The following is a 227174-nucleotide window of genomic DNA, read 5'->3' as shown; positions in this document are numbered from 1 at the left end:
CGGGCGAGGAAGGAAAATTCCAGGTCGATGCCGGCATCGCCAAATCGCAGGACAAGCTGCAAGCGGCACTGCACAAGATCGGCGCCGCGCCGGTGAAATACGTGGTCAACACGCATTGGCACTGGGACCACACCGACGGCAACGCGGGGCTGCACGCCGCCGGCGCCACCGTCGTCGCGCACAAGAACACCTTCAAGCATCTGACTGAAATCACCCACGTGAACGCCTGGAACTGGACCTTCGATCCGGTGCCGGCGGACGCCCGCCCGACGCTGTTGATCGACCAGGGGAAAACATTCTCGTTCGCGGGCAGCCGGATCGATGTGGAAAATTTCGGCGAAGGCCATACCCCGCGCGGCCTGGAATCCAAGATCGCCGACAAACTGGCCTTCCTGCGCAAGCTTGACGAGGACGCCGGCAAACAATAGCCATGGCGGTAAATGAGCCCATTTTGGCGGAAGTCGTTGCCACAGGCTGCTATCGGGATTGATTTGCACTCCCCATAATTCTCTTTTTACGCGGACACTGTGGTCCGCCTGAACGAGAGGGGCAGCAATGAACACACACTTCACACTGAAAACATTGGCCTTGGCTTCCTGCCTGGTTGCGTCCGCGGCGGCCTTTGCGCAGTCCGCCAGCCAGGACGACTATTTCCACACCGGCGCGGGCGCCCGCTACCTGCGGCGCGCCGATTCGGATCTGGTGGTGCAAACCCTGCGCGGGAATATCACCGTGCTGATGGGCAGCGGCGGCAACATCACCGTGCTGTCGGGCGAGGAAGGAAAATTCCAGGTCGATGCCGGCATCGGCAAATCGCAGGACAAGCTGCAAGCGGCACTGCACAAGATCGGCGCCGCGCCGGTGAAATACGTGGTCAACACGCATTGGCACTGGGACCACACCGACGGCAACGCGGGGATGCACGCCGCCGGCGCCACCGTCGTCGCGCACAAGAATACCTTCAAGCATCTGACTGAAATTACCCACGTGAACGCCTGGAACTGGACCTTCGATCCGGTGCCGGCGGACGCTCGCCCGACACTGTTGATCGACCAGGGGAAAACATTCTCGTTCGCGGGCACCCGGATCGATGTGGAAAATTTCGGCGAAGGCCATACCGACGGCGACCTGTGGGTTTATTTCAAGGAGGCGGATATCCTGGCGCTGGGAGACACCTTCTGGAACGGCATCTACCCGTACATCGATAATGAAGACGGCGGCAGCATCGATGGCGCTATCAAGTGGGCCGGCAAGGCCGTCGAACGCACCACCGACCACACCATTGTCGTTCCCGGCCATGGCGCGGTCGGCACCCGCGCGCAACTGATCGAATTCCGTGACATGCTGGTCACCGTGCGAAATAACGTGGCCGCGTTGAAGCAGCAGGGCAAGTCGATCGAGGAAATTCTCGCCGCCAAACCGACGGCCGCCTTCGACGCCAAATGGGGTAATTTCGTCTTCAATGGCGATCAGTTTACCCGGATGGTCTACGCGGGGCTGTAGTAAGATGACGCGCTGAACAGTCAGCAGCGTAAGGGAGCGGCATGCAGAAGGCATTGGTGGTCGACGGCGTCGACGTTTATATCGAGGGCGAGGGGGCCGAGACCATCGTCATGATCCATGGCTGGCCGGATACCTACCGCGTCTGGGACGCGCAGGTCGCCGAGTTGAAGCAACGCTACCGCTGCGTGCGCTTTACCCTGCCGGGCTTCGATATCGCCAAGCAGCGCCGCTCGTATTCGCTGGACGCCATGCTGCGCGTGCTGCTGCACATCGTCAACAGCGTCAGCCAGAAGCAGAAGGTCATCCTGATGCTGCACGACTGGGGCTGCGTGTTCGGCTATGAGTTTTACATGCGCAACAAGGGGCTGGTGTCGTGCATCGTCGGCGTCGATATCGGCGACGCGCAGTCGAAGGCGACGGTGCGTTCGCGCTCGATCGGTCAGAAGCTGATGGTCAGCGGCTATCAGGGCACGCTGGCGCTGGCGTGGGCCATCGGCGGCCCGGTCGGCAATGTCATGACCCGGACCATGGCCAAGGTGCTGGGCGCGCCGTCGCCGCAGCAATTCATCAGCTCGGCAATGAACTTCCCGTATTACATCCTCGGGGCGGGCGCGGCCGGTTCCTACAGTTCGCTGGTGCCGTTCGTGCCTAAGGTGCCGATGCTGTACATCTACGGCATTCGCAAGCCGTTCATGTTCCATTCGCCGCAGTGGACGGAGAACCTGGCCGGCAAAGAGGGTTGCAAGGTGGTGGCGATGGAGACCGACCACTGGCCGATGCTGCGCCAGCCGGAACGATTCAATCAAATCATCCTGGGCTGGCTGGAAAAGCCGGCTGACAACGACGAGGCCGCCGAGGAAAACGCTGCGGCCTAATCTTTTAACGCAGGCGGATCGGCTTCAGGTACGGTGCGAACGGCGGCGCCGGCAGCTTGGCCGAGGCGTAGGCCTGGCGGAAGCATTCGGCTTTCTTGCCTTCGACATCGGTGGTGCTGCGGGTGACGTTACCCGCCGCGTCCAAGGTCAACACGATCACCACCGGATACTTGGACATGTCGTGGCAGTTGCCGCGCTCGTCCAGCTTTTGCGCGTTGTTATAGTTCAGCGAGATTTCCTCGTACTTGGTCGCCTTGTCGTTCGGGAACTGGGCGTTGAACTTGTTCATCTCGCTGGCGAAGTTCGGGTTGACCGCCGGTGGCGGTTCGTTGGACGAAGATCCCCCCATCGTCGAGCAGCCGGCCGCAACAAACATCACGCCGCTGATGGCGGCGATTTTCAGGTATTGAGTTTTCATAGTTTTTCTCCTTGAAGGGCTGTACTGTTGACGCATCGTACACATTTCAAGAAGAATATGGCGCACGATTAGTTGCGTAGGTGAAATCCTACAGTTGGCAGCAGACGGCTGGCCGCGGCCGACATCAGCCGCGCCATCAGACCCGGCGTCGCCGCCTGGCCGGCGCCGCCGTCCGGCATGCGCACCCGCACCACGCCGCCGCCGGCCGCGTCGATCAGCATCAGGCCATCGTTCGGGATGGTGAACGACTCGCCCCGGCGCAGCATGAAATCGACGTGCTCGCCATAGGCCGTGATCCAGGCCGTCCCCTCCAGGCAGTCGATGCGGCGGCCGGCCGCGTGGGCGATGCGCAGCGGATGGTTTTCCGTCAGGCGGTACTCGGCTTGTCCTTGTTGCACGGCGATCAGTTCGGGTTTCATGTTGGCCTCCTGCGTTGCGATACAGCCAGAATACGCAGCGGCGGCCAACCATAACAGATGCAGCAAAACGATATTGTTACCGTCACAGAGCTGTTTTGACTAAACTGTTATGGTCGAAATTTACGCGCGCTGTACCTGTCGCGGCGGGGCGGGCCGGCGCCACAATATCAAGATGAGCATCCACATCAATCTATACGAGCAGTTGGCCGACGAGCTCGGCGGGCTGATCGCCAGCCGCGTGTTCGCGCCGGGCGACCGTCTGCCGTCGATCCGCCACCTGGCGCAGCAGAAGCGGCTGTCGGTCAGCACCGTGATGCAGGCGCTGCGCCTGCTGGAGGATCGCGGCCTGATCGAGGCGCGGCCGCAGGCCGGCTACTACGTGCGCCACCGCGCCCGCATGGCGGCGGTGATGACCGACGCCGAGCACCTGAAGGAGCCGGCCTTCGTCGGCATCAACAACCTGCTGATGCGGGTGCTGAAGGCCAACGAGGACACCAGCATCGTGCAGCTCGGCTCGTCCTGGCCGCTGGGCGAGCTGCTGCCGATGAAGCGCATGCAGAAGACCGTGGCCGCCGTCGCCAGGCGCGACGCCACCTTGCTGAGCGCGGTCAGCTGCTACGAGACCAACTACCCCGAGTTCACCCGCCAGATCACGCGCCGCGCGCTGGACTGGGGCCACCTCGACCCGGCCGAGATCGTCGTCACCGGCTCCTGCACCGAGGCGATCAGCCTGTGCCTGCGCGCCGTGGCCAAGGCCGGCGACACCATCGCCATCGAATCGGCCACGTACTTCGTGCTGTTGCAGCTGATCGAATCGCTGGGCATGAAGGCGCTGGAGATTCCCACCCATCCGGAGACCGGACCGTCGATCGACGCGCTGGAGCTGGCGCTCGGCGCCGGTCTGGTGCAGGCGGTGCTGCTGATCCCGAACGCCAACAACCCGCTGGGCTGCATCATGCCGGACGCGAACAAGCGGCGGCTGGCGGCCTTGCTGTCGCGGCACGACGTCCCGCTGATCGAGGACGACGTCTACGGCGACCTGTGCTTCACGCCGGAGCGGCCGTGGCCGGTGAAGGCCTACGACACCAGCGGCAATGTGATGCTGTGCTCGTCCTTCTCCAAGGCGGTCAGCCCCGGCGCGCGGGTCGGCTACGTGCTGGCCGGGCGCTATGCGCAGGACGTCGCGCTGCTGAAGATGGTGTCCAGCGGCGCCACCAGCCACTTCTTCCAGGCGGTGCTGGCCGACTTCCTGACCGGCAGCGCCTATGAGAACCAGCTGCGCAAGATGCGGCGCGCGCTGGTGCAGCGCATCGCCCGCATGTCGGACGCGATCTGCGCCGCGTTTCCGCCGCAGTGCACGGTGTCGGCGCCGCAGGGCGGCTTCGTGCTGTGGGTCGGCATGCCGGAGCAGGTCGACGCGCTGGCGCTGCACCAGGCCGCCATCGCCGAGGGCATCGCCTTCATGCCGGGCCAGCTGTTCTCCGCCTCGGGCAAATACAGCAATTACCTGCGCATCAATTGCGGTAACGCCTGGAGCCCGCGGGTCGAGGCGGCGGTGGCCCGGCTCGGCGAGCTGGTGCACCGCCAGGCCGACCAGCTCGGCGCGCCGCGACGCGCCGCCTGATCCCCGATTTTGCAGTTCAGGCGCCGTTTCCGGCGCTTCGTCGCATCCCCATGGCGACCGATACGCCCTTTAGGTACAGTACGACCATACCAAGCAGTCATCGTAACCAACCACCTGAAGGAACTATCATGAACATCGCTAAAAACATGGAAATCATCTTCGTCGCCGCCGCCGTCATCGCCACCGCGACCAGCTTCGCCACCGCCGCTCCAGCGCGCGCCATTCAAGTCCCGGCCGACGCCAAGGTCGCCGTGGTGGCCCAGGCCGACATCCAGATGCCAGTGGTCACCGTGACCGCCAAGCGCCTGACCGCCGCCGAAAAAGCCGCGCTGTAATCGCGCCGGCCGGCGGGCCGAGCAAAACTCGCAAGGAAGTGGCATCCTCTTGGTACAATTGACGTTTTCGATACAACGGCACTTGTTCCCCATGATTGATATCCAACTTCTCCGTAAAGATATTGCCAACGTCGCGGCGCGACTGGCGACCCGCAAGTTCCAGCTCGACGTGGAGGCGTTCAACGCCCTCGAAGCGGAACGCAAAGCGATCCAGACGCGCACCGAAGAGCTGCAGGGCAAGCGCAACTCGCAGTCCAAGCTGATCGGCATGATGAAGGGCAAGGGCGAAGACACCACCGCCCTGATGGCGGAAGTGGCCGGTCTGGGCGACGAGCTCAAGGCCAACGAAACCGCGCTGAGCGCCGTGCAGGCCAAGCTGGCCGATTTCGTACAGACGATCCCGAACCTGCCGCACGAATCGGTGCCGGTCGGTGCCGACGAGGCCGGCAACGTCGAAGTGCGCAAAGTCGGCACGCCGCGCACCTTCGCATTCGAAGTGAAAGACCACGTCGACGTCGGCGCCCCGCTGGGCCTGGACTTCGACGTCGCGACCAAGCTGACCGGCTCGCGCTTCTCGGTCATGAAGGGCGGCATCGCCCGCCTGCACCGCGCGCTGGCGCAGTTCATGCTGAACACCCACACCGACGAGCACGGCTACACCGAGTGCTACACGCCGTACATGGTCAACGCCGATTCGCTGCGCGGCACCGGCCAGCTGCCGAAATTCGAAGCCGACCTGTTCTCGGTGAAGAAGGGCGGCGCCGAGGGCGAGGGCGAGAACTTCTACCTGATCCCGACCTCGGAAGTCACGCTGACCAACCTGGTGCGCGACGAGATCGTCGCGGCCGACACGCTGCCGCTGAAGATGACCGCGCACACGCCGTGCTTCCGCTCGGAAGCGGGCAGCTACGGCCGCGACACGCGCGGCATGATCCGCCAGCACCAGTTCGACAAGGTCGAGATGGTGCAGGTGGTGCATCCGGATACCTCGTACGCGGTGCTGGACGAGATGGTCGGCCATGCGGAAACCATCCTGCAGCGCCTGGGCCTGCCGTACCGCGTGATGGCGCTGTGCACCGGCGACATGGGCTTCGGCGCCACCAAGACTTTCGATCTGGAAGTGTGGCTGCCGGCGCAGAACACCTATCGCGAGATTTCGTCGCTGTCGAACTGCGAAGCGTTCCAGGCGCGCCGCATGCAGGCGCGCTTCCGCAACGCGCAGGGCAAGCCGGAGCTGCTGCACACGCTCAATGGTTCGGGTCTGGCGGTGGGGCGCACCTTGGTCGCGGTGCTGGAGAATTACCAGCAGGCCGACGGCTCGGTGGAGATCCCCGAAGCGCTGCGTCCGTACATGGGCGGGCTGACGCATCTGAAAGCTTGAAAATAGTCCTTCCCTTTTTGCGGCGGGCTGCTATAATCTTGCCTTCTCGCAGCAGTGACGTGAGAAAAGGAGAGGTGGCAGAGTGGTCGAATGTACTTGACTCGAAATCAAGCGTAGGGGCGACCCTACCGTGGGTTCGAATCCCACCCTCTCCGCCATGAATAGCAGTGATGAAAAAGCTCCCGCAAGGGAGCTTTTTTATTTGCGCCTTGCGCGATGAAATGTGCTGCGGGGGGTTCCGTTTTGGTTGAGGTCTGATATATAATCTTGCCTTCTCGCAGCAATGACGTGAGAAAAGGAGAGGTGGCAGAGTGGTCGAATGTACTTGACTCGAAATCAAGCGTAGGGGCGACCCTACCGTGGGTTCGAATCCCACCCTCTCCGCCAATATGCAATGAAGAAGCTCCCGCAAGGGAGCTTTTTTATTTGTGGACGGCGCTGGCTGGGTTCGTCGCGGACTACCTTGATGAAGAGCTCTGGTCGGGGTCTCTTTTTTTTGGGGTTTTACTAAAACCCACGATTTCATGCTGCTTCGCGATAGCTGTCGATATTTCATCGTAGTCGTCGCGATTCGAGTACTAAATTCCGCTACCCGCTTCTAACGTCCATCGGGAACCTAAGGTTTTCATCTCATCACCGGTGGAGTGTATCTCGGCGCTTGCTGTTTTTCCAGTTGCCGCAGCAGCTTGAGCAGCCTCAGGTCGTCGTTGCGGCGGCCGAGCAGTTCGATGCCCACCGGCTCCAGCGGCGCCCATGCGGCGGGGGCTGCCCAGCCGACCGGGAATGCGAGCGCGGGATAGCCGGAATACGCGCTCAGCCTGTGGGTGCCGCCGGTTTCGGGGCCGTTGGCGGCGGTGCCGTTGAAGCCTTGCACCGATGGATACATCAGGAAGTCGAACGACGCCAAGGCCCGATCCAGCCGGGCCTTCACATAAACATCCCGATAGGCGCCGTTGATGCGGTAGCGGTCGTCGTCGCGCCGATGTTCGTGGTTGCGTCCGAAGCTGGCGACATCCGCCAGTACCCGATCGCCTTCGAGACCTTGCGCGTTCAGCGCGCGCAGGCGAAGCTCGAATTCGGCGTAGGTGTTGAACGCCAGCCGGCGGCCGCTGAGGTAGGCGGCAAATTCAGGCGGGAAGTCGAATACCGAGCGGCTGGCGAATTTGGATTGTTCGCCGGGCGGCGCGATATTTCCCGTCAAGACTTGTACGTCGTCGATTTCCACATCCTGCACGGTGATGCCGGCGCGGCGCAGTCGTTCGATGAAGGCGTCGACTTCCCGCATGTAAACTGGCGCCTCGGGGAACAGCGCGCGCACGACGCCGATGCGGGTTTCGGCCAGCGATGGCGTGCTGCGGGCTTCGTCGGCCGCACCTGCGTCCGGCGTGGCGATCAGGCGCATCACTTGGAGGCAGTCGTCGGCACTGCGGCACATCGGGCCGACCACGTCCTGCGATGGCGACAAGGGCACCACGCCGCGCCCATCGACCGTGCCGTGCGTCGGCCGCAGGCCCACCAGCCCGGTCACGGCGGCGGGCACGCGCAGCGAGCCGCTGGTGTCGGTGCCCAGCGCGATCACGCCGAAGCTGGCGGCCAGCGCCGCCGCGTTGCCGGACGAGGAGCCGCCAGCGCTGTTCAGAATATTGTAGGGATTGCGGGTGCGGCCGCCGACCGCCGACGCGCCTTTGTAGTTGAAGGCGAACTCCGACATATTCGTCTTCGCGATCGGGATGGCGCCGGCGCGCCGCAGCGCGGCAACGGTCGGCGCGTCCGCCGGCGCGACGTTGTCCGCCAGCAGGCGCGAGCCGGCGGTGGTGGGCATGCCGGCGACGTCGATGTTGTCCTTGACCAGCAGCGGCGTGCACAGCAAATCGAGCTTGCGTTGGGCGCCGCGCGGCAGCGCGTCCAGCGCCCTGGCGGCGGCCAGCGCGTCCGGATTCACCGCGATCACGCTGTTCAACTGCCGGTCGTATTTGCCGATGCGGTCCAGATGGCTTTGGATGATGGCAGCGCATGAGACCCCGTCTTCAAGCAACGCGGTGCGGATGTCCGCGATGCTCATTTCGATCACCGGCGCCTCGGCCGCCAAGGCGCCCGTCGCCGCGACCGCGCCGCAGGCTGCAAGCAGCGCCCGCGTGCTGATCGCCGCGACCGCGCCACCGACGACGAGCAGCATCCGTGCGCCGGTCGCCGTGAGCAACGCGCGCTTGCTCATCGCCGCGACCGCGCCGCCGGCGGCGAGGATTGCCCGCGCGCTTATCGTCGTGAGCTGCAAGCGTGCGGTGCGTTGTGCCGGCCGGGGCGCGATCAACCTTCCGATCCCGCTTTCACTTCACCAGTGAAGCGATCCGGCCGATACGGCGCCAGGATCGCGGCCGGGGCGCCGCCCAGGACTTCGGCGGCGGCGTGTTGGCCCAGGATCGGCGCCAGCGTCACGCCGCTATGGGTGGCGACCACGTAGGCATTTTTGGCGCCCGGCACCGGGCCGATCACCGGCAGGCCGTCGGCCGGCACCGGGCGGAAGCCGACGCGGATTTTGTCCGGCTCGGCGTTGGCGAGCGCCGGCCAGTACACCGCCGCCTTGCCGAGCAAGCTCTTGGCATGCATGGCCGCCAGCTCCGGGCTCGGATAGGCGGTGATGGCGCGGCCATACACAGGATCGTGCACCGGCAACTGCTTGGGCGGCCCGCCGACATAAATCACCACCGCTTCGCCATTCGGCATCTGCTTGAATTCGAGCGCGCTGGACACGTCGTAGACCATGTCGGTCTGATGCGGCAGCACCTTGGTGTGCACGTTCAGGCCCGGCACGGTGTTGATCGTCAGCTTGAAGCCGAGCATGTCCATCAAGCCCGGCGTATCGGCGCCGGCGGCCACCACCAGCTGGTCGACCGGGAACTCGCCCTGGCTGGTCTTGACCACCTTGACCGCACCGTCCACCATGTCGATGCCGGTGATGGCGCAGGGATAGATCACCTGCGCGCCCTTGGTCTTGGCGTAGCTCAGCATGCGCAGCGTGACGTCGACCGGGTCGATATGCCCATCGTGCGGCAGGAAGAATCCCATGCCGGTGTCGCCCGGGGCGATGCACGGCGACAGCTCGGTGATCTTCCTGGCGTCCACCACCAGCGGATCGGCGGCGGTGTTGCGCAGCGCGACTTCACGCTTCTTCAGGTTGTCCACCTTGGCCGGAATGTTCGACCAGCTGATCGAACCGCCCCAGATCACGCCCAGCCGCAGCCGCTTGTCGAGCTCGCGCCAGGCCGCCATGCTGCTCAGGCGCAGGTCGCGATAATGGGTGTTGACGGTGCTGGCGTTGATCCACGCCAGCGAGGCCTGGGTGGCGCCGCTGGCCGGAGTGTTCTTCTCGAACACGACCACGTCGGCGCCCGCATCGATCAGGTGCACCGCGATCGAGGCGCCGAGAATGCCGCCGCCGACGACGCCGACCCTAGGCCGTTTTTTCGCGCTGGCCGCTGCGGCCAGGCCGGGTACGGTCACTGCACCGGCGCCCAGCAGGCCGCCCATAAAAGATCTACGACGCATACATACTCCCTCAGTGAATTCATCGGTAATTAATCGTGCAACTGGCCCAGGAACTGGCGGCTGCGTTCGCTCGCGCCCGGGCCGAAGAAGGCTTCCGGCGCGGCGTCCTCGACCACGTAGCCGCCTTCCATGAAGATGATGCGGTCGGCCACGTCGCGCGCGAAGCGCGTCTCGTGCGTGACCACCAGCATGGTCATGCCTTCGTTGGCCAGTTCGCGCATGATCTTCAACACTTCATCGCGCAGCTCCGGATCCAGCGCGGAGGTCGGTTCGTCGAAGAAGATCACTTCCGGATCCATGGCCAGCGCGCGGGCGATCGCGACCCGCTGCTTCTGCCCGCCGGACAGCCGGCCCGGATAGGCGTCGGCCTTGGCCAGCATGCCGACCCGGTCGAGCAAGGCCAGTCCGCGCTGGCGCGCCGGCTCTCGCGCCGCGCGCCGCACCGTGACCAGGCCTTCGATCACGTTGTCGAGCACGGTCATGTGCGGGAACAGGTTGAAGGACTGGAACACCATCGCCGTCTTCAGGCGGATCTGCTGCACCTTGCGCCTCTCGTGGCGCGAGCTGGCCGCCTGCGCGCCGTCGACCTCGACGCCGCATACTTCGACGCTGCCGGCGTCCGGCGTTTCAAGGAAGTTCAGGCTGCGGATGAAGGTGGTCTTGCCGGAGCCGGACGGCCCCATGATGACCACCACCTCGCCCTTGGCGACGGTCAGGTCGACGCCGCGCAGCACCTGGTTGGTTCCGAAGGCCTTGGTCAGGCCGCGCACGCGCACGGTGCAGTTGGCGGGCGTTGGGCTGGTTTCCATAGTCGTCATTGGTAGCGTTTCGCGAGTCGGGTTTCAAGCATGCTTTGCAGGATCGTCAGGATCTGGTTGATCAGCCAGTACAGCGCGCCGACGATCAGGAACATGTCCATGTAGCGGAAGGTGGTGGCGCCGAGCTGGTCCGCCACGCGGGTCAGTTCGACCACGGTGACGGTGGAGGCCAGCGAGGTGTCCTTCATCAGGCCGATCAGGCGGCTGCCCAGGTCGGGGATGGCGATGCGCAGCGCCTGCGGCAGCACCACGCGCCACAGCGTCACCGGATAGGACATGCCCATGGCCTGGGCCGCCTCCCACTGGCCGCGGTCGACCGCCATGATGCCGGAGCGGAAATTCTCGCTCAGGTAGGCGGCCGCGAACAGCGACAACGCCAGCAGCGCTGCGGGGATCGGTTCGATGACGATGTCCCAGGTCGGCAGGCCGAAGTAGATCAGCAGGATCTGGATCAGCAGCGGCGTGCCGCGAAACACCGACACGTAGGCGAACGCCAGCCAGCGCAGCGCGCGCCAGCGCGACAGACGGGACAGCGCGATCAGCATGCCGAGCATGCCGCCCAGGATGAAGGCGCCGAAGCCCAGGCCGAGCGTGATCAGGATGGCTTTTTCCAGCAAGGGCAGGGCGCGTATAAACAGGTCGAGCATGGCCGCGCCTTAACCCGGTTTGCGCGAGGTGGCGTACAGCACCTCGGCATAGGCGTCCAGGCCCGCTTGCAGGTCGGCGATCAGCGCCGCCGGCTCCTCCAGGCCGATCGACAGGCGGATCACCGGCTGGTCGGTCAACGGGAACTGGCGCTGCGCCTGCAACGGCGCCGGGTAGTAGGCGGCCAGGCTGTGCACGCCGCCCCAGCTGGCGCCGATGACGAAGCGCTTGAGCGCGTCGAAGAAGCCATGGAAGGCTTGCTCCGGCGCCGGTTTGAGGATCAGCGAGAACAGGCAGCCGCTGCCGTGGAAGTCGCGCTTCCACAAGGCGTGGCCGGGATCCGATTCCAGCGCCGGGAACAGCACACGGTCCACTAGAGGCTGCTGCTCCAGCCAGCGCGCGATCAGCAGCGTGGTGGCGCTTTGCGCGCTGAGGCGCACTTGCAGCGTTTCCAGGCCGCGCAGCACCAGGAAGCAATCGTCCGGGCTGACCTGCTGGCCGAGGATGCTCTGGGTCTCGCGCAGCACCGCGTACTGGTCGTGGTCGTTCATGCTGATCGAACCCATCAACAGGTCCGAATGGCCGCCGAACAGCTTGGTGGCGGCCTCGACGCTGAAGTCGATGCCGTGGTCGAGCGGGCGGAAACCCAGCGGGCTGGCCCAGGTGTTGTCCATCATGGTCAGCACGCCACGGCGCCGCGCCGCCGCCGCGATGGCCGGCACGTCCGGCATCTCCATCGTCACCGTGCCCGGCGATTCGAGGCAGATCATGCGGGTGTTGGATTTGATCAGCGCCTCGATGCCGGCGCCGATGCCGGGCGCGTAGAACTCGACCTCGACGCCCATCCTGGCCAGCCACTTTTCGCCGAAGGTCTTCAGCGCGCCGTAGCAGGCGGCGGAAATCAGCAGGTGGTCGCCGCCGCGCACGAAGCCCATCACGGTGGTCATCAGCGCCGACTGGCCGGACGGCGTGATGACGCAGTGCTTGCCGTTTTCCAGCGCGGCGATCTGGTGTTCCAGCCCGCGCGCGGTCGGGGTGCCGGTGATGCCGTAGCTGTAGCCGTCCGGCTGGCGGTGCTTGCGCTGGACGAAGTCGTCGAGCGTGTCGAACACCACGGTCGAGGCGCGTTGTACCGCCGGCGACAGGCTGGCGAAAGCTTGGTGGGAGGTCTGAGTGGAGTCCATGAAATTATTTGAAAAGTTGATGAGTTGCCCGTCTTCATGAGTAGTATCATCCAAGGCGCGTATTGATTCAACACGACATTGGACTAACTCTATAAGCAGGACTTATATATGGAAATGCGGGAAATCGAGGTGTTCCGGGCGGTGATGCAGGCCGGCAGCACCAGCAAGGCGGCGGCGCTGCTGAATGTGTCACAGCCGGCGGTGAGCCAGTCGATCCGTAAATTGGAAACCGTGTCCGAGCTGCGTCTGTTCGAACGGGTGCGCGGCCGGCTGGTGCCGACCCAGGAAGCGCTGTCGCTGATGGTGGAGGTGGACCGCTGCTTCGCCGGCTTCGAGAGCATCAAGCACCGCATCCGCAGCCTGAAGTCGTTCGGGCTGGGACGGCTGGCGATCGCCTCGTATCCGGCGCTGGGCGGCGGCTTCATGCCGCGCGCGATCGCCGAATTCGGCCTCGATGAACGCCGCATCGCGATGTCGTTCCAGATCCTGAGTTCGCGCGAGGTGCACCAGAACGTTTCCAGCGGCCAGCTGGATTTCGGCCTGATGGCCGACGAGCTGTCGGTGACCGGGCTGGAGCATTCGCCATTCATGAGCGTGCCGGGGGTGATCGTGATGAACGCGCGCCATCCGTTGGCGCGCAAGACGGTGATGGAGCCGGAGGACCTGGGCAGCTATCCCTTCATCGCGCTCAATCCGGAGGACGCCAGCCGGCGCCGTCTGGCGCTGGCGCTGGAGCAGCACCAGCAGGTGCTGCGGCCGATCATCGAGACGCCCAATTCCAGCTCGGTGTGCGAGCTGGCGCTGCATGGCGTGGGGATAGGGATGGCGCATCCGATCGTGGCGCTGGACTTCATCGCGCGCGGGCTGGTGCTCAAGCCGATGTCGATCGACGTGCGCTTCACCGGGCTGCTGGTGTTCCGGCCGGGGATCCCGCTGTCGGAGAACGCGAAGGAATTGTTGAAGATTATGCGCATCCAGATGGATGCGGAGATCCGCCAGCTGCAGCAAGTGCTGGCGGGGCAGCGCGCGGCCTGAGTTATTCGGGCTGCTGCTGCGCTTTGAGGATGGTGGCGCGCATCTCGTACTCGGGACCGATCCACTTCTTGGCGATGCGGTCGATGGTGCCGTCGGCCAGCATCGCGGCCACGCCCTGGTTGAGCGCCGCCTGCAACGCCGGCTGTCCCTTGGCGATGGCCGCCGCCGACAGTTGATAGATCAGCGGCTCGCCCACTTCCTTGACCGGCAGCTTGTGCACCTTGGCGAACTTCATGCCGGCGAAGTGCGAGCTGATGACGGCGTCGATGCGGCGGTTGGCCAGGTCGTTGTAGACGAAGCCGCCGTTGTCGTAGCCGCGCACGTCGGACTGCAGCAGGTTGGCGCGCGCCCACGACTCATTGGTGGTGCCGCTGGTGGCGCCGACCCGCTTGCCGGCCAGGTCGGGCCGGCCGCGGATGGTGGTGTTCTCCGAGCGCACGAAGATGCGGAAATCCTCGACGCCGTAGGGCGCGCTGAAATCGACCTGCTTGCCGCGTTCGCGGGTCGGCGTCAGATCGTTCATGACGATCTCGTATTTGCCCACCCGCAGGCCCTCGATGAAGTTCTTGTACGAGTCGGCCACGAACACCACCTTCGCCACGCCGATGCGCTTGGCCAGTTCCAGCGCCACCTCGACGTCGTAACCGGCCGGCTGGTTTTTATCGTCGAGCATGCTCCACGGCGCGCTGCTTTGCGTGTTGGCGATGCGGATCACGCCGGCGGCGCGGGCCTTGGCCAGCAGGTCGCCGGCCGGCGACTGGGCCAGCGCCGCCGGCGCGGCCAGCGCGCACAGCAGCGCCGGCAGGCAGGCCAGCGCCAGGCGCCGGGAAGGGGAGAGGACAGCTGTCATAGGCGCGCCTTGTAAATGAGGAGTCGATGTCGGCATGGTTCAGAACTTGTAGTCGAGCTTGGCGAACACGGTACGGCCCGTGTACCCGAACGGCGACACATAATTGTAAGGGAAGGTGCCGGCGTTGTCCGAGCCGTTGGTGCCGGCGGCAACGCTGGCGGCGGTCGAGGCCAGGTTCTTGTCCGGGTAGACGTCGAACAGATTGTTGCTGCCGACCGTGACGCTGGTCGATTTGTTGATCTGGTAGCTCAGGTTCAGGTCGGTGATGATCTTGGCGCCGAACTTCTGGATCACCTGCGAATTGGCCGACGTGGCCGAGACCGGCACCAGGCTGACGTCGTAACCCGGCGTGACCGCCGCGATCTGCGCCGGCGTCAGCGAGGTGAAGGCCACCGCCGCCACTTCGCCGTAGCGGATGTTGTTCAGGTTGACGGTCCAATCGCCCTTTTTCCAGTTCAGGCCGAGCACGAACTTGGTCTTCGGCGAGGCGTCGGTCAGGCGCACCTGCTGCGTCAGGTCGTACAGCGGGGTGGTGATGCCCAGCGAGGTCAGCTGGCTCGGCGCGGCCGAGATGCGCTCGATCTCGGTCTTGTTGTAGTTGCCGGAAGCGGTCACCACCAGCGTGCCGCGCTCGGCCATCGGCAAGCGGTAGCTGGAGGTCACGTCGATGCCCTTGGTGACGGTGTCGATGGCGTTGCTCATGAAGCTGACGCCGTTGATGCCGGCGTAGCCCAGGCTGGCCAGCTTGGCGGTGATGCGCGCGTCCTGGAACAGCGACGACAGCGCCAGCCGGTCGTCGATGGCGATGCGGTAGGCGTCGCCGGAGACGGTGAACGCGCCTTCGCTCCACACCGCGCCGATCGAGACGTTGCGCGACTTCTCCGGTTTCAGGTCGGTCGCGCCCAGCGCTTGCGCGATCGGGTTGTTGACCGGCGTCAGGCGCTGCACCACCGGCAGGCCGTTGACGAAGATGGTCGAGGTGTTGCTGGTGTACGACTGCGCCAGGCTCGGCGCGCGGAAGCCGGTGCTGACCGAGCCGCGCAAGGCCAGCGCCGGCGTCAGCGCGTAGCGGGTGGCCAGCTTGAAGGTGTTGCTGCCGCCAAAGTCGGAGAAGTTTTCGTGGCGCGCGGCGCCGGACAACATCCATTGCGCGGTCACGTCGCGTTCCAGTTCGCCGTACACGGCGGTGCTGTGGCGCTGGTTGTTGCTGGCGTCGAGCGGGCTGTTGCCGACCGATGGCTGGGTGCCGATCGGCGCCGGCTTGCCGTTGTTCGGGCCGCCGATGATGGTGGCGCCGCCGTTCTGGTAGCTGTTCAGCGAGCCGGCCACTTCCTCGAAGTATTCCTTGCGGAACTCCAGACCCAGCGCCAGCTTCAGCGGCGCGCCGCTGGCCAGCGGGATTTGGCGCGTCAGGTCGAGGTTGCTGGTCCACTGGCCGAAGCGGATGCCGCCGAAGTAATCGGTGGTAGGGCTGGCGTTGCCCAGCGAGGCGTTGTTGGAGTTGCTGCGGCCGGTATCGACCTTGCTGCGTCCGTACGCGGTCGACAGGTCCCAGTCGAAGCCCAGCATGTCCTCGCCCTTGGCGCCGAGCGCCAGCGAACTGTTTTCCATGTTGACGTGGACCAGCGGCGCGTAGCCGTCCGGATAGATGCTGCGCACCGTTTCATCCTGCGCGGCGCGGCGCGCGAAGCCGTAGGACTCGCCGTCCAGGCGGCTGAAGCCGCCGAACGAGTACAGCTTGACGCCTTGCGCCAGCGGCTTCTCGGCGTTGAGGAAAATCGCCTTGCTCAGGAACGGCGTGTCGCCGAGGTGATAGGTGTTGCGGTTGATCGTGGCTTCGCGGGCGTCGAGCGTGCCGTTGGACGGCGTCAGGCCGATGCCGGAGCCGTAGAAGGACGAGGCGGCGCTGGCACCGTTGTTGCCGAAGTATTGCTGGCGCGTGTCGGGCGTGGAGCGGTTGCTCTCGTTGCGGTCCTGCAGCCGCACGCTGGCGCGCAGCACGCCGTCTTCGCCGAGCGGCACGCCGAGCGAGGCGTTGGTCTCGACCACGCGGCCGTCGCCTTCGGTGCTGATGCCGGACATGACGCTGGCGCTGCCGCCCAGCGATTTGTCGAGCACGATGTTGATGACGCCGGCGATGGCGTCGGCGCCGTACTGGGCCGAGGCGCCGTCGCGCAGCACCTCGACGCGGCCGATGGCGGACACCGGAATGGTGCTGAAGTCGTAGGCCACGTCGCCGCGGCCGATCTGGTTGTTGACGTTCAAGGTACCCATCGAGTGGCGGCGCTTGCCGTTGACCAGCAACAGCAGTTCGCCCGGGCCGAGGCCGCGCAGCGTCGGCGAGCTGGCGAAGTCCAGCGTGCCGCCGGTCGCGGCCGGGGTCGACACGCTGAAGGAGGGCACCAGTTCTTTCAGCGCCGATTGCAGCTGCAGCTGGCCGCCGTGCGACAGTTCCTTGGCCGACACCAGATCGATCGGCGTGGCCGATTCGCTGACGATGCGGCTGCCGAAGCGCGAGCCGGTCACCACCACCGATTGCGGCTCGGCGTCGGCGGCCTTGGCGGCGGCCGGCGCATCCTGCGCCAACGCCTGGCCCGAGGCCAGCAGCGTCAGCGCCAGCAGGGCCGGCGGCAAGTGGCGGCTATGACCGCAAGAAAATGTTTGGCGGACCGATTGGGATAACAGCTTTTCCTTGAGCATCATGATTCCTTGAGTTGTTTGGCTTTGAGTGCGGCTGAAACTAGTATTGGCCAAGGAAAATGCGATCTCAACACGATCGGGCACTAGGTCTATAAGTTGGGCTTATAGATTTGCGCGGTTTTGCTGTGAAAGTGCGCCCGCGCCACCCGCTGAAATTCTCAGGCAATGTTGAGGAAACGCTACAAGGTGTTCTTTTTTCACCAAATCCGAGCCGCCCCAAAATGGCGCACGGGCGCTCTCTCAGTGTGCGGAGGATGATTTTTGCACGATTATGCGGCATTTTCCAGCATAGCGCCGCCAACTGCCAGCGTGAAATTAATTTGTATAAGCTCGGCTTATACATCTACTGCTTGGCAAGGTTGAAGCCATATATTTTCCATTGCAGACTAGCTTCATGGAGGCGAGCGGCAGTCGGCCGTTGTCGCCGTCCATATCAACTACCAAGGAAGCCAGATGAAACGACTGCACGTAATGTTACTGAGCCTGGTGCTGAGCGCCAGCGCCGTCGCCCACCCTAAACTGACCAAGTCCGAGCCGGCCGCCGATGCCGTGCTGGACGCCGCGCCGAAGATCATCTCGGTGACCTTCAACGAACCGCTGGAAGGCGCTTTCAGCACCATCACCCTGAAGCGCGCCGATGGCGCCGCCGTCGTCACGCAGCCGGCCAAGGTCGACCCGGCGACGCCGCTGGAGCTGGTGCTGCAAGCGCCCGCGCTGACGGCCGGCGAGTATGTGGCGCACTACGCGGTGATCGGCCACGACGGCCACCGCCGCGAAGGCGATCTCAAGTTCACGGTGAAATAATTGGCGGGCGTGGCGTTGTTGCAGTTCGCCTCCGGGCTGTTGTTGTACCTGGGCTACGCCTGGCTGATCGGCTCGTTGTGCAGCCGCTGGTGTCTGGGAGCCGGGAGCGCGCCGACGACGCTCGCCAGTCACGCCATGCTGCGCCGTGGCGAACCGTGGGCGGCCATCGCCTGCATGCTCGCCGGCGCGACCTCGCTGTATGCGGCCGCCGCGACCATGAGCGGGCTGCCGCTGTCGGCCGCGCACCAGGCGTTCTGGATGACGGTGACGCGGACGGCGATGGGCCGCAATTGCGTGGCCGGCGTGCTGATCATGGTGGTGGTGATCGCGCTGGTCAAGGGCGAGCCGCGCCGGTGGCGCGCGCTGGCGCTCGGCTTCTCGCTGGCGGCGTTCGCCTGCTGCCGCGCCATGAACAGTCATGCGGCCGAGGACGGCGTGTTCAGCCTCGGCTTCGCGGTCGAATGCCTGCATTTGATCCTGACCTCGCTGTGGCTGGGCATCGTGGTGATGTCGGCATGGATCGTGGTGCCGCGCCATCGCGACGCCGGCGCGCTGCCTGCGCCCGAGCGCGAGCTGTATCTGGAGCGCTTGTCGGCGAGCGCGACGGTCGCCCTGGTCGGCATCCTGCTGAGCGGTCTGTATAACGTGGCGATGCGGCTGGGTTCATGGAGCAACGTCGGTGGCAACACGTACTCGACCTTACTGCTGATCAAAGTCGGGCTGGTGCTGCTGGCGATGGCCATCGGCGCCTACAACCGCCTGATCGGCTTCCCGGACATCGCATCGCGCGGCAAGGTGAAGCCGGTGGTGTTGCTGTTGCTGCGGTTCGAATCGTTGCTGCTGGTCGGCGCCCTGGTGGCCGCGATATCGCTGGCATCGATGCCGCCGCCGTCATCGCTGTAAAAGATTAATTAAATAAGGATGGTCAAGATGGGTAAGTTTTTAATTATCGCCGGGCTGTTGCTGGCGTCGGCAAGCGCCTTCGCCGCAGAGACGCCGGCCGCGCCGGGTATCGCGTTTTCCAACACCAACAACCGCGCGCACACCAACATCAGCAAGCTGGAGCCGAAGACGCTGGCCAGCACCGCGTTCCTGCTGACGCAGCAGAGCGACGTGCTGGTACAGTTCACCAGCCAGCTGGGCAACCTGAGCAAGGCCGGCTGCCCATGCTCGGTGCGCGCCTCGCTGGTGGTGGACAACGGCACGCCGGTGGTGGTCAAGCGCACCAATCTGTCGGGCGGCAGCGGCGAGGGCGCGGATTACGTGCCGGACCGGCAGGGCAGCGACGGCTCCTACGTGTTCAGCTTGCCGCCGGGACGGCACGAAGTATCGATGATCGTGCAGCAGGTCGGCGGCTCGGCGGAAACGATCCAGGCCTTCTACGCCAACCTGCAGGCGCTGGTGTTCCCGAAGTAAGCTAGCAAGCGAACGATCGGGGGGGGAATTTCAGGCTAGAATGCGGGCAAATTCCCAAGGAGCAAAGATGAAGAAATCCTACGCCGCATTCCTGATCGCCTCGCTGCTGGTGGGCGCCGTGCACGCCGCCACGCCGAATCCGGACGCCGCGCAAGTGAAGGCCGCGCACGACCTGATGGCGGCGATGCAGGCCGAAAAGATGATGCGCATGACCGCCGGCGGCAGTCAATATGCGTCGCCGGCGCAGCGCAAGGAAGTGATGGACAAGGTGATCAAGTTGCAGCCGGAAGTGGTCTACAGCCGGCTGGCGCTGCCGGTGGCGCGTCTGCTGAGCACCGAGACCTCGGTCGAGATGACCAATTTCTACCAGTCCAGCTACGGCCAGAAAGTGCTACAGCAGACCTACAACAGCGGCGCCTCCCTCGGAGGCCCGAGCGCGCCGACGCCGACCGCCGCCGAAAAAGCAGCGCTGAAAAAGCCGGCCTACATCAAGGCCAACAAGGAATTCAAAGCCAACGAGCAAGCGATCCAGCACGAAACCTTCGTCTTGCTGAAGGCCGTCATCAACGGCAAATAAAACTCCGGAGTTTATTCGGCGCCGCAGCACTTCTTGAATTTCTTGCCGCTGCCGCAGGGGCAGGGGTCGTTGCGGCCGGGCTTGGCCGTCTTGACTTGCGGCGCGTGGAAGAAGGCGTTGATCTGCACCACCGATGCCGCGACCTTGGCGGCGTTCACCGGCCGTTGCAACGGCACCAGCAGCGCCGGCTGGCTGGCGCGCAGCGGGGCCCAGGCGTCGGCGTCCAGCTGCACGCCGGCCAGGAAGCCTTCGCACCACGCTTCCACCGTCCAGCTGCCGCCGCATTCGTAGATCGGCTCGAAGCTGCCCGGATCCTTGGCCAGCCAGGTGCGCATGTATTCATGGTGGCGCAGCACCAGCGCCTTCGCTTCCGCGCCGCCTTCGCCGCCGCCCCAGACCTTCGGCAGCCACACGTCCTGCGCCGGTTCGGCCGGCCCGGCGACCAGCGCCGTCAGATAGCCTTCCAATTTGGCGACATCCATCGTTTGCGCGCCCATGCCGGCCAGCAGGTCGTCCAGGGTGTCGTATTCGTCGTCGGTCAGGGGCGTGGCGCTCATGGGATGGTCCGGTGGCTGGGAAAGCCGGTATTCTACTTGGCCTTCGGCGTATTCGGCGTCTTAGGCGGCTTGGTCGGCGTTTCGACGATCAGCATGTGCTTGTCGACGGCGCCGGTTTTCTCTTGCTTGACCACCATTACGGCGACGGGGCGGTTGTCTTGCACCGAACGCGGTGGCTTGGGGGTGAACATGGGGCGCTCCAGTTGTGTCGTTGACGTCGCAGATGGGAGCGCTTGTGGTTTTTGCAAGTAGTTGGGATACTGCAAACTCTACAACTCTGGAAAACATCCATGTTCAAGCCGCTTGCCCTGGCCGTTGCGCTGTTGCCGTTCGCCGTCCATGCCTCCAGCCTGCCCGATTATCCCTTCGTCCACGCCGGCGGCGAGGGCTTCCTGATGGTGGCGCCGGACATGGGCGAGATCGATTTCGATCTCAGCGCCTTCGATCCCGACCCGGCCGCCGCGGTGGCCACGGTCCAGGCGCGCGCGGCCGAGGTGCGGGCCTTGCTGGCCGAGCAGGGCGGCGAGGGCGAGCACGGCGCCAGCGCCGAAGTGCGCGATGTGCGCAAGGAGATGCGCAAGTCCGCCAACCCCGATCCGGCCGCCGCGCCCGAGTACGATATCCGCAGTTCGGTGCACATCGTCGTGCGCGACCTGGGCAGGTGGCGCGCGATCATGTCGGCGTTGTTGGCGATGGCGAATGTCGATCATCTGTCGACCACCTTCGGCCGCACCGACCGCCTCAAGGTCGAGCAGGAGCTGACCGCCGTGGCGGTCAAGGACGCGCAGCGCCGCGCCGAGAACATGGCGGCCGGCTTCGGCAGGAAGCTGGGCGCGGTGGCGGCGGTGTCGTCCGGCCAGCTGCGCAACCTGACCGGCGCGGTCGGCCTGATGCCGGGCGATTTTTACCGGGCCCGCGCCGGCGTCACGCCGCCGCAGCCGGACAAGGACTTCCTCACCATCGACGTGCTGAAATGGTCGCAGACCGTCGACATGCTTTTCCGTATCAAATAGCGCGGCGATCCGCTGCGTGTGTTGCCGCACGCAGCGGCGCACCGCAGCCTTGTATCTCGCGCGATCTCCCCAACACTGCACTTAAGTTCATCACGGAGATCGCCATGACCATCCACGCCCACACCACCCCGGATCCCGATACGCCACCGCCGGCGCCGGAGAAAGATCCGCCGCCGGACAATACGCCGCTGCCCGAACAGGCACCGATCGAGGAGCCGACACCACCCGCTCCGCCTATCAAAACGTGAGCATCGATTGATCGACTATGTGTGCCAACGCACCGTCCGCCGCCCTTGGCGGACGGTATGCTTCGTCATGCTCTGAATAGCCGTGAGAAAGTGTGATTGTTGTTGCTCGCTGGACACATATTTTAATCTTTGTGTTGTCCGTCACACTGGGGTCATGAAAGAGTTCCTATAATTTAGTCATGTCATCGGTTTCCCCTTCTCGGAGAGCATCATGGGCAATTCCTTACACAACAAAATCTACCTTGGTCGTCGCAGCGTCGCCTTGAGCGCCAAGCGTGTGCAAGCCTTGATTTGTGTGGCCGCCTTCGCCAGCATCGGCCTGGTGTGGCTGACGATCCGAGCGCTACAGCAATAACTTTATTGCCATTGCCTTGCTCTGACCGGGCCGGGCGCGTACCATGGGGGCCGCAGCTGTCTCTTATGGAAAAAATGGCAATGAAGAACGAGAAATTAACGCAGGACGAGTACAACGCGCTGGATGAAGTCAAGCGCGGTCCCACCAAGGGCGAGCGCGTCAGCGCCTGCGTCGGCCGCAACACCAAGCGCCTGGCCGCGCTCAAACTGTTCAGCGTGGCGCGCGATGGCCGTGTGTCGCTGACCGACAAAGGTGAGCAGACCTTGTTCCTGCGCCGCTGCATCATGGGTCTGCGCGCGGTCGCCGCCGATCCCGCCAGCGCCCTCGACGCCGACGTCGCCATGTTCCTCGGCAAAAAATCCCATATCGTTCCGCGCGCCGAAGGCGGCTTCGATATTAGCGATAAAGGTCGCGAGTCGCTCACCGACATCGAGAATCAAGGTATTTAGTCTGTTTTTACACAACGACAACAAAAAACGCCCACTCGGGCGTTTTTTTGTTTTATTGTAGTGTATCAAGTTGAGCACGAGAACTCGCTGACCCACCATGAGACTTGCCACGCTGCAGAAGTTCAGAAAATTGTTCGGAGTGCTGGTGGCCGCCGTGGTCGTGGTGCTGCTGATCGTGGCGTTGTTCGTCGCCCACGTGCTCAACCAGAGCCGCATGCGTTACTACGCCGCCGCCGAGGAGACCTCGCACAACCTGTCGCTGACGCTGGAAAACTTCCTGCATTCGCATTTCGAGGAAGTCGACCTGGCGATGCGCCGCGCCGACCGCGAGTTCCGCGTCATGCATGAGGAGCACCGTTTCAACGATGCCGAGTTCAGCGCTTTCCTGCGCACCCTCAAGGAGCGCATGCCGCATGCGCAGGCGGTGCGCGGCTCCGACGCGGCCGGCCGGGTGATCTACGGCGAAGATGTCGACATCAAGCATCCGCAAGACCTGACCATCCGCGAATTCTTCGCCCGCGTGCAGACCGAGCACGAGCTGATCTTCGGCGTGCCGGTCAAGTCGCGCATCACCGGCGAGTGGGTGCTGCCGCTGGTGTATCCGCTGACGCTGCCCAACGGCCAGTTCGGCGGCAGCGCCTACGTGCTGATGAACAGCTCGCGCATCAATGAGTCGTTCGCCTCGCTCAACATCGGCGAGCACGGCTCGATCGTGCTGCTGGACGACAAGAAGCGCGTGCTGCACCGCTATCCCGAAGTCGAGGGCATGAAGATCGGCAGCGTCATCAAGGTCAACGCGCTGACCCAGGCCATCCTCGACGGCAAGAAGAAGAGCGCGAGCTACACCGTGGTCAGCCCGCGCGACAACCGCGAGCGTACGCTGAGCGTGGAAAAGATCGGTGGCTATCCGGTGTATGTGCTGGTTGGGCTGGCCAGCGACGATTTCCTGGCGCAATGGCACAAGGAGGTGCGCAACGCTTCGCTGTTCCTGGCGGCGGTGGTGCTGCTCGGCGGCGGCCTGCTGCTGGCGGTGCGCTATAGCCTGAAGCGGCAATTCCATGCCCTGCAGCAGCTGGTCGACATCGATCGCGCGCTGCAGGGGTCGCTGTCGCGGCTGACGGCGTCCGAATCGCGCTGGCGCTCGCTGACCGAGGGACTGCCGCAAATGGTGTGGACCGCGACCCCGGAACTGCGCATTGATTTCCTCAGCCATCATTGGGCCGAGTTCAGCGGCCTGCCGATCGAGCTGCTGATGCAGCAGGGCGACTGGTCGAAGGTGATCCACCGCGACGATATCGAGCAGGTGCGGGCGGCCTGGCAGCGCGCCATCGCCGGCGCCGACCAGTTCCGCTGCGACTGCCGGCTGCGCCGCCGCGACGGCGCGTGGCGGGTGTTCGACAACCACGCGCTGCCGCAGAAGGACGACAACGGCGTCATCCTCGGCTGGGTCGGCAGCAGCACCGACAGCACCGAGTCGCGTGCCGCCCACGAGGCGCTGACCCGCGCCAAGGAGGAGGCGGTGCAGGCCGGCCGCGCCAAATCCGACTTCGTCGCCAACATGAGCCACGAGATCCGTTCGCCGATGAACGCGGTGCTGGGCATGCTGCAACTGCTGCAGCAGACCCAGATGACCGAACGCCAGCAGGATTACGCGGCCAAGGCGCATTCGGCCGCCAGTGCCTTGCTGGGCCTGCTCAACGACATCCTCGATTTCTCCAAGGTGGAGGCCGGCAAGCTGGGCCTCGATCCGCATCCGTTCCGGCTCGACAAGGTGTGGCGCGACCTGGCGGTGATCCTGTCGGCCAACGTCGGCGACAAGAATATCGAGGTGCTGTTCCGCATCGATCCGGCGCTGCCGGCGCTGGTGGTCGGCGACGCGCTGCGCCTGCAGCAGATCCTGCTGAACCTGGCCGGCAACGCCATCAAGTTCACCGAGCGCGGCGAGGTGGTGCTGTCGGCCGACGTGCTGGCGCAGACCGCCACCACGCTGTCGGTGGCGTTCGCGATCCGCGACACCGGCATCGGCATTTCCGACGAACAGTGCCTGCGCATCTTCGACGGTTTCTCGCAGGCCGAGGCCTCGACCGCGCGGCGCTACGGCGGCACCGGCCTGGGCCTGGCGATCAGCCAGCGGCTGGTGCGGCTGATGGGCGGCACGCTGCACGTCAACAGCAAGCTCGGCATGGGCAGCGTGTTCGACTTCGTCGTCGAGTTCGGCATCGGCGAGGTGCAGCCGGTGTCGGCGCACCAGGCGGCGGCCGATGCGCTGCCGCCCGGCCACGAACTGCTGCGCGGCCTGAAATGCCTGGTGGTCGACGACAATCCGACCGCGCGCACCGTGCTCAGCGAGATGGCCGGCTCGTTCGGCTGGCAGGTCGACGTGGCGGAAGGCGGACACGAGGCGCTGGCGGCGGTGTCGATGCAATTGGCGGCGCACCGCGCCTACGACGTGGTGCTGATCGACTGGCGCATGCCGGAGCTGGACGGCTGGGAAACCAGCTGCCGCATCCGTGCGCTGGCGCCGGAAGGGAAGATGCCGCTGATCGTCATGGTCACCGCGCACGACCGCGAGTTGTTGGCGGAACGGCACCTGGAAATGTCGCCGGTGCTGGATGGTTTCGTGGTCAAGCCGGTCACCGCCTCGATGCTGTTCGACGCGGTGGCCGATGCGCGGCTGGAAAACCGCGCGCCGCTGGCGGCGATCGCGATGCCGTCGATGCAGCGCCTGGTTGGGCTGCGGCTGCTGCTGGTGGACGACAATCCGGCCAACCAGCAGGTCGCCCGCGAGCTGCTGGGCAACGACGGCGCCGAGGTCGAGGTGGCCAACTCCGGCCCGATGGCGATCGCCGCGATTTCGCGGCCGGGGGCGCTGCCGGATCTGATCCTGATGGATATCCAGATGCCGGACATGGACGGCTACCAGGCGACCCACGCGATCCAGCAAAAGCTGGGCGCGGCGGCGCCGCCGATCGTCGCCATGACGGCCAACGCGATGCCGGCCGACCGCCTCGCCGCGCTGGAGGCGGGCATGGCCGATCACGTCGGCAAGCCGTTCGACCTGACGCAGCTGATCGCCGTGATCCTTCAACATGCGCGCCGCGACGGCCGGCCATTGACGGCGGCCGCCGCCGACGGCGCGGCGCTGGCGACCGTGGCGCGCGCCAACGCCAGCGTGGCCGCCGCGTTGTCGGACGCCGCCGGCGCGGTCGCGCTGCCCGAGGCCGGGCTCAACAGCGCCGCCGCCTTGAAGCGGCTGGGCGGCCTGCATTCGATCTATGTGATGGCGCTGCGCAGTTTCGTGGTGGAGGGCGGCAGGCTGTGCGCGCAATTGCATGCGGCCGGCAAGGAGCACGACCGCAAGGCCGCGTTGCCGGCGCTGCATACGCTGAAGGGGCTGGCCGGCACGGTGGGCGCGGACCGCCTGTCCAGCCTGTCGCACCTGGCGGAACTGGCGCTGAAGGACGATGCCTCCAGCGCCGCCTGGGACCAGCTGGCGCTGGTGCTCGACGCCTGCCCCGGCGTCACCGAGGACATCGAGCGGCTGGTGCGCCAGCTCGATACGGTCTAGGGCTTGAAGCCGTCGGCCGTGATTTCCAGCTCGGTCACCTCGCCGTAGGTCTTGGCGATGGCGCGGATGGCGTCCGCCTTGCCGACCAGGACCGTTTGCAGCTTGTTGCGCGGGAAGTGCTTGTCCACCAGCGCCTTGGCGCGCTCCGGCGTCAGGCTGTCGACGTCCTTCATGAAGTTGTCGATCTGCTCGCGGCCGACCTTGGACGCGTACATCTCGCCCAGCAGCCCGGCCAGCTGCTCGCCGGTTTCATAGCGCGGCGGGAACTGGCCCTTGACGTAGGCCTTGGCCGATTCCAGCGTCGCCTGGTCGATGCCCTTGTCCCATAAGCGCTGATAGGTCTTGTGCGCCAGGGCCAGCGCCGCCTCGGTCTTGGGCAGCGCGGTGAAGCTGGAGATGGCGAAGGTGCCGGTTTGCGACAAGGTGGCGAACTCGCTGCGGGCGCCGTAGGTCAGGCCGGAGTTGACGCGCAGCTCGTCGTTCAGCCACGAGGTGAAGCGGCCGCCGACGATGGTGTTGAGCACTTGCAGCGGCACGTAGTCCGGATCGTTGCGGGCGATGCCGGCGCCGCCGATCAGGAAGGTGGTCTCGATCGCGTCCGGCTTGTTGACCAGCCACACCCGCGCCTTGTCGGCCTGGACCTTGCCGTTGTCCTGCGGCGGCAGCGCCGGGCCGCTGGCCTTCCAGGCGCCGAACAGCGACGCGATCTGCTTGCGCATCTCGGCCGCCTGGAAGTCGCCGACCACGATGATGGCGGCGTTGTCCGGGCGATAGTAGTGCTGGTAGTAGCGCCGCACGTCGGCCTGCTTGAGCGCGGCGACGCTGCTGACCGTGCCGCTGGCCGGGATCGCATACGGGCTGTCGCCGAACAGCATGGCGCGGTAGTAATTGCCGACCACGTTGCGCGGCGCTTCCTTGGCCTGCTTCAGGCCGCTGACCTTGCGCTCGCGCAGCTTGCCCAGTTCGGCGTCGTCAAAGCTCGGCTGCTGCACGATTTCGGCGAACAGCGGCAGCAGCGCGGCGCTGTCGGCGCGGGCGAAGTTGGCCTGGACCACGCTGGACTCGGTGCCGGCGCCGCCGGCCAGGCGCGCGCCGCGGTCGTCGAAGGCCTGGTCGATGGCGGTCTTGTTGTGGGCCGTGCTGCCGAGCAGCAGCGCGTCGCCGGTCAGGTTGGACAGTCCGGGCTGGGCGGCGTCGTTGACGGCGCCGGCCTTGACCACGGCGCGCACCGAGATCAGCGGCACCTCATGGCGCTCCATCAGATACACGGTCAGGCCGTTGGGCAGCGTGACGGTCTCGAAGGCGGGCAGGCGGAACTCCGCCGCGAAGGCGGGCGCGGCGGCAGCGCAAGCGGCCAGCACGGCGGCGGCGATGATGGTTTTCTTCATGGATCAATCCTCCTTCGCGGCCAGCACGCCGACGGTGCGCTGCGATTTTTTCAGGTATTTGGCGGCCACGGCCTGGATGTCGGCCGGCGTCAGTTTCTCGTATTGGGCGGGGGCGTCGAACATCTTCTTGTAGTCGCCGAAGAACACTTCGTAGTTGCCCAGCTGCTGCGCCTTGCCGTTGATGGTTTCCTGCTCGCGGTACAGATTGACCAGTTTCTGGTTCTTGACCTTCTGCAGCTCCTCGGCGCCGACGCCATTTTTCACCACCTCGTCCAGCGCCGCCAGCAGCGCCTTCTCCAGCTGCGCCGGTTCGACCTTGGCGGCGGCCACGGCGGACACGTACAGCAGGCCCGGATCGAAGCCGTCCAAGCTGCTCGCGCCGACCTGGGTCGCCAGTTGCCGCTCCACCAGCGCCTTGTACAGGCGCGAGGTCTTGCCGTCGGCCAGCAGGCTTTGCAGCACTTCCAGCGCGTAATAGTCGGGATTGTTGGCGGCCGGGATCTTGTAGGCGACCACCAGGTTGGCCGAGGTCGCCGACTCCTTGGCGACGAAGACGCGGCGTTCGCCCTTTTGCTCAGGCTCGACGGTGCGCACCGCCGGCGGCAGCGGCCGCTTCGGGATGGCGCCGAAATATTTCGTGGCCAGTTGCTTCACCTCGGCCGCCTTGACGTCGCCGACGATCACCGACACCGCGTTGTTCGGCGCGTAATAGGTCTTGAAGTAGGTTTCCAGGTCTTGCTGGGTCCAGGCCTTGATGTCGGACTCGTTGCCGATCACCGACCACGAATACGGATGGGCGCTGTAGGCGACGCTGTTGATCTCTTCGCGCAGTACGCGCATGTTGGAGTTTTCCAGGCCGGTGCTGCGCTCGGACAGCACCACGCCGCGTTCGCTGGCGACCATCTTCGGATCGATCGTCAAGTGGGCGATGCGGTCGCTCTCCAGCTTGAAGATGGTCTCCAGCGACGCGGCCGGGAACCAGTCCTGGTACACGGTCAGGTCGGTGCTGGTGTAGGCGTTGTTGGAGCCGCCCTTGGCTTCCATGGTGCGGTCGAACATTTTCGGGCCGTAGTTCCTGGAGCCGTTGAACATCATGTGCTCGAAGAAGTGCGACAGTCCGGTGATGCCGGGCGCTTCATTGCGCGAGCCGACTTTCCAGAAGGTGTACATATTGGCGTTGGGGATGGTGCTCGATTCCAGCACGATGAACTTCATGCCGTTGGGCAGGGTGAAGGTCTGGACTTGATCGGCCGTGACGGCCTGCGCGGCGGCGGCCATGCCGAGCATGATGCCGGCGGCCAGGGCTTTCCATTTCATGAACGCTCCTCGTAGAAGTAAGCGCAAAGCATACGACAAACTCCAAGTTTCCAGATAACTATTTGCGAATGCGAAGCTTAGCGGATAGCATGGTGTAAAACATCAATAAGGAGTTAGCAATGGAAAAACCGATGAGCTGGGTGGCCCACGAATTGAGCATGACGGTGTTGATGACGCCGGACATGGCCAACTTCTCCGGCAACGTTCACGGCGGTACGATCCTGAAGTATCTGGACAGCGTGGCCTACGCCTGCGCCAGCCGCTATTCGGGCAGCTATGTGGTGACGCTGTCGGTGGACCAGGTGATGTTCCTCCAGCCTATCCACGTGGGCGAACTGGTGACCTTCCTGGCGTCGATCAACTATACCGGCCGGACCTCGATGGAGGTCGGCATCCGCGTGGTGACGGAGAACATCCAGCAGCGGCTGGTGCGGCACGCCAACAGCTGCTATTTCACCATGGTGGCGGTGGACGAGGGCCGCAAGCCGGTCGAGGTGCCGGTGCTGGTGCCGGAAACCGACGAACAGAAGCAGCGCTGGGAACAGGCGCTGTTGCGCAAGCAGGCGCGGCAGATGGTGCACGGCTCGCGCAAGTGATGAAGCGGGCGGCGATACATCTCGCGCTGTTCGCCGCCTGCGTCGGCACGGCGGCGGTCGCGCTGGCGGCCGAACCGTCCGGGCGCGAGATCGTCGCCGACGTGTCCCGCATCGTCGCTCCCAACGGCGTGCAGGAAAATTTCAAGCTGCGCATCGGCGGCATCGACCAGTGGATCTACACGCGCGGCCAGGATCGCGCCAATCCGGTGCTGCTGTTCGTCCACGGCGGCCCGGCCTCGCCCAGCGCGCCGACCATGTGGCTGTACCAGCGGCCGCTGGAGGAATACTTCACCGTGGTCAACTACGACCAGCGCGGCGCCGGCAAGACTTATCTGGACAACGACGTCGAGGCGGTGCGCCCGACGCTGCGCATAGACCGCTTCGTCGACGATGCGGTGGAGATCGCGCAGGCGGTGTCCAAGCGTTACGGCAAGCGCAAGGTGATCCTGGTCGGCCACAGCTGGGGCACGGTGGTCGGCATGCGCGCGGTGCTGGCGCGGCCGGAGCTGTTCCACGCCTACGTCGGCATCGGCCAGGTGATCAGCATGCTGGACAATGAAAAGCTCAGCTTCGATTTCGCCATGGCGCAGGCGCGCAAGGGCAACAACGCCAAGGCGGTCAAGGAACTGGAGTCGATTGCGCCGTATCCGGGCAACACGCCGATCACCCGCGAGCGTATCATTGTCGAGCGCACCTGGGCCCAGCACTACGGCGGGCTGGCCGCGTATCGCGGCGACTTCGGCTACTATTTCAACGCGCCGCTGCTGTCGCCGGAGTACGACGCGCGCGCGGTGAAGGCGATCGACCAGGGCAGCCTGTTGACGCTGGAGCGGGTGTTGAAGGAATGGCTGGAGGTGGACTTCAAGCCGGTGGACAGTTTCCCGGTGCCGGTGGTGATGTTCATGGGACGGCACGACTACACCACGCCGTCGCAGCCGACGGCCGAGTGGCTGTCCAAAGTGCGCGCGCCGTACAAGCGCGCGGTGTGGTTCGAGAATTCCTCGCACCTGGTACAGTTCGAGGAGCCGGGCAAGACGCTGGTGAGCCTGCTGGACTATGTGCGGCCGCTGGCCAAGGACGACTAAGGAGCTGACATGGAAATGAAGAAAGTCAACGCAGGCAAGCTGCGCGCCATCGGCTACGATCCGCGCGAGCGCATGTTGCGGGTCGAATTCGACGACGGCAAAGCCATCGATTATTCCGGCGTCGGCACCGAGGTGTGGCGCAAGCTGTCGACGTCGGGCGCGGCGTGGAGCTACTACCGTGACAATATCGAAGACGAGTTCAGCGGCGTCAAGGGCGTGGTGCGCAAACCCACCACGCGCGCCGAGCTGGAGGATTTGTTCAAGGCACCCGGAGGCGAAGCCTAGCTGCCCGGCGCCAGGATGTTCAGGCGTTCGGCCGCGTTGCGGTTTTGCGGATTGAGCTCCAGCGAGCGCCGGTAATGCCGGATCGCCAGCGCGGTGGCATGGTCGGCCTCATGGGCTTCGGCCAGGCTGTCATGGGCGTTGGCATTATCGGGGTAGAGCCGCGCCGCCAGGTCCAGCACCACCACGGCCGCTTTGTTCTCATGCCTGGCCAGCAAGCGATAGCCCCAGCTGTTGAGGTCGTTCTGCGACGGCTGGGAGACTGCGTGCCGCGCCATCACCTGTTGTAGTTTTCGGTCGATCTCGCCGTAGCCGGATTGCTCGATGAGCTGGCGCAGGCGATAAATCGCATACGCGCCGCCGTTGATTTTCCTGAGCTCCGGCAGATACAGCCCCGCCACCGCGTCGATCAGCTGTTCCGGCTGCGCGCCGGCGAGGTTGGTCAGGATGATGATCGCCAGGTCGTCGTCCGGATAGACATAGAACGCCGAGCGGGCGCCGCCGATGCCGGCCACGGCGCGATGCGCGTCGCGCCGGATGGCCGGCCAGCCCAGCGCCCACGGCGCGGGCTTGCCGTCCGAAAACGTGGTCGGCAGCCACAACCGGCGCAGGCTGTCCGGCGTGAGCAAGCGCCCTTGCTGCAGGGCCGCGATCCATTTGCCGAGGTCCAGCACGTTGCTGTTGATGCCGGCGCCGGCGCGCGTATAGACCGGGAAATCCTCGATCACGTTTGTGAGCGTCTTGCCGTCGCCGGCCAGGCGGTAGGAGTTGGCCTTGTTCTTGATGACGTCCAGGGTGTCGCCGAAGCTGCTGTTGGGCATGCCGACCGCGTCGAATTGCCGCCGCTGGATGAATTGCAGGAAGGGCTCGCCGCTTTGCCGCGCGATGATTTTCTCCAGCACCACATAGTTGGTCTGGTTGTAGCTGAAGCGCTGGCCGGGCGCGGATTCCATCGGCAGCGCCTGCACCGCTTTCCAAGCCGCGTCGGCGCCGCCCGGCAGCAGGTTCGAGGTGGCCGGATCGATGATGTCGGGCAGGCCGGAGGTATGGGCGAGCAGTTGCGTGACGGTGATGGCTTGCCACGCGGCGGGCAGGTTATCCAGATAGCGCGAGGCGGGCGCCTGCAGATCGAGCTTGCCCTGTTCCGCCAATTGCATGACGGCGACGCCGGTGAACGATTTGGTGGCGGAGTTGATCGAGAACACGCTGTCGGCGCCGACCGGGACGCCATACTGGATGCTGGCGGTGCCGAACGTCCGTGACAGCACCGGCTTGCCATGCCGGATGACGGCGATCTGTAGCCCGGGGATCCGGCGCTCCGCCATTTCGCTGCGGATGAATTCCGCCACCGCTTGCTCCGGGCTGGCCGGCGCGGCGGTGGCCAGCGCGTTGACGAGGGCGAAGAAAAATCCGAGTGCGCTGATAGACTTCATGGGCTGCCCTTTGTGATGGTGGGGGCAAGTCTAGTTTATGTAGAAAAAATAGTCTAGATGTATTTCCTTGACCAAACGCGCGCGTGCGGATTGAATGATGGAGGTGGCTGTGGTCTAATCAAAAAACCTTCGACCACATTGCCCACCATGCCCAGCGCCAGCCCATCAGAAATCCAGCAAGTCCCAGACCAACAGCCCGCGTACCGCGTCGAGCGTTCGACGGTGCACGGCAGCGGCGTGTTCGCGCGGCGCGATATCGCCGTCAGCGAATGCGTGGTCGAGTACACCGGCCGCGAGATCACCTGGGACGAGGCGCAGGCGCGCGCGGCCAGGCAGAACGGGCCGCACAACCACACCTTCTTCTTCAGCCTGGCGAACGGCAACGTCGTCGACGGCGGCGACCACGGCAACGATTCGCGCTTCATCAACCACTCCTGCGAACCGAATTGCGAGGCGATCGAGGAAGACGGCCGCATCTTCATCTACGCGCTACATGACATCAAGGCCGGCGAGGAACTGAGCTATTCCTATCCGCTGATCTACGAGGGCCGCCACACCCCGGCCATCAAGCGCGAGTTCGCCTGCCGCTGCGGCGCGCCGACCTGCAGCGGCACCATGCTAGCGCCAAAGAAACGCAAGCGCGCGCCGAAATCCGCTGCCGGCTTCGTTCCGCCGGTCCCGGCCGCCGAGACGGCGCACCGGCCGCCGGCCTAGACGCCGATCACACCAGCGCCGGCTGCAAGCTCTTGCCGTCGATTAGCATGCGCTCGAACTCGATCGGCGGCACCGGCGGACTGAAGTAGTAGCCCTGGATTTCGTCGCAGCCGTTGCGCCGCAGGTAGTCGAGCTGGGCCGCCGTCTCGACGCCTTCGGCGATGACGCGCAGTTTGAGGTTGTGCGCCAGCGCGATGATCGACACCACGATGGCGGCCTCGTCGCCTTCGCCGATGTCGCTGATGAAGGAGCGGTCGATCTTCAGCACGTCGATCGGGAAGCGGCGCAGGTAGGAGAAGCTGGAATAGCCGGTGCCGAAGTCGTCGATCGACAGCGCCAGGCCCAGCGCCTTCAGCTTGTGCAGCAGCTCCACCGCCAGCGCCACGTCGTTCATGAACAAGCCCTCGGTCAGCTCGATCTCCAGGCAGGACGGCGGCAGGCCGGTCTCGCGCAGCACCTCGGCGATCGCGGCCAGCAGCTTGGGCTCGCTGAACTGGCGCGGCGACAGGTTGACCGCGATCCGCAGCACGCCGTGGCCCGCGTCCTGCCAGGCCTTGGCCTGGGCGCAGGCGGTGCGCAGCACCCAGGCGCCGATCGGCACGATCAGGCCGGTTTCCTCGGCCAGGCCGATGAAGCGGCCCGGCGCGACCATGCCCAGCTCCGGATGCTGCCAGCGGATCAGCGCCTCCATGCCGACCACGCGGCCGCTCTGCAGATCCAGCTGCGGCTGGTAGTGCAGCACGAACTCGTCGCGCTCCAGCGCGTTGCGCAGCGCGCTTTCGATGCGCACCCGCTCCAGCGCTTCCTCGTTCATCGCCGGCTGGTAGAACTGGGTGTTGTTGCGGCCCATCTTCTTGGCGCGGTACATGGCGATGTCGGCATGCTCGATCAGGCGCTGCGCCGGCGTGCCGTCCGGGTCGTAGACGGCGACGCCGATCGAACAGGTGACGAAGAATTCCTTCCCCTCCAGCAGTACCGGCTGCGCCACGGCGCGCATGATGCGTTGCGTGACCTCGTGCGACAGCGCCGCGTCCGGATACTCGGCCAGGATGGCGACGAATTCGTCGCCCGACAGCCGCGCCACCGTGTCGCTCTCGCGCACGCTGTCCTGCAGCCGCTGCGCCACGGTTTTCAACAGCAGATCGCCGGCCTTGTGGCCGAGGCTGTCGTTGACGAACTTGAAGCGGTCGAGGTCGATCAGCATCACCCACAGCGGATTGCCGCTGCGGTTGGCGTAGGCGGCGGCCTGCGTCAGCCGGTCCTGCAGCAGCACCCGGTTGGGCAGGCCGGTCAGCACGTCGTGGTGGGCGATGTGGTGGATGCGCTGCTCGGACAGCTTGCGCTCGGTGATCTCGCTGCCGGTGCCGCGATAGCCGCGGAACACCCCGGCGTGGTCGAACACCGGCTCGCCGCTGGTGCTGAACCAGTGAGTCTGGCCGTCGCTGCCGGGCAGCGCGTATTCCAGGTTGGTGAAGGGCAGGTGGGCCTCCAGCATGGCGACGTGGTCGCGGCCCCAGCGCGTGTTCCACAACTCGGGGTGCAGCGCCCAGCGGGTCTTGCCGATGAACCGTTCCGGATCCTGCTTGCCCTTGTCGAAAAAGCCGCCGGTGATGTTGGTGAAGCGGAACTCCTCGTCCTGTTCCCAGTACCAGTCGGACGACAGCGCCAGCAGGCGGCGGAAGCGGTGCTCGCTTTCCTGCAACGCCAGCTCGGTTTGCTTGCGCGCGGCCACGTCCTGGTTCAGTTGCTCGTTGCTGCGTTGCAGGTCGAGCGTGCGCTCGTCCACCAGCCGCTGCACCCGCACCGAGCGGCGCGCCAGCGAGTTGACGAAGGCCGCCGTCAGCAACGAGAACAGCAGGCCGCCGATCAGCGTCGATAGCGAGCCGAGGTGCTCGCTCAGGAAGGGGCGCGGCAGCGGCGTCACCTGCACGTGCCAGGACTTGCCGGCGGCGCTGAAGGTGCTGGTGTAGAGGTCGTGGTAATCGAAGGCCAGCCAGCGCTGCAGCGCCTTGTCGGCGGCCGGTTCGCCGCTGTCCCGGCCCTGGCTGTAGACCAGGTTGTCGGGCCGCACGTCGTCGCCGATGTAGACCCGCAGCACCAGTTGATGGTCGTCGAGCAGATCGGCGCCGAGCAGGATCTTGTGCACCAGGTCGGTCGAGCGGATCACCGCGCTGGTGTTGCCGATCCATGCCGCGCGCCGCTGCGCCGCCGTCGCGGTGTCGGCGCCCGGGCGGTAAACCGGCATCATCAGCACGAAACCTTTCTGTTTCGCGCGCTCCTGGATCAGGCGCAGCAACGGCGTGGCGCGGGTCTGGCCGGCGGCGACGCCTTCGTTGATGGTCTTGATCATGGCCGGGATCGATCCCACGTCCAGCCCGAAGGCGGCTTCGTTGCCCGCCAGCGGTTCCAGGTAATCGACCACCACGTGCAGCGGACGCGGCGGCGCCGGCCGGTTGTCGGCGTCGTGCAGGCGGTAGCCGGGGAAGCGGGTCCGCATCGCGGCCTCGAAGCGGCGCGCCTCGGGCTCGTCCATGACGCGGTGGAAATTGAAAGCCTGCACGAAGGGATAGCGCGCCAGCAGCGGCCGGGTGAAGTCGCCGAACTGCTCGCGGCCGACCACGCCGACCGATTTGAACAGGTCGTTGAGGATGGTGACCAGTTCCAGCGTGTCGTCCAGGCCGCGATGGATGGCGGCGGCGCGCATGTGGGCGCGCTGCTGGAAGCTCAGCTCCATCTTGCCGTACTCCAGCGCACTGACGGCGACGAACAGCATCGAGGTGACCGCGCAGCCGGTCGCCAGCGTCAGGATGGCCGCCAGCGATATCTTGGATGACTTGCGGGAACGCGCCATTGCGATTTCCGGAGGGCGGGGGATGGTTCTAGTGTGTCACAAAAAATGCCGTGGCGACAGATTTTGTCCCGGACCATTTGCTAAATTGCCACATGCTAGCCTGTTTCCTAAACCGCCATGCCCCAGCGCAGCTTGAGCACGATCCAGTGCGCCCACAAGCGATTCATCAGCGCCAGCGGCAGGCCGTGGCCGCGCGCCAGTTTGCGCTGCATGGCCAGCGCCGGGGAGGGCGCGCCGCCCTTGACCGCGAACAGGATGCGGTTGTTGCCGGCGATGCCGTGGAACCAGCAGATGCGGCCCTCGAACGCCAGCCGCAGCCGCTTCAGCATGGCGCCGTAGTGCGGGTCGTAGCTGAAGATATTGGTCGCCATCACCCCGCCCGGACGCAGCGCGCGCCGGCAGTCGGCGTAGAAGGCGGCGCTGCCCAGCGCCGGCGGCAAGCCTTGGTCGTCGAAGCCGTCGACCAGCAGCACGTCGGCGCTGCCCTTGAGCCGCGCCATGTAGTCGGCGGCGTCGGCCTGGATGATGCGGAAGCGGGCGCTGTCGCGCGGGATGGCGAACTGCTCGCGCAGCGCGATCACGTCGGCGCGAAGTTCCAGCACGGTGATGCGGCTGTGCGGCAGGTAGCGGTGGCAGAACTTGGCCAGCGAGCCGCCACCCAGGCCGACCATGACGATGTGTTCCGGCTTCGGATGGAACAGCACGAAGCACATCATGGCGCGTGCGTAGCTGAGCACCAGATCGTCCGGGCGCGACAGCCGCATCTCGCTCTGCACCATGCCGGGCTGGAATTCGAGCAGGCGCTTGTCGCCGTGGGTGCGTACCTGGGGACGATGGATAGGCTGGGTCAAGATGGGGCGCTTGTGGATTTGGCGGATCAATTTATAGTAGCATGCCGCCCGTTGCATTTACAGACGGAAAAATAGTAGGTACATTGGCGTTAGCACAGGCCAGCCGGCCGACTTGGAGAGAGAGAAGATGTTTTTAGACCACCCTACGCTTACCGCCACCAACAGCTTGACCGAACCCGACCGCCTGGAGCGCCTGACCCGCGTCTACGGTTACGTGGTGGCGCTGGCCGACGTCGCCGGCAATCCGACGTTCATCGAGAAGTTCAGCCAGATGCACGACCACAAGGGCACGCTGATCGTGTTCTGGCACGATGCCCCGACCGATGAAGAGAAGGCCTTCTTCAGCCGCGCCTGGGCCAGCAAGATGGGCGACGGCAGCAGCAACGTCGAACACGAGGTCTGACCCGACCCCGGTCATGGATATAAAAACCCTGGTACTGGCGCTGGCGCTGGGCAATCTGAGCCTGTGCGCGGCGCTGTTCTTTTATCAGAGCGAGGTCCGCAGCAGCGGCCACGCCACCTGGACCACCGCCAAGCAGTGCCAGGCCGTGGCCTGGGCCCTGCTGTACCTGCGCGGCACGCTGCCGGATTTCCTGACCATTCCCCTTGCCAACGCCATCCTGCTCACCGGTTTCGCGCTGGACGCGTCCGCGCTGTGGGAGCAGGCCGGCCGCCGCGTCTGGCGGCGCTACCTGCTGCCGGTGCTGGGCATGGCGATCGGCGTCTATAGCGGCGCCTGGCTGCTGGGCTTGCCCGCCGCCGAGCGCATCGCCATCGCCTCGGTCGCGGCCGGATTGTTTTTCGTGGCCGGCGCCGCCGCGTTGGGCCGCAGCTGGTCGGCCGGCAGCATGCTGCGTCGTTATCTGGTGCTGGCGATGCTGGCGCTGGCGTTGGTGGTGGCCGCGCGCGGCGTGCTGACGGCGCTGTTGCAGGACGGACAGGGCTGGGGCTGGCTCAGCATCGAGCTGATCCAGGGCGCCGGCCTCGCCGCGCTATATTTGATGATGCTGAGTAATGCCTTCGGCTATCTGTTGTTGTCGCGCGAGCAGTCGCAGGGCGAGCTGGCGCGGCTGGAGGTGGTCGACGCGCTGACCGACGTGCCGAACCGGCGCGGCTTCTACAACGCGCTGACGCCGTGGATCGCGCTGGCGCGCCGGCCCGGCATGCCGACCGCGCTGATCATCCTCAATCTCGACCATTTCAAGCGGGTCAACGACAATTACGGCCATCCGGTGGGCGATCTGGTGCTGAAGGCGATGGTCGACGTCTGCAAGAAGCAGCTGCGCGACTCGGACCTGATGGGCCGCCTCGGCGGCGCCGAATTCGCCATCCAGCTGCCGCGTACCTCGCAGGAGGATGCGCTGATGGTGGCGGAGCGCATCCGCAACGCCGTCGCCGCGCTGCCGGTCAAGGCGGAAAAGGCGGTCATCAACATGACGGCCAGCCTGGGCGTGACCACCATCCGCGCCGACGACAGCACCGTGAGCCTGTTCAAACGCGCCGACGAGGCGCTGCAGGAGGCCAAACAGGCCGGCCGCAACCGCGTGGTGGAGGCCTCGCAGGCCGCCGCCGGAGCACTGGAAATCTGATACGTCATGAAGGTGTCACATTCGACGCCTATCGTGCCTTATAATGAGCTAAATCGTTTAGTTTGATTTTTCCGGGGCCTTCCATATATGTACGCAGCAGTAGATCTGGGTTCCAACAGTTTTCGCCTCCACGTCGGCAAGCACGACGGGGAGGCCATACGCGTGCTGAAAAGCGTGCGCGAACCGATACGCCTGGCCGCCGGGCTGGATGACAAGGGCAACCTGACGCCGGCCGCGATGCAGACCGCGCTGGCCTGCCTGAAGAATTTCCGCGCCGTGCTGGGCGCCTACAAGCTGGATGCGGTGCGGGTGGTCGCCACGTCGGCCATGCGCGTGGCGCGCAATTCCGCCGCCTTCCTGCCGGAGGCCGAACTGGCGATCGGCTATCCGATCGAAATCATCTCCGGCGAGGAGGAGGGGCGGCTGATCTATATGGGCGTGGCCAACGCGGTGGCGCTGCCCGGCGAGCGCCGGCTGGTGATCGACATCGGCGGCGGCTCGACCGAGCTGATACTCGGCCGCGGCCAGGAAATCGAGCGGGTCGAGTCGTTCAGCGTCGGCACGGTCAAGCAAAGCCTGTCGTTCTTCGTCGGCGGCCGGGTCGACGGGCCGTCGTTCGAGGCGGCCATCCTGTCGGCGCGCAGCCATTTCGAGGACGCCGCGCCGCCGTATCACCCGCAGTTCTGGAAGCAGTGCTACGGCTCCTCCGGCACCGCGCGCACCATCGCCGACATCATCATCAAGAACGGCATCGGGCGCGAGGTCAACGCGGCGACGCTGGAGGCGCTCAAGCAGCGCTTCATCGAATTCGGCCATGTCGGCAAGATCGACATGCCGGGCCTGCGCCCGGACCGCGCCAGCACCATCATCGGTGGCCTGGCGATCCTGATCGGCCTGGTGCGCGAGCTGGGCATCCCGCTGGTGCAGCCGATCGAGGCCGGCCTGCGCATGGGCGTGATGTGGGACCTGCACCTGCGCTCGACCAAGCGCGATCGCCGCGAGCAGTCGGTGCAGGCCTGCCTGGAGACCTTCCACGTCGACCAGCGCCGCGCCAACCGCGTCGCCGACGACGCGCTGGCGCTGTACGCGCAGACCAAGCCGGCCTCCGACCAGTACAGTCGCCATCTGTACTGGAGCGCGCTGCTGCACGAGGTGGGCATGGTGGTGTCGCACACCGGCTATCACAAGCACGCCGCCTACATGATCGAGAACGCCGACCTGCCGGGATTCACCGCGCGCGAGCAGAAGACCATGAGCCGGCTGGTGATGGCGCACAAGGGCAACCTGCGCAAGGTGGGCGAGGTGTTGTCCGAGCCGGATTTCGTCAAGGCCGTGGTGGCGCTGCGGCTGGCGGTGCTGTTCATGCACTCGCGGCTGGACGTCGATTTTTCGCAGCTCAAGCTGCGCATGAAGAACCGCATCGAGCTGGAGATCCGGCGCGATTGGGTGGCCGACCATCCGACCCTGTCCTATTGGCTGGAGAAGGAACAGGAGCAGTGGGATGAAGTGGGTGTAGACTTCAGCATCCGCACCAGCGGCTAATCTACCGGAGACGTTCGATGGACGACAGGATCAAAGGCCGCTGCGCTTGCGTATTGCTTGCCCTGTCGTTGCCGCTGGCCGCGCCCGCGGCCGCCGCGCCGCCGGTGGACAACGTGCGCCTCTGCTTCGAGGCCCAGGACGTGCCGCCGTGGCGCACCGAAAAGGGCGGCGGCCTGAATTTCGCGCTGCTGAAGATGGTCGAGCAGCGGCTCGACATCCACTTCGATTACCAGAGCATTCCCTGGAAGCGCTGCCTGGCGCAGCTCAAGGCCAACGAGGTCGACGGCGCCTTTGCCGTCAGCTACAAGCCGGACCGGCGCGAGCTGGGCGAGTATCCGGGCGGCGAGCAGGTCGATGCCTCCAAGCGCATGCACATCGACCGCTATGTGGTGATCCGCAAAAAAGGCGCCAAGGTCGATTGGGACGGCAAGTCGTTCCACAACCTGGACGGCGCCATCGGCTTCCAGCTGGGTTATTCGGTGGGCGACGTGCTGCGGGCGCAGAACGTCGAGGTGGACGAGGGCAGCCAGCGCGCCGATGAACTGGCGCGCAAGCTGATCGCCGGACGCCTGGCCGCCGCCGCCGTGGGCGGCAGCGACGCCAAGAACCTGATGCGCGGCCCGCTGGCGCCGCAACTGGAGCAGCTGCCGATTCCCATCATCGAGAAGCCATATTTCCTGATCCTGTCGCACGCGATGGTGGCATCCAAGCCGCAGCTGGCGGGGCGCATCTGGCGCGCGATCGAGGAGGTGCGCAACAGCGCGGCCTACAAGAAAATCGAACTCGCCGAAGGAGGCGGACATTAACGCTCTGGCGCGACTGCGCAGCGCATGGCGGCGCGATATCCTGCTGCGGCTGGGCTTCGGCATTTTCCTGGCGGTGGCCATCTCCACGACGATCTACACGACTTATGTGATGCAAGCCTTGCGCAGCGAGGCCGAACAGAATCTGCGCGAGCGCGCGGAACGGCTGGCGGCGGTGCTGTCGCAGGCGCTGGCGCGGCCGCTGTTCGACATCAACAGCGCCGCCGTCTCCAGCGTGGTCGACGCCTCGGGCGCGACGCCGGAGGTGCTGCTGCTGCGCGTGCTGGCGCCGAACGGCGCGGAGCTGGCCAGCTACGTCTCGCCGTCGCGCGAGCCGGTGGCGGCGATCAAGGTGCACCGCGAGATCAGCTTCAGCGACATCCGCCAGAGCTATCCGGTCGGCGCCCTCGACCTGTCGCTGTCGCGGCAGCAGATGGACCGCGACCTGCACCGGCAGATCTTCAACACCGTGGCCGCCAACCTGCTGCTGGCGCTGGGCATCGTGCTGTCGATCTTCATCGTCGGCCGGCGCGCGGCGCGGCAGTTCACCGACATCCAGTCCGGCCTGGAAAAGCTGACCCGTGGCGAGACCGACATCAGGCTGTCCGGCATCGGCCGCGAGGACCAGGTGGGACGCCTGTCGAACGCGGTGCTGCGCTTCCGCGACACAATGGTGCGGCTACGCGACGCCGAGCACGCGCTGCGTGACCTGAACGCCGACCTGGAGCGGCGCATCGACGCCCGCACGGCGGAATTGAGCGACGCCGCGCAGCTGGCGCGCGACAGCCAGGCCAAGCTGCAGACCATCGTCGATACCGCGCTGGACGCGGTGGTGCGCATGGATCCGGGTGGTCGCATCGTCGGCTGGAACGCGCAGGCCGAGCTGACCTTCGGCTGGAGCCGCGAGGAGGCGCTGGGACTGGACCTGGACAAGACCATCATCCCGGCGCGCTACCGCTACGACCACCGGCGCGGCATGCAACGCCACGTCGCGGGCGGCGGCGGGGTGGTGCAGACGCGGATCGAGGTGTACGCGCTGCGCCGCAACGGCGAGGAGTTTCCGGTCGAGCTGTCGATCACCCAGGTCAAGACCGAGGGGCGCGACAGCTATGAATTCTGCGCCTTCATCCGCGACATCAGCGAACGCCGCGAGCGCGAACAGAAGCTGGTCAACGCCAACGTGATGGCGGAGGCGGCGAACATCGCCAAGTCGGAATTCCTGGCCAATATGAGCCATGAGATCCGCACTCCTATGAGCGCCGTGATCGGCATGGCCTATCTGGCGCTGCGCACCGAGATGACGCCCAAGCAGCACGATTACATCAGCAAGATCCACCGCGCCGCCTTGTCGCTGCTGGGGATCATCAACGACATACTGGATTTCTCCAAGATCGAGGCGGGGCGGCTGGAGGTCGAGGCGATCCCCTTCTTGCTGGAGGACGTGCTGGCCAATGTCAACAGCGTGACCGCGCAGCGCGCCGCCGACAAGGGCCTGGCCTACCTGGTCGAGGTGTCGCCCGAGGTGCCGCGGCATCTGGTCGGCGACCCGCTGCGGCTGGGGCAGGTGCTGATCAACCTGGTCAACAACGCGGTCAAGTTCACCGCCGGCGGCGAGCTGGAACTGCGCTGCACGCAGATGGGGAAACTGGACGAATACGGCAGGGCGGTGCTGCGCTTTTCGGTGCGCGACACCGGCATCGGCATGACAAGGCAGCAGAAGTCCCGCTTGTTCCGCGCCTTCAGCCAGGCCAACGGTTCGACCTCGCGCAACTACGGCGGCACCGGACTGGGGCTGTCGATCTCGCAGCAGCTGGTGCGGCTGATGGGCGGGAATATCGATGTCGAGAGCGAGGTCGGCCTGGGTTCGACCTTCCAGTTCGACCTGCGCTTCGCGCTGTCGGATGCGACCGCGTTGGCGGCGCTGCACCAGGCGCCCGCCGGAGATCCGGCGTCGGATCTCTCGGCGCGCCGCACCGCGCGCGTGCTGCTGGCCGAGGACAGTCCGGACAACCAGGACGTGACCAGCGAGCTGCTGACGCTGCAGGGCTTGAGCGTGGACGTGGTGTCCAACGGCCGCGAGGCGCTGGCCCGTTTGATGGAGGCCGGTCCGCACGCCTACGATCTGGTGCTGATGGACCTGGGCATGCCGCTGATGGACGGTCATGAGGCGACGCTGCTGCTGCGCCAGGACAGCCGCTTCAACGAGCTGCCGGTGATCGCCGTGACCTCGCACGCGCTGGCCGGCATGCAGGCGCGCTGCCTGGAGGAGGGCATGCAGGACTACATCACCAAGCCGATCGATCCGCAGCGGCTGTATGGCGTGCTGTCGCGCTGGCTGGGCATGTCGATGAAGGTCATACCCCCGCTGCCGCCGTTGTCCGAGGCCGTCGTCGAGGGGGATACATGCGGCGGCACGGTGGATGCGTTGCAGGCGCTGGCCGGGCTGAGTTCATTGCTGGCGGAATTCAGCGGCGACAGCCGGGATTATTTCGAGCGCGCGCGCGCCTGCCTGGCGACCTTGCTGCCGCCGGCGACGATGGCGCGGCTGGATCATCATATGGAGTTGTATGAATTCGAGGCGGCCGGCGCTTTGCTGGCCAGTGCGGTAAGAAACCAGGAGACACCATGAAGACAGAGCATCGACCGACAGTGCTGATCGTCGACGATACGCCCGATAACATCACGCTGTTATCGACCCTGCTGAGGGACAAGTACAACACCAAGGTCGCCACCAATGGCGCGACGGCGTTGCAGATCGTGGCGTCATCCAGGGTCGATCTGGTGCTGCTGGATATCATGATGCCGGAGATGGATGGCTTTGAAACCTGCCGCCGCCTAAAGGCGGATCCGCAAAGTAGCGCGATTCCGGTGGTGTTCCTGACGGCGAAAAGCCAGATGGAGGACGAGGAGATGGGGCGCAGCGTTGGGGCGGTGGATTTCCTGCGCAAGCCGGTCAATCCGGCGCAGCTGTTCGCCCGCGTTGCCGCACATTTGCGGCAAATCAATTAAAAATTCTGTAAATGATATATACTGTTTATATTGTTGAATAATTTGGAGTGTGTAAATGAATAAACCTGTTAATAGTCTTGCAACTGAAAAAGTCAGCAAGCCGGTTGCCAAGCCGGTCGTCGCCAAGCCGGTCGTCGCCAAGCCAGTCGCCGCCAAGCCAGCCGTCAAGGCCGCGCCTAAAGCCGCCGTCAAGCCAGCCGCGAAAGCTGCGGTAAAGCCAGCCGCCAAGCCAGCCGCGAAAGCCGCTGTGAAGCCGGCCGCCAAGCCAGCCGTGAAACCAGCCGCCAAGCCGGTCGTCAAGGCCGCCGCCAAGCCAGCCGCCAAGCCAGCCGCTAAACCGGCGCCAGCCGCCAAGCCGGCACCGAAAGCCGCCGCCAAAGCCGCGCCGAAGGCAGCCCCTAAAGCCGCGCCTAAAGCCGCCGCCAAGCCGGCCGCCGCAGCGGAAGCCGCCAAGGTCAAGGTCGCGAAAGAAAAGCTGGTCCGCGACAGCTTCACCATGCCGGAGCAGGAATACGCGGTGTTGAGCCAAGTGAAGAAAGCTTGCCTGAAAGCCGGCTTCGAGATTAAAAAGAGCGAGTTGCTGCGCATCGGCGTGGCGCTGATCAGCCAGATCGACCTGGCGACGCTGAAAACCGTGCTGGCCAGCCTGCCGCAACTGAAAACCGGCCGTCCAAAGAAGAGCTGATTTAAAAACAACATGTCACGAAAATGACATTTCACTGTCATTTTCCTGAAGTATTCGATGGTTACGCTTGCTTTGTCTTCCACAGAAAGGATGAAGCATGCAAACCTCGATCATACAAGCGGACGCCCGAGCAACGTCCGGCAAGCTGGTACTCAGTATGGCAAGCACGCCGGAAGAACTGCGTGAAGTTCAGCGCCTGCGCTACAAGGTGTTCATCGAAACCATGGGTCTGAGCTCGCTGGTCCGCGAAGATGGCCTGGACTGCGACGAGTTCGACGACCACTGCGACCACCTGATCGTGCGCGACACCGCCACCCTCAAGGTGGTCGGCACCTACCGCCTGCTGAGCGCCTCGCGCGCCCGCAAACTGGGCCGCGTCTACTCCGAAGGCGAATTCGATCTGGGCCGCCTGAACAACCTGCGTGGCCGCATGGTTGAAGCGGGCCGCGCCTGCATCCATCCCGACTATCGCGGCGGCAGCGTCATCATGCTGCTGTGGTCCGGCCTGGCCGACTACATGCGCCGCGAGAACTGCGACTACCTGGTCGGCTGCGCCAGCATCAGCCTGGCCGATGGCGGCCACAACGCCGTCGCCGTCTACCAGTCGCTGGCCTCGCGCCACCTGGCGCCGTCCGAATACCGCGTCACGCCGCACCTGCCGTTCCCGTTCTCCAAGCTCGAAGCCGCGCAAAAGCCGCAAGTGCCGCCTCTGCTGAAAGGCTACCTGCGCTCCGGCGCGTGGATCTGCGGCGAGCCGGCCTGGGATCCTGATTTCGAAAGCGCCGACCTGTTCCTGTTGCTGCCGCTGGCGAACCTGGACGGCCGTTACGCCCGTCACTACGGCGTCAACGGCGAACAGCTGGCGGCCTGACCCACTTCACCAGCCCCGTGTAAAATAAGCCGATGTGCTTATTCGCGGGGCTGTCATGAAGTTGGATACTGAATCGGATCGGACCGGATTTCAAGAACGCCCGGTGCTGCGGCATCGCGGCGCGGAAGCGTCCCGCACCACCGACCGCGTCGCCGAGGAACTGCCGGTGGCGCTGGTCTTCAATGGCATCTCGCATGCCGTCATGATGGTCACGCCGCGCGACCTGCAACCGTTCGCGCTGGGGTTCGCGTTGACCGAAGGCCTGGTGGCGCACGGCTCCGACGTGTTCGACATCGAAGTGCACGACCACGCCAGCAGCTTCGAGGTCGAGATCACCATCGCCAGCCAGGAATTCGTCCAGCTCAAGCAGCAGCGCCGCTCGATGGCGGGCCGCAGCGGCTGCGGCGTATGCGGCATCGAAAGCCTGGAGCTGCTGGATTTGAAACCGGCGCGCATCGACGCCGCGCCGCTGCATGACGCGATGACGCTGCAACCGGCGATCGCGCGCGCGGCGGCGGAACTGGGACAGCACCAGGAACTGATGCAAGCCACCGGCGGCGTGCACGCCGCCGCCTGGTGCGACGCCAGCGGCGCCGTACTGCGCGTGTGCGAGGACGTGGGCCGCCACAACGCGCTGGACAAATTGATCGGCCATCTGGCGCTGGAGCGCGTCGACATGCGGCGCGGTTTCGTCTTCATGTCCAGCCGCGCCAGCTATGAGCTGGTGCGCAAGGCGGCGCGCATGAACATCCCGATGCTGGCCACCATCTCCGCCCCCAGCACACTGGCGATCGACATCGCCGCCGAAGCCGGCATCAAGCTGGTGAGCTTCTGCCGCAAGGACGGATTCGTCGAATACACCTGAGCGGTCCCTCTCTCCCGATACGCACACGATTTCAACTCCTGCGCCCCGCTTCCGGACATCGGCGGCGGGGCCTTCGTTCGTCCGCGCGCGACGCGCACCGCATTCGCAGTGCTTGACAAACGCCGCCGGCTTATCTACATTAGGAAATGCGCGTTTCCTAATTGGCGGCGCGAGCGTAGTCCCACAACGATAACAACGATAGGAGAATGAAAATGAGTCGTTTCAAAGCCCTCAAACCCGGCGAATCCCCTGACCCGAAAGTGAACGAGATCCTTGCCGGAGCCCGCAACGGGTGGTGGCAGGACACCTCCATGTTCGGCACCATCGGCCGCCAGCCGATCCTGTTGAAGACCATCGTCCCGGTCTTCGAATCCTTCTTCGGCGCCGGACGCATTCCCGCCCACGTGCTGGAAATGATGCGGCTCAAGACCGGCGAGATCAACGATTGCACCTACTGCAAAGAGGTGCGCACCGAGGCGACCCGCGAAGCGATCAAGGACAAGGAGGCGGCCTTCTTCGGCGAGGTCGATTTCGACAAACTGCCCTTGAACGAGGCGCTGGCGGTGCAGCTGGCGGAATACATTGCTGGCGATCCGAACTACATCCCCGACGGATTCTTCGAAAGGCTGGCGACCGTCTACAGCGAAGAGGAGGTCATCGAACTGGTGTTCGCCTGCAGCATCTTCAATTGGGGCAACAAGTTCAACATCACGATGCAGATCGATGGCAGCGATGAAAGCAGCTACACGAAAGGCATGGTCTACCCAGGCGCGGAGATCCGCGCCGCCGACGCCGCACGGGCTTGAGGAGAGCGATATGGAAGGCGGACAAATGATACACGTGGACGGCGCGTCGCTCAGCCGTCACATCCAGGACGACGAGCTGGTGCTGGTCGATTTCTGGGCGACCTGGTGCGCGCCTTGTCGCGCCATGGCGCCGATGCTCGATCGGCTGGCAAAGGATTTCCCCGGCCTGCGCATCGTCAAGCTCGACGCCGAGGAGCACAAGGACCTGCTGGACAGCTACAACGTCCGCAGCCTGCCCACGCTGCAAATCTATCGCGCGGGTGAACGTGTCGATCAGCTGATGGGCAAGGTCCCCTACGAGATGATACGTCGGGCGGTGCAGGGCGCCAGTTGACCCCGCGGAACGCCACCCGCTGACGCTTCCCACCGCTCCCGCCCGAGTATCGGCCGGGAGCGGTGTTCAATCGACCGAACCCGCATAACAGAGAGGTAAACCTGCAATGTCCACCCCCAAGCATGTCCAGGTATTGATACTCGGTTCCGGCCCCGCCGGCTATTCCGCCGCCGTGTATGCGGCCCGCGCCAATCTGAACCCGGTGCTGATCACCGGCGCCGAGCAAGGCGGCCAACTGATGACCACCACCGATGTGGAGAATTGGCCCGCCGATCCGCTCGGCGTACAGGGGCCGGAGCTGATGCGGCGCTTCCAGCAACATGCGGAGCGCTTCAACACGCAGCTGATCGTCGATCATATCCATACCGCCAAACTGAAGGAAAAGCCGCTGCGCCTGATCGGCGATGAAGGCGAGTACACCTGCGACGCGCTGATCATCGCCACGGGCGCCTCGGCGCAGTACCTCGGCCTGCCGTCGGAGCAGGCGTTCATGGGCAGGGGCGTGTCGGCCTGCGCCACCTGCGACGGCTTCTTCTATCGCGGCCGCGAGGTGGCCGTGATCGGCGGCGGCAATACGGCGGTCGAGGAGGCGCTGTACCTGGCGAACATCGCCGGCAAGGTCACCATCATCCATCGCCGTGACAAGTTCCGCGCCGAGGCGATCCTGATCGACCGCCTCAACGCCAGGGCGGCCGAAGGCAAGGTGGTCATCAAGTACCAGCACACGCTGGGCGAGGTGATCGGCGACGACGGCGGCGTCACCGGCATCGACATCAAGTCGACCGTGACCGGCGCGCTGACGCGGATGCCGATCCACGGGCTGTTCGTGGCGATCGGTCATAAGCCGAACACCGGCATCTTCGACGGCCAGCTCGATATGCGCAACGGCTACATCAAGACCCGCACCGGCTTGGAGGGGATGGCTACGGCGACCAATATTCCGGGGGTGTTCGCCGCCGGCGACGTGCAGGATCAGGTGTACCGCCAGGCCATCACCAGCGCCGGCAGCGGTTGCATGGCGGCGCTGGACGCGCAGCGCTATCTCGAGAGCTAATGCAGGGTGGAGAGTGCGATATCGCGCGCCAGTTTCATCGCGGCGACGTCCTTGGTGGAGGTCGACACCACCAACATGCCCTGTATGACCATCATGAAATAGGCGCCCAGGGCGAGCGTATCGCAATCCATTTCCAGATCGCCGCACTCCTGGGCGGACTGGAAGCGGAGCCGCAGCGCCTTTTGCATCTCGGCCAGGCCGGCGCTGGCGCCTTCGCCGAGTTCCGGGTCCACTTTCAGCAGTTCCGCGACCAGATTGGTCGCAAGACATCCCGCTGGCCGCTCGCTGTTCTCGCGGGTGCTGTCGATGATCGCATCGAAGATGCGCCGCAGTGCTTCATCGAGCGGCTTGTCGTGCATCGTCAGTAGCAGGGCGAGATAGGAGTCTTCTCTCATGTACTGTTCAAGGCACAACAGAAACAGCTCCCGCTTGCTGCCGTAGGCCTTGTAGATGCTGCCGGCGGTGAGGCCGGTCGCCTCTTCGATATCGCGGATGGAGGTCGCTTGATATCCCTTGCGCCAAAAAGTCCGGCTCACCACGCGCACCGCATCCACTTCATTGAATTCACGAGGCCTGGCCACGATACGTCCTCACTTTCATAAAATATTTGGAAACATGTATTTCCGAATATAGAGTCGGAGAAATTGTTTGTCAAGCCGGCGTTCTTTTTAAAATATGCTTGCATCGGGCCGGATCCGGGTTTATTCTAGTTGTACCGCTTGGTACAACTCAACTTGATAGGTGCTCTATGACTCGTCCTCCGCTGCCGCCGTTCACCCGTGAAACCGCAATCCAGAAAATCCGCATGGCTGAAGATGGCTGGAACACCCGCAATCCGGAGAAGGTCTCGCTGGCCTATACCGAAGACTGTCCGTGGCGCAATCGCGGCGAGTTCGTCACCGGCCGCGAGGCCATCGTCGGCCTGCTGACGCGCAAGTGGACGCGCGAGCTGGAATACCGTTTGATCAAGGAATTGTGGGCTTTCGAGGGCAACCGCATTGCGGTTCGCTTCGCCTACGAATACCATGACGACTCCGGCCAGTGGTATCGCGCCTACGGCAACGAGAACTGGGAATTCGCGGCGGACGGCTTGATGCAGCGCCGTCTGGCCAGCATCAACGAAACGCCGATCGCGGCGGCCGACCGCAAGTTCCATTGGGATATCAACGCGCCGCGTCCGGCGGACCACCCGGGATTGAGCGATTTCGGTTTTTAAGAAGGCAAGCATGGCAAGAGTGATGGGAGAGCGCGGCGATGTGGTGCCGCTGCTGGCCGAAGTGTTCCGCACTTACGGTTTCGAGGGCGCCAGCCTGGCGCGCATCAGCGCGGCGACCAAGCTGGGCAAGGGCAGCATGTATAACTTTTTCCCGGGCGGGAAAGAGGAGATGGCGGACGTGGTGCTGGCCGAGATCGACGGCTGGTTCCGCGACCAGGTGTTCCAGCCGCTGCGCGTCGGCGACGATGCGCGGCAGGGTGTGGAGCACATGTTCACCGCCGTCGGCCGCTACTTCCTGTCGGGCCGCAAGGTGTGCCTGGTGGGCGTGTTCGCGCTGGGGCATGAGCGCGACCGCTTCGCGGTCAAGGTGCAGAGCTATTTCGCCGAATGGGTGGACGCGCTGGCGGTGGCGCTGGAGCGCGGCGGCCGCGACGCCGCCACGGCGCGCTCGCTGTCCGAGGACGTGGTCGGCGGCATCCAGGGCGCGCTGGTGCTGGCCCGCGCCGCCGACGAACCGGAGCTGTTCATGCGCGCGCTGCAGCGGATGCAACAACGTCTAGGTGTCAGTGCCGACATTCGGACACGAGCTGTGCCGTAGCGGCCGCTACGGCACAGCTCGTGTCCGAATGTCGGCACTGACACCTAGGGTTAGACCAAGCCCAGGTCGCGGCCCGGCGTGCCGAAGATTTTTTCCACCTGTCCGGCATTCAGGCCGTACATGCGCGACAGCAGGCCGCCGAACATGGCGCGGTATTCGTTCAGCACCGGGTAGTCGCGGTTCTGGAACAGCGTCGATTGCTCCAGCCGTATCTGCTCGCCGCGCACCTTGCCGCCCTGGACGCCGCCGCCCAGCACCCAGTACACCGTGCCGTGGCCGTGATCGGTGCCGCGATTGCCGTTCTCGCGGAAGGTGCGGCCGAATTCGCTGACCACCACCACCACCGTGTCCTTCCAGTCCGGCCCCATCTCCTGCGCGAAGCCGGCCAGGCCGCGTCCCAGTTCGTCGAGACGGCCGGCCAGGTAGCCGGTGGCGCCGCCCTGGCCGACGTGCGTGTCCCAGCCGCCGACGTCGACGAAGCCGATGTTGTACTTCTCCTTCATCAGCTTGGCGATGCGGCGCGCCTCCAATTCAAAGCCCTTGGCGCTGACGGCGTTGCGGTTGGCGCCTTCCATCTCGCCGATCATTTCCTTCATCACTTCGTCCCGCACCACGAAGCCGTCGCGCACCTGCTGCGACAGCGCGGTGCCGTCGTACATGGCGGCGATCATCTTGGCCTGGCGCGGATCCACGGCGGGCTTGCCGATCGAGCGCAGCGCGGTGTTGGGCACTTGCAGGCCGCCCTGCATCACCAGCGGCAGCTGGTCGGTGAAGGAGATGGCGCTGGCGCGGTCGGTGTTCAGCGTGGCCGCCAGCCGGTTCAGAAAGCCGGAGCGGTAGTCGCGCGTGCGGTCCAGCGCCTGGCCCAGTTCGATGCTGTCCTGGGTCTCGAAGTGGCTGCGCGAGACATCCTCGGTGCCGGCGAACGGCACGAAGGCCACCTGGCCGGCGCTGAACAGCGGATAGACGCTGTCGCGCAGCGCCGGATGCAGGCCCCAGTCGGCGTCGATCGGCAGCGCGGAATTGAGCTCGGTGCTCGGCTTGGCGATGGCGATGTTCGGCCGCACCTGGTAGTAGTACTGGCTGGAGATCGGCACCAGCAGATTGGTCGCGTCGTAGCCGCCGCGCATGAAGACGAACAGCAAACGCGTCTTGCTGGCGGGGGCGGCCCACAGATTGCCGGCCATCGCGGCGGCGGGCAGCGTGGCCAGGGTTTTGAGCAGGGTGCGGCGTTTCATCGTGCGACCTCCTTATCGATGCATCAGTTCGGGCGACGACAGCAGCAGCGTGTTCCACTCCTGCGGCGAGCCGGCTTGCTCCAGCGCCTGGCGGGTGGGCGCCGCCAGCGATTTTTGCAGCGATTGGTAATACAGCGCGTTGGCCAACTGCGGGAAGGCGGGGCGTTCCTGCGGCTGCGGTCCCTCGGCCTTGAACAAGCCGTTGCTGCCGGTGCCGATGGCCTTGGCGATTTCAAAGCGGGTGGTCATCTGGCCCGGACTCGCCCAGCCGGATTGCGTCAGCGGATAGCCGTCCGGCGTCTGGCGGCCGTACAGCGGTTCGGCCATGCGCGTGAGCCAGTTCAGCATCGGACCGGCGTTCAGCACCACCTTGTCGTCGTAGGTCAGGCGCACCGCCGACACCACGTAGTGCACCGGGTCCTTGAATTTGCGGCCCAGCGATTGCGTGAACTCGGCCGAGGTGAACATGGTGCGCAAGGTGGCGGCGATGTCGCCGTCGCTGGCGAGGAAGCTGGCGGCCATGCGCTCGACCAGCGCCGGCGGCGGTTCGTCGGCGACGAAGTAGACCGCCAGCTTCCTGCTGACGTAGCGCGCCGTGGCCGGATGGCGGCTCAGGCGGTCCAGCGCTTCGTCGACTTCGGCCAGGCCGCGTCCCTTGACGGTGGCGCCGAGGAATTGCTTGTCGCCGTAGTCGTGACGGTTCGGGTTGAACTCGAACAGGCCTTTGCGCACATACTGATCCAGCTTGTCTTTCTTCACGTTCGGCATGCTGTCGCCGAGGTTGACGCCGACCCCGGTGAGGATGCGCGCCAGCTGCTGCACGTCGCCCTGGCTGTAGCCGCCGTCCACGCCCAGCGTATGCAGCTCCATGATCTCGCGCGCGTAGTTCTCGTTGATGCGGTTGGCGGCGTTCTGTTCGTTGTCGAGGTAGCGGATCATCGCCGGATGTCGCAGCGTGGCGGCCAGCAGGTCGCGGAACTTGCCCAGCGCGTGCGGGCGGATCGCGGTCTCCTCATAGTCGCCGACCAGCACGCGCAGATTGCTCTTGGCCTGGTGGACGTTGAAGTGGTTCATCCAGAACCAGGTCATCTGCTCCTGCAGCTGATTCGGCGAATACAGGTCGCGCAGCAGCGAGCGCGTGGCCGCTTCGCGCGCCAGCCGGTTCAGCTCCTGCTGGTAGGCGCGCTGCGCGGCTTTCTTGGCGTCGTCGTCGGCCATCGCCTTGTCGTAGTCCTTGCGCTGCTGCTCCAGGTCGCGCACCAGTTGCGGCAGCGGCGTCCTGGTGATGGTCATGGCGTCGATCTGCGCCTGCGCATCGGCCGGCAGCACGGCCGGCGCCGGATGCAGTTGCCGTTCCAGCCAGGCGTCGTAGCCGAGCTTTTCGGCCTGCTGGTAGGTGCTCAGGTTGACGCCCCAGCTGACGCGATTGAGGGCGCTGCTCAGCGCCGCCGGATCGGATGGCGCTGGCGTTTTCGGCGCGGTGCCGGCGCAGCCGGCGAGCAGGAACAAGAGGAGGGTGGCGGTTCTCATAGTCAGCAGAGTATGCCAAAATTACTCGACAACTGTATGTGTGCTGTGTATCGTGCAACAAAATGTTACGTGATAGCTTATTACCATGACGACCATCGATTCGCGCGTAGACGCCTATATCGCAAAATCCGCCGACTTTGCGCAACCCATCCTCGAACACCTGCGCGCCGTGGTGCATGCGGCCTGCCCCGAGGTGGAGGAGACCATCAAGTGGGGCTTCCCGCACTTCATGTACAAGGGCATGATGTGCAGCATGGCTTCCTTCAAGGCGCACTGCGCGCTGAATTTCTGGAAGGCCGAGTTGCTGATGGCCTACGAAGCCAATCGCGAGGCGATGGGGCAGTTCGGCCGCATCGCCTCGCTGAAGGACCTGCCGTCGAAGAAGGTGCTCACCGCCTACATCAAGCAGGCCATGAAGCTGAACGACGACGGCGTGGCCGCGCCGGCGCGCGCCAAGCCCGCCGAAGCGCGCGCGCTGACCATCCCCGACGAACTGGCGGCAGCGCTGAAGCAAGCTCCGGCCGCGCGCCGGCACTTCGACGCCTTCAGCCCGAGCAAGCAGCGCGACTACGCCGAGTGGATCGCCGAGGCGAAAACCGAGGCGACGCGCAACCGGCGACTGGAACAGGCGATCGAGTGGATTGCCGAAGGCAAGTCACGAAATTGGAAATACGAGAAGTGTTAGTGCGACCGCGATGACTTTCGGGCGGTCTTAAAGGGAAAATGCGGCGTTCAGCGGGGTTTGGGCTGTACGCAAGGGCGCATTAAGGGGCGCCGGATACCGCATGCCGGCGCCTGGCATGGCAAGATCAGCTGTGCTGTTCAATGCATTGAGGCGGTCGACAGATCTTTCAATTCACGTATGCTGATATCTGACTTCTCATGCATACGTAGCAAAATCGTCGCACCAACCGCCAACTTCCGGTGTCGGATCTTGCTGATGATGGGTGGCTGTACTTCCAAAACACGGCACAACTCTGCATCGTTCTTCAAGTTCATTTTTTCGATCAAAGTATCAAGCAGCTTGTTCGGGACAAAACTGGAAGGTTCCAGTGCCCGAGCACGATTCATGGCTTCGATCAGTTCCAGCTTCTTTTGCCGTACGTTCATGTTTGCTCCTCCTTTGCTCAAAACGTGAATAAAGACGTTTCCCGGCAAGGCTAGCGCCCACATTATTGGTCTGAATGTGGTACGCGACTCAACATTCTTGATAACCATGCAAGTTAATTTCAATAATACTACGCTGAGCAAAAAAGTGCAGGCTTTGCCAAATAAATTATCTTGTTTATTGCGCAAACGGGTTGACGATTGTTGTTTCTTGTAGCCCGGATTTGGATAAATGTAGGATTTTGTCTGTCATTTCGGCAGAAGATTGCGAATGTGTCACCATGATCGCGCACGCGCCGGTGGCTTTGATTTCGCGCCGGAGCAGCGTCAGGATGCTGTGGGCGGTATCCGGGTCGAGATTGCCGGTCGGTTCGTCGGCCAGCACCAGCGCCGGGCGGTGCACCAGCGCGCGGGCGATCGCGACGCGCTGCATTTCACCGCCGGAGAGCTGGTGCGGGAAGTCGTGGCCGCGCCCGCCGAGGCCGACCGCGTCCAGCATCTCGGCCGCGCGCGCGGTGGGCAGGCCGTTGAGCAGCAGCGGCAGCGCGACATTCTGCAGCAGGGTCAGATGCGGCAGCACGTGGAAGGCTTGAAAGATGAAACCCATGCGTGCGCGCCGCAGCCGGGTGGCGGCGTCGTCGTCCAGGCCGGACATCGCGATGCCGTCGATGACGATCGGCGCTTCGCCCGCCGCCGGATCCGGCGTATCGAGGCCGGCGATCAGATTCAGCAGCGTCGATTTCCCGACCCCGGAATCGCCCATGATGGCGACGAACTCGCCGGCCTTGAAGCGCCACGACAGGCGGTCCAGCACCGGACGGCCGCCCGCATAGGATTTGGAGAGGTTGCGCAGTTCCAGCATGACGGCCTTTGAGATTAACGGGTGAGGGCGCGGCGCATGGCGAAGCTGATGGCGTCGACCAGGGCGACCAGCAGCAGCATGGCGAGGATGACGGTGGCCGCCTTCTGCATCTGGAACAGCGACAGGTGATACTTGAGCATCTGCCCCAGGCCGCCGGCGCCGACCACGCCGAGGATGGCGGCGGCGCGGATGTTGTTCTCCCAGCGGTACAGCGTGTACGACAGCATCTGCGGCAGCGTTTGCGGCAGCGTGGCGTAGAAGAAGGCGCTCATCGCCGAGGCGCCGTTGGTGCGCAGGCTTTGCTCCGGCAGCGGCGCGGCGTTTTCCAGCGAATCGGCGAACAAGCGACCCAGCACGCCGGCGGTGTGCGCGGCCAGCGCCAGCGTGCCGCCGAACGGGCCGAGGCCCGCCGCGATCAGCAGGATCGAGGCCCACACCAGTTCCGGGATCGAACGCAGCACGTTGAGCAGCGAGCGCGTGCCGCCGCGCGCGGCCTTGCCGAAGCGGCCCGACGCCGGCAGCGAGAACGCCAGGCCGGCCAGCACCGCCAGCAGCGTGCCGAGCGCCGACATGGCCAGCGTTTCGACGGTGGCCCACGCGGTCTTTGTGACGAAGCCGATCGACAGGTCCGGCGGCGCGAAGCCTTGCAGCAGTTCGATGGTGCCGTTGACCGCGTCGAGGGTGAAGAAGTCGCGCCACTTCAGCGGCAACGCGGCGAAGCTGGCGACGACCAACACCAGCAACAGCAGCATCAGCGTCAGCACGGTCCAGTCGCGCGGCGGCGGGCTTGGCAGGTTCGGGTGATGCCTCATCCCAGCCTCCGGCGCAGGACTTTGGAGAACAAATCGGCCAGGGCCACCAGCGCGACGAACACCAGCAGCATCGAGGCGACTTCCGAGCCGGCCAGCATCTTCATCGATTCATCCATGCGCTGGCCAAGGCCGCCGGCGCCGACGAAGCCCATCACCACCGAGCCGCGGATCGCGCACTCCCAGCGGTAGACGGTGTAGGACATCAGTTCCGACGCGGCCTCCGGCAGCGCGCCGTACAGCAGCGCCGCCAGTCGTCCGCTGCCGTTGGCCAGCAGCGTGTCGCTGGCGTGGGCGTCGGACGATTCGAGGATCTCGGCGTAGACCTTGCCCAGCATGCCGCAGTAGGTGAGGGCGATGGCCAGCACGCCAGCGGTCGGGCCGAGGCCGATGATGCGCACGAACAGCAGCGCCCACACCAGCTCCGGCACGCTGCGCAACAACACCAGCGCCCAGCGCACGCCCTGGCGCAGCAGCCGCGCGAGGGGGCGCATGCGGCCGGTGCCGAGCGCGGAGATCGACAGCTGCTCGTTGACCAGCAGCGTGGCGGGGATCGCGCCCAGCAGGGCCAGCGTCAGGCCGGCGGTGGCGATGGCCACGGTCTGCCAGGTTTCGCGCAGCAGCATGGCGAGGAATTCCATGCTGTGGGCGGGTGTGAGGAAATCGGACAGGAAGCGGCCGGTGGAGGTCAGGCTCTGCCAGTCGAACAGGATCCACGGCTTGAATTCGCTGACCACCAGCATCGGCCACAGCACCAGCAGCGCGACCGCGCAGGCGATCAGGCGGCCGCGCCAGGCCGGGTCGTGATACGGATTGGGTGTCGACGCAGCGGTCATTACAGGCAGGCGCCGATGCCGAGTTTGACCGCCATGGCGTCGTCGTCATGCGGCTTGCTGGCGGCGGGCTGCTCGCCGGCGTACAGCGCGGCGATCATCTGCGGCGTGACCTGGTCGCGCGGCAGGTCGAATTCGATGCGGCCGTCGCGCAGCGCGACGATGCGGGTGAAGTGGCTCAGCGCAAGGTCGACCTGGTGCAGGCTGCACACCAGCGTGGCGTTGCGCGCCCTGGCTTCTTCGCGCAGCGTGGCCAGCGTCAGTTCGGACAGGGCGGGATCGAGCGCGGACAGCGGCTCGTCCACCAGCAGCGCCTTGGCCGGCGACAGCAGCAGCCGCGCCAGGCCGCAGCGCTGGCGTTCGCCGCCGGACAGGCGGTCGACGCGGGAATACAGTTTGTCGCCGAGGTTGAAGCGCGACAGCGCCTGCCACGCCGCTTCCGGATCGGCGGGCTTGAACAGCGACACCAGCGCGCGCCACAAAGTCCATTGCGGCAGGCGCGCGGCCAGCACCGCCGTCACCACGCGCTGGCGCGGCGGCAGCGGCGGCGTCTGCGGCGCCAGGAACAACTGCGCCCGCAAGCGATGACGCGCGGCCTCGCCCAGCGCCCACGGGTCGCTGCCGAAGGCCTGGAAGGCGCCGTCGGCCGGCTTGTGGGCACAGGCCAGCGTCGCCAGCAAGGTGGTCTTGCCGGCGCCGGATGGGCCGATCAGGGCCAGCTGCTCGCCCTGTTCGATGGTCAGGGAAATCGCTTGCAGCGCCGGAGCCTTGGATGCGGTCAGATGCCGCACCGTCAGGTTCCGCAGTTCGTATGTCAACATCGATTTACTTCTTCAGCAGTCCGGCGTTTTGTGCTGCGGCTTCGATGTTCTTGTAGTTCTCGGCCTTGGTCGGAATGAACTTGGACGCGCGCTGCAGTTCCATGATGGCCTTGTCTTCAGGCTTGGACGGGTCCAGCGCCAGGAAGGCGTCGGTCAGCTTTTTCTTCAGGTCCGCGTTCATGTCGGTGCGCACCGACCAGTTGTAGTCGTAGTAGCCGGGGGTGGTGTAGAACACGCGCACCACGGCCGGATCGACCTTCTTCTCGCCGACCAGTTTTTCCCACACCGAGATGTTCAGCGCGCCGGCATCGACCTTGCCGCCGGCGACGGCGGCGACGGTGGCGTCATGCGCGCCGGAGAAGGCGATGCGTTTCAGATCGGTGTCCGGATCGATCTTCGCGGCCAGCAGGTAGTAGCGCGGCATCAGGTGGCCGGAGGTCGAGGACTCGGAACCGAAGCTCAGCGTCTTGCCTTTCAGGTCGCCCAGGCTGTTGATGCTCTTGTTGGTGGTGACGAACACCGACTTGAATTTTTCATCTTCGGCGCGTTGCACCAGCGGCGTGATCTGGCCCTTGCTGCGCTCATTGGCCTGCACGAAGGTGAAGCCGCCGAACCACACCATGTCGACTTTTTTATTGATCAGCGCTTCGACCGAAGCGGCGTAATCGGTGACAGGGGTGAACTCGACCTTCATGCCGATCTTCTTCTCCAGATACTCGCCCAGCGGCTTGAACTTGCGCTGCAGTTCGGTCGGCGCCTCGTCCGGAATCGCGGAGACGCGGAACACGCGGTCGGCGGATTGGGCTTGCGACCACGAAGCGGCCAGCAACATACCGGCGGTCAGCATCGTTTTGAGCGCGTTGCGTTTGGAGATTTTCATGAGTTATTCGCCTTTTTTGTGAAATTTAACCTGCTGATGCCATCCAAATGTGAAAAGCCGCACAGTTCTTTTTGGGGAGCACGACAAAATGGATATTCAGCTATCATAACAAAAATGTCGTCCCCGGACGGCCACCCAATTAAAGGCAAAGCACGATATGCAAACGTCCCGCTCCCCAGCGGCCATCGCCGAAATCAGCGCAGGCCTGCTGGCGCCGAACGCCAGTCTCTCCCCCAAATATTTTTACGATGGGCTGGGGTCCAAGCTGTTCGAGGCGATCTGCGAACTTCCCGAATACTATCCAACCCGCACCGAGGCCGGCATCTTCGCCGAGCACGGCGCCGACATGGCGCGCAGCGTCGGCACGGGGTCGGCGCTGATCGATCTGGGCGCGGGCAATTGCGCCAAGGCGGCGTCGCTGTTCCCGCTGCTGCAACCGGCGCAGTACGTGCCGGTCGATATCTCCGCCGACTTCCTCACCGGCGCGGTGACGCAGCTGCAGCAGCGCTTCCCGCAGATCGAGATGACCGCGCTGGGGCTGGATTTTTCCAACGGCTTCGAACTGCCGGACAATGTGCGCGGCGAGCGCCGGGTGTTCTTCTATCCGGGTTCGTCGATCGGCAATTTCCCGCCGGAGCAGGCGGTGGCTTTCCTGCGCGGCCTGCGTGCCAACGCCGGCGACGACGGCGGCCTGCTGATCGGCGTCGACCTGGTCAAGGACAGCGACGTGCTGAATGCGGCCTATGACGACGCGCTGGGCGTGACGGCGGCCTTCAACCTGAACATGCTGCGCCACCTGAACCGCCTGGCCGGCACCGATTTCGATGTGAGCCAATGGCGTCACCGCGCCTTCTTCAACGAAGAACAGCGCCGCATCGAAATGCATCTGGAGGCGCGCAGCGAAGTGACGGTGCGCTGGGAGGGCGGCTCGCGCCGCTTCGCCAGCGGCGAGCGTATCCACACCGAAGACAGCTACAAGTACACGCGTCAATCGTTTGTCGGCCTGCTGGAGCGGGCCGGCTTCGCCACCTCGCATGTGTGGACCGATCCGGACAACTGGTTCGCCGTGATCCACGCGCGCGTGATTCGAGACTGAGCCGGGAAGATCAAGCTTATGGACATGCGCCTGCCGCAGCAGCAACTCAAAGCCCGCTACGACGCGGTCCGAAGCCGTTCGCTGGCGATCGCCGAGCCGCTCACCGACGAGGATTGCGGCGCGCAGTCGATGCCGGACGCGAGTCCGATCAAATGGCATCTGGCCCATACGACCTGGTTCTTCGAGACCTTCATCCTGGAGCGAATGGAGGCGTCGTTCGCGCCGTTTCATCCGGCGTTCCGGGTGCTGTTCAATTCCTATTACAACGGCATCGGCGACAAGCATCCGCGCGCGCAGCGCGGGCTGTTGACGCGGCCCGCGATGTCGCAGGTGCGCGCCTATCGCGCCGACGTCGACGCCCGCATCGCGCGGCTGTTGACCGGCGAGCTGGCGGCGGAGCAGAGCGCGCAGCTGGCGGAGCTGATTTCGCTCGGCCTGCAGCACGAGCAGCAGCACCAGGAGCTGATGCTCACCGACGTCAAGCATCTGCTGGCGCAAAGCGCACTGCTGCCGGAGTATGTGGACACGCCGCTGCCGCGGGCGGCGGACGCCGCGCCGATGGCGTGGCTGGCGTTCGACGGCGGCCTGACCGACATCGGCCATGACGGCGACGGCTTCTGCTTCGACAACGAGCTGCCGCGCCACAAGCAGTATGTGGCGCCGTTCGAACTGGCGTCGCGACTGGTGACCAACGGCGAATACCTGGCCTTCATCGCCGCCGGCGGCTACTTCAACGCCGCGCTGTGGCTGGCCGAGGGATGGGACTGGGTGCGCAACCAGAATCTGAATGGTCCGATCTACTGGCAGCAGGACGGCGACGGGCAGTGGAACGAATTCACGCTGCACGGCGCGCAGCCGCTGGATCCGCAGCGGCCGGTGACGCATCTGTCGCTGTTCGAAGCGGACGCCTACGCCAATTGGGCCGGCGCCCGTTTGCCGACCGAGGCGGAATGGGAGTTGGCCGCCGCGCAAGCTTCGATCGAGACCGGCGCGCTGCATCCGGCCGGCGCCGACGCATCGGGCTTGCAGCAGATGTTCGGCCATTGCTGGCAGTGGACCAGCAGCAGCTATGCGCCGTATCCCGGCTTCAGCGTGGCGCCCGGCGCGCTGGGCGAGTACAACGGCAAGTTCATGTTGAACCAGTACGTGCTGCGCGGTTCGTCGTGCGCCACGCCGGACGGCCACGCGCGCGCCAGCTACCGCAACTTCTTCCCCGCCGGCGCACGCTGGCAGTTCACCGGCATCCGCCTCGCGCGCCGCTGAAAAACCGGGGTCAAGTCTGACATTCGTACACGGGCTCTACCGTAGCGGCCGCTACGGTAGAGCCCGTGTACGAATGTCAGACTTGACCCCGGTTTTATTTTTGCTTGTCCAGCACCTGCATCACGGCGGCGATGATGGCGGACGGTTCGCCGTGCGCCACTTCGACCACCGGCATGTCGCCGAACGGCTTGCGCGCGGTGCGCATCTGGTTGGCGCTGGCGGCCAGGTTGTCCAGTTCGGAGGCGCGGGCGCGCCAGTAGGCCGGCTTGGCCACTTGCGCCGCCTGCGCCGCCGCCAGCGCCGGGCCGATCTCGCCATTGATGGCGGTGTTCGGGTAGGCGCAAGCCGCGCCCTGGCCGGCGCTGTCGATGCACGCGGCGGCCGCTTCCAGGCTGGCGGCGCGGTCGCCCGGCAGCGCGTCTTCGTGCATCGCCTCCACCAGCACCAGGCCGGTGACGGCGCCGCGCGAGCGCAGCGCGAACTGCTGCGCGATCATCGCGCCGTAGCCGGCGCCCACCATCACGTACGGGCCCTCCATCATGCGCGCGTTCTTCAACAGGAAGCTCAGGTCGCGGCTGGCGTTGCCGGCGGTCGAGGCGCGGATGGCCGGGTCGCTGAAGCCGTAGCCGGCGCGGTCGTAGACGCAGGCGCGGGTGCGCTTGGCCACCTCCGGCATCACCGCCGACCAATCCCAGCCGGCGCGGCCGCCGTCCGCTTCGAACACCACCGTCGGCGAACCTTTGCCGGCGCAGTACATATTGAGCTTGCGGCCGCCGACGTCGACCTTGACCTGGCCGATGGCGAAGGCGTCCTGGCCGGCCGGCGGCGCGGCGTGGGCGCCGGCGGCGGCCAGCAGCAGGGAGGTGGCGAAGGCTGCGGAGAGTGCGAAATGGGTCATGATTTTTATCGAGTGGATGGTGACAGGGCGCCCTCGTGGGGCGCCCTGCAAAATCCGGCTTGGCGGCGGCTGGCCGGGGCGGAACTTATACGGTCGCGTCGGCGCCGACTGGCGCGGCGGCGGTTTCCTGCTGCTTCAGCTGGCGGTTGACGGCGCTCAGCACGGCCTTGAACGAAGCGGTGACGATGTTGCTGTCGATGCCGGCGCCGAACAGCGTCGGGCCGTTGGCCAGGCGCAGTTCGACGTAGCAGGCCGCCTTGGCGTTGGCGCCGGAGCCGATCGAGTGCTCATGATAATCCATCAGCTTGATGTCGAGGCCCAGCGCGTCGACGAAGGCGTCGATCGGGCCGTTGCCGCCGCCCTGCAGCGCCATCGGCGCGCCGCGGTGGTGCAGCGCGATGTCGATCTGCACCGGCTCGTCGCTGCTGGTGTCTTCCACCATCTTGTGCGCGTTGTAGGCGTAAGGGGCGGTCTGCTCGAAGTACTCCTTGCTGAAGATCTCGTGGATGCCTTCGGAGGTGATCTCCAGGCCGGTGGCGTCGGCCACCGCCTGCACCGCGCGGCTGAATTCGATCTGCAGACGGCGCGGCAGCACCAGGCCGTAGTCCTGCTCCAGCAGGTAGGCCATGCCGCCCTTGCCGGACTGGCTGTTGACGCGGATGACGGCGTCGTAGCTGCGGCCCAGGTCCTGCGGGTCGATCGGCAGGTAAGGGATCTCCCAGATCGCGCCTTCCTTCTGCTGGGCGAAGCCCTTCTTGATCGCGTCCTGATGCGAGCCGGAGAAGGCGGTGAACACCAGGTCGCCCACGTACGGGTGGCGCGGGTGCACCGGCAGCTGGTTGCACTCTTCGACGCACTTGCGCACTTCGTCGATGTCGGAGAAGTCCAGGCCCGGGTGCACGCCTTGCGTGTACAGGTTCAGCGCCAAGGTCACCAGGTCGACGTTGCCGGTGCGTTCGCCGTTGCCGAACAGGCAGCCCTCGACGCGGTCGGCGCCGGCCATCACCGCCATCTCGGCGGAGGCGACGGCGGTACCGCGGTCGTTGTGCGGGTGGACGCTGATGATCAGCGAATCGCGGCGCGCCAGCTTGCGCGACATCCATTCGATCTGGTCGGCGTAGACGTTGGGGGTGCTGCACTCCACCGTCGACGGCAGGTTGATGATCATCTTGTTGTTCGGGGTCGGTTCCCAGATCGCGGTGACGGCGTCGCAGATATGCTTGGAGAAATCGAGTTCGGTGGTGGAGAACGACTCCGGCGTGTACTCGAAGCCCCATTCGGTCTGCGGGTGCTGCTTGATCAATTCCTTCACCAGCCTGGTGCCGGTGGTGGCGATGTTGGTGATCTCTTCGCGCGACATGCCGAAGACGACCTTGCGGAACACCGGCGCCACCGAGTTATACAGGTGGACGATGGCGCGCTTGGCGCCGGCCGCCGATTCGACGGTGCGGCGGATCAGTTCATCGCGCGACTGGGTCAGCACGATGATGGTGACGTCGTCCGGGATGCGGTTCTCGTCGACCAGCTTGCGCACGAAGTCGAAGTCGGTCTGCGAGGCCGAAGGGAAGCCCACTTCGATTTCCTTCAGGCCGATCTTCACCAGCAGTTCGAAGAAGCGCAGTTTCTTCTCCGCGCTCATAGGTTCGATCAGGGCCTGGTTGCCGTCGCGCAGATCGGTGCTCATCCAGATCGGCGGTTTGGAGATGACGTTGTTCGGCCACTGGCGATCGGACAATTGGACGGGTGGGAAGGCGCGATACTTCGCTGCTGGGTTCTGCAACATCATGGGGTGCTCCTGGGTCTTTAAAATTTGGAAGTGCTGGATGCGCGACTGCGGGCGCTTGCTGTGTGGCGAGGGGCTGCCGTGCGGCCACGGGTTACTAGGCTCGGCAACCGATCGGTAGTTTTAGCAGTAGCGACAAAGCTGGGAGCATCGGTGCAAACTTTCCTGGGATTTTGATGGCGGGTGCGGCTTGTGGCCGGCACCGGGTACGACTGAGACGCGACGAAACGTAAATTAAGCGCGTGCTAGTAGGCGCGCTGCCAGCGATAGGGCGCTTGGCAGTGGCAGCAGGAAAGCGGATAGGTGCAGATGCGAGGTCATGGGCTTTAATGTACGAGATCGGCGCGGGGGCTGTCAAGCGAATGTTGGCTGATTTATTTGGTCACGTTGCAATCGAAGTCACCAGCGCAGCATCGCTTCATAGTATTAAGTATACAATTGACATTACTTTATTGATAGGGGTTGGAATGACATATTCGATGCGCGCGGTCTTGTTGGTGTTGTGGATGGCGGCCACCTCCGCTTTCGCCGAACCGCCCAAGGCGGTCAGCACGCCGGCCGACATCGCCGCGATCAAGCAGGTGACGCAGGACTTCCAGAGCGCGCTGAAGACCAAGGAAGTGTTGAAGCTATCGTCGCTGATGCTGAATTCGAACATTCTGTGGACGTCGCCGGCCTCGGACCAGCAGGTCGCCACCATGCGCAAGGAAACCGATCCGAATTTCGACGGCGTGCGCGCCGGCGGCTACAACGAATTCGTGCAGTTCGTTAAACGGGAAAAGAAGCCGGTCGAGGAAAAATTTTATAACATTAAAATCACCCAGGACGCCGACCTGGCTTGGGTGATGTTCGACTACGAATTCATGTTCGACGGGGCGGTGGAGAACTACGGTGTCGAGACCTGGCAGATGGTCAAGCGAGACGGCCGATGGAAGATCTACAGCGTCACCTGGTCGACGCACTTCACCGAGAAAAAAGGATCCTGATCATGGCGACATTGGAACGGGCGATTGCCATCGCCGCGGAAGCGCACGCCGGGCAGGTGGACAAGGCCGGGCAGCCGTATATCCTGCATCCGTTGCGGGTGATGCTGCGTGTCGCCTCGGACCACGAGCGCATGGCGGCGGTGCTGCATGATGTGGTGGAGGACACCGGGGTGTCGCTGCCGCAGCTTGAGGCCGAGGGATTCGCGCCGCAGGTGGTCGCGGCGGTCGAGGCGTTGACCAAGCGTCCCGGCGAATCGCGCCTCGATGCGGCGCAGCGTGCGGCCGCCGATCCGATCGCGCGCCGGGTCAAGCTGGCCGACAACGCCGAGAACATGGACCTGACGCGCATCCCCCATCCCTCCGAGCGCGATTACGCGCGGGTGGAGGAATACAAACTGGTGCGCGAAATCCTGCTGAAGCAGGCCGTCGCCGGCGTCTAAGCCGACTAGGCGACGACGACCCGCGCCGCGCCTTCGGCCATGCGGCCGATGACGGCGGCTTCGCCGAAGCCTTCGCGGTGGAACAGGGCCAGCACTTCCTCGACGCTGCCCTCATCGCACGAGACCAGCAAGCCGCCCGAGGTTTGCGGGTCGGTCAGCAGCATGTGCTGCGCCTGCGAGACGCCTTCGCCCAGCTGAACGTCCTTGCCGTAGGCGTCCCAGTTGCGGCCCGAGGCGCCGGTGAAGTAGCCGTCGTGCGCCAGCTGCTCGACGCCCGGCAGCAGCGGGATCTTGGCCATCTCGAGTTGCGCTTCCAGCTTGGCGCCGCGCGCCAGTTCCAGCAGGTGGCCCAGCAGGCCGAAGCCGGTGACGTCGGTCAGCGCGTGCACGCCAGCCATTTCCGACAGCGCCTTGCCCGGCTTATTCAGCTTGGTGGTGTTGGCGATCATGGCTTTGTAGCCGTCGGCGTCCAGTTTGTCCTTCTTCAGCGCGGCCGACAGCACGCCCACGCCCAGCGGCTTGCCCAGCACCAGCACGTCGCCGGCCTTGGCGTCGGCGTTGCGCTTGACCTTGGACGGATGCACCAGGCCCAATACCACCAGGCCGTAGATCGGTTCGACCGAGTCGATGGTGTGGCCGCCGGCGATCGGGATGCCCGCTTCGGCGCAGATCGATTCGCCGCCCTTGATGATCTGGCCGATGGTCTCCAGCGGCAGCTTGTTGATCGGCATGCCGACCAGGGCCAGCGCCATGATCGGCGTGCCGCCCATGGCGTAGACGTCGGAGATGGCGTTGGTGGCGGCGATGCGGCCGAAGTCGAACGGGTCGTCCACGATGGGCATGAAGAAATCGGTGGTGGCGATCAGCGCCTGCTCGTCATTGAGCTTGTAGACGGCGGCGTCGTCGGCGGTCTCGATGCCGACCATCAGCTCCTTCGGCACCGGGAAGCCGCTGGAGTTCTTCAGGATCTCGGCCAGCACGCCGGGCGCGATCTTGCAGCCGCAGCCGCCGCCGTGCGAGAAGGAGGTCAGTTTGATTGCATCATTGCTCATGTTGTATTCCTTGGTTTAAGACTGAGGTACAGCTCGATGCAGCAGATTATCCACCAACTCCAGCAATGCCGCTTGCTCGGCCTGCGGCGCGAACAGCGGCGCGCGGGCGTCGCACTGCGCGCGCAGCGTGGCGCGGTAGCTTGAATCGTCGATCACGCGATCGATCAGGCGCGCCAGCGCGGCCGCGTCCCCGGCCGGGAAGTAGCCCAGGTAATCGTCGCCCAGCATGCCGCGATTGCCGCTGATGTCGCTGACCAGCACCGGCACGCCGGCGCGCACCGCTTCGATGATGACGTTGGCACCGCCTTCCATGTGCGAGGTCAGCACCATCGCGTGGCTGCGCTTGAGGCGCTGCCGCGTGGCGGCGTGCGGCATGGCGCCCAGCCAGAGGTAACGCGGCTGGGACGCGGCCGTCGCTTGCGCCGCCTCGGCCAGCGCCGGCTCCAGCGCGCCGCCGATGTGGATCAGACGCGCGCCCGGCGCGCGCACCAGCGCGGCGGCGCGCATGAAGGTCAGCGGATCCTTTTCGCCGCGCAGATGGCCGATCATGCAGATATCGGCGTGGCGGCGCGCGCGTTCCGGCGCCGGTTTCAACGCCGGCGCGGATTGGAAAATGACGCTGGTCTTGGCATGCAACTGAGCCGGCAGCGACGCGTAGCCGGCCGGTTGCAGCAGCACCAGCGCATTGGCCTGTTGCAGCGCGCGCTGGGCCGTCGGGTCGGTGTGGATGTCGCGATACAGGTCGGTGCCGGTCAGCAGCAGGATGGACGGCCGTTGCGGCCAGGCGCAGGCCCACGCATCCAGCGACGGCGCGGAGCGGCGCGCGTGCAGCGCGATCAGCAGGTCGGGCGGCGGCGCGGCGCTGTCCGCCGGCCATTGCAGCGATAGCGTCACCCGGTGGCGCGCGCGCAGGAACCTTGCCCAGCGGCTGGCGCTTTGCCAATTGCCGTTGTTGGCGCGGGCGGAGGCCGGGCTGACGATCCAGATGTGTTGTGCTGTCACCGGTACTTTGCCTGAAAGTCGTTAGGTCGCTACAATGGGCTCATGAATTCCAGCCCATCCTCGTTCAGAAATGCGACGCCGCAGCAGATGGCCCAGGCCCTGCGGCATGCGCGGGATTATACGCTGTCGCTGTTCGATTGCTTTGCCGCCGCCGGCATGGACGTTTCGGCGCGCGTGCCGCAGCTGCGCATCCTCAACCCACCGTTGTGGGAGCTCGGCCATATCGCCTGGTTCGCCGAATGGTTCATCCTGCGCGAGGCGACGTCGAGCCACCCGGCCGACGGCGTCGGCAACTGCCTGCTGAGCAAGGGCGACGACTGGTTCGATTCGGCGCTGGTGCCGCACCGCAGCCGCTGGACGCTGGACCTGCCCAGCCCCGGCGCCTTGAAGACCTACTGCCACGAGGTGCTGGACCGCGTGCTGGACAAGTTGTCGCGCGAGCCGAACACCGACGCGGCGCTGTACCCGTACCGGCTGGCGCTGGCGCACGAGGACATGCACGGCGAGGCCTTGCTGTACACCCTGCAGACGCTCGGCCTGGCGGCGCCGGTGCTGGCCGCCGGCGAGGAGCAATCGTCGTACGCGCCGTCGGAGATCGGCTTCCCCGGCGGCACGCTGCATCTGGGCAGCGATGCGCTGGAAGGCGGCGGCTTCGTGTTCGACAACGAACGGCGCGCGCATCAATTCCGCGTCGCCGCGTTCCGCATCGACAGCACCTTGGTCAGCAATGCGCAGTATGCGGATTTCGTCGCCGATGGCGGTTACGACAACCGCCAGTTCTGGAGCAAGGCTGGCGCGGAATGGCTGATGCGGCAGGAGCGCTCGGCGCCGCGCCATTGGCAGCGCGACGGCAGCCAGTGGCGCACGATGCGCTTCGGCCGGTTGTCGACGCTGGCCGGCGCCGAGCCGGTGCGGCATGTCAACCTGTACGAAGCGCAGGCTTACTGCGCCTGGGCCAATCGCAGGCTTCCCACCGAGGCGGAGTGGGAATACGCGGCGCTGTCGGGCCACCCGGCCTTCCGCTGGGGGCAGCTGTGGGAGTGGACGGCGTCGCCGTTCGAGCCGTATCCCGGTTTCGAGGCGGACCGCTACCGCGAATATTCGGAGCCGTGGTTCCACACCCATCAGACGCTGCGCGGCGCGTCGTTCGCCACGCCGTCGCGCTTCGGCTCCGCCAAGTTCCGCAACTTCTACATGCCGGAGCGCGACGACATCTTCGCCGGCTTCCGCACCTGCGCCTGGCCCGGCTAGCCGGATCAGAAGCGGTAGGTCGCGGTCAGGTTCACGTTGCGGCCTTCGCCCGGCATGATCCAGCGCGACACATGCAAATGGCTGGAAACGAAGTAGCGCTGGTCGAAGGCGTTGCGCAGCGCCAGTTGCACTTCGACCGCGCCGCCTTGCGCAAGCCTGCGCGTCCACGTTTGCGTCAGGTCGACGCGGCCGTAGCCGGGCAGCGTGGTGGTATTCGCTTCATCGGCGAAGCGTTCGCCCTGCACATACAGGCCGGCGCCGGATTTCCACGCATCGTTCCAGCGATATTGTCCCCATATGCTTAGCGACTGGCGCGCGACATTCGGCACCCGCTTGCCGCCATAGACCGAGTTTTGCAGATAGACCGCGTCGGTGTAGGCGTAGGTGGCGGCCAGGTTCAGGTGCTCGCCGACGAAGCCGGTCAGCGAGCTTTCCACGCCCTGCGAACGCGCGCTGCCGCCGACGGTGAAGTCGAAATTATTCAGCGGCGTGCTCTGGTCGGCCGAGATCATATTGGTCTGCTTCAGGTGGTAGACCGCCACGTCGCTGGCCAGCGCATCCTTCAGCCACAGCGACTTCCAGCCCAATTCCGCCTGCGTCGCCTTGCGCGACGGGAGCGATTGGTTGGATGAGGATGCGACCTGATTGGGCGAGGTGCCCGACGCCACGTTGGCGTACAGCGTCTGCCGGCCCGATGGGCGATACAGCAGGCCGAACTTCGGCGACCAGCGCGACTCCTTCACCGGCCGCACGCCGGCGGCGCCGTAGACGAAGTCCTGATCGGTGTAGCGCACCCCGGCCACGGCCGACCATGCGCCCAGGTCGATCTGGTCCTGGGCCGAGGCGGAAACGGCTTTCAGGTCTTGCGTCGTCAACGAGCGCGCCAACGTCACGCCCGCAGGCGGCGGCGTCACGCGGCCATGGACCGGGGCGTAGACGTTGATGCCCGGGCTGGTCGCGGCGGGCACGCTGAGCGCGGGCTGGTCCAGCGTCTCCTTGTAGTAGTCCAGGCCGAGGAACAGGCTGTGCGTGTATCCGCCGAAAGCCTGCCTGCTGGTCAGCGAGGTGGCCAGCGTATCGATGCGGCGTTGCGTGTCCGGCTCCCAGGCGGAGATGCGGGCGTAGGTGCCGGCCGGTTGTCCCGCCAGCGGCGAGCCGTTCAACAGATTCTTGATCGAAGTCGAATGCGCCTCAAGGTGGGTGATGTCTGCGGCGAAGCGCGTATCGCCCGTCAGCGCGACGTCGCCATGCAGGTCGACGATGCGGTTGTTGGTGGTGGAGTTCCCGAACGGCTCGCCCAGTTGGCGGTCCAGCGGCACGTCGACCGGGCCGCCGTTGAACGCCGGGATGCCGTAGTCCGGCTGGTACACCTGGTTGGTCGCCTCGATGCCGGCGCGCAGGTGATAGCGTCCGCCGTCGCTCTTGGCGATGCCGAGCTTCACGCCATTCAGTTCGTCCGGGACGTGGCGCCATTCGCTGGCGGTGGAGCGGGTGGCGATGATGCGTGCGGCCAGTTCATTGTCGACGGAGAGCACGCGATTCAGGTCGACGGTGACTTCGCGCGCCGAATGTTCACCGGCCGACAGCAGCACCGAGCCGCCGTTTTCCAGCAGCGGCTGGCGGGTGACGATATTCACCGTGCCGCCAGGTTCGCTGCGCACGCCGATGGCGGAGCCGGGGCCGCGCAGCACATCGACGCTTTCGATGAACGCCGGCACATAGGGATAATTCGACAGGCGCACGCCGTCGCGCAGCACGCGGTTGGAGCCGGTGCCGCTGTCGGAGACGGCGCCGCGCAGGATGAAGAACTGGGTGTGCGATCCGTTGAAGCCGGAATCGGCTTGTGCGCCCGGCACATTGCGCAAGGCGTCCTGCAAGGTGGTGCCGGCCTGATCGCGGACGCGGTCGCCGTCGACGCTGGTCACCGAGAACGGCACGTCCATCACGGAGCCGCTGGCGCCGGTGGCGAGCTTGCCGGCGCGTTGGCCGTCTTTCAGTGTTTGTCCGGGGACGATGACGGTGATCGCCGGCAGTTGTGTGTCGTCGGTGGCGGCCAGCGCGGTATGACTGGCCGCGAACGATGCGCCCAGCAGAAGGGATTTGACGTGCTTGTTCATTGTTGTCTTCGAAGTATGGATATGCGAAACCCGCCGACGCGAAAGGCCGGGGATTCGGGATGTCGGTGCGTCAAAGAGCGGTTGGCGGGGCGCGGGACTGGATTGGACTCCAGGCCGCGAGCGGGCTGGATGACCGGTAGAAGAGGAGGGGATGGCGCTCTGCGGCGGCGATGGGGAACATCGCCGCTTGCATGCTTGAAGGCAGGGCGTAGCTCTCGGCGTGCACGGAACACAGCTTGCAGTGGTCCGGCGCGGCGGGCCTGGAGCGGTCGGACGAGTCGCCGGAAATCGACACCAGCTTGCTGCCGGAGATACCGCACATCTCGATGAGGATCTCGCCATGCGAGGCCGACACCGCATGAGAAATCGACGGTGCGAGCATCGCGCACAGCATCGCCAGCATGGCGATCCATGCGGCGACATGTCTGGTGGCGGTGTGCATTCTCATGTCGAGATTGTATCAGCAGCCGGTGGAAAGCCGGCTGCGGCTAGCAGGGCGCAAGCGGCGACGCGGCCTGCTGTGCGGGATGGTTGCCGTGCTTGAGCTAGAATGGTGTTTTATTTGCACTGCGCGCAAGGGGATGTCATGAGTCCAGACCAAGACAGGCGGCAAAATCGGCCGCACACTTCCGACACGTCCGGCTGGCATTCGCTGGAGTTTGTGGTGCGCCAGGCCCTGGAGGTGCAGCGCGATGTCGGCACCGCGAGCGCGGTGGAGTTCTTGCAGAACATCGGCGTACACGCGCAGGTGATCGCGCGCGTTCTGGCCCCGGATGCGAAGGTGCGCGCCTCGGACCAGCAGGCGCTGGACAATCCGGTGCTGGTCGCCGAACTGCCCATCACGCCACGCCGCCTCTTCGCGCGCCGCAAATAAGCGGGGTCAGTTCCGGCATCGTGCCACGGGCTCTGCCCGTGGCACGATGCCGGAACTGACCCCGCCTTTCAGATCAGCGATTCCGCCAGGTCGTTCAGGTCTTCCGCATATTCCAGCTCGACCAGCTCCTTGCGGGCGACGCCGCTGCGCCACGCGGCGGTGGCGATCTTCGGCGTCACGCCCGTCAGCAGACGCGGATCCAGCAGGCCCGGCACCACATAGTCCTTGCCGAAGCGCGCGTCGCTGCGCGCCATGTCGGCCAGCGCCACCACGCAGGCGCGCTTCATTTCCTGGTTGATCGTGTAGGCGCCGCTGTCCAGCGCGGCGCGGAACAGATACGGGAAGCACAGCGCGTTGTTGATCTGGTTCGGATAGTCGGAGCGGCCGGTGGCGATGATCGCGTCCGGCGCCACTTCGCGCACCAGTTCCGGACGCAGCTCCGGCTCCGGATTGGCCAGCGTGAACACGATGGGCTGCGGCTTCATGCGCTGGATGTCGGCCTGCGACAGCACGCCCGGTCCGGACACGCCGAGGAACACGTCGGCGCCGTCCATCACGTCCGACAAGGTCAGCGCCGAGGTGGCCTGCGCCCATGCGGCTTTTTCGCCGTCCAGCGCGCGCGTCGTGGTCAGCACGCCTTTGCTGTCGCAGACGAAGATGTTCTCGCGCGCCGCGCCCAGGTCCACCAGCAGTTCCAGGCAGGCCATCGCCGCCGCGCCGGCGCCGGAGCAGACGATCTTCGCGGTGGCGATGTCGCGGCCGGTCATCTCGATCGCGTTCAGCATGCCGGCGCCGACCACGATGGCGGTGCCGTGCTGGTCGTCGTGGAACACCGGAATCGACAGCCGCTCGCGCAGCTTGCGCTCGATGTAGAAGCATTCCGGCGCCTTGATGTCTTCCAGGTTGATGCCGCCGAAGGTCGGGTGCAGCGCGGCGATGATGTCGACCAGCTTGTCCGGATCGCTCTCGTCGATCTCGATGTCGAACGCGTCGATGCCGGCGAATTTTTTGAACAGCACGACTTTGCCTTCCATGACCGGCTTGCCGGCCAGCGCGCCGATGTTGCCCAGGCCGAGCACCGCGCTGCCGTTGGTGATCACGCCGACCAGGTTGCCCTTGGCCGTGTATTCATAGGCCTTGGCCGGCTCGCGCTGGATCTCGACGCAGGGCGCGGCGACGCCGGGCGAATACGCCAGCGCCAGGTCTTCCTGCGTACTGACGCTCTTGGTGACTTCGATGGCGATCTTGCCGGCCTTGCCGGTTCGGTGGTAGGCCAGAGCCTTTTGTTCGATGGTGCTCATTTAGATTGTTGTCCTTTTAATGCGAAAACGCCCGCACTGGCCTAAGCCGGTACGAGCGCAAACTGCTGGGGATTCAGTGGATCATGGATACAGGCCGCGCACTTCACGCGCTTGCAGCACTCGGGTGCAAGCGAGGATGAAGGTGGCGGTACGCAGCGTGACTTTCTTATCCTGCGCTACGGTCCATACTGCATTGAATGCGTCCTGCATGATGCGGGTCAGTCGTGCATTGATCTCATCTTCGCTCCAGAAGAAGCTGGAGAAATCCTGCACCCATTCGAAGTATGACACGGTTACGCCGCCCGCGTTGGCGAGCACGTCGGGAACGATCAGTACGTCCTTGTCGGTCAGGATGTCGTCCGCTTCCGGCGTGGTCGGGCCGTTGGCGCCTTCCAGGATGATCTTGGTGCGGATGCGCGGCGCGTTGTCGGCGGTGATCTGCTGTTCCAGCGCGGCCGGGATCAGGATGTCGGACTCGATGCCCCAGAACGCGTCGCGGTCGAGGAAGGCTTCGGCGCCGGGGAAGCCGCTGACGCTGCCCACTTCCGCCACGTGGTGGTGCAGACGCGCCACGTCCAGGCCGCCCTGGTTGACGACGGTGCCGGTGTGGTCCTGCACCGCGATGACTTTGGCGCCGGCATCGGCGAACATGGTCGCGGCCACGCCGCCGACATTGCCGAAGCCCTGGATGGCGACACGGGCGCCTTCGATCGCGACACCGCGCTTGACGGCGGCTTCGCGGCCCACCACGAACACGCCGCGGCCGGTGGCTTCGCGGCGGCCCAGCGAGCCGCCCAGCGAGATCGGCTTGCCGGTGACGACGCCGGTCGACAGGTTACCTTCGATCATGGCGTACGAGTCCATCATCCAGGCCATCACTTGTTCGTTGGTGTTGACGTCCGGCGCCGGGATGTCCTTGTTCGGGCCGATGATCAGCGAGATCTCGCTGGTGTAGCGGCGCGTCAGGCGTTGCAGTTCGCCGCGCGACAGCGTCTTTGGATCGACGCGGATGCCGCCCTTGGCGCCGCCGTATGGCACGTTGACCGCGGCGTTCTTGACCGTCATCCAGGCCGACAGCGCCATCACTTCGGACAGCGTCACGTCCTGGTGGAAGCGCACGCCGCCTTTGCCCGGGCCGCGCGACATATTGTGCTGCACGCGGTAGCCTTCGTAGTGGGCGATCGAGCCGTCATCGCGTTCGATCGGGACGTCGACGGTCAGGATGCGCTTCGGGCGCTTCAGGGTTTCGACCCAGCGCGACAGGCTGCCCAGGTGCGGGGTGACGCGGTCGATCTGCTGCAGGTAGACGCCCCATGGGCCGAGTTCATCCGGGTTGAGGTAGGAAGGCAGTGCGTGTGCGGTGGTCATGCTCTAAGCTCCGTGGGTTCAAGTGCACGAATCATAGAGTCGGAGGCTTGGACCGGGCCAATGCTGTATGCGCATTCGGCTATGCATATAACGCATAGTTATCTTTCCGACACCTCGACGCGGCGTTTACGGCCGGTGGCCTTTTGCTGTTGTTCGAGGAATTCCCACAGCCGTTCGACGATGGCCTTGCCGCGCCGCTGCGCCGATGGGCGCTCGCGGTACAGGCGGATCTCCATTTCGATTTCCCAGTCGGCGCCGCCGCCGTCGGCGCGCGCCAGCTGCTTTTGCTTGAGCTCCCGCGTCACCGCCGATTCGGGCAGGAAGGCGATGCCGCGTCCTTCCAGGGCCATCATCTTCAAGCCTTCGGCCATGTCGGTTTCGTAGTGCGGGTCGAGGTGCAGCGGGGTCCTGGTGTCGCTCAGGATCAGCTCCACCATGCGGCCCAGGTAGGCGTTGTTGGTGTAGGATAAAAACGGCAGCGGCGCTTTCTTGGTGCCGGGCAGCGTGAATTCGGGTACCTTGTTTCTATCGCAGCGGGCGTAGGCGCGCAGCGATTCGCGTCCCAGCACCAGCATGTCGTAGCGGCCCGGGTCGAGCTGCACCGGCTGGCGCGGATGGTGATAGCACAGCAGCAGGTCGCAGCCGCCTTCGACCAGCTGCATCACCGCGTCGTGCACGTTGAGCGCCATCAGCCGGCTGCTGATCGGCGCGAAGTCCTGCTCCAGCGCGGTCAGCCATTTCGGCACGAAGGTCAGCGACAGCGTGTGCGGCACGGCGAGGTCGATGCTGGTCTGCGCGGCGGCGCGCTTGGAGCGCAGCATGTCGCGCGCGCCGTTGATCTGCGCCAGCATCTCCAGCGCCTGCTCGTAGAAGACGATGCCGGCCGGCGTCAGGCGGGTGGGGTAGGAGGTGCGGTCGACCAGGTCGGTGCCGAGCCAGTTTTCCAGCGACTGGATGCGGCGCGAAAAGGCGGGCTGCGTGACATGCCGCAGCGCCGCCGAACGGCTGAAGTTATTGGTCTCCACCAGCGAGATGAAGTCTTCCAGCCACTTGGTTTCCATGCTCGATCCTTATTGCGGTTGCGCGGTGATGCCGCGTATCGGTGTGAACACATACGCCAGCGCCGCGAACACGATCAATATGATGCCACCGCCGGCGAACAATTGCGATAGCGTGATCCGCGTCAGCAGCCAGCCGGCGGCGGCGGCCGACAGCGGCGCCAGTCCCATGAAGATGAACATGAAGATGCTCATGGCGCGGCCCATCATCCGCGGCGGCACGCGGCGCTGGATCCAGGTGAAGACGCCGATCTGCATGAAGCCCGACAGCAGGCCGATAGCCAGCATCAGCGTGGCCGCCTGCCATGCGGCGTGCATCGCGCCCAGCGGCAGCAGCAGTACGCCGACCAGCGCGTCGACCAGCAGGATCATGGTGCCGAAGCTGGCGAAGCGCAGGCGTGCGCCGGCCGTGGCGGCGACCGCCATGCCGAGCAGCGTGCCGGCGCCATTGGCGGCCATCAGCAGGCCCAGGGTGGAGGCGCCGTGCAGGTCGCTGGCCAGCACCGGGATCGCCACCTGCATCGCGCCGCCGATGAACAGCGAGACGGTTCCCCAGTAGATGAAGCACAGGCGCAGCGGCACGTCGTGCCAGACCATGCGCAGACCTGCGCCGACGGAACGCAGCACCGATTCTGCTTCGGCCGCTGGCGGCGGCGCGGTCAGCGCACCGACGCGCGAGAGCGTCCAGGCGGAGAGCAGGAAGCTGAGGCAGTCGATGCCGAAGGCCAGCGCGAGGCCGTGCGCATCGGGGACCATGCCGCCGCCGCCGCCGCCGCCGCCGCCGCCGGCGATCGCCAGCAGGCCGGCCGCCAGCAAGGGGCCGACCAGCATCGACAACTGGCGCAATCCCATCAGCATGCCGTTGGCCGCTTGCAGGTGCTCCGGCGCGATCGCCTGCGGCAGGATCGAGGTGCCGGACGGGATGCCAAACGCCTGCGCCAGACCAAGCCCGAAGGCCAGCATGTAGATCAGCACCAGCGTCAGATGCGGCGTCATCGCGAGCGTCAGCGACAACGAATCCGACAGCGGCATAGTCAGCGCGCCGTGGTCGTTCAGCACCAGCAGCGTCAGTAACGCCAGCAGCGCGGCGTTGGCGTACTTGCTGAGCATGAGCACCCGCTTGGGCGAGTAGCGGTCCACCAGCGCGCCGCCGATCAGGATGAACACCGCGCGCGGTATGCTCATCAAGGCGATGACCAGGCCGAGCGCCAGCGGGTCGCCGGTCAGCTTCAGCACCAGCCAGGGCAGGGCGATCATGGTCAACTGGTCGCCCAGCATCGAGATCACGCCGCCGCGCATCAGCCATTTAAAATTCGGATCGCGCCGCAGCGCCGTGGTGGACATGGCGCCGCTCAGGAGTTGGAAGCGTTCATGCCGGCGATCAGGCCCAGCGCGGAACTGAGATCGTCGAACTGCGACGGCGGACAGCTGCGCAGCAGCTCCTTGCTGATCTGGTCCGCGACCACGACCGCGTTGTTCAGCAGCTCGCGGCCGGTGGCGGTGATGGCGGCGTAGGCGACCCGGGCGTCGCGCGGATCCTGCTGGCGCTCGACCAGGCCGATCTTCTCCAGCGGCAGCAGGGTGCGGGTGACGCCGGACGCGGTCATGCCCTGGCGCTCGGCCAGGTCGACGCGTCGCAGCCGCCCGCCCGGCGCGCGCGCCAGATAATGCAGCAGCATGAAGTCGCTGAAACTGATGCCGTGATAGCCTCCCAGTACCTGATCCAGCCGCCGCACCAGCGTCGCTTGCGCGCGCGCCAGTCGCAGCGTGAATTCCAGGCTGGCGCTGACCGGGGAAATATTGTCTTCCATGACGAACTCCTCATTGATTAATGCTTGAACTATACTTGATTAATCAAGTATACGGAAGGCTTATCGCTGTTGTTAAGTTTTTACAACATTGTTCTGTCATTACAGAATATTACGTAATATTGGTATCGTTTCCAATGCTAAAATATTTGCTGGGACCGAGATCCCTTTATCTACACTACAAAAATAACGGAGACTTTATGCATATGGGGACCACGGAGATCTTCCTGATCGCGATGCTGATCATTTTCAGCGTGCCATACCTGATCTGGCGCTTCGGCCGGACCGACTACTACGCGCCGCTGGTGGTGGTGCAGATCATCGCCGGCATCCTGCTGGGGCCGGGCATCATGGGCCGCGCCTTTCCGGAGTACTATAGTTTCGTGTTCAACCCGCAGGTGGTGCAGTCGCTGAACGGCATCGCGTGGTGGGCGGTGATGATTTTCGTGATGATCGCCGGCATCGAGCTGGACCTGAAAAAAGCCTGGGAGCACCGCCGCGAAAGCAGCATCACCGCCGGCCTGGCGCTGGGCACGCCGCTGTTGTTCGGCTGCGTCGCCGCGCTGGGCCTGGTCGGCTACGCCGGCTGGATGGGACCGAAGGCGCGCGACTGGCAGTTCGTGCTCGGCGTCGGCATGGCCTGCGCGGTCACCGCGCTGCCGATCCTGATCCTGCTGATGGAAAAACTGGAGATCCTGCGCCAGCCGATCGGCCAGCGCATCCTGCGCTACGCCAGCCTGGACGACATCGCCATCTGGGGCGTGCTGGCGCTGATCCTGCTGGACTGGGACCGCGTCGGCCGCCAGGCCGGCTTCCTGCTGCTGTTCGCCGTCGTGACCAAGCTGTTCCGCATGATGATGGTGCGGCTGGAGGAGCGCGACCGCTGGTATATTTCCTTCATCTGGCTGGCGATGTGCGCCTTCGCCGCCGACTGGGCCGGGCTGCACTTCATGGTCGGCGCCTTCCTGGCCGGCGCGGTGATGGACGCCGAGTGGTTCAACCAGGAGAAGATGGACTTTATGCGCGCCAACGTGCTGATGGCGATCATGCCGGTGTTCTTCCTCAGCACCGGCCTGCGCACCAACTGGGCGATGGGCGGTTCGGCGGTGTTCGTGGTGGCGGCGGTGCTGCTGATCGCCTCGGTCAGCGGCAAGCTGGCGGGCATCCATGTCGCCGGCCGGATCCTCAAGTGGGCGCCGGGCGAGGCCTCGATCATCGGCTGGCTGCTGCAAACCAAGGCGCTGATCATGATCATTTTCGCCAACATCCTGCTCGACAAGCAGATCATCACCAGCGAGACCTTCACCGCGCTGCTGCTGATGGCGATCGGCAGCACCATGCTGACGGTGCCGATGGTGTATCCAAAATTACAGCGCGTGGCGCAGCTGATCTTTAAAACCAGCTGATATAATTGGGGGATGAACGATACTACTCAACGCCCACCACTGCCGGATCATCTGTCGATCGATCCGCGCAGCCCACACCATGTCGCAGCCGTGTTCGAACACGATGTCGGCATCAAATTTAACGACAAAGAACGCATGGACGTCGACGAATACTGCATCAGCGAAGGCTGGATCAAGGTCTCGTCGGCCAAGAGCCTGGACCGCCGTGGCAACCCGATGCTGATCAAGCTGAAGGGTAAAGTCGAAGCGTTCTACCGTTAAACCGTCGTCGGATAAAAAGAAAGCCACCGAAGCAGCGCTCGGTGGCTTTTTTTTATTTGTCGACTTCGCCGCGTAGCTTGTCGAGCATTTCCAGCGTGCCGGGGGAGAGGTTCATGATGCCGTGATAGGCGCAGTATTCACAAAACGCTTCCTCCGGGCTCATCGCTGCGATGCTGGTGTCCGAGTGGCCACGACGACGCAAGGCGCGCAAACATGCCGCATCCATATTTCTGGAGTTCATGCACTACTCCCTTTCATATCTGGTATGGTTAGTGGGTTATCAACTGCAAATATTATAGGTCGAAAATAATGCCGTGTGGAAACTATATTGGCTTTGCTTAACAAATAGAAACAATTTGCTACGCCTGCTGGCGGGTATGGCCGGGCTGACGCTGGCCTTCTGCGCGTTCGCGGCCGCGCCGTTGACCGTGGTGACCGAGGAATTCCCGCCATATAGCTACACGCGCGGCGGCAAGCTGACCGGGTATTCGGTCGACGTGGTGCGGGCGGCGCTCGACGGCGCCGGGCTGGTCTACAGTATCAGCAGTTATCCGTGGGCGCGCGCCTACCAAATGGCGCATTCCCGGCCCAATGTGCTGATCTTCAGCATGGTCCGTTCGCCGGAGCGGGAACAACAATTCCAGTGGATCGCCCAGATCGCCAAGCGCAGCGTCTACCTGTACAAGCTGGCCAGGCGGCGCGACGTCAACGTCGCCACGCTGGAGGACATGCGGCGCTATCGCATCGCCGCCAACCGCGGCGACATCGTCGAGGAGCAGCTGCATCACCTGGGCTTCGACGCCGACCTGTCGAACGACGACCAGACCAGCCTGAAGAAATTGATGGTGGGGAGGGTGGATCTGATGGTGGCGTCGGAAGCGTCGATCAAGGGCGTCTGCGCTGCGGCCGGCATCTCCTGCACGCTGCTGGAGCGCACCATGCCGATGCCGGGCCTGACCGACTACTACGTCGCCGCCAGCCTCGGCACGCCGGCCGACACGGTGCGGCTGCTGCGCGCCGAGTTCGGCAAGATCAAGGACTCGCCCCTGATTGACCGGCTGGCGGACAAATACGGGATCGAAGTCAGGTAGCGGGCTGCGGCGCCGGCGCCGCCGCCATGCCGCGTTGCAGCAACCACACCAGGCCCACCGCGACCAGCGAGGTCGCCACCACCACATAGCCGACGGTGTCGAAATGCTGCAGCCTGCCGTCCGCCGCCTGCGTCACGATATGGCCGGACGCCACCGACGCCAGGCCGCCGGCCAGCTGCTGGATCGAGGCGCTGATGGCGTTGTACGATCCGCGCTGGGTCTGCACCGGCACCGTCGACGACAGCGCCTGGAACGGAATCATGCGCGAGAAGATCCCGACGAACATCAGCGAATTGATCAGCACCAGCGCCGCCAGCGGGATGTGGCCGAGGTGGGTATAGACCAGCACCATCACGATCGACAGCACGGTGCCGAACAGGAACACGCGGAACTTGCCGAAGGCGTCGGCCGCCTTGCCGATCAGCGGCCCCATGAAGATGGTGCAGACGCCGGTGATCAGGTACACCGTCGGCAGGTGGTGCAGGTCGATGCCCATGTTGTTGACGATGTAGGCGCTGCTGAACGGCATCAGCATGAAGCCGCCGGTGGTCAGCAGGGCGGTGATCGCGAACGCCAGCAGGTAACGCTTCTCGGTCACCGTGTGGTACAGGTGCATGAACGGGCTGTGCTCCTGCGGCTTGCCGAGGTGGGCGTCGACCGGCTGCATCTGCCAGGCCACCAGCAGGCCGCCGACCAGGCCGAAGGCCGCCATCGCCATGAACGGCACGTGCCAGTTCCACTGGTTCGACAGATAGATGCCGGCCGGGATGCCGAGCACCTGGCTGGCGGCGAACGCGGTCTGGATCAGGCCCATGACGCGGCCGCGCATCTGCGGCGGGAACAGGTCGGTGGAGATCGCCAGCACCACGGAGCCGATCACGCCGCCGAACAGGCCGGTGACGATGCGCGCCGCCAGCAGGCTCTCGAACGATTGCGCCAGCCCGCACCAGACGGTGCCGAGGATGAAGCCGGTGTAGAAGAACAGCAGCAGTTTCTTGCGGTCGAAGCGGTCGGCGAAGCCGGCGGTCAGCAAGCCGGAGGCGCCGGCGCTGAAGGCGTAGGCCGACACCACCAGGCCGAACTGGCTGGGGCCGATGTTCAGCGCCGGCATGATGACCGCGCCCAGCGGCGACATCAGCATGAAGTCCAGGATCACGGCGAACTGCAGGAAGGCCAGCATCGCCACCACGGTTTTTTGATAGCGGCTGAACGGGACCGCCGGAGCTTTAGTCATCTTGTTTTTCCTCGGTGTTGCGTGGGCGGCACCAGTTGGCGGCGCGCTGTTTGTGGAACTGCTGGCGCTCCTCGGGCGTCATCGCCTGCCAGCGCTGCCAGTGCTCGCGCTTTTCCTGCCAGCTGCCGTGATGGCCGTGGCCGCGGAAACCGCCGAAGAGTATCCGGCACAGTAACAGCAAACCGAGCGCGCGCCAATAATCGATGGTCATGGCGCCGGTGAGCAGGCCGGGCATGATCCAGTTCCACAGCCACATCACCATCGCGCCGAGCACGGCGGCGCCGGCCAGCAGCATCAGCCCCCGGATCAGTTTCATTTTCTTGTAGCTCATTTCTTTACGCATTGTGTTACTCCTTTCAATTTTATTCGTCGTCGTACATGGCTTGCAGGCGTTGGCGCAGGTACAGGACCGCGTAGCGTTTGCGTGCCAGTAAGGTGTTGATCGAGACGCCGGTCTGTTCGGCCATCTCCTTGAAGCTGATCCCGTCGAGTTCGTGGGCGATGAAGACGTCGCGTTGGTTGGGCGGTAGTTCATCGAGCGCGAGCTGCAGTTCCTCCAGCAGCATCGAGCGGGTGTAGGCCGCCTCGGGGCCGGCGTCGAGCGACGGCAGCATCAGGTCGAGGCGGTAATCGTCGCCGTCCTCGTCGGCGGAGGCCAGATCGTCGAGTGCGACTTCCTTCTTTTTGCGGAAGCGGTCGATGATCCGGTTGCGCGCGACCCGGAACAGCCAGGCGCTCACCTGCTCGATCGGTTCGGGCAGGCGGTAGGCTTGGGTGAATTCGTAGAAGACATCCTGCAGGATGTCGTCGGCATCGGTCTGGTCGGCGACGCGGCGGCGGATGAAGTTCCCCAACTTCGAACGCTCCCGCAACACGGTCGCGGTGATGTCATCGTCTTTTTTAGCGGTGTTGTATGGCGGTGTCATGCGATTGAAGACGATTCGCCGCGAGGGTTATTGTGGGAAATGCGAAAATATTTAGCATGACCTTGGCGGCGGCGGCGGGGCGCTGCATCAACGACGCCTGCCGACGTCTAAAATCGGTCGTCATCGCCGTCACTGTCGCCCTCACTCAAGTAGTCGAATATTGACATGTCGAATTCGAACTGGGGTTGGAGTTTTTTGTTTTCCGAGCTCATGGGTTCTGATATTGTGTAAATGCGTTGCCACATCCAGAAATAGCTTTCAGATAATTTTTCGCTGCTGCCGATGATCACATTTTCCAGCGAACGGGTGGCGTTACTGGAAAAGTTATAACTGCCCGACCAAAATTTCTTCGCCACGAGTTTTCGTTTTGGCGCATTTCCAACAGCAGGTTGTGAATCGTCCTCGATCAGCTCGCATATTCTGGCTATATTTGGGATCCTTCTGCACGATGAGACTCAAATATTTTTTCTTCTTCAAGGCATCAATGATGTCAGTATCAGTTATCCACGCCACGCACCCAACAATGCACTCCGCTTCTTCTATGAAATCCAGAAGGTGGGATTTGATATTTTGAAAAATTACCTGGGTATCGCCATCTTCTTCGTTTAATGAATACTGTTTAAAATGAGAATTTAAATTCTGTAAGCCGATATTCGGATATTTATTTTTGATATTCATGTAGTAAGTATTGAATTTCAGTTTCGCCAAGTCCGCGCTGCCTGAGAATGTAACGCATTTATGAATTGTTGTCAGTTGGTGATTGCCAAATGAGTATCCCCGTGTCAGCATCGATTATAGTGATTGGTTTACCACAGGGGAATGCGTGCGCAATTTTGATGGACTTGGCTCGCGATGGATGCGCTGATCGCCGCCTCCGCCCGCGCGCTTGCGGGCGGCGACGCGATTGGCGCGCTCAAGCACGTGGCCTTGCGCGACGATCCGCCGGCGCTGGCCTTGCGCGGCATCGCGATGGCGCAGTTGGGCGATTATCCGCGTGCGCGCGAGTTGCTGCGCCTGGCGGCGCGCGGTTTCGGCGCGCATGAGGAACTGGCGCGGGCACGCTGCGTCGTTGCCGAGGCGGAAGTGGCGCTCGCGGTGCGCGACTTCGGCGGCTCGCCGCGTGCGTTGACGGCGGCGTTGGCGACGCTGGAGTCGCATGCCGATCATGCCAACGCATTGCAAGCGCGATTGATCGCGGCGCGCAGGCTGCTGTTGCTGGGACGCCTCGACCAGGCCGAGGCCACGCTGGCGCAACTGAACGGACGCGGCTTGCCGCCGCCGCTGGCCGCGGTCGCCGAGCTGGCCGCCGCCGAACTGGCGTTGCGTTCACTGCGGGTCGCGCCGGCGCGCGCGGCGCTCTCGCGGGCGCATCAGGCCGCCGAGCGTGCCCGGGTGCCGGCGTTGCTGCGCGAAGTCGAGGAGGCGCGGGCCGCCGTCGAGCGTCCCGCCGCGCGCCGCCTGAGCGGAGGCGGCCAGCAAGCGCTGCGGCTCGACGAGGTGGCGGCGCTGCTGGATTCCGGCGCGCTGGTGCTGGACGGCTGCCGTCGCGCGCTGGGTGTCGGCGATGCCTGGCAGTCGTTGGCGCGGCGGCCGATACTGTTCGCGCTGGCGCGCGCGTTGGCCGAGGCCTGGCCGGGCGATAGCGACCGCGCAACCTTAATCGCCGGCGCCTTCCGCACCCATCAACCCGACCAGACGCATCGCGCCCGGCTGCGCGTCGAGATCGGCAGGCTGCGCAAGCTGGTGGCCGGCATGGCGCGGATCGACGCCACGCCGCGCGGCTTCGCCCTCAGGCCGCTTGAAGCACGCGAGGTGGTGGTGCTGATCCCGCCCATCGACGGCGAGCAAGCGTCGCTGCTGGCGCTGCTGTCCGACGGCGCCGCCTGGTCGACCTCGGCGCTGGCGATGGCGCTGGGCGACAGTCAGCGCACCATCCAGCGCGCGCTGGCCGAGCTGGAGGCGGCGGGGCGGGTGCGCGCGATCGGCCAGGGGCGCACCAAACGTTGGCTGGCGCCGCCGCTGGCCGGATACACGACAATCTTGTTACTCCCCGCCGCGCTGCCGATCGCATAAAGTTGTGTTGCGGCGCCGATCCGAGGCGCCCCATAAGGAGATGACGATGACCAGCAAAGAAATAGTTCACCCGGCCGAGATCGTTCGCGAATACGGCCCCTTCGACGGCGCCGAGCGCGTGCATGGCGTCACCCACGACGGCCAGCGCGTCTGGGCCGCCACCGGCGAGAAGCTGATCGCCTTCGATCCCGCCAGCGGCGAGACCACCCGCGCGCTCGACCGCGCCTGCGACGCCGGCACCGCGTTCGACGGCACCTACCTCTACCAGATCGCCGAGCGGCGCATCGACAAGATCGATCCCGCCAGCGGCGAGGTGCTGGCCTCGATTCCGGCGCCGGGCGACGGCTACGATTCGGGCATGGCCTGGGCCGAGGGCAGCCTGTGGGTCGGCCAGTACCGCGACCGCAAGATCCATCAGATCGATCCGGCGACCGGCGCGCTGATCCGCAGCATCGATTCGAATCGCTTCGTCACCGGCGTGACCTGGGTCGACGGCCAACTGTGGCACGGCACCTGGGAGGGCGACGACAGCGATATCCGCCGCATCGATCCGGCCGACGGCGCGGTGCTGGAGCGGCTGGAGATGCCGGCCGGGACCGGCGTCAGCGGGCTGGAATCCGACGGCGCCAGCCTGTTCTACTGCGGTGGCGGCGGCAGCGGCAGGGTGCGCGCGGTGCGGCGTCCGGCGGGACAATAGTTGTTCGCGCGGTGTCAGCTGGCGCGGGCCCGGACCACGGCTTCGCAGGGCACTAGCCGGGGAACTTCGTCGCGCTGTTGGGCGTGATGGGTTCCCCATTCGATCAGCGAGTTCAACACCGGCCGCAGGCTTTCGCCCAGCGGCGTGAGGACGTATTCGATGCCCTGGCGATCCCCGGCGCAGGGCTGCCTGCTCACCATGCCGTGCTCCTCCAGCGTTCGCAGGTGTTCGATCAGCACTTTCTGTGAGATGCCGACGATGCGGTTCTCCAGCTCGCAGGTGCGGTGCGGGCCGTCCAGCAGCACATGCAGAATGACCGCCTTCCAGCGCCCGGACAGCACGCCCAGCGCGCGCTCGATCGGCAAGCCGGGCAGGTTCTTGATGATCTTCATTCGCTTCCACTAACCAAACTGTGTGTAGATGGGCGGATGATCGAAAAGTAGACTTCCGATTTCATATCAACCCAAGGAAGTTCTATGATAAACCTGTTTGAATCTCAATTGCTTGGCCCGGCCGTTTCGCTGAAGAACCGCGTCGTCATGGCGCCGATGACCCGCACGCGGACCTCCGAAGGCGATGTCCCGAACGCGCTGATGGCCACCTATTACGGGCAGCGCGCCGGCGCCGGCTTGATCGTTTCCGAGGTGATGAACGTCGCGCCCTCCAGCAAGGGCTATGCGCTGATGCCCGGTATCTACACGGACGCCCAGCGCGAGGGCTGGCGCCTGGTGACCGATGAGGTGCATCGCAACGGCGGTACGATATTCGCGCAGATATTCCATGTCGGCCGGATGGCGCATGCGTCGCTGATGCCGAACGGCGCGGCGCCGTGGGGCGTGACCGAGGAAAGGGCGGAGGATTCGGATGTCTTCGCGCACGATGCGGAGGGCAAGCTGAGCTACATTCGCGCGGGCACGCCGAGGCGCATCGGGACGGAAGAAGTGTCGGCCTTGGTCGCGACCTTTGCCCAGGCTTTTGCCCATGCGCGGCAGGCCGGCTTTGATGGCGTCGAGATCCATGCGGCCAATGGCTATCTGTTCGATCAATTCATGAACTCCAGACTCAATACGCGCACTGATCGCTACGGTGGCGCTCGGGTGGAGGACCGCACGCGCTTCCTGATGGAAGTCGTGGACGCGGCGGTGCGCGAGTGGGGACTGGGCGGTGTCGGCGTGCGCATGTCGCCATTCGGCCGGTTTAATTCCATGCCCGCCGATCCGCTCGTGGAGGAAACGCTGTTGTACGTTAGCGAGCAGCTGGGGCGGCGTGGCGTCGCGTATCTGCACTTGGTGTATGAGCTGATGCCAACTGGGAACATGGAGACAGGCGAGTTCAAGAAGCACTACATCTCGCACGTTCTGCTTACCAAGGTCCGGGCGGCTTTTCCCGGGGCGATCATCTGGTGCGGCGGCTTCACCGACCGGTCGAGCGCCCAGGTTGCGCTCGACACCGGCCTGGTGGACTTGATCGCCTTCGGCAGGCCGTACATCGCCAATCCGGATCTGGTTGAACGCCTGCAAAACGACTGGCCGTTGGCCGAAGCGGATCGCTCAACTTATTACACCCGGCGCGGCGAGATGGGTTACACGGATTTCCCAACGTTTAAGGCGTTGTAGGCTTCCCAGCTGGCGCGCTCGACCCAGTTGTGCATCAGCTTGCCGTCTTCGCGAATTTGCCAGATCGCGGTGCCGGTGAAGCTGACGGCGCGCTGGTCCGGCGGCAGGCCGAACATGCCGTTGTTGCGGCCGCTCACACGCCAGCGCGAGGCGACCCGGCTGCCGTCGTCGTTCTGGAAGGTTTCGATGACGTCGAATCGCAGGTCGGTGATGAGGTGGTTGAATTGTTTCGCCCACGCCTTGAAGCTGTCGCGCGAGCGGACGTCGACGCCGCCGGAGGTGATGACGAAATCCTCGACGCAAAAGCGGTCGATCGCGTCGAAGTCCTTGCCTTGCCAGACGGCGGCCCAGAAGGCTTCGACTATGTGTACTCCGTTTAGTTTGCTCATGTTTATCTCCAAAGTTAGCGTGGCAGGCGGGTCGCGACCAAGCATGCGGCGGCGGCTGCGGCGACGATCAGCGCCGCTGCGAAGGTGGTGGCGCCGAGCGTCATGCCGGCGCGGTCCATCAGGAAGCCGGTAGCCACGGGCAGCAGTCCGGCCGGAATGTAGGCGCCGATGTTCAGCAGCGAGTTGGCCTGCGCGCGCCGATGGTCCGCCACCCGCATGCCGATCGCGGTCAGTCCGCCGAGTTGGCCGAGGCCTTGTCCCATGCCGGCCAGGCTGGCCGCCGCCAGCAGCAGCGCCGGGATGGCGGCGTGGATAGCGCCGATCAGGGCGGCCATCGACAATGCCGTCGCCGTCGCGCCGAGCAGCAGTATGGTGCGGATCGGCAGTTTCTTGACGGCGAACTGCACGCCGGTCGCGCTCAGGAACATCAGGCATGCCGTGCCGCCGGCCAGCAGCGGGCTGGTGATGTGCAGCAGTTTGGACAGCAGCGCAGGGCCCAAGGCGAGGACGAAGGAGGTGGCCGACAGTCCTGGCGCGAAGACCGCGACGCCCAATGCCAGGTCGCGCCGATTCTGCGCCGGCACGGATGGCAGGCGCAGGCGCCAGCTGGTGGCGTTGCCATCGTCGCCATCGCTGCCGGGGCCGCCGCGTGGCGGGACGGGGAGAGGCATCGTCAGCATCACGACCATGGCGCTCGCCAGCAAGGCTAACTCGATGCCGAAGATCGTGGCGACGGGGTGGTCCATCTGTTGCGCCAGCGTGCCGGCCAGCAGCGGCCCCAGTCCGGCGCCGAGCACCATGGCGATCGAAGCGGCCTGCGATGCCTGGCGTTTGCGCGCCGGTCCGCCGACGTCCACCACAGCGGCCATCCCGGCGGAGACGATGATGCCGACCGCTATCCCGGTCAGGAAGCGGGCGGCGATCAGCGCGGCGACCGATGATGCCGCGACAAACAATCCGCAGGCGGCCATGGCGATCAGGAAGCCGGGGAGCAGGACCGCCTTGCGTCCCAGCCGGTCCGACAGTTGTCCGGCGACCAGCAGCGCGCCGAGCAGGCCGATGATGTAGGCGGCGAAGATCACCGTCAGCGTGCCCGATGAAAAAGCAAATTGCCGCTGCCAGTGCAGGTACAGCGGCGTGGCGGAATTGGACAAGATAAAAACCGCCGTCACCATCCAGGCGGCGACGGGAATTTTCCAGCCCGCCACGGACGGCGATGGACGGGCGAGGGCGGCGGCGGTGTGATGCATATTCATGTTTCTCTCCTGGCTTGCAGATGTTTGCTATTCTGCCGACTACGCCAAAGAAGCGAAATTCCCCAATAATTCACTTGGCTTGTGAGGAAATACCCATGTTCGATTGGGAAGATCTGCGTCACTTCACCGTGTTCGCGCAGGAGAAGTCTCTGTCGGCCGCCGCGCGCCGGCTGAAAGTCGACCATGCGACGGTGGCGCGCCGCATCGCCGCGCTGGAAGGCGCGCTGCAACTCAAACTGGTGGAGCGGCGTCCGCGCGCCTATTTCCTGACGCCGGACGGCGAGCGCATCGGCGCACTCGGCCAGCGCATGGAAATGGAATCGCTGGCGGTGCAGCGTACCGCGTCGGCGGGCCAGTCCGGGATCTCGGGCGAGGTGGCCGTCAGCGCGCCGCCGGCGATGACGGCCGCGCTGATCGCGCCGCGCCTGCCGGAGTTGCGCGGCAAATATCCTGACTTGCATATCCGGCTCGATGCCGATACACGCAACGTTTCGCTGGTGCGGCGCGAAGCGGATATCGCGATCCGCCTGAGTCGTCCGGTCGATGAGGAACTGGTGGTGCGCAAGATCGCCAAGGTGACTTTTTCCTTGTACGCCGCGCGAACGCGCGACCCGGCTGACCGCGCCTGCATCGCCTACGACATCAGCATGGACGACACGCCGCAGCAGCTATGGCTGTTGGCGCAGGTCGGCGCCGCGCCGATTGTTTTGCGCAGCAATGACCTGGCGGTGCAGGCGGCGGCTGTGGCGGCGGGCGTGGGCATCGCTGTGCTGCCCGATTTCATGGGTGGCAGCGATCAACGTCTGACTCGTCTGCCGCACACCGGCCCGGCGCTGGAGCGCGAAGTCTGGATCGCGGTGCATAGCGACTTGCGCCACGCGCCGCGCATCCAGGCGGTGATGGCCTTCCTGGCGGCTTGTTTCGAGCGGCAATAAAAAAGCGGCCCGGATTCCGGGCCGGTGGATCTAGGGGGGGAGGTCTTTTTTTTGGGGTTTTACTAAAACCTGCGATCGCATACTGCATCGCGATACCCGCCGATATTTCATCAGAGTGGCCACTACTTGGTGAACTAAACGCCGATATCCGGCTCTAACGTTTATAGGCTATAGAGCTTCCCTTTGCCTTCCCCATCCGTGTTCCAGACAATTTGCTGGTGGAATTCGGCATGGAGCCCTTGGTCTGCGAAGTGCTCCGCGCCACCGCCACCCGCGCCGCGCGATAACGGCAAACAGCCGTCCAGGCAGCTTCCGCACTGAGCCAAAAAAAAGCCACCGGCTTGCGCGGGTGGCTTTTTGATCAAAGCGACGACGAACGATTAACGATCGCCGTAGCTGCGGCGTGCGCCGTCGGTGCTGCGTGGGTTGCTGCCTTTGTAGCCGCCGCCTTCGCTGCGCGGTGCGCTGCCTGGCTTGCTGAACGAACGCTGGCCCGATGGCTTGGCGCCGGTGCGGTTGTCGCCCGGTTTCCAGCCGCCTGGACGCGAGGTCGAACGTGCCGCCGAAGCGGTTTTCTTCGGCTCGTAGCCTTCGATCACATTCACCGGAATCAGTTGCTTGGTGAAGCGTTCGATGCGCTTGACGTTCATGCCTTCGGCGTGGTTCACCAGCGAGATCGCCAGACCGTTACGGCCGGCACGACCGGTACGGCCGATGCGGTGGACGTAGTCTTCCGGGAACTTCGGCAGATCGTAGTTGAACACGTGGGTGATCGTCGGAACGTCGATACCGCGGGCGGCGACGTCGGTGGCGATCAGGATCTTGACCTGGCCGCGGCGCAGGCTGTCCAGGGTGCGGTTACGCGCGCCCTGGTGCATGTCGCCGTGCAGAGCGGCGGCCGAGAAACCGGCGATGTTCAGACGGTCGGCGATGGTGTCGGCGTCACGCTTGGTGGCGGTGAATACAACGGCCTGATCCAGCGAATCGTCGCGCAGCAAGTGGTCCAGCAGGCGGTTCTTGTGCGACAGATCGTCGACGAAGTGCACGCGCTGGGTGATGTTTTCATGCTTGTTGGCGGCGCTCAGGATCTGGATGACTTGTGGATCCTTGGTGATGCGGCGTGCCATGTTGCCGACGACGCCATCCAGCGTGGCCGAGAACAGCATGGTTTGACGGGTCGACGGAGTCGCTTCGACGATCTTTTCGATGTCGTCGATGAAACCCATGTCCAGCATGCGGTCGGCTTCGTCCAGCACCAGGATTTCCAGTTGCGAGAAATCGATCTTGCCCGATTCCATGTGGTCGATCAGACGGCCAGGGGTCGCGACCAGGATCTCAGGATTCTTGGCCAGCAGTTGCATCTGTTTCGGGTAAGGCATACCGCCCAGGATCGACACTGCCTTCAGACGACGCAGGTTGACGCTGTACTTGTCGGTATTGGAAGTCACTTGCAGGGCCAGTTCGCGGGTTGGGGTCAACACCAGCATTTTTGGCTGTGCAGCTTTAAAACGTGGACGCTCGCCGCGCGCACGGGCGGCTTGCATTTCTTGATTTGGAGTCTTGCCGGCGGCTGCCGGGTCGATCTCGGACAAACGGTGCAGCGACGGCAGCATGAAGGCTGCAGTCTTGCCGGAACCGGTTTGCGAGGAAACCAACAAGTCCTTGCCTGCGATCGCCGCAGGGATCGCCTGCTGCTGAACTGGAGTCGGCGCGGTGTAGCCGGCGTCGGTCAGGGCTTTGATGAGGGACGTGTTGAGACCAAGTGCTTCAAATGTCATTCTTTTCTTTCGTAAAAATCAGCGTGCGGTAAAAATCCGAACGCGAAATAGCAACGCCTACCAAAACGAAATGACTCAATCAAAATCGAAAGAAATTTCGGCACAAAAGCTTTGCGCCGGGACGGTGTCAGGTGCGACACCAAAGGCGGGAGGGCTTTATAGCGACATCAGGATGATGCGCTGAGGCTTGCGTAGCTGCTAAGTATTTCAGGCGACTGCTATGTTGCAGCGCACAGGCGACACTATACAGTAGTTAGCTCAGGCTGTATAGGTCAATTCCATTCGCGCCTGCGGCGCTGCGGCATGGCCGGGTGGTTTGTATCAATTTGTAATATTGCAACCCCGTTTGGCCCCGCGTTTCGATACACCCTGCATGCCGGATAAGCCGGAGCAAGGGAGATCGTCATGTGGGCGAAGTTGATCGCGATGGTGGTGGGGACGGTGTTGGCGGCCGGGGTGGCGCAGGCGCAGCGGGCGATGACGCCGCCGCCGTTGATGGTGGCGCAGGGAGCCGAGCAGGCGATCCGCCTGCAAAGCTTGAAGGTGGACGCGGCGCTGGGCGGCGGCATGGCGCAGACCACGCTGCGGATGGTGTTCTTCAACCCGAATCGGCGGCCGCTGGAGGGGCGTTTGCAGTTTCCGCTGCTGCCCGGCCAGCAGGTCGGCGCTTTCGCGCTGGACCTGGAGGGCAAGATGCGCGCCGCCGTGCCGGTCGAGAAAGCGCGCGGCCGGCGGATCCTGGAGGCGATCGAGCGCACCCGCGCCGATCCGGCGCTGCTGGAGCAGACGCAGGGGAATAACTTCCAACTGCGGGTGTTCCCGATTCCGCCGCAGGGCACGCGCACGGTCGAACTGACCTACACCGAGGCGCTGGGCCGCGAAGGCGGCAACTGGGCCTACCGCCTGCCGCTGGCGTATGGCGAACTGGCGCAGGGCATCGACCTGCATGTGACGGTGGCCGGCGCCGCCGCGCCGCAAGCGAGCGGCAACATCGGCGATATCGTGTTCGAGCGCAGCGGCGACGGCTACGCGACGCGGCTGACGCGCGCCAGCTACGCGGCCGACGGCGCGCTCACGCTGCTGGTGCCTGCCGCCGCCGAGCCGCAGACCTATGTGCAGCAGTTCGATGGCGCGACTTACTTCCTGGCCGAGATCCCGGTCGCCGCCCAGCGCACGCCGCGCGCGCTGCCCAAGGTGGTCGGACTGCTGTGGGACAGCTCCGGCTCCGGCGCCAATCGCGCGCTGGATGCGGAGCTGGTGGAGCTGGATCGCTACTTCAAGGCGCTGGGCAGCGTCGAGGTACGCCTGATCCGCTTGCGCGACCGTGCCGAGGCGGCGCAGCGCTTCCGCATCGTCGACGGCGACTGGCGCGCGCTGCGCAAGGCCTTGCAGGAGACGGTGTACGACGGCGCCAGCGCGCTGGCCGATTGGCAGCCGCAGGCGGACGTCAACGAATACCTGCTGGTCAGCGATGGCCTGCTGAACTACGGCGCCAAGCCATTCCCGCAGCTGGCCGCGCGCCAGCGCCTGTATGCGCTGAACTCCGCGCTGTCGGCCGATGCCGGGCGCTTGTCGGCGCTGGCCGAGCGCAATGGCGGACGCCTGGTGCAGGTGCGGGCCGATCGTCCAGGCGCCGCCGCCGAAGCGCTGTTGACCGATGGCGTGCAGGTGCGCACGATCAGCGTCGTCGGCGCCACCGAGGTGCTGGTGGATGCCGCCGATGCGCAACAAGGCTTGCTGCGCGTGGCCGGAAAACTAAGCGCGCCGTCGGCGCAACTGGTGCTGGAGCTGGCGCGGCAAGGTCAGGTGCGTCCGCTGGCGCTGGAGGTCTCCGCGAAGGCGCCCGCACATCCGATGGCGGCGCGCACCTGGGCCGGCTACAAGCTGCATCAACTGGAAGGCGATTTCGATCTGAATCGCGCCGCGATACGCCGGCTCGGCGCGCAGTTCGGCATGCCGACCCGCGAGACGTCCTTGCTGGTGCTGGAGCGTCTTGAGGACTATGTGCGCTACGACGTCAGGCCGCCGGCCGAGTTGCAGGCGGCGTTCGATGCGCTGAAGGGGCTGCGCGGCGGCGAGCTGGCGCAGCGTCGCGGCAATCAGCTGGAGCGCGTGGTGCGGCAGTTCCAGCAGAAGCAGGTGTGGTGGGATGGCAGCTATCCCAAACTGCCGCCCAAGCCGGTGATGCAGGAGCCGGTCACGGTCGTCGCCCACGCTAGTAATTCGGATCAGGCGGCCAGGGAGGGGCGGCCGTCGGTGTCGCCTCCTGCGCCCTCGGCACCGCCAGCGCCAGCGCCGCCCATGCCGCCGCCGATGGCTGCGACGGAGATGCCACCGCCTCCCGCGCCTTCGCCGGTGATGGCTTATCGCCGTTCGCAGGCCAGCGAAAGCGCCAGCGCAACCATGTCACGCTTCGTGCCGGCCAGCGATGCGCAGCGCGCGCAGGCCGCCCGGCCGCAAGAAGAACGTTCCGGCGAAATCGCCGTGAGTCTCAAGCGCTGGGATTCCAACGCCGCCTATATCGCCCGCATGAAGGAGGCCGGCAGCAACAAGCTGTATGCGATCTATCTCGACGAGCGTCCGTCTTACCTGAACAGCAGCGCTTTCTATATCGACGTGGCGGACCTGCTGTTCGCACGCGGCAAGCGCGAATTGGCCTTGCGGGTATTGTCCAACCTGGCCGAGATGGATCTGGAAAACCGCCAGGTGCTGCGCATTCTCGGATATCGGCTGCTGCAGGCGGGCCAGCCGGAGCTGGCGATTCCTGTGTTTGAGAAGGTGCGCGAGCTGGCCGAGGAAGAGCCGCAATCGTTTCGCGACCTGGGCCTGGCCTATGCCGCAGCCGGCCGCGCGCAGCAGGCGGTCGACCAGTTGTACGAGGTGGCGATCCGGCCATGGGACAACCGCTTCGCCGAGATTGAATTAATCGCGCTGGCCGATATGAACGCCATCATTGCCGGCAAGGCGAAGCTGGACATCAGCCGCATCGACACGCGCCTGCTGAAAAACATGCCGCTCGACCTGCGCGCGGTGCTGAGCTGGGACGCCGACAATGCCGACATGGATTTGTGGGTGACCGATCCGAGCGGCGAGCGCTGTTATTACGCCCACCGCTTCACGCGCCAGGGCGGCCGCTTGTCGGTGGACTTCACCGGCGGTTATGGGCCGGAGGAGTTTTCGCTGCGGCGTGCGATGCCGGGCAAGTACAAGGTCGAGGCCAACTTCTTCGGCAGTCGCCAGCAATTGGTGACGGGGGCGACCACCTTGCAGCTGAAGCTGACCAGCGGCTTTGGCCGTCCGAGTGCGCGCGATCAGATGGTGACTTTGCGGTTGCAGGGGCAGGGCGAGACCGTGCTGGTGGGGGAGTTCGAGGTGGCAGGCCAATAAGGTGCGCGGCTTAGTCGTTCGTGGCGATCCGCTTGGCCAGCGCTTCCGGAACTGGGTAGTCCGGGTAGGCCAGGCGGAATTTTTTCCACTCCACCTGTGCATCCTTGCGCAGGTCGGCCTTCAGCATTTCATCGATGACGTTGAGCCAGGCGGCGGCCTTCGGGTCGACCGCCGGCGCGGCGGCCGCGCGCGCGGCGGAGCCGGTGATGGCGATGGCGATCGGCGCGGGTGGCGCTGGAGGCGGCGGAGGCGCCATTGCCGGCAGAGACGGTTGCGGAGGCGGCGGCGGAGGTGGCGGCGGAGGTGGCGGCGTCAGTGCGGGCGCTGCCCGGGCGGTCGTCGGTGCTGGTGCTGCCGGTGCCGGTGCCGGCGAGGCGATCATCGGCGCCGATGTGGCGCGCGCAAATGTCATGCGCTCCTGCGCGGGCACGGCTGGTGTTGGCGCGAGCAGCGGCGGTGCGTAGGCAAGCGATTCCGCGCGCTCTTTGGTGACGAGTGGCGCCGGGAGCTGTTCGGCAGGCGTGTGGCTTGGCAGCGAGACCATGTCGGCGGCCTCGGCCATCGCCGGCGCCGCTGGTTTGGCGCGCGCGTGCGCCGCCGGCTTCTCGGATTGGAGCGTGCCCGAGTCTCGTGCTGGATCGGGCGCATGTGCCAATGCCGGAGCCGACACCGATGCCGACGCCGGCTCCGACGTCGACGCCGAAGCCGATGCCAACGCCAACGCCAACGCCGAAGCCGAAGCCGAAGCCGAAGCCGATGCCGATGCCGTCTCCGACGCCGACGCCGCCTCCGACGCCGATGCTGACGTCAGCGTCGTCGATGCGGATGCTCCCGCAGGAACGCGCCCCTGCGCAGCATCCGGCGCAGCGGCGACTTTGGCCTGCTCGCGCATTTCGGCCCGATCCGGCAGCGTATAGCCGCCTCGCTGCCACTCCAGCATCAGCAGCACAGCGCCGACCACACTGGCAGCCATGGCGACCGGCATACGCCAGCGCATCGTGAAGCTCGGACGCAGCACCGGCGCGAGAATCGGCCCACCAACCGGCCCACCAACCGGCGCAAGAATCGGACCACCAACCGGCCCACCAACCGGCGCAAGAATCGGACCACCAACCGGCCCACCAACCGGCCCGACATCATTGGCGGCCGCACCGCGCGTAACCTGCTCCTGCGCCATCCGCGCCTCGGCAGCCGCCAGGATCGCATCGTTCAGCCGCTGCGGCGACTCCGGCTGCGGCAACGCCGACAACCGGCGCGCCAGCTCACCTTCGCCCGCCAGGAAGGCATCGAATTCATCATCCAGCGGATCCTTGCCTCTGCTCGTCATGCCGGCTCCTCCTGCGCGGCCATCCCGCTCAAAAACTGCTCGCGTAATTTTCTCATGGCGTACCGCAGCCTGCTTTTGACGGTTTCAATCGGAGCATCGGTCAGCGCAGCGATTTCCTCCAGCGACAGACCGCTAAACTGCTGCAACACCAGCGCCTCCTTCTGCTCGCCCGGCAGCGCGCGTATCGCCGCATGCAGCGCGGAGTTGAGCTGCCGGCTCTCCAGCAGCGCATCGGCGGCCGGCATCGAACCCTCGAACTCCAGGCCATCGTCATCCGCCTGCAAAGGCTGCGGCTGGCGCTGCAAGTCGATCAAACGATTGCGGGCGATTTGATAAAGGAAGGTGCGAAAACTGGCCGTAACCTCATAGCGCACGCGCGCCTGATGCAACGCCGCCCAACTCTCCTGCGCGACCTCGTCCACCCAATCGCGCCGGGGCGAGCGCCACGCCAGAAAACGATACAGCCCGCGATGATGGCGACTGTACAGCTCCCGAAACGCGGCCAGGTCGCCATCGGCATAGCGCAGCATCAGGGATTCGTCGGACAGGTCGCTTAACATGTCCGCAAGTGTAGCAGTACCGGCAATAAAAAACGCCCTGCATGCAGGGCGTTTTTACTTGGCGCGAAGCGGGAAGGCTTAGGTGTAGTCTTCCGCGTTCAGGCCCATGACGTGCGAGAAGCCGCCGTCGACGTAGGTGATCTCGCCAGTGATGCCCGACGCCAGGTCCGACAGCATGAAGGCGGCGGTGTTGCCGACTTCGTCGATGGTCACGTTGCGGCGCAGCGGCGCGTGCGACGAGGCGAATCCCAGCAGCTTGCCGAAGTCCTTGATGCCCGACGCGGCCAGGGTCTTGATCGGACCAGCCGAGATGCCGTTGGCGCGGATGCCCAGCTTGCCCAGGTTTTCCGCCAGGTAGCGCACCGACGCCTCCAGCGACGCTTTCGCCAGGCCCATCGTGTTGTAGTAAGGAATGGCGCGCACCGCGCCCAGGTACGACAAGGTCAGCAGCGACGAGCCTTCCTTCAGCAGCGGCAGCGCGGCCTTGGCCATCGCCGGGAAGCTGTAGGCCGAGATGTCGTGGGCGATGCGGAAGTTTTCGCGCGTCAGGCCATCGAGGAACTCGCCGGCGATCGCTTCGCGCGGCGCGAAGCCGATCGCGTGCACCAGGCCGTCCAGCTGGGTCCAGCTCTGGCCCAGGTCGGCGAACAGGGCGGCGATCTGCTCGTCGCTGCCGACGTCGCAGTCGAAGATCAGCTTGCTGTCGAACTCGGCGGCGAATTCGGTGATGCGGTCTTTGAAGCGTTCGCCGACGTAGGTGAACGCCAGTTCGGCGCCTTCGCGGTGGCAGGCCTTGGCGATACCGTATGCGATGGAACGGTTCGACAACAAACCAGTGATGAGGATTTTTTTGCCTTGCAAGAACGCCATAGGAACTCCGATTGCGACTGCGCACCCTGGCTTGCTCTCACGGGAGTCGGCTGGGCTACGTCAGTGGGGTTGTTTTAGTGTGTGTAGCTATTGCCTGACACGCAAGACCGAGATTGTAGGACGTGTCGGCCGCGACTGCAACCTTTGATCGCCGCCACGGCCCCGCGCCCGGGACGACGGGGCGGAGGCCGGGGGCCGGGCGCGACTTAATTGTCGTTTTTGCGATGCGCTTTGGACGACACGGCATTGCGCGGCACGCGCGGCTTGACCAGCGCGACCGGGGATTTCTCCACCTTGCCGTTGCTCTTGGCCAATTTATAGCCTTTGGCCGATTTGCCGCTGGCGGCGCGCTCGGCTTCGAACGCCATGGTGGCGTTGTCGGCGATCTCGGGCGCGATGTCGATATTGGCCGAGGTCGAGATGCGCGGCACCAGGATGGTCGAGCCGGCCTTGAGCATCGAGCGCTGCGGGATGTTGTTGGCCTGGCGGATCACTTCCGGCGTGGTGCGGAAGCGCGACGCCAGCGTGCTGATGCTTTCCCGCGCGCTGGTCACCTTGTGCGTGGTCCAGGTCGACAGATCCTTGCCCCATTGCGCCAGGTTCAGGTGGAATTTCTCCGCGTTTTCCTTCGGCAGCAGGATCTTGGTCTGCTCGTCGCCGGTGATGACCGGACGCTTGAACTGCGGGTTCAGCGCCTTGAAGTCGTCGACCGACAGTTCCGCCAGCTGGGCGGCGATGGTCAGGTCGATGTCGCTGGTCTTGTCGACGGCGGTGAAGTAGGGCTGGTTGTCCACCACCGGCAGGTTCAGGCCGAACTGGGCCGGATTGGCGATGATGTTCTTGACCGCCTGCAGCTTCGGCACGTAGTTGCGGGTTTCGGCCGGCATCAGGTCGGCCAGGCTTTCGAAGTCGGTCGGCTTGCCCATCGACTGGTTTTTCTTGATGGCGCGCTGCACCGAGCCTTCACCCCAGTTGTACGCCGCCAGCGCCAGTTGCCAGTCGCCGAACATGTCGTACAGCCGTTGCAGGTAGGTCAGCGCGGCGTCGGTCGAGGCCAGGATGCCGCGCCGGTCGTCCTTGAAGGCGTCCTGCTTGAGGTTGAAGTCGCGCCCGGTGCCCGGCACGAATTGCCACATGCCGGCCGCGTTGGCGCTCGACAGGGCTTGCGGGTTGAAGGCGGATTCGATGAACGGCAGCAGCGCCAGTTCGGTCGGCATGCCGCGCTTTTCCAGTTCGGTGACGACGTGGAACAGGTAGCGCGAGGCGCGCGCCGTGGTGCGGGCGATGTAGTCGGGACGGGTCGCGTACCAGGTCGCATGCTTGCCGACCAGTTCGTTGTTGATGTCCGGAATGGCGTAGCCGCTGCGGATCCGGCCCCAGACGTCTTTCTCGCGGAAAGCATCATCCTCGGCGAGCTTGGCCGGTTTGCTGACTTTCTGGGAGGAAACTTCGAGGGCGGGCAATTTGAGCGGGGAAGACGGCGGGGCGGAGGTCGAGATGCTCGCCGCCGGGGGCAGGTCGGGCGTGTCGTACGCCTGGACCACGGCCGGCGCGCATAGCGCCAGCAGGGCTGCAACAACTGCGGTCTGGGGAATTCGTGTTTGCATAGTTTTCCATTGTTGCCGATGTGAAACACCGGAGGGACTAGGAATAAACGAGGAGTGTACGAAGCTCACCCGGTCGCGTCAAGGAATATGTCAAGCGGATGACTAATTCTTATAAGTAAGCTTTCTATGTAAATAAGATGCAGATGGCGGCGAAATGACTGAAGAATGAGTATCGGCAAAAGAATGCGTACAATCCTGTCTTTAAGAAGTCATCCGAGGAATTGCACTATGAGTAGCCCCGCCATCGACCGCGACCAGGTCATCGCCGACACCGTCACCTGGGTGGAAAAGGCCGTCATCGGCCTGAACCTGTGCCCGTTCGCCAAAGCCGTCCACGTCAAGCAGCAGATCCGCTACGTGGTCTGCGACGCCGACACGCCCGAGGCCTTGCTGGAAAAGCTGATGGAGGAGTTGCAGTACCTGGCCGACGCCGACCCGGAAAAGGTCGACACCACCATGCTGATCCATCCGAACGTGCTGACCGATTTCGAGGACTACAACGAGTTCCTCGACGTGGCCGACGCCGCGCTGGAGGAGCTGGAGCTGGACGGCGAGCTGCAGGTGGCGAGCTTCCATCCGGACTACCAGTTCGCCGATACCCACAAGAACGATATCGATAACTACACCAACCGCTCGCCGTATCCGACCCTGCACCTGCTGCGCGAGGACAGCATCGAGCGCGCGGTCGAGGCGTTCCCGGACGCATCCGATATTTTCGAGAAGAATATTGAAACCCTGCGCACCCTGGGTCACGACGGCTGGGACAAGCTGATGCAGGTGAAATGATGAGCGATCTGCCGCTTCGGCCGGACACGCCCTGCGTGGCGGTGTGTTCGACCACCTTCGACGATGTTTGTCGCGGCTGCGGCCGCACGGTGGTGGAGGTGGCGCACTGGGTGTCCATGAGCGCCGACCAGAAGGAGCTGGTGTGGCAACGCATCCTGGCGCAGGGCTACCCGCGCCGGAACAAGTAGCCCTCCGCGTCAATCAATAGGTGCCGATGAAGTTCTTCTTGCCGATGTCCAGGCCGTTGTGGCGCAGGATGTCGTAGGCGGTGGTGGCGTGGAAGAAGAAGTGCGGGAAGGCGTAGTGGAACAGATAGGTCTGGCCCGTGAAATGCTTGGTCTTCTCGCCGCTGCCGGTGGTGATGGCGCGCTCTTCGCTGCCTTCGATCGACGCCTGCGGCACCGAGTCGATGTACGCCAGCGTCTTGACGATGCGCGCCTTCAGCTCGGCGAAGGTCATTTCGCTGTCCTCGTACGACGGCACTTCCAGGCCGCCCAGGCGCGCCGCCGCACCCTTGGCGAAGTCGCAGGCGATCTGGATCTGACGGGTGAACGGCAGCATGTCCGGGAACAGACGGAATTGCAGCAGCGCGTTCGGGTCGATCTTTTTCTCGGCGGCGTGGGCTTCGGCCTTTTCCAGGATGGCGTGCAGGCTGTTCAGGATCTGCTTAAACACAGGAATGGAGGCGGTGTACATCGAGAAGGTGGTCATGGCGTTTCCTATGTGTTTGAAAAATGAGTCGCGATCATAGCGCGCTTGTGGGTTTTTTGCTTGCGGTGCGACTTTTCACGCATTTTTGCGTGCATAATTCTGTTAGGTAACTATTAAAAGTTTGCGATGCCAACTAACTTCAGCCAGATGATGCAAACTTGTCAAGATCCTGCATGACTAGCACCCCTTATCAACGCTTGCGTGCCCGTCTGAGCGCGCTCTACGGTCTGTCCATCTACGGTGCGCTGCTGCTGGTCGTGTTCGGCGGCCTGGTGATTCCTGCCATCATCGGCAGTTATCTGCTGATCGGCGTGCACGAGCAGCAATCGGCCCGCGTCGCCCTCAACGAATCGCTGCAACGCAACGCCGACATCCTGGCGCTCGGCATGCAGGAATCGCTGTGGAACATGAACGCCGAGTCGGCCCATTCGCTGGTCGAGTCGGTGATGCGCGACCAGTCGGTGTTGCAGGTGCAGGTGGTCGGCCAGGCCGATACCCAGTTCATCCACGTGCATTCGCCGCGCCTGGCGGCCGGCAATGTGTTCCGCGCCGAGCGCGAGATCCTGGTGCGCGGCGAGCGTATCGGCCGCATCATGGTCGAGATGGACGACGCCCGCAGCCAGGTGGACCTCAGCAAGAAGCAGGTGTCGTACGTGTTCGTGCTGGCGGCGCAGCTGACCGTGTCGCTGCTGCTGATCGTGCTGTTCCTGAATTCGCGTCTGATCAAACCGTTGCGCAAGCTGATGCGCTTCTCCGACCGCCTGTCGCGCGGCGATTTCGAGACCCGTCTCGACCTGCGCGGCAGCGACGAGCTGGGACGCCTGGCCGCCCAGCTGGAGCAGATGCGGGTGGCGATCAAGCGCCTGTTCGAGGACATCGGCCAGCGCGAGGAACGCTTCCGCACCATCGTCACGCAGGTGCCGGGCGCGGTGTTCCGCTTCCGTCCCGACGGCCCGATCGACTTCGTCTCCGACGCGATCGAGGACATCTCCGGCTACCCGGCGGCGCAGTTCATGCGCAGCACCACCCACGCCTGGACCAACCTGATCGCGCCGGAGGACCGCAAGAAGCAGCGCCGCACCGTCAGCCAGGCGATCCGCGACGGCCAGCCGTACGAAGTCGAATACCGCATCCAGGACGCCACCGGCACCGAGCGCTGGGTGGCCGAGAACGGCCAGCCGCAGCCGCACGACGGCGATGGCAACGCGCCCTGGGTCGACGGCATCATCTCCGACATCAGCCAGCGCAAGCACAACGAGATGCGCATCGAGGCGCTGCTGGCCGAGCAAAGCGCGATCCTGGACAATGTGATGTTCGGCGTGATGTTCGTGCGTAACCGCCACATCGTCTCGGTCAACCGCCGTTGCGAGGAGCTGTTCGGCTATGAGCCGGGCGCGATGACCGGCGCCTCGACCTCGATCGTGTTCCCGAATTCGTTCGACTTCGAGGCGGCCGGCGCGCGCCAGTATCCGACGCTGTCGCACGGCGACTACTTCAGCGAAGAGCGCAACTACCGCCGCAAGGACGGCAGCCTGTTCTGGTGCATGGTCAGCGGCTACGCGCTGGACCACAACCGCGCCAACGAAGGCAGCATCTGGGTCTACGCCGACATCAGCGAACGCAAGGAGGCGGAGGAGAAGCTGCGGCTGTCCGCCACCGTGATCGAGCACATCGCCGACGGCGTGGTGGTGCTGGACGCGGCGGGCACCATCGTCGCCATCAACCCGGCGTTCACGCAGATCACCGGCTACTCCGAGGCGGAAGCGCTGGGCCACAACCGCACGCTGACGCGCTCCGGCCGCCACGACGACGATTTCTACAACGCCATGTGGCAGGAGCAGCTGGACAAGGGCTTCTGGCGCGGCGAGATCTGGAACCAGCGCAAGAACGGCGAACTGTATCTGGAATGGCTGACGGTGAGCGCGGTGCGCGACACGCGCGGCGAGGCGACGCACTACGTCGGCGTCTTCAGCGACATCACCAAGGCCAAGGAATCGCAGGAGAAGCTGGACCACCTGGCGCACCACGATCCGCTGACCGCGCTGCCGAACCGCCTGTTGTTCCACGACCGCCTGCAGCACGCCTTGCTGCGCGCGGCGCGCGACGGCGAACAACTGGCGCTGCTGTTCATCGACCTGGATCGCTTCAAGAACGTCAACGACACGCTGGGCCACCACATCGGCGACGAGCTGCTGAAGCAGGTCGCCAAGGCCTTGCAGGAGCGCCTGCGCGAAGGCGATACGCTGGCCCGCCTGGGCGGCGACGAATTCATCGTGCTGCTGGAGGATATCGAGAACCAGTACGGCGCCAGCCAGGTGGCCGAGAAGCTGGTGCAGATGTTCGAGGAACCGTTCATGGTGGCGGGCCACGAGTTGTTCGTCACCTGCAGCGTCGGCATCAGCCTGTTCCCGGACGACGCCGCCGATCTGAATATGCTGATCCGTAACGCCGACGTGGCCATGTACCAGGCCAAGGCGCGCGGCCGCAACGGCTACAGCTTCTACGCGCCGTCGATGACCGGCGAGGGCGTCGAGCGCCTGCGCCTGGAGACCTTCCTGCGCCGCTCGATCGAGAAGGACGAGATCTTCCTCAACTATCAGCCGCAGGTGGAAATCGACACCGGGCGCCTGATCGGCGTCGAGGCGCTGGTGCGCTGGAACCATCCGGAACTGGGCCTGATCCCGCCGATCCGCTTCATCCCGCTGGCCGAGGACACGGGCTTCATCAACCAGCTGGGCAAGTGGGTGTTGCAGGAATCCTGCCGCCAGATGGTGCGCTGGCAGGAAGCCGGCCTGCATGTGCCGAAGATCGCGGTCAACCTGTCGGCCAAGCAGTTCGAGCGCGGCAGCATCGTCAACATGGTGGCCGACATTCTGCGCGAGACCGGGCTTGAGCCGCAACGCCTGCAACTGGAAGTGACCGAGTCGGTCATCATGAACACCGGCGACGCCATGGTCTTCATCAACGACCTGCATTCGATCGGCGTCGGACTGGCGATCGACGATTTCGGCACCGGCTATTCGTCGCTGGCCTACCTGAAGCAGCTGCCGGTGCAGACGCTGAAGATCGATCGTTCCTTCATCAAGGACATCTCGACCGACGCCAACGACGAGGCGATCGCCATCGCCATCATCCAGCTGGGCAAGAGCATGAACCTGTCGGTGATCGCCGAAGGCGTCGAGACCGAGGAACAGGCGGCCTTCCTGCTGCGCCACGGCTGCTATCTGGCGCAGGGCTATTTCTACAGCCGTCCGCTGCTGGCCGCCGACATGCTGGCGCGCTGGAAAAAATAAAAAGGCCATCATGTCGGGACCGAACAAGATATCGCGCCGTCGTTTCATCCTGAGCGGCGCCGCCGTCGCCGGCGCGCTGGTGGTCGGCTGGGGCGTGATGCCGCCGCGCCAGCGCCTGAACGGATCGCATCCCTTGCCCGTGACCGGCGGCGCGCTCGCGCTCAACGGCTGGGTCTCGATCGCGATCGACGGCACGGTGACGGTGGCCATGCCGCGCAGCGAGATGGGGCAGGGCGTGCACACCGCGCTGCCGATGCTGGTGGCCGAGGAGCTGGACGTGCCGCTGTCGCGGGTGCGGATCGCACAGGCGCCGATCGATAAAATCTTCGGCAACATCGCCATGCTCAAGGACGGCTTGCCCTTCCATCCCGACGATACCGGCCGCCTCAAGGCGGTGGTGTCGTGGACGGTGGGGAAGGTGGCGCGCGAGCTGGGGCTGATCATCACCGGCGGCTCGTCCAGCGTCAAGGATGCATGGGAGCCGATGCGCGAAGCCGGCGCCACCGCGCGCGCGCAACTGGTCGCGGCCGCGAGCCGATACTGGAACGCGCAGGCCGCCGACTGCCGCACCGAGGACGGCCACGTGATCCACGCCGACGGCCGCCGCCTGGGCTACGGCGCGCTGGTGACGCTGGCCGTGACGTCGGCGCCGGGCGAGGTGCGCCTCAAGTCGCCGGATCAATTCAAGCTGATCGGCCGCCCGCAACCGCGCCGCGATACGCCGTCCAAGGTCAACGGCATGGCGATGTTCGGCATCGACGCGCGGCCGCCGGGCATGCTGTACGCGGCGTTGCACATGTCGCCGGTGATCGGCGGCACGGTCTCCAGCATCGACGCGGCTGCGGCGCTGAAGATGCCGGGCGTGGTCAAGGTGGTCGACTTCTCGGCCGCGTTGCCTGCGCAGACCGGCGCCGGCGCGGGTGTCGCCGTCATCGCCAGCAGCTACTGGCAGGCCAAACAGGCCGCGTCGGCGCTGCAGATCAAATGGAGCGACGGACCGCACGCCGGCCTGTCCAGCGCCGCCATCTACGCCGACTTGGCGGCCAGGCTGGATGCCGAATCCGGCCACGCCTACTACAAGGCCGGCGACATGGAAGCGGTGGAGGGCCGGGCGCCCGGCGTCGCCAAGACCGTGAAGGCCGAATACCGCGCGCCGTATCTGGCGCATGCGGCGATGGAGCCGGTCAACTGCACCGCGCAGGTCAAGGACGGCAAGGTGCACCTGTGGGTGCCGACGCAGTCGCCCGGCTTCGCGGTGGAGGTCGCGGCCAAGGTGGGCGGCGTCTCGGCCGCCGACGTGATGCTGGAAGTGACGCTGCTGGGCGGCGGCTTCGGCCGGCGTCTCGACGTCGATATGGTGGCGCAGGCGGTGGCCATCGCCAGACAGGCCGACGGCCGGCCGGTGCAGCTGATCTGGTCGCGCGAAGAGGACATGACGCACGACGTGTATCGCCCGGCGGCGCTGGCGCGCTTCAGCGCCACGCTGGACGCGGCGGGGAATGTGCTGGGCTACGATAACAAATCGGCCGGCGGCTCGATCGCGCACCAGTTCTTCAAACGGAATCTCGGCCTGCCCGCCGGCGGCCCTGACAAGACCACGGCCGAAGGCGAATTCGATATGCAGTACCACTTCGCCAACCAGCGCATCACCCACGTCATCGTCGACAGCGCGGTGCCGCTCGGGTACTGGCGCTCGGTGGGCCACTCGCACAACGCCTTCTTCAAGGAGAGCTTCATCGACGAACTGGCGCATGCGGCCGGCAAGGACAGTGTCGAATTCCGGCGCGGCCTGCTGTTGCAGCATCCGCGCCATCTGGCGGTGCTGAACGCGGCGGTGGCCAGGGCCGGCGTCGCGCCGGCGGGCCGCGCGCATGGCGTGGCCTTGCACCAATCGTTCGGCACCATCGTCGCGCAGGTGGCGGAGGTGTCGGTCGACGGCGCCGAGATCCGCGTGCATCGCGTGGTGTGCGCGGTCGATTGCGGCATCGCCGTCAATCCCAACATCATCGCGCAGCAGGTGGAGTCGGCGGTGGTGTTCGGGCTGTCGGCGGCGCTGTTCGGCAACGTGACCATCAAGGACGGCAAGGTCGAGCAGACCAACTTCCACGACTATCCGGTGCTGCGCATGAATCAGGCGCCGGAGGTGGAGACCATCATCATGCCGAGCGCCGCGCATCCCGAAGGCATGGGCGAACCGGCCACGCCGCCGATCGCGCCGGCGGTCGCCAATGCGATCTTCAAGCTGACCGGCAAGCGCCTGCGCAGCCTGCCGCTGACGCTGTAACCCGTATTCCGCATCCGGTGCCGGGGTTTGCGCAGCCTGTCGCATTGCGGCGCTTGTCCGCCGGCCTTGAAAATATGATGGCGTTGGATCTCTATCAATCACCATCTTTATTCAGGGAGGACCAATGCGTCCAATCGTCGCCATCTTTTTTGCCGCCGTCTCGCAGTGGGCGCCGGCCGCCATCGCCGCCACCAAAGCCGAAGTGATCGACGCCGAGCTGACGCGGATTTTTGCGCCGGATATGCCGGGCGCCGCGGTGTTGGTCGTCAAGGACGGCGTCACTGTGCTCAACAAGGGATATGGGCTGGCGAACGTTGAACTGAACGTGCCGGTCGGGCCCGAACAGCTGTTCAATGTCGCCTCGGTCGGCAAGCAGTTCACCGCCGCCGCGATCCTGAAGTTGGCCGAGGACGGCAAGCTGACGATACAAACGCCGATCCGCAAGTTCTTCCCCGACGTGCCGCCGACATGGAGCGGCATCACGGTCGAACACCTGCTCAACCACACGTCCGGCATCGCCAACATTTTCATGGACGAGGCATTTCGCCGCTATGCTTTCGAGGACCACACGCCGCGGCAGTTGATGGCGCAGGCCGTCGCCATGCCGCTGCTGGCGCCGCCGGGTGACGGCTACTCCTATTCGTCGGCCAACTACACGCTGCTGGCGATGATCATCGAGCAGCTGACCGGCGAACAGGTTGACGCCTATCTGGCGCGCCAGTTCTTCGCGCCGCTGGGCATGACGCACACGCATGCCATCCGCGACACGACACTGATCAAGGGCCTGGCGACGCCCTACGAGAAAGGTCCGCGACTGGCGGTCCGCTGGAGCGCGACGCTGTTGTTCGGTGGCGGCGGTTTCGCGAGCAACAACGCGGACCTGCTGCGCTGGACCATGGCGCTGCAAGGCGGCGCGGTGCTGAACCCGGCCAGCCTGGCGGCCATGAATACCGCTCTGACGCTGACCAACGGCAAACGTGTTCCCTACGGCCTTGGCCTGCGTCCGCATACGCTGGCGGGCAAGCCCTACCTGCAAAGCAACGGCGATATCCACGGCAGCCATGCCGAAGTCGTGTTCCTGGCCGCGTCGAAGATCTTCGTTTCCATCTTGAGCAACAGCGAAGACGCGCTGCAATACGGACTGCGGCCGGTCGCCAAGCGGCTGGCCACCATCGCCGCCGACATGCCCCGGCACGACGTCCGGCCGATGACGCTGTCGGAGAGCGCCTTGCGCCAGCTGGCCGGCACCTACCGCCACGGCGCCGACAGCTATATCTTCCAGCTCAAGGACGGCCGCTTGCAGGTTGAATATTCGGTCAACAAGCGCGTGGCGCGTCTCCAGGCCATATCGCCGACCGAGTTCTGCTACGAAGGCAACAGCGATTTCCGCTTCAAGTTCAGCACCGGGCCCGATGGCCGGCAGTTGACGCAATGGTTTGAAATCGACCGGCTCGACGACGAGGTCGATCCGGTGTTCGAAAAGGAGTGAGCGCCGACGCGCTCAGGCCAGCGCGTTGCGCATCAGGGTGCGCAGGTTGCATTCGCGCTGCCACTGGGCGCGTTCGTCGCTGTTGAGGATCAGTTCCTGCATCTCCTCGTCGGTTTGCGCCGACTGCGATTGCACCAGACGGTGCGCCAGGCCGGGATCCGGCAGCATGGTGCCGAAGAAGGCCACCAGCTCGTGGTGCTGGATCAGCAGCGTCGGGAAGTTTTCCACGTCCAGGTCGCCGACGACGTCGGCGTGATCCTCGATGTCGATCCAGACGAAGAACTTGTCCGGATGGCGCGACGCCACTTCTTCGAACGTGGCGCGGTAGGAGTCGCACGTGCCGCACCAGGCGGCGCACAGGCAGGCGACGATCCAGCGCTCGCCTTCCAGGGCGGCGGCCACTTCTTCGCGGTTGGCGGAATTCAGGGTCAGACTGTGCATGGTGGGATCGGCTAAAGGCGCGCTCTGCGCCGAAAGGACGTATTCTACATGCCCTCGCAGGGTCGCGCCTGCAAGCCGGCCGGGTTAAAATACGGGATGCCTACCATTCTTGCCATCGAAACATCCTCCGAACTCGCCTCCTGCGCCTTGCTGCGCGGCGAAACCGTCATCACACGCGTGTCGGAAGGCGTGCGGACCCATTCCCAATCGATCTTGCCGATGGTGCAGGAACTGCTGGCCGAGGCCGGCATCAGCCTGAAGGATTGCGACGCGATCGCGTTCGGCTCCGGTCCCGGCTCGTTCACCGGCGTGCGCACCGCTTGCGGCATCGCGCAGGGGCTGGCGTTCGGCGGCGGGTTGCCGGTGGTGCCGGTGGTGACGCTGGATGCGATGGCGCTGGCTTGCCATCAGCAGCATGGCGCCGGCGAGGTGCTGGCGGTGCTGGATGCGCGCATGGGCGAGGTCTATTGGGCGCAGTACAGTTTTGGCGGCGACGGCGGCGGCGCGGATGACAGCCGCTCCGGCCGGCCGGTGCCGGTGTTGGCGCCGGCATTGTCGGCGCCGGGCGACGTGCGGTCGCAGGGCGCGCCGGTCGCTTGCGGCAACGGCTTGTCTGCCTATGCCGAAGCGTATCCGGCCGGCGGTCACGCCACGGTGATGCCGCACGCGGCGCAGATCGCGCAACTGGCGGCGATCGATTTCGCGGCCGGCAAGACGGTGACGGCGGCCGAGGCGCAGCCGCTATACTTGCGCAACAAGATCGCATACACCCAGGCCGAGCGCCGCGACATGGCAGCCGCCAAAGCGGCCGAAGGTGGCGCATGAAGCAGGTGTGGGATCTGGCTCGTCTGAACTACGAGCCGATGCAGCAAGCCGATCTGGCCGATGTGCTGGAGTTGGAGGAAACGGTTTATCCGCATCCGTGGAGCATGGGCAATTTCGTCGATTCGCTGAGCAGCAATTACGAGGCTTGGGTGTTGCGCGATCAGAATCGTGATTTGCTGGGGTATTTCCTGATGATGGCGATTGTCGACGAGGCGCATTTGTTGAATGTGGCGGTGTCGGCGGAGCGGCAGGGGCAGGGCTTGGGGAGGTTTTTGCTGAATCAGGCCGTGGCGTGCGCGCGCGGCCTGGGCATGACGTCGGTGCTGCTGGAAGTGCGGCCATCGAACACGCGGGCGCTGGAGATTTACGAGCGCTACGGATTTAAACATATCGGCCGGCGCAAGGGTTACTACCCGGCGGCGAACCAGCAACGCGAGGACGCGATCGTTATGCGGTTTGAAGTATGAGTCAGTCGGCACGGAGCACGGTCTTCCTGGAGGAGATGGGCGTTGGTGCGCAGTGGAAGTTGCGTCGGGTGGCGGCTCGGCCCGAAGGCGAGCTGGCAGAAGAGGGTGTAGGCGAATCGGCGCCGCCGGCCGCAGCGATGCCGCCTGCCAGCGCCGCCGCAGCGCTAGCCCATTCCGCCGAGGCGCATCCATCCGCAGCCAGGCCTGCGGCGCGCGGCGTTCCGGCCGGCGAGTCGCAGGCTGACGCCGCCGCCACGCCGCCGCACGCCGGTCGCCTGGCTGCGGCCGTCGACTCGCGCGATGCCGGCGACGATGCGGACGCAGCGCCGCATGCCGGTCGCCTGGTCGCGGCCATCGAGTCGCGCGACGCTCACGCCGACACCCAGACAACGCCACCCGCCCCGCGCGCGACTCCGACCGCTGACGCACACGCTCCCGCCGCCGACTCGCACCACGCCGCCGCCGTTCCGTCCGCCGCGCGCGTGGCTCCGGCCGCCGACGCACACGTCCCAACCGCCGCGCCGCCCACCGCGCGCGCAACCGCAGCCGCCGAGCCGTCGCCGCCGGCTGACGACACCACGTTCGCCCCTGTAGACGATTCAACCTCCTGGTTCGACGACGCCCCGGCCCCCGCCCGCGCCGCGCCGGTCAGCGACGAAGCCATCGCCGCCATGGACTGGCCGACACTGAAGACCGCCGTCTCCACCTGCACCCGCTGCGACCTGTGCGAAACCCGCCGCAACGCCGTCAACGGCCGCGGCGCCGCCGACGCCACCTGGATCGCCATCGCCGCTGCCCCATCGCGCCTGGACGAAAAGGACAACCAGCCGATCACCGCCGAAGCCGGCCAGCTGCTGGACAACATGCTGAAAGCGATCGCGCTCAAGCCCGACGCCGACGTCTACATCACCAACCTGGTCAAATGCCGCCCATCCAACCCGGACGGCAGCGACCGCGCCCCGACCGCCCACGAACTGAGCGCCTGCCGACCCTACCTGCACCGCGAGCTCGCGCTGACCGGCGCCACGATGGCCATGACCTTCGGCCAGTTCGCCGCCAAGGGCCTGATGATGGGCCCCGCCGCGCGCGGCAAGGTGATGCGCTATGGCGCCGCCGAGCTGCCGGTGGTCGCCACCTACCACCCGGACGACCTGCTGCGCAAGCCGGAAGACAAAGCCAAGGCCTGGGGCGACCTGTGCCTGGCGAAGGCCGCCCGTGACTAAGCCGCAGCCCGGCGCGCCATCCGCGCCGTGTGGCGTGGAGACTTATCAAGCCGCGTTCGAGCGGCGCTGGCCGCACCTGAACCACCCGCACGTGCGCGCGCTGGCCTGGCTGCTGGACGCGCCCGACCTGCTGGACCCCGCCTCGCCGCACTGGCAAGGCCGCATCGCCAGCTTCGGCCCGATGGCGCCGGCCACCGCCGACTGGCTGGCCGCGCTGGAACAAGACCCGATCCCGCTGGAATCGGCGCTCGGTACGCGCCACTACTCGCGCCTCGGCCTGTACGCCGAAAAGCTGATGGCCTTCTACTTCGCCGAGCACGGCCAACTGGTCGCGCACGGCCTGCAAGTGCGCGCCAGCCGCAACGACACCGTCGGCGAATTCGACTTCCTGCTGCGCGACGGCGACGACCTGGTCCACATCGAATTCGCCACCAAGTTCTACCTGCTCGACGCCGACGCGGCCGGCGCCAACTTCAACGGCCTGATCGGCCCCAACCTGGCCGACACGCTGGGCGCCAAGATGCGCAAGATCTTCGACAAACAACTCTCGCTGGCCCAACATCCCGCCGCGCAGCCGCTGCTGCCGCAACCGGTGGCCCGCGCGCAAGCGCTGGTCAAAGGCTGGCTGTTCTACCCCCACAGCGCCGACGCGGCGAGCATGGAAGGCATCTCCCAGCCACACTGCAACGGCTTCTGGATGACGCTATCGCAAGCACAACACCTGCCCGACGGCCACTACACCATCATGCCCCGCCTGCACTGGCTGGCGCCACTGAAGTCGCCGGCCAACGCCGCGATGAGCAAACAGGAATTGCTGGCCGCACTCAGCGACCAGATGACGCAACTATCCGCGCCGGTGATGGTGACCGCGATGCAGGAAAAAAGAGAATGGCTGGTGGAACAGCGCCGAGGCTTCATCGTCCCCGACGACTGGCACGCCCAAGCCGCGCAGCGCCGCCAGGACGGCACGCTGCCCGCTTAAGACTGGAAGACCAGCCGCGCGTAGCGCTCGCCGATGAGACGATGCGTCGCCGCATCCGGGTGCAGATTGTCCGGCAGCGGCAGATCGACCGCATCCGCCGCGCCATACAGCGCACGCCCATCGAGATAGGACAGGTTGCCATCCTTCGCCGCGCGCTGCGTGACGATTTTAAGCAACTCATCGCGGATGGTATTGAGCGTCAGCTTGCCCGCCGCGCGCTCCGCCGGCTTGCCCGCGGCGCGGAAGATCACCTGGCCGGCGCTCAGCGCCGACATCACCATCAAGGTCGGCCCCGGCGTGTCCTCGTGAATCGGGCAGTAGATCGGCGACACGATCACCAGCGGCGTATTCGGATGCCCCTCGCGTATCGTATCGATAAACCCGTGCACCGCCGGCCCGAAAGCACGCAAGCGCATCAAGTCGGTGTTGACCACGTTGATGCCCAGCTTCAGACTGATCACGTCCGCCGGCGTATCGCGAATCACGCGCGCGACAAACGGATCCAGCAACGCGCTGCCGCCGAAGCCCAGATTGATCAGCTCAACGCCGCCGCGCGCGGCCGCCAGCGCCGGCCAGGTGGCGGTCGGGCTGGCCGCGTCGGAGCCATGGCTGATCGAGCTGCCGTGATGCAGCCAGACCTTGCGGCCCCGATCGGGAATCGGCGTGATCGGCGCATCGGCGCGCAGCGCCACGATTTCCGTCGCCTCGTTGTACGGCAGCCAGATCTCGACATCCTTGGCGCGCGCCGGCAGATCGCCGAAACGCAATGTGCCGACCTGGCCGAATTCCGTGGTCGCCGCGCCGGCCGCCATATCGATCGACAAGGTATGACCGCCGCCGATGCTGGCCTGGCTCACCAGCCGCCCATCCACCAGCAGATCATAGATGCCATCGGGCCGCTCGGGCGCGCCGATGTAGAAGCGCTTGGTGCGCAAGGCATCCAGCTCGATCACGGTGGCCTCGCTGCGGAACGCCAGACGCACGCCGGCAGGCTGCGCCTCGACCATCGCCAGTTGCGGATCGGCGCATTGCGCGCGCGCCCAGGCGGGCAGGCGGTGCGGGATCACGCCGTTGGCGGTCGGTTCAAGTTCGATCGCGCCGCGTAGGATATCGGCGCTGACGCGGTGGTCCAGCATGGGCGATCAGTGCTTGGCTTCGCCGATCAGCGCGATCGAATCGAATTCGCGCTGGTTGGCCTTGTGCTTGCGCAGGATGATGGCCATGGTCCCGGCCAGGAACAGGCCGAACAGCAGGATGATGACGTTCAAATTCAGATGGCCGCGCAACATCAGCGAGTACACCGCCAGCATGGTCAGGATCGACAGGTTCTCGTTGAAGTTCTGCACCGCGATCGAATGGCCGGCGCTCATCAGCACGTGGCCACGGTGTTGCAGCAGCGCGTTCATCGGCACCAGGAAGAAGCCGCCCAACAGCCCGACCAGCACCAGCAGCGGATACGCCAGCATGACCGAGTTCACCAGGGTCATGCCCATCACGATCACGCCCATGGCGATGCCGACCGGGATCACCGACAGCGACTGGCGCAGCGAGATGAAGCGCGCCGAGATCACCGCGCCCAGCGCGACGCCGATGGCGACCACGCCGACCAGGCTGGTGGATTGTTCGTAAGTGAGATGCAGCGTGCGGTTGGCCCACTCCAGCACGATGAATTGCAGCGTCTGCGCCGCGCCCCAGAACAGCGTGGTGACGCCCAGCGAGATCTGGCCCAGCTTGTCTTTCCACAGCAGCCCGAAGCAATTGGCGAAGTCGGTGATCAGCTTGATCGGATTGCGTTCCTGGTGGCCGTAGACACAGCCGGTGTCCGGGATGCGCGTGTTGAACAGCGCCGCGATCATATAGATGCCGACCACCACGCACAGCGCGGCCTGGGTCGGGGTCTCGATGCCGGTGTCGATCAGCGGCATGTCGAAGCCGAGCAGGAAGCCGGATACCCGGCCGCCGACCAGCGCGCCGCCCATGACGGTGCCGAAGATGATGGAAATGACGGTCAGGCCCTCGACCCAGCCGTTGGCGGCCACCAGTTTCTCGGCCGGCAGCAATTCGGTCAGGATGCCGTACTTGGCCGGCGAATACACGGCGGCGCCGAAACCGACGATGGCATAGGCTAATAAAGGATGGACGTGGGCGAAAATCAGCAGGCAACCGCCAACCTTGATCAGGTTGGAGATGAACATAACCTTGCCCTTGGGCATCGAATCGGCGAAAGCGCCGACAAATGCGGCCAACAGCACGTAAAACAGCGTGAACGAAAGTTTCAGGAGCGGCGTGATCCACCCTGGGGAATTCATCGTTACCAGCAGGTTGATCGCAACAAAGAGCAGCGCATTATCCGCCAGAGACGAAAAGAATTGCGCTGCCATGATGGTGTAGAAACCACGGTTCATTCTTAGATGCCTGAAAACTTATCTGGCTTGCTTTATACCATGCTTTGTTCGTATCCCCAAGAATTGAGCAGTGCAGCTCAGCCCGCACACGGTAAAATACGCGCTTCCCTTATTCGCTGAAAAAAGTCTTATGCCCAGGCCGATAGTCGCAACGATACACCTCGATTCCATGCAACATAATCTGGCGCGCGCCAAGGCGCTATCACCCGGCGCCAAGGCGTGGGGCGTGGTCAAGGCCAACGGCTACGGCCACGGCCTGGAGCGCGCGATGCGCGGTTTCGCCGACGCCGACGGCCTGGCGCTGATCGAGTTCGACAACGCCGTCAAGCTGCGCGAACTGGGCTGGAAGAAGCCGATCCTGTTATTGGAGGGTTTCTTCGGTCCGTCGGATTTGAACACCATGGCCGGCTACAACCTGCAGGCGGCGGTGCATTGCAACGAGCAGCTGGAATGGCTGGAGGCGGCGCAGGAAGCGCTGACCGCGCGCGGCATCCGCTTCGACCTGCATCTGAAAATGAACACCGGCATGAACCGCCTCGGCTTCATGCCGGACGCCTACGCCGCCGCCCACGCGCGCCTGATCGCGATCACCTGCGTCGGCAGCGTGACGCTGATGACCCACTTCGCCAACGCAGACGATGTCGACCACCCGCTGTTGCCGATCAACGAGCAGATCCGCCGCTTCGAGCTGGGCGCGGCCGGCTTGCCGGGCATGCGCAGCCTGTCCAACTCGGCCGGCGTGCTGCTGCATGCGTCGCTGGCCAACGACTGGGTCCGTCCCGGCATCATGCTGTACGGCGGCACGCCCGGCGGCGGCACGGCGGACGGCTTTGGCCTGCAACCGACCATGACCCTGAGCAGCGAGATCATCGGCATCCAGGACATCGCCGCCGGCGACGCGGTCGGCTACGGCAGCCGCTTCCAGGCCGAAGGCCCGATGCGGGTCGGCGTGGTGGCCTGCGGCTATGCCGACGGCTACCCGCGCCACGCGCCGCTGGGCACGCCGGTGCTGGTCGATGGCGTCAAGACGCAGCTGGTCGGCCGGGTCTCGATGGACATGCTGACCGTCGACCTGACGGCGCTGCCGTCGGCGCGCATCGGCAGCAAGGTCACGTTGTGGGGCAAGGGCTTGCCGGTCGACGATGTGGCGGAAGCGGCCGGCACCATCGGCTATGAGCTGATGTGCGCCCTGGCGCCGCGCGTGCCCGTGGTCGAGGGCTGAACGCATGGCCAAGGCTAAAACCAATTACACCTGCACCGAATGCGGCGGCACGTCCTCCAAGTGGAGCGGCCAGTGCCCGTCGTGCCAGCAGTGGAACACGATGGTCGAGACCATCGTCGAGCAGGGCGGCAATAACCGCTATTCGCAGCCGCAGCACATGGCGCTGGCGCAGACCGCGCCGGTGCTGTCGCTGGCCGATATCGACGCGATCGACGTACCGCGCTTCGGCACCGGCATCGAGGAGTTCGACCGGGTGCTGGGCGGCGGCCTGGTGGCCGGCGGCGTGGTGCTGATCGGCGGCGATCCCGGCATCGGCAAGTCGACGCTGCTGTTGCAGGCGCTGGCCAATGTGTCGCACCTGAAGAAGGTGCTGTATGTCAGCGGCGAGGAATCCGGCGCGCAGATCGCGTTGCGCGCCAAGCGCTTGAACATCGACGCCCGCGACCTGAAGCTGCAGGCCGAGATCCAGCTGGAGAAAATCCTCGGCACGCTGGCCGACCTGAAGCCGGAAGTGGCGGTCATCGATTCGATCCAGACCGTGTACTCGGACGCGCTCAGTTCGGCGCCGGGTTCGGTGGCGCAGGTGCGCGAGTGCGCGGCGCAGCTGACCCGCGTCGCCAAGCAGACCGGCATCACCATCATCCTGGTCGGCCACGTCACCAAGGAGGGCGCGCTGGCCGGTCCGCGCGTGCTGGAGCACATCGTCGATACCGTGCTGTATTTCGAAGGCGACAACCATTCGAGCTTCCGTCTGGTGCGGGCGATCAAGAACCGTTTCGGCGCGGTCAACGAGCTGGGTGTGTTCGCCATGACCGAGAAGGGTTTGAAGGGCGTGTCGAATCCGTCGGCGCTGTTCCTGTCGCAGCATGACAACCAGGTGCCGGGTTCCTGCGTGATGGTGACGCAGGAGGGCACGCGTCCGTTGTTGGTGGAGATCCAGGCGCTGGTCGACGCCAGTCATCTGCCCAACGCGCGGCGGCTGTCGGTCGGCTTGGAGCAGAACCGGCTGGCGATGCTGTTGGCGGTGCTGCACCGGCATGCCGGCATCGCGGCCTTCGATCAGGATGTCTTCATCAACGCGGTGGGCGGGGTCAAGATCACCGAACCGGCGGCCGATTTGGCGGTGCTGTTGGCGATCAATTCGTCGATGCGCAGCAAGCCGCTGCCGCGCGGCTTCGTGGTGTTCGGCGAGGTCGGGCTGGCCGGCGAGATCCGTCCGGCGCCGCGCGGGCAGGAGCGCTTGCGCGAGGCGGCCAAGCTCGGTTTCTCGACCGCGATGATCCCGAGCGCCAACGCGCCCAAGCAGCCGATCGAGGGCATGACGATCATCGCGGTCGATCGCATCGACGATGCGTTCAATAAGCTGCGCGAAATCCAATAACGTTGTATTGTTACGTGTTGTAATCGTCAATACCGTACTAAGTATTTATAAAAGGATAGGAAATTGTTAGTGGATCAAAGGTCAGGGGCGCGCAAGATTGTGCGTGCCAAAGCAGTCGTGGTGATGGATGGCATGGCGCCGCAGCAGGGACGCACCATCGATATCAACGCCACCGGCCTGTCGCTCACGTTCGACCACAAACTGTCGGTTGGCGATATGGGTGAAATGTCTTTTGAGTTGTTCGTCGAAGGCAAGGCGCAGATACTGACGACGCGGGTCAGGGTCAACTATTGTATTTTCAGCGGCGACCATTTCAAGCTCGGCTACCAGTTCATGGCGCCGGACATGGCCTTCATGGCCACCCTCAATAAATTCCTGCGCTGATCACGCCGGGCCGATGTAACGGGCCCGTGGCCGTATCAGGCGGTTGGCTTGCACCTGCTCCAGCGCATGGGCGAGCCAACCGACGCAGCGACCCACAGCAAACAAGATGAACGGCGCGTCGCGCGGCAGTCCGCATGCGGCGGCCAGCAGCGACAGCGCGTAGTCGATATTCGGCAGCTCGCCGGCCTGTGCTTCGGCGGCGATGGCCAGATCATGGTAGGGCTGTAACTCCGGCAATAATTTCAACAAGGCGCGGGCGCGCGGGTCGCCGTCCGGGTACAGCGGGTGGCCGAAGGCGGGCAGTGGGCGGTCGCTGGCGAGCCATTGGCGCACGGCGTCGCTGGGGCCGATCTGGTCGGCCAGCGTGCGCAATTGCGCCAGTTCGGCGGAGGCGCCGCCGTGCAGCGGGCCGGTCAGCGTGGCGAAGCCGGCCAGCACCCCGGCCGACAACGAGGCGCCGGTGGAGACGGCGACGCGGGTGGCGAAGGTGGAGGCGTTCAGCTCGTGATCGGCCAGCAGCACCAGCGTGCGGCGGATCAGGTCTTCAGCGGCATCGCATCGCCAGGCGCGGGCGAGGCGGACATGGATGCCGCCGTTCAGCTTGCCCCCGCCGCGCAAAGCTTCGCCACCGTCGTCCAGTCCGCCGCTGCCGCCGCTGCCGCTGTCGCCGGGGGCGCTGCCGCTGCTGCCGCCGTCGCCGCTGCCGCCGTGGCCGCTGCCGCCGCCGCCGCCGCCGCCGTCGCTGCCGCTGCCGCCGTGGCCGCTGCCGTCGCCGCCGCCGTCGCTGCCGCTGCCGCCGGGGCCGCTGCCGTCGCCGTCGCCGTCGCTGCCGCCGCCGCCAAGGCCGCCGTCGCTGCCGCCGCCGCCGGGGCCGCCGTTGCTGCCGCCGCTGCTGCCGCCGCCGGGGCCGCCGTTGCTGCCGCCGCTGCTGCCGCCGCCGGGGCCGCCGTCGCTATCGCTGGTGGCTGGCTGGCCGGTCATGGCTTGCGCCAGGGTGGCGAGGATGTCGGCCGCTTCGGCGTGCAGGGTGCCGGCCAATCGTCCGAGCGACGGTGGATCGACCGCGCAGCGCTGCGCCAGCGCGATCAGGCCGGCGCCCAGCGCGCCCGGCGCCAAGGCCGCCGCGTCGGCATGCCGCGCCGCGCTCGCTGGCAAACCGCCTTGCACCAGCAGCGGATCGCACTCCCAGAGCAGGGCGGCGATGTCCTCCAACGTGGCGGTCTCGGCCAGCAGCGCGGCATCCTGACCGCGATACAGCAGCAGCCCGCCGGTCGTGCTGGTCAGCGACGACGACAGCACCGGATCGCCATACTGCATCGCCTGCGCCGACACCGCCTCCACCTTGCGCCGGCCGTTGCTGCGCCGGGCCATGCGCAGCACGTCATCGCGGTGGTAGAGGCTGCGGCGCGGATCGTCGTCGTCCGGCTTGGCGCGGATTTTTCCGCGACTGACGTTGGCATACAGCGTCTGCGGACGCACGCGGAGCACGCCCAAGGCTTCCTCCGCAGTCATCCAGACCATAGTGCTTTCCATGTTGATACTTCAAGTCAAGATTGACGCGCTGGCTTCCACAGTCCTAAGCTACATCCATCAGCATAACAATTCTGGAGATTTCATGTCCCGCATTTCGCGTCACATGCTCGATGCCGCATCGGCGGCGCTCGGCTTGCCGGACGATGCGGCGGATGCCGTGGTGTTCGGCGGCGTCGGTGACCTGCCGTCGTGTTTCGCCACCACCGATCTGGCGGCGGCTTCGGTCGCGGCGGCGGCGCTGGCGGTGCGGCAGTTGATCGTCGCGCAGGGCGGCGCCGGCGCCGAGGTACGGGTGGACCGCCGGCTGGCGTCGCTGTGGTTTGGCTGGTCGCTGCATCCGGTCGGCTGGGAGCGGCCGCCGTTGTGGGATGCGGTGGCCGGCGACTATGCTTGCGCCGATGGTTGGATCCGTCTGCACACCAATGCGCGCCATCATCGCGATGCGGCGTTGGCCGTGCTCGGTTGCGCGGCGGAGCGCGAGGCGGTGACGCGCGCGGTGGCGGCGTGGCGCGGCGAAGACTTGGAGGCGGCGGTGGTCGGGCAGGGTGGTTGCGCGGCGATGATGCGCTCGATGGCGCAGTGGCGCGAGCATCCACAAGGCCGCGCCGTCGCCGCCGAGCCGCTGATCGCGATCAGCGCCGCCGCCGCAGCCGCACCCGCCGCAGCCGCTGCAGCCGCAGCCGCAGCCGACTCGCGGCCAGCCTCCGCCCCGGCGGCGCCCGTACTGGCGGCTTTCGCCGCCGGCGCGCACGTAGGGCGCGGATGGCCGGGGACGCCGTCGCGCCCGCTGGCCGGGCTCAAGGTGCTGGACCTGACGCGCGTGCTGGCGGGGCCGGTGGCCACGCGCTTCCTGGCGGGCTATGGCGCCGACGTGCTGCGCATCGATCCGCCAGGCTGGACCGAGCCCGGCGTGATCCCGGAAGTCACGCTCGGCAAGCGCTGCGCCAGGCTCGATCTGACGCTGCCGGTCGACCGCGCCATTTTTGAAGGCTTGCTGGCCGACGCCGACATCCTGGTCCACGGCTACCGGGCCGATGCGCTGGAGCGCCTTGGCTTCGGCGAGCAAACCCGCCGCCAGCTCAATCCCGGCCTGATCGACGTCGCGCTGGATGCCTATGGCTGGAGCGGCCCATGGGCCGGCCGGCGCGGCTTCGACAGCCTGGTGCAAATGAGCAGCGGCATCGCGCGGCACGGCATGCTGGCGCAGGGGACAGGCAAGCCGGTGCCGCTGCCGGTGCAGGCGCTGGACCACGCCACCGGCTACCTGATCGCCGCCGCCGTGGTGCGCGGCCTGCTGCACCGGCTGGACGGCCAGGACGGCATGCAAGCCCGCCTGTCGCTGGCCCGCGTCGCCGAGCTGCTGGTCGCGTCGTCAGCCGAGCCCGCCGCCTCGGCGTCGCTGGCCGCCGCCGTCGGCTTGCCGCCCATCGCGCCCGGCGGCGAGGCGGATTTGTCGCCGCAGCTTGAGCAAACCGAGTGGGGACCGGCGCGCCGCTATTGGCCGCCGGCTGAAATCGACGGCGCGCCGATGCGCTGGGAGCGCCCCGCGTCCAGCCTCGGCTCGGCCGCACCAAGCTGGGGCACGGAATAAGGGGTAAATCCCCCGTTGCTCGCCGCTTTGGAAGTCCTGACCATGTTGCATACTATGTAATCAAATATGGCAGGAACGGATCATGGCCACTTCCAGTATCACCTCTAGCACCGGCACCGGCAGCACCGCCGTCTCGGCGGACATCTACAACCGCGTCCAGCAGACCATGGCGACGCAGAACGGCGCCGCCACCAAGCTGACCGCGACCCTGACCAAGGACCAGACCAAACTGTCCGGCCTCGGCCAGCTGCAAAGCGCGCTGGCGAATTTCCAGGCGATCGCCGCCGGCCTGACCGGCAGCGGCCTGAGCACCACCGCCGCCAGCTCGGTCAAGAGCGTGCTGAGCGCCGCCTCCACCGGCAGCGCCAAGGCCGGCACCTACGCCATCGACGTCAAGCAACTGGCGCAGGGCCAGTTCCTGACCAGCGACGAATTCGCCGCCGCCGACACCAAGATCGGCGCCGGCGCCACCACCACCGTCAAGATCGACTTCGGCACCGCCGGCGGCGAGAAGGGCTTCGTCACCAACGGCACCACCGGCAGCAAGAGCATCACCATCGACAGCAGCAACAACACGCTGGACGGCATCGCCGCCGCGCTCAAGGCGGCCGGCGTCGACGTCAAGGTGGTCAAGGGCGACGACGGCAAGTTTTCCCTGCAGGTCGCCGGCGAGAGCGGCGCCGCCAACAGCATGCGCATCAGCGTCAGCGGCGACGCCGCCCTGAAGAACCTGCTGGCCTTCGACCCGGACGGCAAGCAGGAACTCAAACAGACCAAGCCAGCGCAAAACGCCCTCCTGACGGTCGACGGCGGCACCGAGATCAGCAGCGCGAGCAACACCATCAAGGACAAGGGCATCGCCGGCGCCACGCTGACGCTGTCGACCAGCGGCAAGACCGACGTCACCATCACCCAGGACGCCAGCCAGATCGGCGCCAACCTGAAATCCTTCGTCGCCGCCTACAACGACCTCAACGCCAAGCTGCAAAAGCTGCAAAAGGGCGATTTGAAGGGCGACACCGCCGTCAACCAGGTGGTCAGCCAGATGAACCTGCTGCTCAAGACCGGCGGCGGCAGCGTCTCCGTCAGCGCGCTGAACGCCGCCGGCGTGACCCAAGACGCTACCGGCAACCTGGCGATCGACGACAAAAAGCTGACGGCCGCGATCACGGCCGATTCGTCGGCGGTGGCCAAGCTGTTCACCAACGACGGCCGCGGCATCGCCGACCTGCTGTCGAACAAGGCCGGCCTGTTCACGTCGAGCAGCAGCGTGATCAGCAAGGAAGCGCAACTGACCAGCAACGAGATCACCAGCATCAACGCCAAGCGCACCGTGCTGACCAAGGCGCTGACGGCGCAGGCCAACGCGCTGGTGGCGCTGTACACGGCGCAGGCGCAGACCGGCGCCGGCAGCGCCCTGACCGGCGGCAGCGGCAAGACCGGCACCCTGTTCGACATGTTGGGCTGATAAATCAACGAACTCCTTGCATCGAAACTGGCTATGCCCGATCATCACGGCTTGTGATTGATTCCACTTTCGGAGGTGCTATGGCAGGGAAGTTCGTTGGAGCGGTACTGGTGGCGGCAGGCCTGATGGCCGGCGCCGCCCAGGCCCAGGAGGAAAAGATCCTCAATATCTATAACTGGTCGGACTACATCGCCGACGACACAGTTAAAAATTTTGAAAAAGAAACCGGCATCAAGGTTCGTTATGATCTTTTCGATAACAACGAAATCCTGAACTCCAAACTCGTCGCCGGCAAGTCCGGCTACGACATCGTGGTGCCGACCGCGCAATGGGCGCGCCTGCAAATCGACGGCAAGCTGCTGCGCAAGCTGGACAAGTCCAAGCTCGGCAACCTGAAGAACCTCGACCCCGAGATCCAGGCCAAATTGGCCGGCATCGATCCGGGCAATGAATACCTGGTCGACTGGCTGTGGGGCTACACCACCGTCGGCATCAACGTCGCCAAGGTCAAGGCCGCGCTGGGCGCCATGCCGATGCCGGACAACGCCTGGGAACTGGTGTTCAATCCGAAGTACGCCGCCAAGCTGAAGTCGTGCGGCGTGTCCTTCCTCGATTCGCCGTCGGAAGTGCTGCCGGCCGCGCTGCTGTACCTGGGCAAGCCGGCCTACTCGAAGAACGCCGCCGACTACGTCGAGGCCGGCAAGCTGCTGCAATCGATCCGTCCCAACGTCACGCTGTTCAGCTCGTCGGGCTACATCAACGACATGGCCAACGGCGCGGTGTGCGTGGCGCTGGGCTGGTCGGGCGACATCAACATCGCGCGCCAGCGCGCCATCGACGCCAAGAACGGCAACGTGATCGAAGTGCTGGTGCCGAAGACCTCGGCCGCGCTGGTGTTCGACACCATGGCGATCCCGGCCGACGCGCCGCATCCGAACAACGCGCACCTGTGGATCAACTACATTATGCGTCCGGAAGTGCACGCCAGCCTGACCAACAAGGTGTTCTACGCCAACCCGAACGCGGCCGGCGTCAAGTTCGTGCGTAAAGATATCGCTAACAACAAGACCGTGTTCCTGTCGGACGCGGACAAGAAGCGCATGGCCGCGCCGGAGGCGGTGCCGGCGGATATCCGCCGCAACATCACGCGCATCTATACCAAGTTTAAAACCGGGGTGTAAACGTTGAACGGCGCGAGAGGCGTGTCCCGGATAGGGTACGCCGCTGGCGCCGTAGGCTTCAGTGAAGCTGATGCTATTCGTGATAGCGGTCCATCAGTTTATGTTTACTGCCCTGCATCTCTTGTACAAGTTCGTAAACAACCAGGGCGATCATTCCTCCGAAGATCCCCATCGTGAGCAAGGTGAATACCATCATAGCCCCCTCATAGTTGATACGATTAAACTTTAGCAGATGCGTGCGGCTTTACAAGGCCGTGCTGTGCTTATTTCACCACGAGATCCGCCGCCATCACCGCCTTCAGGTAGACACTCATCGGATCGCCGGGATCGCGCTGCGCGAACCACCAGGCGCTGGCCTTGCGGATGTCCCACTCCAGATCGTCGCCGGTCATCAGCATGGACGCCACCTGGCCCAGCGTCGGCTGATGGCCGACCACCAGCACCGAGTCCTTGTTGCCCGGCCAGTTGACCGCCTTGAGGATGTCGGCCGGATCGGCGCCGGGCGCCAGGTCGGTGTGGATCTTGAACTTGCGGCCCAGCGCCTCCACCGTCTGCAAGGTGCGGACGGCGGGGCTGGACAGGATGCGGCAGCTGTCGGGCAGCTGCGAATTGAGCCATTGGCCCATGCGCCGCGCTTGCTTCTGGCCCTTGACGGTCAGAGCGCGCTCCAGATCGGACATGCCCGGGCCGGCATCTTCGGCCTCGGCGTGGCGCCATAAAATGAGATCCATGCTTTTCTCCTGGCTGACATTTGAAAAAGATCCCACGGCGCGCCTCCCGGCACGCCGCCTGTTTTTATTCTCCCAGATGGCCGTGCGGGATGCCCAGCGTGTCCATCAGGTGTTGCTGCGCGCTGAAGCTGGCTTGCTTGCCGCGCGCCTTGCGGCGCTGGTAGTGGCCGTCCGGTTCCAGCTCCCACGCGTTGGTGTTGTCCTTCAAATACGGGTTCAGGCCCTCGGCCAGCACCCGCCGCTTCAAGCCCTTGTCGAGGATAGGGAAGGCCACCTCGATGCGGCGGAACAGGTTGCGGCTCATCCAGTCCGCGCTGGCCAGCACCACGTCGTGCGCCAGATCGTTGCGGAAGTAATAGATGCGGCTGTGCTCCAGGAAGCGGCCGATGATGGAGCGGACCTTGATGTTCTCCGACAGGCCGGGCACGCCGGGCTTCAGGGTGCAGGCGCCGCGCACGATCAGGTCGATCTTCACGCCGTCCTTGGAAGCCGCATACAAGGCCCGGATCACCGACTCGTCCACCAGCGCGTTGATTTTAACAATAATCCGCCCCGGCCGCCCGGCGCGCGCGATCCGCGCCTCGTTGCGGATCGCCTTGATGATCTCGTTGTGCAGCGCGAACGGCGCCAGCCACAAATGCGTCAGGCGGTGCGGCTTGGTCAGGCTGGTCAGGTGGATGAACACCTCGTTGACTTCCTGCGCGATGCCGGGGTGGCAGGTCAGCAGGCCGAAGTCGGTATAGAACTTGGTTGTGGTCGGATGGTAGTTGCCGGTGCCGAGGTGGGCGTAGAAGCGCAGCTTCTTGTCTTCGCGGCGGATCACCAGCGCCACCTTGGCGTGGGTCTTCAGGCCCACCACGCCGTACACCACCTGCGCGCCGGCCTGTTCCAGCTTGTCGGCCCAGTTGATGTTGGCTTCCTCGTCGAAGCGCGCCTTCAGCTCGACGATCACGGTCACTTCCTTGCCCTGGCGCGCGGCGGTGATCAGCGACTCCATCAGGTCCGAGTTCATGCCGGTGCGGTAAATGGTCTGCTTGATCGCCACCACGTCCGGATCGTGCGCGGCGCTGCGGATGAAGTCGATCACCGTCTGGAACGATTGATACGGGTGGTGCAGCAAGATATCGTTTTCACGCAACGCGGCGAAGATGTCCGGGCTGCCCGGCTTGAGCGCGCTGCCGGGGTAGAACGGCGGGAAGCGCAGCTCCGGGCCGCCGACGTGGTCCATCATCTCGGTCAGGCGCACCAGGTTGACCGGGCCGTTGACGGCGTACAGCCTGCTCTGGTGCAGGCCGAACTGGTCGAGCAGGAATTGCGACAGCTCCGGCGGGCAGTTCTTGGCCACCTCCAGCCGCACCGAGGCGCCGAACTGGCGGCCCAGCAGCTCGCCCTTGAGCGCCTGGCGCAGGTTCTTCACTTCGTCCTCGTCGACCCACAGGTCGCTGTCGCGGGTGACGCGGAACTGCGAATAGGCGATCACTTCGCGCCCGGCGAACAGGTCGGAGATATGCGCGTGGATGATCGACGACAGCAGGCAGAACGAGACGCCGCCGCTTTTCGACAGATGGTCGGGCAGCCGGATCACGCGCGGCAGCACGCGCGGCGCCTTGACGATGGCGATCGCGGTGCCGCGGCCGAAGGCGTCCTTGCCGGATAGCGAGACGATGAAGTTGAGACTCTTGTTAACGACTTGCGGGAACGGGTGGGCCGGGTCGAGGCCGATCGGCGTCAGCAGCGGCCGCACCTCGGTGTCGAAGTATTCCTTGACCCAGGCGCGCTGCGCCTCGTTGCGTTCGTTGTGGCGCACCAGGTGCACGCCGTTGGCCGCCAGCTGCGGCAGCACTTCCTGGTTGAGGATTTCATATTGATGGGCGACCAGCGCGTGGCATTCATTGCTGATGCGCGACAGCGTGGCGACCAGGGCGGGGTGGGTCGACAGCGAACCGTCGACGCTGCCGGCCGCCAGCAGGCTGGCCACGCGCACTTCGAAGAACTCGTCGAGGTTGCTGCTGGCGATGCACAGGTAGCGCAGCCGCTCTAATAAAGGAATGCTTTTGTCCTCGGCCTGCGCCAGCACCCGCCGGTTGAACATCAGTTGCGACAGTTCCCGGTCGAGGAATGCGGAGTTCTTATTTACTTCAGCATGCAAGTCAGGCTTCATGTCTTTCTTATCACTTTGCAGGTTACCTAATTCTATACCGTATTGATAGAAGAGTGATGTAACAGTGTAAAGATGAAATATGACAAGTCCGTGACACGCCATGTCATAAATGGCTTTCCAGCGGGCCTCGATTATGACATCCGGGGCCGCGCCCCATAGGGAATGCGGGCTGGAACATTATTTTTCGCATATTTGTCCCATGTCATAAACATGTCATATTCGGCCGGTAGACTGCGCAGCATCCTAACCAGTCATAACAAAGGACTTGATATGCGAATGAAGCAACTGATCTCCTCCCTGGTAGTTGGCCTGTCTGCCGTAGTGGCATTCTCGTCGGCCGCCACCGCCGCCGATATGACCGGCGCCGGCGCCACCTTCCCGTACCCGATCTACGCCAAATGGGCGGAGACGTACAAAGCCGCCACCGGCAACGGCCTGAACTATCAGTCCGTCGGTTCCGGCGCCGGCATCAAGCAGATCAAAGCCAAGACCGTCGATTTCGGCGCGTCGGACATGCCGCTGACGGCCGCCGACCTGGACGCTGAAGGCCTGATGCAGTTCCCTGCCATCATGGGCGGCGTGGTCACCGTGGTCAACCTGGAAGGCATCACCCCAGGCCAGCTGAAGATGACCGGCCCGCTGGTCGGCGACATCTACCTGGGCAAGATCACCAAGTGGAACGATCCTGCGATCGCCGCGCTGAACCCTGGCGTCAAGCTGCCTGCGGACGAAATCACCGTGGTGCACCGCGCCGACGGTTCGGGCACCTCGTTCCTGTTCACCGACTTCCTGTCGAAAACCAACGCCGAATTCAAGACCAAAGTCGGTGCCGGCACCGCTGTGAAGTGGGTGGTTGGCGTCGGTGGCAAGGGTAACGAAGGCGTCGCCGCCAACGTGCAGCGCATCAAGGGTTCGATCGGCTACGTCGAGTGGGCCTACGCCAAGAAGAACAAAATGTCGCACACTCAGCTGAAGAACAAGGATGGCAACTTCATGCAGCCTGACGACGAGTTCTTCAAAGCCGCCGCCGCTTCGGCCGAATGGACCAAGACCCCAGGCTTCGGCGTGGTGCTGACCGACCAGGCCGGTAAAAACTCGTGGCCGATCACCGGCGTGTCGTTCATCCTGATGCACAAAGCACAGGCCGACGCCAACAAAGGTAAGGAAGTCGTCAAGTTCTTCGACTGGGCCTTCAAGAACGGTGGCGCCGCCGCCACCGAACTGGACTACGTTCCACTGCCGGCATCGGTCGTGAAACTGGTGCAGGACTCGTGGAAAGCCAATCTGAAAGACGCTTCGGGCAAGGCAATCTACTAATCCCGACCTCCCTTCGCCGCTGGATGGACTGACAGCGGCGAGGGGGTTAGCCTGCGCCTCCCGACCGGGAGCCGCAGGCTAGCTTACATCCACGAGACAACAATATGAGCGCTGATATCACTTCCACGCCCCTACCGAAATCGGAGCCGGCCATGCACACCAGCACCGCGCAAGCGACTGCCGCTGAGCAAGCCTCGCACAAGGCGATGCTTCGCACCATGCGCAACCAACGCATCCAGGACTTCTTCTTCCACAAAACCACGATGGTGTTCGCGCTGTCGGTGCTGGCGGTACTGCTGGGCATCATCATCTCGCTGATGGTGGGCGCCTGGCCGGCCTTCAAGGAGTTCGGCCCGGCCTTCATCACCACGGTCGAATGGGATCCGGTCAACGACCAGTACGGCGCGGCGATCGCCATCGTCGGCACCCTGGCCACCTCCGGCATCGCGCTGCTGATCGCCTTCCCGGTGAGCTTCGGCATCGCGCTGTTCCTGACCGAGATCTGCCCGGCCTCGCTGCGCCGCCCGCTGGGCACCGCCGTCGAGCTGCTGGCCGGCGTGCCGTCGATCATCTACGGCATGTGGGGTCTGTTTGTGTTCGCGCCGCTGTTCGGCGACTACGTGCAGCCGCTGCTCAAAAGCGTGCTCGGCCCGCTGCCGATCATCGGCCAGTTCTTCAGCGGCCCGACCATGGGCATCGGCATCCTGACCGCCGCGCTGATCCTGGCGGTGATGATCATCCCGTTCATCTCCTCGGTGATGCGCGACGTGTTCGAGATCGTGCCGGCGGTGCTGAAAGAGTCCGCCTACGGCCTCGGCTGCACCCGCTGGGAAGTGGTGCGCAAGATCGTGCTGCCTTACACCAAGACCGGCGTGGTCGGCGGCGTCATGCTGGGCCTGGGCCGCGCGCTCGGCGAGACCATGGCCGTCACCTTCGTCATCGGCAACGCCAACAAGCTGTCGTGGTCGATGTTCGCCGCCGGTAACTCGATCGCCTCGACGCTGGCCAACGAGTTCGCCGAATCCGACACCGTGCTGCACACCTCGTCGCTGTTCGCGCTGGCCTTGATCCTGTTCGTGATCACCTTTATCGTTTTGTCCGCCGCCAAGCTGATGTTGGCCGGCATGTCCCGCAAGGAAGGCGTCAAATGAGCCAAGCTATCATTCACACCAAGCAACCGATGAACGCGGTCTACCGCAAGCGGCTGCTGAAGCACCGCATCGGCATCGCGCTGTCGGTGGCGGCGATGTCGATCGGCCTGATCGTGCTGTCGTGGATCCTGATCACGCTGATCGTCAAGGGCTTCGGCGCCCTGAGCGTCAACATGTTCACCCAGACCACGCCGGCGCCGGGCAGCGAAGGCGGCGGCTTGATGAACGCCATCGTCGGCTCGCTGATGATCGTCGGCCTGTCGACGCTGATCAGCACTCCGGTCGGCATCCTGGCCGGCATCTACCTGGCCGAATACGGCGAGGAAAACAAGGTCGCGGCCATCACCCGCTTCGTCACCGACATCATGCTGTCGGCGCCGTCGATCGTGATCGGCATGTTCGTCTGGGCGCTGTACGTGGCCACCGCGCAGCACTATTCCGGTTACGCCGGTTCTATCGCGCTGGCGCTGATCGCCATTCCGGTGGTGGTGCGCACCACCGACAACATGCTGCGCCTGGTGCCGAACAGCCTGCTCGAAGCCGCCTTCGCACTCGGCGCGCCGCGCTGGAAAGTCGCCATGCTGGTGCGCCTGCGCGCCGTCAAGGCCGGCGTCATCACCGGCGTGCTGCTGGCGGTGGCCCGCATCTCCGGCGAAACCGCGCCGCTGCTGTTCACCGCGCTGAACAACCAGTTCTTCAGCGCCGACATGAACGCGCCGATGGCCAACCTGCCGGTGGTGATCTACGGCTTCGCGATGAGCCCGTATGACAACTGGCGCGACCTGGCCTGGGGCGGCGCGCTGCTGGTGACCTTCAGCGTCTTGGCCCTGAATGTCATCTCGCGCACCCTGTTCAGCCAGAAAATCCCGAATTAATTTCATTAAAGCGATCAATCATGAATACGCAACTGAGCCCAGAAAACGTCATCGCCGCGAACGGCAAACGCAAGACCATCGAAATCAGCGGCCTGAACTTCTTCTACGGTAAGACCCAGAGCCTGACCAACGTCAACCTGGACATCCACGAGAAGCAGGTCACCGCCTTCATCGGCCCGTCCGGTTGCGGCAAGTCGACGCTGCTGCGCACGCTGAACCGCATGTACGACCTGTACCCGGGCCAGCGCGCCGAAGGGTCCATCATGTACCGCGGCCGCAACATCCTCGAGGAAGGCCAGGACGTCAACATGCTGCGCGCCAAGGTCGGCATGGTGTTCCAGAAGCCGACCCCGTTCCCGATGTCGATCTACGACAACATCGCCTTCGGCGTGCGTCTGTACGAAGACCTGTCGAAGGGCGAGATGGACGAGCGCGTCGAATGGGCGCTGAAGAAGGCCGCGCTGTGGGGCGAAGTCAAGGACAAGCTGACCAAGAGCGGCCTGTCGCTGTCGGGCGGCCAGCAACAGCGCCTGTGCATCGCGCGCGGCGTCGCCGTGAAGCCGGACGTGCTGCTGCTGGATGAGCCGACCTCGGCGCTGGATCCGATCTCGACCTCGAAGGTGGAAGAACTGATCAGCGAGCTGAAGCAGGACTACACCATCGCCATCGTCACCCACAACATGCAGCAGGCCGCGCGTTGCTCGGACTACACCGCCTACATGTATCTGGGCGAGCTGGTGGAATTCGGCGAGACCGACCAGATCTTCATGAATCCTGCGCGTAAAGAAACCCAGGACTACATCACCGGCCGCTTCGGCTGATCGCACTTATAATAGCAAATCGACTACGGAGAGCAGCATGATCGGTGAACATTCATCCAAGCAGTACGACAACGAACTCGAAGCCATACGCAGCAAGGTGCTGTTGATGGGCGGCATCGTCGAGACCCAATTCCTCGACGCCATGACCTGCTTCCGCATCGGCAATCCCGAGCGCGCCGACCGCGTGATGCGCGAGGACGACACGGTCAACCAGCTGGAAGTATCGCTGGACGACGCCTGCAGCCACCTGATCGTGCGCCGCCAGCCGACCGCCAACGACCTGCGGACCGTGATGGCGACGATCAAGATCATCACCGACCTGGAGCGCATCGGCGACGAAGCGACCAAGATCGCCCGCACCGCCAAGGCGCTGCACGCGCGTGGCGCGGTCACCGTCAATCATTACGAGATGGTGCGCGGCATCGCCAACAACACCAGCGACATGCTGCACGACGCGCTGGACGCGTTCGCCCGCAACGACGGCAAGCAAGCGTTGCAGCTGATCGCCCAGGACGCCGTGATCGACCACGAATTCCGTTCGATCATGCGCAACCTGATCACCTTCATGATGGAAGACCCGCGCACCATCTCGGCCGCGCTGGACACGCTGTGGGTGGCCAAGGCGATCGAACGCATCGGCGACCACGCCAAGAACATCGCCGAATACGTCATCTACGTGGTCGAAGGCAAGGACATCCGCCACACCAAGACCGCGCCGATTCCGGACGACGTCTCCGAGCAAGCTGAGTAAAAAGAAAACATGGCATCTGATAAAACCACCGTCCTGATCGTAGAAGATGAACCGGCGATCGTCGAACTGGTGACGTTCTCGTTGCGCGAAGCGGGCTGGAACTGCTGCGCGGTGCAAAGCGTGGGCGAGGCCTGGGACTTCATCCAGACCCGCACGCCGCAACTGATCCTGCTGGACTGGATGCTGCCGGATCAAACCGGTTTGCGTCTGCTGGCGCGGATCCGTTCCGACCGCCAGTTCAACGAAATCCCGGTCATCATGCTGACCGCGAAAAGCATGGAAGAGGACAAGCTGGCCGGCTTGAACAGCGGGGCCGACGACTACGTCACCAAGCCGTTCTCGCCGCGCGAGCTGCTGGCCCGCGCCAAGGCGCTGCTGCGCCGCAAGAGCCCGGAACATGCGCAGGCGACCATGCGCGCCGCCAACATCATGCTGGATCCGGTCAGCTGCACGGTCTCGATGGACGAGCAAAAGATCGACATCGGCCACGCCGAATACAAGCTGTTGAAATTCCTGCTGGCGCATCCGGAACGGGTGTTCTCGCGCAGCCAGCTGCTGGACAAGGTCTGGGGCGACCACGTCGTGATCGAAGAGCGGACCGTCGACGTCCATGTGCTACGCTTGCGCAAGGCCTTGAAGGAAGCGGAACACCTGATCAAAACGGTGCGTAGTGTAGGCTACATGCTGTCGGAAAAATAAGCGTCAAATTCTAAGATGAATCCAAAACTCGTGTTCTGGGTGCCCGCAGCGTTGCGCACCGCCATCATCCTGGCGTGCTGCGCGCTGGCGGGCTGGATGTTCGGCCTGCGGACCGGGCTGGTGCTGGCGGTGATCGCGATGATGGCGCTGGTGTTTGTGCAGCTATCGTATCTATACCAGCTCAGCAACTGGATGGACGACCCGCGCAGCGCCAAGCTGCCGGACGGCTGGGGCGAATGGACCAACATCTTCTCGCGCCTGTACCGCATGCGCCGCGACGATGAAAAGAACCAGACCGAGCTGACCGAATGGCTGGCGCGCTTCCGCCAGGCCATGCACCTGTTGCCGGACGGCGTGGTGATCATGGACGACGTGCTGTTCCTCGAATGGTGCAACCCGGCCGCCGAGAAGCACCTGGGCCTGACGCACGAGCGCGACAAGGGCATGCGGGTGACCAACCTGGTGCGCAATCCCGATTTCATGGACTACATCATCCTCGGCCGCTACGAGCAGCCGCTGACGATCAGTTTCCGCGAGCGCAAGCTGATCGTGCACATCATCCCGTTCGAGAACCGGCGCCAGATCCTGGTGACGCACGACGCCACCGAGACCGAGCGGATCGAAGAAATGCGCCGCGACTTCATCGCCAACGCCTCGCACGAGTTGCGCACGCCGCTGACGGTGATCGTCGGCTTCCTGGAGATCGCCGCCTCGGAAGGGCTGGACGCGGCGACGCGCTCGTCGCACCTGAAGCTGATGACGGAGCAGGGCCACCGCATGCAGCACCTGATCGAAGACATGCTGACCTTGTCGCGGCTGGAGTCGGTGGACTACCCGATGCGGCCGGAGCAGGTCGACGTCGCCAAGCTGATGGAGCAAGTGCTGCGCGACGCCAAGGCGCTATCGGCCGGCAAGCACGAGATCACGCTGACGGTGAGCGGGCCGGACATCATGGGCAGCTACGAAGAGTTGCACAGCGCCTTCGGCAACCTGGCCTCGAACGCGGTGCGGTACACGCCGGCGGGCGGCAAGATCCACCTGGTGTGGAAGGAATACGAAGGCGCCGTCAAGTTCAAGGTGGAAGACACCGGCATCGGCATCAGCCCGGAGCACATTTCGCGGCTGACGGAGCGTTTCTACCGCGTCGACAAGAGCCGCTCGCGCGAGACGCAGGGGACGGGGCTGGGGCTGGCGATCGTCAAGCACGTACTGCTGCGGCACGGCTCGACGCTGCAAATCAAATCCGAAGCCGGCAAAGGCAGCGCCTTCATCGTCTGCCTGCCGAAGACCGCGATCGTCCCGACCCAGCCCGAGCTGCTGTTGACCTAAAACTCCGGGGTCAGAGCTAAAAACTGGACACGGCCTCTACCGTAGCGGATGCTACGGTAGAGGCCGTGTCCAGTTTTTAGCTCTGACCCCGGATTAAGGAAGCCATTGCTGCAGCGTTGCCTTGGCTTTTTGCACGTGCTCGTCCTTGATGTGCGCCGTGACGGCGGCCGCGGCGGCGATCAGCACGCCCAGGTCGTCGGTGTAGCCGACGACGGGCAACAGGTCGGGGATGGCGTCGATCGGCGAGATGAAATAGCCCAGCGCGCCGTAGATCGTGGTCTTCGCCCACAACGGCGTGTCCGGATCGGTGGCCGAGTAGTACATCTTCAATGCCTGCTCCAGCACTTTTCTGCCCGCCGCCTTGGCGTAGGTCTTGATCTTGACCCAGAAGCCGTCGTCGGAATATTGCGCTGAGAAATCGGTGTCCGCCATCGTTTTTTTCCTCATGGTTTTTGCATGGTGCGCTGGCAGGATTGCAGCGCGCTGTCGTAGGAGTGCACCACCTTGCTGGCGGCGGAGAAGACGCACGGCGCCAGGTCGGCGTTTTCGAACGGACTCGGCAACAGCACGGCGTAGCGCTTGCAGTGGGGCAGGCTGTCCTTCATCTTCAGCAATGCCCGCTCCATCAATTCGCGCTCGGCCAGCGGGTCGACGCTGACCAGACAGACGATCGACACCAGCGCCGGCGTCGCCTCCGGCGGCGCGTCGTGCAGGCCGAAGTCGGCGAAACTGACGCTGCGGGCGTCGATCTTTTGCTCGCGCAGGATGCGCACCAGGATCTCGGTCGCCAGCTCGTCGTACTGCGTGCCCAGGCTCATCGCCAGCACCACGCTCCCCACCGGCACGTCGAACGAACCTTGCCATTCGCCGCTGTCGAGGATGCGGCGGTCGCGCAGCTGGCGGCCGATGCCGACCCCGGTCAGCACCGAGCTGGCTTTTTTCTTTTTCCACCACTTGCTGTCGCCGCTCAGGGACTCGATCACGGCGATGATGGCGCTGCTGACTTTTTCCTCTTCACCCGGCGTGATCGCGCTGTCCTTCAGATCGAAGTGCGCCAGGTGCAGCGCCGGCAGCAGCACCGCGTCGCAATAGGTGGCCAGCGACTTGTGCTGCATGAAGCGCTTGGCGCCGGCGACGATTTCCTGCGCGTCGCCGGACAGCGCGCGTTGATAGAAATTCTGCGGCATGGTCAGCGCCGGCAGTTCGCCGAACATGATCTCCAGCACCTTCAGCGCGCGGATGTAGCGGCCCGCCACCACCAGGCACAAGGTCAGCGGCGTCGACAGCACCAGCCCGACCGGACCCCAGATCCAGCTCCAGAAGATCGCCGCCACCACCACCGACAGCGGCGACAAGCCGGTCGTGTGGCCATACAGCTTGGGCTCGATGGTCTGGGCGACGATTACCTCGACCGCCAGGAACAGCCCCAGCGTCATCAGCGCCATCGACCACCCGGGATCGATGGCGGCCGCCAGCAGCGTCGCGCACAGTCCGGCGATCCAGACGCCGACATACGGAATGAAACGCAGCACCGCCGTCATGGTGCCCCACAACAGCGCCTGGCCCACGCCCAGCAGGCTCAGGCCCAGCCAGATGGCGAGCCCGGTGGCGATGTTGACCAAAAACTGCGAGATGAAAAACCGCGACAGCCGCTCGCCCGCTTCGTTGACCGCGATGGTGGTGGCGCGCAGGTCGCCGCCGCCGGCCAGGCGGATGAAGCGGTCGCGCAGCGATTCATGTTCCAGCAGCACGAAGATCAGCACCACGAACACGATGCCCGCCGTCTCCAGCGGCGGCCACACCGAGGCGACGATCTTGCCCAGCAACTGGAACGGCTTCAGCGCCGGTTCGTGGACCTCGACCAGCACCGGCGTCTTGACGCTGCCGTCGGCCAGGCGCACCGGCTGCGCGCCGTCGTTCGGGCCTTCTTGCGTGAAGTGTTCGATCAGCTGGCCGGCCGGACCGCCGAGGCTGTCCAGCGAGCCGCGCGTCAGGTCGTTCAGCACCTCGATCTTGGCGGCGATGGTGTCCTGGTACAACGGCAGGCTGGCGCCCATGCGCGTCACCTGCGACACCAGCACGGCGCCGATCGATCCCAAGGTAAGCGTCACCACCAGCACCCCGGCGCACACCGACAGCGTGGGGCCGAAGCCGATATGGCGCAGCGCCCGCACGAACGGGGCGATCAGGAAGCTGAAGATGAAGGCCAGCGTGATCGGAATCAGGACGTCGCGTCCGAAGTAGAGCAGGGCCAGGACGGTGGTGGTGCCGACCAGGCCGACGACGGCGTTGGGCAGTGCGCGTGCGGGTAAAGAGTCTGACATTAGCTAGCGGGCGGTGTAAGGATACGTAAATGCGATGAAATGCACCGCGTTGAGCGCGATGTGAACGATGATCGCCGCCTCGATCCGTTGCGTGCGCTGATAGGCGTACGCATAGCCGAGTCCTGCGATACAAGCGAGTATCGCATACAAGGCGCCGCCGGCGAGGTGCGCGGCGCCGAAAAGCAACGCCGACACCACGACCGCGATCCACTGGCCGTGGCGCACGCCGCCCAATGACGACGCCAGCCGCGCCTGCAGCAAGCCGCGGAAGAACGCTTCCTCGGCCACCACGGTGAAGAACAGGTTCACCGCCAGGAACAGCAAAGTCACCTGCGGCAGCTTGAAGTCGGGCCGTACGAATCCGGCCGCCATCGCGAAGGCCATGACGGCGGCCACGGTGGCCAGCAGCACCGGCCAGGTCTTGCGCAGGACGCCGCGCAGTTCGGCCCAGCCACCGACGCGGCTGCAAAGCAACGCCAGCAGGATCAGCCCGACCGCGCCCTTGTCGAAATTGGCGTACTGCGTGAACGGCGCGGCGCCCGGCGACAGCACGGCGCCGGCGATCACCACCGGATTGCTGAAGCCCGGCAGCTTGTGCATCGCCAGCGCGAGCGCCAGCAACGCCGTCAGCATGCCGGCCGCGATCCGCAAACGCTTGTCGGCGGCGGTTCCGGCCAAATAGGCGACCGCGCCGAACACCGCCAGCGCGATCACGGCCGGCGGATGCAGCACCCCGGCGACGAAGCCGGCCAGGATCGCCGCGACCAACAAACCCGCCCACAACGGGAAGCGGAACCAGACGGCGCACATGGCCAGGGCAAGCAGAACGAAAGTGATGAGCATCATGGAAGAAAATCGATACGCGGCGGCGCCACGCTTGTGTTTCCTCCAATCATATCACTCCGGTAATCTTGTTAAAACCGGTAGACGAAGCCCGTCATCAGCATCGGCGTGGTCTTGCGCTGGGTCAGCGGACTGTCGGCGGCGTCGTTCATCAGGCGGGTGACGCCGATCGCGCTGCGCAGCGTCCAGTTCTTGTTCAGCACGTGGTTCCAGTTGACGGTGATGCCGGCGCTCTCGAAGCCGGCCTTGGCGCTGAACGGCCGGTAGCCCGAACCCAGGCTTTGCGCCGCCGTCACGCCGAAGTAGGTCTGCGCGTGCTTGTCGTCGCCGTAGACCGCCGAGGCGCCGAGGCCGATCTGGTCGATGGCGCTGGTGTACAGCGGCAGCGACGCGCCCAGCGTGTAGGTGGCGCCGTTGGCGCGGTGGCCGATGCTTTGCGTGGTGCTGAAGCTGAGGCCGAGCGAGCCCAGCTTGTAGCTGAGCCCCAGCACCGCCTGCACGCCGCCGTCGACGTCGCCCATGCCGCGCAGCGCGTCGGAGCCGGAGAAGGTGCTGCGATGATCCTTGCGGCCGCCGCCGTAGCTCAGCGCGGCGCTCAGGTTGATGCCGCCCAGCGTGGTCTGGTAGCCGGCGCCGCGCAGCGTGCTGAGGAAGGCGCCGTTGTCGAAGGTGCGTTCGAGGAAGGGCAGCGCGATGACGCGGCTCTTGTCGGCGCCGGCGTATTCCGGCAGGTAGGCCAGGCCGGCGCCCAGCATCAGGCTGTCGCCCGCGGCCGGCGCCGTCCTCGGCTCGGCGGAGGAGGGGATGTCGAGCGCGTCGGCTTGGCTTTTGCCGGCGAAGGCGCACAGGGAGAGAAGGCTGATGGTGAAGGCGAGGCGCATGGAGTTTTCCCGTTCAAGGTCCGCCGGCGCATCGGTGCCCGGCTCTGGACGCGCTGAAGTGTGGCAACATTTGCCGTCCGCCGCCATCGCCGTGTCTGAAGTATCATTTGTCGAAATCTTTGGTATCGCGTGGCGATGCCGTTCTCTGGAGCCGACCATGTCCCTGACGCTGTATTACCATCCGCTGGCCTCGTTCTGCCACAAAGTGCTGATCGCGCTGTACGAAAACGGCACCGAATTCGACAAGCGCATCATCAACCTGGGGGAGGAGGCCGACCGCGAGGAGTTGCAAGCGATCTGGCCGTTGTGCAAGTTCCCGGTGCTGCGCGATCACGAACGTCACCGCGACGTGCCCGAGACCTCGGTCATCATCGAATACCTGGACCGTTATTTCCCCGGCCCGCAGCCGATGATCCCGGCCGACTGGGACGCGGCGCTGGACGTGCGGCTGTGGGACCGTTTCTTCGACAACTACGTGCAGGAGCCGATGCAGACCATCGTCAGCGCCCACCTGACCGGCATGCAGTGCGACCAGACCAAGGAGCGCACCAAGCTGAAGACGGCCTACAAGATGATCGAGAAGCGCATGGCGACCCGGGCCTGGGTGTGCGGCGAGGCCTTCGGCCTGGCCGATTGCGCGGCGGCGCCGGCGCTGTTCTACGCCGCCACGCTGTTGCCGTTCCCGGAGGAGTACCACCACCTGCAATCCTACTTCGAACGATTGGTGGCGCGGCCTTCGGTCAAGCGGGTGCTGGACGAGTCGAAGCCGTACTTCCAGATGTACCCCTTCTTCGACGACATCCCGGAACGCTTCCTGTAAGCGTGTAGCAGTCCAACGCGGCGGCGCCGGCGGTGCCGCCGACCGATCCCATCCACGCCTACGCCAGCGCCGACACGCCGATGAAGCGTCCCGGCCAGCCGGCCGAGCTGGCCGGCGTGGACGTGTTGCTGGCCTCGTCGGAGTCCAGCTATGCCACCGGCCAGGTGTATGCGGCGGTCGGCGGCAACGGCGGGCCGTAACAATCAGTTCTTGTTGCCCTGGTCCTCGGCGCTCTGCATCGAGGCGGCCTGCGGCATCGACTGGTTCTGCGCGGCGACGTTGGCGAAGCGGCTGGCTTCTTCGCTGAGCTTCTGTTCGGCCGCGCGGCGGGCATCCTCGGCCGCCCGCTGGCCCGCGTCGACCAGGTCGGCGGCGGTGCGCGTTGCCTGCGGCGCGTGCTGCTGCACCACACCGGTGATCTGCGCCTGGAACTCCGTCGCCAGCCTGGACAGTTGCTGATGATAATCGCGCAGCGCCTGCAAGGTGGCCTGGGCCGCCGGCGCGACCTGGGCGGCCCGGTCGCCCGGCGCCGCGTTCAGGCTGTCGCGCAGCATTGCGGTGGAGTTGTCCAGCCACTCGTGGCTGAATTGCGCATTGACCGCCGCCAACTGTTGCATCGAGTTAAGCACCGTCTGCGACAGCTCGTTGTAGTAGTCGATGCGCGCGACCGCATGTTCTTTTGCCGCCGGGGTGAGGGTTTCCACAAACGAAGTCATGAGATTCTCCTGAAGTTGGTTGAACGTAGGAGACCTCATCTTCGCAGGTGCCGGAAAAATCTGGCACACCTGAGCTTGCTGGAACTATTTGTTGGCCCTGTTCAAATCAGTCGCCCAGCGATGACGCGCTGCGCGGCAGGATGTAGAGCTGCTTCTGGCGGCCGTTGATGTAGTGGATGCCGGTTTCGTCGAAGAAGGCATCCTCCTCCAGCATGATGCGCACCGGCTCCTTCCAGCCCGGCAGCGTGGACGCGGCGTTCAGCTCGATCGAGTAGGCGGTCTTGTAGCGCAGCTTCTCGTCGCCGGTGCCGGGTACGCCGTCCTGCTTGTCCCACATGCCGATGGCCGGACCGGCGGCGTGGCCGTGGTAGCCGATAGGATGGCTGTAGATGGTCGGCGTGATGCCTTCGGCGCGCGCCAGCTTCAGCGCGCCGGCCAGTACCTCGTTGCCGCTGCGGCCTTCCTTGAACTGACTCAGCAGGATGTCCTGCAGGCGGTTGGCCTGGGCGAAGGCTTGCGTCAGCGCGGCCGGCGCGGCGCTCTCGCCGGGTTTCAGCACGTAGGCGTGCTGCTGGATGTCGGTGTTCAGGCGCAGGTAGGTGATGCCGATGTCGACGTGCAGCAGGTCGCCGGCGATGATGACGTCGGGATTGGCCAGGCTGCGGCCCTGGCGCTGGATCTCCACCGATGGGTGGAACCAGGTGTCGTAGCCCAGGTCGCGGATCTTCTGGCGGAACCACCACACCACGTCGTCGGCGGTGGTGATGCCGGGCGTGATGACGCGCTCGGAAAAGCCTTCCTCGATGATCTTGTGGGTGGCGTTGACCAGCTGCGGATAGATCTGCATCTCGCGCGCGGTGCGCGTTTCCAGCCAGCGCACCGCCAGCGGTTCGGCCGACACCACGCGCGGCTTGAAGTTGGCCGGCAGCGCTTGCAGCAGCTCGGTGTATTCGGTGTGGTCGATGCCGTCGGCGTGGCCGAAGTTGCGCGAGGTGTTGAGCGCGATCTTGTCCGGGTTGCGGGTCTTGATGATGTCGATCAGCGCATCCCATTGATCCGGGAACTTCTTCATGTCCCAGGCGGCGGCGATGCTCTTGCCGACGGCGTAGCGGGCCACCGCCAGTTTCTCCACTTTCTGCGTTTTCGGATCGCGGTAGAACACCAGGATGGTGCGGCGGCGCGCGTTCAGCCATTCCGCCGGCAGCATGGTTTTCATCACCGGGTCTTCGTTGTATTCGCGCGAGACCACCACCCACATGTCAATGCCGGTTTTTTCCATCATCCCCGGCAGCAGGTTGTCGAAGCGGTCGGCCAGCAGGTCGTTGATCACGACCGCCTGGTCGCCGACCGACAAGACCTGGGCCTGGGATGCTGTAGCGAGCAGCAGGGACAGCGCGAAGAGGAATTTTTTCATCGTCAGATGGTGCCCGCGCTTTTAGGTGAAGTCAACAAACAATATTTATAATAATATCTGCGTAGCTTAAGGAGACAATATGTCAGCAGCATCGGTATTTTATTTGCACGGTGGTCCGGGACTCGGCCCGGTGTTCGAACGCGCGCGTTTTCCGGATGCGTCGCAGGTGCACTGGTGGCAACAACCGCTGGCCAAGCCCTGCGCGGCGCGGCCGTATCTGGATCTGCAGGATGCGGCGTTGGCCGAGTTGCGCCGGGTGTCCGAGGAGCGCGGAGCGCCGGTGACGGTGATGGCCAGTTCCTTCGGCGCGCATCTGGCGGTGCATCTGGCGCGCCGTGCGCCGGAGCTGATCGAGAACATCGTGCTGCTGGCGCCGACCTTCAATCCGGAGCAGGCGGCATTGCGGCTGGCGCGGCGCGCCTTCCGCGTGCATATCGATCACGAACATGCGGGCAAGCTGGCGGCGGCGCTGGCGGCCTATGACGACGATCCGGGCCGGCCACGCTTCTGGGACGTGTTCGGCGCGCTGTCGCTGCTGCCGGATGTGACCTCGCTGTACTTCGGCCCGCGGGGCGCGCAGGCGGCTGTGTCCTTCCTGGAGCTGATCCAGCAGCCGGGGGCTTTCGACGGTCCGACTTCGGTCGCGACCTCGGATGATTTTTCGGCCAGCGATCACACGCCGGTGCAAAGCTTGTTCACCGGGCCGGTGTCGGTGCTGTTCGGCGCCTACGATCCGATGATCGACTCGGAGCAGGACAGTGCGGTGTGGAAGGTTATCTTCCCGCAGGCGGTGTTCAGTCGCGTCGAGACGGGTCACTTCCCGTTGCTGGAGTTGACCCTTGAAGAGTGTTTGAACCCGGCTTAACGGGCGAAGTGGGTCTCGATTTCTTCCAGCGTCTTGCCCTTGGTTTCGGGTAGGAGGAAGGCGGCGGTGAGGAAGTACAGCAGCGTGCAGCCGGCGCCGTAGAAGAACATGGTCGCGTAGCCGTACTGTCCCACCGTCGGCAGGAACACCGCCGCGATCACCGTCGAGACGAACTGGTTGATCAGCAGCGCGATGCTCATGCCGTTGGAGCGGATCCGGGTCGGCATTAGCTCCGACAGCGCCAGCCACACGCACACCCCCGGCCCGACCGCGAAGCTGGCGACGAACAAACACATCGCCAGCGCCACCTGCCAGCCATGCGTAGTCGACGGCACTGCGGCCAGGTGCGCCTGGGTGATGCGCAGCGGCGCGGTCGCGCCTTCGGCAGGATCGGCGAAGGGATTCAGGTGCAGGCGGCGGAAGAAGACCCCGATCACGCTGTCGGCCTGCACGGTGTCTGCGCGCGTCATGCGCAGGGGCGGCAGGGCGGCGTCGTCGCTGCGGCGGGTTTGCACATTGGCGAACGGGCCGTAGGAATAGGCGATCGTCAGCTGTTGCGGTGCGCCGTCGGCGCTCGCGCCCAGTGATTTCAATGTATCGGCATTCAGGCGCAGATCGAGTCCGTCCGCTTGCACGCGTGCTTGCAGCACGGCGGCGACGTCGCGCTGCTCGCCTTCCACGCTTCGGAACAGCAGGCCGGATGTCAGCAATGCGATCACGATGCCGCTCGTCCCCAGCATCAGCAGGAACTTGCGGCCCTTGCGGTCGACCAGGATCACCGCCACCACCGTCATCACCGCGTTCAGCACCTTCAGCGCGACGTCGGCCATGTTGGCGGTGGCGCCGGGCAGGCCGGCCTGGTTCAGGATGTTGACCACGTAGGCCAGGATGGAGTTGATGCCGGTCGCCTGCGTCAGCGCCAGGACCAGGCAGGCCAGCAGGAAGGGCAGCACGTAGCGGCGGCTCAGCAGCGGCTCGGCGGCGCCGGCGCTGGCGCTGGAGCGGGAGCCGGAGCCGGAGCCGGAGCCGGAGCGCTCGACTGCGCCGGCGGCGGGGGCCGACGCTTGCTGGATATCGTGCAGCTCGGCCTCGGCTTCGTCTGCGGGGCGGGTGCGCAGCAGCGCGGTGCGCGCCTGTTCGATGTCGCCACGGCGCGCCAGCCAGCGCGGCGACTCGGGCAGCAGCATGCTGCCGACCGTGAACACGATGCCCGGCGTCAGGCACATCCAGAAGATGCTGCGCCAGGCATGATCCTTGGCGGCGAACACCGCCGCCGCGCGCTCCATCTCGGCCAGCCCCTGCGCCGCCGCCGTCGCGGTTTCAACCGACTGCGCCTGGAACAATCCAATCAAAGCCGCCGCGACCAGGCCGATGGTGAGCAGCAGCTGAAACAGCGCAGCGCCACGGCCCCGCTGATCCGCATGCAAAGACTCGGCCAGATACAGCGGCACCACGACGCCGATCAAGCCACCGCTGATACCCTGCAGCAGACGGCCAAGCAGCAGCGGCACGTAGCCGTCGGCCAGCGCGATCAGCGGTATGCTCAGCGTGAACAGTACCCCGGCCAGCACCATCGCCCAACGCCGCCCGATCCAATCGGCCAGCGCGCCGGCGAACAGCGACGACAGCACGGACCCTAGCAGCACCGCCGCCACGATAAAACTCAGCTGCTGCGCGCTCAGCTTCCAGGCCACCGACGCCGTCGATTCCAGATAGGGCAGCGCGCCGGCGATGATGCCGACATCGATCCCATACAACAGCCCTCCCATGCCGGCAATGAACAACAGGAAGCGCATGGCAGGGACAGTGGCTTGCATCGATACTCCGGCTAGTTGTTGGAAAGGTCGATGGCTTCGCCTTCGACGAAGACGGCCACCGGCTGCAGGTCTGCGTCGAGGACGACGATATCGGCCCAGGCGCCCGGCGCCAGGCGGCCACGCTCGGTCTCGCCGAGGTAGTCCGCCGGGTACAGCGATAACCGGTTGGAAGCGTCGGCCAGCTCCAGGCCCAGATCGACGAAATTGCGCAGCGCCTGGTCCATGGTCAGCACGCTGCCGGCCAGCGAGCCGGTGGCGAGCCGCACGCAGCCCAGGCATTTGTAGACGCGTTGCGTGCCCAGTCCATATTCGCCGTCCGGCATGCCGGTGGCGGAGGTGGCGTCGGTCACGCCGTACAGGCGCGGGATGGCGCGCAGGGCGGCGCGCATCGCGCCCGGATGGACGTGCTGCAGGTCGGGGATGATCTCGGCGTATTCGGCATGCGCCAGCGCGGCGCCGACGATGCCGGGCTTGTAGTGGTTCAGCGCCGTCATGCCGTTGAACAGATGGGTGAAGCCGGCCGCGCCGGCTTCCAGCGCGGCCACGCCGTCGTCGTAGGTGCCGTTGCTGTGGCCGATCTGCACGCGGATGCCCATCGCCTTCAATTGCGGGATCAGCGCCAGATGGTCGGCCACTTCGGTGGCCAGCGTCAGCGCGCGGATCGGCGCCAGCGCGTGATAGCTGCGCACCAGGTCGATGCTGGCGATGGCCACCGCGTCGGCAGGTTGCGCGCCGAGACGGTGGATGCTGAGGAATGGGCCTTCCAGGTGCACGCCCAGGATACGCGCGGCGCCGGCCGGGCGTTCGGCGATGGCGCCGGCCAGGCCGTTGAGCGCGCGGCGGATCGAGTTGTCGGTCGCGGTCATGGTGGTGCCCAGCATGGCGGTGGTGCCATGCCTGGCGTGACTGCGCGCCACCGTGACGCCGGCGGTTCCGCCCTGCATGATGTCGGCGCCGGATGCGCCGTGCACGTGCAGGTCGATAAAGCCGGGCAGGATAGTCAGTGCGCCGTCGGCGCCTGCGTTTTCCTGGATGTGCTGGATGCGCTGGTCAAAGGCGATCGTGCCGTTGATCCAGCCGTTGGGAGTAAGGATTCTGCCGCTTAGCACTGCGATATTCCACGATAAAGAGTAAGAATATCGAGCTTACCAGATAGCGGCACCGGCTATTTGCGTTTTTGAACGGTGTTGCCGACCTCCGGGGTGAGGTTTTCGTCGATGTCGCTGGAGGTGGACTTGACCCGTTTGTAGTCTAGGGGGCCGCTGTTTTCCGGCAGCGGTGGGCCTTGGTAGATCAGCGCCAGTTCACCGATGGCGGCGATATTGTCGGCGCCGAAGCCGGCGAGGGCGGTGAAGCGCAGCTGGCGCGCCGTTGTTGTTTGGCCGAGTTCTATGCGCTGCTGGTCGTAGCTCGAGACCAGGGCGCCGCGTTTGAGCTCGCGCCAGTTGGCGCCGTCGTCGCTGGCTTCGAGCAGGTAGTCGCGCACGTCGCCTTCGTGGTCGCGGTGGTTTTGACGCGGCATGACGACCAGGCCGGAGAAGGCGACCGGTTGCGGGAAGGAGATCGTCAGTTGTTTGCTGGCGCCGGCGGCGCTCCAGATAGTGTTTGGATCGCCGTCGATGGCAGCCGCTCCCGCTTCGCCGGCGTTCGCGCCCAGCTTTTTCATCGCCAGCGTGTCGAACAGCGCGTTGCGGAATTCGGTCGTGCTGACGGCGGTTGGCGGATTGAAGCCGTCGCCGGCCATGTAGGCCAGCAGCGATGCGCGTAATTGGCGTGCGACGATGCGCTTGGTCAGGTCGGTCTCCAGGTCCATGCTGGCGGCCAGGAGTTTGCCCTTGCCGACTTTGGCTTCCACCAGCAGGCCCAGTTTGAAGTTGCGGTTCCAGTCGTCGATTGGTTGCACGATGGGCTGCAGCGCCGGCGGCAGGCGATCGAGATTGATGGTGCGGGTGCCTTTCACCAGTTCGGTCCATTGCCAGTCGTTGAAGCGGTCGGTGGGGAAGCCTGCCAGCGCGGGGTGTTTGCTGTCGACCCAGACGCCGAGCATGCGGCCCCATTGTGGGTTCATCAGGCGGTTCCAGAAGACCGGTACGGCGTCCAGCGGCGGGCCGCTCCAGTCCAGGTCCGCCGCCAGCGGCAGGTAGAGGACTTTGCCGCCTTGCGCCAACCGCGCTTCCGCCGCCGGCCAGCTGTGCGTGACCAGCACGTCGGCCGGCTCCGGCGCGGCGACGGCGGCCGGGTAGAGCCAGATGTTCCAATCGTTTTGCACCGCCGTGCCGCGTAGCCCGATCACCAGCCGGTACGCCTGCGGCGCCGGCAGCGCGGCAAGCGCGAGCTGGATTTTGCCGAGCGCGATGTTCTTGCCGATGCCGATCGTCCGCCCCGCCGCGCCGCCGCGCGCCACCTCGCCGCTTGCTTGGCCGCCTCGCGCCACCTCGCCGCGCGCCCGGTCGCTGCTTATCAGGCCGCCTCTCGCCACTTCGCCGCGCACCAGGTCGCTGCTTGCCTGGCCACCTCCCGCCAAGTCGCGGTGCGTGGCGTCGCCGGCCGTCGTCGCGCCGGGCGTCAGGTCGCCGCTCGCGGCAACGTGGCCGGCGGCGTCGATCAGCTGCCAATAGGGCTGCGCGTTGGTCAGCGGCGCGGCGCCGAAGTGGGCGATCTCGACGTCCACGGACAGGCTTTCGTTGGTGGCGAATGTGCGCTTGAGCAGACGCGCCAGCGGCACGGTCGCACCATTGTAGCGCCGGAATTCCTCAGCGCTGGCGTAGCCTTTGGATTCCCAGAACGTGTCCAGTATACCGACCAGCGCCGTGCCCTGGCCCAGATAGTCGTGCAGATCCAGCAGCTGATAGCCCATCAGACCCGGCGTGCGCAGATTGGCCTCGATCTCCTCCTTGTAGGCCTGGACCTGGAATTTCCCGGACGCCCAGGCGAAGTCCTTGTTGCGCGCCGCCATGCCGTGGCGCGCCAGCGAGTCGCGGAAGATCTCGTAATTCCCCGGCCGCAGATAGCCGGTGAATTTGCCGATGATGTCGTAGTCCGGATAGGCCACCCACTGGCCGGTCTCGTGCGACACCACCGGCACATGCACGCCGTCCAGCGAAGCGCCGTAGTCACGCCCGAACCAGCCTTTGTCGCCGCGCAGCGGCTTCGCCCCGATGCGCTGCATCGACAGGAAGTCGGTGCCTTCGGCCAGGCCGGGGACTTCCTTCTCGGTGTGACCGGTACCGTTGGAGTACAGCCGGCGCGGATCGGCCTTGCGGTAGTGCGCGATCCACGGGTCGAAGGCTTCCTTCCATTTGCCTTTCGGCTCGTTGCCGGGGCTGAGCAGCAGGAAGGATGGATGGTTGCCGTAGGCTTTGATGATGCGTTCCGTTTCCTCGTACAGCATCTTGTCCATCGCCGTGCCGGGGGAAACTTCGTTCCACATGCCGGGTTCGGGTTGCAGGTAGATGCCCAGTTCATCGGCGGCCTGGAACGCGGCTTCGGGCGGGCAGAAGGAGTGGAAACGGATATGGTTGATGCCCCAGTCTTTATTAATCTGGAAGATCTTGCGCCAGTAGGCGACGTCGGTGGGTGGGTAGCCGGTCAGCGGGAAGTCGCCGCCGTGGTGCGTGCCGCGCAGGTAGATCGGCCGGCCATTGAGCAGAAACTCGCTGCCGCGCGCGGCGATCTGCGCGAAGCCGAAGCTGATGTCGCGCGCATCGTCGGCGCTGGCGCCGCGCAGCGTCAGGCGAATCTTTTGCAGCGTCGGATGGAATTCGTCCCAGGTCTGGGCGCTGGCGGGGAAGCGCACGGTGATCTCGGCGCTGCCGCCGCCGGCCGCCCAGCGCACCGGGTGCGCGACGCCGTTCGCGGTCAAGGTGCCGCTGCCGGCGCGGCCGGCGGCGTTGCCGATGCGGACCCGCACCAACGCGGTCTTGCTGGCCACGTCGGGATAGACCTGCGCGTCGTCCAGCCATACCGGCGAGGTGGCGCGCAATTCCATCTTGCCGACGATGCCGTTCCAGCTCATGCCCAGTGAATCGGAAACGCTGTGCGCGTCCGGCCGGTAGGCCATCAGCATGCGGTTGTCGACGCGGACCGAGATGCGGTGCTTGCCTGGCGCAAGCGTGCCCAGATCGTATTCATGTTCTGCCACCAGGCTCAGATTGCCGCCGATCGCGCCGTCGTCGATCCAGACTTGCGAGCCCCAGCGCGGCCGTTCCAGGTACAAGGCGATGCGCTTGCCGCGCCACGCGGCCGGCACGTCGATGTCGCGTTGGTACCAGGCCGCGCCGAGGTAGTGCTTCTGCGGCTGCGACAGGAACGGCACCTTGACGTTGCCGGCGGTGGTGTAGGGTTTGTAGTCCTCGCGCTGGTCCCAGTTTTTGTCGTAGAGGGAAAGCACCCAAGGCGTCTTGGCGCTGATGTCGTCGCCGTAGCCTTGCGCTTGCAGGATGCCGGGGAGGGCGATGCGGTCGGGAAGGGCACCGTCGTACCAGCGCTTGGCGATGCCCTCGTCGGCGCGGTCGATGGCGAAGCGCCACTGGCCGGCGAGGTCGCGCCGGTCGGTAGCGGCGGCATTCGGCGCAGCATCGGCGGCATGGGCGACATTAGCCGTGGCGGCGCAGAGTAGCAGGGCGGTGGCGAGAAGACGACGCATGGCATTCCTTGCAAACGAGGATCGCCAGATTATGCGGCAATCCGCCGCCGTCTTTTGCTCAACTGCTTGCGCGTTTACTTGGCTTTCGGCGCGGCGGCGGCTGTGGCCACGCGCACCAGGTCACCATTGGCGATGCCGTCCGGCGGGCTTTCGATCACACGATCGGCGCGATCCAGGCCGCTGTCCAGCTCAATCACATTGCCGAAGTCACGCGCGACGGTGACCTTTTTGAGCACCACGCGATTGTCCGTGCCCACCGTGGCGACTTGCACGCCGTTTTTGCCGAACATCAGCGCGCCCGGCGGCAGCGACATGCGGCTGGCGTCGGCCGCCGTCTCGAAGCTGACCGTGGCGAAGCCGCCCGGCAGCAGCTCGCCGGCCGCGTTGTCGGCCACCAGCTGCACCAGCATCGTGCCCGAACCGGCCACGATCGACTGCGCCTGCGATTGCACGGTCGCGGTGTAAGTCTTGCCCGGACGCTCAGGCACATTGAGCTTGACGGTGCTGCCCGGACGCACCAGCGCCACCTGGCGCTGCGGCACGTTGACATACACGCGCAGCTTGCGCACATCCGAAATCACGAACAACTCGCTGCCCGCCGCGCCGCCGACGTTGATCAAGGCGCCGATGTCGGTATTGCGGGCGGTGACGATGCCGTCGAACGGCGCGGTCAGGCGCGTATAGCGTTGCAGCGCCTGCACGCGGTCGACGTTGGCCTGCAAGGCGCTGACGATGGACTGCTTGGCCGCCAGGTCGCCGGCCTTCTCATCGGCCTCCTGCTTGGAGACCGCGTTGGACTCCAGCAGCGCTTTCCAGCGCGTCGCGGTGCTGGAGGACAGACCGAGGTTGCTGCGCGCGGTCACCAGTTCGGCCTTGGCCTGCAACAGCTGCTGGTCCAGGTCCGGCGTTTCGATTTCGGCCAGCAGCTGGCCGGCCTTGACCGGCGCGCCGATGTCGAGCTTCCAGCTTTTCAGGTAACCGCTGACGCGCGCATAGATCGGCGCCCGCGCCCACGGCTCGATGCGGGCCGGCAGCTCCAGCGGCGCCGCGTTGATATTGGCGGCGGCCAGCAGCGACACGGTCGGCACGCTGTGGTCGGCCGCGCCTTCCTTGAGTTGTTCCGCTTGCAGCTGGCGGCTGGCCAGGCCGGCCACCACGAGGGCGGCGGCGATGACGGTCAGGCCGATGCCAAACAGCTTCTGGCGCGAACGGGAGGTGGTGGTTTTCATTTGGATGCTCCAGTATTTGGTTTGCGGCCATGCGCGATGCTGAACACGACGGGCACGAATATCAGGGTGGCGATGGTCGCGAAAATCAGGCCGCCGATCACGGCGCGGCCGAGCGGCGCGTTCTGTTCGCCGCCTTCGCCCATGCCCAGCGCCATCGGCAGCATACCGATGATCATCGCCAGCGCCGTCATCAGCACGGGACGGAAGCGCACGAAGCCCGCTTCCAGCGCGGCGGCGGTGGCGTCGCCCAGTTCTTCCAGGCGCTCGCGCGCGAAGCTGATCACCAGCACGCTGTTGGCGGTGGCCACGCCCATGCACATGATAGCCCCTGTCAGCGCCGGCACCGATAATGTGGTCTGGGTGGCGAACAGCATCCAGACGATGCCCGCCAGCGCGGCCGGCAGCGCCGAGACGATCACCGCCGGATCGGTCCACGATTGGAAGTTGACCACGATGAGCAGGTAGATCAGCACCACCGCGCCCAATAGGCCAAACAGCAGGCCGGAGAAGGCGCGGTCCATAGTCCGGGCCTGACCCAGCAGCTGCACGGTGGCGCCTTTCGGCACCTCGGCCTTGGTTTCTTCGATGGCGCGGCGGATGTCTGCGGCGACCGCGCCGAGGTCGCGGTCCTGCGTGGCGGCGTGGATCTGCACCATGGGCTGCACGTCGTACTGGCTGACCAGGGCGCTGGCGGTGCCGCGCTGGAAGCTCGCCAGGCCGCCCAGCGTGGCGGCGTTGGCGTTGGCGCCGTTACCGACCGGCAGATTGCCCAGGCTCGCCAGCGAGTCCATTTGATACTGCGGCGTTTGCATCACGATCGGGTAGCTGACGCCGTTGACCGGGTTGAGCCAATAGGTCGGCGCCACCTGGCTGCTGCCGGCCAGGTTGACCACCATGCTGTTGGTGACGTCGCGCGTGGTCAGGCCGACCAGTTGCGCCTGGGTGCGGTCCAGCTCCACGTTGAAGATCGGCGCCTTGTTCGATTGCTGGATGCGCGCGTCGGCCACGCCCGGAATCGCGCGCACGCGCTTCAGCAGCTTCTGCGCGTAGACGTAGTTGGCGTCGATGTTGCCGCCCCGGACCTGGACGTCGATCGGCGCCGGCGCGCCGAAGTTCAGGATCTGGCCGACGATGTCGGCGGGCGGGAAGGAGAAGGTGGTGTCCGGGAATTCGCGCGGCAGCACTTCGCGCAGCTTGCGCACGTAGTCCGCCGTCGGCTTGTGGTCCTCGGCCAGCGCGATCTGGAAGTCGCCGTCCTGCGATCCCATCATGCCGGTGTTGTTGTAGGTGAGGTTGATCGAGCTGGATGGCATGCCGATGTTGTCCACCATGGTGGTGATTTCCTCGGAAGGGATCACGCGGCGGATCGATTTCTCGATCTGCGCGAAGCGCGCCGCCGTTTCCTCGACGCGGGTGCCGATCGGCACCCGCACGTGCATCAGCACTTGGCCGGAATCGACCGCCGGGAAGAAGTTACTGCCGATAAACGGCACCAGCAGGAAGGACAGGCCCACCACCGCGATGAAGCCGATGACGAAGATCTTGCGGTGCGCGACCGCGCTTTTCAACACCTCGTGGTAGCCGCCGCGCAGCTTCTCGAAGCGTGCTTCGAAGCCACGCTGGAAGCGCGACAGCGGATTGCTGCCGGCCGCGGAATGGTGGTCGCCGGTGTGCGGCTCGTGCGCGCGCAGCAGGTAGTTTGCCATGGTCGGCACCAGGGTGCGCGACAGGATGAAGGAGCAGATCATGGCGAAGATCACCGCTTCGGCCATCGGCACGAACAGGAAGCGCGATACGCCGTCGAGGAAGAACATCGGGATGAACACGATGCAGATGCACAGCAGCGAGACGAAGGCCGGCGTGACGATCTGCTGCGCGCCGTCGAGGATCGAGGTTTCGACGTCCTTGCCTTGCTCCAGATGCCAGTTGATGTTCTCGATGGTGACGGTGGCGTCATCGACCAGGATGCCGACCGCCAGCGCCAGGCCGCCCAGCGTCATCAGGTTCAGCGTTTCGCCGAAGGCGGCCAGCGCGATGATGGAGCCGAGGATGGACAGCGGAATCGACACCGCGATGATGACGGTGGAGCGCCAGCTGCCGAGGAACAGCAGGATCATCACGCTGGTCAGGGCCGCCGCGATGGCGCCCTCCATGGCGACGCCCTTGATCGCGGCGCGCACGAACACCGACTGGTCGTTGATCGGCACCACGCGCAGCGCGTCGGGGAAGCCGGGCGTCAGCGTTTCCAGCTTGGCGCGCACGCCGTCGACGATGGCCAGCGTGGAGGCGGCGCCGTTCTTCAGCACCGACATCAGCACCGAGCGGCCGCCGTCGACGTGGACGATATTGGTCTGCGGCGAATTGCCGTCGTGGACATCGGCCACGTCGCTCATGTAGATGGTGCTGCCGTTGACCACTTTGATCGGCATCCGCCCCAGATCGGCGATGGCGGACGGCGCGCTGTTCAGCTGAATCGTGTATTCCAGGCTGCCGATCTTCTGCGAGCCGACCGGCACCAGGATGTTCTGCGACGCCAGCGCGGCGGCGATGTCCTGCGCCGACAGGCCGCGCGCTTGCAGCGCGTCCGGCTTGACGTCGATCTGCACCTGGCGCTGCTTGCCGCCGTACGGCAGCGGGATCGCGGCGCCGGGCACCGTCACCAACGGCGTGCGCACGGTGTTCATGCCAAGGTCGAACAGCTGCTGCTCGGACAAGCCCTTGCCGGACAAGGCCAGCTGCAGGATAGGCACGGTGGCGGCGTTGTAGTTCAGGACCAGCGGCGGCGTGGTCCCGGCCGGCATCTGGCGCAGCGCCGATTGCGAGATCGCGGTCACCTGGGCGTTCGCCACGGCGATGTTGACGCCGGGCTGGAAGAAAATCTTCACCACGCTGATGCCGGGATAGGTGTTGGCCTCGATATGTTCGATGTCGTTGACGGTGGTGGTCAGCGTGCGCTGGAACAGCGTCGAGATGCGGCCGGCCATCTGGTCCGGCGGCAGGCCGGTGTACTGCCACGCCACGGCGATCACCGGCATGCGGATTTCGGGGAAGATGTCGGTCGGGGTGCGCATCGCGGTGAGCGGACCTACGATCAACAACAGGAGCGCCATCACGACGAAGGTATAGGGACGTCTTAAGGCGACGCGGACGGCATCGATCAGCACAAATGGACTCCGGGAGTTAGGCGCGGTGGCCTCGGTGAATCATGAATAAGCTCGTGTAACAGCTCGTCGACAAAGTATATTAATGAACTAAGTCACTCTTGACCAGCATTGAAATGTACGTCTTCAGTTACAATCTGCTGCGCCCATTCAGTATACATATAATTCATGCAAGCACGCCGCCTCACCCTGATCGCCTTAGCCTCGCTCGCCGCAGCCGCCATCGTCGGCTGCAAAACCAATCCCCCAATCGAGACGCCGGTGGCGCAGGTGCCGGTGGTGCCGGAGCCGCTGCCGCCGAAAAAGATCAAAATCGGGCTGGCGCTGGGTGGCGGCGCGGCGCGCGGTTTCGCCCACATCGGCGTGATCAAGGCGCTGGAGGCGCAGGGCATCTATCCCGACATCGTGGTCGGCACCAGCGCGGGCAGCGTGGTCGGCGCCATGTACGCGGCCGGGAACACCGGCTTCCAGCTGCAGAAGATGGCCATGGACATGGACGAAGCCGCGATCTCCGACTGGGCCTTGCCGCTGTTCGGCAAGAGCACGGGCGTGCTGAAAGGCGAGGCGCTGCAGGGCTACGTCAACAAATCGGTCAACAACCTGCCGATGGAGAAGCTGAAGATCCCGTTCGGCGCGGTGGCGGCGGACCTGAAGAGCGGCCAGCCGATCCTGTTCCAGCGCGGGAACACCGGCATGGCGGTGCGCGCCTCGTCGGCGGTGCCGGGCGTGTTCCAGCCGGTGACGATCAGCGGCCACACCTACGTCGACGGCGGCCTGGTGGCGCCGGTGCCGGTGCGCTTCGCGCGCGACATGGGGGCCGACTTCGTCATCGCGGTCAATATCTCGACCCAGGCCGATGTGCAGGCCACCGTCAGTTCGCTCGACGTGATCATGCAGACCTTCAGCATCATGGGACAGCGCATCAACCAGTACGAGCTGCGCGACGCCGACGTGGTGATCGCGCCGAGCCTGGGCAAGATGGCGGGCAACGACTTCGCCGGCCGCAACCAGGCGATCCTGGCGGGCGAGCAGGCGGCTGCCCAGCAGATGGCGCAGATCAAGCAGAAACTCGAAGCCAAGCGCAAGCCGTAAACATTACTTTTTAAAGGCAGCCTCTATGCAAACCAAACCATACCTGTCGCTTGCCGACGTGAAGAAAATCGCCGCCGCCGCCGAAGCGGAGGCAGTCGCCAACAAGTGGCCGGTGGTGATCGCCATCGTCGACGACGGTGGCCATCTGCTGTGGTTGCAGCGCCAGGACGGCGCCTCGCCGCTGTCGTCGCACATCGCGCCGGCCAAGGCGCGCGTCTCGGCCATCGGCCGCCGCGAGACCAAGGTATATGAAGAGATGATCAACAACGGCCGCACCGCCTTCGTGACCGCACCGTCGCCGATGGCGGACGGCATGCTGGAAGGCGGCGTGCCGATCATCGTCGACGGCCACACCATCGGCGCGGTCGGCGTCTCGGGCGTCAAGTCGGCCGAGGACGCGCAAGTCGCCAAAGCCGGCATCGCGGCGCTGGGTTAAATCCCGCACCGGCCATGAGCGATCACGACGAGGGCCGGATAGATAGTTTGCTCGGCGCGGTTTACGAGGCGGTCATGGCGCCGGAGGGGTTTTCGCAGTTTCTCGCGTCATTGATCGCCGCCTTCGATCTGAAGGCGGCCATGATGCTGATCTGTCATACCGGCACCAATGAGATCAAGGGCTTGTGGCTGAATAACCTGCCGCAGAAGTGGCTGGAGCTGTACGCGCTGGAGTATGGGGCCGAGGATGTGCTGGCGCAGCACATGCAGGTATCGCCGATCGCCCGGTTTTATGCGTCCAATCTGGACCTGGATCCGTCGATCCGCGACAGCCGTTTTTACCGCGATTGGGTGGAGCCGCAGGGTGTGGCTTTCGCCAGTGGCGCGATCATTCTTCGCGAAGGCAGTTGGGTGACCCAGGTGATGTTGCAGCGTACGCCGCAGCAGCCCGCGTTCACCCGCGCCGACATGGCGCTGCTGAACCGCCTGACGCCGCACTTGCAGCGGGCGATCCAGATGCGGCAGCGTCTGGCCGATGTTCAGTTCAGCCAACAGTTGTCGGCCGCCAGTCTGGATGTGCTGGCGATGCCGACCATGGTCGTCAACGAATTCGGCGTGGTGGCCCATGCCAACCGCAGCGCGCAGGGACTGTTGAGCGGGCGCAGGGAGCTGTGGCTGGAGAGCGGTCATCTGCATAACCGCAGTCAGGCGGTCACCCATCAGATCAATCTGGAGATCACCAAGGCGATCCAGGCCAGTCGCGGCAGCGCCGGCGAGGCGCCCGGCGTGGTCCTGATACCGCGTTCGGGTCGCAAGGATCTGCTGCTGCTCGTGTCGCCATTGCCGCTGACCGAAACCGCAAGGATGCGCGGCGGCGCGCTGGTGGTGGCCTTTGATTGCGAACAGCAGCCGCAGACCCGGCCGGCATTGTTGCAGCAATTGTTTGGACTCAGCGAGGCCGAGGCGGCGCTGGCGATCAGCCTGTGCGGCGGCCGGACGCTGGAAGAGGTCAGCATAGAGCGAGGCACGTCGCTGCATACGGTGCGCAGCCAGCTGAAAAACATCTTCAACAAGACCGGCACCGGCCGGCAGGCCGACCTGGTGTCGCTACTGCTGACCAGCCCGGCCTACTTTCTGGCGCACGGCCAAGCCATCAATTAACGATCGCGCGGGCGCAGGTGCTTGCAAACCGCCTGTCCCCGCTCGTAGTAACCCTTGAAGCTCCTGCCGTCGCGGCACGGCGTGATGCCCTGGTAGCCTTCAAGCGATATCTTGTGGAAGTTCCAGCCATCGCCGAGATCCCTGCAATCCTCATGGGCGCTGTTTTGTTGCGCCCGTAGCGCCCAGGCCAGCGCGCCTTCTCGGGTCGCCTCGCAAGAGTTCCAGTAGCCCGCCGCCGGGATCGTTTTGTAGATGTAGCGGTCGTCGTCCTGCGCGCCGGCGTTGGCCAGAAAGCTGAATGACAGCACTCCGATCGACAGGGCGATGGTCGTGCGGAGACGGTAAGAGCAGAAGTTGTTTTTCATCAGGGATCCCAGGGTGGAGGGCGGAAGCGTGTTCGCCGGTTAATATTTTTATATTGCAAGGAAATATTAAGCATGCGGAAAGCGCTCGCCATCGCCCAAATGAGTGATGCCTGCAATTTCTGCTCTGGTGAACGAAGGTCTCACCGGGTGGAGATATCGCTGTGATTTCTCCGGGTGTTCATTGCCAAGCAGGCCGAATCTGGCTATAATTCAAAGGTTTAGCCAATCTCACCTCTACCGTAGCCGACTACCACTCACTCCATATTCAATCTGACCTTCCACCCGGCCTGCGACGGCGGGGATACAACGACGGTCGTCTGACGTGGCGCAGCTACGGTAACTTTATCAGGAGTTGCCCTTGCCGCCATTTTTTTCTGGCCCCGCCGTTCCAGCCATACTGGCCCTCGCTGACGGAACCATTTTCAAAGGTTTTTCGATCGGCGCAGCCGGCCATACAACCGGCGAAGTGGTTTTCAACACTTCCATGACCGGCTATCAGGAAATCCTCACCGATCCTTCCTATAGCCGCCAGATCGTCACTCTGACGTATCCACACATCGGCAATACCGGCGTCAATCCGGAAGATGTCGAATCCAGCAAAGTCCACGCCGCCGGTCTAATCATCCGTGACCTGCCGCTGATGGCGTCGAATTTCCGCTCCACCCAATCGCTGTCCGATTACCTGAAGGCCGAAGGCATCGTCGCCATCGCCGGCATCGACACGCGCAAGCTGACCCGCATCCTGCGCGAGAAGGGCGCCCAGTCCGGCGCCATCCTGGTGGGCACGCAGGGCAACGAGCCGTCGGCGTCGCAAGCGCTGGACCTGGCCCGCTCCTTCCCCGGCATCGCCGGCATGGACCTGGCCAAAGTCGTCAGCGTCAAATCGACCTACGAGTACACCGAAACCGAATGGACGCTGGGCGAAGGCTACGGCAAACTGACCGACGCTAAATTCCACGTGGTCGCCTACGACTTCGGCGTCAAGCGCAACATCCTGCGCATGCTGACCGCGCGCGGCTGCAAGGTCACCGTGGTGCCGGCGCAGACCAGCGCCGCCGAGGTGCTGGCGCTGAATCCGGACGGCGTGTTCCTGTCGAACGGCCCTGGCGATCCAGAACCGTGCGACTACGCGATCGCCGCCGCCAAGGTCTTCATGGAGAAGAAGCTGCCGCTGTTCGGCATCTGCCTCGGCCACCAGATCATGGGCCTGGCCTCGGGCGCGAAAACCCTGAAGATGAAGTTCGGCCACCACGGCGCCAACCACCCGGTGCAGGACCTGGACAGCAAGCAGGTGATGATCACCTCGCAGAACCACGGCTTCGCGGTCGATCCAGACACGCTGCCGGCCAACTGCCGCGTTACCCACAAATCGCTGTTCGACGGTTCGCTGCAGGGCTTCACCCGCACCGACACGCCGGCGTTCTGCTTCCAGGGCCACCCTGAAGCATCGCCTGGCCCGACTGACGTCGCTTACCTGTTTGACCGCTTCATCGGCATGATGGAAGCAACGGAGAAAAAATAAATGCCTAAACGTACAGACATAAAAAGTATTCTGATTATTGGCGCTGGCCCGATCATCATCGGCCAGGCTTGCGAGTTCGATTATTCCGGCGCGCAGGCCTGCAAGGCGCTGCGCGAAGAGGGTTACAAAGTCATCCTGGTCAACAGCAATCCGGCGACCATCATGACCGACCCTGAAATGGCCGACGTCACCTACATCGAGCCGATCACCTGGCAAGTCGTCGAGAAGATCATCGCCAAGGAAAAGCCGGACGCGATCCTGCCGACCATGGGCGGCCAGACCGCGCTGAACTGCGCGCTCGACCTGCATCGCCACGGCATCCTCGACAAGTACAAGGTCGAGCTGATCGGCGCCACGCCGGAAGCCATCGACAAGGCCGAGGACCGCTCCAAGTTCAAGGACGCGATGACCAAGATCGGCCTGGGTTCGGCCAAGTCGGGCGTCGCCCACACCATGGAAGAATCGTGGGGCGTGCAGCGCACGCTGGGCTTCCCGGTCATCATCCGTCCGTCGTTCACGATGGGCGGCACCGGCGGCGGCATCGCCTACAACGAAGAAGAATTCGAGACCATCTGCAAGCGCGGCCTGGAAGCTTCGCCGACCTCCGAACTGCTGATCGAAGAATCGCTGATCGGCTGGAAAGAGTACGAGATGGAAGTGGTGCGCGACAAGGCGGACAACTGCATCATCATCTGCTCGATCGAAAACCTGGATCCGATGGGCGTGCACACCGGCGACTCGATCACCGTGGCGCCGGCGCAAACGCTGACCGACAAGGAATACCAGATCATGCGCAACGCCTCGCTGGCGGTGCTGCGTGAAATCGGCGTCGACACCGGCGGCTCCAACGTGCAGTTCTCGATCAATCCGGAAGATGGCCGCATGATCGTCATCGAAATGAATCCGCGCGTCTCGCGTTCGTCGGCATTGGCGTCGAAAGCCACCGGCTTCCCGATCGCCAAGGTGGCGGCCAAGCTGGCCGTCGGTTTCACGCTGGACGAGCTGCGCAACGAGATCACCGGCGGCGCGACCCCGGCTTCGTTCGAACCGTCGATCGACTACGTCGTCACCAAGATCCCGCGCTTCACGTTCGAGAAATTCCCGACCGCCGATCACCACCTAACCACGCAAATGAAATCGGTCGGTGAAGTGATGGCGATCGGCCGCACCTTCCAGGAATCGTTCCAGAAAGCCTTGCGCGGCCTGGAAGTCGGCGTCGACGGCCTGAACGAAAAAACCAAGGACCGCGAGAAGATCGAAGAGGAACTGGGCGAGCCTGGTCCGGAACGCATCTGGTACGTGGGCGACGCCTTCGCACAAGGTTTCACGCTGGACGAAGTGCACGCGCTGACCCACATCGATCCATGGTTCCTGATCCAGATTAAAGAGATCGTCGACCTGGAACTGTGGATGGACACGCAGAAGCTGGAACAGCTGGACAAAAACGTGCTGTACAAGCTGAAGCAAAAAGGCTTCTCGGACCGCCGCCTGGCCTTCCTGCTGCAGACCGACGCCAAGGCCGTGCGCGCGCGCCGCCATGAGCTCAACATCCGTCCGGTCTACAAGCGCGTCGACACCTGCGCCGCCGAATTCGCGACCAACACCGCGTACATGTACTCGACCTACGATGAAGAGTGCGAGTCCAATCCGACCGACAAGAAAAAGATCATGGTGCTGGGCGGAGGCCCGAACCGTATCGGCCAGGGTATCGAATTCGATTACTGCTGCGTGCACGCGGCGCTGGCGATGCGCGAAGACGGCTACGAGACCATCATGGTCAACTGCAATCCGGAGACCGTGTCGACCGACTACGATACCTCGGATCGCCTGTACTTCGAATCGCTGACCTTGGAAGACGTGCTGGAAATCGTCGAACTGGAAAAACCGGTCGGCGTGATCGTGCAGTACGGCGGCCAGACCCCGTTGAAACTGGCGCTGGACCTGGAAGCCAACGGCGTGCCGATCGTCGGCACCTCGCCGGACATGATCGACGCCGCCGAAGACCGCGAGCGTTTCCAGCAGCTGCTGCACAAGCTGGAACTGCGCCAGCCGCCTAACCGCACCGCGCGCACCGAAGCCGACGCTCTGGCGCTGGCGCAGGAAATCGGCTACCCGCTGGTGGTGCGTCCTTCCTACGTGCTGGGCGGTCGCGCGATGGAAATCGTCCACGAGCAGCGCGACCTGGAACGCTACATGCGCGAAGCGGTCAAGGTATCGCACGATTCGCCGGTGCTGCTGGACCGCTTCCTGAACGACGCCATCGAGTGCGACGTCGATTGCATCAGCGACGGCGAAACCACCTTCATCGGCGGCGTGATGGAACACATCGAACAAGCCGGCGTGCACTCGGGCGATTCGGCCTGCTCGCTGCCGCCTTACTCGCTGTCGCAGGAGACCATCGATGAACTGAAGCGCCAGACCGCGCTGATGGCCAAGGGCCTGAACGTGGTCGGCCTGATGAACGTGCAGTTCGCGATCCAGAAGCAGGATGGCAAGGACGTCGTCTACGTGCTGGAAGTGAACCCGCGCGCCTCGCGCACGGTGCCGTTCGTGTCGAAGGCGACCGGCCTGCAGCTGGCCAAGATCGCCGCCCGTTGCATGGTCGGCCAGACGCTGGCGCAGCAGGGCATCACCACCGAAGTGGTGCCGCCTTACTTCAGCGTCAAGGAAGCCGTGTTCCCGTTCGTGAAATTCCCGGGCGTCGACACCATCCTCGGACCCGAGATGAAATCGACCGGTGAAGTCATGGGTGTCGGCAAGACCTTCGGCGAAGCGTTCGTCAAGTCGCAGCTGGGCGCCGGCATCAAGCTGCCGAAGTCGGGCAAGGTGTTCCTGTCGGTGAAGGCGTCGGACAAGCCGCGCGCGGTGCAGGTGGCGCGTGACCTGGTGTCGATCGGCTTCACGCTGGTGGCGACCAAGGGCACCGCCGCCGTGATCTCGGCGGCCGGCATTCCGGTCACCCCGGTCAACAAGGTGGCCGAAGGGCGTCCGCACGTGGTCGACATGATCAAGAACCACGAGATTGTCCTGGTCATCAACACGGTCGAGGAAAAGCGCAGCGCCATCACCGACTCGCGCGCGATCCGTACCTCGTCGCTGGCCTCGCGCGTGACCACGTACACCACCATCGCCGGCGCCGAAGCGGCGGTCGAAGGCATCCGTCACCTCGACGAATTGCAAGTGTACGATTTACAAGGGCTGCATAAAACCTTACACTAAGGCCTAAGGTAGTTCCTGAACCACAGAGCTCGCGCTGCAGGTTGGCGTGGCCTCTGTGGTTTTCCATTGTAAAACCAGAGTATATAAACAACATGACTTCAGTTCCACTTACCAAGTTCGGCGCCGAACTCTTGAAAGAAGAGTTGCACCAGTTGAAGACCAAAGAACGCCGTATCGTGATCGACGCGATTGCCGAAGCGCGCTCGCATGGCGACCTGTCGGAAAACGCCGAGTACGATGCCGCCAAGGAACGCCAGGCGTTCGTCGAAGGCCGCATCGCGGAACTGGAAGGTAAACTGAGCGCGGCGCAGATCATCGATCCGACCACGCTGGACGCCGACGGCCGCGTGGTGTTCGCGTCGACCGTGGATCTGGAAGACCTGGACTCGGGTTCTAAAGTAACTTACCAGATCGTCGGCCTGGACGAAGCCGACTTGAAACTGAGCAAAGTATCGGTGACCTCGCCGATCGCCCGCGCGCTGATCGGCAAGTCGGCCGGCGACGTGGTGGAAGTGCAGGCGCCGTCCGGCCCGCGCGAATACGAAATCCTGGAAGTGCGTTATATCTGATGTTATTAGCTCGCACCCGTTTGCTGGTCGCGACCTTGTGGGCCGGCAGTTTGTGGGCGGTCGGCTACCTGGCCGCGCCGACGCTGTTCGCCACGTTGAGCGACCGCGTGCTGGCCGGCACCATCGCCGCCAGCCTGTTCAAGAATCAAGCCTGGCTGTCGATCGCCTGCGCGCTGGTGATGCTGGTGTTGTTGTGGGTGAGCCGGGGCGCCGAGACGGGCGGCATCTTTGCCGGTTCGGCCGCGAATTCAGCCGCCAAGTCGCGCCGCATGTTGATGGCGGTGGTGGCGGTGATGCTGGTGTGTACGCTGATCTCGCACTTCGGCCTGCAGCCGATGATGGCCGCATTGCGTGCCGCGGCGGGGCCGGGCGGGGTGATGGAAGGCGCCGCCAAAAATGAATTCGGCATGCTGCACGGCATTTCCAGCAGCCTGTATCTGGTACAAAGCCTGCTGGCCGCGTGGCTGGTGGTGAAGCAGTAACCCAACCGATGGGGTCGGACCCGAAGGGTCCGACCCCTGTCACTGGTGTGCGGGGTGCGACGGTGCCGCGAGAGCCGGTTTATTTAGAACCGAGCGCCCCTTTCTTGGTCGACTTCTGCTGTGGCTTGGCGCGTTTGATGTTGCCGCCTTGCGTCACGCGTTCATTTCCCTTGAGCAGTACCTTGGTCACCGACGGACGTTTGGTGCCGCTTGGGCTAGGCTTGACGATGGTCACTTCGCGCAGGCCCTTGCCGGAGGTCGAGCGGGCTTTTTCCGTTTCAACCTTCGGACGGTACAGCACCAGCAGCTTGCCGATGTGTTGCACCGGCGACGCGTCCAGCTGCTCGCAGATGGTGTCGTACATGGCGGCGCGGGCTTCGCGGTCGTCGCCGAAGACGCGGACCTTGATCAAGCCGTGCGAATCGAGGCCCAAGGCGATTTCCTTGAGGACGTTGGCGGTCAGGCCCGCTTCGCCGATCATGACGATAGGCTTGAGGCCATGAGCTTCGGCGCGCAGGGCGCTGCGCTCAACGGGTGTAAGTTTTAGCATAATATATTTTTAGTAGTTCCCTTAAAGGCAGTATTCTACGCGAATGAAGAAGAAGAAATTAAACAAAAACTGGTTGCACGACCACATTAACGACCCTTACGTGAAATTAGCGCAAAAAGAGGGCTACCGCGCCCGCGCCGCTTTCAAGCTCAAGGAGATCGATGAGGACGAGAAGCTGATCCTGCCGGGTCAGGTCATCGTCGACCTCGGCTGCACGCCGGGCAGCTGGGGCCAGTACGTGCGCCGCAAGCTGGCCGGCGCCGAGGGTGGCGGCATCAACGGCACCCTGATCGGCCTCGACATGCTGCCGATGGAGCCGATCGCCGACTTCCATTTCATCCAGGGCGATTTCCGCGAGGCGGACGTGTTGCGGCAGCTGGAGGACCACGTCAAGGGCAAGAAAGTTGACGTTGTGCTATCGGATATGGCGCCCAACCTGTCCGGTATCGCCTTGTCCGACGCGGCGCGCATGGAGCATCTGATCGATCTGGCCATTGAATTCTCCCAAGCCCATCTGAAACCCAACGGCGCGCTGCTGGTCAAATGTTTTAAAGACATGGGTTTTAACGATATCGTTTTGAAATTCCGCCGCGAATTCAAAACCGTGGTGCAGAAAAAGCCCAAGGCCAGCCGCGACAAGTCGTCCGAAATCTTCCTGCTGGGGCGGGGACTGAAAAACCCGACCGACGGTATGTTATCGGCGCAGCCCTTCGATTCCGACGAAATCCACCCTTGATATTTGCGGTACGGGCCGCACATCCAAGCAGGTGAAACCACTTTTATCTTGATTGAAGGACTATTTTGGTCAAATATGGTGTTTTTCTGCTGGGTTTACAGCCTCGCGCACGAGTGGGCTTTGGCACCGCCCGCTTATTACGAGTAAAATCGGGTTTCTAGCTACAGGTTAAGTGATGCGCCCCGCATCCAAGGAGTTTTCGTGAATAACATGTTTTCAAAATCAGCCATCTGGGTAGTCGTGGTACTGCTGCTGCTCATGCTGTACAAGCAGTTCGACAGCCATGGCGTAGCAGGCGGCGCCAAGACCATCGCTTATTCCGATTTGCTGGATGAGGTGAAAGCCAAGCGCATCAAGGACGTCGTGATCGAGGGCGCCAGCATCACCGCGACCCGCAGCGACGACACCAAGGTCCGCACCACCGCCACCGTGCTCGATCGCGGCCTGGTCGGCGACCTGCGCGACAACGGCGTGCATTTCGACGTGCGTCCGCCAGAGGAGCCATCGTTCCTGCAACAAGTCTTCGTTTCCTGGTTCCCGATGCTGTTGCTGATCGGCGTGTGGATTTTCTTCATGCGTCAGATGCAGGGCGGCGGCAAGGGCGGCGCATTCTCCTTCGGCAAGTCGAAGGCGCGCATGATGGACGAAAGCAATAACACCGTCACCTTCGCCGACGTCGCCGGTTGCGACGAAGCGAAGGAAGAAGTCAACGAAATCGTCGACTTCCTGAAAGACCCGAGCAAATTCCAGAAACTGGGCGGCCGCATTCCACGCGGCGTGCTGATGGTCGGTCCTCCGGGCACCGGTAAAACCCTGCTGGCGCGCGCCATCGCCGGCGAAGCCAAGGTGCCGTTCTTCTCGATCTCCGGTTCGGACTTCGTTGAAATGTTCGTTGGCGTCGGCGCTTCCCGCGTCCGCGACATGTTTGAAAACGCCAAGAAACACTCGCCGTGCATCATCTTCATCGACGAGATCGACGCCGTCGGTCGCCATCGCGGCGCCGGCATGGGCGGCGGTAACGACGAGCGCGAACAGACGCTGAATCAACTGCTGGTGGAGATGGACGGTTTCGAAGCCTCGTCCGGCGTCATCGTCGTGGCCGCCACCAACCGCGCCGACGTGCTGGATAAAGCGCTGCTGCGTCCGGGCCGTTTCGACCGTCAAGTGTCGGTCGGCCTTCCGGACATCCGCGGCCGCGAGCAGATCCTGAACGTGCACATGCGCAAAGTGCCGATCGGCACCGACGTCAAGGCCGACATCCTGGCACGCGGCACCCCTGGTTTCTCGGGCGCCGACCTGGCCAACCTGGTCAACGAAGCCGCCTTGTTCGCCGCGCGCCGCAGCAAGCGCCTGGTCGACATGATCGACTTCGAAGATGCCAAGGACAAGATCTTCATGGGTCCGGAACGCAAGTCGATGGTCATCCGCGAGGAAGAGCGTCGCAACACCGCGTATCACGAGTCCGGCCACGCCGTGGTCGCCAAGCTGTTGCCGAAGGCCGATCCGGTCCACAAAGTGACCATCATGCCGCGCGGGTGGGCACTGGGCCTGACCTGGCAGCTGCCGGAGCACGATAATATTTCGGGCTACAAGGACAAGATGCTGGAAGAAATTTCCATCCTGTTCGGCGGCCGCATCGCCGAAGAGATTTTCGTCGGCCAGATGTCGACCGGCGCCTCGAACGACTTCTCGCGCGCCACCAAGGTGGCCCGTTCGATGGTCACCCGCTTCGGCATGTCCGACGCGATGGGCGTGATGGTCTACGAAGACAGCCAGAACGACGGCTTCTTCGGTGGCGCCTCGAAGACGATTTCCGAAGCGACCCAGCAAATGGTCGACGCCGAGATCCGCAACATTCTCGACACCCAGTACAAACTGGCGCGTCACCTGCTGGAATCCAACCGCGACAAGGTCGAAGTGATGACCAAGGCGCTGATGGAATGGGAAACCATCGATGCCGACCAGATCAACGACATCATGGCCGGTCTGGAACCGCGTCCGCCGAAAGCCGGCGTGACGATCCGCAAGCATCCGCCGAGCGACGGCGGTACCGGCGTGTCGCCCAGCGTGACCGCGCCAGCCTAAGTTTCCGGCATTTAGCAAAATGAAAGGGTGGGGAGAAATCCTCGCCCTTTTTTACTTTCAGAGCCTCATGCGATCCACATTACAGTTCGGCCGTTTCAACTATCCCTGGCGCGGCGATCACGTCCGCGCCCGCGTCATGGGCATCCTCAACGTCACGCCGGATTCGTTTTCCGACGGCGGCAATTATCAATCGCTGGAATTCGCGCTGTCGCACGCCGAGCAGATGATCCAGGACGGGGTCGACATCATCGACGTCGGCGGCGAATCCAGCCGTCCCGGCGCGCCGCCGCTGCCGCTGGAGCACGAATTGCAGCGCGTCATGCCGGTGCTGTACGCGCTGCGCGACCTGGGGCCGGCGATCTCGGTCGACACCTACAAACCGGAACTGATGCGCGAAGCCATCATCGCCGGCGTCGACATGATCAACGATATAAACGGTTTCCGCGCCCCGGGCGCCATCGAGGCGGTGCGCGACAGCGATTGCGGCCTGTGCATCATGCACATGCAGAGCGACCCGCAGCATATGCAACTGGCGCCGGCCTACGGCGACGTGGTGGCCGAGGTGATCGCCTTCTTGCGCGAGCGCATCGCCACGCTGATCGACGCCGGTATTGATCCGCGTCGCCTTTGCATCGATCCCGGCTTTGGTTTTGGCAAGACTGTGGAGCATAATTACGCATTGCTCAAGGCCACAAGCCGCCTGATCGCCGAGCTGGACATGCCGCTGCTGGCGGGACTGTCGCGCAAGTCGATGATCGGCGCGGTGGTCGACAAGCCGGTCGAACGGCGCATGGCCGGCAGCGTCGGCGGGGCGCTGGCGGCAGTGGCGCAAGGCGCCGTCATCGTCCGCGTGCACGACGTGGCCGAGACGGTGGACGCGCTCAAGGTATGGCAAGCAGCACAATAAAAAATCGATAGACGAGAATAAAGAGCACACAATGGCACGTAAATATTTTGGCACCGATGGTATCCGCGGCCTGGTCGGCGAAGCGCCGATCACGCCTGACTTCGTCATGCGGCTCGGCTACGCGGCCGGCAAGGTGCTGGCCACCACGCGCAGCGGCGGCGCCCGTCCGACCGTGTTGATCGGCAAGGACACCCGCATCTCCGGCTACATGCTGGAGGCGGCGCTGGAAGCGGGCTTCTCGGCCGCCGGCGTCGACGTCATGCTGGCCGGCCCGATGCCGACCCCGGCCATCGCCTACCTGACGCGCGCGCTGCGGCTGTCGGCCGGCGTGGTGATCTCGGCGTCGCACAACCCGTTCCAGGACAACGGCATCAAGTTCTTCTCGGACCAGGGCACCAAGCTGCCGGACTCGGTCGAGTCCGACATCGAAGCCGCGCTGGACTTGCCGATGGACTGCGTGCCGTCGGAAAAACTGGGCCGCGCCAAGCGCCTGGACGACGCCCAGGGCCGCTACATCGAATTCTGCAAGAGCACCTTCCCGAACGAGCTGGACCTGCGCGGCCTGAAGGTCGTGGTCGATTGCGCGCACGGCGCCGCCTACAATATCGCGCCGCACGTGTTCCATGAGCTGGGCGCGGAAGTGATCGCGATCGGCAACAAGCCGGACGGCTTCAACATCAACCTCGGCCACGGCGCCACCGCGCCGGACGCGATGGCCGCCGCCGTGCGCGCGCACGGCGCCGACCTCGGTGTCGCGCTCGACGGCGACGCCGACCGGCTGATCATGTGCGACGCCAACGGCCGCCTGTACAACGGCGACGAGCTGCTGTACCTGATGGTGATGGACCGCATGGCCACCGGGCCGGTCGCCGGCGCGGTCGGTACCTTGATGACCAATATGGCGGTCGAGGTCGCGTTCAAGGAAAAGGGCATCGGCTTCGCCCGCGCCAAGGTCGGCGACCGCTACGTGCTGGAAGTGATGCAGGAAAAGGGCTGGATCCTGGGCGGCGAAGGCTCGGGCCATTTGCTGTGTCTGGACAAGCACACCACCGGCGACGGCATCATTTCGGCGTTGCAGGTGCTGTCGGCGCTGAAGCGTTCCGGCCGCTCGCTGGAGCAGTGCGCCGGCGAGCTGGTGATCTTCCCGCAGACGCTGGTCAACGTGCGCGTCGCGCCGGGTTTCGACTGGACCCGCAACGCCGCCATGGTGGCGGAAAAAGAAAAGGTCGAGCGCGAGCTGGGCGATAGCGGCAGGGTGCTGATCCGCGCCTCCGGTACGGAACCTTTGATCCGCGTGATGGTCGAAGCGCGTAGTGCCGCCGACGCCGAATCGATGGCGCACCGCATCGCCGACAAGGTGGAGAAACTGGCCGCGTGAAATTTCACGAGTGAAATAAGCCGGGTGCGTCATTGACGCGGCGGGTGGCAGGAGTTAGAATGTCGTCTTCGGAGTGTAGCGCAGCCCGGTAGCGCACCTGGTTTGGGACCAGGGGGTCCAAGGTTCGAATCCTTGTACTCCGACCAAGAACTTCAAAAGCGGGCTGTCTCAGGACAGCCCGTTTTTCATTTCCGCGACGAATTCTCGTCACGCACATCTCTGCCCATAGCTCAGTTGGATAGAGCATCAGCCTTCTAAGCCGTTGTTAGGTGACAGGGGGATGCGGCTTTCCCAGCAAAATCAACGACTTACGATAGCTGTTGATGCCTCTCAATACCTCGAAATCCGCCACAAATCTGCCACAAATCGTAGTTGACGCCACAAGCACGCCGCAAAAAAGCATTAAAAGGTTTAGGAAATAGGCAGCTAGCTACCCGAACTGACTGATCTTTTGGAGAGACTTGTGAAGGAAGTACTGCGAAGGGAGGTGGTCCGCCGTACTGGAATCGAACCAGTGACACCTAGCTTAGAAGGCTAGTGCTCTATCCAACTGAGCTAACGGCGGTCAAAAACGGAGCTGAAAATTATACCAAAGAAAGTGCTTATGCGGCATCAATGTTGGCGGAGATAAATCCTATAGTTTCGATGTAATCTTACTATAGCTTGGCAAATGGCTTGGTAGCTGTTAGCTCCAGCCACACATGATGCGAGTGTAAGTCGTTTTCGAGCCAGTATTCATTGATGTTGTTAGATTTCACGTATTTTCTTGAAGATCAGAAATGATATCCTAGCGCAACAATAACTCCAATCAACAACTGACGCAACTGGCCAGGAAAAATTGCTCAATTTTAAGATACCTGACCATCTTGAGCTATCAATCTCGGCGATTTAAACAGTTCGGTTTTTCATTAAATACTGGTTAAAAAATAAAAATGCATAAGCCTAATTATCAAATAGAAGATATATCATCGGCCTATCGTAAATTTAAAAGTTTAATTTACTATGATAAAAATGACTTAAGCACAAGAATTAAGTTGGCTAAATTCGAAACAGGCCTCGACAAAAAGCTACTAAATATTCTTGATGTCGTAAATTATCGCGATCCTTGTCGTCATGTTGATTTCGTAGCTTGGGTCGAAGACATAGGTTCACGGATCGTACCGAAAGGCATAGAAAGCGAACCCGAACGCACAGTCGAGGAAAATGGGATTTTTATCAGTAACTTTTTATCTTATAAAAAACTCAATGTTAAAAAAGTAAACTATTTTTTTGATGGGCCTATAGAATTACAGATAATTGCAACTCTGTGGATTATTCATGAAGGCAAATATTTAGATTATATGCTCGGAAATGAATGTTATGGCTCTAGATTGGAAAGCGACGCGACTCTCAAAGAAGAGAGCTCTCCAAAATTATTTATCCGGTATCATGATTTGTATAAGAGATGGCGGGACGGTGGGATAAAAAAAGCTCGACAGATGTTAGTTGAGGAAAAAACTAGCGTATGCATTTTAGGGCTCGACATCCAGGAATACTATTACCATATTGATTTTGATTACAAAGAGGCAAAAAAAATAATTCAGGAGAAGATGGCTTTAGAAAGTAGTAAAAATGGTCTTATTGATTGTTTGGAAATAATTTCAAAAAAATATAAAAGCGAAATAAATTCGCATTTACCTTTTTCTCATGACTCAGATGCGCTACCAACCGGGTTGCCCATCGGCATGATTTCATCGCCGCTACTTGCTAACTGGCATTTAAGAAAGTTTGATTTTGAAGTTAAGGAAAAGATACGGCCTTCCTATTATGGAAGGTACATCGATGACATTTTTATTGTAATTCCTGCACCAGCCGGGTTTTCAGAAAATAAAAAACCCATAGAGTATTTTATTAGCGAAATACTGGTAAAAAATACTATACTTAAAACATTGCCGGATGATCGTTATGAAATAAATAGCGTGCCAGGACTCTATCTTCAACAAAAGAAATGCATTCTTCAGCATTTTGACATCAACCATTCCATCGCGGCACTAGAAAAATTTAAAAAAGAACTAGAGGCCAATAGTAGTGATTTTCTATTGCTTCCGGTAGATGATAATGAGTCATCTCTAGAAGATGTGGCCTATGACTTACTATATGATGGTTCTGTCAATAAGTTTCGTAGTGTAAAAGGAGTAGCTGAGAATAGATATGAGTTAGCCAAACATTTGGCTCGTCAGACCATGTTGCATCTTCTAACTACAGATAAATTCGAAATTGACACCAGAAATGGATTATTGAATTTCTTTAAAGGTAAAAATGCCATTGACTTCCATGATCTATGGGAACGAGTTTTAACATTTTTTGTTGTCTCTAGGGATGCAAAAGGTTTTAACGTTTTCTGTAAGAATATCGAACTAGAAATTGAGAGAATAAATTTTAAGTCGAGTGTTGATATAACGTTACTTCTGAGGGAAAACCTGTCAACGCATCTCAATTTATCAAAATGTATGGCTAGTACGCTAGATCTAAATGCGGATGATTTTGATGATTCTAGAAATTCTCTAAGTGGAAAAATATGGACGTCAAATTTAATCAGACATCATTTTGTCAGGATTCCTTTAATTAACTATACAAGTTTTAGAGGATCACTGATAGGTAACGAGGCTAGTAGTAACTTACGATTAAATTCTCGAAAAATTAAATATTCTCCGCGATTTGTAAATTTTGACGAGTGCATAATTTTAATTACTTCGAAAATTCTAAAATATCACTCAGCTAGTTCGCAAGTGGATTACATAGTTGCGGAGGCTGAAAAATTATTTTTCCGAATTAATGGAAGACTGCAATCTGGAGTCGAGGTTGTTAAGGAAGAAGAGGGCAGCGATGAACTTTGACGAAATCAGAATAGGGATGGAAAACCTTGATCTAAATAAAAAGATAAGGATCGCAGTTGCTAATATTCCGCTATCTGATTTAAATGTTGAAGCAAGTTATTTGAGGCGACCGGTCGTTAGTAGATCTCGACTTAAGCCGTTCTCTAGTCTTTTGAATGAGATATCAGCATATCGAGATTTCAACGGTGATAAGATTGATTTAGTGATATTTCCAGAGGTATCTATCCCGCATATTTGGGAACCAATGATCGTTGCTTGGGCAAGAAGGCATAATATTGGTATTATTGCAGGACTTGAGCATAGAATTAATGGCGAGGGTGAGGCAATTAACGAAGTTTTGGCTGCTTTACCATATAGGATGGAGTCTGGTCATGTGGCTTGTATGCCGGTTAAGCGCGTTAAAAAATTTTACTCTCCAGAAGAAAAATTTATTCTTGAGAATGAGTACCTGAAAGTACCTAATTCGAAAAATGTGCCACTTCATTTGTTTCGGTGGAGAGGGGCAAGTTTTTCCATATATAATTGTTTTGAACTTACTAGTATTGAATGTCGTGGAATTTTCAAAGGGCGGGTCGATTTTATTGTTGCTACGGAATTTAACAAAGATGTTAACTATTTCTCTAATATTATGGAGGCGGCATCAAGAGATATTCATTGTTACATAGTTCAAGTAAATGATTCCTGCTTCGGTGATTCTAGAGTGATAAGCCCATCTAGGACAGAATTGATGAATCCTTTACGGATTAAAGGTGGCGATAATTTAACTTTTTTAACAATGATTTTAGATTTGGAGTCGCTTCGTATCCATCAAAGAAAGGACTATGGTCTTCAAAAAGACTCTATTTTATTTAAGCCAACTCCGCCGGGTTTTGATAAAAAACTAGTAGAGGAACGTTTTAAATTTGGAGTGGTTGATGGAAAATAAATTAGAACAGGGAAAAATCTTTATGGAATATGCGGTTCAAGTTAGCACAATAGCTGTGCCCTTCATTGCCTTTATTGCTTTGATTGTAGCTATCTGGCAAATTAAAGCTGGGAGAAATGCTGCGCAACGAGCCGCTGCATATACGATATATCAAGCTTATCTCAAACTCGCAATGGACAATCCCATGTTCAGTTCTCCAGATAAAGAAAAAATTATGTCTAATAAAGAAATTCTTTCTCGATATAAATGGTATGTTTCAAATATGCTTTTATCTTTTGAAGAGATATTATTAATATCCCATCGGCAAACTGATTGGAAGACTGCATTGGAATCACAACTAAAAACACATGCGTGGTACCTAGTCAATTCATCTTCAGTTCGCCGTGGTGATTGGAAACCAGGATTGAGGTTGTTAATAGCAGAAGTCCTCGAGCGTGAGGTAGGGCGAAGGGACTTGGCACGGATCAGCCGACAGGAATTTCTGAAATACATCAACGGTGCCAATTAAATTTTTTGCAAATTTTTATAGAATTAAAATTAGGAGTGGCTGCGATATCTCGACGCTGTTGAATAAAGTGCAGGCCGTCGTCTTTCAATTTCTTTGAATAAAAAATGAAGCTACTGTATCAGCCTAGGCTAGGAGGTAGCGAGACAACCAAATGGTCTTGGCGTTCGGATGCGACTGCTTTTCGGTGAGATCGAAAAATTGTAGGAAGCTGCGGCGGTCGAGCAACTGATATTCAAGTGCATCGGCAGCCATATTGTAGAGTTGCCGGAGCACTTGGATTTTCACCATCAGCAGTCTTGAATATCGCGGACGACCGCCTTTGGCGCGGACGGATGCGGTGCTGCACCATCAATACTGATGGCCAGCGCTTCGAAATCCACATGCTTGGTCAATCTGGCCAGAGGATTGCCGATCTTCGCACCTATGTGCTGCAAACAGGCTGATCCGGGGCTTCGTCATCACAGGAACTCGCTGGACGTGGTCATTGGCAGAAGTTTGCCGATACGGCTCAGCGAGTGGTAGATTTTTAGAGGCGGCCTTAACTGAAAATTTCCGCATGAAGATCGTTCATTGCCTCATTGAAATCCTGACCGTCGTCCGACTGATCGCTATGTAGTAGCGCTAGTAGAGCCACATTCTCTTTGATAGATGAGTAGCGTTCAGCTCCCATGCAAACAAAAGAAGGTTGGCCACTTTCTGTTACAACCAAGTCCGCCCGTCCCTCTAAAAAAGCTTGGCCAATTTCTTGAGCGTGCTCTGCGAGGTAAGAGAGCGGTTTGATGTCGCGGGAGATGCGCATGATTCTTTCCTCGTAAGGGACAAGTATTAAGTGTACTGTCTTTGGATGGGGCGCATCAAGAATCTTGGTTAAAGTTACTTGCATTGATCATTGTCTCTGGCTAGCCGTAGCTCTAAAGTTGTGGCCAGTATGGGCCGATGCTCTTTTACTTAAATTAAATAATTTATTTATAAGAATCAATGGCTTACGGGGATTAATCGGCCGGATATTTGATTTATTTTTTTGTGGCAATAACCATCAGCCTCGAAGGCCGAAGTTTTATGTCGAAGAAAGCCTTATGGAATAAGGTCTTCTTTGAAGGTTATTTAAAATACCATGATTGTGGCAAATGAGTTGCCGCAAAATTGAAATTTTTGTGAAAATTCAATTTAAAATCAATGGGTTAAAAACCGAGGTAAGGCCTTCTAAGCTGAGGGTCACAGGTTCGATTCCTGTTGGGCAGGCCAAAATTTCACTTCGAGGGTGGTTGGGCGTAGATCACGATAGGCGTTGGCGGCGAGGCTTTCGGCGTTGCGTTGTTAATCAGAACCGCAGTAATCGAAGTCGATATTGCCACCCCGGCTAAAACCGTTGCGACCATCCACTTGACTAGTTCGGCCTGCGAATTAGCGATTTTCGTAGCGACTTCTTCCCGAATCGAGTTGAACCCCGATTGCATAGCCTGTTCCATCGTGTCCAGTCTGTTATTCGTCGCATCCAGTCTGTTATTCGTCGCATCCAGTCTGTTATTCGTCTCATCCAGTCGGCTATTCGTCGAGTCCAGTCGAGAGTTCATCGCATCCAGGCGGGAGTTTGTTTGTTCTTGATATGCTTTGGCGTCGAGCGACAGCGTGGCTGCGATGGCCTCCGCTTTGGCGTTCATGTAGTCCCTGTCCGCTGGGGTGTTCATAGGAATATCATTATCCTCGCCACCGACAATGTCAAACGGGTCGGTGTCGCGACTTGATTTAGCTTGCCTGATACACTATGCCACTGACAACTAACAGCGGGTGGCATAGTGACTACAACGACATTACCAAGCTGGGCAACAACAGAAGAAACCTGTTTATGGCTCAGCGAAAAAACCGGATCATTGTGGAATCTGGCGCGCATGCTGGAGGGCGGTTTAACACCACATGTCTGGCTCGACTATTCCGTGGAACATAGCGGATTGTTCGCCGAAGGCATTACCCGCTATCCGGCACCGATATTCTTTGTCGATGATATCAAAAGGCTGACGGATGGTAGTGCCGATGTCCTGATGCGCATGACGCGCGATTCGGATCGTATATCGTTTAAATTAAAACCGCCGGGAATAAGCCAGCCGCTGGATGCGCTCCGGTTCTTTAATCGCGACGTGGCCCAGTTTGCGGAAGATATATTGAATCCGAAAGAAGTTATCGAGGTTCCGGTCGAGATTCCCAAAGGTTTGAGCAAAGAGGAGATTATTTATCTGTTCGGCGGCATGGTGAAAATGGACCTGGCTAAATCTCTGGCCGATGCCATCGGCATATTCGGCGATGACGGCGCCCGCGTGAGAAAGAACTCTCGGGCCGGTAAAAATTCTTATCTCTGGAATCCCGTTACCTTGGCGCTGGGTTTGAATGACGTCTATCGCGTGCCGATGCCGCGTTTGAAGAAGGCGTTCGCCACACTGGTGGAACTTAAGCCTTGGAAAGACGCATGGAACGAGTCCTTGCATCTGTTGGGCGAGTAGAGGCGTGCTAAAAATTGGCTTGTACGCGCCGTTTTCTGGCGCGTACGCGAGGAGGAGCTGAATGACTATCGACTTCCTGCATTTCACGCCGTGGCCCGCTTTCGCCGGCGGCGTGCTGATCGGCCTGGCCGCCGCCATACTAATCCTGGTAAATGGCCGGATCGTAGGCATCAGCGGTATTCTGGGTGGATTGTTACGGCCAAATAAAGGTGACATTACTTGGCGTTTGGCATTTATTGCTGGAATAATTATGGCTGCGGTGATTTACAGCATGTTTTATGCTTTGCCGGAGACGCAAGTCGATGCTTCCTGGGTGATGTTAATCGTCGCAGGTTTGCTGGTCGGTATTGGTACTCGCTATGCTTCAGGCTGCACAAGCGGACATGGCGTCTGCGGTATCTCGCGCAGATCGCCGCGCTCGATTGCGACGACCATGATATTTATGGCTGCCGGTTTTATTATTTCCGGTATGGCGAATCCGGCCAAGGTATTAAATTTTCTGGACCTCGCGGGCAACTGGGATCCATCGCTGGCATTCGTCATGGCGGTTGCAATCTTAATCGGATTTTTTGCTTTTTTTATGCTTCGCATCGTAAAACTACGCTGCTTGGCAAGGAATTGAAGTTACCCACCGCATCGAACATCGACCACCGTCTGATATTCGGCTCGATATTATTTGGCGCGGGCTGGGAATGGGCGTGCCGAAGGCGGCTTTATTTGTCTTGGCGATGCTGGCGGGCATGGGACTGTTCGAGGTGATCGAACGGCGTCGCGGTGGATAAGTTCTCGCTGCGACAAATTTGCGCAGCGAGACTTTTGTTATCCTAAACAAGCACTTAGATTAGCCTGGTCCGGCTTGTTAACAAGCTTATCCACAGAATTTGTTAACAACCCCGTCAGAAGCGATAACGCGCAGTCAGCTGCACCGAGCGGGGCGCGCCGGGCAGGTTCAGGTTCTTGCTGCTGCCGTGGCCGGCCACCGTGTACTCGCGGTCCAGCAGATTAAGCACGTTCAGCGTCAGGTCGATGCCGCGGTCGCGATAATAGGCCATCGCGTCCATCGTCACGAAACTCGGCAGGACCACGGTGTTGCCCGGATTGGCAAAACGGTCGCCGACGTAATTCACACCGCCGCCGACGCCGAAATGACCTGCCAGCGCCTTCGTCAGCCACAGATTGGCGCTCTGTTTCGGCGTCAGCGTCGGCTGCTTGCCTTGTACCGCCTGGCCGTCATCCCTGGCTATCGAGGTCACAATTTCCGCGTCCAGGTAGGCATACCCGGTCCACACCTGCCAGCCATCGCCCAGATTGCCATTGAAGGTCAACTCCACGCCGTTGGTTCGTTGCGTGCCGATGGGAATCAGCTTGTTGGTGACCGGATCGCTGGACTTCATATTGTCGCGCGTCAGTTGGAACAGCGAGACCCCGGCCGTTGCGCGGCCGCCGAGCAGATCGTACTTGGCGCCGATTTCCTTGTTCTTGGTGATTTCCGGCGCGATATCGGCATTGTTCGCCGCCAGCGCGAAGCCTTCTCCCGACGGCTGGAAGGAGCGGCTGAATGAGGCGTAGTAGGCCTGTGCAGCGCTTGGCTGGAACACCAGGCCGGCGCGCGGGCTCCAATTGCGGTCGGTGCGCGAAACGTTGGCCACGCCGACTCGGCGTTCTTCGGTTTCCTGCTCAAACTTGTCATAACGCACGCCGGCCAACGCTTTCCACTGTGGCGACAGGCTCACCAGATCCTGCACGTACGCGCTGGACACTTTGAAAATCCCGGTATTGTTCGCCGTCGGCGCGCCGGCGGCGGTAAATGGCACCACCGGTGGCACTGGATTGAACAATGAGATGGTCGCGATATTGGCTTGCGAGCGCACCAGTTGATCCTTGTTCTGCTTGCCGAATTCCACGCCATACAGCACCGTATGCTGCATGCCGCCCAACTCCGCGCGCTGGGTCAACTCGGTTTGGTTGCTGTAGCCGTCTTCGTCGCGTGCGACGTTGCCGCGCGTAAGCGACGCGGTTTTCGCGGCCTCGTTGACCGAGCCGATCAAGGTGTTGTTGCGGTCCAGGGTGTAATCGTAGCGGCGGAAGGCGTTACGGATCGAAAACTGCTGATTGAAGCGGTGGTCCAGCGTGAAGCCAAATGCGTGGACGCGCGATTCGCTGTAATCGAAGTCCCTGGCGTTGGCCGCGCCGTAATAGGTGCTGGCGGGCACGTCCACCGGACGGCCCTGGTAGGATGGGTTGCCGAAGTCGGTCAGGCGCTTGTCATGCAGATATTCGGCTTGCAGCAACAGCAGCGTGTCCGCGCCCAGCTTGAATTGCACCGACGGCGCCAGCGCTTCGCGCTGCAGGAATTGCTGGTCGCGATAGCTGTCGGCGTCTTCCACCGCGCCGGTCACGCGGAAAGCGACGCCTTGCTCGCCGAGATTGCGCGCCAGGTCGAATTCACCGCGTTTTTGTCCCCAGCGGCCGGCTTGCAGGCTGATCTCGCTGCGTTCGATGCCAGGTTTCTTGGTGATCCGATTGATCATGCCGCCCGACGAGCCACGCCCGTACAGCACCGAAGCCGGGCCCTTGACGACCTCGACTTGCTCGATATTCGACAGATCCCTGAAATACAGCGCATCGTCGCGCATGCCATCGACAAATTGATCGCTAATGGCGCTAAAACCTCGTATCGTGACTTGATCGCGTTGCCCGTCGCCGGTCGACATGCCGATGCCGGGCACATTTTTCAGCGCATCCTGCAGCGAGCGCGCGCCCTGATCGTGCAGCAATTGCTCGGGCACGACGTTGACGGTTTGCGGAATATCGCGCAACGGCGCGTCGATCTTGGCGCCGCTGGAGGAGGAGGTGGGGCTGTAGCCGCTATCGCTGGCGCCGGTGACGGTGACAACTTGCAGTGTCTGTTCAGACGCCGCGCCGGTTTGTGCCAGCGCGGCGTTGGAAATGGTGAAGCCGGCCAGCATCAGCGCCAGCGGGGTCTTGTTGAGTGCCATCGTTATCCTTGAAGTAGTTTGCTGCTGGCTACTTCGTCGTACGAGGATGGCTGGCTAGATGAGAATCGTTATCAACAAGATTATGCCCTCGCCTTGCAATTAGCGCAAGCCTGGCAACACTTGGACTTCTATGCCCGATTGCATGGATGGCGCGTGATACACCCGTTGCGTCGCCTTTTGGAAGTCTTCCGGCTTGGCTTTCGGGATGTCGACGAAGGTTTGCGGGTTCAAGTCCACCAGCGGGAACCAGGAACTCTGGATCTGCACCATGATCCGATGGCCGCGCCGGAAGGTATGGTTGATGTCGCTCATGCTGTAGTTGACGGCTTCCACATTGCCCGGCGTGAACGGCTGCGGCTTTTCGAAACCGTTGCGGAACTTGCCCCGCAGCGGATCGCCGCGCACCAGTTGCTGATAGCCGGCCATGGTCAAGGTCGGCGGCGGCACGTCCTTGCCGCGCTCCTGTTCGTCGCCGCCCGGATAGGCGGGCGGATACACGTCGATCAGCTTGACCACCCAGTCGGCGTCGGTGCCGGTGGTCGAGACGAACAGCTTGGGTTTGACCGGGCCGGACAGCGTGACGTCTTCCTCCAACGGCTCGCTGCGATAGGTCAGCACGTCCGGACGGGTGGAGGCGAAACGCTGGTCGCCGACCATGTATTCCTTCGGCGCGCCGTTGGCCGGATAGGCGGTGAACGGCACCGGCTTGCGCGGATCGGCGACGTATTCGTCATAGTCCGCGCCGGCGGCCGGGGCGGCTTGCGTCCAGCCCAGCGTACCGTTCGGGCCGAGGTACAAGGTGCGCGCCTGGGCCTGCTTCGGCGGCCAGGCGGCGTAGTTGCGCCAGACGTTGCTGCCGGTTTCAAACGCATACACCTCGGAGACGTTTTTGTTCGCCACGCCCTTCAGGTGCTGTTCGAAGAACGGGTACAGGATGTTGCTGCGGAAATGATCGCCGGTCTTGGCGTCGAACTTGACGTAGCCCAGGCTTTGTCCGTCGTTGCGGCCCCAGCCGCCGTGCGACCACGGTCCCATCACCAGGCCGTTGTAGATGCCGGAATTGTTGCGCTTGATGCTGCTGTAGGTGGTCAGCGGGCCTTGCAGATCTTCCGCGTCGTACCAGCCGCCGACGGTCAGCACGGCCGCCTTGATGTTCTTCAGGTGTGGCGCGATATTGCGGCTTTTCCAGAAGCCGTCGTAGGTCGTGTGCTCGATGGTCGGCATCAGCAGCGCGCGTTGTTTCGGCGTCAGCGTGCTGGTGATGTTGGCCAAGGTCAGGTGCTTGAGGAAGAATTCATAGCCGTCCGCCGTGCCGTAGTCGAAACGGTCCCAGGTCTTCGGCAGCGGCGTCGGGTTTTCCGCTTCGACGAAGGCCGAATAGAAATCGAAATTCGCCGCCAGCATGAAGGCGCCGCCGTGATACGAGTCGTCGTTCATGTACAGGTCGGTGACCGGCGCCTGTGGCGACGCGGCCTTGATGGCCGGATGCGAGTCGATGATGCTGGCCGAGGTGTAGAAGCCTGGATACGAGGTGCCCAGGACGCCGACCTTGCCGTTGTTGTTGGCAACGTTCTTCAGCAACCATTCGACGGTGTCGTGCATGTCTTCGGCCTCGTTGCCTTCGCCCTTGGCGCGCTTGGGATTGACGTGCGGCGTCATTTCCTGCCACTTGCCCTCCGACATGTACCGGCCGCGCACGTCCTGCTTGACGAAGATGTAGCCGCTGTTTTCAAACTCTTGCGACGGTCCGATGTGCTCCGGGTAGAAATCCACGCCGTAGTGCAGTTCGCCACCGGCGGTCACGCCTGCGCTGTAGGGCGTGCGCTGCATCAGGAAGGGGTAGCTCTTGCTGGCATCCTTGGGGACATAGACCGCGGTGAACAAACGCGTGCCGTCGCGCATCGGGATGTGGAATTCGTATTTGGTGTAGTGCTCGCGCAGGCTGTATTTCGGCGGGCCGCCGGCATCGGCGGCGTTGGCGTGGGCGGAAATTCCGCCGAGCAGCAGGGACAGGGCGAGTGCGGTCAGACGATATTTCATGAATTCCTTCGTGATGAAAAGAGAAACATAGACCAGTGTAATGCCAGTGGATAACTTTTGCTGCGGAAAATTTGCGCAAGCAGATTTTCTTGTTCAAAAACAGTACCTTGACTATAAGCAATGCAGCTTGTTAACAGCCTTATCCACAGAATTTGTTAACAACCCGAAGCCGTCGATGCCAGGGATTCCCGGGAGGTATCGTGTCGAGGCCGCAGCGGAACCGGCCTAGAATTCGGGTGGGAGGATGCTATGAACAAGCCGCTTGCGTTATGGTCGATTTCACTACTGGGCCTGGTCTTGTGCTGTGGCCGTGTGGACGCGGCGGCGCCCGATCCGCCGAGCGGCGGGGAAAAAGCCGCCAAGGGACACAAGATCGACCGTTCCGGCAAGACGCGCAAGGGCAAGGCTTCGTACTACAGCCGCCATTTCAACGGCAAGGAAATGGCCAACGGCGAAAAGCTCGATCCCGCCAGCAACCAGGCCGCCAGCAAGGTGCTGCCGATCGGCACCACCGCCAAGGTCACCAACCTGGATACCGGCGACAGCGCGGTGGTGGTGGTCAAGGATCGCGGCCCCTATGTCGACGGCCGCATCATCGACGTCACGCCCAGGACGGCGGAGAAGCTGGACATGAAAAAAGAGGGTGTGGCCGATGTCGCCGTCACGCCGCTGCAACTGCCTCCCAAGCCCGACGATGATAAGAAATCCGAGAAGTAATACGCCGTCGCCCCATTGCAGCAGCGACGCTGCGGTGGCGCCTTCAGCTGTACAGCGGGGAAAACACTTTCCGCTGGAACGGATTGATGTCCTTCTTGAGCAAATGCGGCAGGTAGGGATCGTTGATGAACAATTGCGACTTGTAGAAAGAATCGGTCCCTTCGCGCGCTTCCAGCACCAGCCGGCGTATGCTTTGGGACAGGCAGTATTGTTCGATGCGATTCAGGAACCAGTGGCCGATACCCTGGCGGCGGAATTTGCTTGAAATAATCAACTCCGAAACGAAGCAGAATTCCGGCGGCGCCAGTTCCAGCCGCGCTATGCCGATCTGCTTGCCCTTCGCCTCGACGCTGACCCACTGTACCTTGCCGCGCGGATCGTGAGCCTTGTTCTGCGGCGTCGCGCCTTCCATCTCAGCATCCTTGCGCCAGGCCAGCAGCTGCTTGTTCGACAGGGGCGCCTTGAGCGGGCGGAATTGCAGGTCTGCGGTCATATACGTGTTCCAGCTAGGTGATTCACGTAGGGTAAGGCGCGCACGCCTGCCGCGCAAGGGCGGATTTGTATAAATTGTTGTCGCGGGCTTGTGCGAAAATGCCCAGGTCGGCGCCGCCGGGCGCCCGCCTCGCACAGGACTTCTATGACCGACCGCTATTTCTACCAGCCCGCGCAGGGCCACGGCCTGCCGCACGATCCGTTCAACGCCATCGTCGGCCCGCGTCCGATCGGCTGGATCTCGACCCGCACCGAGCGCGGCGGCCTGAACCTGGCGCCGTACAGCTTCTTCAACGCCTTCAACTACACGCCGCCGCTGATCGGCTTCTCCAGCCAGGGGCGCAAGGACACGCTGCGCAACATCGAACACAACGGCGAGTTCGTGTGGAACCTGGCCACGCGTCCGCTGGCCGAGGCGATGAACGCCAGCTGCGCGCCGGCGCCGCCGGACGTCGACGAGTTCCAGCTGGCCGGTCTGACGCCGACCCCGTCGCGCATCGTCTCCGTGCCGCGCGTGCTGGAGAGTCCGGTGTCATTCGAATGCAGGTGCAGCCAGATCATCCGCCTGCAAAGCGCGGCCGGCGAGGACACCAACGGCTGGCTGGTGATGGGGGAGGTGGTGGGGGTGCACATCGCGCATGAACTTCTGCGCGACGGCATCTATGACACGGCGGGCTCGCAGACCATCCTGCGCGGCGGCGGCCCGGCCGATTATTTCGAGATCGGTCCGGACAATCTGTTCCGCATGCGGCGGCCGGATTATCCGTGACCTGATCAGTAGCTGTAGAACATGCGCTGGATCTGCTTGCTGTCGCTGGTCCTGGTCAGCGCCAGCATCAGCAGGATGCGGGCTTTTTGCGGGTTGAGCGTATCGGCCGCGACGAAGTCCAGTTCGTCGTCGTTGGCCTCGCCGTTGCGCGCCACGATGCCCTGGCCGACGCGGCTGGCCCGCACGATCAGCACGCCCTGTTTGCGGGCGGCCGTCAGCGACGGCGTGACCTTGGCGGCCAGGCTGCCGTCGCCGACGCCGGCGTGGATGATGCCCTTGGCACCAGCGGCCACGAGCGCGTTGAGTGCAACTGGATTAACATTGGCGTAGCCGTAGACGATGTCCACCTGCGGCAGAGTGTCGATCTTGCTGACGTCGAACTCGGTGTCGGCGGTGTGCTTGCGGGTCGACACGTGATAGAAGTACGGCTTGTTGCCCTGGATGTAGCCCAGCATGCCCAGTTCCGGCGTCTTGAAGCTGTCCGGGGTCGAGGTGTTGGTCTTGGAGACGTCGCGCGCGCCGTGGATCTGGTCGTTCATCGCCACCAGCACGCCCTTGCCGACGGCGTCCTGGCTGGCCGCCAGCAGTACCGCGTTGTACAGGTTGATCGGACCGTCGGCCGACAGCGCGGTGCCCGGCCGCATGGCGCCGACCAGCACCACCGGCTTCTTGCTCTTGACGGTCAGGTTGAGGAAGTACGCGGTTTCTTCCAGCGTATCGGTGCCGTGGGTGATGACGATGCCGTCGACGTCGGGCTGGGCCAGCAGCACGTTGACGCGCTTGGCCAGCGTCAGCCAGTAGGCGTCGCTCATGTTTTCGCTGGCGATCTGGAACACTTGCTCGCCCTTGACCTGGGCCACCTTGGCCAGTTCCGGCACGGCCGCGATCAGGCGCTCGACGCCCACGGTGGCGGCGGTGTAGCCGACCGTGGTGGTGCTGCTGGCGCCGCTGCCGGCGATGGTGCCGCCGGTGGCCAGGATGGTCACGTTGGCCAGCTTTTCGGCTGCCCCGGCATAGGAGGCCAGCAGCATGGCACAGGCCAACAGCGCTTTGACGAGGCGGACGGAATGGAAGTGGAAGTGGGGCATGCGGCGATCTCCTGATCAGGCGGGTAAGCTTGGGATATTAACAAATCCAGTGCCTGTCAACAATGTACGCCGTTGTTGCGTTAAAGTGCCAGTGCTTGATTATAAATATAAAAGAGAAAACATTATGAATTTGGCTAACATGATCCGGCTGGTCGCCCCGCTGGGTGCGGCGCTGGTTCTGACGGTGACGCTGGCCGCGTGCGGCAAGACGGCGGCGGAGAAACAGCGCGAGGAGGCGGCGACGCAGACCAGCCTGGGCGAAAAATATGTGAAAGAAAAAATTCTCGAACCGAACCAGGCGCAATTCCGCAACCAGCTGGTCGGCAAGGGCGGCGCCAGTTGCGGCGAGGTCAACGCCAAGGACGCCTTCGGCGCCTATATCGGCTATCAGCGCTACATCTCGGTGGCGCGCGATCTGACGCTGCTGGCGCAGGACGTGTCGCCGGCCGAGTTCGAGCAGCAGTGGCAGCAACTCTGCCGCTGAATACAGGCTATGATTGCCGTATAACGAACGAGGACACGGCATGGAACACACAGCAGGGGGCGGCGGCAGCATCGTCAGTGCCCATCTCGCATCATCCGACATCGGCAACCGCCGCCACCAGATTTTCCCGATCCTCAGCGAGGATCAGTTCGAAGTGCTGCTGCGCTACGGCGAGCGGCGCCGCTTCGCCGCCGGCGAGATCCTGTTCCGCCAGGGCGACCGGCATATCTCGATGTACGTCATCATCTCCGGCACGGTCGAGATCGAGCGCGGCGGCGCGCTGGGCTCGGCCATCATGGGCACCCACGGCCCCGGCATGTTCACCGGTGAGATGGGCACGCTGGCCGGCCGCGCCGCCGTCGCCACCGCGCGCGTGGTCAGCGACTGCGAGCTGATCGTCATCGACGAGGAATCGCTGCGCACGCTGGTGATCTCCGAGGCGGCGCTGAGCGAAACCATCATGCGCGCCTACATCCTGCGGCGCGTGGCCTACATGCAGGACCAGACCGGCGGCGTGGTGATCTTCGGCGCGCGCCACTCGCGGGCGACGCTGATTCTGCGCCATTTCCTCAGCCGCAACGGCCAGCCGGCCGCCTACTTCGACCTCGATCAGCACCAGGAAACGGCGGCGCTGATGGAACGCTTCGGCGTCACCGCCGCCGACATCCCGGCGGTGGTGACGCTGTCCGGCGAGGTGTTGCGCCAGCCGACCGTGCGCCAGCTGGCCGACAGCATCGGCCTCAGTCCCGACAATCTCGACGGCCGCACCTTCGACCTGGTGGTGGTCGGCGCCGGCCCGGCCGGACTGGCGGCCGCCGTGTACGCGGCGTCGGAAGGCTTGAGCGTGGCGGTGCTGGACGCCAAGGCGCCGGGTGGGCAGGCCGGTTCCAGCTCCAAGATCGAAAACTACTTTGGCTTCCCGACCGGCGTCTCCGGCCAGGCGCTGGCGGGACGCGGGCTGTCGCAGGCGCGCAAGTTCGGCGCCGAGGTGGCGGTGCCGGTCAGCGTCAGCGCGCTCAATTGCGAAGGTCACGTGTTCGACATCAGCATCGACAGCGGCGAGAAGGTGGGCGCCAGATCGATCGTCATCGCCACCGGCGCGCGCTACCGCAAGCCGGATTTGCCGGAGCTGGAACGCTATGAAGGGCGCGGTGTCTACTACAGCGCCTCGTTCATGGAAGCGAACTTCTGCGCCAACGAAGAAGTGGTGATCGTCGGCGGCGGCAATTCGGCCGGTCAGGCGGCGGTGTTCCTGTCGGGGCACGCCAAGCATGTGCACATCGTGGTGCGCGCCGACGGCCTGTCGGCCAGCATGTCACGCTACCTGATCCAGCGCATCGAGGCGGCGCCGAACATCACGCTGCACGTGCGCAAGCGCATCGTCGAGCTGCAGGGCGACGACAAGCTGGAACGCATCTGCTGGCAGGGCGAGGGCGACCAGGTCAAGGTCGCGCCGGCGCGCCACCTGTTCCTGTTCCTCGGCGCCGAGCCGAATACGGCGTGGCTGGGCGACTGCGTCGCGCTCGACGACAAGAACTTCGTGCTAACCGGGCCGGATGTCGGTCCGGACGCCGGTCGCGCCAGATGGCCGCTGGAGCGGCCGCGCCACTTCCTGGAAACCAGCCACCCGCGCATCTTCGCGGTCGGCGACGTGCGCAGCGGCTCGGTCAAGCGCGTCGCGGCGGCGGTGGGCGAGGGCTCGGCCGCCGTGCAATCGCTGCACCAGGCGCTGGCTTCCGATTTTCCGCCAGAACCGCCGCCGGCGTAGCGCTCACGGCTCGATGCTGCTCAACGGTTTGCTGTGCCGCTTGGCGCGGCGGATCGGCGGCTGCTGCCGCAGCGGCCGCGCCAGGGCTTCGCGTGCGCGGTCGTAGCCGTATTGCCACTGATCGCTCATGTGCTGGGCGAAGGTCGCGTAATCCGGCGGCATCGACAGTTCGATGCGGTTGCGCAGCCAGTCCAGCTTTTGCTGCATCTGCTGCTTCGCCAGCACCACCGACACGTCCGACGAATCGATGCGCATGTCGGCCAGGTGCGTGTTGGCGTAGCGCAGGCGCGCGTTGCCATCCACGCCCAGCACCGCGCGCCAGGCCGGGATCGAGAACACCTGGTCGAACGCCTCCTTGAATTCCATGACCACTTCCTCGCCCAGCTTGCCCGCGATCTCGACCGGGAACAGATCGAGCACGCCGCCGATGTATTCGTCGCCGCGATGCGGCTGGCAGCGGAAGTAGATCATGTCGGCGATCGAGATGCGGGCGGCTTCGGCGACCGAGGTGGCGCTGTCGACGATCATCTCGCGGGCGACGGCGTGTTCGCCCCAGCGCGCATCGGCCAGCGGCGAGTCCATGCCGCGCAGCGCGGCGGCGGCGCGCTCGCCGCAGAACACCGTCTCCGCATACAGCTTGCGGCCGTTGCGCGCCTGGCCGACATCGGCCCGGCCGAACAACAGCTTGCCGCCGATGATGGCGACGTCGACTTCCGGCGTGCCGCTGGCGGGCGGGAAAGGCAGTTGCGGCGGAATCTCGAACAGATAATAGTCGAACAAATCCGGAATCACCGGCACGCTGGCGGACGACAGCTTGCGCTGCGCGGCGCGGCGCAGGGTGCCCAGCAGCGCGGCGTGGTGGGTGGATTTCAGGCCGCACCAGAAGCGGTACATTTCCGGCGACGCCAGCCAGGCGCGCTGTTCCTCAGGCTCCGGCAGGTTGTGGATGATGGTCGCGGCGATGGCGCCGCCGCAGCTGGCCAGCAGCACGTCCGGCGCCTGGCCGGCCTGCCGCAGGGCGGCGTACATGCCGATGTAGATACCGAACCGGAATCCTCCTCCACCCATCACCATGCAGCGTTTATACGGTTTATACGATAGTGTCATGGCAGAACATTACCACAGCCTTTCACAGCTGCCGCTCCAGCGTGATGCGCAGGGTAGCGGACGTCGGCGTGGCCGTGGTGCGGCGGCGCGTGCCGTCCTGATCGACGTAGTAGTGCGCTTCGCTGGCGTCCTGGCGCAGCAGATTGCTGGCGGCGATGCGCAGCTGGGTCTTGGCGTCGGCCTTCCACAACGCATACACATCAAGCTCGCGCTTCGGGCTGGCAGTGAAAAATACCTGCGACGATTGCCGCACCGGCCCGGCCGCCTGGTAGTTCAGGCTCCCGCCGACGGTCAGGCTGGACCAGCGATAATCGATGCCGGCGTTGGCGGTGAGCGGTGTCTGCGTCTCCAGCCGGTTGTCCGGTCCGGGCACGCTGTCGACGCGCGACCAGTTGCGCGCCAGGTTGGCGCGCAGGTCCAGCGTTTTTGTCAGTGGCAGCTTGGCCTCCAGCTCGATGCCGCGTACGCTGGCGTTGCCGCTGTTGAACGGCGCTTCCACCCACACCCCGTCGTCTTCGAACAGGCGTGTTTGCGTGACGTCGCGGATGCGTCGCAGATAGGTGCTGACGCTGAGCAGCGCGCCGCCGCCGAGATAGTGTTCGTACGCCGCGTCCAGTCCCCAGGCCAATTCCGGCCGCAGGTTCGGGTTGCCTTGCTCGTCCGGATTGGTCGGGTTATTGTTGTTGTCGTTGGTGTAGCGGCGCGGCACCAGCTTCAACAGCGGCGGCGCCTTGTAGGTGCGGCTGAGCGCGAGCCGCAGCACATCCTTGTTAGCCAGCGTGTAGCGCGATTGCAGCGAGGGGCTCCACACCGAGGAGCTGGTATCCAGCGCATCCGGCGCGTTGGCGGCGTCGGCGCGGCTGGCGGTGTCCAGCCGTTCGTGGCGCAGGCCGAGATACAACGAGTAGCGCTCGGTCACTTGCCATTCGTCCTGCGCGAACAGGGCGAGGCGGTCGACGTTGGCGCGGTAGTCGGCGTTGCTGCCGCCGGTGCGGATGCCGTTGGCGTCGAACAGGCTTTCGTCCCGGTCCTCGCGGCGCACGGCGCGGTTGAGGTCCCATCCGAGCGCGATCGCGTGGCGCTCGCCGACCGGGTGGCGGTAAGTTCCGCTGGCGGTCACGCTATTTTCGGTCGGGCCGGAATCGACGTGGTGGCGGCCGGCCGGCTTGCCGTCCGCGTCCATGCCGTTGAAGTCGAAGGTGCCGCTGCGGCGGTTGGTGCTGGCGCCCAGTTTCATTTCCAGCTTGGCGCCGCCGGTCAGCAGGTGCGTCCAGTTCACATCGCTGCGCAGCATGACGAAGTTGGCGACGAAGTCGGAGACATTGTGCGGATATTCGCTGGCGCCGCCGGTCAGGGTGGTCTCGTCGGCGCGGTTCTGGTTGTCGACGCGGCGCAGGTTGGCGAAGCCTTGCCAGGTCAGCGTGTCGCCGCCGGCCAGGGCCCAGTTGACGCGCGGCGCCAGCGTCAGGGCGTCGGTGCGGCCGGATTCGTTTTGCGGCGTGCGGCGCAGCAGCGTCAGGGCGCCGCTGGTGTCGCGCTGTTCCTCGATATCGGTAAAGGGTCTTTCGTTGCGCTTGCGCGTCAGCGTGGCGGCGAGGCTGTAGGAATAAGCGTCGCTTTGATCCGAGAGTTGCGCCGTCAAGGCGGGCGTGGTGGTGCCGGCTTGGCGTGCGACGCTGGCGCTCAATGAGCGCTGGTCGCGCTTGACCGCTTTCTTCAGGATGATGTTGATGGCGCCGGCGACCGATTGGTTGCTGAATTCCGCCGTGGTGCTGCGCATGATCTCGACGCGCTCGATCGTGTCCGGTGCGATGGCGTCGAGCGAGAAGCCTGCCGCCACCGGTTCGCCGTTCAGCATGATCTGGGTGTAGCCGTTGCCCAGGCCGCGCATGCTGATCTGGCCGCCCTGGCCGGGTACGCCGGAGATGCTGATGCCGGGCAGGCGCTTGAGCGCGTCGGCCAGGGTCTGGTCGCCTTGGCGCATCAGGTCGGCGTGGCTGACGACGATGCTGGTGGTGGTCTCGCGCTGGCGCTGGTCGGCGCGCGCGCCGCTGACCTGTACTTGCGGCGGCTCGGGCGATTCGGGCGATTCGGGCATCTGCGGCGCTTGCGGCATTGGCTGCATTGGCGGTATCGGCGGCGTTTGCGCGGCGTTCGCGCATGCGGCGGCTGCCAGCAGCAGGCTGCCGGTGGTTCGGTGTAGCGACATGTTCAGATTCCTGCTGTGAATTGCTGGCGGCGGACGCGCAGTGCGTGCTTGGTGGCGTAGGCGTCGAGGCCTGCGAGCTTGTCGGCGGGGTCCAGCAACCGCCCGTTCTGTCGTGCTTCGAAATGCAGATGCGGGCCGGTGGCGAAGCCGGTTTCGCCCACCGCGCCGATGGTCTGGCCGGCGGCGATGCGTGCGCCGGGCTTGACGGCGATGCTGTCGAGATGCGCGTACAGCGATTGCCTTCCGCCGTGATCGATGATGACGGTGTTGCCGTAACGGCCGTCGTTCTCTGCCAGCGGGCCGGCGGCGAGCACCACGCCGTCCGCCACTGCGCGCACCGGCGTGCCTTTGGCCGCGCCGAGGTCGATGCCCTTGTGCGGCGTCGCCAACACGTCGCGGTGCACGCCGAAGAAGCCGGTGACGCGCATCTTCTCAAGCGGGTAACGCCACGCGGCTTGCGGTTGCACGGCGGCGGCGGCGGCGCGAGGCGCGGCCAGGCCGGCAGGGCGTGCAGTCTGCGGGCCCGCCTCCGCCGGCAGCGCGTCAGGCGCACCCTCGGCGAACGCCATCGGTGGCGGCGAGCCCGCGTCGGAGGTGCGTGCCGATTGCGCTTCGCCCGCCGGTGTCGACTGCGCATCGGAGCCGTGCGCCCACTGCGCATCGGAGCCGCGCACCCACTGCGCATCGGAGCTCCGCGCCCACTGCGCTTCGGCTGTCGGTGTGGACTGCGCCGCGACATCGAGTGCGATCGCCGGCTGAAGCAGGGCGCCGGCGATCAGGATCGCGGCCATCGCCACGCCGACCAGCCCGACGGCCAGGCGGCTCAATGCTGGCAAGCCGTTTTGCTGCATCTGCCGCACCCGCGCCGCAACCGTGGCGCCGTCGATGCCGCCGAAGGCCACGCCGCCGGCCGGCGACAATGCGGCCTGCGCTTTCCACTGCATCAGCAAGGCGGCCGCGTACTGCTTGCGCTGTGCTTGCGGGCGGCCCGCCAGCACGTGCTGGTCACAGGCCAGCTCCAGCGCCCATTCCAGCCGGCGGCGCAGCCAGGGCAGCGCGGGGTTGAACCAGAACAGCGTCTGCAACGCTGCCGACACGCCGAGCCAGAGCGGATCGCGCCGGCGCCAGTGGCGCAGTTCGTGGCTGATAATCATCTGCTGCTGCTCCGCAGTGAAATCGCGCAGATGCAGCGGCAGCAGCAACAGCGGACGGCGCGAGCCGACCAGCATCGGCGAAATGGCGGCGGCGGTTTCCAGCACGCGCAGTCGGCGGCTTGCGATGTCCTGCAACTGGTCGGCGTTAAAGGCACCGTGCGCCAGCAATGCCTGTGGCGATAACGGATGCGCGGCAAGCAGCAGGCCTCGCCAGGTCCGCCGCGCGCGCAGCAGCCGCGTCAGCGCGAACGCCAGGCCTGCAATGTAGACCAGTATCCAGGCTGGCGGCATCAAGTTCGCAAGCAGCGGCGCGACGCCAGCCACGGCGTCGCCGCCACTGCCGCCGTCGCCGGCGCGGCCACTGCGGCCGTCGCCGGCACCGCTACTGCCGCCGTCGCCGGCACCGCTACTGCCGTCGTCGCCGGCACCGCCACTGCCGCCGTCGCCGGCGCGGCTGCGAACTGCGGGGTCGGGGCTGGCGGGTTGACCGGCATTGCGGTCGCTGCCCGGCTTGCTGACGACGGGGGAGACATCGCGCAGCAGGGACGGGCCGATTGCGCTCAAGGGCAGCGACGGCACGATTCCGAACGCCTCGCCGCGCGGTAGGAACGGCAGCACGGCGGCGACGGCCACCAGGCCGTGCGCGGCCAGCCACACCAGCCGGCGCGACAGCAGCGCAGGCCACAGCCGCGAGGCACCGGCCAACAGCGCCCACGCCATCAGACCGGCCAGAACCGAGCCGGCGCAGCCCAACATCCATCTTAACAGCAATACATGCAACGCCATCATCGAATACCCCTGTGCGACTAATAGGGTGATTATGCGACACATGTCGCATTAGCGTCAAGCCAGCAATATGCAAGCCACCAAGTGAACTAAATTATATCCATTTGTAACATTTCTTCATATCAATTCCAAATCTGTTACGCTTGAGCATTTGATAACGACAGCGTGGAACCCGCATAGGGGTACAATGCGCGTGGCCGCAGCTATCCCAGCCGCAGCCCTCTAGCATCGGAAACTTATGTATTACGGAGAGCGCTTCAACAGCATCACGCATACCGTGGGCGCCGCATTGGCGGCCATCGGCGGCACGCTGTTGATCGTCCTGGCCGCGCGCAGCGGCGACGCCTGGAAAGTGGTCAGTTTCAGCGTCTACGCCGCGACGCTGTTCGGCCTGTACCTGACCTCGACGCTCTATCACAGCTTCCGCGGCCGGGCCAAGGACGTGCTGCGGCGGATGGATTACTGCGCCATCTACCTGCTGATCGCCGGCAGCTACACCCCGTTCACGCTGGTCAGCCTGCGCGGACCGTGGGGCTGGTCGCTATTCGGCATAGTATGGGGCTTGGCGGTGATCGGTATCTTGCAAGAGATCTGGTTCGCCAAGGGCGCCCGCGTTTTGTCGCTGGTGATTTACGTGGCGATGGGCTGGGTCGCCGTGATCGGCGCCGGACCGCTGATCGACGCGCTGGGCTGGAACGGCTTCATGTGGCTCGCCGCCGGAGGCGTGGTGTACACCGTCGGTATCGCTTTTTTCGTCACCGACCATAAATGGCGTTATGGCCACGGCGTGTGGCATTTGTTTGTACTTGGCGGCAGCGCATGCCATTTTGGCGCGGTGCTGCTGTATGTGGCATAAGTATGTGGCGTAAGGATGGAAACCCGTGGAAATTAACTCGGACGATTTAAAGACCTTCATCACCGTGATCGACAGCGGCACGCTCAGCGCCGCCTCGGTGCACCTGGGGCAGACCACGTCCGGCGTCAGCCGTGCGCTGTCGCGGCTGGAGGACAAGCTATCGACCTCGCTGCTGACGCGCACCACGCGGCGCATGGAACTAACCGAGGAGGGACAGCTGTTTCTTGAGCGCGCCCGCGCCATTCTCGGCGCGATGGAGGAGGCGGAGGAAACCATCCGCATCCGCCGCCAGAAGCCCGCCGGCCGCCTGTGCGTGGACGCGGCCTCGCCGTTCATGCTGCATTGCGTGGTGCCGCACATGGCGGAATTCCGCGCGCTGTATCCGGACATCCGTCTCGAATTGAGCAGCAACGACCAGATCACCGACCTGATCGAACACCGCACCGACATCGCGATCCGCATCGGCACGCTGATCGATTCGACGCTGCACGCGCGTCCGCTCAGTTCCAGTCCCCTGTACGTGCTGGCCAGTCCCGGGTACCTGAGTCAGAACGGCACGCCGCAAACGCCGGAGGACCTGGCGCGTCACTCGCTGATCGGCTTCGCGCAGTATGAGCTGGGCAATCACTGGCCGCTGCGCCACGCCAGCGGCAACAGCCTGCCCATCACGCCGTCGATCGCCGCCTCCAGCGGCGAGACACTGCGCCAGCTGGCCTTGGCCGGGCAGGGCATCGTCTGCCTGGCGGACTTCATGACGCGGGGCGACATCGAGGCCGGCCGCCTGGTCAAGGTATTGGAGCCTTACTACACCGGCTACCGCCAGCAGATCCACGCGGTCTACTACCGCAACACCCAGCTGGCGCAGCGGATCAGCTGCTTCCTCGAATTCCTGCAGCAAAAACTCTGATCAGCTGATTGGTGCGGCGCCGTACAGAAGGCGCGGCGGCGCGGCGCTACACTGGCCTTGCGTGCTTGGAGTACTTCTTAAGGGAGGTACTCGGCAGCAGGTAAAGCCGGTAGCCTCAAGTACCGGCACCAAACAACAAGATGTTGCCGCTCTTCGGAGGTCATCATGACGCAGACTACGCATCCTTCCAAGTATTTGGTACGGGCCTACCTTGAGCGCCGCTCGCAGGAAGTCAAGCCGCCGCCGACGCCGGAAGAAATCCGCCGCCAGCTCGGATGGAACATGATGCTGTTCGAGCAAAAGGTCAGCAACGGCAGCCGCTCCTGACGCGGCGCCGCCTCCGGCAGCATCGAAAAACCCACCCCATGCAGGGCGTGGGTTTTTTTTCGCCGTTCACCGGCGCTTTTCCGCCGTTCGCCGAATAGCGGTTTCGCCGCCACCAGTTCCCCGGTATTGTTCTATCCATACCGACTTGGAGAACTGACATGAACATACACACCGCCTACCGCTGGCGCCAGCAAATCGTCTGGGGCACGGCGCTGATCGTCGCCGGCTGCGTGCTGCTGCTGGACCGCGCCGGCGTGATTCAACTCGACTTCGAGCTGGCGAGCTTCTGGCGCTGGTGGCCATGGGTGCTGGTGGTCAGCGGTCTCACCAAGATCATCCCGCCGACCACGCCGCGCTACCTGCTCAACGGCCTGTCGGAGATCTTCTTCGCCGGCTGGTGGTACGTCTCCTTCAACCACGTGTGGGGCCTGAGCTTTGGCCAGACCTGGCCGGCGCTGCTGGTTGCCTGGGGCCTCGGCATGATGCTGCGGCCATTGCTGGACAATGTGTTCGCCACGGCCCGGGAGCAGAAATGAGCACCAATCTCCAGCGTAGCCCGGCCGCGCAGATGATCATCGGCCTGTTCGTGATCGCCATCGGCCTGCTGTTCCTGCTCGATAACCTGGGCTGGCTCGATCTGAACATCCGGCTGCACATCTGGCCGACCGCGCTGATTTTCTTCGGCATCCTGAAGCTGCTGCAAACCCGCACCCGCTCCGGCATGGTGGTCGGCGCCGCGCTGACCGCGATCGGCACCCTGACCATGCTCAAGGAGACCGGCCTGCTGGCGATCAGCTGGCGTACGCTGTGGCCGATCCTGCTGATCGCCGCCGGACTGGCGGTGGTGTTCAAGTCGACCAGCGGCCGCTCGGTCTTCGACGGCATCGGCAAGACCGTCGACAAGGACTACAACGAACCCGATGTCAACATCACCTCGATCATGGGCAACTACAAGAACCGCATCACCACGCCGGATTTTCGCGGCGGCGAGGTGACGGCGGTGATGGGCGGCGCCGAGCTGGATCTGCGCCAGTCGTCGATCAACGGCGAGGCGGTGCTGAACGTGTTCTCGCTGTTTGGCGGGATCACGGTCAAGGTGCCGGTCGACTGGGCGGTGGTGTTGCATGGCACGCCGATCATGGGCGGCTTCGAAGAGAAGACCGTGCCGCCGCCGGCCGACACCGGCAAGCGCCTGATCATCCGCGGCTACGTCATCATGGGCGGTCTGGAAGTGCGTAACTAGGCATGCAGGAGATTTCCTCCTCGCGCCGTGGCGCGATCATCTACCTCTCGGTGTGGCTGTTCATCGGCTGCGCGCTGGGCGGCGTGATCTCGCTGGCGAGCGACGCACCGCTGGCCAACGCGATGCTGTTCGCGATTCCGATGAATCTGTTGTACGCCTTCGCGGCGGGCTACTCGGCCTACTACCTGTGCCGCGCCTATCCGCTCGGCAGCCGCAGGGCGGCGTCGATCGCGCTGGTGCTGACGGTGGCGGCGCTGGTGTCCGGCTTCCTGTGGCTGATGGCGGGACGCTTCTGGAACGGGCTATGTCAGCTGTTGGGCGTAGCGTGGAGCGGCATCGAATTCACGCCGCAGCTGTCGGCGCTGATCGTCGGCCTGGGGATACTACTGTACGGCTTCGCGGCGGCGGTGCATTACCTGGTGATCGAATTCGTCCGCGCCAAGAACGCCGAGCAGCGCGAGCTCGAATCGCTGCTGATGGCGCAGGAGGCCGAGCTGCGCATGCTGCGCACCCAGATCGATCCGCACTTCCTGTTCAACAGCCTGAACTCGATCAGCGCCTTGACCTCGCAGGACCCGAAGGCGGCGCGCCGCATGACGCTGGAACTGGCCAGTTTCTTCCGCCAGAGCCTGGGCATGGAAGCCCACAAGAAGGTCACGCTGGGCGAGGAGATGGTGCTGATCCGGCACTTCCTGGCGATCGAGCAGGTGCGCTTCGGCGAGCGGCTGCTGGTGGAGGAGGCGATCGAAGCCGAAGCCGCCGCCTGCCTGGTGCCGCCGATGATCATCCAGCCGCTGGTGGAGAACGCGGTCAAGCACGGCATCTGCAGCCTGCCGGAAGGCGGCACGATACGAGTCACGGCGCGGCGCAGCGGATCGATGCTGCATATCCGCGTCGACAATCCGGTCGACGCCGACGGGCCGTCGGGCGGCGGCGACGGCCATGGCATCGGCCTGACCAATGTCCGCCAGCGTTTGTCCGGCGCCTACAAACACGAAGCCAGCATCCACTGGGGCTTGACCAACAACAGCTTCGGCGTGGACATCACGATGCCCGCACAAGCCGGCGAACAAAGGGAGTAAGGCGATGCGCATCATCATCGTGGACGATGAAATGCTGGCGCGCGGCGTGGTACGCGAGTACCTGGCCGAGCATGCGGACGTGGAGATCGTGGCCGAATGCGCCAACGGCTTCGAGGCGGTCAAGGCGATCACCGAGCTGGCGCCTGACCTGGTGTTCCTGGATATCCAGATGCCGAAGCTGGACGGCTTCGAAGTGGCCGAACTGGCCGGCAACAAGACGCGCTACATCTTCGCCACCGCCTTCGACCAGTTTGCGATCAAGGCTTTCGAGTTTCACGCGCTGGATTACCTGCTCAAGCCTTTCAGCCAGCAGCGCTTCGACCAGGCGCTGGCGCATGCGCGCGCTAACATGGGCAAGGGCGCGGGCGATGCCGCCGTGGAGAACATCGTGCGCGAGGCGGCGGGCCGCAACAAGCCCGTGGGCCGCGTGCTGATCCGCGACGGCGCCAAGGTCCACGTGATCAACGCCGACAAGATCGAGCATATCGAAGCGCAGGACGATTACGTGCAGATTCGTTCGGAGGGCAAGTCGTATCTGAAGAATCAGCGCATGGCGGAGCTGGAGGCGCAGCTGGACGCCGAGCAGTTCCTGCGCATCCATCGCTCCTACATCGTCAACATCGCCTTCGTCGACCGCATCGAGCAGGCCACCAAGGACAGCCACGTCGCGATCCTGAAGGACGGCGGCCGCCTGCCGATCAGCCGCAGTGGCTACCAGAAGATCCGCGCCGCTATGACGTGAGCTGGCGGTCGGAGGCGCGGCGTTGGTCGTTGCTCGACAGTACGCGCAAGATGGTCGGGGTGGGCACCTTGTGGGATGATAGATACGCCCACGCTTTCGCCGCGCCATAGGTGGAATCGATGACGATCGCCTGCTCGATGGTCTTCGCGAGGCGGGTGTTTTCACGGGGTTGCATGGTCGAACATCCTCGAATACTGAACTGCTCACTAAGCTGGGGTGAGGATAGCCGGAACGGCAATGGTCGCGCGAAGGCGGGGCGCGGAATCAGTCTGCTTGCAGCATAGCAGACTTGATAGTCACTACCCATTGCAAATAGCAATCGGCGGCTTGCTATCGATATCTTCAACGCGCCACCAGGTCGGCATCAGCTGCTGGATTTCCGGCCGGCCGAAGCGATCGTCGATCAGATGCACGGTGCCGCGATCCGACTGGGTGCGGATCACGCGGCCGGCCGCCTGCACCACCTTCTGCATGCCCGGATAGGTGTAGGTGTAGTCGTAGCCGGCGCCGAAAATGGCGTCCATGCGTTGGCGGATTTGCTCGTTGACCGGGTTAATCTGCGGCAGGCCGAGCGTGGCGACGAAGGCCCCGATCAGCCGCGCGCCCGGCAAATCCACGCCTTCGCCGAAGGATCCGCCCAGCACCGCGAAGCCGATGCCCTCGCTGTCGAGCGTGAACCGGGCCAGGAATTGCGCCCGTTCCGCCTCGTCCATGCGGCGCGACTGGCGCCACACCGGCACCTCCGGATAGCGCTCCTCGAACAGCCGGGCCGCCTTTTCCATGTAATCGAAGCTGCTGAAGAAGGCCAGGTAGTTGCCGCGCTGGCTGCGGTACTGCTCACCCATCAGATCCGCGATCGGCGACAGCGATTGCTGGCGGTGCTGGTAGCGGGTGGAGATGTGGGACGCCACCCGCACCGACAGCTGCTCGGCCACGAACGGCGATTCGACGTCGACCCAGGCGGTGGTGTCGGGCATGCCGAGCATGTCGCCGAAGTAATTCCATGGGCTCAGCGTGGCCGAGAACAGCGCGGTGGCGTGGGTGCTTTCGAAGCGCGGCTTCAGGTACGGGGCCGGCACGATGTTGCGGATGCACAGCACCGAATTGCTGTTGCTGGCGCGCGCGCCGTCGGCCTTTTCGATATCGAACAGCGCGTGGTCGCCGAAGCTTTCCGCCAGCTTGGCGAACATCAGCGCGTTGAAGTAAAAGCTCTGCAGGTCCGGGTCGACATAGCCGGGATGGTCGGCCATGTAGTCGGAGATGGCGGTGGCCGCCGTCTGCAGCGCACCCATGAATTTTTCCGGCAGCGCGGCGTAGGATTGGTACTCGGGCGTCTGGTCCTTCTCCAGCTGGTTCCATTGGCGGTGCACGCGGTCCAGCGGCTTTTTCAGTTCTTCCGGCGCGGCCTTGCGCAGCAGGCGCAGGGCGGCGTGTTCCATGTCGGCCGAATACATCTTGCGCGCGCGCGAGACCATATTGTGTGCCTCGTCGACCAGCACGTTGACCTTCCAGTCGTTGAGCTGCGTGAGGCTGTGCAGCATGGCGCTGCTGTCGAAGTAGTAGTTGTAGTCGCCGATGACGATGTCGCACCAGCGCGCCAGCTCGCTGCTGAGATAATACGGGCAGACGTTGTGCGCCAGCGCGATCTCGCGCAGCGTGTCGCGGTCCAGCGACAGCGGCGTGGCCGAAGGCGCCGTGAGGTCCAGCGCCGACTGGCGCGCGGCCGGCAGGCGGTCGTAGAAGCCTTTCGCCAGCGGGCAGGAGTCGCCGTGGCAGGCCTTGTCCGGATTGACGCAGGCGGTGCTCTTGGCCGCCAGCTCCAATGTGCGCAGCGGCAGCAGCGGCGCGCCTTCGCGGATCACGTCGACCGCGTCCAGCGCCATGCGCCGGCCCGAGGTTTTCGCGGCCAGGAAGAACACCTTGTCGACGCCGTGTTCGGCGCTGGCCTTCAGCATCGGGAACAGGCTGCCGACGGTCTTGCCGATGCCGGTCGGCGCCTGCGCCAAGAGGCAGACGCCGCGATTGCTGGCGCGGTACATGGCCTCCGCCAGCTGGCGCTGGCCGGGGCGGAAGTCGGCGTGCGGGAAGCGCATCCCCTTCAGTTGCAGGTCGCGTTCCGCGCGGTGCGCCATTTCCTTTTGCGCCCATTCGAGGAACAGCCCGCACTGGCGTTCGAAGTAGCTCTGCAGATCGGCCGCCGTGTGGTCTTCGTGCAGCACGGTTTCCTTCTGGTTGCCGATGTCGAAATAGACGAGTGCCAGGCGTATTTTCTCAAGCCCCTGGTCGCGGCACAGCAGGTGGCCGTAGATCTTCACCTGCGCCCAGTGCAGCGCGCGCTGGTTGTCCGGCATTTTCTTCAGATCGCCGCGATAGGTCTTGATTTCCTCCAGGCGGTTGGCGCGGATGTCGTAGCCGTCGGCGCGGCCGCGCACGTGCAGCGGGCCGAAGTCGCCGGACAGCGCGACCTCGGTCTGATAATCGTCGCCGCGCCGCGAGGTGACCACGCCGTGGCCGGCGATGCCTTCCTGCGCCGTCGGCGACGGCGTGAAGCGCAGATCGAGGTCGCCGGTCTTGGCGGTGAACTCGCACAGCGCGCGCACCGCGACGGTGTAGCGGGCCGGCTGCGTCATGCCGCCCACTGCAGGTAGCACACCGAGACCGGCATCTGGTGCTGGGCGCAGTACTCGATCCAGCGCAGCTGGTTGTCCTGCAGGCGGTCGCCAGGGCCTTTTACTTCGATCATGTTGTAGCGGCGCTCGGCCGGCCAGAACTGGATCAGGTCGGGGAAGCCGCTGCGGTTGGCTTTGATGTCGAGCAGGATGCGCTCGAAGGCGCGCTTCAGGTGCAGCGGCGGGATGCAGTCGAGCGCCAGGTCGAGCAGCTCCGCGTCGATCGCCTCCCAGTACAGGAAGGGCGACTGGATGCCGGCCTTGGCCGCGTAGTTGGCGCGGATGGTGGCGCGGTAGCCGTCGCCGTCCAGCTGCGCCAGGCAGGCCGCGAACTGCTGCGCGCGGCGGCGCTGGAAGTCGGCGCTGTGCAGGTCGGCCGGGCCGCGATGATAAGGATGGAAGAACGCGCCCGGAATCGGCGAGAACACCGCATCCCAGCACAGCAGGCCGAACAGCGAATTGATCAGCGAGTTCTCGACGTAGTAGACCGGCGCGTCGTCGCGGGTCAGATGGTCGCGCACGACGAACTCGACGTAGTCCGGTTGCGGCGGCGGCGGCAGGCTCAGATCGATGCGCAGCGCCTGCGCCGGCGCCAGCCGCAGCGGCTTGGCATGGCCCAGCTTGCGCGCCAGGCGGGGCGCCATGCGCAGCAATTGCTGGCGTTCCGCCTCGCTCTCCGGCGCCAGCAGCGCCGATTGCAGCAGCTCGAAGGCCTCGCGCGGCTGCTCGTTCTTCTCCAGCACGCGCACGGCGCGGGCGCGCGCGCCGGGATAGTTGCAGCCGGCATAGAGCTGATGCGCGGCCGGCCAGTCGGCCAGTTTTTCCAGGTGCTGGGCGATGTGGAAGGTCAGCTTGTCGCGGCGGCTGCGCAGCCACTCGTTCTCGGCCGCGCACTGCGGCAGGTCGGCGATCACGGCGGCCGGATCCTCGCCGGCGGCGAAGCGCTCGTGGCACTGATGCAGCGCGAGGAAATCGTCGATATCGCGCCGGCTGCGGAAGCCGCGCGCGGCCGGCGAGAACGCCACCTTCTCGTACTGGTAGATGCCGAGGTCGGACAGCACGAACTCGGTCCAGTCCTGATGATAGTTGCCGAAGAAGATAAGGCGCAGACGGTCGCACAGTTCCTGGGTCAGGTTGCGATAGGCATGGTCGCCGGAGCCGTCGTACCAGCTGGAAAAGCGATGCTCGCCCTCATACTGTTGACGCAACGCCTCCAACTGCTCGGCCTTGCGCAGCTGCCGCACTTGCGGCGCGAGATGGAAGATCTTGCCGATTTCCGGTTTTTGCAGCAGATCGAACAAGGTGGACAGATCGAGCAGCGGATCTTCCTCGATCAAGCCGAGCGCCGCCAGCGGACGGGCGGCCTCATGAGTGCTGCCGATCTCCGCATAGACCAATTTACTGGCGCGAAAGATGGTCCCCTTGCGCATCACCATACGCGCGAACAACGCGCGCGACGCCTGCGGCAGGGTAGGGAAGGACTGGAGGAAGCCGCGTTCCTCGTCGGTGAGAAGATCGTCATAGCGCTCGGCGATCCACGCCAGCACCAGCTGGAAGTTCTCCAGGTAGTAAAGCGGATTGTCGAGGACTTTGATCATTGCGGGCGATTAGCTGTATTTATATACAGTATATCGCGTTGCGGCGCGCTTGCACAGCAAAATCAACCCCGAAGGGGATGGGGTCAGACCCCTTCATGGGGTCTGACCCCGGTTGGCTGTGCGGGGTAAAGCTGGCGCCAACACCTGGCGCCGAGTTTAGCGCCTCTGGCTGACGGCCGGCTTGCCCCCTTTATTTCTTGGCGGCCTTGGCGGGTTTTGGGGTGTTCTGCTCGACGATCGCGCTGGCCTTGGCGATTTGCGTCTCCACCGCCTCCACCGCCTGCTTGGTGGCCTTGGTCACTTGTTCATAGCCGGCGAAGGCATTGTCGATCGCGGTCTTGACGATCTGCACCGCGTTCTCCGATCCCGGACGGACATTCTTGGTGACGTCGTAAATCAAGGCGCTCAAGTTGCTCTTGGCTTCGGCCACGTGGGCGTCGGCGGCGCGGGTGAATTCTTCACGGATCTCGGCGATGATGCCGCCCAGCTGCTGGTTGTACGCGGCGGCGCCCGCCAGGCCCGGCTGCACCTTGGCGGCGGCCAGCGACATCGCGGCCTTGGGATCCTTGGCCTGGCTGATTTCCTTGCCGGCGGCCAAGCCGTCTTCCATCTGCGATTTGGCGGTGGCCATGTTCAGCGCCACCACCTGTTCCACGCCTTGCACCGCTTTGCTGGTCAGCGCGTTGAACGTCTCAAGTTGAAATTCAAACAGTGCTTTGGTGGCGTTGGCGAATTGTTCGGGATTCGTAAACATACAGTCTCCTCATGGTGATATGGGATGTGGCTGGTGTCCGGTTGGTCCGTGTTGTTGTGGGGCCATTATTTAGCATTCACCGGCTTTTCGCAACGGCTATCTTTGTACGGTCCGTAGGCCTGCACCCAGCCCGGCCCTAACGGCGTTTGCGAACACACCAGCGCGCCGTCGATCTTGCTGCGCCATTTCCACCAGGGCGCGGGCCCGGCGACCAGGCCGCCGCAGCACAGCGAAAGAACAATAAGCGTCGGGATTTTTTTCATGATGCTCGATCCGGTCAGCGCGGCGCGACCTTGGGCAGGCGCATGGTGAAGCTGGCGCCTTTGCCCTCAAGGCTGCTCACTTCGATGTGGCCGCCCAGCACGCCGGTGACGATGTTGTGGGTGATGTACAGGCCCAGCCCGGAACCGCCGGAGCCGAGCCGCGTGGTGAAGAACGGGTCGTAGATGCGCGCCAGGTTGGCGGCCGGGATGCCGGCGCCGTTGTCGCTGACGGTAATGGCGATCTCGCCGTTGCCGCCGTCGTGCGCAATGATGGTGATGGCGCCGTCGCTGCGCCGGGCGTGGTCGAAGCCGTGCACCAGGCTGTTGTCGATCAGGTTGCTCAGCGCCTGCGTCAGCGGGCCGGGATAGCTGTCCATCTCCAGCCAGTGCTCGACGTCTTCGATCAGGTCCAGGCCGTGCCGGCGCACGTCGGCCTGCAGCGATTGCAGCAGCTCGGCGATCAGGTCGCCCAGCACGAAGCGGCTGCGCTGCGAGCCGGCGCTGTCGACCGCGATGCGTTTGAAACTGTCGACCAACGCGGCGGCGCGCTTCAGGTTGCGCAGCACCACCTCGTCGGCGCTGGCGGCTTCGTTCAGATACGCTTCCAGCACCGAGCGGCGCAGGCCGCCCTCCATGTCGCGCCGCAGCTCGGCGGTGCGCTCGCTCATGCTGCCGGCCATCATCAGGCTGTTGCCGATCGGCGTGTTGAGCTCGTGCGCGACGCCGGCCACCAGCGCGCCCAGCGCCGCCAGCTTGTCGCGCCGCACCAGCTCTTCCTGCGTCAGGCTGAGGTTGTCCAGCGCGGTGCTCAGTTCTTCGTTGACATGCTCGGCGTCCTCCTTGGCCTGGCGCAGTTCGGCGGTGCGCGCCGACACCAGTTCCTCCAGGTGCTCGCGGTGGCGCAGCAGCTCGTCCTCGCGCCGGGTGCGTGCGATGGCGATGCCGGCCAGGTGGGTGGCGGCGCTGATCAGGCGGCGGTCGTCCTCGGTCGGGCTGCGTACGTCCTTGTAGTACATGGCGAACGAGCCCAGCACCGTGTCCTGGTCGAGCAGGATCGGCATCGACCAGCAGGCGCGCAGGCCGTAGTGCAGCGCGACCTCGCGATACGACGCCCACAGCGGGTCGTTGAGGATGTCGCCGACCACCACGGTCTGCTTGCGGTGCATCGCGGTGCCGCAGGAGCCGGCCGTCGGTCCGATCGACAGGCCGTTCAGCGCGGCCAGGTAGTCGGCCGGCATGCTGGGACCGGCGGCGCTCTCGACGGTGACGCCGTCGGGATTAAGCAGCATCACGGTGCAAAAGCCGCCGTCCAGTTGCGCTTCGATCAGCAGCACCAGCCGTTCCAGCGTCTGCCTCAGCGGCGCGCCGCGCGCGATCATTTCCAGCAGTACGTTCTTGCCGTCGCGCAGCTCGGCGGCCAGCTTGCGCGCGGTCAGGTCGATGATGCGGACATGCATCAGGCGGTAGCCCGGGGTGTTCAGCGGCACCATGCGCAGATCGCAGGTCATCAGGCGGCCGGAGCTGTGCTTCATCGCCAGTTCGAACACTTGCATGTCGCCAGCCATGACCCGTTCGACATAGGCGTCGAACACTTGCCGCGAGTCGCGTCCGTCCGGCTGCAACGGCGGGCACAGCGATGGCAGGTCGGTCTGCACCAGCTCGGTCTCGGTCATGCCGAACAGCTGGCGCGTGCTGCGGTTCACGTCCAGCACCTTGCTGCTGCCGCGCTGGATCAGCAGGATGGAATCGGGCGAGCCCGACAGGATGGTGTGGTAGTTGACCTCCAGCGAGGCCATGGTCGGCGTGCCGGCGACGATAGGGGCGGGCGCGATCGCCTTCAGTTGCAGCAGGATTTTTTCCGCCATGTGTTCGGCGTCGAAATTCAACGGCAGGTAGGCGGCGGCGCCCGCGTCGACGGCGCGCTGGCGTTCATCTTCGCTGGGCTGGGCCGACAGCAGGAACACCGGCAGCACGCGTCCGCTGGCGCGCTTCAGGCGCTGGCACAGTTCCAGGCTGGCGCTGCCGGCCAGCGTCACGTCCAGCAGCGCCAGCGCGATATCGCCGCCGGCGGCGGCGGCCAGCGCCGCGTCGCCGCGGCTGACGGCGTGCAGTTGGTAATGGTAACGGGCCAGCGTGTCGCCGAGCGCGGCAAGATCGGATGCCGCGCTGGTGGCAATCAGGATGGTGCGCGGCTGATCGGAGGAGAACGGCGGCATCATTGTTGGCTGGTCCAATTCCGCATGCGGAGGTGGAGTTAGTGTATTACAAGAACGCCGCTTATGCAGCCCTCAGTTCTGACTCCTGTTGTGCTTGCTTAATCAGGGGGAAACTGTCCTCGATCCAATCGACCAGCACTTCCAGCCGCTCGGCCGCCTCGCGCCCCAGCGGCGTCAGGCTGTATTCGACGTGCGGCGGCACCACCTGGTGGGCGACGCGCAGCACCAGGCCGTCGTAGGCGAGGGCGTCCAGCGTCTGCGCCAGCATCTTCTCGCTGACGCCGCCGACCGCGCGCCGCAAGGCGCTGAAGCGGTGGGTGCCGTCCAGCAGCACCACCATCACCAGCACGCCCCAGCGGCTGGTGATGTGGCCCAGCACGATGCGCGACGGGCATTCCGCCGCCAGCACCTGGCCGCGTTGGGCGTCGTCGCGCCCGGCGATGGCGTTGCGCAGGGCTTTGCTGGATGTGTGTTCGCTCATGGGATGCTCCGTTTCATACTAACTAAAATGTATGTACTTACATTCCGTTAGTATAGCCTATATGATGGATTCCATCGCGCAGGAATGTGCCTGCGGAATTCAACCGAAAGGAAATATCATGATTATCGTTACGGGTGCCACCGGCCAACTGGGCCGTCTGACGATCGCCAGCCTGCTCAAGACCACCCCCGCCGCCCAGATCGTCGCCGCCGTGCGCGACGTCGCCAAGGCGGCCGACCTGGCCGCGCTGGGCGTGCAGGTGCGCCGCGCCGACTACACCGATCCGGCTTCGCTGGACGCGGCCTTGCAAGGCGCAAGCAAGGTGCTGTTGATTTCTTCCAACGATTTGGGGCAGCGCGTGCCGCAGCACCGCAACGTGATCGACGCCGCCGTCCGCGCCAAGGTCGCGCTGCTGGCCTACACCAGCGTGCTGCACGCCGACCGTTCGACGCTGTCGCTGGCCGCCGAGCACCGCGAGACCGAGCAGGCGATCCGCGCCTCGGGACTCCACTACAGCTTGCTGCGCAACGGCTGGTACATTGAGAACTACACCGGCACGCTGGGCGGTGCGGTGGCGCACGGCGCGCTGGCCGGCGGCGCGGGAGAAGGTCGCATCGCGGCCGCCGCGCGCGCGGAATACGCGGAAGCGGCGGCTGCGGTGCTGGCCAGCGCCGGTCCGGTCGAGCAGGTGTATGAGCTGGCGGGCGATACCGCTTTCACGCTGGCCGAGCTGGCTGCCGAAGTGGCGCGCCAGACCGGCAAGCCGCTGCCGTTCCATAATCTGTCGCAGACGGAATACCGGGAGATGCTGCTGGGGCTGGGATTGCCGGCGCCGCTGGCGGAGCTGATCGCCGATTCGGATGCGCAGGCCGCCAAGGGCGCGCTGGACGACAACAGCGGCACGCTGGGCAAGCTGATCGGCCATCCGACCATCGCGCTGGCCGCCGCCGTCAAAGCCGCGCCCTAATGAAAAAAGCCTCCATCGGGCTATCGCTCGATGGAGGCTTTTTTGCGGAATTCTGTGGTGCCCACGGAGGGACTCGAACCCCCACACCTTGCGGCACATGGACCTGAACCATGCGCGTCTACCAATTCCGCCACGTGGGCACTGTTACTGCTTTTCTCTGCGACGTGTTCTGCAACAGAGGCCCGAATCTTAAAGGACGCCCGCTCGGTCGTCAATAGTGATTTGGTGCTTTTGTGAAATTATTCCAGCATAATGGCGGTCTGATTAATATGAGATTGCCGTTTCATGCTTGCTTTGCATCGGACGCTGGCCGCAGCCGGCCTGCTTTTGTTGGCGCTTCACGTCCGTGCCGGCGAGACCATCACCCTGACCAGCGGCGAGTGGCAGCCCTATCTGTCGGCGCAAGCGCCGCACTATGGGCCCGTCTCGCGCATCGTCAGCGAGGCTTTCGCGCTGGAGGGCGTCACGGTCAACTATGTGTTCCGGCCGTGGAGCAGGGCATATCTGGAAGCGGTCAGCGGCGGCGCCAACGGCACCCTGGTCTGGAGCACCGCCGAGCGCGACAGCGATCGCATGCGCAGGTTTTATTTCAGCGACGTCGTGTTCGAAGGTAAGTCGGTATTTTTCTACCGTAAGGCGTTCCAATGGGATCGGCGGACGCTGGTCGGCGTGCGGCTGGGCGGCACCGCCGGCTATGACTATCTGTTCGACAGCGATCCGGCGATCACCATCGATCGCACCGCGCCCAGCGACGAGCTCAATTTCCGCAAGCTGGCGGCGGGGCGTTTCGATGTGTTCCCGGCCAACCTGGATTCGGGCCGCTACATCCTGCGCGAAGAGATGACGGCCGAGCAGGCCGCGCAGATCACCTGGGATCCCAAGCCCTACAACATCACGCCTTATCACCTGTTGCTGAACAAGAGTAATCCGTCCAGCCAGCGCTTGATGGTGGCATTTAACAAGGGACTGAAGCGGCTGAAGGACAGCGGCAAATATGCGGAATATATGCAGTCGCTGAAATAAGAAAAGCCTCCCGAGGGAGGCTTTTCTTGCGGAATTCTGTGGTGCCCACGGAGGGACTCGAACCCCCACACCTTGCGGCACATGGACCTGAACCATGCGCGTCTACCAATTCCGCCACGTGGGCACTGTTACTTCTTTGTTGCTTTTCTCTGTCGCGTGTTCCGCGTCAGAGGCCAGAACTATACGGGAGGGGTGCCGCAGCGTCAAGAGCGATGTGCTTCTTTTCTGAAAGATTTCCTGCTTGCTTGTTCGCCCGCACTTTCGTAAAGTGGTTCGCACATCTAAAAACCGGAGATGGCGATGGAGACGTTGAGCAACTGGTTTGATAGCCAGGGATTCATGCCGCACGGGCACTGCTTCCAGTGGATTCCCTCCATCCTGTGGACCAGCGTGATTTCCGACGCGCTGATCGCGCTGGCCTACCTCACCATTCCCATCACGCTGATCTACTTCATCCGCAAGCGACGCGACATGCCGTTCGACTGGATGTTCATCGCCTTCGGCGTGTTCATCCTGGCCTGCGGCGCTACCCACATCGCCGACATCTGGGTGGTGTGGTATCCCGATTATGTGCTGTCGGTCAGTCTCAAGGCGATCACCGCGGTGGCGTCGGTGGTGACCGCCGTGGTGCTGGTGCGGCTGGTGCCGGTCGCGCTGCGCATTCCCAGTCCGGCGCAACTGGCCGCCGTCAACGCCGAGCTGCGGCAGGTCAACGAGGAGCTGCGCGCCGCGATGGAGCGGGCCGAAGTGGCCAACCGCGCCAAGAGCGCCTTCCTCGCCGCGATGAGCCACGAGTTGCGCACGCCGCTCAACGCCATCCTCGGCTACACGCAAATCCTCAAGCGCGACAAGAGCCTGACCGCGCCGCAGCAGACCGGCATCAGCACCATCCAGCAGGGCGGTCAGCATCTGCTGGCGCTGATCAACGACGTGCTCGACCTGTCGCGGGTGGATGCCGGCAAGATGGAGTTCCATCCCAAGCCGGTGCGGCTGGGCGAGTTGCTGAGCGTGGTGGCCGACATCATGCGCGTGCGCGCCGAACAAAAGCATCTGCACTTCGAGCTGGAGCTGGTGGCCGGCCTGCCGATGGCGATCAGCGTCGACGAGACGCGCCTGCGCCAGGTGTTGCTGAATCTGCTGGGCAACGCGCTCAAGTTCACCGATCGCGGGTCGGTGCGCTTGCGGGTGGCGCCGCTGCCGGCCGGCGACGGCGTGGCGGCCGATACCGCGCGGCTGCGTTTCGAGGTGAGCGATTCCGGCATCGGCATCGCGCCCGATCACGTCGAAGCCATCTTCCGTCCGTTCGAGCAGGTCGGCGACGCCTCGCGCCGCGCCGGCGGCACCGGGCTGGGCCTGGCGATCAGCCGCCAGCTGGTGCAATTGATGGGCGGCGAGCTGCGAGTGGAAAGCACGCCGGGCAAGGGCAGCCGCTTCTGGTTCGACGTGTCGATGAAGGTGGTGGCGGAGCTGGTGGTGGCGCCGGCCGACGGCTCGCGCATCGCCACCGGTTACGTCGGTCCGCGCAAGACCATCCTGGTGGTGGACGACGTGGCGGCCAACCGCGCCTTGCTGCGCGACCTGTTGGGCGCGCTGGGCTTCAGCATGTTGGAGGCGGACAACGGCCAGGCCGCGTTGCGCCAGGCGGAGGCGGCCGCGCCGGACCTGGTGTTGCTGGACATGGTGATGCCGGACATGGATGGGATCGAAACCACGCGCCGCCTGCGGGCCGGCGCGCGCACGGCGCAGACGCCGGTGCTGATGATTTCCGCCAGTTCGACCCCGGAAGAGGAGGAGCGCTCGCTGGAGGTTGGCGCCAACGCCTTCCTGGCTAAGCCGGTCAACGAGCACGACCTGCTGCGCGAGATCCGCAACCAGCTCAAGCTGGAATGGACCGAATAATGAAAAAAGCCCCCATCGCGCTGTCGCTCGATGGAGGCTTTTTTGCGGAATTTGTGGTGCCCACGGAGGGACTCGAACCCCCACACCTTGCGGCACATGGACCTGAACCATGCGCGTCTACCAATTCCGCCACGTGGGCACTGATGCTACTTTACAACTCTGCTATTATAACGACGGGGAGAGTTTCGCGCCAGATGAACTTTCGTTCCATACTGCACATCAACCCTGTCTAGCAGTTTCCCGCTTTGCTTTCGTTTTTCAACGTTGTCGCTGCGAGAGACCAAGATTATAGATGAATCCTGAGCGATGTCAAATGCCCTTTGATGAAAAGTTCCAACTAACCGCGCCAAAGGCGGCGAATTGGTCAAGCAGGGCGTTTCCAAGTACACTACGCCTGTCGTCATGACATATATATGCACCTGACGAATTTGCCAGGCCGGATTTTCTCTGAAACTGTCAATAAATAACTATAGAAATACTTTTGAACCAATCTACCCACACCATTCCCAGCCGGGAGGAAATTCTCGGCATCTTCCGCAGCGCCAACGCGCCGCTTGACCTGCGCGCCCTGTCGAAAACGCTGAAGGTTGCGACCGAGGCGCAAGCCGTGCTGTCGCGCCGCCTGAACGCCATGCAACGCGACGGCCAGCTGGTCTCCGACGACAGCGGCCTGTTCTCGCTGGCGGCGGAAACCGGCTTCGTCGCCGGCCGCGTCAGCAGCCACCGCGACGGCTTCGGTTTCGTGATCCCGGACGAACCAGGCGAGGATCTGTTCCTGCCTGAAAAAGAAATGCAGAAAGTGCTGCATGGCGACCGCGTGCTGGCCAAAGTGATCGGCGTCGACCGTCGCGGCCGCCCGGAGGGCACCATCGTCGAGGTGGTCAGCCGCGCCAACACCCACATCATCGGCCGCCTGCTGAACGAAAACGGCGCCTGGATCGTGGCGCCGGAAGACAAGCGCATCGCCCAGGACATCATCATCGAAGGCTCGCTGGGCAAGGCCAAGTCGGGCCAGATCGTCAGCGTCGAGCTGACCGAGCAACCGATGCGCTTCAAGCAGCCGGTCGGCAAGATCGTTGAAGTGCTGGGCTCGCTGGACGACCCGGGCATGGAGATCGAAATCGCCGTGCGCAAGTTCGGCGTGCCGCACATCTTCTCCGACGCCGCGCTGAAGCAAGCCAACAAGCTGCCGGACTTCGTGCGCGACAGCGACCTGGCCGACCGCGTCGACCTGCGCGACGTGCCGCTGGTCACCATCGACGGCGAAGACGCGCGCGACTTCGATGACGCGGTCTACTGCGAACCGGTCAAGATCGGCCGCAGCAACGCCTTCCGCCTGATCGTCGCCATCGCCGACGTCAGCCACTACGTCAAGCCGAACGACGCGCTCGACACCGACGCGCTGGAGCGCAGCACCTCGGTCTACTTCCCGCGCCGCGTGATTCCGATGCTGCCGGAGAAGCTGTCCAACGGCCTGTGCTCGCTGAACCCGGCGGTCGACCGTTTGACGCTGGTGTGCGACGCCGTGATCACCGCCAAGGGCGAGGTCAAGGCGTACCAGTTCTACCCGGCCGTGATCCATTCGGCCGCGCGCCTGACCTACAGCGAAGTGGCCGACATCCTCGGCAACACCAAGGGCCCTGAAGCCGCGCGCCGTCAAGCCATCGTGCCGCACCTGCAGAACCTGTACGACGTGTACCAGGCGCTGCTGAAGGCGCGCACCTTGCGCGGCGCGATCGACTTCGAGACCACCGAGACCTACATCGTCTGCAATCCGTCGGGCAAGATCGAAAAGATCATCCCGCGCACCCGCAACGATGCGCACAAGCTGATCGAAGAATGCATGTTGACCGCCAACGTCTGCGCGGCCGACCTGCTGATCCGCCACAAGCACCCGGGCACCTACCGCATCCACGCCAGCCCGACCGCCGAGAAGCTGAAACAGGTCCGCACCTTCCTCAAGCAGGTCGGCCTGAACCTGAACGGCGGCGACAAGCCGTCGGCCGGCGACTACGCCGAGCTGATGAAGCAGGTCAAGCTGCGTCCGGACGCGTCGCTGCTGCAAACCATGCTGCTGCGTTCGATGCAGCAGGCGGTGTACTCGCCGGACAACATCGGCCACTTCGGCCTGGCGTACGAGGCGTATGCCCACTTCACCAGCCCGATCCGCCGCTATCCGGACTTGCTGACGCACCGCGCCATCAAGGCCATCCTGCTGGGCAAGAAGTACGAGCCGAAAGTGGCCGCCACCAGCATCTTGAACACCAACGTCTCCAACGCCACGCGCAAGCAGCAGGCCAAGGACAAGGCCGAAGGCAAGGAAAAGAAAGCCGTCGACCTGACCGTGTGGGACGCGCTGGGCGTGCACTGCTCGGCCAACGAACGCCGCGCCGACGAAGCGTCGCGCGACGTCGAAGCCTGGCTGAAGTGCTACTTCATGCAGGACAAGCTGGGCGAGGAATACACCGGCGTCATCACCGGCGTGACCACCTTCGGCATCTTCGTGCAGCTGGATCAGTTGTTCGTCGAAGGCCTGGTGCACGTCACCGACCTCGGCGCCGACTACTTCCAGTACGACGATGCGCGTCACGAACTGCGTGGCGAACGCAGCGGCAAGAAGTTCCAGCTGACCGACCGCGTCAGCGTGCAGGTGGTGCGCGTCGACCTGGAGTCGCGCAAGATCGACCTGCGCCTGGCCGGTGCCGACGCGCCGCCGCCGAAAGCCGACAAGTCGGACTCGCAGTCGAAAGACCGCAAGAGCAACATCAAGCCTGGTCCGGCCGTGCCGAAAGCGCAGCCTTCCAATACCGTCGCCGCCGCCAAGCCTGCGGGCAGGGCGCGTGGCGGCCGCAAGACTAATGCCGTGGCGAGTGCCGCGGTAGCACCCCGAGCAGCGAAGCCTGTCTCAAAAAGTAAAAAGAAGCGATAAATGAGTAAGAATAAAATGATTTTCGGGTTCCACGCGGTGACCTCGCGTTTGCGTCATGAGGCCTCATCCGTGGAAGAAATTTTCGTCGACATCGGCCGCGACGACCGTCGCATGAAAGACCTGGTGGCCAACGCCAAGGCCGCCGGCGTGCGCGTCATGCCGGTCGATTCGGCGCGGCTGGACAAGATCGTCGGCACCCGCCGGCACCAGGGCGTGATCGCGTTCGCGTCGCAGCTGTCGCTGGCGCGCAATCTGGATGAGCTGCTGGACGCCATCGACGGCCCGCCGCTGTTGCTGGTGCTGGACGGCATCACCGATCCGCACAACCTGGGCGCTTGCCTGCGCGTTGCCGACGGCGTCGGCGCCCACGCGGTGATCGTGCCGAAGGACCGCGCGGTCGGCCTGAACGCCACCGCCGCCAAGGTCGCCAGCGGCGCGGCCGAGACCGTGCCGTACATCACCGTCACCAATCTGGCGCGCACCTTGCGTGATCTGAAGGACCGCGACATCTGGCTGATCGGCACCTCGGACGACGGCGACAAGGGCTTGTACGAAGCCGACTTCACCGGCCCGACCGCGCTGGTGATGGGTTCGGAAGGCGAGGGCATGCGCCGCCTGACCCGCGAGACCTGCGACATGCTGGTCTCGATCCCGATGTTCGGCTCGGTGGAAAGCCTGAACGTCTCGGTCGCCTCCGGCGTCTGTCTGTACGAGGCGCGCCGCCAGCGTATCGCTAAAGACATCTAATTAGCGACGCACTCCCGGCGGCTCACTTTCGAGGGCCGCCGTTCTCCCTCCCAAGCAAGCCGCTTCCCAGCAACTCCCGACCGGATACGCTAACATTGGCGTTTCGGTTGTCATCCCCGTCATCCCATGTTCCACCACCTGCGCCAAGACATCAACAGCATCATCGAACGCGATCCCGCCGCCCGCAACGCCTGGGAGGTGCTGACCTGTTATCCGGGGCTGCAGGCGATCGTCATGCACCGCTGGGCCAGCTGGTGCTGGTGGCACAAGATGAAATGGCTGGGCCGCTTCATCTCCTACCTGGCGCGCATCGTCACCGGGATCGAGATCCACCCGGGCGCGACGATCGGGCGGCGCGTCTTCATCGACCACGGCTTCGGCGTGGTGATCGGCGAGACGGCCGAGGTGGGCGACGACTGCACCATCTACCAGGGCGTGACCTTGGGCGGCACCTCGCTGCACACGGGCACCAAGCGCCACCCGACCTTGGCGCGCGGCGTCATCGTCGGCGCCGGCGCCAAGGTGCTGGGCGGCTTCACGGTGGGCGAATACGCCAAGGTCGGCTCGAACGCGGTGCTGCTGAAGCCGGTGCCGGCGGGCGCGACGGCGGTCGGCAATCCGGCGCACATCGTGCAGAAGGATGTGGCGGCGGCCAGCGCCACCGCCAATCTGTTCTCCGCGTATGGCGTCACGCCGAACGGCGACGACCCGCTGTCGAAGGCGCTGCACGGGCTGATCAATCACGCCGTCAAGCAGGAAGAGCAGATCGAACGGATACTGGCCACGATGAAAGCGGCGGGCTTGCAATGTCAAGGCGTGCCCGAATGTGATAAATTGAATTCCGACCAACTGAACAAGCTCGTCGAATAAGGACTGCACATGGAAACAACGCCCGAAGGCGCAGAAATACTGGACCCGTTTGAAATCCGCGTCCTGGCCGTTTTGGCCGAAAAGGAAGCGCTCACGCCGGACAACTACCCGCTGTCGCTGAACGCGATCGTCAACGGCTGCAATCAATTGTCGAGCCGCGATCCGGTGATGTCGCTGTCGGAGGACACGGTGGCCGAAGTGCTGCAGCGTCTGATGCAGGGCAAGTACGTCAACGGCATCACCCAGGCCGGCGCGCGGGTCACCAAGTATGAGCACCGGATGCGCATCAAATGGTCGCTGGAGCAGGACAAGCTGGCGGTGCTGGCGATCCTGATGCTGCGCGGGCTGCAGACGGCGGGCGAAATCCGCACCCGCAGCGGGCGCGTGCACGAGTTCAAATCGGTGGCCGACGTCGAGCAGGCGCTGCAGTTCCTGATCGACAAATATCCGCCGTTGGTATCGCGGCTGGCGCTGGCGCCCGGCACGAAAGAGCCGCGCTACGGCCAGCTGCTGGGTGGCGAAGAAGCGCTGGCGCGCGAAGAGACCGCGGCCGGCCTGGGCGGCTCGGTCAATACGGGCGGGCAAGGCACGCGCATCGGCGCGCTGGAGCAGGAAGTGCAACAACTGCGCAGCCAGGTCGAAGACCTGACCGCCCAGTTCGCCGAGTTCCGCAAGCAGTTCGAATAACCGGTGTCAGTGCCGACATTCGGACATGCCGGAATTTCCCAACGCGGAAAAGTTCCCGCGATGTCCGAATGTCGGCACTGACACCTTTTATTGCAGCTCGATCAGCGCGTCGTTGGAGTAGCTCTTGTCGCCGATCGGCACCGAGTAGGATTTGCCGTCGTCGTCGACTTTGAGTTCGAGCCGGCGCTCGCCTTCCACCAGCGTGGCGCTGGTGATGGCGCGGTCGCCGCGCACGCTCAGGTTGAAGTCCTTGTAGCCGCACCAGTCGGTCGTCAGCGTCAGCGTGTTGATCATCGCGCGCAGCATGAACGGGATGTAGTTCTTCGCCACCCCCACCATCACCCGGCACTCCAGCCGGATATCGCCCAGCCGCCGCATGCCGTCCGGCACACCGGCGCTGCGCACCTCCGGACTCCAGCCGATGTAGCTCTTTTTCCGGTTCACCACCACGTCCGCGTTGTCGTCCTGCGCCGCTTCGTCGCGCGGCAGGATGAAGCGGCCGTCCGCCGCCAAAGGCAGCGTGATGTCGGTCTGCTTGCCGGACAGCCGCACCACCGCGCCGTCCAGCACGTCCGCCGGCGCTTTGCCTTTGCCGCGCAGACGGAAGCGGACTTCCGTCGCCGCCGGCGCCAGCGCGTGGTAGTCGTCGAAGGCGTCCAGCCCGGACAGCATGTAGCGGTAGGGCTGTAACTCCGGGCTGCGGGTGCCGTTGATGACCACCATCGATGGCGCGTCGGCTTCGGTGGTTTCGACCGCCTTGGTGCCGGCCGCTTCTTGCGCCCTGGACGGTTGGCAGATCAGGCCGGCCAGCAACAGCAGGGCGGCGATCCAGGCTTTGATGGCCGCCACTTGCTTAACCCTCTTCGCGGCGACGGCGCATCCACACCGCGACCGCGATCATCGCCACGCCGGCCGCGACGCCGATCCAGACGCTGACGCCGCCCAAGGTCGACCACGAGGCGTTGAAGATCGCGTCCGGCAACGCCAGTTTGTGCTCGTCGTGCGGCAGCGAGACGCTGTCCCTGCTGAACGCTAGCCACGAGCCAGGCACCACGCCCAGCAGGATGCGGTTGACCACCGAGGTGACGAACCAGCCGGCGTCGAGACCGAAGTGCAGCGCCTTCTCGGCCCACAGCAGCAGCAGCGACACCACCACCGGCGTGCCGACCGCCCACAGGAACACCTTGGAGCGCGCCATGCTCGACACCATCAGCAACCAGCCCACCGTCGGCAACGCCCACAGGATGTACACCGGCAGCAGCCCCACCAGCCGCAGCGGCGTCAGGTAGAAGTCCGGCGAGCCGAGCACGGCGCCGAACAGGTTGGTGCCGTGCGCCAGCAACAGCGCGCAGCCGGCCAGCAGCACCACCAGCGACAGCACCAGGCCGATGCCGATGGTGATCAGCGGCGCCACCACCACCGCCGTCAGCACCTTCGACAGCACCGTGGTCAGGTCCGACACCGGCAGCGATTTCCAGAACAGCAGGCTGCGGTCGGCGCGCTCGTCGTGCAGCGCGCCCAAACAGTAGAAGAACACCAGCAAACTCAGCACCATGAACACCGGCATCGCCGACGCCACATACGCCTGCGACATGGTCTCGGCGATGCGCAGACGCATCGCGCCTTCGATGGTGACTTTGCCCACCGACATCGCCTGGCCTTCGTCGTTGAACTGGATATTCTTGCCGAGGAAGATGGCGGCCAGCGCCAGGAAGCCCAGCAGCGAGGCGATCACGGTCGGCGCCCACACCAGCGAGCCCTTGTTTTCCCACAGCTCGCGCTTGATCAGCCATTTCATGGTTTTCATGCGTAGGTTCCTTTCATGGTGGCGACGAACAAATCGGCGACGCTGGGCGTGCGCAGTTCGCCGAAGGTCGACAGCTGGGCGCGGTGCACGCCGTCGAACAGCATGATCGCCTTGCCGAACACGGTGCGCTGGCTCAGCGGTTGCAGCGCGTTGGCGGCGGCGATGAATTGCGGCTCGACCATCACCTCGGTGAAGCGCTCGCCCACTTCATCCATCGACGCGGCCAGCGAGATCTTGCCGTCCTGGATGAACATCAGGTCGGTCAGGATGTGCTCGACTTCCTCGATCTGGTGGGTGGTGATCAGGATGGTCTTGTTCTCGTCGAAATAGTCTTCCAGCAGGTTCTGGTAGAACTGCTTGCGGTACAGGATGTCCAGTCCGAGCGTCGGCTCGTCCAGCACCAGCAGCTTGGCGTCGATCGCCATCACCAGCGCCAGGTGCAGCTGCACCACCATGCCCTTGGACATGGCCTTGACCTTCATGTCCGGGCTGAGCTTGGTGTTGGCGAGGTACTTTTCCGCTTTGCTGCGGTCGAAACGGGGATGCACGCCTTCCACAAAGGCGATCGCATCCTTGACTTTGAGCCAGCGCGGCAGGATGGCGACATCGGCGATGAAGCAGACGTCGTTCATCAGCGCCTCGCGCTGGGTGCGCGGATCCATGCCGAGCACCGACAGCTCGCCTTCGAACTGGGTCAGGCCCAGGATGGCTTTGAGCGTGGTGGTCTTGCCGGAACCGTTGGGGCCGATCAGGCCGATAATGCGGCCCGCCTCGACCGTGAAGCTGGCGCCGTCCAGCGCCGGCTTCTTGCCGTACTGCTTGCTCAGGTTGGACGCGGTGATGATGGCGCTCATGTCGCACCTCCAGGCGCGGCGGCGCGCAGCAGGGTTTCCAGCTCCAGGCCGAGGCGGCGGATGCGTTCCAGCATCGCCGGCCATTCTTCGCGCAGGAAGCGTTCGCGTTCGCTCGCCAGCAGTTTGTCGCGGGCGCCATCAGTGACGTACATACCAAGTCCCCTTCTTTTTTCCACCAGGGTTTCGTCCACCAGCTCCTGGTAGGCGCGTGAAACCGTGATCGGGTTGAGTTGATAATCGGCGGCGATCTGCCGCACGGAGGGCAGGGCGTCGCCCGGCTTGAGCAGGCCGTCGAGCATCATGCCGACCACCCGGTCCTTGAGCTGCCGATAAATCGGCGCATTGTCATTCCAGCCTATTGTGGACATACATGTGTACCCCTTGATCTGTGTTAATGAAGTGGTGTAGTAGTGAACTATAACACTAGGAATCAAAAAATCAAGCGGTTTATGCGAGTTGTTGTTTTAGCGACAGCGCGTTGGACAGCGCCGCGCCGGACGCGGTGTTGTCGAAGATGCACCAGGCGTCCTTGCCGGACAGGTAGGCCGCCACGCTGTCGAGGTAGGCGTCGTCATAGGAGGAGTAATACATGCGCGGGCTGCCGTGCAGCCTGGCATAGACCGCGCCGGAGGTCGGCACATACGGTGCGGGCTCGCGCGCCGGCGGATCGGCGATGACGCGGGTGATGCCGTGTGTTTGCAGCAGCGCGGTGGCGTCGTCGCCGAACCAGCCGCCGTGACGCGCCTCGCAGGCGATCATGCAGCCGAAGCGCGCCGTCAGCGTGGCGAAGAACGCATCCGCCACCGCGCGGTCCAGCCCCAGACTGGGCGGCAACTGTACCAATAAGCAGCCGAGCTTGTCGCCCAGCCCGGCCGACTGGTCGGCGAACGCTGCCAGCGGCTCGTCGACGCCGGCCAGGCGGGCGAAGTGTGTGATGCTGCGCGGCAGCTTGACCGAGAAACGAAAATCGGCCGGCACGCTGGTCGCCCAACGTTCGTAGGTCTGCGGCTGGTGCGGGCGGTAGAATGAGGAATTGATCTCCGCCGCGTTCAGTACCTGAGCGTAACGTTCCAGATGGCTGGCGCCAGCAGGAAAGCGCGCCGCCGAATCCCTGTCTATACTCCAGCCTGCGCAGCCTATCCGGGTGTGGTTCATAATATCGCGTTATGTTTTGGAAGAGTCAGATGATTAATATTAACCGTTATGCAAAATTCGCCGCGCCGCTGATGGCCCTGATCATGCTGGCCGCCTGCGCCACCTTGATCGGCCCGCGCCAGGTCGAGCTGCCGCAGGAGCGGCTGCAACGCGACCTGGACCGCAAGTTCCCGATCCATCACCGCGTGCTGGGCGTGTTCGACGTGGAGCTGAGTCAGCCCCGGCTCGCGGTGCTGGCGGACAGCGATCGCGTGGCGCTGAGCTTCGACCTGAACGTGACGCCGCTGCTGGCGCGCCAGACCTGGCATGGCAGCATGGCCATGTCCGGCCGGGTCAGGGTGGACAGCCTGCGCAACGCCGTCTATATCGCCGATGCCCACGTGGACCGCTTCGTGCTGGATAACATGGACGAGGGCAAGCAGAACCAGCTCACCAGCGTCGCCAACCTGCTCAGCGATAACATCATCAAGGATGTGCCGGTGCATACCTTCCGCGCGGAGGAACTGCGCTATGCCGGCGTGCAATTCGCGTTGACCAGCATCGATACCCGGCCCGGTGGCTTGGTCGCAAATTTACAACCGGTAAAGTAATCTCGGCTCGCGATCTGGCCGCCAAGCCTGTAAGATGGCCGCATCCCCCGATCCGAGACCCTTTGCATGCACCGTGATTTAGCCGTTAACATTGCCGCCGATATCGCCACCATTCAGTCGATCGAGGCGGTGCCCACCATCCTGGAGACGGTGGCCGCGATCACCGGTCTGCGCTTTGTTTGCGTGGCGCGGGTGACGGCCGACTCCTGGACCACTTGCGCCGTGCTCGACCGGCTGGCCTTCGGCCTCAATGTCGGCGACGGACTGGACGTGACCACCACGCTGTGCGAGGAAGTGCGCGACACCGGCAGCGCCGTGGTCATCGACAACGTCTCCACCGACGCCCGCTACCACGACCACCACACGCCCCGGATCTACGGCTTCCAGAGCTACATCTCGGTGCCGCTGTTCCGTCCCAACGGCGAATATTTCGGCACCCTGTGCGGGCTCGATCCGGTGGCGGCGAACCTGTCGGTGCCGGCCGTGACCAACAGCCTGGCGCTGTTCGCGCAACTGATCTCCAAGCAGCTGGAAACCGAACGCATCCTGGCCGACGCCCAACATGCGCTGCTTGGCGAGCTGGAATCTGCCGAGCTGCGCGAGCAATTCATCGCCGTGCTGGGCCACGATCTGCGCACGCCGCTGAGCTCGATCGTCAGCGGCGCCGAAGTGTTGCGCATGCTGGAGCTGCCGCCCAACGCGTTGCGGGTGGTGGATCGCATCGGCCGCAGCGCCTTGCGCATCTCCGGCCTGGTCGACGACGTGGTCGACTTCACGCGCGGCCGCATGGGCGGCGGCATCGCGCTGGCGCTCAAGCCGGAGCCGGCGCTGCAGGCCGCGTTCGAACAGGTGGTGGCCGAGTTGCGCGGCGCCTACCCGCAGCGCGAGATCGTCGCCGACATCCTCATCGTCGGAGCGGTGTTGTGCGATGCCGGCCGGCTGGCGCAGCTGATGTCCAATCTGGTCAAGAACGCGCTGGTGCACGGCGACCCGTCGCGCCCGGTATGGGTGCAAGCGCATCGCCGTGACGGCAAGCTTGAACTGATCGTCAGCAATGAGGGGTCGGCCATGACGCCGGAAACCATGGCCCAATTGTTCAAGCCGTTCTGGCGCGGCAATCCCGGTGTCGGCGGTCAAGGCCTGGGGCTGGGCCTGTTCATCGTGTCCGAAATCGCCCAGTCGCACGGCGGCGACATCGATGTGCTGTCGGCGGACAACCTGACTTCCTTTATTTTCACGCTGAAATAGCGCAGCTCGCGCCGCTGCGGCGCATTTCGTCGCATCGCGGCCCGCGCCGCAAGCGGGCGGGGCATAGTGGCTCCACCTTAACCACACCTGCGGAGCGCACCATGATTCAGCAAATCATTTCCCACACCCCCGTCTACGTCTGGGCCTTGCTCGCCTTCCTGCTGTATCGCGGCTACCTGGCCAGCCGCGACCGCGACATCACCTTGCAGAAGATGGCCATCATTCCCGGCGTGATGCTGGTGCTGGCGCTGTCCGGCTTGAACGGCCACGGCGCGCTGGGTGCGGGCGTCTGGGGCGTGTGGGCGATCGGGGTATTGGCCGGCATGGCGCTGATCTGGCGCATGACCAACGGCGACATCGCCATCGACCGCGCCGCCGGCACCATCCACCAGCGCGGCAGCTGGATGCCGCTGGCGATGATGATGGCGATCTTCTTGACCAAATACACGGTGGCGGTGGCGTCGGCGATGCATCCCGAGTTGCCGCACAGCCTGCCGTTCGCACTGGGTGTGACCGCGCTGTACGGCGTGTTCAACGGCGTGTTCCTCGGCCGCCTGGCGCGCTATGCCAGCGTGTGGCTGCGCCCGGCGGACGCGGTCGCCGCGTAATCCTTTACAATTCGCCTCACACTTTCATTGTTGGGGCGATTCATGGCAATCTTTGGTATCGGAATTCATGTTCTGGTGGCGTTGTTCTTTGCGATCCACGTGATTCGCAGCGGCCAGCAGATGTACTGGCTGATGATCCTGTTCATGTTTCCAGGTCTCGGCAGCGTGGTGTATTTCATCGCCATCTATTTGCCGAATTCTAAATTGCAGCACGGCGCGCGCAAAGCGGTGACGGTGGCCGCCAGGACGCTCGATCCGGGCCGCGATTTGCGCGAGGCGCGCGATGCCTACGAATACACTCCCACTGCGCAGAATCAGATGCGTCTGGCCAGCGCCTTGATGGAGGCGGGCGACGCCGACGAGGCGGCTGCTACCTATGAGGCTTGTCTGCAGGGTCCGTTCGCTGGCGACCTGGAGATCCGCTTCGGCGCGGCGCGCGCCACGTTGGCCTGCGGCCGCGCGGCGGCGGCGGTGACGCATCTGCAAACCATCCGCAACAGCGACGCCAATTTCCGGCCGGAGCAAGTGTCGCTGCTGCTGGCGCAGGCGCTGGCGGCGGCGGGCCGCAACGATGAGGCGAGGGCGGAGTTCGAGTTCGCGCTGAGCCGTTACAACAGCTTCACCGCGCAGGCGGAGTTTGCGATCTGGGCGGCGGGCGTCGGCGACACGGCCAAGGCCAACGCACTGCACGCCGAACTGCAGCGCACCATGGAGCGTTGGACCCGCCACACGCGCGATATCAACCAGCCGTTGATTCGGCGCTTGAACACGGCGATGGCCGGCGTGCAGCGCTAAGCGTTGCTGCCGGCGCCGGCGGCTCGGCGCGAGCTAGCCGATGGTCGCGCCGCTCAGGTCGTGGCGGGTGATGTTGCCTTGCGCGTCGATGGCGATCCAGCCGCCGCGTGGCGGGCTGGCGTCCGCCTCCCAGTCCGGCAGCACGTAACGGCGCTTGCCGTCGACCAGGTGCAGGGCGGGGCGGTGGGTGTGACCGTGGATCATGATGTCGGTGCCGGTCTGTTCGAACACCTCGGCGATCGCCTGCGGCGTCACGTCCATGATCTCGTAGGATTTATTGCCCTGTTCCTTGCGGCTGTCGGCGCGCAGGCCGGCGATGATGGCCTTGCGCTGCGCCAGCGGCATCGCGGTGAACTGGTGCTGCCACGCCGGCTGCCGCACCATGGCGCGGAATTCCTGGTATTTGGTGTCTTCGGTGCATTGGGCGTCGCCGTGCAGCACGACCACGCGCAGGCCCGCGATCTCGGCCACCCAGGTTTCCGGCAGCAGCATGACGTCGGTTGCCTCGGCGAACTTGGCGCCGACCAGGAAATCGCGGTTGCCGGCGATCCAATGGACGGTCACGCCCGCATCGCTGACGGCGCGCAGCGCGGCGATGATCTGCTGGTGGTAGGGATCGTCGATATCGTCGTCGCCGGCCCAGTATTCGAACAGGTCGCCGAGCAGGTACAGCTGCTGCGCGCGCCGCGCATGCCGTTCCAGGAAGTCGAAGAACGCCGCACTGGTGGCGGGATGCGCGGGCTGCAGGTGCAGATCTGAAATAAACAGCGCGCAGACCTGGTCCGCGCGCATGTTGTTTTGGTCCATTGATTAAGCAGCCAGTTCGATCTTCTCGATGATGACGTCTTCCGCCGGCACGTCGGCGAACATGCCGCTGCGGGTGGTCTTGACCTTCTTGATCGCGTCGGCGACTTCGGTGCCGGCGATGATCTTGCCGAAGACCGCGTAGCCCCAGCCGTCTTGGCCTGGGTAGTCCAGGAAGGAATTGTTTTTCACGTTAATGAAGAACTGGGCCGATGCCGAGTGCGGCGCCGAGGTGCGGGCCATGGCCAGCGTGTACGGTTCGTTTTTCAGGCCGTTCTTGGCTTCGTTTTCAACCGTGGCGTCGGCCGGCTTTTGCTTCATGCCTGGCTCGAAACCGCCGCCCTGGACCATGAAACCGTCGATAACGCGGTGGAAGATGGTGCCGTTGTAGTGACCGGCTTCCATGTAGGCCAGGAAGTTGGCGACCGATTTAGGGGCTTTTTCGTCGTTCAGTTCGACGGTCATGGCGCCGTGGTTGGTGGTGATGATTACGTTGGTCATTTTGTTATCCCGAAATGGTTAAAAGATACGGCAGGCCGCTATTTTACTGTTTTGGCTGGATCGGTGTCTTCAAAATCGTGGCGGACTTGATCACGATGGGAATCACCGGGATGTTCTGGAACATGCCCTTGTCGTCGACCAGCACGCCTTTGATCTTGTCGACCACTTCCTCGCCCTTGACGACCTTGCCGAACACCGCGTAGCCGAAGCCGTCGCGGCCGGGGTAGTTCAAGGCATCATTGTTCTCGACGTTGATGAAGAATTGCGAGGTGGCGGAATTCGGATCGCCGGTGCGCGCCATCGCCAGCGTGTATTTATTGTTCAGCAGGCCGTTTTGCGATTCGATCGGAATCGGCTTGTTGGTTTTTTTCTGCTTGAGCTTTTCATCGAAGCCGCCGGTCTGGATCATGAAGCCGTCGATCACGCGGTGGAAGATGGTGCCCTTGTAGAAGCCGGACTTGACGTAGCCGAGGAAGTTGTCGACCGACTTGGGCGCTTTTTCGCGGTCCAGTTCGACCACGATATCGCCCATCGACGTCTTGATCTCGACCTGCGGCGTGGCGGAGACGGGAGCGGCGGTTGGGGCCGCCAGCGCGGCGCCGGACAGGGCGAAACCGGCGAACATGGTCATCAATTTGGCGTACAGCGAGGGCTGAGTTTGTTGCATTGGTGCTTCCTCATGTAGATTTTATAAGTGTTGGAAAGAGTCCTGCTCGGCAAAATCCCGGATCAGATTGGGACTATGCTGTTTTTATCAATGCTATACTTGTTCCATTCTACCCCTTACGGTGGAAAGAAGAACATTACCGAGGGTCTGTCGGTCTCCACGGCAAACGATGAAATTCCAGGTGCGCACCCCAATCCTGTGCCGCGCCGGGTTATCGTATTGCCCGAGCCGCCGTGCCCTTATAAGAAAGAATACGCAAGAGTCCGATGAGCAATTTAAAGATCTACAACACGCTGGCGCGTGACAAGCAGACATTCGTCCCCATCGAAGCTGGCAAGGTCCGCATGTACGTTTGCGGCATGACCATCTACGACTACTGCCACATCGGCCACGCCCGTATGATGATGGCGTTCGACGTGATGTACCGCTGGCTGATGGCCTCCGGCTATGAAGTCACCTACGCCCGCAACATCACCGACATCGACGACAAGATCATCAAGCGCGCGGTCGAGAACGGCGAGACGATCTCGCAGCTGACCACCCGTTTCACGCGATACATGGACGAGGACACCGGCGCGCTGGGCATCCTGCCGGCCACGCTGGTGCCGCGCGCCACCGAATACGTTCCGCAGATGCTGGCGCTGATCGAGACGCTGGAATCGAAGGACCTGGCCTACCAGGGCGCCGACGGCGACGTCAACTACGCGGTGCGCAACTTCCCCAACTACGGCCGCCTGTCGGGCAAGTCGCTGGACGACCTGCGCGCCGGCGAGCGCGTCGACGTCAACACCGGCAAGCGCGATCCGCTGGACTTCGTGCTGTGGAAGGCGTCCAAGGAGTCCGAGCCGGACGAGGTGAAGTGGGATTCCAAGTGGGGCAAGGGCCGTCCGGGCTGGCACATCGAGTGCTCCGCGATGTGCTCGGCGTTGCTGGGCGAACACTTCGACATCCACGGCGGCGGCGCGGACCTGCAATTCCCGCACCATGAAAATGAGATCGCACAGTCGGAAGGCGCGTTCGGCCATCAGATGGTCAACTACTGGGTGCACAACGGCTTCGTGCGCGTGGATAACGAAAAGATGTCCAAATCGCTGGGCAACTTCTTCACCATCCGCGACGTGCTGAAGAAGTTCGACGCCGAGGTGATCCGCTTCTTCATCATGCGCGCCCACTACCGCAGCCCGCTGAACTACTCGGACGTGCACCTGGACGACGCCCGCGTCGCGCTGACCCGCCTGTACACGGCGCTGGACGGCGTGACCGGCGACGGCGCCGCGCTGGATTGGAGCGAGCCGCACGCGGTCCGCTTCGCCGAAGCGATGGACGACGACTTCAACACCCCGGTCGCGGTGGCGGTGCTGTTCGACCTGGTCAGCGAGCTGAACAAGTCGAAATCGCCGGCGCTGGCGCGCCAGCTCAAGGGCCTGGCCGACGTCATCGGCCTGCTGGGCCGTACGCCGCAGCAGTTCCTGCAGGCGGCGGTCGGCGGCGCCGACACGTCGGGCGATGCTGAAATCGTTGCCGCGATCGCCAAGCGGATCGAAGCCAAGAAGGCGCGCAACTTCGCCGAATCGGACAAGATCCGCGCCGATCTGCTGGCCGCCGGCATCGTTCTCGAAGACAAGCCCGACGGCACCACGAACTGGCGCCGCGCATAATGGTCACCGCCAAGGATAACGAGGGCGCAGGCGGCCCGGTATCGGCCGTTCCGGCGTACTGGGAAGAAGCCAAGATCGAGCTCATGAAGCGGGACCGCATCATGAAGAAACTGATCCCGCAATTTGGCGACCTGCACCTGGTCGGCCATGACGACCCGTTCACCACCTTGGCGCGTTCCATCGTCGGCCAGCAGGTGACCACCAAAGTGGCCGACGCTGCGTGGAAAAAGTTGCTTGTGGTTAGCCCTAAATGCACGCCGGCACAGATCATCAAGGCCGGCGCCGAGCAGTTGGCGGCCTGCGGCCTGTCCAAGCGCAAGACCGAATACATCCTCGACCTGGCCGACCACTTCAAGAACAAGCGCGTCCACACCAGCCAGTGGGACCAGATGGACGACGAGGCGGTGATCGCCGAGCTGGTGCAGATTCGCGGCATCGGCCGCTGGACCGCCGAGATGTTCCTGATCTTCAACCTGCTGCGGCCGAACGTGCTGCCGCTCGACGACCCCGGCCTGATCCAGGGCATCAGCCAGAATTACTTCTCCGGCGAGCCGGTGTCGCGCAGCGACGCGCGCGAGGTTTCCGCCAACTGGGAACCGTGGCGCACGGTCGCCACCTGGTACTTATGGCGTAGTCTTGATCCGGTTGCTGTAGAATAGATACTCTAATCGCTGAGCGAGGCATTTTCGTGCCCGCTTTGCTGAGAATAAACACGGAGCTACAATGACCAAAACAACTTTCCTCAATTTCGAGCAACCGATTGCTGAGCTCGATGGCAAGATCGAAGAGCTGCGCTTCGTCCAGGATGATTCGGCTGTCGACATCTCTGAGGAGATCGATCGTCTGGCCAAGAAGAGCCAGCAATTGACCAAGGATATCTACGCCAAGCTGACCCCTTGGCAGGTGGCGCAGATCGCCCGCCACCCGCAGCGTCCATACACGATGGACTATGTGAACGAGATCTTCACCGACTTCCACGAACTGCACGGCGACCGCACCTATGCGGACGATCTGTCGGTGGTCGGCGGCCTGGCGCGCTTCAACGGCCAGGCCTGCATGGTCATTGGTCACCAGAAGGGCCGCGACACGAAAGAGCGCGCGCTGCGCAACTTCGGCATGCCGAAACCTGAAGGCTACCGCAAGGCGATGCGCCTGATGAAGCTGGCCGAGAAGTTCGGCATTCCCGTGTTCACCTTCGTCGACACGCCGGGCGCGTTCCCGGGCATCGACGCCGAAGAGCGCGGCCAGTCGGAAGCGATCGGCCACAACCTGTACGTGATGGCGGAACTGAAAGTGCCGCTGATCGCCACCATCATCGGCGAAGGCGGCTCCGGCGGCGCGCTGGCGATCGCGGTCGGCGACGCGGTGCTGATGCTGCAATACTCGACCTACTCGGTGATTTCGCCGGAAGGTTGCGCCTCGATCCTGTGGAAGACCTCCGAGCGCGCGGCCGACGCCGCCGAAGCGCTGGGCCTGACCGCGCACCGCCTGAAGGCGATGGGTCTGATCGACAAGATCGTCAGCGAACCGCTGGGCGGCGCGCACCGCGATCCGAAACAGATGGCGACGCTGCTGAAGCGCGCGCTGGCCGATTCGCTGCGCCAGTTCCACGGCATGAAGACCAAGGACTTGCTGGAAGCCCGTCACGAGAAGCTGATGAGCTACGGTAAGTTCAAAGAGACCACGCCACAGGAATAAGACACTCAGCATGGATTCCCGCCTGCGCGGGAATGACGAGCCCGTCGTTCCCGCGAAAGCGGGAACCCATAGACACCAACCGGGGGCCCGCAAACGCGTCGCCCCCGGTTCGCATTTGGAGCAGCAATTGAAGAAGCAGCAAATCCCAAGCCTGATCACCACCTTTGAACGCGCCACCGACGCCGCCCTGCAGCGGGTGGCGGGCGAGGGCGCGCCGGCGCTGGCGATCGCCCTCAGCGGCGGCCTCGACTCGTCGGCGTTGCTGCACCTGGCGCACGGCTACGCGCAAACGCGCGGCGTGGCGCTGTACGCCTTCCACATCCACCACGGCATCAGCGCCAACGCCGACGCCTGGCTGGCGCACTGCGAGCAAGCCTGCGCCGCGCTCGGCGTGACCTTCGCCGCCCGCCGCGTCACCCTGGTGCGCAAGGAAAAGACCGGCACCGAAGAAGCCGCCCGCAAATCGCGCTACGCCGCGCTGGGTGCCCTGTGCGCCGAGCACGGCGTCAAGCTGCTGCTGACCGCGCACCACCAGGACGATCAGGCCGAGACCGTGCTGCTGCAACTGCTGCGCGGCTCCGGCCCGGCCGGCCTGTCCGGCATGGACGCCGCCAACGCCGCGCCCGAACTGCTGGGCAACCCCGAGCTGGTGATGGCGCGCCCGCTGCTGCCGGTGTCGCGCAAGCAGCTGGCCGCCTACGTGGCCGAGCACGCCATCGCCCACATCAACGACGAATCCAACGACGACCCGCGCTTCGCCCGCAACGCGCTGCGCCACAAGGTGATGCCGGCGCTGGCCGAGGCTTTCCCCGGCTTCCAGGAACGCTTCGCCCGTAGCGCCCAGCACGCGCAATCGGCGCAACGGCTGCTGACCGAGCTGGCCGAGCAGGATCTGGCGCTGTGCCTGGACGGCGACTGCATCGACATCGGCAAGCTGCGCACGCTCAGCACCGACCGCGCCAACAACCTGCTGCGCCACTGGTTCCAGCTGCGCCAGCTGCGCATGCCGAGCGCGGCGTGGCTGTCGGAAATGCTGGTGCAGCTGCTGGAAGCCCGCGACGGCGCGCAGCCGCTGATCACGCATCCGGACTGCCACGTGCGCCGCCACCGCGACCGCCTGCACATCACGCCCAAGCTGGCCGACCTGGAAGGCACGCGCGAGGACGAGTTCGACAAGGAACCGGGCACCTCGTTCAAATGGAATGGCGAGACCGAACTGGCATTCCCGGCCTACGGCGGCGTGCTGCACTTCGACCTCGCCGCCGAAGGCGAGCACGGCCTCGACGCCGACTGGTTGCGCACGCAGCAACTGCTGATCGAATTCCGCCGCGGCGGCGAACGCCTCAAGCCGGCGCACAACCGCCCGACGCGCGGCCTCAAGTACCACTACCAGGCGCTGGACATCCCGGCCTGGGAGCGCTCGCGGCTGCCCGTGGTCAGCGCGCCGAAGCAGTTGCTGTTCGCGGCCGGCATCGGCATGGACTGCAACAAGCTGGTCGACGGGGCGGGGCGGCTGCGGCTGCGTTGGCAGGCTGTATAGACAATATGCCGTATCTGCCGAATTTTGTATGTAGATATGTCTATTCGGTATGACATTATGAGTTTTTTGACTTGTTATTTTGCAGTGCGGCATGTAGAGTTTAGGGTTCCATTTACCTTTATTTGAGCGGAAAACTCTCTGTTATGGCTTTAATCGTGCACAAATATGGCGGTACGTCGATGGGTTCGACGGACCGTATCAAGAACGTGGCGCAGCGTGTCGCCAAGTGGCATGACGCCGGGCACCGCATCGTCGTCGTGCCATCGGCAATGTCGGGCGAGACCAACCGCCTGATCGCGCTGGCCAAGGAAATCCAGGCCCAGCCGGATCCACGCGAGCTCGACATGATCGCCTCGACCGGCGAGCAAGTGTCGGTCGGCCTGCTGTCGATGGCGCTGCTGGCGATCGGCAAGAAAGCCGTGTCCTACGCCGGCTGGCAAGTCGCGATTAAAACCGATTCCGCTTTCACCAAGGCCCGCATTCAATCGATCGACAACGAAAAGGTCAACCGCGACCTGGACGACGGCAAGATCGTCATCATCACCGGTTTCCAGGGCGTCGACGAGGGCGGCAACATCTCGACGCTGGGACGGGGCGGCTCGGACACCTCCGCCGTGGCGATCGCCGCCGCGATGAAGGCCGACGAATGCCTGATCTTCACCGACGTAGACGGCGTGTACACGACCGATCCGCGCGTGGTGTCGGAAGCGCGCCGGCTCAAGGCGATCACGTTTGAAGAAATGCTGGAACTGGCGTCGCTGGGCTCGAAAGTGCTGCAGACCCGTTCGGTCGAATTCGCCGGCAACTACCGCGTGCCGACGCGCGTGCTGTCGTCGCTGACCGACCCGATGCTGGACCTGGAAGTAGAAGCCAACTCCGGCACCCTGATTTCGTTTGAGGAAGATAAGAACATGGAACAAGCAGTCATCTCCGGCATCGCGTTCAACCGCGACGAAGCCAAAATCACCGTGCTGGGCGTGCCGGACCGTCCGGGCGTGGCCTACCACATCCTCGGCCCCGTGGCCGACGCCAATATCGAAGTCGACATGATCATACAGAATCAGTCGGTCGACGGTAAAACCGACTTCACGTTCACGGTCTCGCGCAACGACTACCAGCGCGCGATCGACGTGCTGAACGGCACCAAGGCCGAACTGGGCGCCGCCAGCGTCACCGGCGACGCCAAGGTGTCGAAGATCTCGGTGGTGGGCGTCGGCATGCGTTCGCACGTGGGCGTAGCGTCGCAGATGTTCCGCACCTTGTCGGAAGAGGGCATCAACATCATGATGATCTCGACCTCCGAGATCAAGATCTCGGTGCTGATCGACGAAAAGTATATGGAACTGGCGGTACGCGCGTTGCACAAAGCGTTCGAGCTGGAGAAAGCATAAATTTTCAAAAAAAACGGCCATGTTGCCTTGACCAATCCGGTCCTGGTCTATACTATGGCCGTCGTCTGCTCTAGCGTAGTTTGGTAGAGGAGACATAGTTGAGCAATCAGCTAGGAGACGTGGCCGAGTGGCCGAAGGCACATCCCTGCTAAGGATGCATACGGCTTATACCTGTATCGTGGGTTCGAATCCCACCGTCTCCGCCAGAACAACGAAAAAAGCCTCCCCTGCGGGAGGCTTTTTTCGTTGTTCTGGACGGAACGGTGGGATTCGAAGGATTTGCGCTTGCAAGCGCAAATCCCCTCCGAATCGCCCAACTGCTGGCGAAGCCAGCCCCGCGCGCCGAGGGCGCGCGACGCAAGCACACCAATAGCCTCATCACCCCCATCAAACAATCCCCCGCGATAGCGAGAATTATCTTGACTCGGCTAAATGCAATAATTAGAATTGCATTTAATCGAGCGGCACCCACCCAGCCGCTTCCCAATCCCAACACATTTAGGAGCTCCTCATGAAAACCGTCCTGATCACCGCCGCCGCCGGCGACACCGGCCGTCCAGCCGTAGCAAACCTGTTGAAGAAAGGCTTTCACGTCCGCGCCTTGGTACGCAAAGACGATGACCGCGCCCAAAAACTGCGCGACCTCGGCGCCGAAGTCATGATCGGCGACATGGCCAGCCTGCGCGACATGCGCATCGCCATGAACGGCGTGCAGATGGCGTATTTCTGCTACCCGGTGCAGGAAGGCCTGGTGGAAAACGCCGTGATCTTCGCCCAGGCCGCCAAGGAAGCCCAGCTGGAGCTGATCGTCAATATGTCGCACAAGCAATCGCGTCCACACGCCCGCAGCAAGGCGACCCAAAACCACTGGCTGAGCGAACAGATCTTCGAATGGTCAGGCATTCCATTCGTGCACCTGCGCGTCACATTCTTCGCCGAATGGCTGCTGTACATCTCCTCGCAGATCCGCTACGGCCGCTACCTGATGCCATACAACAAGGAAGGCCGTTTCGCGCCGCTGGCCGCCGCCGACACTGGCGCCATCATCGCCGGCATCATGGAAAACCCGGCGCCGTACGCGGGCAAGGCGCTGCCGCTGCACGGCCCGGTGGAATACAGCCACGAGGAACTGGCCGCCGAAGTGGGGCGCGTGCTGGGCAAGCCGCTGCCGTATGAACACGTGACCGTGTCGGTATTCCTGGAAGCCTTCGGCCTGCAGGACCAGACCGCGATGCGCAAGCATTTCGAAGCCGTCACCATCGACCAGCAGGAAGGCTTGCTGGCGGGCACCGATGACACCGGCCGCGCCATCCTGGGACGTCCGCTGACGACCGTCGAGGAGTTCATCAACCAGCACCGCTCGGCGTTCGAGCTGAGCTACGCATGAGCCGCCGGCCACCCTCTGAAAGCACCCCATGAACTCATTCCACCACTTGCAGTCGTATGCGCGGCCGTTGGCCGGCGCCCTGGCCTTGGCGGGCCTGATGACACTGGGCCTGGCGGGCTGCGATGACGCCAGCGGCAAGACGCAACCGGCCGCCGCGCCCGGCGCCATTGTTTCCGCCGCCGCCGTGATCGCCCGGCCGGTCACCGAGACCCAGGAGTTTTCGGGCCGCATGGAAGCCGTCGAGCGGGTCGACGTGCGCGCCCGCGTCGGCGGCTTCATCACCGAGGTCAACATCCGCCCGGGCGGCCTGGTCAAGAAAGGCGACCTGCTGTTCGTGATCGATCCGCGTCCCTACCAGGCGGAGCTGAACCGCGCCGAAGCGGCTGCCGCCGCCGCGCGCGCCAAAGTCGAGCTGGCGCGGATCGAGCTGACCCGCGCGGAAAAACTGCTGGCCGAGAAGGCCATTCCGCAGCGCGAACTGGACGCCAGCGCCGCCGGCTTCAAGGAGCTGGACGCCAACGCCCGTGCCGCCGAGGCGCAGGCCCAGAACGCCCGCCTGAACCTGAGCTACACCCGCGTCGGCGCGCCCATCGACGGCCGCGTCGGCAAGGCGGAGATCACGCTGGGTAATCTGATCGATCCGAGCGCGGCGCTGACGTCCATCGTCTCCGACGACCGCATCTACGCCAGCTTCGACGGCGACGAGGATACTTTCCTGCGCGTCGGCGCCGCCGCCCGCAAGGGCCAGGCCGTGACGGTCCGGATCGGCCTGGCCAACGAGAGCGGCTATCCGCACGAAGGCAAGCTGGAATTCGTCGACAACCAGCTGGACGCCCAGACCGGCGGCGTGCGCATGCGCGCCGTGTTCGCCAATGCCGACAAAGCGCTGGTACCCGGCCTGTTCGCCCGCGTGCAATTGCAAGGCGGCAACGGCACGGTGTACCAGAGCCAGGCCGTGATGATCAACGATCGCGCCATCGGCACCGACCAGAACCGCAAGTTCGTCTATGTGGTCGGCGTCGGCGGCAAGGCCGAGTACCGCCAGGTGACGCTGGGTCCGGTGATCGATGGCCTGCGG

General features: G+C 64.1%; 211 protein-coding genes, 8 tRNA genes and 4 pseudogenes (2 of these 223 running past the window's edge). 124 read left to right on the top strand and 99 right to left on the bottom strand.

The window, feature by feature from the left end:
- The 3 genes and pseudogenes from GW587_RS31805 to GW587_RS06835 form a co-directional block, all read left to right on the top strand.
- Positions 1 to 197: pseudogene (locus GW587_RS31805) on the top strand (MBL fold metallo-hydrolase); its annotated part reaches 31 nt to the left of the window's first position; the annotation flags it as partial.
- Positions 198 to 555: 358 nt separating this feature from the next.
- A complete protein-coding gene (locus GW587_RS06840) occupies positions 556 to 1503 on the top strand; it encodes an MBL fold metallo-hydrolase (RefSeq protein ID WP_166100241.1) in 948 nt (315 codons plus the stop codon).
- 41 nt (positions 1504 to 1544) lie between these two features.
- Positions 1545 to 2378 (top strand): alpha/beta fold hydrolase, encoded by an 834-nt coding sequence (locus GW587_RS06835; RefSeq protein WP_166100238.1) that lies wholly within the window; start codon positions 1545 to 1547, stop codon positions 2376 to 2378.
- Positions 2379 to 2382: 4 nt separating this feature from the next.
- Here GW587_RS06835 and GW587_RS06830 read toward each other — a convergent pair whose 3' ends face one another.
- Together GW587_RS06830 and GW587_RS06825 are read right to left on the bottom strand one after the other, a co-directional pair.
- Positions 2383 to 2796, bottom strand: a complete 414-nt coding sequence (locus GW587_RS06830) for a hypothetical protein (RefSeq protein ID WP_166100236.1) — start codon at positions 2794 to 2796, stop codon at positions 2383 to 2385.
- 68 nt (positions 2797 to 2864) lie between these two features.
- A complete protein-coding gene (locus GW587_RS06825; RefSeq protein WP_166100234.1) occupies positions 2865 to 3215 on the bottom strand; it encodes a DUF2917 domain-containing protein in 351 nt (116 codons plus the stop codon).
- A 172-nt stretch (positions 3216 to 3387) separates the two neighbouring features.
- Here GW587_RS06825 and GW587_RS06820 point away from each other — a divergent pair, with 172 nt between their 5' ends.
- The 5 genes from GW587_RS06820 (at position 3388) to GW587_RS06800 (ending at position 6942) form a co-directional block, all read left to right on the top strand.
- A complete protein-coding gene (locus GW587_RS06820) occupies positions 3388 to 4839 on the top strand; it encodes an aminotransferase-like domain-containing protein (RefSeq protein WP_166100231.1) in 1452 nt (483 codons plus the stop codon).
- Positions 4840 to 4967: 128 nt separating this feature from the next.
- A complete protein-coding gene (locus GW587_RS06815; RefSeq protein WP_166100228.1) occupies positions 4968 to 5174 on the top strand; it encodes a hypothetical protein in 207 nt (68 codons plus the stop codon).
- Between the two features lie 91 nt (positions 5175 to 5265).
- A complete protein-coding gene (gene serS / locus GW587_RS06810; protein ID WP_166100225.1) occupies positions 5266 to 6555 on the top strand; it encodes a serine--tRNA ligase in 1290 nt (429 codons plus the stop codon).
- Positions 6556 to 6623: 68 nt separating this feature from the next.
- Positions 6624 to 6713, top strand: a tRNA-Ser gene (locus GW587_RS06805).
- 139 nt (positions 6714 to 6852) lie between these two features.
- Positions 6853 to 6942: transfer RNA gene (locus GW587_RS06800), tRNA-Ser, on the top strand.
- Between the two features lie 238 nt (positions 6943 to 7180).
- Here the strand turns inward: GW587_RS06800 and GW587_RS06795 are convergent.
- The 5 genes from GW587_RS06795 to metC all read right to left on the bottom strand — a co-directional run bounded on the left by GW587_RS06795 (position 7181) and on the right by metC (position 12748).
- A complete protein-coding gene (locus GW587_RS06795) occupies positions 7181 to 8731 on the bottom strand; it encodes an amidase (RefSeq protein ID WP_166100223.1) in 1551 nt (516 codons plus the stop codon).
- A 131-nt stretch (positions 8732 to 8862) separates the two neighbouring features.
- Positions 8863 to 10101, bottom strand: coding sequence for an NAD(P)/FAD-dependent oxidoreductase (locus GW587_RS06790; protein WP_166100220.1), 1239 nt, complete (start codon positions 10099 to 10101; stop codon positions 8863 to 8865).
- A 29-nt stretch (positions 10102 to 10130) separates the two neighbouring features.
- Positions 10131 to 10910, bottom strand: a complete 780-nt coding sequence (locus GW587_RS06785) for an amino acid ABC transporter ATP-binding protein (protein ID WP_166100502.1) — start codon at positions 10908 to 10910, stop codon at positions 10131 to 10133.
- Between the two features lie 5 nt (positions 10911 to 10915).
- Positions 10916 to 11566, bottom strand: a complete 651-nt coding sequence (locus tag GW587_RS06780) for an amino acid ABC transporter permease (protein WP_166100218.1) — start codon at positions 11564 to 11566, stop codon at positions 10916 to 10918.
- Positions 11567 to 11575: 9 nt separating this feature from the next.
- Positions 11576 to 12748 (bottom strand): cystathionine beta-lyase, encoded by a 1173-nt coding sequence (metC, locus tag GW587_RS06775; RefSeq protein WP_166100216.1) that lies wholly within the window; start codon positions 12746 to 12748, stop codon positions 11576 to 11578.
- A gap of 108 nt (positions 12749 to 12856) precedes the next feature.
- Here metC and GW587_RS06770 point away from each other — a divergent pair, with 108 nt between their 5' ends.
- Positions 12857 to 13783, top strand: a complete 927-nt coding sequence (locus GW587_RS06770) for a LysR substrate-binding domain-containing protein (RefSeq protein ID WP_166100214.1) — start codon at positions 12857 to 12859, stop codon at positions 13781 to 13783.
- Between the two features lies 1 nt (position 13784).
- Here GW587_RS06770 and GW587_RS06765 read toward each other — a convergent pair whose 3' ends face one another.
- Positions 13785 to 14633, bottom strand: coding sequence for a transporter substrate-binding domain-containing protein (locus GW587_RS06765; RefSeq protein WP_166100211.1), 849 nt, complete (start codon positions 14631 to 14633; stop codon positions 13785 to 13787).
- A gap of 39 nt (positions 14634 to 14672) precedes the next feature.
- Positions 14673 to 17336 carry a TonB-dependent receptor plug domain-containing protein gene (locus tag GW587_RS06760; protein ID WP_207393359.1) on the bottom strand — a complete coding sequence of 888 codons (2664 nt, stop codon included), beginning with the start codon at positions 17334 to 17336 and terminating at the stop codon, positions 14673 to 14675.
- Positions 17337 to 17786: 450 nt separating this feature from the next.
- On the opposite strand from GW587_RS06760, the gene GW587_RS06755 reads away from it, so the two are divergent.
- The 4 genes from GW587_RS06755 to GW587_RS06740 all read left to right on the top strand — a co-directional run bounded on the left by GW587_RS06755 (position 17787) and on the right by GW587_RS06740 (position 20130).
- Complete coding sequence (locus GW587_RS06755) at positions 17787 to 18137, top strand: copper resistance CopC family protein (RefSeq protein ID WP_166100208.1); 351 nt, start codon at positions 17787 to 17789, stop codon at positions 18135 to 18137.
- A 9-nt stretch (positions 18138 to 18146) separates the two neighbouring features.
- Complete coding sequence (locus GW587_RS06750) at positions 18147 to 19040, top strand: CopD family protein (RefSeq protein ID WP_166100206.1); 894 nt, start codon at positions 18147 to 18149, stop codon at positions 19038 to 19040.
- Between the two features lie 27 nt (positions 19041 to 19067).
- A complete protein-coding gene (locus tag GW587_RS06745) occupies positions 19068 to 19553 on the top strand; it encodes a hypothetical protein (RefSeq protein WP_166100203.1) in 486 nt (161 codons plus the stop codon).
- A gap of 67 nt (positions 19554 to 19620) precedes the next feature.
- Entirely contained in the window at positions 19621 to 20130 is a 510-nt protein-coding gene (locus tag GW587_RS06740; RefSeq protein ID WP_166100200.1) for a DUF2059 domain-containing protein, read from the top strand.
- Between the two features lie 11 nt (positions 20131 to 20141).
- On the opposite strand, the gene GW587_RS06735 is transcribed toward GW587_RS06740, so the two are convergent.
- Positions 20142 to 20687, bottom strand: a complete 546-nt coding sequence (locus GW587_RS06735) for a UPF0149 family protein (RefSeq protein WP_166100198.1) — start codon at positions 20685 to 20687, stop codon at positions 20142 to 20144.
- Positions 20688 to 20719: 32 nt separating this feature from the next.
- Positions 20720 to 20878, bottom strand: coding sequence for a hypothetical protein (locus tag GW587_RS06730; protein ID WP_166100195.1), 159 nt, complete (start codon positions 20876 to 20878; stop codon positions 20720 to 20722).
- Positions 20879 to 20977: 99 nt separating this feature from the next.
- Here GW587_RS06730 and GW587_RS06725 point away from each other — a divergent pair, with 99 nt between their 5' ends.
- From GW587_RS06725 to GW587_RS06705, 5 genes are all read left to right on the top strand, one after another.
- Entirely contained in the window at positions 20978 to 21700 is a 723-nt protein-coding gene (locus tag GW587_RS06725; protein WP_166100193.1) for an SIMPL domain-containing protein, read from the top strand.
- A 104-nt stretch (positions 21701 to 21804) separates the two neighbouring features.
- Positions 21805 to 21948: a hypothetical protein gene (locus GW587_RS06720; RefSeq protein ID WP_166100190.1), complete on the top strand. Its 144-nt coding sequence runs from the start codon at positions 21805 to 21807 to the stop codon at positions 21946 to 21948.
- Positions 21949 to 22159: 211 nt separating this feature from the next.
- On the top strand, positions 22160 to 22303 hold the full coding sequence (locus GW587_RS06715) for a hypothetical protein (protein ID WP_166100188.1): 144 nt from the start codon (positions 22160 to 22162) through the stop codon (positions 22301 to 22303).
- Positions 22304 to 22383: 80 nt separating this feature from the next.
- Complete coding sequence (locus GW587_RS06710) at positions 22384 to 22752, top strand: hypothetical protein (RefSeq protein ID WP_166100497.1); 369 nt, start codon at positions 22384 to 22386, stop codon at positions 22750 to 22752.
- A gap of 97 nt (positions 22753 to 22849) precedes the next feature.
- The gene (locus GW587_RS06705; RefSeq protein ID WP_166100185.1) at positions 22850 to 26320 is read left to right on the top strand and encodes a response regulator; all 3471 of its coding nucleotides are present in this window, start codon (positions 22850 to 22852) and stop codon (positions 26318 to 26320) included.
- Here GW587_RS06705 and GW587_RS06700 read toward each other — a convergent pair.
- A complete protein-coding gene (locus tag GW587_RS06700) occupies positions 26317 to 27708 on the bottom strand; it encodes a M16 family metallopeptidase (RefSeq protein ID WP_166100183.1) in 1392 nt (463 codons plus the stop codon). The two genes, GW587_RS06705 and GW587_RS06700, sit on opposite strands and share 4 nt — an antisense overlap.
- Before the next feature lie 3 nt (positions 27709 to 27711).
- The gene (locus GW587_RS06695; RefSeq protein ID WP_166100181.1) at positions 27712 to 29025 is read right to left on the bottom strand and encodes a M16 family metallopeptidase; all 1314 of its coding nucleotides are present in this window, start codon (positions 29023 to 29025) and stop codon (positions 27712 to 27714) included.
- A 119-nt stretch (positions 29026 to 29144) separates the two neighbouring features.
- Between GW587_RS06695 and GW587_RS06690 the strand changes: the two genes are divergently transcribed.
- From GW587_RS06690 to GW587_RS06680, 3 genes are read left to right on the top strand one after another with little or no spacing between them, the layout of a single operon-like run.
- Positions 29145 to 29621 carry an acyl-CoA thioesterase gene (locus GW587_RS06690; RefSeq protein WP_166100178.1) on the top strand — a complete coding sequence of 159 codons (477 nt, stop codon included), beginning with the start codon at positions 29145 to 29147 and terminating at the stop codon, positions 29619 to 29621.
- Positions 29621 to 30706, top strand: a complete 1086-nt coding sequence (locus GW587_RS06685; protein WP_166100494.1) for an alpha/beta hydrolase — start codon at positions 29621 to 29623, stop codon at positions 30704 to 30706. Before GW587_RS06690 ends, GW587_RS06685 begins: the two co-directional genes overlap by 1 nt.
- 9 nt (positions 30707 to 30715) lie before the next feature.
- Positions 30716 to 30991 (top strand): KTSC domain-containing protein, encoded by a 276-nt coding sequence (locus GW587_RS06680; protein WP_166100175.1) that lies wholly within the window; start codon positions 30716 to 30718, stop codon positions 30989 to 30991.
- Here GW587_RS06680 and GW587_RS06675 read toward each other — a convergent pair.
- Positions 30988 to 32421, bottom strand: coding sequence for a serine hydrolase domain-containing protein (locus tag GW587_RS06675; RefSeq protein WP_166100173.1), 1434 nt, complete (start codon positions 32419 to 32421; stop codon positions 30988 to 30990). The two genes, GW587_RS06680 and GW587_RS06675, sit on opposite strands and share 4 nt — an antisense overlap.
- A 147-nt stretch (positions 32422 to 32568) precedes the next feature.
- Between GW587_RS06675 and GW587_RS06670 the strand changes: the two genes are divergently transcribed.
- Positions 32569 to 33135 (top strand): SET domain-containing protein, encoded by a 567-nt coding sequence (locus GW587_RS06670; protein WP_166100171.1) that lies wholly within the window; start codon positions 32569 to 32571, stop codon positions 33133 to 33135.
- Positions 33136 to 33142: 7 nt separating this feature from the next.
- On the opposite strand, the gene GW587_RS06665 is transcribed toward GW587_RS06670, so the two are convergent.
- Positions 33143 to 35986, bottom strand: a complete 2844-nt coding sequence (locus GW587_RS06665; RefSeq protein ID WP_166100169.1) for a bifunctional diguanylate cyclase/phosphodiesterase — start codon at positions 35984 to 35986, stop codon at positions 33143 to 33145.
- Between the two features lie 107 nt (positions 35987 to 36093).
- On the bottom strand, positions 36094 to 36837 hold the full coding sequence (locus tag GW587_RS06660; RefSeq protein WP_229259317.1) for a spermine/spermidine synthase domain-containing protein: 744 nt from the start codon (positions 36835 to 36837) through the stop codon (positions 36094 to 36096).
- Positions 36838 to 36964: 127 nt separating this feature from the next.
- Between GW587_RS06660 and GW587_RS06655 the strand changes: the two genes are divergently transcribed.
- The 12 genes from GW587_RS06655 to trxB all read left to right on the top strand — a co-directional run bounded on the left by GW587_RS06655 (position 36965) and on the right by trxB (position 48395).
- On the top strand, positions 36965 to 37240 hold the full coding sequence (locus tag GW587_RS06655; protein WP_166100167.1) for a hypothetical protein: 276 nt from the start codon (positions 36965 to 36967) through the stop codon (positions 37238 to 37240).
- A 13-nt stretch (positions 37241 to 37253) separates the two neighbouring features.
- Positions 37254 to 38426, top strand: coding sequence for a GGDEF domain-containing protein (locus tag GW587_RS06650; protein WP_166100164.1), 1173 nt, complete (start codon positions 37254 to 37256; stop codon positions 38424 to 38426).
- Between the two features lie 87 nt (positions 38427 to 38513).
- The gene (locus GW587_RS06645; RefSeq protein ID WP_166100162.1) at positions 38514 to 39968 is read left to right on the top strand and encodes a Ppx/GppA phosphatase family protein; all 1455 of its coding nucleotides are present in this window, start codon (positions 38514 to 38516) and stop codon (positions 39966 to 39968) included.
- 17 nt (positions 39969 to 39985) lie between these two features.
- Positions 39986 to 40774 (top strand): substrate-binding periplasmic protein, encoded by a 789-nt coding sequence (locus GW587_RS06640; RefSeq protein ID WP_166100159.1) that lies wholly within the window; start codon positions 39986 to 39988, stop codon positions 40772 to 40774.
- Between the two features lie 73 nt (positions 40775 to 40847).
- On the top strand, positions 40848 to 43400 hold the full coding sequence (locus GW587_RS06635; RefSeq protein WP_166100156.1) for a hybrid sensor histidine kinase/response regulator: 2553 nt from the start codon (positions 40848 to 40850) through the stop codon (positions 43398 to 43400).
- The gene (locus GW587_RS06630; protein ID WP_166100153.1) at positions 43397 to 43780 is read left to right on the top strand and encodes a response regulator; all 384 of its coding nucleotides are present in this window, start codon (positions 43397 to 43399) and stop codon (positions 43778 to 43780) included. Before GW587_RS06635 ends, GW587_RS06630 begins: the two co-directional genes overlap by 4 nt.
- Positions 43781 to 43835: 55 nt before the next feature.
- Positions 43836 to 44465, top strand: coding sequence for a hypothetical protein (locus tag GW587_RS06625; protein WP_166100152.1), 630 nt, complete (start codon positions 43836 to 43838; stop codon positions 44463 to 44465).
- 97 nt (positions 44466 to 44562) lie between these two features.
- Positions 44563 to 45336, top strand: coding sequence for a GNAT family N-acetyltransferase (locus GW587_RS06620; RefSeq protein WP_166100150.1), 774 nt, complete (start codon positions 44563 to 44565; stop codon positions 45334 to 45336).
- Positions 45337 to 45391: 55 nt separating this feature from the next.
- A complete protein-coding gene (fdhD, locus tag GW587_RS06615; protein WP_166100148.1) occupies positions 45392 to 46201 on the top strand; it encodes a formate dehydrogenase accessory sulfurtransferase FdhD in 810 nt (269 codons plus the stop codon).
- Positions 46202 to 46413: 212 nt separating this feature from the next.
- Complete coding sequence (locus GW587_RS06610) at positions 46414 to 47007, top strand: carboxymuconolactone decarboxylase family protein (RefSeq protein ID WP_166100145.1); 594 nt, start codon at positions 46414 to 46416, stop codon at positions 47005 to 47007.
- A 10-nt stretch (positions 47008 to 47017) separates the two neighbouring features.
- A complete protein-coding gene (locus tag GW587_RS06605) occupies positions 47018 to 47341 on the top strand; it encodes a thioredoxin family protein (protein ID WP_166100143.1) in 324 nt (107 codons plus the stop codon).
- Between the two features lie 106 nt (positions 47342 to 47447).
- Positions 47448 to 48395 carry a thioredoxin-disulfide reductase gene (trxB, locus tag GW587_RS06600; RefSeq protein WP_166100140.1) on the top strand — a complete coding sequence of 316 codons (948 nt, stop codon included), beginning with the start codon at positions 47448 to 47450 and terminating at the stop codon, positions 48393 to 48395.
- On the opposite strand, the gene GW587_RS06595 is transcribed toward trxB, so the two are convergent.
- Positions 48392 to 48976 carry a TetR/AcrR family transcriptional regulator gene (locus tag GW587_RS06595; protein ID WP_166100138.1) on the bottom strand — a complete coding sequence of 195 codons (585 nt, stop codon included), beginning with the start codon at positions 48974 to 48976 and terminating at the stop codon, positions 48392 to 48394. The two genes, trxB and GW587_RS06595, sit on opposite strands and share 4 nt — an antisense overlap.
- Before the next feature lie 167 nt (positions 48977 to 49143).
- On the opposite strand from GW587_RS06595, the gene GW587_RS06590 reads away from it, so the two are divergent.
- Both GW587_RS06590 and GW587_RS06585 read left to right on the top strand, forming a co-directional pair.
- A complete protein-coding gene (locus GW587_RS06590) occupies positions 49144 to 49611 on the top strand; it encodes a nuclear transport factor 2 family protein (RefSeq protein ID WP_166100136.1) in 468 nt (155 codons plus the stop codon).
- 10 nt (positions 49612 to 49621) lie between these two features.
- Positions 49622 to 50209 (top strand): TetR/AcrR family transcriptional regulator, encoded by a 588-nt coding sequence (locus GW587_RS06585; protein ID WP_166100134.1) that lies wholly within the window; start codon positions 49622 to 49624, stop codon positions 50207 to 50209.
- Positions 50210 to 50259: 50 nt separating this feature from the next.
- Here the strand turns inward: GW587_RS06585 and GW587_RS06580 are convergent, their stop codons facing one another.
- Together GW587_RS06580 and GW587_RS06575 are read right to left on the bottom strand one after the other, a co-directional pair.
- A complete protein-coding gene (locus GW587_RS06580) occupies positions 50260 to 51447 on the bottom strand; it encodes a DUF1501 domain-containing protein (RefSeq protein WP_166100132.1) in 1188 nt (395 codons plus the stop codon).
- Positions 51448 to 51459: 12 nt separating this feature from the next.
- Positions 51460 to 52977, bottom strand: coding sequence for a DUF1800 domain-containing protein (locus GW587_RS06575; protein WP_166100129.1), 1518 nt, complete (start codon positions 52975 to 52977; stop codon positions 51460 to 51462).
- An 85-nt stretch (positions 52978 to 53062) separates the two neighbouring features.
- Here GW587_RS06575 and GW587_RS06570 point away from each other — a divergent pair, with 85 nt between their 5' ends.
- Positions 53063 to 53662 carry a YdeI/OmpD-associated family protein gene (locus GW587_RS06570; RefSeq protein ID WP_166100126.1) on the top strand — a complete coding sequence of 200 codons (600 nt, stop codon included), beginning with the start codon at positions 53063 to 53065 and terminating at the stop codon, positions 53660 to 53662.
- Positions 53663 to 53799: 137 nt separating this feature from the next.
- Here GW587_RS06570 and GW587_RS06565 read toward each other — a convergent pair whose 3' ends face one another.
- The 6 genes from GW587_RS06565 to GW587_RS06540 form a co-directional block, all read right to left on the bottom strand.
- The gene (locus GW587_RS06565) at positions 53800 to 54087 is read right to left on the bottom strand and encodes a hypothetical protein (protein WP_008447145.1); all 288 of its coding nucleotides are present in this window, start codon (positions 54085 to 54087) and stop codon (positions 53800 to 53802) included.
- 175 nt (positions 54088 to 54262) lie between these two features.
- Complete coding sequence (locus GW587_RS06560) at positions 54263 to 54946, bottom strand: ABC transporter ATP-binding protein (protein WP_166100124.1); 684 nt, start codon at positions 54944 to 54946, stop codon at positions 54263 to 54265.
- A 14-nt stretch (positions 54947 to 54960) separates the two neighbouring features.
- A complete protein-coding gene (gene phnE, locus GW587_RS06555; protein WP_166100123.1) occupies positions 54961 to 55758 on the bottom strand; it encodes a phosphonate ABC transporter, permease protein PhnE in 798 nt (265 codons plus the stop codon).
- Positions 55755 to 56591: a PhnE/PtxC family ABC transporter permease gene (locus GW587_RS06550; RefSeq protein ID WP_166100121.1), complete on the bottom strand. Its 837-nt coding sequence runs from the start codon at positions 56589 to 56591 to the stop codon at positions 55755 to 55757. Before GW587_RS06550 ends, phnE begins: the two co-directional genes overlap by 4 nt.
- Complete coding sequence (locus GW587_RS06545; RefSeq protein WP_166100118.1) at positions 56591 to 57409, bottom strand: phosphonate ABC transporter ATP-binding protein; 819 nt, start codon at positions 57407 to 57409, stop codon at positions 56591 to 56593. The genes GW587_RS06550 and GW587_RS06545 overlap by 1 nt, the downstream gene beginning before the upstream one ends.
- A gap of 4 nt (positions 57410 to 57413) precedes the next feature.
- Positions 57414 to 58289, bottom strand: a complete 876-nt coding sequence (locus GW587_RS06540) for a putative selenate ABC transporter substrate-binding protein (RefSeq protein WP_166100115.1) — start codon at positions 58287 to 58289, stop codon at positions 57414 to 57416.
- A gap of 157 nt (positions 58290 to 58446) precedes the next feature.
- On the opposite strand from GW587_RS06540, the gene egtD reads away from it, so the two are divergent.
- Together egtD and egtB are read left to right on the top strand one after the other, a co-directional pair.
- On the top strand, positions 58447 to 59385 hold the full coding sequence (gene egtD / locus GW587_RS06535; RefSeq protein WP_166100112.1) for an L-histidine N(alpha)-methyltransferase: 939 nt from the start codon (positions 58447 to 58449) through the stop codon (positions 59383 to 59385).
- Between the two features lie 18 nt (positions 59386 to 59403).
- The gene (gene egtB / locus GW587_RS06530) at positions 59404 to 60648 is read left to right on the top strand and encodes an ergothioneine biosynthesis protein EgtB (RefSeq protein ID WP_166100108.1); all 1245 of its coding nucleotides are present in this window, start codon (positions 59404 to 59406) and stop codon (positions 60646 to 60648) included.
- A 94-nt stretch (positions 60649 to 60742) separates the two neighbouring features.
- Here the strand turns inward: egtB and GW587_RS06525 are convergent, their stop codons facing one another.
- Together GW587_RS06525 and leuA are read right to left on the bottom strand one after the other, a co-directional pair.
- Entirely contained in the window at positions 60743 to 61546 is an 804-nt protein-coding gene (locus GW587_RS06525; RefSeq protein WP_166100105.1) for an alpha/beta fold hydrolase, read from the bottom strand.
- Positions 61547 to 61631: 85 nt separating this feature from the next.
- Complete coding sequence (leuA, locus tag GW587_RS06520; RefSeq protein ID WP_166100103.1) at positions 61632 to 63332, bottom strand: 2-isopropylmalate synthase; 1701 nt, start codon at positions 63330 to 63332, stop codon at positions 61632 to 61634.
- 464 nt (positions 63333 to 63796) lie between these two features.
- Here leuA and GW587_RS06515 point away from each other — a divergent pair, with 464 nt between their 5' ends.
- Complete coding sequence (locus tag GW587_RS06515) at positions 63797 to 64315, top strand: nuclear transport factor 2 family protein (RefSeq protein WP_166100100.1); 519 nt, start codon at positions 63797 to 63799, stop codon at positions 64313 to 64315.
- Between the two features lie 2 nt (positions 64316 to 64317).
- Positions 64318 to 64755, top strand: a complete 438-nt coding sequence (locus GW587_RS06510) for an HD domain-containing protein (RefSeq protein ID WP_166100097.1) — start codon at positions 64318 to 64320, stop codon at positions 64753 to 64755.
- Positions 64756 to 64760: 5 nt separating this feature from the next.
- On the opposite strand, the gene selD is transcribed toward GW587_RS06510, so the two are convergent.
- A complete protein-coding gene (gene selD / locus GW587_RS06505; protein WP_166100094.1) occupies positions 64761 to 65807 on the bottom strand; it encodes a selenide, water dikinase SelD in 1047 nt (348 codons plus the stop codon).
- A 15-nt stretch (positions 65808 to 65822) separates the two neighbouring features.
- Entirely contained in the window at positions 65823 to 66809 is a 987-nt protein-coding gene (gene senB, locus GW587_RS06500) for a selenoneine biosynthesis selenosugar synthase SenB (RefSeq protein WP_166100091.1), read from the bottom strand.
- Between the two features lie 42 nt (positions 66810 to 66851).
- On the opposite strand from senB, the gene senA reads away from it, so the two are divergent.
- Positions 66852 to 68060 (top strand): selenoneine synthase SenA, encoded by a 1209-nt coding sequence (gene senA / locus GW587_RS06495; RefSeq protein ID WP_267878023.1) that lies wholly within the window; start codon positions 66852 to 66854, stop codon positions 68058 to 68060.
- Positions 68061 to 68065: 5 nt separating this feature from the next.
- On the opposite strand, the gene GW587_RS06490 is transcribed toward senA, so the two are convergent.
- Together GW587_RS06490 and GW587_RS06485 are read right to left on the bottom strand one after the other, a co-directional pair.
- Entirely contained in the window at positions 68066 to 70177 is a 2112-nt protein-coding gene (locus GW587_RS06490) for a TonB-dependent receptor (RefSeq protein WP_166100088.1), read from the bottom strand.
- A 70-nt stretch (positions 70178 to 70247) separates the two neighbouring features.
- On the bottom strand, positions 70248 to 70619 hold the full coding sequence (locus tag GW587_RS06485) for a DUF2946 domain-containing protein (protein WP_166100085.1): 372 nt from the start codon (positions 70617 to 70619) through the stop codon (positions 70248 to 70250).
- Positions 70620 to 70763: 144 nt separating this feature from the next.
- On the opposite strand from GW587_RS06485, the gene GW587_RS06480 reads away from it, so the two are divergent.
- Positions 70764 to 71051 carry a hypothetical protein gene (locus GW587_RS06480; RefSeq protein ID WP_166100083.1) on the top strand — a complete coding sequence of 96 codons (288 nt, stop codon included), beginning with the start codon at positions 70764 to 70766 and terminating at the stop codon, positions 71049 to 71051.
- Positions 71052 to 71119: 68 nt separating this feature from the next.
- On the opposite strand, the gene GW587_RS06475 is transcribed toward GW587_RS06480, so the two are convergent.
- The 5 genes from GW587_RS06475 to GW587_RS06455 form a co-directional block, all read right to left on the bottom strand.
- Positions 71120 to 72352 carry a malic enzyme-like NAD(P)-binding protein gene (locus GW587_RS06475; protein WP_166100080.1) on the bottom strand — a complete coding sequence of 411 codons (1233 nt, stop codon included), beginning with the start codon at positions 72350 to 72352 and terminating at the stop codon, positions 71120 to 71122.
- Between the two features lie 81 nt (positions 72353 to 72433).
- Positions 72434 to 73720 (bottom strand): Glu/Leu/Phe/Val family dehydrogenase, encoded by a 1287-nt coding sequence (locus GW587_RS06470; protein WP_166100077.1) that lies wholly within the window; start codon positions 73718 to 73720, stop codon positions 72434 to 72436.
- A 98-nt stretch (positions 73721 to 73818) separates the two neighbouring features.
- Positions 73819 to 74781, bottom strand: coding sequence for a LysR substrate-binding domain-containing protein (locus tag GW587_RS06465; RefSeq protein WP_166100074.1), 963 nt, complete (start codon positions 74779 to 74781; stop codon positions 73819 to 73821).
- A 9-nt stretch (positions 74782 to 74790) separates the two neighbouring features.
- Entirely contained in the window at positions 74791 to 76122 is a 1332-nt protein-coding gene (locus GW587_RS06460; protein ID WP_166100072.1) for an MFS transporter, read from the bottom strand.
- 8 nt (positions 76123 to 76130) lie between these two features.
- Positions 76131 to 76589 (bottom strand): MarR family winged helix-turn-helix transcriptional regulator, encoded by a 459-nt coding sequence (locus GW587_RS06455; RefSeq protein WP_166100069.1) that lies wholly within the window; start codon positions 76587 to 76589, stop codon positions 76131 to 76133.
- Between the two features lie 197 nt (positions 76590 to 76786).
- On the opposite strand from GW587_RS06455, the gene GW587_RS06450 reads away from it, so the two are divergent.
- Both GW587_RS06450 and GW587_RS06445 read left to right on the top strand, forming a co-directional pair.
- Positions 76787 to 77992 (top strand): cation:proton antiporter, encoded by a 1206-nt coding sequence (locus GW587_RS06450; protein ID WP_166100066.1) that lies wholly within the window; start codon positions 76787 to 76789, stop codon positions 77990 to 77992.
- Positions 77993 to 78004: 12 nt separating this feature from the next.
- Positions 78005 to 78253, top strand: coding sequence for a DUF3297 family protein (locus GW587_RS06445; protein ID WP_166100064.1), 249 nt, complete (start codon positions 78005 to 78007; stop codon positions 78251 to 78253).
- A gap of 52 nt (positions 78254 to 78305) precedes the next feature.
- On the opposite strand, the gene GW587_RS06440 is transcribed toward GW587_RS06445, so the two are convergent.
- Entirely contained in the window at positions 78306 to 78494 is a 189-nt protein-coding gene (locus GW587_RS06440; protein WP_166099181.1) for a hypothetical protein, read from the bottom strand.
- 115 nt (positions 78495 to 78609) lie between these two features.
- On the opposite strand from GW587_RS06440, the gene GW587_RS06435 reads away from it, so the two are divergent.
- Positions 78610 to 79344 carry a substrate-binding periplasmic protein gene (locus GW587_RS06435; RefSeq protein WP_166100060.1) on the top strand — a complete coding sequence of 245 codons (735 nt, stop codon included), beginning with the start codon at positions 78610 to 78612 and terminating at the stop codon, positions 79342 to 79344.
- On the opposite strand, the gene GW587_RS06430 is transcribed toward GW587_RS06435, so the two are convergent.
- The 4 genes from GW587_RS06430 to GW587_RS06415 all read right to left on the bottom strand — a co-directional run bounded on the left by GW587_RS06430 (position 79337) and on the right by GW587_RS06415 (position 82182).
- Positions 79337 to 80578, bottom strand: coding sequence for an MFS transporter (locus tag GW587_RS06430; protein ID WP_166100057.1), 1242 nt, complete (start codon positions 80576 to 80578; stop codon positions 79337 to 79339). The genes GW587_RS06435 and GW587_RS06430 overlap by 8 nt on opposite strands.
- Positions 80571 to 80921: a hypothetical protein gene (locus tag GW587_RS06425; protein WP_371875550.1), complete on the bottom strand. Its 351-nt coding sequence runs from the start codon at positions 80919 to 80921 to the stop codon at positions 80571 to 80573. The genes GW587_RS06430 and GW587_RS06425 overlap by 8 nt, the downstream gene beginning before the upstream one ends.
- Positions 80922 to 80940: 19 nt before the next feature.
- Positions 80941 to 81504: an RNA polymerase sigma factor gene (locus GW587_RS06420; RefSeq protein ID WP_166100055.1), complete on the bottom strand. Its 564-nt coding sequence runs from the start codon at positions 81502 to 81504 to the stop codon at positions 80941 to 80943.
- Positions 81505 to 81828: 324 nt separating this feature from the next.
- Entirely contained in the window at positions 81829 to 82182 is a 354-nt protein-coding gene (locus GW587_RS06415; protein ID WP_166100052.1) for a phospholipase D-like domain-containing protein, read from the bottom strand.
- A 174-nt stretch (positions 82183 to 82356) separates the two neighbouring features.
- Between GW587_RS06415 and GW587_RS06410 the strand changes: the two genes are divergently transcribed.
- Together GW587_RS06410 and GW587_RS06405 are read left to right on the top strand one after the other, a co-directional pair.
- A complete protein-coding gene (locus tag GW587_RS06410) occupies positions 82357 to 83577 on the top strand; it encodes a helix-turn-helix domain-containing protein (RefSeq protein ID WP_166100050.1) in 1221 nt (406 codons plus the stop codon).
- Positions 83578 to 83623: 46 nt separating this feature from the next.
- Positions 83624 to 84274, top strand: coding sequence for a Vgb family protein (locus tag GW587_RS06405; protein WP_229259316.1), 651 nt, complete (start codon positions 83624 to 83626; stop codon positions 84272 to 84274).
- Between the two features lie 14 nt (positions 84275 to 84288).
- On the opposite strand, the gene GW587_RS06400 is transcribed toward GW587_RS06405, so the two are convergent.
- Complete coding sequence (locus GW587_RS06400; protein ID WP_166100046.1) at positions 84289 to 84666, bottom strand: winged helix-turn-helix transcriptional regulator; 378 nt, start codon at positions 84664 to 84666, stop codon at positions 84289 to 84291.
- 84 nt (positions 84667 to 84750) lie between these two features.
- On the opposite strand from GW587_RS06400, the gene GW587_RS06395 reads away from it, so the two are divergent.
- Positions 84751 to 85890, top strand: coding sequence for an alkene reductase (locus GW587_RS06395; RefSeq protein ID WP_166100044.1), 1140 nt, complete (start codon positions 84751 to 84753; stop codon positions 85888 to 85890).
- On the opposite strand, the gene GW587_RS06390 is transcribed toward GW587_RS06395, so the two are convergent.
- Positions 85857 to 86279 (bottom strand): ester cyclase, encoded by a 423-nt coding sequence (locus GW587_RS06390; protein WP_166100041.1) that lies wholly within the window; start codon positions 86277 to 86279, stop codon positions 85857 to 85859. The two genes, GW587_RS06395 and GW587_RS06390, sit on opposite strands and share 34 nt — an antisense overlap.
- A 14-nt stretch (positions 86280 to 86293) precedes the next feature.
- Complete coding sequence (locus tag GW587_RS06385; RefSeq protein WP_166100037.1) at positions 86294 to 87535, bottom strand: MFS transporter; 1242 nt, start codon at positions 87533 to 87535, stop codon at positions 86294 to 86296.
- 95 nt (positions 87536 to 87630) lie between these two features.
- Here GW587_RS06385 and GW587_RS06380 point away from each other — a divergent pair, with 95 nt between their 5' ends.
- Positions 87631 to 88470, top strand: coding sequence for a LysR family transcriptional regulator (locus GW587_RS06380; RefSeq protein ID WP_166100034.1), 840 nt, complete (start codon positions 87631 to 87633; stop codon positions 88468 to 88470).
- A 380-nt stretch (positions 88471 to 88850) separates the two neighbouring features.
- Here GW587_RS06380 and GW587_RS06375 read toward each other — a convergent pair whose 3' ends face one another.
- The gene (locus tag GW587_RS06375) at positions 88851 to 90248 is read right to left on the bottom strand and encodes a DEAD/DEAH box helicase (RefSeq protein ID WP_166100032.1); all 1398 of its coding nucleotides are present in this window, start codon (positions 90246 to 90248) and stop codon (positions 88851 to 88853) included.
- Positions 90249 to 90653: 405 nt separating this feature from the next.
- Between GW587_RS06375 and GW587_RS06370 the strand changes: the two genes are divergently transcribed.
- Positions 90654 to 93635 (top strand): DUF2135 domain-containing protein, encoded by a 2982-nt coding sequence (locus tag GW587_RS06370; protein ID WP_229259315.1) that lies wholly within the window; start codon positions 90654 to 90656, stop codon positions 93633 to 93635.
- A gap of 10 nt (positions 93636 to 93645) precedes the next feature.
- Here the strand turns inward: GW587_RS06370 and GW587_RS06365 are convergent, their stop codons facing one another.
- From GW587_RS06365 to GW587_RS06350, 4 genes are all read right to left on the bottom strand, one after another.
- Positions 93646 to 94962, bottom strand: a complete 1317-nt coding sequence (locus GW587_RS06365; protein ID WP_166100029.1) for a hypothetical protein — start codon at positions 94960 to 94962, stop codon at positions 93646 to 93648.
- Positions 94959 to 95522 carry a sigma-70 family RNA polymerase sigma factor gene (locus GW587_RS06360; RefSeq protein ID WP_229259314.1) on the bottom strand — a complete coding sequence of 188 codons (564 nt, stop codon included), beginning with the start codon at positions 95520 to 95522 and terminating at the stop codon, positions 94959 to 94961. The genes GW587_RS06365 and GW587_RS06360 overlap by 4 nt, the downstream gene beginning before the upstream one ends.
- Before the next feature lie 78 nt (positions 95523 to 95600).
- Positions 95601 to 96392 carry an enoyl-ACP reductase FabI gene (gene fabI / locus GW587_RS06355; RefSeq protein WP_166100027.1) on the bottom strand — a complete coding sequence of 264 codons (792 nt, stop codon included), beginning with the start codon at positions 96390 to 96392 and terminating at the stop codon, positions 95601 to 95603.
- Between the two features lie 206 nt (positions 96393 to 96598).
- Positions 96599 to 97999, bottom strand: a complete 1401-nt coding sequence (locus tag GW587_RS06350; RefSeq protein WP_166100025.1) for a transglycosylase SLT domain-containing protein — start codon at positions 97997 to 97999, stop codon at positions 96599 to 96601.
- A gap of 228 nt (positions 98000 to 98227) precedes the next feature.
- Between GW587_RS06350 and GW587_RS06345 the strand changes: the two genes are divergently transcribed.
- Together GW587_RS06345 and GW587_RS06340 are read left to right on the top strand one after the other, a co-directional pair.
- Entirely contained in the window at positions 98228 to 98785 is a 558-nt protein-coding gene (locus GW587_RS06345; protein ID WP_166100022.1) for a DUF1415 domain-containing protein, read from the top strand.
- Positions 98785 to 98973, top strand: coding sequence for a DUF1289 domain-containing protein (locus GW587_RS06340; RefSeq protein ID WP_166100477.1), 189 nt, complete (start codon positions 98785 to 98787; stop codon positions 98971 to 98973). Before GW587_RS06345 ends, GW587_RS06340 begins: the two co-directional genes overlap by 1 nt.
- Positions 98974 to 98986: 13 nt before the next feature.
- On the opposite strand, the gene GW587_RS06335 is transcribed toward GW587_RS06340, so the two are convergent.
- Positions 98987 to 99496 (bottom strand): DUF1993 domain-containing protein, encoded by a 510-nt coding sequence (locus GW587_RS06335; RefSeq protein ID WP_166100019.1) that lies wholly within the window; start codon positions 99494 to 99496, stop codon positions 98987 to 98989.
- 173 nt (positions 99497 to 99669) lie between these two features.
- Between GW587_RS06335 and GW587_RS06330 the strand changes: the two genes are divergently transcribed.
- From GW587_RS06330 to GW587_RS06320, 3 genes are all read left to right on the top strand, one after another.
- Positions 99670 to 102789, top strand: a complete 3120-nt coding sequence (locus GW587_RS06330; protein WP_166100016.1) for a bifunctional diguanylate cyclase/phosphodiesterase — start codon at positions 99670 to 99672, stop codon at positions 102787 to 102789.
- Positions 102790 to 102799: 10 nt separating this feature from the next.
- On the top strand, positions 102800 to 105073 hold the full coding sequence (locus GW587_RS06325; protein ID WP_166100013.1) for a xanthine dehydrogenase family protein molybdopterin-binding subunit: 2274 nt from the start codon (positions 102800 to 102802) through the stop codon (positions 105071 to 105073).
- Positions 105074 to 105197: 124 nt separating this feature from the next.
- Positions 105198 to 106562, top strand: coding sequence for a serine hydrolase domain-containing protein (locus GW587_RS06320; RefSeq protein WP_166100011.1), 1365 nt, complete (start codon positions 105198 to 105200; stop codon positions 106560 to 106562).
- Between the two features lie 12 nt (positions 106563 to 106574).
- On the opposite strand, the gene GW587_RS06315 is transcribed toward GW587_RS06320, so the two are convergent.
- The gene (locus GW587_RS06315) at positions 106575 to 107003 is read right to left on the bottom strand and encodes a thioredoxin family protein (protein ID WP_166100008.1); all 429 of its coding nucleotides are present in this window, start codon (positions 107001 to 107003) and stop codon (positions 106575 to 106577) included.
- A 96-nt stretch (positions 107004 to 107099) separates the two neighbouring features.
- Here GW587_RS06315 and tsaB point away from each other — a divergent pair, with 96 nt between their 5' ends.
- From tsaB to GW587_RS06295, 4 genes are read left to right on the top strand one after another with little or no spacing between them, the layout of a single operon-like run.
- Positions 107100 to 107828, top strand: a complete 729-nt coding sequence (gene tsaB, locus GW587_RS06310; RefSeq protein WP_166100006.1) for a tRNA (adenosine(37)-N6)-threonylcarbamoyltransferase complex dimerization subunit type 1 TsaB — start codon at positions 107100 to 107102, stop codon at positions 107826 to 107828.
- The gene (gene rimI, locus GW587_RS06305; protein ID WP_166100003.1) at positions 107825 to 108295 is read left to right on the top strand and encodes a ribosomal protein S18-alanine N-acetyltransferase; all 471 of its coding nucleotides are present in this window, start codon (positions 107825 to 107827) and stop codon (positions 108293 to 108295) included. Before tsaB ends, rimI begins: the two co-directional genes overlap by 4 nt.
- On the top strand, positions 108292 to 109518 hold the full coding sequence (locus tag GW587_RS06300) for a uracil-DNA glycosylase (RefSeq protein ID WP_229259313.1): 1227 nt from the start codon (positions 108292 to 108294) through the stop codon (positions 109516 to 109518). Before rimI ends, GW587_RS06300 begins: the two co-directional genes overlap by 4 nt.
- Positions 109511 to 110500 (top strand): DUF1853 family protein, encoded by a 990-nt coding sequence (locus GW587_RS06295; protein WP_371875549.1) that lies wholly within the window; start codon positions 109511 to 109513, stop codon positions 110498 to 110500. The genes GW587_RS06300 and GW587_RS06295 overlap by 8 nt, the downstream gene beginning before the upstream one ends.
- Here GW587_RS06295 and GW587_RS06290 read toward each other — a convergent pair.
- Positions 110497 to 111636 (bottom strand): GDSL-type esterase/lipase family protein, encoded by a 1140-nt coding sequence (locus GW587_RS06290; protein ID WP_166099997.1) that lies wholly within the window; start codon positions 111634 to 111636, stop codon positions 110497 to 110499. The two genes, GW587_RS06295 and GW587_RS06290, sit on opposite strands and share 4 nt — an antisense overlap.
- Positions 111637 to 111642: 6 nt before the next feature.
- The gene (gene lplT / locus GW587_RS06285; protein WP_166099995.1) at positions 111643 to 112905 is read right to left on the bottom strand and encodes a lysophospholipid transporter LplT; all 1263 of its coding nucleotides are present in this window, start codon (positions 112903 to 112905) and stop codon (positions 111643 to 111645) included.
- A gap of 130 nt (positions 112906 to 113035) precedes the next feature.
- Between lplT and alr the strand changes: the two genes are divergently transcribed.
- The 3 genes from alr (at position 113036) to GW587_RS06270 (ending at position 115892) form a co-directional block, all read left to right on the top strand.
- A complete protein-coding gene (gene alr, locus GW587_RS06280) occupies positions 113036 to 114127 on the top strand; it encodes an alanine racemase (protein WP_166099993.1) in 1092 nt (363 codons plus the stop codon).
- 4 nt (positions 114128 to 114131) lie between these two features.
- Complete coding sequence (gene radA / locus GW587_RS06275) at positions 114132 to 115508, top strand: DNA repair protein RadA (RefSeq protein ID WP_166099990.1); 1377 nt, start codon at positions 114132 to 114134, stop codon at positions 115506 to 115508.
- A gap of 69 nt (positions 115509 to 115577) precedes the next feature.
- Entirely contained in the window at positions 115578 to 115892 is a 315-nt protein-coding gene (locus tag GW587_RS06270; RefSeq protein ID WP_371875552.1) for a PilZ domain-containing protein, read from the top strand.
- Here GW587_RS06270 and GW587_RS31190 read toward each other — a convergent pair whose 3' ends face one another.
- Positions 115893 to 117425, bottom strand: coding sequence for a citrate synthase (locus GW587_RS31190; RefSeq protein ID WP_229259312.1), 1533 nt, complete (start codon positions 117423 to 117425; stop codon positions 115893 to 115895). It abuts the gene before it with no gap.
- A gap of 82 nt (positions 117426 to 117507) precedes the next feature.
- Between GW587_RS31190 and GW587_RS06260 the strand changes: the two genes are divergently transcribed.
- The 3 genes from GW587_RS06260 to GW587_RS06250 all read left to right on the top strand — a co-directional run bounded on the left by GW587_RS06260 (position 117508) and on the right by GW587_RS06250 (position 121665).
- A complete protein-coding gene (locus GW587_RS06260; RefSeq protein ID WP_229259311.1) occupies positions 117508 to 119016 on the top strand; it encodes a CoA transferase in 1509 nt (502 codons plus the stop codon).
- A gap of 82 nt (positions 119017 to 119098) precedes the next feature.
- Positions 119099 to 120484 carry a flagellar filament capping protein FliD gene (fliD, locus tag GW587_RS06255; RefSeq protein ID WP_166099985.1) on the top strand — a complete coding sequence of 462 codons (1386 nt, stop codon included), beginning with the start codon at positions 119099 to 119101 and terminating at the stop codon, positions 120482 to 120484.
- Between the two features lie 80 nt (positions 120485 to 120564).
- On the top strand, positions 120565 to 121665 hold the full coding sequence (locus GW587_RS06250; protein WP_166099983.1) for a polyamine ABC transporter substrate-binding protein: 1101 nt from the start codon (positions 120565 to 120567) through the stop codon (positions 121663 to 121665).
- Between the two features lie 73 nt (positions 121666 to 121738).
- Here GW587_RS06250 and GW587_RS31600 read toward each other — a convergent pair whose 3' ends face one another.
- The 3 genes from GW587_RS31600 to ppk1 all read right to left on the bottom strand — a co-directional run bounded on the left by GW587_RS31600 (position 121739) and on the right by ppk1 (position 124557).
- On the bottom strand, positions 121739 to 121861 hold the full coding sequence (locus GW587_RS31600) for a hypothetical protein (RefSeq protein WP_267878020.1): 123 nt from the start codon (positions 121859 to 121861) through the stop codon (positions 121739 to 121741).
- A gap of 67 nt (positions 121862 to 121928) precedes the next feature.
- Complete coding sequence (gene sixA, locus GW587_RS06245; RefSeq protein ID WP_166099981.1) at positions 121929 to 122396, bottom strand: phosphohistidine phosphatase SixA; 468 nt, start codon at positions 122394 to 122396, stop codon at positions 121929 to 121931.
- 64 nt (positions 122397 to 122460) lie between these two features.
- Positions 122461 to 124557, bottom strand: coding sequence for a polyphosphate kinase 1 (ppk1, locus tag GW587_RS06240; protein ID WP_166099979.1), 2097 nt, complete (start codon positions 124555 to 124557; stop codon positions 122461 to 122463).
- 270 nt (positions 124558 to 124827) lie between these two features.
- On the opposite strand from ppk1, the gene pstS reads away from it, so the two are divergent.
- The 7 genes from pstS (at position 124828) to phoR (ending at position 131500) form a co-directional block, all read left to right on the top strand.
- A complete protein-coding gene (pstS, locus tag GW587_RS06235; protein ID WP_166099977.1) occupies positions 124828 to 125874 on the top strand; it encodes a phosphate ABC transporter substrate-binding protein PstS in 1047 nt (348 codons plus the stop codon).
- A 152-nt stretch (positions 125875 to 126026) separates the two neighbouring features.
- Positions 126027 to 127025, top strand: a complete 999-nt coding sequence (gene pstC, locus GW587_RS06230; protein ID WP_166099974.1) for a phosphate ABC transporter permease subunit PstC — start codon at positions 126027 to 126029, stop codon at positions 127023 to 127025.
- Positions 127022 to 127900, top strand: coding sequence for a phosphate ABC transporter permease PstA (gene pstA, locus GW587_RS06225; protein ID WP_166099972.1), 879 nt, complete (start codon positions 127022 to 127024; stop codon positions 127898 to 127900). Before pstC ends, pstA begins: the two co-directional genes overlap by 4 nt.
- Before the next feature lie 20 nt (positions 127901 to 127920).
- Positions 127921 to 128721, top strand: coding sequence for a phosphate ABC transporter ATP-binding protein PstB (pstB, locus tag GW587_RS06220; RefSeq protein WP_166099969.1), 801 nt, complete (start codon positions 127921 to 127923; stop codon positions 128719 to 128721).
- 37 nt (positions 128722 to 128758) lie between these two features.
- A complete protein-coding gene (gene phoU / locus GW587_RS06215; protein WP_166099968.1) occupies positions 128759 to 129472 on the top strand; it encodes a phosphate signaling complex protein PhoU in 714 nt (237 codons plus the stop codon).
- 9 nt (positions 129473 to 129481) lie between these two features.
- Complete coding sequence (locus GW587_RS06210; RefSeq protein ID WP_166099965.1) at positions 129482 to 130171, top strand: response regulator; 690 nt, start codon at positions 129482 to 129484, stop codon at positions 130169 to 130171.
- A gap of 15 nt (positions 130172 to 130186) precedes the next feature.
- Positions 130187 to 131500, top strand: coding sequence for a phosphate regulon sensor histidine kinase PhoR (phoR, locus tag GW587_RS06205; protein ID WP_166099963.1), 1314 nt, complete (start codon positions 130187 to 130189; stop codon positions 131498 to 131500).
- Between the two features lie 93 nt (positions 131501 to 131593).
- On the opposite strand, the gene GW587_RS06200 is transcribed toward phoR, so the two are convergent.
- The 4 genes from GW587_RS06200 to GW587_RS06185 form a co-directional block, all read right to left on the bottom strand.
- Positions 131594 to 131932 carry a YkvA family protein gene (locus GW587_RS06200; RefSeq protein ID WP_166099959.1) on the bottom strand — a complete coding sequence of 113 codons (339 nt, stop codon included), beginning with the start codon at positions 131930 to 131932 and terminating at the stop codon, positions 131594 to 131596.
- A gap of 11 nt (positions 131933 to 131943) precedes the next feature.
- Entirely contained in the window at positions 131944 to 133824 is a 1881-nt protein-coding gene (locus GW587_RS06195) for an AI-2E family transporter (RefSeq protein WP_166099957.1), read from the bottom strand.
- Positions 133825 to 133827: 3 nt separating this feature from the next.
- Positions 133828 to 134670, bottom strand: a complete 843-nt coding sequence (locus GW587_RS06190) for a CPBP family intramembrane glutamic endopeptidase (RefSeq protein WP_229259310.1) — start codon at positions 134668 to 134670, stop codon at positions 133828 to 133830.
- A gap of 68 nt (positions 134671 to 134738) precedes the next feature.
- Entirely contained in the window at positions 134739 to 135548 is an 810-nt protein-coding gene (locus GW587_RS06185) for a MipA/OmpV family protein (RefSeq protein ID WP_166099954.1), read from the bottom strand.
- Between the two features lie 157 nt (positions 135549 to 135705).
- On the opposite strand from GW587_RS06185, the gene GW587_RS06180 reads away from it, so the two are divergent.
- Together GW587_RS06180 and GW587_RS06175 are read left to right on the top strand one after the other, a co-directional pair.
- Positions 135706 to 136368: a glutathione S-transferase family protein gene (locus GW587_RS06180; RefSeq protein ID WP_166099951.1), complete on the top strand. Its 663-nt coding sequence runs from the start codon at positions 135706 to 135708 to the stop codon at positions 136366 to 136368.
- Between the two features lie 32 nt (positions 136369 to 136400).
- A complete protein-coding gene (locus GW587_RS06175) occupies positions 136401 to 136568 on the top strand; it encodes an SDR family oxidoreductase (protein WP_371875548.1) in 168 nt (55 codons plus the stop codon).
- Between the two features lie 3 nt (positions 136569 to 136571).
- Here the strand turns inward: GW587_RS06175 and GW587_RS06170 are convergent, their stop codons facing one another.
- Both GW587_RS06170 and GW587_RS06165 read right to left on the bottom strand, forming a co-directional pair.
- Positions 136572 to 137084, bottom strand: a complete 513-nt coding sequence (locus tag GW587_RS06170) for a phasin family protein (protein WP_166099949.1) — start codon at positions 137082 to 137084, stop codon at positions 136572 to 136574.
- A gap of 106 nt (positions 137085 to 137190) precedes the next feature.
- Positions 137191 to 138498, bottom strand: a complete 1308-nt coding sequence (locus tag GW587_RS06165) for a M24 family metallopeptidase (RefSeq protein WP_166099947.1) — start codon at positions 138496 to 138498, stop codon at positions 137191 to 137193.
- Between the two features lie 79 nt (positions 138499 to 138577).
- On the opposite strand from GW587_RS06165, the gene GW587_RS06160 reads away from it, so the two are divergent.
- Positions 138578 to 139363: an alpha/beta fold hydrolase gene (locus tag GW587_RS06160; protein ID WP_229259309.1), complete on the top strand. Its 786-nt coding sequence runs from the start codon at positions 138578 to 138580 to the stop codon at positions 139361 to 139363.
- Here the strand turns inward: GW587_RS06160 and GW587_RS06155 are convergent.
- From GW587_RS06155 to GW587_RS06135, 5 genes are all read right to left on the bottom strand, one after another.
- Complete coding sequence (locus tag GW587_RS06155; RefSeq protein WP_166099944.1) at positions 139360 to 141180, bottom strand: MFS transporter; 1821 nt, start codon at positions 141178 to 141180, stop codon at positions 139360 to 139362. The genes GW587_RS06160 and GW587_RS06155 overlap by 4 nt on opposite strands.
- Positions 141181 to 141191: 11 nt before the next feature.
- Positions 141192 to 142289, bottom strand: a complete 1098-nt coding sequence (nagA, locus tag GW587_RS06150; RefSeq protein ID WP_166099942.1) for an N-acetylglucosamine-6-phosphate deacetylase — start codon at positions 142287 to 142289, stop codon at positions 141192 to 141194.
- Positions 142290 to 142345: 56 nt separating this feature from the next.
- The gene (locus tag GW587_RS06145) at positions 142346 to 145825 is read right to left on the bottom strand and encodes a DUF8487 domain-containing protein (RefSeq protein ID WP_166099940.1); all 3480 of its coding nucleotides are present in this window, start codon (positions 145823 to 145825) and stop codon (positions 142346 to 142348) included.
- 74 nt (positions 145826 to 145899) lie between these two features.
- Complete coding sequence (locus tag GW587_RS06140; RefSeq protein ID WP_166099938.1) at positions 145900 to 147054, bottom strand: efflux RND transporter periplasmic adaptor subunit; 1155 nt, start codon at positions 147052 to 147054, stop codon at positions 145900 to 145902.
- Positions 147051 to 150215: an efflux RND transporter permease subunit gene (locus GW587_RS06135; protein WP_166100459.1), complete on the bottom strand. Its 3165-nt coding sequence runs from the start codon at positions 150213 to 150215 to the stop codon at positions 147051 to 147053. Before GW587_RS06135 ends, GW587_RS06140 begins: the two co-directional genes overlap by 4 nt.
- Positions 150216 to 150383: 168 nt before the next feature.
- On the opposite strand from GW587_RS06135, the gene GW587_RS06130 reads away from it, so the two are divergent.
- From GW587_RS06130 to GW587_RS06120, 3 genes are read left to right on the top strand one after another with little or no spacing between them, the layout of a single operon-like run.
- Entirely contained in the window at positions 150384 to 151307 is a 924-nt protein-coding gene (locus tag GW587_RS06130; protein ID WP_166099935.1) for a patatin-like phospholipase family protein, read from the top strand.
- A gap of 25 nt (positions 151308 to 151332) precedes the next feature.
- The gene (locus tag GW587_RS06125; RefSeq protein ID WP_166099931.1) at positions 151333 to 151743 is read left to right on the top strand and encodes a GlcG/HbpS family heme-binding protein; all 411 of its coding nucleotides are present in this window, start codon (positions 151333 to 151335) and stop codon (positions 151741 to 151743) included.
- A 14-nt stretch (positions 151744 to 151757) separates the two neighbouring features.
- Positions 151758 to 152903, top strand: coding sequence for a helix-turn-helix transcriptional regulator (locus GW587_RS06120; RefSeq protein WP_166099928.1), 1146 nt, complete (start codon positions 151758 to 151760; stop codon positions 152901 to 152903).
- On the opposite strand, the gene GW587_RS06115 is transcribed toward GW587_RS06120, so the two are convergent.
- Positions 152900 to 153268, bottom strand: a complete 369-nt coding sequence (locus tag GW587_RS06115; RefSeq protein WP_166099926.1) for a hypothetical protein — start codon at positions 153266 to 153268, stop codon at positions 152900 to 152902. The two genes, GW587_RS06120 and GW587_RS06115, sit on opposite strands and share 4 nt — an antisense overlap.
- Before the next feature lie 358 nt (positions 153269 to 153626).
- On the opposite strand from GW587_RS06115, the gene carA reads away from it, so the two are divergent.
- The 4 genes from carA to GW587_RS06095 all read left to right on the top strand — a co-directional run bounded on the left by carA (position 153627) and on the right by GW587_RS06095 (position 159060).
- Positions 153627 to 154790: a glutamine-hydrolyzing carbamoyl-phosphate synthase small subunit gene (carA, locus tag GW587_RS06110; protein WP_166099924.1), complete on the top strand. Its 1164-nt coding sequence runs from the start codon at positions 153627 to 153629 to the stop codon at positions 154788 to 154790.
- Positions 154791 to 158009, top strand: coding sequence for a carbamoyl-phosphate synthase large subunit (gene carB / locus GW587_RS06105; protein ID WP_166099922.1), 3219 nt, complete (start codon positions 154791 to 154793; stop codon positions 158007 to 158009).
- A gap of 92 nt (positions 158010 to 158101) precedes the next feature.
- The gene (gene greA, locus GW587_RS06100; RefSeq protein ID WP_166099919.1) at positions 158102 to 158578 is read left to right on the top strand and encodes a transcription elongation factor GreA; all 477 of its coding nucleotides are present in this window, start codon (positions 158102 to 158104) and stop codon (positions 158576 to 158578) included.
- The gene (locus GW587_RS06095) at positions 158578 to 159060 is read left to right on the top strand and encodes a DUF4149 domain-containing protein (protein WP_166099916.1); all 483 of its coding nucleotides are present in this window, start codon (positions 158578 to 158580) and stop codon (positions 159058 to 159060) included. The genes greA and GW587_RS06095 overlap by 1 nt, the downstream gene beginning before the upstream one ends.
- A 79-nt stretch (positions 159061 to 159139) precedes the next feature.
- Here GW587_RS06095 and GW587_RS06090 read toward each other — a convergent pair whose 3' ends face one another.
- Positions 159140 to 159610, bottom strand: a complete 471-nt coding sequence (locus GW587_RS06090; protein WP_166099913.1) for a YhbY family RNA-binding protein — start codon at positions 159608 to 159610, stop codon at positions 159140 to 159142.
- Positions 159611 to 159653: 43 nt separating this feature from the next.
- On the opposite strand from GW587_RS06090, the gene GW587_RS06085 reads away from it, so the two are divergent.
- The 5 genes from GW587_RS06085 to GW587_RS06065 all read left to right on the top strand — a co-directional run bounded on the left by GW587_RS06085 (position 159654) and on the right by GW587_RS06065 (position 164862).
- Complete coding sequence (locus tag GW587_RS06085) at positions 159654 to 160346, top strand: RlmE family RNA methyltransferase (protein WP_166099911.1); 693 nt, start codon at positions 159654 to 159656, stop codon at positions 160344 to 160346.
- 201 nt (positions 160347 to 160547) lie between these two features.
- Positions 160548 to 162431 carry an ATP-dependent zinc metalloprotease FtsH gene (gene ftsH / locus GW587_RS06080; protein ID WP_166099908.1) on the top strand — a complete coding sequence of 628 codons (1884 nt, stop codon included), beginning with the start codon at positions 160548 to 160550 and terminating at the stop codon, positions 162429 to 162431.
- A 67-nt stretch (positions 162432 to 162498) separates the two neighbouring features.
- Entirely contained in the window at positions 162499 to 163338 is an 840-nt protein-coding gene (gene folP, locus GW587_RS06075; protein WP_166099906.1) for a dihydropteroate synthase, read from the top strand.
- A gap of 31 nt (positions 163339 to 163369) precedes the next feature.
- Positions 163370 to 164716: a phosphoglucosamine mutase gene (gene glmM / locus GW587_RS06070; RefSeq protein WP_166099904.1), complete on the top strand. Its 1347-nt coding sequence runs from the start codon at positions 163370 to 163372 to the stop codon at positions 164714 to 164716.
- 69 nt (positions 164717 to 164785) lie between these two features.
- Positions 164786 to 164862, top strand: a tRNA-Pro gene (locus GW587_RS06065).
- A gap of 342 nt (positions 164863 to 165204) precedes the next feature.
- On the opposite strand, the gene GW587_RS06060 is transcribed toward GW587_RS06065, so the two are convergent.
- Positions 165205 to 165281: transfer RNA gene (locus tag GW587_RS06060), tRNA-Arg, on the bottom strand.
- 367 nt (positions 165282 to 165648) lie between these two features.
- On the opposite strand from GW587_RS06060, the gene GW587_RS06055 reads away from it, so the two are divergent.
- Genes GW587_RS06055 through GW587_RS06045 form a run of 3 tightly spaced genes read left to right on the top strand, consistent with a single transcriptional unit; the run spans position 165649 to position 169025 of the window.
- Positions 165649 to 167592, top strand: coding sequence for an RNA-directed DNA polymerase (locus GW587_RS06055; RefSeq protein WP_166099902.1), 1944 nt, complete (start codon positions 165649 to 165651; stop codon positions 167590 to 167592).
- Positions 167582 to 168517 (top strand): carbon-nitrogen hydrolase family protein, encoded by a 936-nt coding sequence (locus tag GW587_RS06050; RefSeq protein WP_166099900.1) that lies wholly within the window; start codon positions 167582 to 167584, stop codon positions 168515 to 168517. Before GW587_RS06055 ends, GW587_RS06050 begins: the two co-directional genes overlap by 11 nt.
- Positions 168507 to 169025, top strand: coding sequence for a hypothetical protein (locus tag GW587_RS06045; RefSeq protein WP_166099898.1), 519 nt, complete (start codon positions 168507 to 168509; stop codon positions 169023 to 169025). Before GW587_RS06050 ends, GW587_RS06045 begins: the two co-directional genes overlap by 11 nt.
- A 123-nt stretch (positions 169026 to 169148) precedes the next feature.
- Here GW587_RS06045 and GW587_RS06040 read toward each other — a convergent pair.
- From GW587_RS06040 to GW587_RS06030, 3 genes and pseudogenes are all read right to left on the bottom strand, one after another.
- Positions 169149 to 169337, bottom strand: a pseudogene (locus GW587_RS06040) (transposase); the annotation flags it as partial.
- Positions 169338 to 169563: 226 nt separating this feature from the next.
- Positions 169564 to 169824, bottom strand: a complete 261-nt coding sequence (locus GW587_RS06035) for a hypothetical protein (RefSeq protein ID WP_166099894.1) — start codon at positions 169822 to 169824, stop codon at positions 169564 to 169566.
- A gap of 451 nt (positions 169825 to 170275) precedes the next feature.
- The gene (locus tag GW587_RS06030; RefSeq protein ID WP_166099892.1) at positions 170276 to 170713 is read right to left on the bottom strand and encodes an SNARE domain-containing protein; all 438 of its coding nucleotides are present in this window, start codon (positions 170711 to 170713) and stop codon (positions 170276 to 170278) included.
- Positions 170714 to 170821: 108 nt separating this feature from the next.
- Here GW587_RS06030 and GW587_RS06025 point away from each other — a divergent pair, with 108 nt between their 5' ends.
- The 3 genes and pseudogenes from GW587_RS06025 to GW587_RS31185 all read left to right on the top strand — a co-directional run bounded on the left by GW587_RS06025 (position 170822) and on the right by GW587_RS31185 (position 172302).
- Positions 170822 to 171520: a hypothetical protein gene (locus tag GW587_RS06025; RefSeq protein ID WP_166099890.1), complete on the top strand. Its 699-nt coding sequence runs from the start codon at positions 170822 to 170824 to the stop codon at positions 171518 to 171520.
- A 61-nt stretch (positions 171521 to 171581) separates the two neighbouring features.
- Positions 171582 to 171980 (top strand): annotated as a pseudogene (locus GW587_RS06020) (YeeE/YedE family protein); the annotation flags it as partial.
- Positions 171954 to 172302: pseudogene (locus tag GW587_RS31185) on the top strand (DUF6691 family protein). The pseudogenes GW587_RS06020 and GW587_RS31185, both read left to right, overlap by 27 nt.
- A gap of 114 nt (positions 172303 to 172416) precedes the next feature.
- Here the strand turns inward: GW587_RS31185 and GW587_RS06015 are convergent.
- Both GW587_RS06015 and GW587_RS06010 read right to left on the bottom strand, forming a co-directional pair.
- On the bottom strand, positions 172417 to 174519 hold the full coding sequence (locus tag GW587_RS06015; RefSeq protein WP_207393357.1) for a TonB-dependent receptor: 2103 nt from the start codon (positions 174517 to 174519) through the stop codon (positions 172417 to 172419).
- Positions 174520 to 174618: 99 nt separating this feature from the next.
- Positions 174619 to 176559: a CocE/NonD family hydrolase gene (locus GW587_RS06010; RefSeq protein ID WP_166099885.1), complete on the bottom strand. Its 1941-nt coding sequence runs from the start codon at positions 176557 to 176559 to the stop codon at positions 174619 to 174621.
- A 249-nt stretch (positions 176560 to 176808) separates the two neighbouring features.
- Between GW587_RS06010 and GW587_RS06005 the strand changes: the two genes are divergently transcribed.
- Entirely contained in the window at positions 176809 to 177276 is a 468-nt protein-coding gene (locus GW587_RS06005) for a septal ring lytic transglycosylase RlpA family protein (RefSeq protein ID WP_166099883.1), read from the top strand.
- Between the two features lie 43 nt (positions 177277 to 177319).
- On the opposite strand, the gene GW587_RS06000 is transcribed toward GW587_RS06005, so the two are convergent.
- Positions 177320 to 177769, bottom strand: coding sequence for a GNAT family N-acetyltransferase (locus tag GW587_RS06000; RefSeq protein ID WP_166099880.1), 450 nt, complete (start codon positions 177767 to 177769; stop codon positions 177320 to 177322).
- Between the two features lie 144 nt (positions 177770 to 177913).
- Here GW587_RS06000 and GW587_RS05995 point away from each other — a divergent pair, with 144 nt between their 5' ends.
- Complete coding sequence (locus GW587_RS05995) at positions 177914 to 178537, top strand: flavin reductase family protein (RefSeq protein WP_166099877.1); 624 nt, start codon at positions 177914 to 177916, stop codon at positions 178535 to 178537.
- A gap of 5 nt (positions 178538 to 178542) precedes the next feature.
- Here the strand turns inward: GW587_RS05995 and GW587_RS05990 are convergent, their stop codons facing one another.
- Positions 178543 to 179625 carry a type II asparaginase gene (locus GW587_RS05990; protein ID WP_166099875.1) on the bottom strand — a complete coding sequence of 361 codons (1083 nt, stop codon included), beginning with the start codon at positions 179623 to 179625 and terminating at the stop codon, positions 178543 to 178545.
- Positions 179626 to 179749: 124 nt separating this feature from the next.
- Here GW587_RS05990 and GW587_RS05985 point away from each other — a divergent pair, with 124 nt between their 5' ends.
- Both GW587_RS05985 and GW587_RS31595 read left to right on the top strand, forming a co-directional pair.
- On the top strand, positions 179750 to 180109 hold the full coding sequence (locus GW587_RS05985; RefSeq protein WP_229259308.1) for a hypothetical protein: 360 nt from the start codon (positions 179750 to 179752) through the stop codon (positions 180107 to 180109).
- Between the two features lie 40 nt (positions 180110 to 180149).
- Positions 180150 to 181877, top strand: a complete 1728-nt coding sequence (locus GW587_RS31595) for an FAD-dependent oxidoreductase (protein WP_166099873.1) — start codon at positions 180150 to 180152, stop codon at positions 181875 to 181877.
- A 3-nt stretch (positions 181878 to 181880) separates the two neighbouring features.
- On the opposite strand, the gene GW587_RS05975 is transcribed toward GW587_RS31595, so the two are convergent.
- From GW587_RS05975 to GW587_RS05965, 3 genes are read right to left on the bottom strand one after another with little or no spacing between them, the layout of a single operon-like run.
- Entirely contained in the window at positions 181881 to 182984 is a 1104-nt protein-coding gene (locus tag GW587_RS05975) for a patatin-like phospholipase family protein (RefSeq protein ID WP_229259307.1), read from the bottom strand.
- Positions 182985 to 183006: 22 nt separating this feature from the next.
- Positions 183007 to 185193 carry a TonB-dependent receptor plug domain-containing protein gene (locus GW587_RS05970; RefSeq protein WP_229259306.1) on the bottom strand — a complete coding sequence of 729 codons (2187 nt, stop codon included), beginning with the start codon at positions 185191 to 185193 and terminating at the stop codon, positions 183007 to 183009.
- 2 nt (positions 185194 to 185195) lie between these two features.
- Complete coding sequence (locus GW587_RS05965) at positions 185196 to 187136, bottom strand: peptidoglycan DD-metalloendopeptidase family protein (RefSeq protein WP_166099870.1); 1941 nt, start codon at positions 187134 to 187136, stop codon at positions 185196 to 185198.
- A gap of 235 nt (positions 187137 to 187371) precedes the next feature.
- Here GW587_RS05965 and trhA point away from each other — a divergent pair, with 235 nt between their 5' ends.
- From trhA to GW587_RS05930, 7 genes are all read left to right on the top strand, one after another.
- Positions 187372 to 187989, top strand: a complete 618-nt coding sequence (gene trhA / locus GW587_RS05960; protein ID WP_166099868.1) for a PAQR family membrane homeostasis protein TrhA — start codon at positions 187372 to 187374, stop codon at positions 187987 to 187989.
- A 25-nt stretch (positions 187990 to 188014) separates the two neighbouring features.
- The gene (locus tag GW587_RS05955; protein ID WP_166099866.1) at positions 188015 to 188896 is read left to right on the top strand and encodes a LysR substrate-binding domain-containing protein; all 882 of its coding nucleotides are present in this window, start codon (positions 188015 to 188017) and stop codon (positions 188894 to 188896) included.
- Between the two features lie 165 nt (positions 188897 to 189061).
- On the top strand, positions 189062 to 189223 hold the full coding sequence (locus tag GW587_RS05950) for a hypothetical protein (protein WP_166099863.1): 162 nt from the start codon (positions 189062 to 189064) through the stop codon (positions 189221 to 189223).
- A gap of 158 nt (positions 189224 to 189381) precedes the next feature.
- Positions 189382 to 189759 (top strand): LiaF transmembrane domain-containing protein, encoded by a 378-nt coding sequence (locus GW587_RS05945; protein WP_166099861.1) that lies wholly within the window; start codon positions 189382 to 189384, stop codon positions 189757 to 189759.
- Positions 189756 to 190466: a LiaI-LiaF-like domain-containing protein gene (locus GW587_RS05940; RefSeq protein ID WP_166099858.1), complete on the top strand. Its 711-nt coding sequence runs from the start codon at positions 189756 to 189758 to the stop codon at positions 190464 to 190466. Before GW587_RS05945 ends, GW587_RS05940 begins: the two co-directional genes overlap by 4 nt.
- Positions 190467 to 190468: 2 nt before the next feature.
- Positions 190469 to 191548, top strand: a complete 1080-nt coding sequence (locus tag GW587_RS05935; RefSeq protein ID WP_166099856.1) for a sensor histidine kinase — start codon at positions 190469 to 190471, stop codon at positions 191546 to 191548.
- Positions 191549 to 191552: 4 nt separating this feature from the next.
- A complete protein-coding gene (locus tag GW587_RS05930; protein ID WP_166099854.1) occupies positions 191553 to 192290 on the top strand; it encodes a LytR/AlgR family response regulator transcription factor in 738 nt (245 codons plus the stop codon).
- Here the strand turns inward: GW587_RS05930 and GW587_RS05925 are convergent.
- From GW587_RS05925 to GW587_RS05895, 7 genes are all read right to left on the bottom strand, one after another.
- Positions 192280 to 192465 (bottom strand): hypothetical protein, encoded by a 186-nt coding sequence (locus tag GW587_RS05925; protein WP_166099850.1) that lies wholly within the window; start codon positions 192463 to 192465, stop codon positions 192280 to 192282. The genes GW587_RS05930 and GW587_RS05925 overlap by 11 nt on opposite strands.
- Positions 192466 to 192589: 124 nt before the next feature.
- Entirely contained in the window at positions 192590 to 194920 is a 2331-nt protein-coding gene (locus tag GW587_RS05920; protein WP_166099847.1) for an ATP-dependent DNA helicase, read from the bottom strand.
- Positions 194917 to 196557, bottom strand: a complete 1641-nt coding sequence (locus GW587_RS05915; RefSeq protein ID WP_166099844.1) for a VRR-NUC domain-containing protein — start codon at positions 196555 to 196557, stop codon at positions 194917 to 194919. The genes GW587_RS05920 and GW587_RS05915 overlap by 4 nt, the downstream gene beginning before the upstream one ends.
- 190 nt (positions 196558 to 196747) lie before the next feature.
- Complete coding sequence (locus GW587_RS05910) at positions 196748 to 197311, bottom strand: phasin family protein (RefSeq protein ID WP_166099842.1); 564 nt, start codon at positions 197309 to 197311, stop codon at positions 196748 to 196750.
- Positions 197312 to 197376: 65 nt separating this feature from the next.
- Positions 197377 to 197574, bottom strand: coding sequence for a hypothetical protein (locus GW587_RS05905; protein ID WP_166099839.1), 198 nt, complete (start codon positions 197572 to 197574; stop codon positions 197377 to 197379).
- A gap of 14 nt (positions 197575 to 197588) precedes the next feature.
- Positions 197589 to 199808, bottom strand: a complete 2220-nt coding sequence (locus GW587_RS05900) for an ATP-binding protein (RefSeq protein WP_229259305.1) — start codon at positions 199806 to 199808, stop codon at positions 197589 to 197591.
- 43 nt (positions 199809 to 199851) lie between these two features.
- Entirely contained in the window at positions 199852 to 200271 is a 420-nt protein-coding gene (locus GW587_RS05895; protein ID WP_166099837.1) for a winged helix-turn-helix transcriptional regulator, read from the bottom strand.
- A 118-nt stretch (positions 200272 to 200389) separates the two neighbouring features.
- On the opposite strand from GW587_RS05895, the gene GW587_RS05890 reads away from it, so the two are divergent.
- Positions 200390 to 201238: an NmrA family NAD(P)-binding protein gene (locus tag GW587_RS05890; protein ID WP_166099834.1), complete on the top strand. Its 849-nt coding sequence runs from the start codon at positions 200390 to 200392 to the stop codon at positions 201236 to 201238.
- Positions 201239 to 201293: 55 nt separating this feature from the next.
- On the opposite strand, the gene GW587_RS05885 is transcribed toward GW587_RS05890, so the two are convergent.
- Positions 201294 to 201378 (bottom strand) — tRNA-Leu (locus GW587_RS05885).
- Between the two features lie 145 nt (positions 201379 to 201523).
- On the opposite strand from GW587_RS05885, the gene GW587_RS05880 reads away from it, so the two are divergent.
- A complete protein-coding gene (locus GW587_RS05880) occupies positions 201524 to 202261 on the top strand; it encodes a substrate-binding periplasmic protein (RefSeq protein ID WP_166099832.1) in 738 nt (245 codons plus the stop codon).
- Positions 202262 to 202300: 39 nt separating this feature from the next.
- On the opposite strand, the gene GW587_RS05875 is transcribed toward GW587_RS05880, so the two are convergent.
- Positions 202301 to 202385 (bottom strand) — tRNA-Leu (locus GW587_RS05875).
- A gap of 176 nt (positions 202386 to 202561) precedes the next feature.
- Between GW587_RS05875 and GW587_RS05870 the strand changes: the two genes are divergently transcribed.
- Positions 202562 to 204160 carry an ATP-binding protein gene (locus GW587_RS05870; protein ID WP_166099829.1) on the top strand — a complete coding sequence of 533 codons (1599 nt, stop codon included), beginning with the start codon at positions 202562 to 202564 and terminating at the stop codon, positions 204158 to 204160.
- Positions 204161 to 204214: 54 nt separating this feature from the next.
- On the opposite strand, the gene GW587_RS05865 is transcribed toward GW587_RS05870, so the two are convergent.
- A tRNA-Leu gene (locus tag GW587_RS05865) sits at positions 204215 to 204299 on the bottom strand.
- A gap of 342 nt (positions 204300 to 204641) precedes the next feature.
- Here GW587_RS05865 and rnr point away from each other — a divergent pair.
- The 4 genes from rnr to GW587_RS05845 all read left to right on the top strand — a co-directional run bounded on the left by rnr (position 204642) and on the right by GW587_RS05845 (position 209393).
- Positions 204642 to 207089, top strand: coding sequence for a ribonuclease R (gene rnr / locus GW587_RS05860; protein WP_166099827.1), 2448 nt, complete (start codon positions 204642 to 204644; stop codon positions 207087 to 207089).
- Positions 207090 to 207104: 15 nt separating this feature from the next.
- Positions 207105 to 207836: a 23S rRNA (guanosine(2251)-2'-O)-methyltransferase RlmB gene (rlmB, locus tag GW587_RS05855; protein ID WP_207393373.1), complete on the top strand. Its 732-nt coding sequence runs from the start codon at positions 207105 to 207107 to the stop codon at positions 207834 to 207836.
- A 126-nt stretch (positions 207837 to 207962) separates the two neighbouring features.
- The gene (gene cysE / locus GW587_RS05850) at positions 207963 to 208706 is read left to right on the top strand and encodes a serine O-acetyltransferase (protein WP_166099821.1); all 744 of its coding nucleotides are present in this window, start codon (positions 207963 to 207965) and stop codon (positions 208704 to 208706) included.
- 9 nt (positions 208707 to 208715) lie between these two features.
- A complete protein-coding gene (locus GW587_RS05845; protein ID WP_166099819.1) occupies positions 208716 to 209393 on the top strand; it encodes a YceH family protein in 678 nt (225 codons plus the stop codon).
- Positions 209394 to 209480: 87 nt separating this feature from the next.
- On the opposite strand, the gene GW587_RS05840 is transcribed toward GW587_RS05845, so the two are convergent.
- From GW587_RS05840 to GW587_RS05820, 5 genes are all read right to left on the bottom strand, one after another.
- A complete protein-coding gene (locus GW587_RS05840; RefSeq protein WP_166099816.1) occupies positions 209481 to 210242 on the bottom strand; it encodes a hypothetical protein in 762 nt (253 codons plus the stop codon).
- A 4-nt stretch (positions 210243 to 210246) separates the two neighbouring features.
- Complete coding sequence (locus tag GW587_RS05835; RefSeq protein ID WP_166099814.1) at positions 210247 to 211200, bottom strand: hypothetical protein; 954 nt, start codon at positions 211198 to 211200, stop codon at positions 210247 to 210249.
- Complete coding sequence (locus GW587_RS05830; protein ID WP_166099811.1) at positions 211197 to 212054, bottom strand: ABC transporter ATP-binding protein; 858 nt, start codon at positions 212052 to 212054, stop codon at positions 211197 to 211199. Before GW587_RS05830 ends, GW587_RS05835 begins: the two co-directional genes overlap by 4 nt.
- Positions 212051 to 212422 carry a GntR family transcriptional regulator gene (locus GW587_RS05825; protein WP_166099809.1) on the bottom strand — a complete coding sequence of 124 codons (372 nt, stop codon included), beginning with the start codon at positions 212420 to 212422 and terminating at the stop codon, positions 212051 to 212053. The genes GW587_RS05830 and GW587_RS05825 overlap by 4 nt, the downstream gene beginning before the upstream one ends.
- A gap of 79 nt (positions 212423 to 212501) precedes the next feature.
- Complete coding sequence (locus GW587_RS05820) at positions 212502 to 213209, bottom strand: DUF72 domain-containing protein (RefSeq protein ID WP_166099807.1); 708 nt, start codon at positions 213207 to 213209, stop codon at positions 212502 to 212504.
- Positions 213210 to 213238: 29 nt separating this feature from the next.
- Here GW587_RS05820 and GW587_RS05815 point away from each other — a divergent pair, with 29 nt between their 5' ends.
- The 4 genes from GW587_RS05815 (at position 213239) to GW587_RS05800 (ending at position 216450) form a co-directional block, all read left to right on the top strand.
- Positions 213239 to 213799 carry a DUF1439 domain-containing protein gene (locus GW587_RS05815; RefSeq protein WP_166099804.1) on the top strand — a complete coding sequence of 187 codons (561 nt, stop codon included), beginning with the start codon at positions 213239 to 213241 and terminating at the stop codon, positions 213797 to 213799.
- A gap of 66 nt (positions 213800 to 213865) precedes the next feature.
- Positions 213866 to 215047: a GAF domain-containing sensor histidine kinase gene (locus GW587_RS05810; protein ID WP_166099801.1), complete on the top strand. Its 1182-nt coding sequence runs from the start codon at positions 213866 to 213868 to the stop codon at positions 215045 to 215047.
- On the top strand, positions 215044 to 215655 hold the full coding sequence (locus GW587_RS05805; RefSeq protein ID WP_371875551.1) for a DUF6622 family protein: 612 nt from the start codon (positions 215044 to 215046) through the stop codon (positions 215653 to 215655). The genes GW587_RS05810 and GW587_RS05805 overlap by 4 nt, the downstream gene beginning before the upstream one ends.
- A gap of 42 nt (positions 215656 to 215697) precedes the next feature.
- Positions 215698 to 216450, top strand: coding sequence for a tetratricopeptide repeat protein (locus GW587_RS05800; RefSeq protein WP_166099795.1), 753 nt, complete (start codon positions 215698 to 215700; stop codon positions 216448 to 216450).
- A gap of 33 nt (positions 216451 to 216483) precedes the next feature.
- Here the strand turns inward: GW587_RS05800 and GW587_RS05795 are convergent, their stop codons facing one another.
- The 3 genes from GW587_RS05795 to GW587_RS05785 are packed head-to-tail and all read right to left on the bottom strand — an operon-like array spanning position 216484 to position 218422.
- The gene (locus tag GW587_RS05795; RefSeq protein ID WP_229259304.1) at positions 216484 to 217257 is read right to left on the bottom strand and encodes a UDP-2,3-diacylglucosamine diphosphatase; all 774 of its coding nucleotides are present in this window, start codon (positions 217255 to 217257) and stop codon (positions 216484 to 216486) included.
- A 3-nt stretch (positions 217258 to 217260) separates the two neighbouring features.
- Entirely contained in the window at positions 217261 to 217755 is a 495-nt protein-coding gene (locus tag GW587_RS05790; RefSeq protein WP_166099792.1) for a peptidylprolyl isomerase, read from the bottom strand.
- Positions 217756 to 217798: 43 nt separating this feature from the next.
- Positions 217799 to 218422, bottom strand: a complete 624-nt coding sequence (locus tag GW587_RS05785; protein ID WP_166099790.1) for a peptidylprolyl isomerase — start codon at positions 218420 to 218422, stop codon at positions 217799 to 217801.
- Between the two features lie 266 nt (positions 218423 to 218688).
- On the opposite strand from GW587_RS05785, the gene cysS reads away from it, so the two are divergent.
- The 8 genes from cysS to GW587_RS05745 form a co-directional block, all read left to right on the top strand.
- Complete coding sequence (cysS, locus tag GW587_RS05780) at positions 218689 to 220080, top strand: cysteine--tRNA ligase (RefSeq protein WP_166099788.1); 1392 nt, start codon at positions 218689 to 218691, stop codon at positions 220078 to 220080.
- Positions 220080 to 220739: a DNA-3-methyladenine glycosylase family protein gene (locus GW587_RS05775; RefSeq protein WP_166099785.1), complete on the top strand. Its 660-nt coding sequence runs from the start codon at positions 220080 to 220082 to the stop codon at positions 220737 to 220739. The genes cysS and GW587_RS05775 overlap by 1 nt, the downstream gene beginning before the upstream one ends.
- 64 nt (positions 220740 to 220803) lie before the next feature.
- Complete coding sequence (locus tag GW587_RS05770) at positions 220804 to 221778, top strand: acetyl-CoA carboxylase carboxyltransferase subunit alpha (RefSeq protein WP_166099782.1); 975 nt, start codon at positions 220804 to 220806, stop codon at positions 221776 to 221778.
- Positions 221779 to 221905: 127 nt separating this feature from the next.
- Positions 221906 to 223318 (top strand): tRNA lysidine(34) synthetase TilS, encoded by a 1413-nt coding sequence (gene tilS / locus GW587_RS05765; RefSeq protein ID WP_166099780.1) that lies wholly within the window; start codon positions 221906 to 221908, stop codon positions 223316 to 223318.
- A gap of 143 nt (positions 223319 to 223461) precedes the next feature.
- Entirely contained in the window at positions 223462 to 224709 is a 1248-nt protein-coding gene (locus GW587_RS05760) for an aspartate kinase (protein WP_166099777.1), read from the top strand.
- 113 nt (positions 224710 to 224822) lie between these two features.
- Positions 224823 to 224915: transfer RNA gene (locus tag GW587_RS05755), tRNA-Ser, on the top strand.
- A gap of 305 nt (positions 224916 to 225220) precedes the next feature.
- On the top strand, positions 225221 to 226096 hold the full coding sequence (locus tag GW587_RS05750) for an NmrA family NAD(P)-binding protein (RefSeq protein WP_166099775.1): 876 nt from the start codon (positions 225221 to 225223) through the stop codon (positions 226094 to 226096).
- 28 nt (positions 226097 to 226124) lie between these two features.
- Positions 226125 to 227174, top strand: partial view of an efflux RND transporter periplasmic adaptor subunit gene (locus GW587_RS05745; protein ID WP_166099773.1) — the 5' portion only. The gene runs 135 nt beyond the window's last position; 1050 of the gene's 1185 nt are visible here — the first part of the coding sequence; its start codon is at positions 226125 to 226127; the stop codon falls past the right edge of the window.

Origin of the sequence: Duganella aceris, assembly GCF_011090165.1 — a bacterium.
GTDB lineage: Bacteria > Pseudomonadota > Gammaproteobacteria > Burkholderiales > Burkholderiaceae_D > Rugamonas > Rugamonas aceris.
Note: the sequence above shows the minus strand (reverse complement) of the source record. Positions and strands in the feature narration are given on the sequence as shown.

Coding starts and splice junctions, on each gene's coding strand:
- GW587_RS06180 (WP_166099951.1), top strand. CDS start 135,706: ATGTCCCTGACGCTGTATTACCATCCGCTGGCCTCGTTCTGCCACAAA.
- GW587_RS06035 (WP_166099894.1), bottom strand. CDS start 169,824: ATGCGCATCTCCCGCGACATCAAACCGCTCTCTTACCTCGCAGAGCAC.
- GW587_RS06560 (WP_166100124.1), bottom strand. CDS start 54,946: ATGCTGGAACTGCGCAACCTCTCCAAATCCTATGCGGGCGGCCGTCCG.
- greA (WP_166099919.1), top strand. CDS start 158,102: ATGACTTCAGTTCCACTTACCAAGTTCGGCGCCGAACTCTTGAAAGAA.
- GW587_RS06260 (WP_229259311.1), top strand. CDS start 117,508: ATGTCCCGCATTTCGCGTCACATGCTCGATGCCGCATCGGCGGCGCTC.
- GW587_RS06490 (WP_166100088.1), bottom strand. CDS start 70,177: ATGAACAAGCACGTCAAATCCCTTCTGCTGGGCGCATCGTTCGCGGCC.
- GW587_RS05810 (WP_166099801.1), top strand. CDS start 213,866: ATGCACCGTGATTTAGCCGTTAACATTGCCGCCGATATCGCCACCATT.
- GW587_RS06605 (WP_166100143.1), top strand. CDS start 47,018: ATGGAAGGCGGACAAATGATACACGTGGACGGCGCGTCGCTCAGCCGT.
- phoU (WP_166099968.1), top strand. CDS start 128,759: ATGATCGGTGAACATTCATCCAAGCAGTACGACAACGAACTCGAAGCC.
- GW587_RS06125 (WP_166099931.1), top strand. CDS start 151,333: ATGCAAACCAAACCATACCTGTCGCTTGCCGACGTGAAGAAAATCGCC.
- GW587_RS06470 (WP_166100077.1), bottom strand. CDS start 73,720: ATGACCACCGCACACGCACTGCCTTCCTACCTCAACCCGGATGAACTC.
- GW587_RS05835 (WP_166099814.1), bottom strand. CDS start 211,200: ATGAAAACCATGAAATGGCTGATCAAGCGCGAGCTGTGGGAAAACAAG.
- GW587_RS05905 (WP_166099839.1), bottom strand. CDS start 197,574: ATGAAAAAAATCCCGACGCTTATTGTTCTTTCGCTGTGCTGCGGCGGC.
- GW587_RS06050 (WP_166099900.1), top strand. CDS start 167,582: ATGAACTTTGACGAAATCAGAATAGGGATGGAAAACCTTGATCTAAAT.
- GW587_RS06320 (WP_166100011.1), top strand. CDS start 105,198: ATGCGTCCAATCGTCGCCATCTTTTTTGCCGCCGTCTCGCAGTGGGCG.
- GW587_RS06485 (WP_166100085.1), bottom strand. CDS start 70,619: ATGCACACCGCCACCAGACATGTCGCCGCATGGATCGCCATGCTGGCG.
- phnE (WP_166100123.1), bottom strand. CDS start 55,758: ATGAGGCATCACCCGAACCTGCCAAGCCCGCCGCCGCGCGACTGGACC.
- GW587_RS06570 (WP_166100126.1), top strand. CDS start 53,063: ATGACGACCATCGATTCGCGCGTAGACGCCTATATCGCAAAATCCGCC.
- GW587_RS06455 (WP_166100069.1), bottom strand. CDS start 76,589: ATGGAAGACAATATTTCCCCGGTCAGCGCCAGCCTGGAATTCACGCTG.
- GW587_RS05770 (WP_166099782.1), top strand. CDS start 220,804: ATGACCAAAACAACTTTCCTCAATTTCGAGCAACCGATTGCTGAGCTC.
- carB (WP_166099922.1), top strand. CDS start 154,791: ATGCCTAAACGTACAGACATAAAAAGTATTCTGATTATTGGCGCTGGC.
- GW587_RS05915 (WP_166099844.1), bottom strand. CDS start 196,557: ATGATCAAAGTCCTCGACAATCCGCTTTACTACCTGGAGAACTTCCAG.
- GW587_RS06780 (WP_166100218.1), bottom strand. CDS start 11,566: ATGCTCGACCTGTTTATACGCGCCCTGCCCTTGCTGGAAAAAGCCATC.
- GW587_RS05825 (WP_166099809.1), bottom strand. CDS start 212,422: ATGTCCACAATAGGCTGGAATGACAATGCGCCGATTTATCGGCAGCTC.
- GW587_RS06385 (WP_166100037.1), bottom strand. CDS start 87,535: ATGAATATGCATCACACCGCCGCCGCCCTCGCCCGTCCATCGCCGTCC.
- pstC (WP_166099974.1), top strand. CDS start 126,027: ATGCACACCAGCACCGCGCAAGCGACTGCCGCTGAGCAAGCCTCGCAC.
- GW587_RS06710 (WP_166100497.1), top strand. CDS start 22,384: ATGAAGAACGAGAAATTAACGCAGGACGAGTACAACGCGCTGGATGAA.
- GW587_RS05775 (WP_166099785.1), top strand. CDS start 220,080: ATGGTCACCGCCAAGGATAACGAGGGCGCAGGCGGCCCGGTATCGGCC.
- GW587_RS06335 (WP_166100019.1), bottom strand. CDS start 99,496: ATGACCACCTTCTCGATGTACACCGCCTCCATTCCTGTGTTTAAGCAG.
- alr (WP_166099993.1), top strand. CDS start 113,036: ATGCCCAGGCCGATAGTCGCAACGATACACCTCGATTCCATGCAACAT.
- GW587_RS06095 (WP_166099916.1), top strand. CDS start 158,578: ATGTTATTAGCTCGCACCCGTTTGCTGGTCGCGACCTTGTGGGCCGGC.
- GW587_RS06825 (WP_166100234.1), bottom strand. CDS start 3,215: ATGAAACCCGAACTGATCGCCGTGCAACAAGGACAAGCCGAGTACCGC.
- GW587_RS06680 (WP_166100175.1), top strand. CDS start 30,716: ATGGAAATGAAGAAAGTCAACGCAGGCAAGCTGCGCGCCATCGGCTAC.
- GW587_RS06770 (WP_166100214.1), top strand. CDS start 12,857: ATGGAAATGCGGGAAATCGAGGTGTTCCGGGCGGTGATGCAGGCCGGC.
- GW587_RS06830 (WP_166100236.1), bottom strand. CDS start 2,796: ATGAAAACTCAATACCTGAAAATCGCCGCCATCAGCGGCGTGATGTTT.
- GW587_RS06115 (WP_166099926.1), bottom strand. CDS start 153,268: ATGAAAAACAACTTCTGCTCTTACCGTCTCCGCACGACCATCGCCCTG.
- fliD (WP_166099985.1), top strand. CDS start 119,099: ATGGCCACTTCCAGTATCACCTCTAGCACCGGCACCGGCAGCACCGCC.
- GW587_RS05870 (WP_166099829.1), top strand. CDS start 202,562: ATGGAGACGTTGAGCAACTGGTTTGATAGCCAGGGATTCATGCCGCAC.
- GW587_RS06700 (WP_166100183.1), bottom strand. CDS start 27,708: ATGAAGAAAACCATCATCGCCGCCGCCGTGCTGGCCGCTTGCGCTGCC.
- rlmB (WP_207393373.1), top strand. CDS start 207,105: ATGATTTTCGGGTTCCACGCGGTGACCTCGCGTTTGCGTCATGAGGCC.
- GW587_RS06675 (WP_166100173.1), bottom strand. CDS start 32,421: ATGAAGTCTATCAGCGCACTCGGATTTTTCTTCGCCCTCGTCAACGCG.
- phoR (WP_166099963.1), top strand. CDS start 130,187: ATGAATCCAAAACTCGTGTTCTGGGTGCCCGCAGCGTTGCGCACCGCC.
- GW587_RS05815 (WP_166099804.1), top strand. CDS start 213,239: ATGATTAATATTAACCGTTATGCAAAATTCGCCGCGCCGCTGATGGCC.
- GW587_RS06655 (WP_166100167.1), top strand. CDS start 36,965: ATGTTTTTAGACCACCCTACGCTTACCGCCACCAACAGCTTGACCGAA.
- GW587_RS06200 (WP_166099959.1), bottom strand. CDS start 131,932: ATGGCGGACACCGATTTCTCAGCGCAATATTCCGACGACGGCTTCTGG.
- GW587_RS05790 (WP_166099792.1), bottom strand. CDS start 217,755: ATGACCAACGTAATCATCACCACCAACCACGGCGCCATGACCGTCGAA.
- GW587_RS06410 (WP_166100050.1), top strand. CDS start 82,357: ATGGATGCGCTGATCGCCGCCTCCGCCCGCGCGCTTGCGGGCGGCGAC.
- GW587_RS06565 (WP_008447145.1), bottom strand. CDS start 54,087: ATGAACGTACGGCAAAAGAAGCTGGAACTGATCGAAGCCATGAATCGT.
- GW587_RS06665 (WP_166100169.1), bottom strand. CDS start 35,986: ATGGCGCGTTCCCGCAAGTCATCCAAGATATCGCTGGCGGCCATCCTG.
- GW587_RS06540 (WP_166100115.1), bottom strand. CDS start 58,289: ATGAAAATCTCCAAACGCAACGCGCTCAAAACGATGCTGACCGCCGGT.
- GW587_RS06120 (WP_166099928.1), top strand. CDS start 151,758: ATGAGCGATCACGACGAGGGCCGGATAGATAGTTTGCTCGGCGCGGTT.
- GW587_RS05800 (WP_166099795.1), top strand. CDS start 215,698: ATGGCAATCTTTGGTATCGGAATTCATGTTCTGGTGGCGTTGTTCTTT.
- GW587_RS06735 (WP_166100198.1), bottom strand. CDS start 20,687: ATGAGCGCCACGCCCCTGACCGACGACGAATACGACACCCTGGACGAC.
- GW587_RS06835 (WP_166100238.1), top strand. CDS start 1,545: ATGCAGAAGGCATTGGTGGTCGACGGCGTCGACGTTTATATCGAGGGC.
- lplT (WP_166099995.1), bottom strand. CDS start 112,905: ATGAACCGTGGTTTCTACACCATCATGGCAGCGCAATTCTTTTCGTCT.
- GW587_RS06745 (WP_166100203.1), top strand. CDS start 19,068: ATGGGTAAGTTTTTAATTATCGCCGGGCTGTTGCTGGCGTCGGCAAGC.
- GW587_RS05945 (WP_166099861.1), top strand. CDS start 189,382: ATGAACATACACACCGCCTACCGCTGGCGCCAGCAAATCGTCTGGGGC.
- GW587_RS06695 (WP_166100181.1), bottom strand. CDS start 29,025: ATGAAATGGAAAGCCCTGGCCGCCGGCATCATGCTCGGCATGGCCGCC.
- fdhD (WP_166100148.1), top strand. CDS start 45,392: ATGAAGTTGGATACTGAATCGGATCGGACCGGATTTCAAGAACGCCCG.
- GW587_RS06345 (WP_166100022.1), top strand. CDS start 98,228: ATGAGTAGCCCCGCCATCGACCGCGACCAGGTCATCGCCGACACCGTC.
- GW587_RS06765 (WP_166100211.1), bottom strand. CDS start 14,633: ATGACAGCTGTCCTCTCCCCTTCCCGGCGCCTGGCGCTGGCCTGCCTG.
- GW587_RS06390 (WP_166100041.1), bottom strand. CDS start 86,279: ATGAGCAAACTAAACGGAGTACACATAGTCGAAGCCTTCTGGGCCGCC.
- GW587_RS05990 (WP_166099875.1), bottom strand. CDS start 179,625: ATGCCCCACTTCCACTTCCATTCCGTCCGCCTCGTCAAAGCGCTGTTG.
- GW587_RS06315 (WP_166100008.1), bottom strand. CDS start 107,003: ATGCACAGTCTGACCCTGAATTCCGCCAACCGCGAAGAAGTGGCCGCC.
- GW587_RS05820 (WP_166099807.1), bottom strand. CDS start 213,209: ATGAACCACACCCGGATAGGCTGCGCAGGCTGGAGTATAGACAGGGAT.
- senA (WP_267878023.1), top strand. CDS start 66,852: ATGAATTCCAGCCCATCCTCGTTCAGAAATGCGACGCCGCAGCAGATG.
- GW587_RS06360 (WP_229259314.1), bottom strand. CDS start 95,522: ATGTTAAGCGACCTGTCCGACGAATCCCTGATGCTGCGCTATGCCGAT.
- folP (WP_166099906.1), top strand. CDS start 162,499: ATGCGATCCACATTACAGTTCGGCCGTTTCAACTATCCCTGGCGCGGC.
- GW587_RS06795 (WP_166100223.1), bottom strand. CDS start 8,731: ATGCTGCTCGTCGTCGGTGGCGCGGTCGCGGCGATCAGCACGCGGGCG.
- GW587_RS05895 (WP_166099837.1), bottom strand. CDS start 200,271: ATGAGCGAACACACATCCAGCAAAGCCCTGCGCAACGCCATCGCCGGG.
- GW587_RS05910 (WP_166099842.1), bottom strand. CDS start 197,311: ATGTTTACGAATCCCGAACAATTCGCCAACGCCACCAAAGCACTGTTT.
- GW587_RS06325 (WP_166100013.1), top strand. CDS start 102,800: ATGTCGGGACCGAACAAGATATCGCGCCGTCGTTTCATCCTGAGCGGC.
- trxB (WP_166100140.1), top strand. CDS start 47,448: ATGTCCACCCCCAAGCATGTCCAGGTATTGATACTCGGTTCCGGCCCC.
- GW587_RS06545 (WP_166100118.1), bottom strand. CDS start 57,409: ATGTTGACATACGAACTGCGGAACCTGACGGTGCGGCATCTGACCGCA.
- GW587_RS06380 (WP_166100034.1), top strand. CDS start 87,631: ATGTTCGATTGGGAAGATCTGCGTCACTTCACCGTGTTCGCGCAGGAG.
- GW587_RS06690 (WP_166100178.1), top strand. CDS start 29,145: ATGGAAAAACCGATGAGCTGGGTGGCCCACGAATTGAGCATGACGGTG.
- GW587_RS06685 (WP_166100494.1), top strand. CDS start 29,621: ATGAAGCGGGCGGCGATACATCTCGCGCTGTTCGCCGCCTGCGTCGGC.
- GW587_RS06525 (WP_166100105.1), bottom strand. CDS start 61,546: ATGACCCATTTCGCACTCTCCGCAGCCTTCGCCACCTCCCTGCTGCTG.
- GW587_RS05880 (WP_166099832.1), top strand. CDS start 201,524: ATGCTTGCTTTGCATCGGACGCTGGCCGCAGCCGGCCTGCTTTTGTTG.
- trhA (WP_166099868.1), top strand. CDS start 187,372: ATGTATTACGGAGAGCGCTTCAACAGCATCACGCATACCGTGGGCGCC.
- GW587_RS05935 (WP_166099856.1), top strand. CDS start 190,469: ATGCAGGAGATTTCCTCCTCGCGCCGTGGCGCGATCATCTACCTCTCG.
- GW587_RS05925 (WP_166099850.1), bottom strand. CDS start 192,465: ATGCAACCCCGTGAAAACACCCGCCTCGCGAAGACCATCGAGCAGGCG.
- GW587_RS06785 (WP_166100502.1), bottom strand. CDS start 10,910: ATGGAAACCAGCCCAACGCCCGCCAACTGCACCGTGCGCGTGCGCGGC.
- GW587_RS05750 (WP_166099775.1), top strand. CDS start 225,221: ATGAAAACCGTCCTGATCACCGCCGCCGCCGGCGACACCGGCCGTCCA.
- cysE (WP_166099821.1), top strand. CDS start 207,963: ATGTTCCACCACCTGCGCCAAGACATCAACAGCATCATCGAACGCGAT.
- GW587_RS06190 (WP_229259310.1), bottom strand. CDS start 134,670: ATGATGCTCATCACTTTCGTTCTGCTTGCCCTGGCCATGTGCGCCGTC.
- GW587_RS06430 (WP_166100057.1), bottom strand. CDS start 80,578: ATGACTAAAGCTCCGGCGGTCCCGTTCAGCCGCTATCAAAAAACCGTG.
- GW587_RS06300 (WP_229259313.1), top strand. CDS start 108,292: ATGAGTCAGTCGGCACGGAGCACGGTCTTCCTGGAGGAGATGGGCGTT.
- GW587_RS06440 (WP_166099181.1), bottom strand. CDS start 78,494: ATGAACTCCAGAAATATGGATGCGGCATGTTTGCGCGCCTTGCGTCGT.
- GW587_RS06330 (WP_166100016.1), top strand. CDS start 99,670: ATGACTAGCACCCCTTATCAACGCTTGCGTGCCCGTCTGAGCGCGCTC.
- GW587_RS06630 (WP_166100153.1), top strand. CDS start 43,397: ATGAAGACAGAGCATCGACCGACAGTGCTGATCGTCGACGATACGCCC.
- GW587_RS06840 (WP_166100241.1), top strand. CDS start 556: ATGAACACACACTTCACACTGAAAACATTGGCCTTGGCTTCCTGCCTG.
- GW587_RS06480 (WP_166100083.1), top strand. CDS start 70,764: ATGAGTCCAGACCAAGACAGGCGGCAAAATCGGCCGCACACTTCCGAC.
- serS (WP_166100225.1), top strand. CDS start 5,266: ATGATTGATATCCAACTTCTCCGTAAAGATATTGCCAACGTCGCGGCG.
- GW587_RS06650 (WP_166100164.1), top strand. CDS start 37,254: ATGGATATAAAAACCCTGGTACTGGCGCTGGCGCTGGGCAATCTGAGC.
- GW587_RS06730 (WP_166100195.1), bottom strand. CDS start 20,878: ATGTTCACCCCCAAGCCACCGCGTTCGGTGCAAGACAACCGCCCCGTC.
- GW587_RS06580 (WP_166100132.1), bottom strand. CDS start 51,447: ATGAAACGCCGCACCCTGCTCAAAACCCTGGCCACGCTGCCCGCCGCC.
- rimI (WP_166100003.1), top strand. CDS start 107,825: ATGAAGCAGGTGTGGGATCTGGCTCGTCTGAACTACGAGCCGATGCAG.
- GW587_RS06420 (WP_166100055.1), bottom strand. CDS start 81,504: ATGACACCGCCATACAACACCGCTAAAAAAGACGATGACATCACCGCG.
- GW587_RS06170 (WP_166099949.1), bottom strand. CDS start 137,084: ATGACTTCGTTTGTGGAAACCCTCACCCCGGCGGCAAAAGAACATGCG.
- GW587_RS05975 (WP_229259307.1), bottom strand. CDS start 182,984: ATGACACTATCGTATAAACCGTATAAACGCTGCATGGTGATGGGTGGA.
- GW587_RS06010 (WP_166099885.1), bottom strand. CDS start 176,559: ATGAAATATCGTCTGACCGCACTCGCCCTGTCCCTGCTGCTCGGCGGA.
- GW587_RS05965 (WP_166099870.1), bottom strand. CDS start 187,136: ATGATGGCGTTGCATGTATTGCTGTTAAGATGGATGTTGGGCTGCGCC.
- GW587_RS06155 (WP_166099944.1), bottom strand. CDS start 141,180: ATGCAAGCCACTGTCCCTGCCATGCGCTTCCTGTTGTTCATTGCCGGC.
- GW587_RS06395 (WP_166100044.1), top strand. CDS start 84,751: ATGATAAACCTGTTTGAATCTCAATTGCTTGGCCCGGCCGTTTCGCTG.
- GW587_RS05985 (WP_229259308.1), top strand. CDS start 179,750: ATGAATTTGGCTAACATGATCCGGCTGGTCGCCCCGCTGGGTGCGGCG.
- egtB (WP_166100108.1), top strand. CDS start 59,404: ATGGACATGCGCCTGCCGCAGCAGCAACTCAAAGCCCGCTACGACGCG.
- GW587_RS06005 (WP_166099883.1), top strand. CDS start 176,809: ATGAACAAGCCGCTTGCGTTATGGTCGATTTCACTACTGGGCCTGGTC.
- GW587_RS06465 (WP_166100074.1), bottom strand. CDS start 74,781: ATGGAAACCAAGTGGCTGGAAGACTTCATCTCGCTGGTGGAGACCAAT.
- GW587_RS06715 (WP_166100188.1), top strand. CDS start 22,160: ATGGGCAATTCCTTACACAACAAAATCTACCTTGGTCGTCGCAGCGTC.
- GW587_RS06145 (WP_166099940.1), bottom strand. CDS start 145,825: ATGCGTCGTCTTCTCGCCACCGCCCTGCTACTCTGCGCCGCCACGGCT.
- GW587_RS06725 (WP_166100193.1), top strand. CDS start 20,978: ATGTTCAAGCCGCTTGCCCTGGCCGTTGCGCTGTTGCCGTTCGCCGTC.
- GW587_RS06760 (WP_207393359.1), bottom strand. CDS start 17,336: ATGATGCTCAAGGAAAAGCTGTTATCCCAATCGGTCCGCCAAACATTT.
- GW587_RS06550 (WP_166100121.1), bottom strand. CDS start 56,591: ATGACCGCTGCGTCGACACCCAATCCGTATCACGACCCGGCCTGGCGC.
- GW587_RS06045 (WP_166099898.1), top strand. CDS start 168,507: ATGGAAAATAAATTAGAACAGGGAAAAATCTTTATGGAATATGCGGTT.
- GW587_RS06610 (WP_166100145.1), top strand. CDS start 46,414: ATGAGTCGTTTCAAAGCCCTCAAACCCGGCGAATCCCCTGACCCGAAA.
- GW587_RS06740 (WP_166100200.1), top strand. CDS start 19,621: ATGAAGAAATCCTACGCCGCATTCCTGATCGCCTCGCTGCTGGTGGGC.
- GW587_RS05785 (WP_166099790.1), bottom strand. CDS start 218,422: ATGCAACAAACTCAGCCCTCGCTGTACGCCAAATTGATGACCATGTTC.
- glmM (WP_166099904.1), top strand. CDS start 163,370: ATGGCACGTAAATATTTTGGCACCGATGGTATCCGCGGCCTGGTCGGC.
- GW587_RS05890 (WP_166099834.1), top strand. CDS start 200,390: ATGATTATCGTTACGGGTGCCACCGGCCAACTGGGCCGTCTGACGATC.
- GW587_RS05920 (WP_166099847.1), bottom strand. CDS start 194,920: ATGACGCAGCCGGCCCGCTACACCGTCGCGGTGCGCGCGCTGTGCGAG.
- GW587_RS06015 (WP_207393357.1), bottom strand. CDS start 174,519: ATGGCACTCAACAAGACCCCGCTGGCGCTGATGCTGGCCGGCTTCACC.
- GW587_RS05995 (WP_166099877.1), top strand. CDS start 177,914: ATGACCGACCGCTATTTCTACCAGCCCGCGCAGGGCCACGGCCTGCCG.
- GW587_RS06185 (WP_166099954.1), bottom strand. CDS start 135,548: ATGCGCCTCGCCTTCACCATCAGCCTTCTCTCCCTGTGCGCCTTCGCC.
- GW587_RS06030 (WP_166099892.1), bottom strand. CDS start 170,713: ATGAACACCCCAGCGGACAGGGACTACATGAACGCCAAAGCGGAGGCC.
- GW587_RS31190 (WP_229259312.1), bottom strand. CDS start 117,425: ATGGAAAGCACTATGGTCTGGATGACTGCGGAGGAAGCCTTGGGCGTG.
- GW587_RS06755 (WP_166100208.1), top strand. CDS start 17,787: ATGAAACGACTGCACGTAATGTTACTGAGCCTGGTGCTGAGCGCCAGC.
- GW587_RS06160 (WP_229259309.1), top strand. CDS start 138,578: ATGTCAGCAGCATCGGTATTTTATTTGCACGGTGGTCCGGGACTCGGC.
- GW587_RS06375 (WP_166100032.1), bottom strand. CDS start 90,248: ATGACATTTGAAGCACTTGGTCTCAACACGTCCCTCATCAAAGCCCTG.
- GW587_RS06620 (WP_166100150.1), top strand. CDS start 44,563: ATGCAAACCTCGATCATACAAGCGGACGCCCGAGCAACGTCCGGCAAG.
- GW587_RS06350 (WP_166100025.1), bottom strand. CDS start 97,999: ATGCAAACACGAATTCCCCAGACCGCAGTTGTTGCAGCCCTGCTGGCG.
- egtD (WP_166100112.1), top strand. CDS start 58,447: ATGCAAACGTCCCGCTCCCCAGCGGCCATCGCCGAAATCAGCGCAGGC.
- GW587_RS06000 (WP_166099880.1), bottom strand. CDS start 177,769: ATGACCGCAGACCTGCAATTCCGCCCGCTCAAGGCGCCCCTGTCGAAC.
- GW587_RS06645 (WP_166100162.1), top strand. CDS start 38,514: ATGTACGCAGCAGTAGATCTGGGTTCCAACAGTTTTCGCCTCCACGTC.
- GW587_RS06405 (WP_229259316.1), top strand. CDS start 83,624: ATGACCAGCAAAGAAATAGTTCACCCGGCCGAGATCGTTCGCGAATAC.
- GW587_RS06055 (WP_166099902.1), top strand. CDS start 165,649: ATGCATAAGCCTAATTATCAAATAGAAGATATATCATCGGCCTATCGT.
- radA (WP_166099990.1), top strand. CDS start 114,132: ATGGCCAAGGCTAAAACCAATTACACCTGCACCGAATGCGGCGGCACG.
- GW587_RS05845 (WP_166099819.1), top strand. CDS start 208,716: ATGGAAACAACGCCCGAAGGCGCAGAAATACTGGACCCGTTTGAAATC.
- GW587_RS06370 (WP_229259315.1), top strand. CDS start 90,654: ATGTGGGCGAAGTTGATCGCGATGGTGGTGGGGACGGTGTTGGCGGCC.
- GW587_RS06195 (WP_166099957.1), bottom strand. CDS start 133,824: ATGTCAGACTCTTTACCCGCACGCGCACTGCCCAACGCCGTCGTCGGC.
- GW587_RS06460 (WP_166100072.1), bottom strand. CDS start 76,122: ATGTCCACCACGGCGCTGCGGCGCGATCCGAATTTTAAATGGCTGATG.
- GW587_RS06415 (WP_166100052.1), bottom strand. CDS start 82,182: ATGAATATCAAAAATAAATATCCGAATATCGGCTTACAGAATTTAAAT.
- GW587_RS06210 (WP_166099965.1), top strand. CDS start 129,482: ATGGCATCTGATAAAACCACCGTCCTGATCGTAGAAGATGAACCGGCG.
- GW587_RS06720 (WP_166100190.1), top strand. CDS start 21,805: ATGACCATCCACGCCCACACCACCCCGGATCCCGATACGCCACCGCCG.
- ppk1 (WP_166099979.1), bottom strand. CDS start 124,557: ATGAAGCCTGACTTGCATGCTGAAGTAAATAAGAACTCCGCATTCCTC.
- metC (WP_166100216.1), bottom strand. CDS start 12,748: ATGGACTCCACTCAGACCTCCCACCAAGCTTTCGCCAGCCTGTCGCCG.
- GW587_RS06400 (WP_166100046.1), bottom strand. CDS start 84,666: ATGAAGATCATCAAGAACCTGCCCGGCTTGCCGATCGAGCGCGCGCTG.
- GW587_RS06365 (WP_166100029.1), bottom strand. CDS start 94,962: ATGACGAGCAGAGGCAAGGATCCGCTGGATGATGAATTCGATGCCTTC.
- GW587_RS06340 (WP_166100477.1), top strand. CDS start 98,785: ATGAGCGATCTGCCGCTTCGGCCGGACACGCCCTGCGTGGCGGTGTGT.
- GW587_RS05830 (WP_166099811.1), bottom strand. CDS start 212,054: ATGAGCGCCATCATCACCGCGTCCAACCTGAGCAAGCAGTACGGCAAG.
- selD (WP_166100094.1), bottom strand. CDS start 65,807: ATGAGCAATGATGCAATCAAACTGACCTCCTTCTCGCACGGCGGCGGC.
- cysS (WP_166099788.1), top strand. CDS start 218,689: ATGAGCAATTTAAAGATCTACAACACGCTGGCGCGTGACAAGCAGACA.
- GW587_RS05760 (WP_166099777.1), top strand. CDS start 223,462: ATGGCTTTAATCGTGCACAAATATGGCGGTACGTCGATGGGTTCGACG.
- GW587_RS31595 (WP_166099873.1), top strand. CDS start 180,150: ATGGAACACACAGCAGGGGGCGGCGGCAGCATCGTCAGTGCCCATCTC.
- GW587_RS05795 (WP_229259304.1), bottom strand. CDS start 217,257: ATGGACCAAAACAACATGCGCGCGGACCAGGTCTGCGCGCTGTTTATT.
- GW587_RS06130 (WP_166099935.1), top strand. CDS start 150,384: ATGCAAGCACGCCGCCTCACCCTGATCGCCTTAGCCTCGCTCGCCGCA.
- GW587_RS05940 (WP_166099858.1), top strand. CDS start 189,756: ATGAGCACCAATCTCCAGCGTAGCCCGGCCGCGCAGATGATCATCGGC.
- GW587_RS05930 (WP_166099854.1), top strand. CDS start 191,553: ATGCGCATCATCATCGTGGACGATGAAATGCTGGCGCGCGGCGTGGTA.
- GW587_RS06140 (WP_166099938.1), bottom strand. CDS start 147,054: ATGAAAACCACCACCTCCCGTTCGCGCCAGAAGCTGTTTGGCATCGGC.
- GW587_RS06515 (WP_166100100.1), top strand. CDS start 63,797: ATGACATATTCGATGCGCGCGGTCTTGTTGGTGTTGTGGATGGCGGCC.
- GW587_RS06625 (WP_166100152.1), top strand. CDS start 43,836: ATGAATAAACCTGTTAATAGTCTTGCAACTGAAAAAGTCAGCAAGCCG.
- GW587_RS06250 (WP_166099983.1), top strand. CDS start 120,565: ATGGCAGGGAAGTTCGTTGGAGCGGTACTGGTGGCGGCAGGCCTGATG.
- leuA (WP_166100103.1), bottom strand. CDS start 63,332: ATGATGTTGCAGAACCCAGCAGCGAAGTATCGCGCCTTCCCACCCGTC.
- GW587_RS06425 (WP_371875550.1), bottom strand. CDS start 80,921: ATGCGTAAAGAAATGAGCTACAAGAAAATGAAACTGATCCGGGGGCTG.
- GW587_RS05950 (WP_166099863.1), top strand. CDS start 189,062: ATGACGCAGACTACGCATCCTTCCAAGTATTTGGTACGGGCCTACCTT.
- GW587_RS06575 (WP_166100129.1), bottom strand. CDS start 52,977: ATGAGAACCGCCACCCTCCTCTTGTTCCTGCTCGCCGGCTGCGCCGGC.
- GW587_RS06290 (WP_166099997.1), bottom strand. CDS start 111,636: ATGCTGGACCACCGCGTCAGCGCCGATATCCTACGCGGCGCGATCGAA.
- GW587_RS06705 (WP_166100185.1), top strand. CDS start 22,850: ATGAGACTTGCCACGCTGCAGAAGTTCAGAAAATTGTTCGGAGTGCTG.
- GW587_RS06475 (WP_166100080.1), bottom strand. CDS start 72,352: ATGAGCACCATCGAACAAAAGGCTCTGGCCTACCACCGAACCGGCAAG.
- GW587_RS06790 (WP_166100220.1), bottom strand. CDS start 10,101: ATGCGTCGTAGATCTTTTATGGGCGGCCTGCTGGGCGCCGGTGCAGTG.
- fabI (WP_166100027.1), bottom strand. CDS start 96,392: ATGGCGTTCTTGCAAGGCAAAAAAATCCTCATCACTGGTTTGTTGTCG.
- pstB (WP_166099969.1), top strand. CDS start 127,921: ATGAATACGCAACTGAGCCCAGAAAACGTCATCGCCGCGAACGGCAAA.
- GW587_RS06815 (WP_166100228.1), top strand. CDS start 4,968: ATGAACATCGCTAAAAACATGGAAATCATCTTCGTCGCCGCCGCCGTC.
- GW587_RS06590 (WP_166100136.1), top strand. CDS start 49,144: ATGACTCGTCCTCCGCTGCCGCCGTTCACCCGTGAAACCGCAATCCAG.
- pstA (WP_166099972.1), top strand. CDS start 127,022: ATGAGCCAAGCTATCATTCACACCAAGCAACCGATGAACGCGGTCTAC.
- GW587_RS06165 (WP_166099947.1), bottom strand. CDS start 138,498: ATGAAAAAATTCCTCTTCGCGCTGTCCCTGCTGCTCGCTACAGCATCC.
- GW587_RS06820 (WP_166100231.1), top strand. CDS start 3,388: ATGAGCATCCACATCAATCTATACGAGCAGTTGGCCGACGAGCTCGGC.
- GW587_RS06640 (WP_166100159.1), top strand. CDS start 39,986: ATGGACGACAGGATCAAAGGCCGCTGCGCTTGCGTATTGCTTGCCCTG.
- tsaB (WP_166100006.1), top strand. CDS start 107,100: ATGCCTACCATTCTTGCCATCGAAACATCCTCCGAACTCGCCTCCTGC.
- GW587_RS05970 (WP_229259306.1), bottom strand. CDS start 185,193: ATGTCGCTACACCGAACCACCGGCAGCCTGCTGCTGGCAGCCGCCGCA.
- sixA (WP_166099981.1), bottom strand. CDS start 122,396: ATGGATCTCATTTTATGGCGCCACGCCGAGGCCGAAGATGCCGGCCCG.
- GW587_RS06450 (WP_166100066.1), top strand. CDS start 76,787: ATGCATATGGGGACCACGGAGATCTTCCTGATCGCGATGCTGATCATT.
- GW587_RS06090 (WP_166099913.1), bottom strand. CDS start 159,610: ATGCTAAAACTTACACCCGTTGAGCGCAGCGCCCTGCGCGCCGAAGCT.
- GW587_RS06670 (WP_166100171.1), top strand. CDS start 32,569: ATGCCCAGCGCCAGCCCATCAGAAATCCAGCAAGTCCCAGACCAACAG.
- GW587_RS06085 (WP_166099911.1), top strand. CDS start 159,654: ATGAAGAAGAAGAAATTAAACAAAAACTGGTTGCACGACCACATTAAC.
- pstS (WP_166099977.1), top strand. CDS start 124,828: ATGCGAATGAAGCAACTGATCTCCTCCCTGGTAGTTGGCCTGTCTGCC.
- GW587_RS06445 (WP_166100064.1), top strand. CDS start 78,005: ATGAACGATACTACTCAACGCCCACCACTGCCGGATCATCTGTCGATC.
- GW587_RS31600 (WP_267878020.1), bottom strand. CDS start 121,861: ATGATGGTATTCACCTTGCTCACGATGGGGATCTTCGGAGGAATGATC.
- GW587_RS06510 (WP_166100097.1), top strand. CDS start 64,318: ATGGCGACATTGGAACGGGCGATTGCCATCGCCGCGGAAGCGCACGCC.
- GW587_RS06585 (WP_166100134.1), top strand. CDS start 49,622: ATGGCAAGAGTGATGGGAGAGCGCGGCGATGTGGTGCCGCTGCTGGCC.